Origin of the sequence: Bradyrhizobium sp. CCGB01, from assembly GCF_024199795.1 — a bacterium.
Classification (GTDB): Bacteria; Pseudomonadota; Alphaproteobacteria; order Rhizobiales; family Xanthobacteraceae; genus Bradyrhizobium.
The window spans coordinates 2,395,021-2,623,007 of the sequence record NZ_JANADK010000001.1 but is presented as its reverse complement, the minus strand read 5'-3'; the positions used below and the strand labels follow the sequence as shown (position 1 = coordinate 2,623,007).

General features: G+C 63.0%; 211 protein-coding genes, 1 tRNA gene and 9 pseudogenes (2 of these 221 only partly in view). 90 read left to right on the top strand and 131 right to left on the bottom strand.

The features are described from left to right. The 7 genes from cbbX to NLM25_RS11825 all read right to left on the bottom strand — a co-directional run. Positions 1–260 carry the beginning of a CbbX protein gene (cbbX, locus tag NLM25_RS11855; protein ID WP_254116971.1) on the bottom strand. 676 nt of this gene lie to the left of the window's left edge, so only the first 260 of its 936 coding nucleotides appear in the window; it begins with the start codon at positions 258–260; the stop codon falls past the left edge of the window. 99 nt (positions 261–359) lie between these two features. After that, positions 360–767: a ribulose bisphosphate carboxylase small subunit gene (locus tag NLM25_RS11850; RefSeq protein WP_254137083.1), complete on the bottom strand. Its 408-nt coding sequence runs from the start codon at positions 765–767 to the stop codon at positions 360–362. Between the two features lie 11 nt (positions 768–778). Next, a complete protein-coding gene (locus NLM25_RS11845) occupies positions 779–2,239 on the bottom strand; it encodes a form I ribulose bisphosphate carboxylase large subunit (protein ID WP_254137082.1) in 1,461 nt (486 codons plus the stop codon). A 31-nt stretch (positions 2,240–2,270) separates the two neighbouring features. After that, positions 2,271–3,356, bottom strand: coding sequence for a class II fructose-bisphosphate aldolase (fba, locus tag NLM25_RS11840; protein ID WP_254137081.1), 1,086 nt, complete (start codon positions 3,354–3,356; stop codon positions 2,271–2,273). A gap of 12 nt (positions 3,357–3,368) precedes the next feature. After that, positions 3,369–5,387, bottom strand: coding sequence for a transketolase (gene tkt, locus NLM25_RS11835; RefSeq protein WP_254137080.1), 2,019 nt, complete (start codon positions 5,385–5,387; stop codon positions 3,369–3,371). A 16-nt stretch (positions 5,388–5,403) separates the two neighbouring features. Then, positions 5,404–6,279, bottom strand: coding sequence for a phosphoribulokinase (locus tag NLM25_RS11830; RefSeq protein WP_254137079.1), 876 nt, complete (start codon positions 6,277–6,279; stop codon positions 5,404–5,406). A 12-nt stretch (positions 6,280–6,291) separates the two neighbouring features. After that, positions 6,292–7,329 (bottom strand): class 1 fructose-bisphosphatase, encoded by a 1,038-nt coding sequence (locus NLM25_RS11825; RefSeq protein WP_254137078.1) that lies wholly within the window; start codon positions 7,327–7,329, stop codon positions 6,292–6,294. Between the two features lie 117 nt (positions 7,330–7,446). Between NLM25_RS11825 and NLM25_RS11820 the strand changes: the two genes are divergently transcribed. Both NLM25_RS11820 and NLM25_RS11815 read left to right on the top strand, forming a co-directional pair. Then, complete coding sequence (locus NLM25_RS11820) at positions 7,447–8,424, top strand: LysR family transcriptional regulator (protein ID WP_254137077.1); 978 nt, start codon at positions 7,447–7,449, stop codon at positions 8,422–8,424. A gap of 373 nt (positions 8,425–8,797) precedes the next feature. Next, positions 8,798–11,188 (top strand): TonB-dependent siderophore receptor, encoded by a 2,391-nt coding sequence (locus NLM25_RS11815; RefSeq protein WP_254137076.1) that lies wholly within the window; start codon positions 8,798–8,800, stop codon positions 11,186–11,188. An 87-nt stretch (positions 11,189–11,275) separates the two neighbouring features. Here the strand turns inward: NLM25_RS11815 and NLM25_RS11810 are convergent, their stop codons facing one another. The 5 genes from NLM25_RS11810 to NLM25_RS11790 form a co-directional block, all read right to left on the bottom strand. Then, positions 11,276–11,485: a hypothetical protein gene (locus NLM25_RS11810; protein WP_254116962.1), complete on the bottom strand. Its 210-nt coding sequence runs from the start codon at positions 11,483–11,485 to the stop codon at positions 11,276–11,278. 138 nt (positions 11,486–11,623) lie between these two features. After that, the gene (locus NLM25_RS11805) at positions 11,624–12,043 is read right to left on the bottom strand and encodes a DUF4118 domain-containing protein (protein ID WP_254116961.1); all 420 of its coding nucleotides are present in this window, start codon (positions 12,041–12,043) and stop codon (positions 11,624–11,626) included. 137 nt (positions 12,044–12,180) lie between these two features. Next, a complete protein-coding gene (locus NLM25_RS11800) occupies positions 12,181–13,374 on the bottom strand; it encodes an MFS transporter (RefSeq protein ID WP_254137075.1) in 1,194 nt (397 codons plus the stop codon). 51 nt (positions 13,375–13,425) lie between these two features. Next, on the bottom strand, positions 13,426–13,980 hold the full coding sequence (locus NLM25_RS11795; RefSeq protein ID WP_254137074.1) for a TetR/AcrR family transcriptional regulator: 555 nt from the start codon (positions 13,978–13,980) through the stop codon (positions 13,426–13,428). 1,254 nt (positions 13,981–15,234) lie between these two features. After that, positions 15,235–16,194 (bottom strand): N-carbamoyl-D-amino-acid hydrolase, encoded by a 960-nt coding sequence (locus tag NLM25_RS11790; RefSeq protein ID WP_254137073.1) that lies wholly within the window; start codon positions 16,192–16,194, stop codon positions 15,235–15,237. 212 nt (positions 16,195–16,406) lie between these two features. Between NLM25_RS11790 and NLM25_RS11785 the strand changes: the two genes are divergently transcribed. Next, a complete protein-coding gene (locus NLM25_RS11785) occupies positions 16,407–16,631 on the top strand; it encodes a hypothetical protein (protein ID WP_254116957.1) in 225 nt (74 codons plus the stop codon). A gap of 203 nt (positions 16,632–16,834) precedes the next feature. After that, complete coding sequence (locus NLM25_RS11780; protein WP_254137072.1) at positions 16,835–17,161, top strand: hypothetical protein; 327 nt, start codon at positions 16,835–16,837, stop codon at positions 17,159–17,161. Between the two features lie 33 nt (positions 17,162–17,194). Here NLM25_RS11780 and NLM25_RS11775 read toward each other — a convergent pair whose 3' ends face one another. Next, a complete protein-coding gene (locus tag NLM25_RS11775; RefSeq protein WP_254137071.1) occupies positions 17,195–18,166 on the bottom strand; it encodes a tripartite tricarboxylate transporter substrate binding protein in 972 nt (323 codons plus the stop codon). Between the two features lie 300 nt (positions 18,167–18,466). Here NLM25_RS11775 and NLM25_RS11770 point away from each other — a divergent pair, with 300 nt between their 5' ends. Next, positions 18,467–18,664, top strand: coding sequence for a hypothetical protein (locus tag NLM25_RS11770; protein ID WP_254137070.1), 198 nt, complete (start codon positions 18,467–18,469; stop codon positions 18,662–18,664). A 423-nt stretch (positions 18,665–19,087) separates the two neighbouring features. Further along, entirely contained in the window at positions 19,088–19,564 is a 477-nt protein-coding gene (locus NLM25_RS11765) for a hypothetical protein (protein ID WP_254137069.1), read from the top strand. Positions 19,565–21,496: 1,932 nt separating this feature from the next. On the opposite strand, the gene NLM25_RS11760 is transcribed toward NLM25_RS11765, so the two are convergent. Beyond that, a complete protein-coding gene (locus NLM25_RS11760) occupies positions 21,497–21,943 on the bottom strand; it encodes a hypothetical protein (RefSeq protein ID WP_254137068.1) in 447 nt (148 codons plus the stop codon). A gap of 220 nt (positions 21,944–22,163) precedes the next feature. On the opposite strand from NLM25_RS11760, the gene NLM25_RS11755 reads away from it, so the two are divergent. Continuing rightward, positions 22,164–22,550, top strand: a complete 387-nt coding sequence (locus tag NLM25_RS11755) for a hypothetical protein (protein ID WP_254137067.1) — start codon at positions 22,164–22,166, stop codon at positions 22,548–22,550. 373 nt (positions 22,551–22,923) lie between these two features. On the opposite strand, the gene NLM25_RS11750 is transcribed toward NLM25_RS11755, so the two are convergent. Further along, positions 22,924–23,127: a cold-shock protein gene (locus tag NLM25_RS11750; protein ID WP_254137066.1), complete on the bottom strand. Its 204-nt coding sequence runs from the start codon at positions 23,125–23,127 to the stop codon at positions 22,924–22,926. A 689-nt stretch (positions 23,128–23,816) separates the two neighbouring features. On the opposite strand from NLM25_RS11750, the gene NLM25_RS11745 reads away from it, so the two are divergent. Next, positions 23,817–24,851 carry a hypothetical protein gene (locus tag NLM25_RS11745; protein WP_254137065.1) on the top strand — a complete coding sequence of 345 codons (1,035 nt, stop codon included), beginning with the start codon at positions 23,817–23,819 and terminating at the stop codon, positions 24,849–24,851. Here the strand turns inward: NLM25_RS11745 and NLM25_RS11740 are convergent. Further along, entirely contained in the window at positions 24,833–25,063 is a 231-nt protein-coding gene (locus NLM25_RS11740) for a hypothetical protein (RefSeq protein WP_254137064.1), read from the bottom strand. The genes NLM25_RS11745 and NLM25_RS11740 overlap by 19 nt on opposite strands. Beyond that, positions 25,060–25,230, bottom strand: coding sequence for a hypothetical protein (locus NLM25_RS11735; RefSeq protein WP_254137063.1), 171 nt, complete (start codon positions 25,228–25,230; stop codon positions 25,060–25,062). The genes NLM25_RS11740 and NLM25_RS11735 overlap by 4 nt, the downstream gene beginning before the upstream one ends. A gap of 147 nt (positions 25,231–25,377) precedes the next feature. On the opposite strand from NLM25_RS11735, the gene NLM25_RS11730 reads away from it, so the two are divergent. Beyond that, positions 25,378–25,644, top strand: coding sequence for a DUF3892 domain-containing protein (locus NLM25_RS11730; protein WP_254137062.1), 267 nt, complete (start codon positions 25,378–25,380; stop codon positions 25,642–25,644). Positions 25,645–26,114: 470 nt separating this feature from the next. Here the strand turns inward: NLM25_RS11730 and NLM25_RS11725 are convergent, their stop codons facing one another. The 24 genes and pseudogenes from NLM25_RS11725 to NLM25_RS11610 form a co-directional block, all read right to left on the bottom strand. Beyond that, a complete protein-coding gene (locus tag NLM25_RS11725; protein ID WP_254137061.1) occupies positions 26,115–26,318 on the bottom strand; it encodes a hypothetical protein in 204 nt (67 codons plus the stop codon). Between the two features lie 200 nt (positions 26,319–26,518). Then, entirely contained in the window at positions 26,519–27,028 is a 510-nt protein-coding gene (locus NLM25_RS11720; protein WP_254137060.1) for an HK97 family phage prohead protease, read from the bottom strand. Further along, complete coding sequence (locus tag NLM25_RS11715; RefSeq protein WP_254137059.1) at positions 27,018–27,779, bottom strand: hypothetical protein; 762 nt, start codon at positions 27,777–27,779, stop codon at positions 27,018–27,020. The genes NLM25_RS11720 and NLM25_RS11715 overlap by 11 nt, the downstream gene beginning before the upstream one ends. Position 27,780: 1 nt before the next feature. Continuing rightward, positions 27,781–28,314, bottom strand: coding sequence for a hypothetical protein (locus tag NLM25_RS11710; protein ID WP_254137058.1), 534 nt, complete (start codon positions 28,312–28,314; stop codon positions 27,781–27,783). 191 nt (positions 28,315–28,505) lie between these two features. Next, a complete protein-coding gene (locus NLM25_RS11705; RefSeq protein WP_254137057.1) occupies positions 28,506–29,081 on the bottom strand; it encodes a hypothetical protein in 576 nt (191 codons plus the stop codon). A 72-nt stretch (positions 29,082–29,153) separates the two neighbouring features. Then, the gene (locus tag NLM25_RS11700) at positions 29,154–29,447 is read right to left on the bottom strand and encodes a hypothetical protein (RefSeq protein WP_254137056.1); all 294 of its coding nucleotides are present in this window, start codon (positions 29,445–29,447) and stop codon (positions 29,154–29,156) included. Positions 29,448–29,515: 68 nt separating this feature from the next. Continuing rightward, on the bottom strand, positions 29,516–29,761 hold the full coding sequence (locus NLM25_RS11695) for a DUF2274 domain-containing protein (protein ID WP_254137055.1): 246 nt from the start codon (positions 29,759–29,761) through the stop codon (positions 29,516–29,518). Position 29,762: 1 nt separating this feature from the next. After that, positions 29,763–30,983, bottom strand: a complete 1,221-nt coding sequence (locus NLM25_RS11690; protein WP_254137054.1) for a TrbI/VirB10 family protein — start codon at positions 30,981–30,983, stop codon at positions 29,763–29,765. After that, a complete protein-coding gene (gene trbG, locus NLM25_RS11685) occupies positions 30,980–32,005 on the bottom strand; it encodes a P-type conjugative transfer protein TrbG (RefSeq protein WP_254141164.1) in 1,026 nt (341 codons plus the stop codon). The genes NLM25_RS11690 and trbG overlap by 4 nt, the downstream gene beginning before the upstream one ends. Before the next feature lie 5 nt (positions 32,006–32,010). After that, positions 32,011–32,694, bottom strand: a complete 684-nt coding sequence (gene trbF, locus NLM25_RS11680) for a conjugal transfer protein TrbF (protein ID WP_254137053.1) — start codon at positions 32,692–32,694, stop codon at positions 32,011–32,013. A gap of 98 nt (positions 32,695–32,792) precedes the next feature. Further along, the gene (gene trbL / locus NLM25_RS11675) at positions 32,793–34,025 is read right to left on the bottom strand and encodes a P-type conjugative transfer protein TrbL (RefSeq protein WP_254137052.1); all 1,233 of its coding nucleotides are present in this window, start codon (positions 34,023–34,025) and stop codon (positions 32,793–32,795) included. Then, on the bottom strand, positions 34,022–34,387 hold the full coding sequence (trbK-alt, locus tag NLM25_RS11670; protein WP_254137051.1) for a putative entry exclusion protein TrbK-alt: 366 nt from the start codon (positions 34,385–34,387) through the stop codon (positions 34,022–34,024). Before trbK-alt ends, trbL begins: the two co-directional genes overlap by 4 nt. Continuing rightward, the gene (gene trbJ / locus NLM25_RS11665; RefSeq protein ID WP_254137050.1) at positions 34,387–35,118 is read right to left on the bottom strand and encodes a P-type conjugative transfer protein TrbJ; all 732 of its coding nucleotides are present in this window, start codon (positions 35,116–35,118) and stop codon (positions 34,387–34,389) included. Before trbJ ends, trbK-alt begins: the two co-directional genes overlap by 1 nt. Beyond that, positions 35,115–37,556, bottom strand: a complete 2,442-nt coding sequence (gene trbE, locus NLM25_RS11660) for a conjugal transfer protein TrbE (protein WP_254137049.1) — start codon at positions 37,554–37,556, stop codon at positions 35,115–35,117. Before trbE ends, trbJ begins: the two co-directional genes overlap by 4 nt. A gap of 10 nt (positions 37,557–37,566) precedes the next feature. After that, the gene (locus tag NLM25_RS11655; protein ID WP_254137048.1) at positions 37,567–37,830 is read right to left on the bottom strand and encodes a VirB3 family type IV secretion system protein; all 264 of its coding nucleotides are present in this window, start codon (positions 37,828–37,830) and stop codon (positions 37,567–37,569) included. Continuing rightward, complete coding sequence (locus NLM25_RS11650) at positions 37,830–38,156, bottom strand: TrbC/VirB2 family protein (RefSeq protein ID WP_254137047.1); 327 nt, start codon at positions 38,154–38,156, stop codon at positions 37,830–37,832. Before NLM25_RS11650 ends, NLM25_RS11655 begins: the two co-directional genes overlap by 1 nt. Position 38,157: 1 nt before the next feature. Beyond that, on the bottom strand, positions 38,158–39,072 hold the full coding sequence (gene trbB / locus NLM25_RS11645) for a P-type conjugative transfer ATPase TrbB (RefSeq protein WP_254141163.1): 915 nt from the start codon (positions 39,070–39,072) through the stop codon (positions 38,158–38,160). 193 nt (positions 39,073–39,265) lie between these two features. Then, positions 39,266–39,691 carry a CopG family transcriptional regulator gene (locus NLM25_RS11640; protein WP_254137046.1) on the bottom strand — a complete coding sequence of 142 codons (426 nt, stop codon included), beginning with the start codon at positions 39,689–39,691 and terminating at the stop codon, positions 39,266–39,268. Between the two features lie 6 nt (positions 39,692–39,697). Further along, positions 39,698–41,686: a conjugal transfer protein TraG gene (locus NLM25_RS11635; RefSeq protein ID WP_254137045.1), complete on the bottom strand. Its 1,989-nt coding sequence runs from the start codon at positions 41,684–41,686 to the stop codon at positions 39,698–39,700. Between the two features lie 39 nt (positions 41,687–41,725). Beyond that, positions 41,726–43,489 (bottom strand): DUF3363 domain-containing protein, encoded by a 1,764-nt coding sequence (locus tag NLM25_RS11630; RefSeq protein ID WP_254137044.1) that lies wholly within the window; start codon positions 43,487–43,489, stop codon positions 41,726–41,728. A gap of 545 nt (positions 43,490–44,034) precedes the next feature. Further along, positions 44,035–45,089, bottom strand: a pseudogene (locus tag NLM25_RS11625) (IS110 family transposase). 388 nt (positions 45,090–45,477) lie between these two features. Then, positions 45,478–46,086, bottom strand: a complete 609-nt coding sequence (locus tag NLM25_RS11620) for a transglycosylase SLT domain-containing protein (protein ID WP_254137043.1) — start codon at positions 46,084–46,086, stop codon at positions 45,478–45,480. Positions 46,087–46,352: 266 nt separating this feature from the next. Then, complete coding sequence (locus tag NLM25_RS11615) at positions 46,353–46,865, bottom strand: S26 family signal peptidase (RefSeq protein ID WP_254137042.1); 513 nt, start codon at positions 46,863–46,865, stop codon at positions 46,353–46,355. Next, on the bottom strand, positions 46,862–47,326 hold the full coding sequence (locus tag NLM25_RS11610; protein WP_254137041.1) for a DUF2840 domain-containing protein: 465 nt from the start codon (positions 47,324–47,326) through the stop codon (positions 46,862–46,864). Before NLM25_RS11610 ends, NLM25_RS11615 begins: the two co-directional genes overlap by 4 nt. Before the next feature lie 281 nt (positions 47,327–47,607). Between NLM25_RS11610 and NLM25_RS11605 the strand changes: the two genes are divergently transcribed. Continuing rightward, the gene (locus tag NLM25_RS11605; protein ID WP_254141162.1) at positions 47,608–48,657 is read left to right on the top strand and encodes an IS110 family transposase; all 1,050 of its coding nucleotides are present in this window, start codon (positions 47,608–47,610) and stop codon (positions 48,655–48,657) included. 587 nt (positions 48,658–49,244) lie between these two features. Here NLM25_RS11605 and NLM25_RS11600 read toward each other — a convergent pair. From NLM25_RS11600 to NLM25_RS11580, 5 genes are all read right to left on the bottom strand, one after another. Then, on the bottom strand, positions 49,245–50,126 hold the full coding sequence (locus NLM25_RS11600) for a replication initiator protein A (protein ID WP_254137040.1): 882 nt from the start codon (positions 50,124–50,126) through the stop codon (positions 49,245–49,247). Positions 50,127–50,148: 22 nt separating this feature from the next. Beyond that, positions 50,149–50,430, bottom strand: coding sequence for an AlpA family transcriptional regulator (locus NLM25_RS11595; protein WP_254137039.1), 282 nt, complete (start codon positions 50,428–50,430; stop codon positions 50,149–50,151). Positions 50,431–50,563: 133 nt separating this feature from the next. Next, the gene (locus NLM25_RS11590) at positions 50,564–51,004 is read right to left on the bottom strand and encodes a DUF2285 domain-containing protein (RefSeq protein ID WP_309143591.1); all 441 of its coding nucleotides are present in this window, start codon (positions 51,002–51,004) and stop codon (positions 50,564–50,566) included. A gap of 136 nt (positions 51,005–51,140) precedes the next feature. After that, positions 51,141–51,335: a transcriptional regulator domain-containing protein gene (locus tag NLM25_RS11585; protein ID WP_254137038.1), complete on the bottom strand. Its 195-nt coding sequence runs from the start codon at positions 51,333–51,335 to the stop codon at positions 51,141–51,143. A 165-nt stretch (positions 51,336–51,500) separates the two neighbouring features. Beyond that, complete coding sequence (locus NLM25_RS11580) at positions 51,501–51,773, bottom strand: DUF2285 domain-containing protein (protein ID WP_254141160.1); 273 nt, start codon at positions 51,771–51,773, stop codon at positions 51,501–51,503. A gap of 210 nt (positions 51,774–51,983) precedes the next feature. Here NLM25_RS11580 and NLM25_RS11575 point away from each other — a divergent pair, with 210 nt between their 5' ends. Beyond that, positions 51,984–52,211: a helix-turn-helix domain-containing protein gene (locus NLM25_RS11575; RefSeq protein ID WP_050385492.1), complete on the top strand. Its 228-nt coding sequence runs from the start codon at positions 51,984–51,986 to the stop codon at positions 52,209–52,211. A gap of 63 nt (positions 52,212–52,274) precedes the next feature. Here the strand turns inward: NLM25_RS11575 and NLM25_RS11570 are convergent, their stop codons facing one another. Next, positions 52,275–52,595 carry a DUF736 domain-containing protein gene (locus NLM25_RS11570; protein WP_006018714.1) on the bottom strand — a complete coding sequence of 107 codons (321 nt, stop codon included), beginning with the start codon at positions 52,593–52,595 and terminating at the stop codon, positions 52,275–52,277. 547 nt (positions 52,596–53,142) lie between these two features. Between NLM25_RS11570 and NLM25_RS11565 the strand changes: the two genes are divergently transcribed. The 5 genes from NLM25_RS11565 to NLM25_RS11545 all read left to right on the top strand — a co-directional run bounded on the left by NLM25_RS11565 (position 53,143) and on the right by NLM25_RS11545 (position 58,327). Beyond that, positions 53,143–53,655 carry a hypothetical protein gene (locus NLM25_RS11565; RefSeq protein ID WP_254137037.1) on the top strand — a complete coding sequence of 171 codons (513 nt, stop codon included), beginning with the start codon at positions 53,143–53,145 and terminating at the stop codon, positions 53,653–53,655. Between the two features lie 388 nt (positions 53,656–54,043). Then, positions 54,044–54,727: a DJ-1/PfpI family protein gene (locus NLM25_RS11560; RefSeq protein WP_254137036.1), complete on the top strand. Its 684-nt coding sequence runs from the start codon at positions 54,044–54,046 to the stop codon at positions 54,725–54,727. 238 nt (positions 54,728–54,965) lie between these two features. After that, the gene (locus NLM25_RS11555) at positions 54,966–55,340 is read left to right on the top strand and encodes a hypothetical protein (protein WP_254137035.1); all 375 of its coding nucleotides are present in this window, start codon (positions 54,966–54,968) and stop codon (positions 55,338–55,340) included. A gap of 14 nt (positions 55,341–55,354) precedes the next feature. Further along, positions 55,355–56,587, top strand: coding sequence for a hypothetical protein (locus NLM25_RS11550; protein ID WP_254137034.1), 1,233 nt, complete (start codon positions 55,355–55,357; stop codon positions 56,585–56,587). A gap of 483 nt (positions 56,588–57,070) precedes the next feature. Then, positions 57,071–58,327, top strand: a complete 1,257-nt coding sequence (locus NLM25_RS11545) for a S8 family serine peptidase (RefSeq protein WP_254137033.1) — start codon at positions 57,071–57,073, stop codon at positions 58,325–58,327. Here NLM25_RS11545 and NLM25_RS11540 read toward each other — a convergent pair. The 6 genes from NLM25_RS11540 to NLM25_RS11515 form a co-directional block, all read right to left on the bottom strand. Next, positions 58,324–60,669 (bottom strand): hypothetical protein, encoded by a 2,346-nt coding sequence (locus NLM25_RS11540; protein WP_254137032.1) that lies wholly within the window; start codon positions 60,667–60,669, stop codon positions 58,324–58,326. The two genes, NLM25_RS11545 and NLM25_RS11540, sit on opposite strands and share 4 nt — an antisense overlap. Next, positions 60,662–61,378 (bottom strand): caspase family protein, encoded by a 717-nt coding sequence (locus tag NLM25_RS11535; protein ID WP_254141159.1) that lies wholly within the window; start codon positions 61,376–61,378, stop codon positions 60,662–60,664. Before NLM25_RS11535 ends, NLM25_RS11540 begins: the two co-directional genes overlap by 8 nt. Before the next feature lie 2 nt (positions 61,379–61,380). After that, positions 61,381–61,704: a hypothetical protein gene (locus tag NLM25_RS11530; RefSeq protein ID WP_254137031.1), complete on the bottom strand. Its 324-nt coding sequence runs from the start codon at positions 61,702–61,704 to the stop codon at positions 61,381–61,383. 101 nt (positions 61,705–61,805) lie between these two features. Next, positions 61,806–62,333, bottom strand: a complete 528-nt coding sequence (locus NLM25_RS11525) for a hypothetical protein (RefSeq protein WP_254137030.1) — start codon at positions 62,331–62,333, stop codon at positions 61,806–61,808. A 21-nt stretch (positions 62,334–62,354) separates the two neighbouring features. Beyond that, positions 62,355–63,716 (bottom strand): tyrosinase family protein, encoded by a 1,362-nt coding sequence (locus tag NLM25_RS11520; RefSeq protein WP_254137029.1) that lies wholly within the window; start codon positions 63,714–63,716, stop codon positions 62,355–62,357. Between the two features lie 152 nt (positions 63,717–63,868). Next, complete coding sequence (locus NLM25_RS11515) at positions 63,869–65,872, bottom strand: multicopper oxidase family protein (RefSeq protein WP_254137028.1); 2,004 nt, start codon at positions 65,870–65,872, stop codon at positions 63,869–63,871. A gap of 236 nt (positions 65,873–66,108) precedes the next feature. Here NLM25_RS11515 and NLM25_RS11510 point away from each other — a divergent pair, with 236 nt between their 5' ends. Continuing rightward, positions 66,109–67,761, top strand: a complete 1,653-nt coding sequence (locus NLM25_RS11510) for a hypothetical protein (protein WP_254137027.1) — start codon at positions 66,109–66,111, stop codon at positions 67,759–67,761. Positions 67,762–67,845: 84 nt separating this feature from the next. Further along, positions 67,846–68,010: pseudogene (locus NLM25_RS44050) on the top strand (JAB domain-containing protein); the annotation flags it as partial. A gap of 318 nt (positions 68,011–68,328) precedes the next feature. Here the strand turns inward: NLM25_RS44050 and NLM25_RS44115 are convergent. From NLM25_RS44115 to NLM25_RS11480, 7 genes are all read right to left on the bottom strand, one after another. Then, entirely contained in the window at positions 68,329–68,751 is a 423-nt protein-coding gene (locus NLM25_RS44115) for a hypothetical protein (RefSeq protein WP_309143664.1), read from the bottom strand. Then, positions 68,748–69,671: a DUF2493 domain-containing protein gene (locus tag NLM25_RS11500; RefSeq protein ID WP_254137026.1), complete on the bottom strand. Its 924-nt coding sequence runs from the start codon at positions 69,669–69,671 to the stop codon at positions 68,748–68,750. Before NLM25_RS11500 ends, NLM25_RS44115 begins: the two co-directional genes overlap by 4 nt. A gap of 366 nt (positions 69,672–70,037) precedes the next feature. Continuing rightward, on the bottom strand, positions 70,038–71,099 hold the full coding sequence (locus tag NLM25_RS11495) for a toprim domain-containing protein (protein WP_254137025.1): 1,062 nt from the start codon (positions 71,097–71,099) through the stop codon (positions 70,038–70,040). After that, complete coding sequence (locus tag NLM25_RS44410) at positions 71,099–71,254, bottom strand: hypothetical protein (protein ID WP_375167827.1); 156 nt, start codon at positions 71,252–71,254, stop codon at positions 71,099–71,101. The genes NLM25_RS11495 and NLM25_RS44410 overlap by 1 nt, the downstream gene beginning before the upstream one ends. A 33-nt stretch (positions 71,255–71,287) precedes the next feature. After that, positions 71,288–75,373 carry a strawberry notch-like NTP hydrolase domain-containing protein gene (locus NLM25_RS11490; protein ID WP_375167883.1) on the bottom strand — a complete coding sequence of 1,362 codons (4,086 nt, stop codon included), beginning with the start codon at positions 75,371–75,373 and terminating at the stop codon, positions 71,288–71,290. 227 nt (positions 75,374–75,600) lie between these two features. After that, positions 75,601–77,718, bottom strand: a complete 2,118-nt coding sequence (locus tag NLM25_RS11485) for a ParB/RepB/Spo0J family partition protein (protein ID WP_254137024.1) — start codon at positions 77,716–77,718, stop codon at positions 75,601–75,603. 105 nt (positions 77,719–77,823) lie between these two features. Next, on the bottom strand, positions 77,824–78,786 hold the full coding sequence (locus NLM25_RS11480) for an ArdC family protein (protein ID WP_254137023.1): 963 nt from the start codon (positions 78,784–78,786) through the stop codon (positions 77,824–77,826). A 680-nt stretch (positions 78,787–79,466) separates the two neighbouring features. Here NLM25_RS11480 and NLM25_RS11475 point away from each other — a divergent pair. Further along, positions 79,467–80,504 carry an IS110 family transposase gene (locus NLM25_RS11475; RefSeq protein ID WP_254137022.1) on the top strand — a complete coding sequence of 346 codons (1,038 nt, stop codon included), beginning with the start codon at positions 79,467–79,469 and terminating at the stop codon, positions 80,502–80,504. Positions 80,505–81,594: 1,090 nt separating this feature from the next. Then, positions 81,595–81,872: pseudogene (locus NLM25_RS11470) on the top strand (hypothetical protein). Positions 81,873–81,897: 25 nt separating this feature from the next. Here the strand turns inward: NLM25_RS11470 and NLM25_RS11465 are convergent. After that, positions 81,898–82,107, bottom strand: coding sequence for a DUF3606 domain-containing protein (locus NLM25_RS11465; protein ID WP_256570686.1), 210 nt, complete (start codon positions 82,105–82,107; stop codon positions 81,898–81,900). A gap of 83 nt (positions 82,108–82,190) precedes the next feature. Between NLM25_RS11465 and NLM25_RS11460 the strand changes: the two genes are divergently transcribed. After that, entirely contained in the window at positions 82,191–82,334 is a 144-nt protein-coding gene (locus NLM25_RS11460) for a hypothetical protein (protein WP_254137021.1), read from the top strand. After that, on the top strand, positions 82,331–83,278 hold the full coding sequence (ligD, locus tag NLM25_RS11455; protein ID WP_254137020.1) for a non-homologous end-joining DNA ligase: 948 nt from the start codon (positions 82,331–82,333) through the stop codon (positions 83,276–83,278). The genes NLM25_RS11460 and ligD overlap by 4 nt, the downstream gene beginning before the upstream one ends. Before the next feature lie 54 nt (positions 83,279–83,332). Here ligD and NLM25_RS11450 read toward each other — a convergent pair whose 3' ends face one another. From NLM25_RS11450 to NLM25_RS11440, 3 genes are all read right to left on the bottom strand, one after another. Beyond that, entirely contained in the window at positions 83,333–83,797 is a 465-nt protein-coding gene (locus NLM25_RS11450) for a metallophosphoesterase family protein (protein ID WP_254137019.1), read from the bottom strand. Further along, positions 83,794–84,297: an NUDIX domain-containing protein gene (locus NLM25_RS11445; protein ID WP_254137018.1), complete on the bottom strand. Its 504-nt coding sequence runs from the start codon at positions 84,295–84,297 to the stop codon at positions 83,794–83,796. The genes NLM25_RS11450 and NLM25_RS11445 overlap by 4 nt, the downstream gene beginning before the upstream one ends. A 64-nt stretch (positions 84,298–84,361) precedes the next feature. Further along, entirely contained in the window at positions 84,362–85,294 is a 933-nt protein-coding gene (locus NLM25_RS11440; protein ID WP_254137017.1) for a Ku protein, read from the bottom strand. Positions 85,295–85,437: 143 nt separating this feature from the next. On the opposite strand from NLM25_RS11440, the gene NLM25_RS11435 reads away from it, so the two are divergent. The 5 genes from NLM25_RS11435 (at position 85,438) to NLM25_RS11415 (ending at position 88,517) form a co-directional block, all read left to right on the top strand. After that, the gene (locus NLM25_RS11435) at positions 85,438–85,833 is read left to right on the top strand and encodes a hypothetical protein (protein ID WP_254137016.1); all 396 of its coding nucleotides are present in this window, start codon (positions 85,438–85,440) and stop codon (positions 85,831–85,833) included. A gap of 45 nt (positions 85,834–85,878) precedes the next feature. Then, positions 85,879–86,322 carry a hypothetical protein gene (locus NLM25_RS11430; RefSeq protein WP_254137015.1) on the top strand — a complete coding sequence of 148 codons (444 nt, stop codon included), beginning with the start codon at positions 85,879–85,881 and terminating at the stop codon, positions 86,320–86,322. A gap of 8 nt (positions 86,323–86,330) precedes the next feature. Further along, positions 86,331–87,056, top strand: a complete 726-nt coding sequence (locus NLM25_RS11425) for an SOS response-associated peptidase (protein WP_254141158.1) — start codon at positions 86,331–86,333, stop codon at positions 87,054–87,056. A gap of 65 nt (positions 87,057–87,121) precedes the next feature. After that, positions 87,122–87,484 carry a hypothetical protein gene (locus NLM25_RS11420; RefSeq protein WP_254141369.1) on the top strand — a complete coding sequence of 121 codons (363 nt, stop codon included), beginning with the start codon at positions 87,122–87,124 and terminating at the stop codon, positions 87,482–87,484. Then, positions 87,399–88,517 (top strand): hypothetical protein, encoded by a 1,119-nt coding sequence (locus NLM25_RS11415; protein ID WP_254137014.1) that lies wholly within the window; start codon positions 87,399–87,401, stop codon positions 88,515–88,517. Before NLM25_RS11420 ends, NLM25_RS11415 begins: the two co-directional genes overlap by 86 nt. Here the strand turns inward: NLM25_RS11415 and NLM25_RS11410 are convergent. Next, complete coding sequence (locus tag NLM25_RS11410; RefSeq protein ID WP_256570685.1) at positions 88,514–90,658, bottom strand: metallophosphoesterase; 2,145 nt, start codon at positions 90,656–90,658, stop codon at positions 88,514–88,516. The two genes, NLM25_RS11415 and NLM25_RS11410, sit on opposite strands and share 4 nt — an antisense overlap. 213 nt (positions 90,659–90,871) lie before the next feature. Between NLM25_RS11410 and acpS the strand changes: the two genes are divergently transcribed. Next, a complete protein-coding gene (acpS, locus tag NLM25_RS11405; protein ID WP_254137013.1) occupies positions 90,872–91,273 on the top strand; it encodes a holo-ACP synthase in 402 nt (133 codons plus the stop codon). A 12-nt stretch (positions 91,274–91,285) separates the two neighbouring features. On the opposite strand, the gene NLM25_RS11400 is transcribed toward acpS, so the two are convergent. From NLM25_RS11400 to NLM25_RS11375, 6 genes are all read right to left on the bottom strand, one after another. Further along, positions 91,286–92,182: a nucleoside triphosphate pyrophosphohydrolase family protein gene (locus tag NLM25_RS11400; RefSeq protein WP_254137012.1), complete on the bottom strand. Its 897-nt coding sequence runs from the start codon at positions 92,180–92,182 to the stop codon at positions 91,286–91,288. Positions 92,183–92,197: 15 nt separating this feature from the next. Beyond that, entirely contained in the window at positions 92,198–93,265 is a 1,068-nt protein-coding gene (locus tag NLM25_RS11395) for a nucleotide kinase domain-containing protein (protein ID WP_254137011.1), read from the bottom strand. 86 nt (positions 93,266–93,351) lie between these two features. Then, the gene (locus NLM25_RS11390; RefSeq protein WP_254137010.1) at positions 93,352–94,206 is read right to left on the bottom strand and encodes a thymidylate synthase; all 855 of its coding nucleotides are present in this window, start codon (positions 94,204–94,206) and stop codon (positions 93,352–93,354) included. Next, complete coding sequence (locus NLM25_RS11385; protein ID WP_254137009.1) at positions 94,199–95,104, bottom strand: ImmA/IrrE family metallo-endopeptidase; 906 nt, start codon at positions 95,102–95,104, stop codon at positions 94,199–94,201. Before NLM25_RS11385 ends, NLM25_RS11390 begins: the two co-directional genes overlap by 8 nt. Continuing rightward, positions 95,104–95,469: a helix-turn-helix domain-containing protein gene (locus NLM25_RS11380; RefSeq protein WP_254137008.1), complete on the bottom strand. Its 366-nt coding sequence runs from the start codon at positions 95,467–95,469 to the stop codon at positions 95,104–95,106. Before NLM25_RS11380 ends, NLM25_RS11385 begins: the two co-directional genes overlap by 1 nt. Beyond that, complete coding sequence (locus NLM25_RS11375; protein ID WP_254137007.1) at positions 95,466–95,771, bottom strand: hypothetical protein; 306 nt, start codon at positions 95,769–95,771, stop codon at positions 95,466–95,468. The genes NLM25_RS11380 and NLM25_RS11375 overlap by 4 nt, the downstream gene beginning before the upstream one ends. A 228-nt stretch (positions 95,772–95,999) precedes the next feature. Between NLM25_RS11375 and NLM25_RS11370 the strand changes: the two genes are divergently transcribed. From NLM25_RS11370 to NLM25_RS11360, 3 genes are read left to right on the top strand one after another with little or no spacing between them, the layout of a single operon-like run. Further along, on the top strand, positions 96,000–96,386 hold the full coding sequence (locus tag NLM25_RS11370; protein WP_254137006.1) for a hypothetical protein: 387 nt from the start codon (positions 96,000–96,002) through the stop codon (positions 96,384–96,386). Further along, positions 96,383–96,997, top strand: a complete 615-nt coding sequence (locus NLM25_RS11365) for a DUF6036 family nucleotidyltransferase (RefSeq protein ID WP_254137005.1) — start codon at positions 96,383–96,385, stop codon at positions 96,995–96,997. Before NLM25_RS11370 ends, NLM25_RS11365 begins: the two co-directional genes overlap by 4 nt. Positions 96,998–97,011: 14 nt before the next feature. Then, positions 97,012–97,272: a hypothetical protein gene (locus tag NLM25_RS11360; protein WP_254137004.1), complete on the top strand. Its 261-nt coding sequence runs from the start codon at positions 97,012–97,014 to the stop codon at positions 97,270–97,272. 43 nt (positions 97,273–97,315) lie between these two features. Here the strand turns inward: NLM25_RS11360 and NLM25_RS11355 are convergent, their stop codons facing one another. Together NLM25_RS11355 and NLM25_RS11350 are read right to left on the bottom strand one after the other, a co-directional pair. Further along, the gene (locus tag NLM25_RS11355; protein WP_254137003.1) at positions 97,316–97,906 is read right to left on the bottom strand and encodes a hypothetical protein; all 591 of its coding nucleotides are present in this window, start codon (positions 97,904–97,906) and stop codon (positions 97,316–97,318) included. Then, entirely contained in the window at positions 97,903–98,358 is a 456-nt protein-coding gene (locus NLM25_RS11350; protein WP_254137002.1) for a hypothetical protein, read from the bottom strand. Before NLM25_RS11350 ends, NLM25_RS11355 begins: the two co-directional genes overlap by 4 nt. Before the next feature lie 630 nt (positions 98,359–98,988). Between NLM25_RS11350 and NLM25_RS11345 the strand changes: the two genes are divergently transcribed. Continuing rightward, complete coding sequence (locus NLM25_RS11345) at positions 98,989–101,757, top strand: hypothetical protein (protein WP_254137001.1); 2,769 nt, start codon at positions 98,989–98,991, stop codon at positions 101,755–101,757. Between the two features lie 87 nt (positions 101,758–101,844). Here NLM25_RS11345 and NLM25_RS11340 read toward each other — a convergent pair whose 3' ends face one another. Then, a complete protein-coding gene (locus tag NLM25_RS11340; protein WP_254137000.1) occupies positions 101,845–102,435 on the bottom strand; it encodes a hypothetical protein in 591 nt (196 codons plus the stop codon). A 326-nt stretch (positions 102,436–102,761) separates the two neighbouring features. Here NLM25_RS11340 and NLM25_RS11335 point away from each other — a divergent pair, with 326 nt between their 5' ends. Beyond that, positions 102,762–102,929 (top strand): hypothetical protein, encoded by a 168-nt coding sequence (locus tag NLM25_RS11335; RefSeq protein WP_254136999.1) that lies wholly within the window; start codon positions 102,762–102,764, stop codon positions 102,927–102,929. An 11-nt stretch (positions 102,930–102,940) separates the two neighbouring features. Here the strand turns inward: NLM25_RS11335 and NLM25_RS11330 are convergent, their stop codons facing one another. Together NLM25_RS11330 and NLM25_RS11325 are read right to left on the bottom strand one after the other, a co-directional pair. After that, positions 102,941–103,579: a hypothetical protein gene (locus NLM25_RS11330; protein ID WP_254136998.1), complete on the bottom strand. Its 639-nt coding sequence runs from the start codon at positions 103,577–103,579 to the stop codon at positions 102,941–102,943. A 92-nt stretch (positions 103,580–103,671) separates the two neighbouring features. Further along, positions 103,672–104,679, bottom strand: a complete 1,008-nt coding sequence (locus NLM25_RS11325) for a hypothetical protein (protein ID WP_254136997.1) — start codon at positions 104,677–104,679, stop codon at positions 103,672–103,674. Positions 104,680–104,909: 230 nt separating this feature from the next. On the opposite strand from NLM25_RS11325, the pseudogene NLM25_RS11320 reads away from it, so the two are divergent. From NLM25_RS11320 to NLM25_RS11305, 4 genes and pseudogenes are all read left to right on the top strand, one after another. Beyond that, a pseudogene (locus tag NLM25_RS11320) lies at positions 104,910–105,179 on the top strand (hypothetical protein). Positions 105,180–105,337: 158 nt separating this feature from the next. Next, on the top strand, positions 105,338–106,546 hold the full coding sequence (locus NLM25_RS11315) for an RES family NAD+ phosphorylase (protein ID WP_254136996.1): 1,209 nt from the start codon (positions 105,338–105,340) through the stop codon (positions 106,544–106,546). Between the two features lie 56 nt (positions 106,547–106,602). Further along, positions 106,603–106,821: pseudogene (locus NLM25_RS11310) on the top strand (hypothetical protein); the annotation flags it as partial. 516 nt (positions 106,822–107,337) lie between these two features. Then, positions 107,338–108,597 (top strand): hypothetical protein, encoded by a 1,260-nt coding sequence (locus NLM25_RS11305; protein ID WP_254136995.1) that lies wholly within the window; start codon positions 107,338–107,340, stop codon positions 108,595–108,597. 5 nt (positions 108,598–108,602) lie between these two features. On the opposite strand, the gene NLM25_RS11300 is transcribed toward NLM25_RS11305, so the two are convergent. The 3 genes from NLM25_RS11300 to NLM25_RS11290 form a co-directional block, all read right to left on the bottom strand. Beyond that, the gene (locus NLM25_RS11300; RefSeq protein WP_254136994.1) at positions 108,603–110,096 is read right to left on the bottom strand and encodes an ATP-binding protein; all 1,494 of its coding nucleotides are present in this window, start codon (positions 110,094–110,096) and stop codon (positions 108,603–108,605) included. Then, entirely contained in the window at positions 110,089–110,865 is a 777-nt protein-coding gene (locus NLM25_RS11295; protein ID WP_254136993.1) for a hypothetical protein, read from the bottom strand. Before NLM25_RS11295 ends, NLM25_RS11300 begins: the two co-directional genes overlap by 8 nt. 52 nt (positions 110,866–110,917) lie before the next feature. Further along, positions 110,918–110,994 (bottom strand) — tRNA-Pro (locus tag NLM25_RS11290). 68 nt (positions 110,995–111,062) lie between these two features. Here NLM25_RS11290 and NLM25_RS11285 point away from each other — a divergent pair. The 6 genes from NLM25_RS11285 (at position 111,063) to NLM25_RS11260 (ending at position 116,974) form a co-directional block, all read left to right on the top strand. Continuing rightward, positions 111,063–112,052 carry an L-threonylcarbamoyladenylate synthase gene (locus tag NLM25_RS11285; protein ID WP_254136992.1) on the top strand — a complete coding sequence of 330 codons (990 nt, stop codon included), beginning with the start codon at positions 111,063–111,065 and terminating at the stop codon, positions 112,050–112,052. A gap of 19 nt (positions 112,053–112,071) precedes the next feature. Then, on the top strand, positions 112,072–113,499 hold the full coding sequence (locus NLM25_RS11280; protein WP_254136991.1) for an FAD-binding oxidoreductase: 1,428 nt from the start codon (positions 112,072–112,074) through the stop codon (positions 113,497–113,499). Further along, the gene (locus NLM25_RS11275) at positions 113,496–113,930 is read left to right on the top strand and encodes a GNAT family acetyltransferase (RefSeq protein ID WP_254136990.1); all 435 of its coding nucleotides are present in this window, start codon (positions 113,496–113,498) and stop codon (positions 113,928–113,930) included. Before NLM25_RS11280 ends, NLM25_RS11275 begins: the two co-directional genes overlap by 4 nt. A 20-nt stretch (positions 113,931–113,950) precedes the next feature. Then, complete coding sequence (locus NLM25_RS11270; RefSeq protein WP_254136989.1) at positions 113,951–114,532, top strand: GDP-mannose pyrophosphatase; 582 nt, start codon at positions 113,951–113,953, stop codon at positions 114,530–114,532. A gap of 282 nt (positions 114,533–114,814) precedes the next feature. After that, a complete protein-coding gene (locus tag NLM25_RS11265) occupies positions 114,815–115,744 on the top strand; it encodes a glycine reductase (RefSeq protein WP_254136988.1) in 930 nt (309 codons plus the stop codon). A gap of 36 nt (positions 115,745–115,780) precedes the next feature. After that, positions 115,781–116,974: a CaiB/BaiF CoA-transferase family protein gene (locus NLM25_RS11260; protein ID WP_254136987.1), complete on the top strand. Its 1,194-nt coding sequence runs from the start codon at positions 115,781–115,783 to the stop codon at positions 116,972–116,974. Between the two features lie 121 nt (positions 116,975–117,095). On the opposite strand, the gene NLM25_RS11255 is transcribed toward NLM25_RS11260, so the two are convergent. Next, entirely contained in the window at positions 117,096–117,860 is a 765-nt protein-coding gene (locus NLM25_RS11255) for an SOS response-associated peptidase (RefSeq protein WP_254136986.1), read from the bottom strand. A gap of 63 nt (positions 117,861–117,923) precedes the next feature. Between NLM25_RS11255 and NLM25_RS11250 the strand changes: the two genes are divergently transcribed. The 4 genes from NLM25_RS11250 to NLM25_RS11235 all read left to right on the top strand — a co-directional run bounded on the left by NLM25_RS11250 (position 117,924) and on the right by NLM25_RS11235 (position 119,819). Beyond that, positions 117,924–118,421, top strand: a complete 498-nt coding sequence (locus tag NLM25_RS11250) for a hypothetical protein (protein ID WP_254136985.1) — start codon at positions 117,924–117,926, stop codon at positions 118,419–118,421. 18 nt (positions 118,422–118,439) lie between these two features. Then, on the top strand, positions 118,440–118,874 hold the full coding sequence (locus NLM25_RS11245) for an NUDIX hydrolase (protein WP_254136984.1): 435 nt from the start codon (positions 118,440–118,442) through the stop codon (positions 118,872–118,874). Positions 118,875–118,923: 49 nt separating this feature from the next. Continuing rightward, a complete protein-coding gene (locus NLM25_RS11240; protein WP_011085347.1) occupies positions 118,924–119,301 on the top strand; it encodes a TIGR02301 family protein in 378 nt (125 codons plus the stop codon). Positions 119,302–119,552: 251 nt separating this feature from the next. After that, the gene (locus NLM25_RS11235; RefSeq protein WP_254116944.1) at positions 119,553–119,819 is read left to right on the top strand and encodes a hypothetical protein; all 267 of its coding nucleotides are present in this window, start codon (positions 119,553–119,555) and stop codon (positions 119,817–119,819) included. A gap of 193 nt (positions 119,820–120,012) precedes the next feature. Here NLM25_RS11235 and NLM25_RS11230 read toward each other — a convergent pair whose 3' ends face one another. The 5 genes from NLM25_RS11230 to NLM25_RS11210 all read right to left on the bottom strand — a co-directional run bounded on the left by NLM25_RS11230 (position 120,013) and on the right by NLM25_RS11210 (position 124,124). Further along, a complete protein-coding gene (locus tag NLM25_RS11230) occupies positions 120,013–120,333 on the bottom strand; it encodes a cupredoxin family copper-binding protein (RefSeq protein WP_254116943.1) in 321 nt (106 codons plus the stop codon). Positions 120,334–120,343: 10 nt separating this feature from the next. After that, complete coding sequence (locus tag NLM25_RS11225) at positions 120,344–120,877, bottom strand: DUF4142 domain-containing protein (protein WP_254136983.1); 534 nt, start codon at positions 120,875–120,877, stop codon at positions 120,344–120,346. A gap of 88 nt (positions 120,878–120,965) precedes the next feature. Further along, a complete protein-coding gene (locus NLM25_RS11220; protein WP_254136982.1) occupies positions 120,966–121,655 on the bottom strand; it encodes an RNA polymerase sigma factor in 690 nt (229 codons plus the stop codon). A 123-nt stretch (positions 121,656–121,778) separates the two neighbouring features. Next, positions 121,779–122,648 carry a sulfurtransferase gene (locus tag NLM25_RS11215; protein WP_254136981.1) on the bottom strand — a complete coding sequence of 290 codons (870 nt, stop codon included), beginning with the start codon at positions 122,646–122,648 and terminating at the stop codon, positions 121,779–121,781. A 141-nt stretch (positions 122,649–122,789) separates the two neighbouring features. Next, the gene (locus tag NLM25_RS11210; protein ID WP_145667961.1) at positions 122,790–124,124 is read right to left on the bottom strand and encodes a dihydroorotase; all 1,335 of its coding nucleotides are present in this window, start codon (positions 124,122–124,124) and stop codon (positions 122,790–122,792) included. A gap of 101 nt (positions 124,125–124,225) precedes the next feature. On the opposite strand from NLM25_RS11210, the gene NLM25_RS11205 reads away from it, so the two are divergent. From NLM25_RS11205 to NLM25_RS11180, 6 genes are all read left to right on the top strand, one after another. Continuing rightward, on the top strand, positions 124,226–125,107 hold the full coding sequence (locus tag NLM25_RS11205; RefSeq protein WP_254136980.1) for a folate-binding protein YgfZ: 882 nt from the start codon (positions 124,226–124,228) through the stop codon (positions 125,105–125,107). Further along, positions 125,104–125,730, top strand: coding sequence for a DNA-3-methyladenine glycosylase I (locus tag NLM25_RS11200; protein WP_254116938.1), 627 nt, complete (start codon positions 125,104–125,106; stop codon positions 125,728–125,730). The genes NLM25_RS11205 and NLM25_RS11200 overlap by 4 nt, the downstream gene beginning before the upstream one ends. Further along, complete coding sequence (locus tag NLM25_RS11195) at positions 125,727–126,341, top strand: HD family hydrolase (protein ID WP_254136979.1); 615 nt, start codon at positions 125,727–125,729, stop codon at positions 126,339–126,341. Before NLM25_RS11200 ends, NLM25_RS11195 begins: the two co-directional genes overlap by 4 nt. 132 nt (positions 126,342–126,473) lie before the next feature. Continuing rightward, positions 126,474–126,980: a tyrosine phosphatase family protein gene (locus tag NLM25_RS11190; RefSeq protein WP_254136978.1), complete on the top strand. Its 507-nt coding sequence runs from the start codon at positions 126,474–126,476 to the stop codon at positions 126,978–126,980. Positions 126,981–126,999: 19 nt separating this feature from the next. Then, positions 127,000–127,968, top strand: a complete 969-nt coding sequence (locus tag NLM25_RS11185) for an NAD regulator (RefSeq protein ID WP_254136977.1) — start codon at positions 127,000–127,002, stop codon at positions 127,966–127,968. Between the two features lie 50 nt (positions 127,969–128,018). Continuing rightward, positions 128,019–130,739, top strand: coding sequence for a DUF2339 domain-containing protein (locus NLM25_RS11180; RefSeq protein WP_254136976.1), 2,721 nt, complete (start codon positions 128,019–128,021; stop codon positions 130,737–130,739). Between the two features lie 3 nt (positions 130,740–130,742). Here the strand turns inward: NLM25_RS11180 and NLM25_RS11175 are convergent, their stop codons facing one another. The 7 genes from NLM25_RS11175 to NLM25_RS11145 all read right to left on the bottom strand — a co-directional run bounded on the left by NLM25_RS11175 (position 130,743) and on the right by NLM25_RS11145 (position 140,083). Further along, the gene (locus tag NLM25_RS11175) at positions 130,743–132,431 is read right to left on the bottom strand and encodes a methyl-accepting chemotaxis protein (RefSeq protein WP_254136975.1); all 1,689 of its coding nucleotides are present in this window, start codon (positions 132,429–132,431) and stop codon (positions 130,743–130,745) included. A 282-nt stretch (positions 132,432–132,713) separates the two neighbouring features. Continuing rightward, complete coding sequence (locus NLM25_RS11170; protein ID WP_254136974.1) at positions 132,714–134,684, bottom strand: methyl-accepting chemotaxis protein; 1,971 nt, start codon at positions 134,682–134,684, stop codon at positions 132,714–132,716. Positions 134,685–134,739: 55 nt separating this feature from the next. Further along, a complete protein-coding gene (locus NLM25_RS11165; RefSeq protein WP_254136973.1) occupies positions 134,740–136,482 on the bottom strand; it encodes a methyl-accepting chemotaxis protein in 1,743 nt (580 codons plus the stop codon). A gap of 229 nt (positions 136,483–136,711) precedes the next feature. After that, entirely contained in the window at positions 136,712–136,945 is a 234-nt protein-coding gene (locus tag NLM25_RS11160) for a DUF6894 family protein (protein ID WP_028152150.1), read from the bottom strand. A gap of 154 nt (positions 136,946–137,099) precedes the next feature. After that, a complete protein-coding gene (locus tag NLM25_RS11155) occupies positions 137,100–137,687 on the bottom strand; it encodes a hypothetical protein (protein WP_254116929.1) in 588 nt (195 codons plus the stop codon). 114 nt (positions 137,688–137,801) lie between these two features. Then, the gene (locus tag NLM25_RS11150) at positions 137,802–138,788 is read right to left on the bottom strand and encodes an MDR family oxidoreductase (protein ID WP_254136972.1); all 987 of its coding nucleotides are present in this window, start codon (positions 138,786–138,788) and stop codon (positions 137,802–137,804) included. A gap of 41 nt (positions 138,789–138,829) precedes the next feature. Further along, positions 138,830–140,083: an MFS transporter gene (locus NLM25_RS11145; protein WP_254116927.1), complete on the bottom strand. Its 1,254-nt coding sequence runs from the start codon at positions 140,081–140,083 to the stop codon at positions 138,830–138,832. Positions 140,084–140,421: 338 nt separating this feature from the next. On the opposite strand from NLM25_RS11145, the gene nadA reads away from it, so the two are divergent. The 3 genes from nadA to nadC are packed head-to-tail and all read left to right on the top strand — an operon-like array spanning position 140,422 to position 144,032. Then, positions 140,422–141,528 (top strand): quinolinate synthase NadA, encoded by a 1,107-nt coding sequence (gene nadA, locus NLM25_RS11140; protein WP_254136971.1) that lies wholly within the window; start codon positions 140,422–140,424, stop codon positions 141,526–141,528. 9 nt (positions 141,529–141,537) lie between these two features. Beyond that, the gene (locus NLM25_RS11135) at positions 141,538–143,142 is read left to right on the top strand and encodes an L-aspartate oxidase (RefSeq protein ID WP_254136970.1); all 1,605 of its coding nucleotides are present in this window, start codon (positions 141,538–141,540) and stop codon (positions 143,140–143,142) included. Between the two features lie 11 nt (positions 143,143–143,153). Next, positions 143,154–144,032: a carboxylating nicotinate-nucleotide diphosphorylase gene (gene nadC, locus NLM25_RS11130; protein ID WP_254136969.1), complete on the top strand. Its 879-nt coding sequence runs from the start codon at positions 143,154–143,156 to the stop codon at positions 144,030–144,032. Positions 144,033–144,079: 47 nt separating this feature from the next. Here nadC and NLM25_RS11125 read toward each other — a convergent pair whose 3' ends face one another. From NLM25_RS11125 to NLM25_RS11115, 3 genes are all read right to left on the bottom strand, one after another. After that, the gene (locus tag NLM25_RS11125; RefSeq protein WP_254136968.1) at positions 144,080–145,534 is read right to left on the bottom strand and encodes a cell wall hydrolase; all 1,455 of its coding nucleotides are present in this window, start codon (positions 145,532–145,534) and stop codon (positions 144,080–144,082) included. Between the two features lie 477 nt (positions 145,535–146,011). Beyond that, a complete protein-coding gene (gene ppdK / locus NLM25_RS11120; protein WP_254116922.1) occupies positions 146,012–148,936 on the bottom strand; it encodes a pyruvate, phosphate dikinase in 2,925 nt (974 codons plus the stop codon). Between the two features lie 96 nt (positions 148,937–149,032). Then, positions 149,033–149,188 carry a DUF3096 domain-containing protein gene (locus tag NLM25_RS11115; RefSeq protein WP_014497329.1) on the bottom strand — a complete coding sequence of 52 codons (156 nt, stop codon included), beginning with the start codon at positions 149,186–149,188 and terminating at the stop codon, positions 149,033–149,035. Positions 149,189–149,411: 223 nt separating this feature from the next. Between NLM25_RS11115 and NLM25_RS11110 the strand changes: the two genes are divergently transcribed. Then, a complete protein-coding gene (locus tag NLM25_RS11110) occupies positions 149,412–149,765 on the top strand; it encodes a DUF1236 domain-containing protein (RefSeq protein WP_254116921.1) in 354 nt (117 codons plus the stop codon). Between the two features lie 231 nt (positions 149,766–149,996). Here NLM25_RS11110 and glyS read toward each other — a convergent pair whose 3' ends face one another. From glyS to NLM25_RS11080, 6 genes are all read right to left on the bottom strand, one after another. Continuing rightward, positions 149,997–152,096 carry a glycine--tRNA ligase subunit beta gene (glyS, locus tag NLM25_RS11105; protein ID WP_254136967.1) on the bottom strand — a complete coding sequence of 700 codons (2,100 nt, stop codon included), beginning with the start codon at positions 152,094–152,096 and terminating at the stop codon, positions 149,997–149,999. Next, a complete protein-coding gene (locus NLM25_RS11100) occupies positions 152,096–153,031 on the bottom strand; it encodes a glycine--tRNA ligase subunit alpha (protein ID WP_254136966.1) in 936 nt (311 codons plus the stop codon). The genes glyS and NLM25_RS11100 overlap by 1 nt, the downstream gene beginning before the upstream one ends. 210 nt (positions 153,032–153,241) lie before the next feature. Continuing rightward, complete coding sequence (locus NLM25_RS11095) at positions 153,242–153,433, bottom strand: hypothetical protein (protein ID WP_254136965.1); 192 nt, start codon at positions 153,431–153,433, stop codon at positions 153,242–153,244. 104 nt (positions 153,434–153,537) lie between these two features. Beyond that, positions 153,538–154,446, bottom strand: coding sequence for a S49 family peptidase (locus tag NLM25_RS11090; protein WP_254136964.1), 909 nt, complete (start codon positions 154,444–154,446; stop codon positions 153,538–153,540). A gap of 214 nt (positions 154,447–154,660) precedes the next feature. After that, the gene (locus tag NLM25_RS11085) at positions 154,661–155,428 is read right to left on the bottom strand and encodes a tRNA1(Val) (adenine(37)-N6)-methyltransferase (protein ID WP_254136963.1); all 768 of its coding nucleotides are present in this window, start codon (positions 155,426–155,428) and stop codon (positions 154,661–154,663) included. Beyond that, on the bottom strand, positions 155,421–155,648 hold the full coding sequence (locus NLM25_RS11080) for a DUF2007 domain-containing protein (RefSeq protein WP_018323354.1): 228 nt from the start codon (positions 155,646–155,648) through the stop codon (positions 155,421–155,423). Before NLM25_RS11080 ends, NLM25_RS11085 begins: the two co-directional genes overlap by 8 nt. A 132-nt stretch (positions 155,649–155,780) precedes the next feature. Here NLM25_RS11080 and NLM25_RS11075 point away from each other — a divergent pair, with 132 nt between their 5' ends. The 5 genes and pseudogenes from NLM25_RS11075 to NLM25_RS11055 all read left to right on the top strand — a co-directional run bounded on the left by NLM25_RS11075 (position 155,781) and on the right by NLM25_RS11055 (position 160,444). Next, positions 155,781–156,788: a polyprenyl synthetase family protein gene (locus NLM25_RS11075; protein ID WP_254116916.1), complete on the top strand. Its 1,008-nt coding sequence runs from the start codon at positions 155,781–155,783 to the stop codon at positions 156,786–156,788. Between the two features lie 328 nt (positions 156,789–157,116). After that, complete coding sequence (locus NLM25_RS11070; protein WP_254136962.1) at positions 157,117–157,632, top strand: helix-turn-helix domain-containing protein; 516 nt, start codon at positions 157,117–157,119, stop codon at positions 157,630–157,632. Position 157,633: 1 nt separating this feature from the next. After that, positions 157,634–158,896: a beta-ketoacyl-ACP synthase II gene (gene fabF, locus NLM25_RS11065; protein ID WP_254136961.1), complete on the top strand. Its 1,263-nt coding sequence runs from the start codon at positions 157,634–157,636 to the stop codon at positions 158,894–158,896. A 44-nt stretch (positions 158,897–158,940) separates the two neighbouring features. Then, the gene (locus NLM25_RS11060; RefSeq protein WP_254136960.1) at positions 158,941–159,573 is read left to right on the top strand and encodes a LysE family translocator; all 633 of its coding nucleotides are present in this window, start codon (positions 158,941–158,943) and stop codon (positions 159,571–159,573) included. Next, a pseudogene (locus tag NLM25_RS11055) lies at positions 159,566–160,444 on the top strand (alpha/beta fold hydrolase). Before NLM25_RS11060 ends, NLM25_RS11055 begins: the two are co-directional and overlap by 8 nt. A gap of 131 nt (positions 160,445–160,575) precedes the next feature. Here the strand turns inward: NLM25_RS11055 and NLM25_RS11050 are convergent. From NLM25_RS11050 to NLM25_RS11040, 3 genes are all read right to left on the bottom strand, one after another. After that, positions 160,576–161,460: a 4-(cytidine 5'-diphospho)-2-C-methyl-D-erythritol kinase gene (locus NLM25_RS11050; RefSeq protein WP_254136959.1), complete on the bottom strand. Its 885-nt coding sequence runs from the start codon at positions 161,458–161,460 to the stop codon at positions 160,576–160,578. Positions 161,461–161,543: 83 nt separating this feature from the next. Further along, the gene (locus NLM25_RS11045) at positions 161,544–163,340 is read right to left on the bottom strand and encodes a tetratricopeptide repeat protein (RefSeq protein ID WP_254116910.1); all 1,797 of its coding nucleotides are present in this window, start codon (positions 163,338–163,340) and stop codon (positions 161,544–161,546) included. A 316-nt stretch (positions 163,341–163,656) separates the two neighbouring features. Further along, positions 163,657–165,318, bottom strand: a complete 1,662-nt coding sequence (locus NLM25_RS11040; protein WP_254136958.1) for an electron transfer flavoprotein-ubiquinone oxidoreductase — start codon at positions 165,316–165,318, stop codon at positions 163,657–163,659. A gap of 137 nt (positions 165,319–165,455) precedes the next feature. Here NLM25_RS11040 and NLM25_RS11035 point away from each other — a divergent pair, with 137 nt between their 5' ends. Further along, entirely contained in the window at positions 165,456–166,262 is an 807-nt protein-coding gene (locus NLM25_RS11035) for a uracil-DNA glycosylase family protein (RefSeq protein WP_254136957.1), read from the top strand. 108 nt (positions 166,263–166,370) lie between these two features. Here NLM25_RS11035 and NLM25_RS11030 read toward each other — a convergent pair whose 3' ends face one another. From NLM25_RS11030 to NLM25_RS11015, 4 genes are all read right to left on the bottom strand, one after another. Continuing rightward, entirely contained in the window at positions 166,371–167,879 is a 1,509-nt protein-coding gene (locus NLM25_RS11030) for a glycosyltransferase family 39 protein (RefSeq protein WP_254136956.1), read from the bottom strand. 99 nt (positions 167,880–167,978) lie between these two features. Continuing rightward, on the bottom strand, positions 167,979–168,827 hold the full coding sequence (locus tag NLM25_RS11025) for a ribonuclease HII (RefSeq protein ID WP_254136955.1): 849 nt from the start codon (positions 168,825–168,827) through the stop codon (positions 167,979–167,981). A 74-nt stretch (positions 168,828–168,901) separates the two neighbouring features. Then, positions 168,902–169,357, bottom strand: a complete 456-nt coding sequence (locus tag NLM25_RS11020) for a VOC family protein (protein ID WP_254136954.1) — start codon at positions 169,355–169,357, stop codon at positions 168,902–168,904. Between the two features lie 23 nt (positions 169,358–169,380). Continuing rightward, positions 169,381–170,556, bottom strand: a complete 1,176-nt coding sequence (locus NLM25_RS11015) for a PA0069 family radical SAM protein (protein WP_254116904.1) — start codon at positions 170,554–170,556, stop codon at positions 169,381–169,383. Positions 170,557–170,766: 210 nt separating this feature from the next. Here NLM25_RS11015 and NLM25_RS11010 point away from each other — a divergent pair, with 210 nt between their 5' ends. Continuing rightward, complete coding sequence (locus NLM25_RS11010) at positions 170,767–173,154, top strand: phosphoketolase (RefSeq protein WP_254141156.1); 2,388 nt, start codon at positions 170,767–170,769, stop codon at positions 173,152–173,154. Positions 173,155–173,158: 4 nt separating this feature from the next. Then, a complete protein-coding gene (locus NLM25_RS11005) occupies positions 173,159–174,340 on the top strand; it encodes an acetate/propionate family kinase (RefSeq protein ID WP_254136953.1) in 1,182 nt (393 codons plus the stop codon). Between the two features lie 205 nt (positions 174,341–174,545). On the opposite strand, the gene NLM25_RS11000 is transcribed toward NLM25_RS11005, so the two are convergent. Further along, entirely contained in the window at positions 174,546–175,385 is an 840-nt protein-coding gene (locus NLM25_RS11000) for an RMD1 family protein (protein ID WP_254116902.1), read from the bottom strand. A gap of 337 nt (positions 175,386–175,722) precedes the next feature. Here NLM25_RS11000 and NLM25_RS10995 point away from each other — a divergent pair, with 337 nt between their 5' ends. Both NLM25_RS10995 and NLM25_RS10990 read left to right on the top strand, forming a co-directional pair. Beyond that, complete coding sequence (locus NLM25_RS10995; RefSeq protein ID WP_254116901.1) at positions 175,723–176,298, top strand: glycosyl transferase; 576 nt, start codon at positions 175,723–175,725, stop codon at positions 176,296–176,298. A 63-nt stretch (positions 176,299–176,361) separates the two neighbouring features. After that, positions 176,362–177,291: a helix-turn-helix domain-containing GNAT family N-acetyltransferase gene (locus NLM25_RS10990; protein WP_254136952.1), complete on the top strand. Its 930-nt coding sequence runs from the start codon at positions 176,362–176,364 to the stop codon at positions 177,289–177,291. A 249-nt stretch (positions 177,292–177,540) separates the two neighbouring features. Here the strand turns inward: NLM25_RS10990 and moaB are convergent, their stop codons facing one another. Both moaB and NLM25_RS10980 read right to left on the bottom strand, forming a co-directional pair. Beyond that, positions 177,541–178,104, bottom strand: a complete 564-nt coding sequence (gene moaB, locus NLM25_RS10985) for a molybdenum cofactor biosynthesis protein B (protein WP_254136951.1) — start codon at positions 178,102–178,104, stop codon at positions 177,541–177,543. 133 nt (positions 178,105–178,237) lie between these two features. Beyond that, on the bottom strand, positions 178,238–179,176 hold the full coding sequence (locus NLM25_RS10980; protein WP_254116898.1) for a neutral zinc metallopeptidase: 939 nt from the start codon (positions 179,174–179,176) through the stop codon (positions 178,238–178,240). A 404-nt stretch (positions 179,177–179,580) separates the two neighbouring features. Between NLM25_RS10980 and NLM25_RS10975 the strand changes: the two genes are divergently transcribed. The 3 genes from NLM25_RS10975 to NLM25_RS10965 all read left to right on the top strand — a co-directional run bounded on the left by NLM25_RS10975 (position 179,581) and on the right by NLM25_RS10965 (position 182,072). Next, on the top strand, positions 179,581–180,711 hold the full coding sequence (locus NLM25_RS10975) for a site-specific DNA-methyltransferase (protein ID WP_305887581.1): 1,131 nt from the start codon (positions 179,581–179,583) through the stop codon (positions 180,709–180,711). A 184-nt stretch (positions 180,712–180,895) separates the two neighbouring features. Then, on the top strand, positions 180,896–181,222 hold the full coding sequence (locus NLM25_RS10970) for a hypothetical protein (protein WP_254116896.1): 327 nt from the start codon (positions 180,896–180,898) through the stop codon (positions 181,220–181,222). A 163-nt stretch (positions 181,223–181,385) separates the two neighbouring features. After that, entirely contained in the window at positions 181,386–182,072 is a 687-nt protein-coding gene (locus tag NLM25_RS10965) for a glutathione S-transferase family protein (protein WP_254136949.1), read from the top strand. A gap of 52 nt (positions 182,073–182,124) precedes the next feature. Here NLM25_RS10965 and NLM25_RS10960 read toward each other — a convergent pair whose 3' ends face one another. The 4 genes from NLM25_RS10960 to NLM25_RS10940 all read right to left on the bottom strand — a co-directional run bounded on the left by NLM25_RS10960 (position 182,125) and on the right by NLM25_RS10940 (position 188,327). After that, the gene (locus NLM25_RS10960; protein WP_254136948.1) at positions 182,125–184,134 is read right to left on the bottom strand and encodes a methyl-accepting chemotaxis protein; all 2,010 of its coding nucleotides are present in this window, start codon (positions 184,132–184,134) and stop codon (positions 182,125–182,127) included. Positions 184,135–184,410: 276 nt separating this feature from the next. Further along, positions 184,411–186,954 carry an HWE histidine kinase domain-containing protein gene (locus NLM25_RS10955; protein ID WP_254136947.1) on the bottom strand — a complete coding sequence of 848 codons (2,544 nt, stop codon included), beginning with the start codon at positions 186,952–186,954 and terminating at the stop codon, positions 184,411–184,413. Further along, positions 186,951–187,535, bottom strand: a complete 585-nt coding sequence (locus NLM25_RS10950) for a biliverdin-producing heme oxygenase (RefSeq protein ID WP_254116892.1) — start codon at positions 187,533–187,535, stop codon at positions 186,951–186,953. Before NLM25_RS10950 ends, NLM25_RS10955 begins: the two co-directional genes overlap by 4 nt. A 348-nt stretch (positions 187,536–187,883) precedes the next feature. Further along, positions 187,884–188,327 (bottom strand): nuclear transport factor 2 family protein, encoded by a 444-nt coding sequence (locus NLM25_RS10940; protein WP_254136946.1) that lies wholly within the window; start codon positions 188,325–188,327, stop codon positions 187,884–187,886. Between the two features lie 91 nt (positions 188,328–188,418). Here NLM25_RS10940 and NLM25_RS10935 point away from each other — a divergent pair, with 91 nt between their 5' ends. Beyond that, positions 188,419–189,342, top strand: coding sequence for a LysR family transcriptional regulator (locus NLM25_RS10935; RefSeq protein WP_254141154.1), 924 nt, complete (start codon positions 188,419–188,421; stop codon positions 189,340–189,342). A gap of 102 nt (positions 189,343–189,444) precedes the next feature. Here the strand turns inward: NLM25_RS10935 and NLM25_RS10930 are convergent, their stop codons facing one another. Next, positions 189,445–190,065 (bottom strand): glutathione S-transferase family protein, encoded by a 621-nt coding sequence (locus NLM25_RS10930; protein ID WP_254116889.1) that lies wholly within the window; start codon positions 190,063–190,065, stop codon positions 189,445–189,447. A gap of 140 nt (positions 190,066–190,205) precedes the next feature. Between NLM25_RS10930 and NLM25_RS10925 the strand changes: the two genes are divergently transcribed. After that, positions 190,206–191,486 (top strand): flavin-dependent oxidoreductase, encoded by a 1,281-nt coding sequence (locus NLM25_RS10925; RefSeq protein ID WP_254136945.1) that lies wholly within the window; start codon positions 190,206–190,208, stop codon positions 191,484–191,486. Between the two features lies 1 nt (position 191,487). Here NLM25_RS10925 and NLM25_RS10920 read toward each other — a convergent pair. Beyond that, positions 191,488–191,646 (bottom strand): annotated as a pseudogene (locus tag NLM25_RS10920) (IS5/IS1182 family transposase); the annotation flags it as partial. 307 nt (positions 191,647–191,953) lie between these two features. Here NLM25_RS10920 and NLM25_RS10915 point away from each other — a divergent pair. Further along, entirely contained in the window at positions 191,954–193,873 is a 1,920-nt protein-coding gene (locus tag NLM25_RS10915; protein ID WP_254136944.1) for an AI-2E family transporter, read from the top strand. An 84-nt stretch (positions 193,874–193,957) separates the two neighbouring features. Here NLM25_RS10915 and NLM25_RS10910 read toward each other — a convergent pair whose 3' ends face one another. Beyond that, on the bottom strand, positions 193,958–194,377 hold the full coding sequence (locus tag NLM25_RS10910; RefSeq protein ID WP_254136943.1) for a PaaI family thioesterase: 420 nt from the start codon (positions 194,375–194,377) through the stop codon (positions 193,958–193,960). Between the two features lie 243 nt (positions 194,378–194,620). Between NLM25_RS10910 and NLM25_RS10905 the strand changes: the two genes are divergently transcribed. Further along, positions 194,621–196,369 carry a sensor domain-containing diguanylate cyclase gene (locus NLM25_RS10905; RefSeq protein ID WP_254136942.1) on the top strand — a complete coding sequence of 583 codons (1,749 nt, stop codon included), beginning with the start codon at positions 194,621–194,623 and terminating at the stop codon, positions 196,367–196,369. A gap of 5 nt (positions 196,370–196,374) precedes the next feature. On the opposite strand, the gene mutY is transcribed toward NLM25_RS10905, so the two are convergent. Then, positions 196,375–197,472: an A/G-specific adenine glycosylase gene (mutY, locus tag NLM25_RS10900; protein ID WP_254136941.1), complete on the bottom strand. Its 1,098-nt coding sequence runs from the start codon at positions 197,470–197,472 to the stop codon at positions 196,375–196,377. Positions 197,473–197,579: 107 nt separating this feature from the next. Between mutY and NLM25_RS10895 the strand changes: the two genes are divergently transcribed. The 9 genes and pseudogenes from NLM25_RS10895 to NLM25_RS10855 all read left to right on the top strand — a co-directional run bounded on the left by NLM25_RS10895 (position 197,580) and on the right by NLM25_RS10855 (position 207,710). Further along, positions 197,580–198,071, top strand: coding sequence for a DUF721 domain-containing protein (locus NLM25_RS10895; RefSeq protein ID WP_254116883.1), 492 nt, complete (start codon positions 197,580–197,582; stop codon positions 198,069–198,071). A 128-nt stretch (positions 198,072–198,199) separates the two neighbouring features. After that, complete coding sequence (locus NLM25_RS10890) at positions 198,200–198,856, top strand: DsbA family protein (RefSeq protein WP_254116882.1); 657 nt, start codon at positions 198,200–198,202, stop codon at positions 198,854–198,856. Positions 198,857–199,073: 217 nt separating this feature from the next. Continuing rightward, positions 199,074–202,538: a chromosome segregation protein SMC gene (gene smc / locus NLM25_RS10885; protein WP_254136940.1), complete on the top strand. Its 3,465-nt coding sequence runs from the start codon at positions 199,074–199,076 to the stop codon at positions 202,536–202,538. Positions 202,539–202,668: 130 nt separating this feature from the next. Further along, positions 202,669–203,649 (top strand): small ribosomal subunit Rsm22 family protein, encoded by a 981-nt coding sequence (locus NLM25_RS10880; protein ID WP_254136939.1) that lies wholly within the window; start codon positions 202,669–202,671, stop codon positions 203,647–203,649. A 135-nt stretch (positions 203,650–203,784) separates the two neighbouring features. Continuing rightward, positions 203,785–204,345, top strand: coding sequence for a LemA family protein (locus NLM25_RS10875; protein ID WP_014497379.1), 561 nt, complete (start codon positions 203,785–203,787; stop codon positions 204,343–204,345). 32 nt (positions 204,346–204,377) lie between these two features. Next, positions 204,378–205,591: pseudogene (locus NLM25_RS10870) on the top strand (M48 family metallopeptidase). A 217-nt stretch (positions 205,592–205,808) separates the two neighbouring features. Further along, a complete protein-coding gene (locus tag NLM25_RS10865) occupies positions 205,809–206,561 on the top strand; it encodes a hypothetical protein (RefSeq protein WP_254116878.1) in 753 nt (250 codons plus the stop codon). Between the two features lie 60 nt (positions 206,562–206,621). Continuing rightward, on the top strand, positions 206,622–207,290 hold the full coding sequence (locus tag NLM25_RS10860; protein WP_254116877.1) for a hypothetical protein: 669 nt from the start codon (positions 206,622–206,624) through the stop codon (positions 207,288–207,290). 87 nt (positions 207,291–207,377) lie between these two features. Beyond that, on the top strand, positions 207,378–207,710 hold the full coding sequence (locus NLM25_RS10855) for a GIY-YIG nuclease family protein (protein ID WP_254136937.1): 333 nt from the start codon (positions 207,378–207,380) through the stop codon (positions 207,708–207,710). Positions 207,711–207,725: 15 nt separating this feature from the next. Here NLM25_RS10855 and NLM25_RS10850 read toward each other — a convergent pair whose 3' ends face one another. From NLM25_RS10850 to petA, 5 genes are all read right to left on the bottom strand, one after another. After that, on the bottom strand, positions 207,726–208,265 hold the full coding sequence (locus NLM25_RS10850; protein ID WP_063692050.1) for an adenine phosphoribosyltransferase: 540 nt from the start codon (positions 208,263–208,265) through the stop codon (positions 207,726–207,728). Between the two features lie 115 nt (positions 208,266–208,380). Beyond that, positions 208,381–210,546, bottom strand: a complete 2,166-nt coding sequence (locus NLM25_RS10845; protein ID WP_254136936.1) for an anthranilate synthase component I — start codon at positions 210,544–210,546, stop codon at positions 208,381–208,383. Positions 210,547–210,811: 265 nt separating this feature from the next. Next, the gene (locus NLM25_RS10840) at positions 210,812–211,486 is read right to left on the bottom strand and encodes a dienelactone hydrolase family protein (protein WP_254136935.1); all 675 of its coding nucleotides are present in this window, start codon (positions 211,484–211,486) and stop codon (positions 210,812–210,814) included. Positions 211,487–211,639: 153 nt separating this feature from the next. Then, positions 211,640–213,703 (bottom strand): cytochrome b/c1, encoded by a 2,064-nt coding sequence (gene fbcH, locus NLM25_RS10835; protein ID WP_254136934.1) that lies wholly within the window; start codon positions 213,701–213,703, stop codon positions 211,640–211,642. A 62-nt stretch (positions 213,704–213,765) separates the two neighbouring features. Then, the gene (petA, locus tag NLM25_RS10830) at positions 213,766–214,296 is read right to left on the bottom strand and encodes a ubiquinol-cytochrome c reductase iron-sulfur subunit (RefSeq protein ID WP_254116871.1); all 531 of its coding nucleotides are present in this window, start codon (positions 214,294–214,296) and stop codon (positions 213,766–213,768) included. A gap of 279 nt (positions 214,297–214,575) precedes the next feature. On the opposite strand from petA, the gene NLM25_RS10825 reads away from it, so the two are divergent. The 6 genes from NLM25_RS10825 (at position 214,576) to NLM25_RS10800 (ending at position 218,341) form a co-directional block, all read left to right on the top strand. Further along, entirely contained in the window at positions 214,576–215,037 is a 462-nt protein-coding gene (locus tag NLM25_RS10825; protein ID WP_254136933.1) for a tRNA (cytidine(34)-2'-O)-methyltransferase, read from the top strand. Between the two features lie 16 nt (positions 215,038–215,053). Then, positions 215,054–215,686 (top strand): 7-carboxy-7-deazaguanine synthase, encoded by a 633-nt coding sequence (gene queE, locus NLM25_RS10820; RefSeq protein ID WP_254136932.1) that lies wholly within the window; start codon positions 215,054–215,056, stop codon positions 215,684–215,686. Positions 215,687–215,702: 16 nt separating this feature from the next. Further along, complete coding sequence (locus tag NLM25_RS10815; protein WP_028153666.1) at positions 215,703–216,068, top strand: 6-carboxytetrahydropterin synthase; 366 nt, start codon at positions 215,703–215,705, stop codon at positions 216,066–216,068. Between the two features lie 129 nt (positions 216,069–216,197). After that, a complete protein-coding gene (gene hemF / locus NLM25_RS10810) occupies positions 216,198–217,085 on the top strand; it encodes an oxygen-dependent coproporphyrinogen oxidase (protein ID WP_254136931.1) in 888 nt (295 codons plus the stop codon). Next, entirely contained in the window at positions 217,076–217,831 is a 756-nt protein-coding gene (locus NLM25_RS10805; RefSeq protein ID WP_254136930.1) for an HAD family hydrolase, read from the top strand. Before hemF ends, NLM25_RS10805 begins: the two co-directional genes overlap by 10 nt. A 285-nt stretch (positions 217,832–218,116) precedes the next feature. Then, entirely contained in the window at positions 218,117–218,341 is a 225-nt protein-coding gene (locus NLM25_RS10800) for a YodC family protein (RefSeq protein WP_254136929.1), read from the top strand. 134 nt (positions 218,342–218,475) lie between these two features. Here the strand turns inward: NLM25_RS10800 and NLM25_RS10795 are convergent, their stop codons facing one another. The 3 genes from NLM25_RS10795 to NLM25_RS10785 all read right to left on the bottom strand — a co-directional run bounded on the left by NLM25_RS10795 (position 218,476) and on the right by NLM25_RS10785 (position 221,537). Continuing rightward, positions 218,476–219,003, bottom strand: a complete 528-nt coding sequence (locus NLM25_RS10795) for a GNAT family N-acetyltransferase (RefSeq protein WP_254136928.1) — start codon at positions 219,001–219,003, stop codon at positions 218,476–218,478. Between the two features lie 40 nt (positions 219,004–219,043). Then, positions 219,044–220,822, bottom strand: coding sequence for an adenylate/guanylate cyclase domain-containing protein (locus tag NLM25_RS10790; protein ID WP_254116864.1), 1,779 nt, complete (start codon positions 220,820–220,822; stop codon positions 219,044–219,046). 61 nt (positions 220,823–220,883) lie between these two features. After that, positions 220,884–221,537 carry a MarC family protein gene (locus NLM25_RS10785; protein WP_254116863.1) on the bottom strand — a complete coding sequence of 218 codons (654 nt, stop codon included), beginning with the start codon at positions 221,535–221,537 and terminating at the stop codon, positions 220,884–220,886. Positions 221,538–221,743: 206 nt separating this feature from the next. Between NLM25_RS10785 and NLM25_RS10780 the strand changes: the two genes are divergently transcribed. Next, positions 221,744–223,180, top strand: a complete 1,437-nt coding sequence (locus NLM25_RS10780; protein WP_254136927.1) for an outer membrane protein — start codon at positions 221,744–221,746, stop codon at positions 223,178–223,180. A gap of 250 nt (positions 223,181–223,430) precedes the next feature. Here NLM25_RS10780 and NLM25_RS10775 read toward each other — a convergent pair whose 3' ends face one another. The 4 genes and pseudogenes from NLM25_RS10775 to NLM25_RS10760 form a co-directional block, all read right to left on the bottom strand. Continuing rightward, a complete protein-coding gene (locus NLM25_RS10775) occupies positions 223,431–224,447 on the bottom strand; it encodes a transporter (RefSeq protein ID WP_254141153.1) in 1,017 nt (338 codons plus the stop codon). A gap of 1,502 nt (positions 224,448–225,949) precedes the next feature. Continuing rightward, positions 225,950–226,714: pseudogene (locus NLM25_RS10770) on the bottom strand (sulfite exporter TauE/SafE family protein); the annotation flags it as partial. Beyond that, positions 226,711–227,967, bottom strand: coding sequence for a CCA tRNA nucleotidyltransferase (locus tag NLM25_RS10765; RefSeq protein ID WP_254136926.1), 1,257 nt, complete (start codon positions 227,965–227,967; stop codon positions 226,711–226,713). The pseudogene NLM25_RS10770 and the gene NLM25_RS10765, both read right to left, overlap by 4 nt. A 10-nt stretch (positions 227,968–227,977) precedes the next feature. Then, positions 227,978–227,987, bottom strand: partial view of a DUF6111 family protein gene (locus NLM25_RS10760; protein ID WP_254116859.1) — the end only. 254 nt of this gene lie beyond the right edge of the window; the window shows 10 of its 264 coding nt (coding positions 255–264); its start codon lies beyond the right edge, outside the window; the stop codon is at positions 227,978–227,980.

Sequence of the window (227,987 nt, the reverse complement as noted above, 5' to 3'; positions counted from 1 at the left end):
GTCTTTCCGGTACCGGGATTGCCGGTGAACGACATGTGCAGCGTCGGCGGCGCTGAGGCCAACCCCGCACGCTGGCGGATGCGCTCGATCAGCAGCAGCGATGCGATCTGGCGCACGCGGTTCTTGACCGGCTTCAGGCCGATCAGCTCCTGCTCGAGCTGTTGCAGCGTGTCGGTGATCCCGGCCGCCTCGGCCTCCTTGCGGAGATCGAAACTGGTCTCGCTGCTTTCAGTAGTGGTCGCGTGGGGAACATCCAGCATGGGCACCTCGAAGAAAAGAGCTTCGCCGCGGGGGGAGCGGCGAAGCAGTGGTCCGCCAAGGAAAACGGAGCAGGGAGTGCTCCGCGCGGAGGAGAATGACTAGGTCGACGCGTGCGCGGCCGGCCGGCGCACGGTGGTGTAGCGGATCGCCCGTCCGCCCACCTCCTGCCGCACCAGCTCGAACTCGGCTTCCTGCGGCGGGCGGTTAACGAGGAACGAGATCCGCACCGATTCCCAGCCATGGCTGGAATCGAAACCACTGACGCGGATGTAGCGGTCGCCATAGACCCTGCGGCATTCGGCGAGCTCCATCATCACGCCGGCGGCGTCCTGGAGGTCGAACATCGGCAGGCCCCACATCTCCCAATAGGTGCTGCGCGGATGCGGATCGTCGGTGAACTCGATATTCACCGCCCAGCCGTTGGTCAGGCAATACTGCACCTGCTTATAGATCTGGTCGTCGGTCAGATCAGGCAGGAACGAGAAGCAGCCCTGGGTCAGTTTCATGTCTCATCTCCTCAAACGGTTTCCAGCGCGGTCGGCACAAAGTCCGGCGTGTCGGTGGATTGATAGTTGAAGGTGACGTCCTTCCAGACCTCGAGCGCGGCCTTCAGCGGCGTGCACGTCTCCGCCGCCCTGGCCAGGATCTCCGGACCTTCATGGACGTAATCGCGGCCCTCGTTGCGGGCGAGGATCATCGCCTCCAGCGCCACGCGGTTGGCGATCGCGCCGGCCGCAATGCCCATGGGATGGCCGATGGTGCCGCCGCCGAATTGCAGCACGACGTCCTCGCCGAGCAGATCGAGCAGCTGGTGCATCTGGCCGGCATGGATGCCGCCGGAGGCGACCGGCATCATCTTGTTGAGGCTCGCCCAGGACTGGTCGAAGAAGATGCCGTGCTCGAGCCTGGTCGGATTGAACTCCTCGCGGCAGACGTCGTAATAGCCGCGCGTGGTGTTGGGATCGCCTTCGAGCTTGCCGACCACCGTGCCAGCGTGGATGTGGTCGACGCCGGCGAGCCGCATCCATTTGGCGATGACGCGGAACGACACGCCGTGGCTCTTCTGCCGCGTATAGGTCGAGTGACCGGCGCGGTGCAGATGCAGGATCATGTCGTTGCGCCGCGCCCATTTCGCCATGGACTGGATCGCTGTGTAGCCGATCACGAGGTCGATCATGACGATGCACGAGCCGAGCTCCTTCGCGAACTCCGCGCGCTCGTACATGTCCTCCATCGTCCCCGCGGTGACGTTCAGGTACGTGCCTTTCACCTCGCCGGACGCCGCCTGCGCGCGGTTCACCGCCTCCATGCAATAGAGGAAACGGTCGCGCCAGTGCATGAAGGGCTGCGAGTTGATGTTCTCGTCGTCCTTGGTGAAGTCGAGCCCGCCCTTCAGCGCCTCGTAGACCACGCGGCCATAGTTGCGCCCGGACAAGCCGAGCTTGGGCTTCACCGTCGCGCCCAGCAGCGGCCGGCCGAACTTGTCGAGCCGCTCGCGCTCGACCACGATGCCGGTCGCCGGTCCCTGGAACGTCTTCACATAGGCGACCGGGAAGCGCATGTCCTCCAGGCGCAGCGCCTTCAGCGGCTTGAAGCCGAACACGTTGCCGATGATCGAAGCCGAAAGGTTGGCGATCGATCCCGGCTCGAACAGGTCGAGGTCATAGGCGATGTAGGCAAAGTACGAGCCTGGCGTGCCCGGCACCGGATCGACGCGGTAGCATTTGGCGCGATACTTCTCGGCGGCGGTCAGACGATCGGTCCACACCACGGTCCAGGTCGCGGTCGAGGATTCGCCAGCGACGGCCGCTGACGCCTCGATCGGATCCACGCCGTCCTGCGGCGTCACGCGGAACAGCGCGATGACATCGGTGTCCTTCGGCGTGTAGTCCGGCTCCCAATAGCCCATGCGCTTGTATTCCATCACGCCCGAGCGATATCTTTCCTTGCCGCGGACGGTTCCTGCGTGTGCATTCATGGCTCTCTCCTGCTCTTCTCTCTCTGAATGATTAGGCCGCGACCGGCTCGCGCGCGTCGATGCGCGGATCGAGCTCGCCCGCGCGGTACCGCCGCGCCATCTCGCTCAAGGGAACGACCTTGATCCGGCTGGCGTGGCCTGCGGTGCCGAACTGCTCGAAACGGTCGCGGCAGAGGTCGCGCATCGCGTCCATCGCCGGCTTCAGGAATTTGCGCGGGTCGAACTCGTTGCGGCTTTGCGCCGCGACCTTGCGGAACACCGCGGTCATCGCCAGGCGGCAGTCGGTGTCGATATTGACCTTGCGCACGCCGCTCTTGATGCCGCGCACGATCTCATCGACCGGCACGCCCCAGGTCTGCGGCATCTCCCCGCCGAACTGGTTGAACATGTCCTGGAGCGGTTGCGGCACCGAGGAGGAGCCGTGCATCACGAGATGCGTGTTCGGCAGCCGGTGATGAATTTCTTCGACCACCCGCATTGCCAGGATGTCGCCATCCGGCTTGCGGCTGAACTTGTAGGCGCCGTGAGACGTACCCATCGCGATAGCGAGTGCATCGACCTTGGTGGCGCGAACGAAGTCGACGGCCTGATCGGGATCGGTCAGGAGCTGGTCGTGGCTGACCTTGCCCTCGACGCCATGACCATCCTCCTGTTCGCCGCCGCCATGCTCGAGCGAGCCGAGCACGCCGAGCTCGCCTTCGACGGAGGCTCCGGTCCAATGGGCGAGATCGACGACACGGCGGGTGATCGCGACATTGTAGTCGTAGTCGGCCGCCGTTTTGGCGTCGGCCTTCAGCGAGCCGTCCATCATGACCGAGGTGAAGCCATGCGCGATGGCGGAGGCGCAGGTCGCCTCGTCATTGCCGTGGTCCTGGTGCATACAGAGCGGAATGTCGGGATAGGTCCGCTCCAGCGCGTCGATCATGTGCGAGAGCATGAGATCGCCGGCATAGCTGCGCGCACCGCGCGAGGCCTGGATGATGACGGGCGCGTCGACCTCGGCCGCCGCCTGCATGATCGCGATGCCCTGCTCCATGTTGTTGATGTTGAACGCCGGCACCGCGTAGCCATGGGTGGCGGCATGATCGAGCAGCTGACGAAGGGTGATACGGGCCACGAATAGTCCTCCTTATTGTCTCTTGCGGGCAATCGCCCGGCGGGCGGCTTCCGCAACGCTTTGCGACGTGATGCCAAATTCGCGGTAGAGCACCGGCGCCGGTGCCGAGGCGCCAAAGCCGCGCATGCCGACGAATTCGCCGTCAGCACCGATCCAGCGATGCCAATCGCCGGCGATGGCGGCCTCGATCCCGACGCGCGGCGCAGTGCCGAGCACGGCGGCGCGGTAGTCCTCCGGCTGCTCCTCGAACAGCGCGAAGCACGGCGCGGACACCACGGCCGCGCGGACGTGCTCGGCTGCGAGCAGGCGGGCGGCTTCCAGCGCGATCGAGACTTCCGAGCCGGTCGCCATCAACGTGACGTCGCGACCACCGTCCGGCGAGACGATGAGATAGGCGCCGCGCGCGACACGGTTCCTGCCGCGCACGTCGCTGCGGAATGTCGGCAGCGCCTGACGCGACAGGCAGAGCACGGAGGGGCGATCCTCGGCCTTGAGCGCGCAGTCCCAGGATTCCAGCGTCTCGACCGCATCGGCCGGGCGAAACACGAGCAAGTTCGGAATGACGCGGAGCGCCGCGAGATGCTCGACCGGCTGGTGCGTCGGACCGTCCTCGCCGAGGCCAATGGAGTCGTGGGTCATCACATGGATGACGCGCAGCCGCATCAGAGCCGCAAGGCGGATCGCCGGCCGGCTGTAGTCGGAGAAGGCGAGGAACGTGCCGCCATAGGGAATGAACCCACCGTGCAGCGCGAGGCCGTTCATCGCCGCTGCCATGCCGTGCTCACGGATGCCGTAATGGATGTAGTCGCCGGCGAATGCGTCGCGCTTGACCGGGGACTGCACCTTGGCATGCGTCAGGTTCGAATGGGTCAGGTCCGCCGAGCCGCCGACAAATCCGGGAATGGTCCCGGCGATGCCGTCGAGCACCTGTTGCGAGGCCTGCCGCGTCGCGAGCTTCGGACGCTCGGTGGCAAAGCGCTCGCGCAATTTCGCCGCCGCCTGGGCATAGGCGTCCGGCAGGGCAACCGCCTTGCCCTCGATGAAGAGGTCGCGCTGCTCGGGCGTCGCGCATTCATAGCGGTCGAGCCAGGCGAGACGCTCGACCTGCCCACGCTGTCCGATCATCCGCCAAGCCTTCATGATCGTGACAGGCACCACGAAGGGCTGATAGTCCCAGCCAAGGGTCCGGCGCGCCGCCGCCGTCTGCTCGGTGCCGAGCGGCGCGCCATGCGCCTTTTCGGTGCCCTGGCGGTCCGGCGCGCCATAACCGATGATGGTGCGGCAGGCGATCAGTGATGGCTTTGCGCTCTCGCGCTCTTCGGCAATCGCCTGCGCAACGGCTTCGGCATCGTGCCCGTCGACCCGGCGGACCGACCAGCCGGAGGCGGCGAAGCGCGCGAGCTGGTCGTCCGATGTCGCAAGCGAGGTCGGGCCGTCGATGGAGATGCCGTTGTCGTCGAACAGCACGATCAGCCGACCGAGCTGGAGGTGGCCCGCGAGCGAGATCGCCTCCTGGCTGATGCCCTCCATCAGGCAGCCGTCACCGGCGATCACATAAGTGAAGTGATCGACGAGGCCGTCGCCATGCCGTGCATTGGCCATGCGCTCGGCGAGCGCCATGCCGACAGCCGTCGCAATCCCCTGCCCCAGCGGGCCCGTGGTGGTCTCGACACCCGGCGTGTGGCCGTATTCCGGATGTCCCGGCGTCTTCGAGCCCCATTGCCTGAAGGCCTTGATGTCGTCGAGGCTGACATCGCCGCCGGTGAGATGCAGCAGCGCATAGAGCAGCATCGAGCCGTGGCCGGCCGAGAGCACAAACCGGTCGCGATCCGGCCAGTTCGGATGCGCCGAGTCGAACTTCAGGAAGCGCGAGAACAGCACGGTCGCGACGTCGGCCATCCCCATAGGCAGGCCGGGGTGGCCCGATTGCGAGGTCTCGATGGCGTCGACCGCGAGGAAGCGGACAGCATTGGCGAGATCGCTATGCGCGACGGCATAGAGGTCGGCTTCAGCATGGACGGAGATATTCATCGGATTCTCTCCTTGTTCACTTCAAGCTGCGTTTGCGCTCGATCAGCTGCATGATCAGCGGTGTCAGAATGAGCTGCATCGCCAGATCCAGCTTGGCTCCGGGACACACGATCGAATTCGCGCGTGACATGAAACTGTGCGGCAGCATCGAGAGCAGATAGGGGAAGTCGATGCCGCGCGGGTTCTTGAAGCGGATCACGACCATCGATTCGTCCGGCGTCGGGATCCAGCGCGCGATGAACGGATTGGACGTGTCCACCGTCGGCACGCGCTGGAAGTTGATGTCGGTCTCGGTGAATTGCGGGCAGATGTAGTGGATGTAGTCGGGCATCCGCCGCAGGATGGTGTCGGTGACGGCCTCGGTCGAATAGCCGCGCGCGCTGCGGTCGCGGTGCAGCTTCTGGATCCATTCGAGATTGATGACCGGCACGACGCCGATCTTGAGATCGGCGTAGCGCGCGACATTGACCTTGTCGGTGACGACGGCGCCGTGCAGGCCCTCGTAGAACAGCAGGTCCGAGTTTTCCGGCAGCCGTTCCCATTCGGTGAAGGTGCCAGGAGCCGCGCCGTGCAATGCGGACTCCTCGGCGTCGTGGACATAGTGCCGCGTCGTCGCGGTGCCGGTCTCGCCATAGTCGCGGAAGGCCCGCTCTAGCTCCTCGAACAGGTTGGTCTCGGGGCTGAAATGACTGAAGTGCTTGTTGCCGCGGTCGGCCTCCTTCGCCATCTGCGTGCGCATCTCGGCGCGGTCATAGCGATGGAAGGCGTCGCCCTCGATGTAGACGGCGTTGACCTTCTCGCGGAAGAAGATCTGCTCGAAGGTCTTCTTGACCGAGGTGGTGCCGGCGCCGGAGGAGCCGGTGATGGAGATGATCGGATGCTTCCTGGACATGGAATGCCTCGCTCACAGCCGGAAGAAGCCGCGCCGCGCGAACAGCGGTGCGGAGACGCTTGCGACAAGCAGCGGATCGCAGTGCAATTCCTCGACGCGCCGCACCTCGTTGCTCGAGCCCATGATCAGCGGCACGCGCTGGTGCAGGCTTTGCGCCGAGAGGTCGAGGATGCGCTCACGTCCAGTCGAAGCCGAGCCGCCTGCCTGTTCGACGATCATCGCCATCGGGTGGGCCTCGTAGGTCAGGCGCAGGCGCCCGTCGCCGTAGCCGGGGCGCGCGTCCGACGGATAGAGGAACACACCGCTGCGAGTGAGGATGCGATAGGCGTCCGCGACCAGCGAGCCGATCCAGCGCATGTTGAAATTGTGGTTGGCGGGCCCTTCGACGCCGGCAAGACATTCGTCGACGAAGGCGCGGACCGGCGAATCCCAGTGGCGGCGGTTCGAGGCGTTGATCGCAAACTCTTCGCACGTCTCGGAGATCTGCACGGCGCTGCGCGCGAGGCGGAAGCAGCCCGCCTTGCGGTCGAGCGTGAAGATGTCGACGCCGTCGCCGAGCGTCAGCACCAGCGAGGTCTGTGGCCCGTAGGTGACGAACCCCGCGGCAAGCTGCGCCGAGCCGCGCTGATGGAAGGCGAGAGACAGGTCATCCGGCGCGGGCAGGATCGAGAAGATCGTGCCGACGGTCATGTTGATGTCGATGTTGGAGGAGCCGTCGAGCGGATCGATCGCAACACAGATTTTTGCTTCGCGGTCGCCGATTTGCGCCTCGCGCATCTCCTCCGACGCCAGCGCTGCGATTGGCAGCTTGCCGAGACAGCGGCGCAGGATGGCATCCGCCCGCACGTCGAGATCGCGCTGGAGATCGCCGTCGCTGTTGCGGCCGGTGGTCAGGCCCGATGCGTCCGCGAGATCACCGGTGGCGATGAGGTCGGCGATCTCGATCGCGGCCACCGCGATGGCATCGACTGCCGCGGCCACGGCCAGCGCATGGGGTGCGGTCTCGGAGTACCGCTGAAGGTGGTCGTCCAGCCTGAGTTGCCCGGTCATCTGCGTCCATCCCCTTGCTGGCGCCGCATCCAGTCCCCCCCGCGGGAGGTCGGTGCGGTCAGTCCCAGCACGATGAGATTGACAGGGGCGGCTTAATAAGGAAAATTTCTAATCATAATGACCGTCAAAGATTTTTCTTATAATGGCCCCGGCCATGCGGCAGCCCAGCTCCGGCATCTGACGATCCGGCAGCTTCGCTCGCTCGCGGCGCTCTCGGCGAAGGGCAGCGTCACCGCGGCCTCGAGCCAGCTCGGCCTGACCCAGCCGGCGGTCACCCAGCAGCTCCGGCAGCTTCAGGACCTCGCCGGCCTGCCGCTCGTGCAGCGGACCGGCGACGGCATGCTGCTGACTGAGGCCGGCCGGGAGGTGCTGGCGCTCGCCGAGCGCGTCGAGGCCGCCATCACGGACTGCCAGGGCGCACTCGATCTGCTCGCCGGGCGGACCGGCGGCACGGTGCATCTCGGCGCGGTCTCGACCGCGAAATACTTCGTGCCGCATGCGATCGCGGCGTTCTCGAAGCGGCATCCGAAGATCGAGATCAAGCTCACCATCGGCAATCGCGAGGACATCCGCGAGGCCATGCACGGCTACGATCTCGATTTCGCGGTGATGGGTCGGCCACCGGCCGACGTCAGCGTCGACGTGCGTCAGCTCGGGCGCAATCCGCACATCATCGTCGCGCGCAAGGGGCACTGGCTGGAGAAGGATTCAGGCCTCAGCCTCACCGACCTCGTGCACGAGACCTTCCTCACCCGCGAGCCGGGCTCCGGCACGCGCACGCTGATGGAGGGCATGTTCCAGAAGTCGGATCTCGAGCCGATCATCGGCATGGAGATGAGCAGCAACGAGACCATCAAGCAGGCGGTCATTGCCGGGCTCGGCATCGCCTTCATCTCGGCCCACACGGTGGCGCATGAGCTCGCCGAAGGCCGCCTCATCGTGCTCGACGTCGCCGGCCTGCCGATCGTCCGGCAGTGGTACGTGATCCGCCGCAGCGACAAGGTGCTGCTGCCGCCGGCACAGGCAATGTTCGATTTCCTGGGCTCCGAGGGCTCGAACTATCTGCCCGACGTGCCCGAATTCGGCGCGCAATAGCCCGCCGACGCTCAGGCCATCAGCTTCATCGCGATCGTCGCGGCCAGAATGACGATGATCTGGAGCAGACGCTCCGTCGTGAAGATGCGGTTGAAGGTGGTCATCTCTGCTCCGGCCGACGTCGGATGTCTGGACGGGCACGTTGCTATCATACGCGGGCGGCAGGGAAACTCCGTAATCGCCACAGGTGCTACCCGCACTGCGCCCGCGGAACCCGACGAGTTTCGAACGATTCAAATCGCGCTGCGCGGAATGGCCGCACGGTCACCGTGTTCATGCACGCAGTGACTCGTGTGCACGGATGCGCCTTGCCCCGCATCCGGCCACGCAATGGGGAATCCGGGCGAGTTTTGCAGAGTTGAGGGAGGGCGCGATGAGCCACATCGCCGCCGCGGGAGAGCTTTTGTCTGCCGCGAACTACATTTCCACGCGCAAGGTTTCGGGGGTCGGAGGCGTGTTGACCGCGCTGATGACATCAGCGGCGTTCTTCGCCGGCTCGCAGGCCTACGCACAATCCTCGCCTGCGCCAGGCGTAACGATTCCGTCGGTCACCGTGACCGCGCCGGAAGCGCAGCGCCGCTCCAATCCTTCGCCGGCCGCGCGCCGGTCGAGCGGCGCACGGACGCGCCGGACGCAGACCGCGCGGCGGCCCGAGACCACGGCCGCGCCCGTGCCCTTCGCGCCATCGCAGGACGCGCGCACTGGGACGGTCGGCTATTACGCCAACAGCACCTCCGTGGCCACCAAGTCCAACACGCCGATCGTCGACATCCCGCAATCGCTGTCCGTCATCACGCATGAGCAGATCCGCGACCAGAACTATCAGGGCCTGACCGACGTGACCCGCTACGTCCCGAGCGTCGCCGTCCACCAGGGCGAAGGCAACCGCGACGAGCTCGTTATCCGCGGCGTCGATTCCAGCGCGAACTTCTTCGTCAACGGTTTTCGCGATGACGTGCAGTACTTCCGCGACTTGTACAACGCGCAGAGCATCGAGGTGCTGAAGGGCCCGAGTGCCTTGACCTTTGGCCGCGGCGCCGGCGGCGGCGTGCTCAATCGCACCCTCAAAGAGGCCGACGGCACCCGCATCTACCAGGCCACCGCGCAGACGGGATCATGGGGCGACCGCCGCGTTTCGCTCGATGCCGGCCAGGCCATCAACGAGAGCGTGGCGGCGCGGCTGAACGTATTCTACGAGGGCAGCGATGCGTTCCGCGACTTCAATCATCTCGAACGCTATGGCGTCAATCCGACCGTCACGCTGAAGCCTGACGACTTCACCAAGATCAGGCTCTCCTACGAATATTACCACGACGGCCGCACCGCCGATCGCGGCAATCCCTCGCAGAGCCTTCCGGGCGGCGTCACCCGCTTCAATCCGACGACGCCGTTCGCGCCGAACGGAAATCTCCAGACCTTCTTCGGCAGCCCGAGCCTCAACACGGCGCAGGCGACGGTGCAGACCGGCATGGCGATCATCGAACACGATTTCCAGAACGGACTGTCGGTCCGCAACGGCACGATGGCGGCCGACTACCAGAAGTTCTACCAGAACGTCTATCCGACCGGCGGGCCGCTCGCGGGCGCCGTGAACCCGGCCGATACCGCGGTCAATCTCGGCGCTTACCAGCACACGACCAACCGCGACAATGTCTTCAACCAGACCGACTTCACCTACAAGGGCTGGACCGGGCCGATCGCGCACACCTTCGGCTTCGGCACCGAGTTCGGCCGCCAGAGCGGCGTCGACATCCGCAACACCGGCATCTTCCCGAACGGCACCAACACCGTCGTCCAGAACCCGTTCGCACCGACCTACTTCGGACCGGTGACCTTCATCCACCACGCCACCGGCGTGAATGGCGACGGCGTCACGACGCCTGATTCCAACAGCAAGTACCGGTTGAACGTCGAGTCCGGCTATCTGCGCGACACGATCGAGTTTTCGCGGGCGCTCCAGCTCATTGTAGGCACGCGGTTCGACCGCTTCGAGATGTCCGCAGTGGACATGAACACCAACATCAACCGCAACCGCATCGACAATCTGGTGTCACCCCAGGCGGCCGTGATCCTCAAGCCGATGCAGAGCATGACGGTCTACACCGCCTACAGCATCTCCTATTTGCCTGCCTCCGGCGACCAGTTCTCCTCGCTCAACGACGGCACGCTGATCCTCCAGCCGCAGAAGTTCGAGAACACCGAGGTCGGCATGAAGTGGAACGTCAATCCGAAGCTGCTGTTCTCGACCGCGATCTACAATCTCAACCGCACCAATCAGCCGATCGCCGACGGCAACAATCCCGGCTTCTTCCTGCCATCCGGCAGCACGCTGACGCGCGGCTTCGAGGCGAGTCTCGTCGGCTACGTCACCGAGCAATGGCAGTCCTCGCTCGGCTATGCCTATACCGATGCGAAGATCACCAGCGCGACCTCGGCGACCGTGGTGCCGGGCAATCGCGTGCAGCTCGTGCCCTACAATCAATTCGCCTGGTGGAACAAGTACCAGTTCACGCCGATGTGGGCGGCCGCGCTCGGCATCATCTATTTCGGCGATTCCTTTGCGTCGTCGGACGACACGGTGAGACTGCCGAGCTTCGTGCGCTTCGATGCCGGCGTCTACGCCACGATCGACGCCAACTGGCGCGCGCAGCTCACGATCGAGAACATCTTCAACCGCGGCTATTGGGCATCCGCCGACGGCAACAACAACATCTCGCCCGGTCAGGGCCGCACGGTGAAGGTTCAGGCGAGCTACCGGTTCTGATCAATCCACCACGCGAGATCGCAGTCCGCGCCTGGGGTGGACAGTCATGGTGCCCGCCCCTGGTCTCACGATCCTGATGGTTAACGATCAGGCCGCGAGCGGCGCGGCATAGTCCGCGCGCGCGGCGAAATAGGCTTCCAGCTCCGACAGCGCCCGCGCTTCCCACTCGCTCGCCTGCTCCAGCAGCGACCAGCGCTGGCCCGGGCGGAATGCTGCGGTCTGGCGGTAGAGCGATGCGATGCCGCGATAGCGGCGCACGTTCTCAAAGATGGCGTGACCACTCATTTGGCCGTTCATGTCGAAAACTCCCTCGTCATTCCCGGGGGAGAAACTGCGGCCAAATCTTTTTCGAAAAGTTAGCGGCGCGCACCAAGCTCGCGGATGGTTGCCGGACTGTTGCGCGGGCGCAACGCGCGGCTTCCGCGCGAAGCACGTTTATTGCGAATTCGTTGCCGCGCTCTCGCCCGAGGGCTTCAGCCCGCCGCGGCTGATCATGGCCATCGTCTCGCGGCAGAGATCGGCAAGGCCGATCAGGAGCGCCGCGAGCAGGCAGAACAGGTTGATGGAATCCGCGCCCGCGCTGGTCAATGGCATGAACTGGAAGAACGGCGGGATGAACGCCCACCACACCAGCGGAATCGTCAGCAGCGCGGCGAACGCCGCCGCCGGCGCGCCCGCGATAATCCCGAGCACGAACAGGCTGGGCAGGAAGGCCGCGAAATAGAGCTTGGCGCCGAGCGCGACGCAGGCGCCCTGAAGCACGGCCGACATTGCGACGACGACAAATCCGAGCAGAAACGCCTGCCACGACCATGGCCGTACCCGCGGTACGCCAACCAGTCCCGTACGCCTCATCAGCCTCCCCCTGCCGCCCGTTAACCGGGCCTTGCGACCAAAGTACTACAGCCGCCGGGAAACCGCGAGATGGAAATCGCACGGTGCAGGGCTGCGTATCCAGGGCTTGGTAAACGGCCATGGGCACGATCGTACCGCTATTCGGTGGCCGCATAGATCAGGCCCCCGACGGGCAATGCAAGGCCAATGGCCGACGCCAGCACCCAGCCGCCTTGCGCGAAGGCCCAGGCGCCGACCGCGGAGCCGGCAGCGCCGGCCGCGAAGAACGTCGCCATATAGAGGCCGTTGAGGCGGCTGCGGTGCTCGTGCCCGAGCACGAAGATGGCGCGGAAGCCGAGCACGACATTGCCCTGCACGCCGATATCGATGGCGATCGCGGCCACGACCAGGCAGGCGAGATTCAGCATCGAGCCGGCCGCGCCGATATACGTCACGAGGAAGCCGGCAGCAGCGAGCAGCATGGCGACCAGCGTCGCGATGCGGCTATGGCCGCGGTCGGCGAGCCGTCCCGCGATCGGGGCCGCGAACACGCCGGCGACGCCGGCCAGGGCGAACAGCGCGATGCCGCGTTGGGAGAAGCCGAACGCGCTGGCGAGCTGGAGCGGCGCCACCGTCCAGAACAGCGTGAAGGCGCCAAACAGGCTCGCCTGATAGAGCGCACGGCGCCGGAGTAGCGGCGTGGTCCGGGCCAGATGCGGCATCGACAGCAGCAGCGTGCCGTAATGCATGCGCGCGACCGGCTTGCGCTTCGGCAGCGTGGTCCACAGCACGGCGGCGAGCACGATCATCAGCGCGGCGGAGATGAAGAACACCGCGTGCCACGACAATGCCGCGGTGACGAAGCTCGACACCGGCCGCGCCAGCATAATGCCGAGCATCAATCCGGTCGAGACGTTGCCGACGACGCGGCCGCGGATGGCTTCCGGCGCCAGATGCGCCGCATAGGGAATGATGATCTGCACCGCGACCGAGCCGAGCCCGATGAACAGCGCCGCGATCAGGAACGGCAGCGCGTGGGTGGCGAATGCGGCGGCAAGCAGCGCGGCGGCGCCCAGCATGATGACGGAGCAGATCAGCGCGCGGTTCTCGACGAGGTCGCCGAGCGGCACGATGAAGAGAAGCCCGACGCCGTAGCCGATCTGCGTCATGGTGACGATCAGCCCCGCTGCCGCATGCGAAAGGCCGAGCGCGGCGCTGATCGGGGCGATCAGCGGCTGGGCATAATAGATGTTGGCGGCGACCATGCCACAGGCCGCGGCAAGCACGAAGGTCAGTCGTTGCGACACCGCATCCGGTCCGGGCGCGGTCTCGATCGTGGCATTCATCGTCATTCCAACAGACTCCAGTGATAGGGAATGATCATTCCCTAATAAGACACAAATTCAGGCGAGCAGCTTCATCGCGACGCCAACCAGGCGCTCGCCGTCGAGCGGCAGGCGCGCCTTGCCGACGACGCGCAGACCCTGCGTCATGCAGATCATCAGCCGCGCGGTGTCCTCGGCCGCGATATGGGCGGGAATCGAACCGTCGGCCTGCCCCTCGCGGATGAGGCCGGCGATGAAGCTTTCGTTGGTCTTGAGCTGCGCGGTCACGCGGGCGCGGATCACCGGATCGACCGCCGACAGTTCGACGGCGCTGCCGACCACGATGCAGCCGCGGCGCCCTTCGCTGCCCTGAGAGTGCTCGACATAGGACAGCAGCACAAGACGCACACGGTCGCGGCCGTTGGCACCGCGCGCGGCCGCGCCGCGGGTCTGCTCCCGGCGCACCGTCGCGTAGCGCTCGAAGGCGGCGAGGAACACGGCGTGCTTGTCGCGAAACGCCTTGTAGACGCTGCCGGTGGCGAGCTGCATCGCGGCGGTGAGATCTCCGATCGAGGTGGCATGATAGCCGCGCTCGCAAAACACCCGCACCGCGCCGTCGAGGGCGGTGTCCATATCGAACTCCCGGGGACGGCCGGGCGGCTGGGCAGCAGGCAGGGAGCGGCGGGCGGCTTTTTGCATTGCGGCATAATAGGGAGTGATCGTTTCCGAATCAAGACACCTGGTTGTGATGGGGCGCATGACGACAATGACGTTGTAGCTTCGCCATTGCGCGGGAGTGACGGTGATAGAGCGAGGTGCCGTAGGGTGGGCAAAGGCGCAAAGCGCCGTGCCCACGATTCCGGCGATGAAGCGCAAAATGGGTGGGCACGCTTCGCTTTGCCCACCCTACGATGCCCGAGTGTTTGGCACGCTCTCTCCACATCGTCGTTGCGAGCACAGCGAAGCAATGACGGAGCGAGGGGCATCGGTCTCGTTCGCCAAATACCACTGTTATTCCCCGCGAAAGCGGGGAATCCAGTACGCTGCGGCTTCTCGGCTCAATTACGACTGCCTCTGGAATACTGGATCGCCCGGTCAAGCCGGGCGATGACGGCGAATGGCCGGACGCAGACACACCTTCGCATCCTCGCGACGCATTTCGCCCGAGCTTTGCTTCGTCTCACCGCCCTCATATCCAAGAGGGCGCAGGGAAGGCCGGGTGCCGGCGACACCCGCGGTCCGCTGCGCGAAGATGGTGCGCAAAAAGACCGCACAGCAGCATACAGGTGAAGCCCAACACGCGGCCTTCCCTGCGCAGTGGTTGGACGGCTTATGCCGTGCTCTCCCGGGAGCCGAGTTCGTTCTGGCCTCCCTCACCCTCGCAGAATTCACCGGCACCGCGCCGGTTGACGCGACTGCCGCCTCCGCAAGAGCTTGACCGTAGCGACGACGGCCAGGACCACACGGTTTTGCCGTACGCACGGTTCGTTGGCGCCACAGGGTTCGACGGCGTTGTGCACGTCACCATCGAAATGTTGGCGAGACGAACCTGACAGCGCCGTTCGTCGACGCGAAGCCTCAGGGCTCACGGAGAGCAATCCGCCCTGCCCTTAGCCTCGCGCCCGACGCTGCTGCGTCCACCGCAACCCGGCTCTCGATAGTCACGACACGAGATCGCCCCTCAAGATCGAGCCGGGATGGGCGATACGTACGCCGTTTCCGAATTTCGGTAAAGTGGAATATTTTCGGTCGAGCGGATTGACAGGCTACCGGGTGTTTTGCCCGTCGGGCAATGCAAAGCCTGTAGCCCGGACGAGCGCAGCGACATCCGGGATCTTTCGGAGTGGGGTCCCGGGTGTCGCTACGCTCACCCGGGCTACAAGAGCCTCACCCCTTCGGCCGCACCGGCGTGCCGTCGGCCAAAGTCGTCACCCCCTTCCGTTCGACAATCATCCCATACGCCCCCGGCTGGCGGTGAACGTCGAAGTTGAACGTCGTGCGCTTGTAGGAATTGCAGAGATCGAGATCGCAGCGGGCCAGCGCGATCTCGTCGCCCTTGGTCGTGCAGCGCGCGATGATCTCGCCGGAGGGTGCGATGATGCAGCTGCCGCCGATGTGGTCGACGCCCTCCTCGAGTCCGGCCTTGGCGACGCCGACCACGAAGGTGCCGTTCTGGTACGCGCCGGACTGCATGACGAGATGATTGTGGAAGAGCGAGAGATCGTCGTGCTCCGGCGCGGGCGGATTGTGCACCGGCGTGTTGTAGCCGATCATCACCATCTCGACGCCCTGCAAGCCCATCACCCGGTAGGTCTCGCTCCAGCGGCGGTCGTTGCAGATCGCCATCCCCATCACGCCGCCGAAGGCCTCGACGACACCAAAACCGCTGCCGGGCTCGAAATAGCGTTTTTCCAGATGCTGAAATTCGCGCCACGGCTCATGCTCGGCATGGCCGGGCAAATGAACCTTGCGGTATTTCGCGGCGATGGCGCCGCCCTTGTCGACGAGGATGGAGGTGTTGTAGCGCCTGACAGTTCCGGCCTCGACCGTCAGCTCGGCATAGCCGAGATAGAATCCGATGCCGATCTCGCGCGCGAGGTCGAACAGGACCTGCGTTTCCACCCCCGGCATCTCGCGCTCGAAGAAGCTGTCGATCTCGGCCTGATCCTCGAAATACCAGCGCGGAAAGAAAGTGGTCAGCGCGAGCTCGGGATAGACGATCAGGTCACAGCCGTTGGCCTTCGCCTGACGCATCAAGGCCATCAGACGCGCCACAACCGCGGTTCTCGTCTCGCTTCTCGCAACCGGGCCAAGTTGGCCGGCCGCGACATTCACAAATCTTCCCACGCGTCTTTCCTTTGTTGGCTTGTCGACGGCGCACAATCAATTTCCGTGCCTCTTCTGGCCTGTCTCGCAGTTGGCGGTAGACGCACACCCAAGCAGGGAACTTTCGTTGCCAATCTGCAACGGTTCCCAACTGTCTGAAGCCGGACAAAACAAACTCCCATTCCGGCCATGAACCGCTCTCACAACGCCGTGAGACTAGCAGGGGAACTACGATGCGTGCACAACGCGTTTGGAAAGTGAATGGAGCCGCCAGCATCGGGCAGCTCCAATCGAGACTGGACGACCTCAACAAGCGCCTCGGCCAGCTCGAAAGCCAGCATCCGGAGAGCTGGAGGCTCGAAGAGCTCAGATCGAGCGCGCTCAGCCTGTCGCGCGAGATCGACGACATCCGCTGCGCCGAAGCGACGGCCGCGCTGAGCGAGCTGCTGCGGAAGTAGTCAGGCCTTCAGCGATTCGGCTTCGCGCAGGGAACCAACGCCGCGCACTGCCATTTCCATGTGAGCATGGAGCAAGATCATGACCAGGCACCTGACGCGAGCCCATCTCGCGCGCGGCGTGGCCGGCGCGGTTTCCACGCTGGTCCTGTGCGCGACGGCGGCATTCACCATCGCGCGCCATTTCGCGCTGTGAGGGATTACGCATGACGTCCGACCCCGAGGAGTCGGTGAGGCTGCAAGGCTACGGCGAGATGACGTTGCGCACGGCGATCGCGACGCTGATGGCGGTCGCGCCGCGCGAGCGATTCGAGGCCGCCATCTTCCGCGTTCGCGACGGCTCGCGACTGGCATCGAGCGAGATCACCGAGCTCGCGTCGGAATGGGGCATGACGCCGATGGCCCAAGTCAGGTCGCCAAGACTGGCACCCGATCAGCACTGGCCGGACATCGTTCGCGGCATGGTGCGCGAGGCGCCGCTGCCGGCGCTGATGCTGGCATTTCTGGTGGGCGTGCTGGTGGCGCGGCGGTAGTCTCGCGACGACCGCCGGCTACGGCAGGAGTGATCACTTCTGCTCGCTTGCTCGCATCTCCTCGGCGTAAGGACGCAAAGCCGCGGACATGTCGTCGAGGCGTTTCTGCCACTCAGCGCCAGGCAGGAAGGCGATCACGGGCTCATCCCCGGGCGAGCTCGTAAGGTACTCGGGATTACGCAGGCCGTCGGCAATCCCGGCTTCCAGCTTCCTGACGATGTCGTCCGGAACGTCCTTCGGGACCGCGAAGCCGCGTTCCGCCGTCGACGTGACTGGAAAGCCTACCTCCCCTGCCGTCGGAACGTCGGGCAGCGATGGAAAGCGCTTCTTCGACAGGATCGCGATGACGCGAAGTGGTCCCTTGTTGGTGCCATGCAATTCGGGAATCTCGCTGAGGCTAACCATCCCGACTTCCAGATGCCCGCCCAACAGATCGGTCCGCTGTGCCGCCGTTCCTCTGTAGGAGATTTCGTTGGGCTCGACTTTCGCGGCGGCTGCGAGCATGCGAATGGCCAAGTGACCGTTCGTGCCGGCACCGTTGTGACCAAACGTCACCGAGCCCGGCTTGCTGCGAAGGGCGGCAATGACATCCGGCAGGTTCTTGAATCTGCTGTCCGCGGGCACCACGATGACGTTCGGATCCTCGACGACCCGTGCGACCAGCCGGATTTCGTCCGTGGTGTATTGAGTTTTGCGAGTCATCGGCAAAAAATTGTAGCCCGGCACGTTGACGACGCCGATCGAATAGGCGTCGGGCGCCGCGCGCGCGATCGCAGCAAACGCGATCTCCCCACCTGCGCCAGGCTTATTCAGGACGACAAACTTCGCTTTGCCGCCCAGCGCGCGCTCGACAAAGGGAAGAAGTTTGCGGGCCATGACATCGGTGCCGCCGCCGGGCGCAAAGCCAACGACGACTTCGATCGGCTTGTCGTCCGGCCACGCGGCCCATGCCGACCCACAGGCAGCGAAGCCAAAAGCTGCAACGAGCGCGATAATCTTGTTCATGATTTCCAGCCCTGTTTCTTGTTATTGGCCGATCGCGCTCTCGAACGCGCAACCGGCTATGCACTCATCTAGCCGTCGGCCTGACCGGATGGCAACCGGTTATGCCGCGTGCAAGGACTTCGCGCGCAACAGCTTCAGTGATGACGCAAGCGCGGAGATGCACCGTCATCGAAATCCCGATAGCTTGCGCATTGGATTTGCGCGCAGGACTTCCTGACTGACGAAGGCTACGATTGGCGATCTCGAAGGTGGCGCAGCGCTGTGCGGGAGGTAGAGCTTCGCCAGGGCGCTCCAAGCCGGTTGGTCGTCCACGCCTTCCAGATGACGTCGGTGCAGCTATTCGACCTCACCGAGGCCGGAATCCTCTTCGAACTCAAGATCGAGATCGATCCCGACGGGACCACGCTGAGCTCGGAGTCCAGCTATGGCGTGTACGGCCGGATCAAGGCCAAGGGGATCGTGATCTCGTTCGAGCCCAAGCCAGCCAGCTCATCCTGAACCTGGCGAGCCATGCCGCCGGAACAAGCCGCCCTGCTTGGGCCAAATCGGCCGTGGACCCGCCCCGAAAATCGTTGCAAAAAGGGGTCCTGAGGCCCCGGCGGCCGGTCCGCCAAGCCTCTGGAAAACGTCGACTTTTGGAAGAATGGTCGGAGTGGCAGGATTCGAACCTGCGACCCCTGCGTCCCGAACGCAGTGAGTGTTTTTTAAGCCATTGATTTTTCTAGTGATGGCCGGCGTTTTCGCCTCGTTTTGTTCACGCCTGTTTGGGCTATTTCATTGCGATTTCGTTGCGGCGTTCTTCAGTTGATCTGACGGACTTTCGTCCGCCAATTCCATTGACCAATAGCTGGGGCTCACCCCTCACCCTCCCGCGAAATCCAGCGGCTGGTCTTAGCCCCGACTCTTCCTTAAATCCGAGACATGACCACCCTTACCCGCCGCAGCAGCGAAAATCCCAACCAGGAGACCTGGCACATCTATTTTGACGACGTCCGTGTCGGCACCATTGGCGAGCGCGCCGGCGTGCCAGTTCATGCCGATCAGTGGGCTTGGTCGGTCGGCTTCTATCCAGGCATGGAGCCGGGCACGAACCGAAGGGGCATAGCTGCCACCTTCGAAGTCGCGCGGGAGGCCCTCGGAGCAGCATGGTCCGAGCTGCTGCCCACAATCCCCGAAAGCGCCTTCGCCGAGTGGCGCCACGATCGTGATTGGCGGGCTTTCGTTGCGACCAAGCGCGCGCGCGGCGAGAAGCTCGACAGCGAGATCCGCAGCACGATGATGCGCTGCGCCTGCGGGGCCGCCTTCGATAGCTGGAAGCCGGCCGACAACCAGCTGCATGCCCCGCACATCTATGCCGCGCAGACTATGTCGAGAATGCTCCATTCCTGTTCAAGCTGAAGGCCAGCGACAGCGGGTTCAGCGCCGGCATCCGCTACGCGATCGAGCACGGCTGGCTCTGGATGCACGAAAGGGTGCTGTCCTTATTCAAGCCCCAGTGTCCTAAGTTCGTTTTCATTGGTGTCCTAAGTTCAATTTTGAACAATCTCGCCGTAAGGTAGTTAGCCAGTCCTTCGAGTTATGGAGGCGAACCATGGATGATCGGGAACGCATCTACAGGCCAATCCGAGAACTGGACGCTGAGCGCAAGGATCAGGCTCGGAAGGCGGTCCAGACCTCTCGGCAAGTCTTGAAAGAGCCGAGCCCCGATACCTTTCTAGGTCGCGCAAGACACAGGATCCGTTCCCCAGCGGGAGAATAGGGTCCGCTCCAGTTCGCCGGGAACAAATGTCCACTTTTGCACTTAATAGCACACCTTTTAGGTTGTTATTCTATTTAATGAGTCAACAAGGTTGTGGGAATCTGGCAGCTACCTTCCGGCGTAGCGATCGGCTACGCTATTTTACGGGAGTTTTTGATTATGGCTAAAGTGCCTCCATTCCACTCAAAGAAGCCGAACACATAAAACGTCTATCACGACAACAACAAATGCACTGAAGGCAACAATATCGAAAGGCAGTATCTTGCTCAGGGGACTGGCGGTCGTCCCCGATGTGAGCACTGCAGCCGCTAGCCTAAGCCCTTGCGGGCTGTGGTGCGAGCAGCACCGGTTGATTCCACCACAGCCTCACACGCGGTACCGAGCATTCGCTCGGACCTACGCTATCGGCATGGAGCCCAAACAACAATGGCGACACCAAGGGCTGAGCTTGCCGCGCTTTATGCCAAGGAAGCCACGATGGAGCGAGCCCGCGCCAGAGCTGCGCGTTTTATGCAGGAGCATTCGATTAAGCGATGACCACCGAAGACGAAAACAAACCACGCAAGCGGCGGCATACCGCTGACAACATGCCCCTCTACCCCACCGAGGCGCAGATAGCGCGCGCGGTGCTGGGTGAACGGCCGTAGGCCATCCTAAGGCGTTCGTCAGGAACGCTGCAGTATCAAGGCCGCTCTTTCTTGCAGCCTAATGCGACCGGGTCGAAATCCAGCGCAGTCCATTGATTGCCCTGCTCATTGCGTCGACAACGTACCCGGTGTCTTTTATGGCTAACCCGCACATGGCTGCGGCGCCGGGACGAGTCGCCATCCGCCGGGAAATAAGCGGCTCGTTCTCCTTGGGCTCGTAGAGAAAAATCTTGTAGACAGTGACCTTAGTCATCAGTCATCAGTCATCCCTACGTCTCTCTGGATGCCGCGCGACACCTTGCTGGCGCCTTTCCGGCCACCCGAGGGCCGATTTTATCCGCGCGCTTGCTTCACCCCCCCTGAAATTAGGGGCAATCCACCTCAGCGCAATTGAAGCAGCGCGAGCGCGACTCGGCGTTGGGGAATGAGCAACCCGACGCTGTCCCTACCGCGCCCGCACTGCCCCAAGCACATGCCGCGCGGAGTGCAAGTCTACGGGCATGCCCCTCGGGCTGTATCGACCAATGGTGTCGACCGCACCTACCAGGATCGGCAGGTGTCGATCTCATGTGGCCTGGTGCAAATGCGCCCCATGGCGACTGAATTAGATTTGGTCTTTGAGGTGATTGAAGGCAATCAGCGAGGAGCGGTTGTTGGCTCTCGACCAGTACAGAGACGTGCTCCTCCCACTCCAAACCCACAACGCTTGCGGGCGTCATCGCGCTGAGCCGCTACGTCGCCAGCCTGCCGGCTTGGCTGCTGTCGGATGATTGGCATCAACCGTTTCTGAGGATGCTAGCGGACGCGCTGGACAAAGGCGCCACGCCATGACGGCTCGACGTAGCGCACGCACCGACGCTAGCCCGGCGAGTTTCGACGACGGCAAAACTCTGTTTCGTCGGCAATGTCGATGTGACAGAGCCATCACGTGGAGTTCGACGCCAGGGGATCTGAAATTTCCTGCGCATCGCTGGTGTCCTCATAAATCTCGTCGCGTATCACGCGCAGCGTCACCTCGTGCAGATAGACCTGCAGCGCCCTCTCCAGCTCGGTGAACTCCGGTAGCAGAACCTTGACGACGAAGCCGCGTGACGCTCGGATCATCACCGTGTTGCGTCGCTGGCGGCGATAACGAAACGGCCGCAGCCCGTACCGGCGGCATAGCGCCAAAAATAGCTGCCGCGACCATCGGTCGGGAAGCGACAATTGCTGCTCGATCGGCGGGTCGTGGCCAGCTCGCCCCTCTTCGACCCGAGCACGCGCACGCTGTAGCGCAAATCGCGGCATGATGCGCTCACCGGTAGTTCCAGCACCCGAGAACGACGCATCGATTTTCCGAAGCTTCTCGCGTAATTGCGACTCGTTTGTCATTTCGAGGTTCCCGCGCGATGAACCGATCACCACGCAACGGCGTCAACGTATACTGCAGAATCCATTCCACCCCATTTGTATTTCCATTTTTGACACCGCATTTGACACCGCAACTACCAGATCTCCTAGTAGATCGGATCACCGCTGACTGGCCTAATATCACAAGCCGATTACCAGCAATGGCACTCGCTGCTAAACATGTTGGAGGAGCTTTCAACCCATGCTCACTGCCAACGAAATTGCGGACGCCAAAGGGCGCGTCAGATATCAAGACTCAAACGTTGTTCACGAACATGATGATTGCGTCCGGATCGCCTATCAATGGCTTGACGCGCAAATAACGACCAAAAGCAAGTTGAAGCGAACACATCCTTTAGCGCGCTTCATTACAGTATGGGGCGGCAGGCGCATTGCATCAGCCGACGTTGAAGTCGCAGCTGAACTGCACCACCGAATTCGTGGGTACTACCCTCACTTCAACATCAGATCTCGCTTTACGCTTCCTTCCGATGGTCGACTTGCCGACATAGCCGAAGCTAGAACGCAAGATTACTCGCTTACGGCGACGCACATCATAAAAACATACGGCTCAATCGAGGACCCGTAGAGAACGAGATGCCTGCGTCTTTCCGTTGTGGAAGATCGGGAAGTAGTAACGTCGCATAGCCGCGGCCCTCGCCCATCGGCCTACAAGCCCAGGTAGGTTGCCACCCGCAGTTGTCCCCGCATAAAGTGCTTCAGCCTGAGCGAGGAAGCCATCAAGAGGCCGAGCGATGACTACGCTGGACGTGGCAGAGACACCATGAACAATAGCCTGAGGGTGCTGTTCGCGATTAGCGCTACCGTCATTGTGGCGGCGGGCGCCTTTTTTGCCATTCGGTTTCTAGTGGGGTTTCACGGCTAGATCGACGGGGGTTTTGCACCCCCGCATTTTCTCAGGTGCCCCGCGCTTTCGCGTAGGCTTTGGCTAGGGCGCTGTATCAACCGACACGTAGATTTTCCGCCGAGTCTTTTCCGCGATTGTTCACGACGTCGAAGCTAACCTTGGCTCCCTCTGCGAGCGAGGTGAAGCCGGCTTTCTCAACTGCCGAGATGTGAACAAAGACGTCCTTCCCGCCCGAATCCGGTTGAATAAACCCATACCCCTTCGTCGGGTTGAACCACTTCACTGTCCCCATAGCCACTTAACTTCTCCATTTCTCAAAAAACCCAGTGCCCGAATATCGACCAAAGAAAGAAGGGCTGTTAGAGCGCGTCCTCACATCCAGCCATCCTCGCAATTGAAGCAGCGCGGACGCGACTCGGCGCCAGTCGGAGATACGAGAGGTTGGCGCTGTCCCTGCCACGTCCGCGCTGCTAGCGAAGTTTACTGGCGATGTGACTCGGCGCCCCCATACCGAAGAAGCGCTGTCCCTATCACGCGCCGCTAACTTCGGTGGCCAGCCTTACCGCCCTGACAGCAAAGCTGACCACCGCGCGCTCCCGCGGTGACGGTGAGGCCACGGGAGCCGCAAAGCTGTATCGCGGAGAAGGACTTCAGGCCACCTACCTAGATTGGTAGGCGCCCAATTCAACCGTCGCGGACTAGGCTGGCGCTGCGCCGATCGTGCGGCCTGTTTAGGAGTTAATCTTTGAACGAAAGCCTCAAGATCGCTTTTGCGCTAGCCGCCACCGTGGCCGTAGTCGCAGGGGCGTTCTTTGCTATCCGGTTCTTGGTTAGCTTTCATTGATGCAGATCCCTCTATCTCCTCACCCCCCTCCACCGCTACCAACCCAATGCCGCCCGATCAAATGGCGGCGAGTGTCAAGTAGCTAATGGCGTACTTGCACGAGGTGGTTGTGGTGGGCTATAGGGGCCGTGCAATGGGGTGACGTGGAAATGTTCTCAGGCAGGAAGTTCGTCGGCAGTCATGGCTTTGCCCTCCTGCTGGGTGCCACGCTTCTCCTCTTCACAGTTCCACAGCTCTATCGATCGTATGCCGCGTCCTCCGGCATGGAATTGACGTGGACCACGGGCAAGGTCTGGCTCAAAAGCGCGGAGTGCGCCCGGCAAACCGGAACAATCCTGGTTATCTGTCGCGACGATAAGGTCCTGCCGATCGCCGATGGTTTCGGCGGCGATGACCTTGGCCACGCCCTTTCGCTCGACTTGGCCACCCTACTGACCGGCAAGGTTCCCACGGAATCCGGCATCTCAATCCTGAATTCGACGGTGAACTACGTGGGCTTGGCGGTTCTGGCCCTGATTGTCTTCTCGGCCGGGATGCCGCTTTCCGCTTTTGCCCTACTCACTGTCGGCACGATCATATCGAACCAGTTTCATGCCCTCACGCCGCATCCTGCGCAGCTCGGCGCCGCGTGCTTCGCGGCGATACTTCCTATTGCGTTGCTGACCGCCCGGCACGCTGCATGGATCGCCACCGGCTTCCTCGGCCTGATCGCCGCCCTCCTGTTCCGCGAAGCGGTCGGAATGATGGGCATTGTCGCTTCGCTGCTCGCCGTCGGCGTCATTGCCGTGCGAGACCGCAAGTGGATCACGAGCGTAGTGTTGGCTGTTGCCGTCATCGCGACGGCTGCAGCTCCGTTTGGGCTCCTGCGAGCGAGAGACATCGCCTACGATCTGCCGCCGCCGGAGAAGATCGAAAGCCACGGGACGTGGGCCAATCTGTACATGGGCCTCGGGGCTGTCGAAAATCCCTTCGGTATCGAGTGGAGCGACTTCAGCGCCATCGATGCGGTCAAGGCCGTTGACCCCAGTGTCGAATACCTTAACCCCCGCTTTTACGAGATCCTCAAGGGCCTATATTTCAACACCGTCTTTGCTCACCCGGTAGATGTGGCGAGCATTTATTTCAGGAAGATCATCGTAACGCTGCATACGCCAATTCTCTACTGCCAAATTTTGTAGGCAACGCCGCTCTGCGCGCCGCCGCCCCACGGCGGAATGACCAGATGCGTGGCGTCGGTGACGTCCGAAATCACTGATTGGGAATTGCCGATCTGGAGAATGTCGCCAGGCTTTGCGCTACCGTCAGACCAGATGGTTCCGACGCCGGTTACAGTGGTGCCGCCGGCTGCGACGGAGACGGTGCCGGTGGAGTATGAAGAGAGTGCGGTCAATGTGAATTCTTTCTTTCTTCAATCAGTGCGTTTGCTTCCGCGATCGGGAGCCATTGGCCGTCGACCTTGCACCACGCTTTGCCTGTCAACGGCTGCCAGGCGAGCCAGCCGCGCACGTCAGGCGGCGGCTCGGTGAAGTCGGGTGGAAGGTTGTGGAGTTGAGTCATTGTGAGAAAATCCTCTGGGCTTGCTGTCATGAGCTGTGCGCCCTGCGGGCGGGCAAGTCAGGCCGAAAGAGCCTCGCGTTCTGCGACTGCCTATTGCTTTCCCGCTGTAGTTGCTATCTATGAAATGCAGAACATCGGGGGGAGGAAATGCCAGACGTACAGGTCACCTGCATCAACAAGCAGCCACGCGACAACTCGCATGAGGGGGTTACGCACCTCGGAGGGGGCGGTTGGAAGTGGCCGAGATCGGAGGTCATTAGATCGATCGAGAACGGGACCAATACATTTTTCACGTTGGTCGGCGGTAAGCGCGCCGACGTTGGTGTCGTTAGTGGCCCGAACGGAAAATATGTTCGAACTCACGCTGACGGCTACTACAACGATAACCTCCTAGCTCTGCCGGAGTGTCCGTAAGTTTTTAGTCCAACAGATCGTCTTCCGGCTCTTCAGCCGCCCAAGATACTTTTGATGCGTCTGCCGGCGTCATGCCCATCGAACTCAGGCATAAGCGTAATAAGCCTAAAGCCTGCACGCCTACGTCTTGGCCCGCCGCAAGGCGCGAGCGGACTACAGATGCGATCTCGACCAGGCCGCGGTGGCTGCAGTTCAGCCAAGGCGCCTCGGCTTCGAAGGTGCGCCAGGCAGCGGCCTGGGCGGACGTCATCCACTTGGGCGGCTTTCCTAGCGGGGCAGCGGTCGGTTCGTTGCGCCGCTTATGCCGCTCCGGGTGAATAAGATCGCGGCCCTCAATGAGCGCACGCGCTTTTGGAATTCGTGGTCTGGCCAAAATTGACCCTCAACTTTTGAAACGGAGATGCGTGCGGAATTGGGGGCCGCCGGTAGCTAGTGGCGGAGGCCGGAGGGATTGCGGACACCCCTCCCGGTTAGCTGAACGGCTCTGTTGATGGCAGCCGTCGCCGTACTTCATTGACGACGTCGACATACTCCACCGGGCCGCGCACCACGATAACGAACTGCATGGTAAACGGCTCGCCCCGAACTCCGACCACGTCGCAGGCTCGCCAAGTTCGCTTGCCCAGATCATCGCGCACCGCGAACTCCGCTTCATAGCCAGGAACAGCAATCACGCGGCGATCTTCCGCAACTGCACGGCCTCACCGTCATTCGCTAAGAATTCAAATGAATCGCCGGCCGATGGGTGTACTACGCCTGCCTCGCGCAGCGCCTTGCGTGTGATCGCGTGCGCAACACCGTCAACGCCAACCAGCCACAGTCGGCCGGTGCCGTCGTCAGCGACGATGCGCTGTAGGGTTCCCGAATTTCACCGTCACTTCAAAATCCCCCGCCTCCGCTGCGCTTCACGAATTCGCCGGACTGCAGCGTCGTTGTTGCTAGATGCCCGAAGCGATGCGCTTGTCTCCTCATAGGCTGGGAGTGCGGTCAGCGTGAGCTCATACAGATCAAGATCTGTAATGGTCCTGAGCGGCAATCGGTCACCGCCATCCTTCCATTCCTCGGCGCGCACCCTGAAACCAAAGCTGCAGCCCTTCACGTCCTGTCGGCCGACAGTTCCGAGCGCAGTCTGGCCCTCGGGAGTCGACGGATCGACCGTCAATGCAAAGTACAGCCCTACCCTATCCTCACGCAATGCAAGCGTGCCCGCCGAGACGCGACCGAGCACCCGGCCGATGTCGTGACTTAAAATCATCACGACGTCTGGGCTTTCCTTGAGCGTGCGGGTGAGGCTTCCCGGGGCGAGTTGTTCGCGCCACTCGCCCGCGATCACGGTCGGGCTGTTGTAGACGATTGCGTACCCCGAAATAACGCTATCGGCCATTGGCCACCTTTCTGGAGGCGGCATCGAGCCTGGCTTCGCGCTTGCCCAGCCTCGACTTGGCTCGCAGCTCACGCGCGATTTCGATGGGGTCAGTATCGGCATAGGCTTCTGACTTGCCGGGCAGTTTGATGCGGCGCGATTGCTTGGTTAACCGCGTACGCTTTGAGGTGGCTTTCTCAAACATAGCCCGCCCCCTTACTTCCTTCATAAATCGCGGAATCTGTCCGTCGCGGGGATCGCCCAGGAAGCCAAGTGCGAGCGGGATCAGCGATGTCCACGCAACATCCTCGGCCTCAAACTGATTCCGCAAATCGTCGTAGCCAGCCCGCGCCTCGGCGAGCGCTTCGAGAGCTTTTGCGACGGCAGCAACGCGCTTGCCGTACTCCGGCTTCACAATTTGGCAAACCGCAGTGCTCGCCGGCCCCTTCGCGTCGTCCAACCTACGAAAAACAATTTCCAATGCCGCCTCGACGTCTGCCAGCTGTGCGCGGATGTCCGCAGCCTGCTTTCGCAGCATCGGGGCACTGTCGGCCTCGTCGCCCAACAATTCAGCGATGCGCGCCGAAACGCGCGGGCCTTTGTCACCGGCCGCATCGATCTGTTTCTGCACATCGCGAAGCTCGCCGTTGAGCTTCGACTGCAGCGTATGAAGGTCGGCCCTCTTCTGTACTAAGGCGGCAAATTCGGGCGATGCCTCAGCGAGCGACGGGATGCGGTATTCAGCCGCCTCTTTCTTCTTGAGCAATGCCATCTTAGAAAAGATCCTTCATCAAATTTACAAACGCCTCGCCCTTCACAACGCCAGCAATGCGGTGCGGGGCCTGCTGATGCGTTGCCAGTTGTCCTGGCAGAACAAATCGCGTTACCGTGCCTTCCGGCGTATGTGCTGAAAGCTCGCGCCAAAAATGCACGAACTGGAAGCGATGGCCGCGAACGTCCTCGACGGCACCGGCCCGGCCACCGATTGCGATTTCGGACTGCAGTTCCAAATATTCCAGCGCTGAGCGCGGAATGCTGTCGGGCGCGTCAGCCGACAGCACAACACCGCCAGGCGTCATTGCCGCGTAGGCGCGTGCGTGATCCACGGCCTCGTGCAGTTTTGGCGCGCTCATCAGCGTAGCGAGCAGTAGGCACACGTCCCGCTGATCCAGTTCCGGCGCAACGCCAGGTGCGCCAGAGGGCAGAAGGTCCGCCTCTTGCAGACGTCTGCTTACCCCGCTGCTGCGCGAGCGCGGGAAACCGATGTGATGCTCGATGGCGTCGAGCACGCGAGTCAAAGTGGCCACGCGGCCATTCTCCTTCGTTGGAAATTGCGATTAGATGGTGAAATAAAAAGCCGCCCAGCGGCTTCGCGGCACTACGCCGGGAAAAGGGGCGCGCGGGGGTCGAACCCGCGCTAAGTTTTTTGCACGTCACGTCGGGCCACAAATTGTGGCCTCATATCTCTGGCGACGAAGTCTGTGTTTAGCGCAAACCGCTAGGCGGCCATAAGTTCGGCCAGTTTTCGGGCGGCGCGGACCACAGCCTGTTTGCCAATTCCCTCGTATGTCCGCTTGCTGCTGCCCGGACCGGCAACCAGTTCACCGATCTCAGCGGCTGTATTGTCATCAAGAACCGCGTCCAGTACGTCTGCATGCTTCCCCATTTTGGTCCTTAGGCGACTCTGGTCGATACTTCGGACCATTACATCCTCGACCGTCTGGGTATTACTTTGGGCTGGCGAGGCCCTGGCCTTACGAGGACGGCGGAACCGTTCGACGTGCATGGCCGCGCTGTACGGAGGGAGCTTCTTTTCGAAGGTTGGATCTTTCTTTGCCTTCTCACCCTCCTCGTACATCGCAATCAGATCTTCGGCGCTCGTCGTCTCCATCAGGGTTTCGACGATGGTGCCCTCGGGTGTAGCGGGTTTATTTACAGGCCGCGCTGGTTCGGCGTGGTTGTCGTTATCGGCAATGAGCGGCTTACCGGTGAGTTCTGACCACGCGTTGATGTTGTGCAGCGTGATGGTATCGCCAGCCTTGTGGAGGGCTGGAATTAGCTGGGAGCGGTTCACTACTGGCTCTTGGTGTGGCCAATCCGGCTGCACACAATTGAAAAATTTGCCCGATTTAGCGTGCGATTGCAGTCACGCCGCTTCGTCATCCTCCTCATATTCAGCGTCCATCCACGCGGGCCAATCGCTTTGCTGCGGTGGCAAGGCGTCGTCGGCGTGGCCGGTCGCCTTGATGGCCTGCGCCCACGTCATCTCTTCACCGGCTGGGGTGTCAAAGAATTCCGGATGCGCCTTATCCCACTCACGCCGGCCAGCTTCACGCTTCCACTGCGCCTCTTTGCGTTTCTGCCATTCATTCACGTACGGCGCGATTGGCGGCATGGCGTCAATGCGCGCTTTGACTCCGGCCAGCCATTCCTCGTCCACGGGCTTGGATGGCGGTTGCGGCGATGTAATCCAGCTCTCAAGCGCTTCCTCAACTTGCTGGCAGAACGCTATCCCTCACCTCCGCCGGCAGGCAAAGATTGACTGGCTCGTCTCGCCTTTGCGAATCCGCGGTCTGTGGCCATGAAACGCGTCAACATGGGCGCGATCAGCTTCGCGGGGTCGATACGCTGCCCACTTCCGCCCGCCATGGCCTCTGCATAGGTCACGAGATCCCGATGCACAGCCGCTGGAAGGTCAATGGTGACTTTGACCGGCTTGTCGTCGGGCAATGCGCCAATCTTAAGCTTCGTCATTTCACCCCCTGTACGGCTCAAGAACAAGATCGCGGTTGACGACAATGCGAATGGAGAATCCAGGTCGCACAGTCAGAGTTGGCTGGATGTTGAGACTGCGCCGGACGACTTGTTGTCCGGTTTGGTTCAGGGAGTCGGAGGCGCCGTGTCGTAGTGCCTGGATGATTGCACTATCGTTGCTGTTGGTGTCCGAGCCAGCACCTAGTTCAGTCCCGACCGCTAGAAACGTCGATAGGGCCGCGGCCTTGAATAGTTCACCCCAGTGGTTGTCGACTTGGTCCTCAAGACCTGCATAGCCAGCTGCATCGGCGCCAGGCTGCCGCTCGAGGACGATGGAACGTCCATTGGGCATGATCAGCCGCGTCCAGACCAGCAGCACGCGTGACTGGCCGAAAGTGACCTGACTGTCGTACACCCCGATCAGACGCGCCCCCTGAGGCACGAGCAAAAAGCGCCCGGTCGGCGTATCAAAGACATTCTCGGTCACTTGCGCCGTGATCTGGCCTGGAAGGTCTGACCGAATCCCGGTGATCAGCGCTCCCGGAACGACGGTTCCAGCTTGCATGATGTAAGGTGAAGCCGGCTTTGCGATACGGTCCGGGCTCACTGTCCGGCGATCCACGGATGCATTGACGAAAGCGAGCTTCCTGTCCTGGCTGTTCTGCGAAGATCCTTCGTCGCTATTGGTAGTCGAAATCGACGAAGCATTGCGATCGCTTGTTTGGGTCATAGCACCGGGCTGACGCACCGCTTCCCCGCTGGCAGAAGCGAACAAATGGCTCACACGAGCCGCTTCGGTTTCCTGATCCCGACGTTGTTGTTCCGGATCCAGAGCCGTGGCGCCGATCGCCGGTGGCTGGCCCTGCGCGGCAAGAATCGGCCGGCCAAGATCGCCTGGCAGTGGTGGGCCAAGCTGCGGGATCGATTGGCGTGGAACACCCGTGTAGTCCTTGGGCAGCGTCGTGATGCCGTCGGCTACATTGTGGTGGTCGGTGCCATAAAGCTCTTCAGCCGCCTGATTTCGAGACCGGTTACCTTGCAATGACCACAACATAGTTCCGCTGATAACAAGCAGGGCAATCGCGCTCCCTCCGGCTAGCACCTTCCTTGACAACCGTGTCACGCGTGGATGTTCCGCTCTCAAGCGGAAGCTCTTGGACTGTTCAAGGTGGACCTCTGGCGAGACCGCTTGCTCGTGATCGCTTCCATTCACGGTGTTCATGACGAGGGTCTCCCGTCGGTCCTGACGATCCTGACCTTTTGCTGGTGCTCACCGCCGATCCGGAGTTCAGCGGCCGCAAACAACCGGTCGACGATCAAGACGTTGCCGTAGGCGCGATAATTGACGAGCTCGGTCTTTCCATCAGACCCGATGACGAAGAGCGGAGGCATCTCTCCTTGCACAATTCCCGCCGGAAATTCGATGTAGACTTTGCGGCCGTCGTCATATGCAGCGAGTGGCCGCCAGGGCACGCTGTCCCCTTCGATGGCGTAGCGCGAGATGCGCTTCGATGGATCCGGCAAAGCGGGTCGCAAGGCAACTGAACGCACTCGTTCGCGCACCGTTTCCGGATAGTACCATGCAACAGATGGCATGTATGGCTTCTCGCGGGAGCGGAGTTCAATCAGGTAGGTCCGCCGATCGGTATTGACGACGAGGTTGGTCTCGACCGATGCGCGGGTCGGCTTGACCAGGATATGGACCCGTCGTGTATCCCCGCTCCCACTTTCGGTATCTCCCACCACCCAGCGCACGGTGTCGCCGGCGGCGATGGGTCCCGATCCCGTGAGTTGCTCACCCTCTTCCAGCGCAATATCGGTGATCTGTCCGGGGGCGGCGTAGACCTGATAGAGCGCGCCCGGACTGTAAGCATAGACCTGCGCCGCGTTGAAGTACCCTCGCCTTCGGGGTTCGACCCGGGCTGCACTGTTCGCCGTTTCGACGCGGCTCACGGCTTCGGGCTCTTCCTTGCCTCCCGACTTGCCGCCGAGCGCCGGTTTCCAGAGCGGCGGAACGTGAAGCGGCCGCGTCCTCTCGTCGAAAGCCACTGGCGGAGGTGGTAACGGCGGAACCTCAGCATCATAGCTGATCTGCGGGGGTATGTAGGTCGCGCAGCCAGTGAGTGCCGACGAACACAGTATGAGGGCGGACAGTAAAGCTCGCTTCGAGGCCACAAACTCGAACCAGGACGAATTGACGATGGGGTGCGCGATGGGACGATTCGAACGAGGATCGGAGAACATCTTGATCACTGACTCAACTCCTTCGACCAGTTGATGGCGCGGACATAGACGCCAAGAGGATTCTTGCGCAGGCGCTCGGCGTCGCGCGGCGTCTCGATCACGATCGTGAGAATTGCGGTCCACCGCTCGGTCGAGCTCAACGAACCGTTGTCATAGGTGCGCTGGGTCCAGGCGATCCGAAAGCTTTCCAGCGAAGCGCGAATGACGCTGGAAACGTCCACGGAGATTTGTGCCTTGCCCAGTTTCGCGAAGGGGTCGTTGTTGCGCGCATAATCGTTGAGTGCAGCCGCGCCGCGATCGGTCGTAAAATCATAGGCGCGGAGCCAATTCTGGCGCAGAACGATGCCATCTGCCGGCAGGCCTCTGACATCCTCGATAAAGCGCGCCAGATGGTAGGCGATCTGCGCGTCGGTCGGTTGATACTCGAAGTTCGCTGGTGCCACCCTCTGGGCCTGGCCAAGGTGATCTACTTCGACCACCCAGGGCGTGATCGAGCCTTGATTCGATTGCCAGACAAGGCCGGCGGCCAGGCTACCGGACAGCAAAAGGCAGCCGAACGCCATGAGTCGCCAGTTCTTGGCTTGCACGCGCGCCGATCCAATGCGCTCGTCCCAAACGCGGGCTGCTTTCTGATAAGGCGTGACCGGCTCGGGCATGCGCCCGTAGTGAACGGAAGATCGTTTGAACATAGATGATTGCCCCTGAGATAACCGGTTTTAAATCGTGCGATGCGCGGGCTTGAGAAGCCGTCGCCTCGCGGGTGCCGAATGCGGAAGGCTCGTCTGGATCAGCGTTCTCCTTCGGACAAATCGACGGAAGAGCCGCCACCGCCCTGGTCGCCGGAGCGCACCGCGTGACCGGCCGCTGACGCGCCATGCCGAACGGTCTCGGCACGCTTCATGCGGCGCGCCCAGTCGGGCTGTCCTTCGGCCGAAGTGCTCGCAACCTGCTCTCCCGCCTGCGGCGTTCCGCCGAACGAGGTCGCCGCGCGACGCAATGGATTCAAAGCTGCAGAACCAGCAGCCTCCGTGAGGCCCGCGAGGCCACCGCTTCGGTAGGCGGCGGATGCCCCGCTCAAAATCGCGCCGCCGCCGCGCGCGGCGCCTGCCATCGCACCACCGGCAAGACCGGCACCGCCAGCTGCAAGACCGGCGCCCGCCGCAACTACACCGCCAGCGGCCAGGCCCGTTCCAATCGCAGCTCCAGCGCCTAGTTGCGGCCCGCCCGATACCAAGCCGTTTGCAATGCCAGGACCGAAGATGCCGAGCCCCAGCAAGGAGAGTGCAGCTAGGACCAGTGTCATTGCGTCTTCGATGGTCGGCTGTCCGCCGGCGAATCCAGCCGTGAACTGCGAGAATAGTGTCGATCCGATGCCCACGATGACGGCCAGGACCAAGACCTTGATGCCGGAGGATATGACATTGCCCAGAACTCGCTCGGCGGCGAAGGCGGTCTTGCCGAACAGACCGAAGGGAATGAGTACGAACCCGGCCAGCGTCGTAAGCTTGAACTCGATCAAGGTGACGAAGAGCTGGATCGCCAGAATGAAGAACGCGAGCAGCACCACGATCCACGCAAACAAGAGAACGAGGATCTGGACGAAGTTCTCGAAAAAACTGATGTAGCCCATCAGGTTTGAGATGGAGTCGAGCATCGGCCTGCCGGCATCGAGGCCGACTTGTGCAATCTTTCCAGGCCGCAGAAAATCAGATGCAGAGAGACTTGCGCCGGACGCCCTCAACCCAAGGCCCGCAAAACTCTCGAAGACGATGCGCGCCAGGCTGTTCCAGTTGCTAATGAGGTAGGAAAAGACACCCACGAAAAGCGTCTTCTTGACGAGGCGCGCGATGATGTCCTCGTCCGGTCCCCAACTCCAGAACAGAGCGGCAAGTGTGATATCTATGGCGGCAAGAGTTGTGGCAAGATATCCGACGTCGCCGCCCAAGAGGCCGAAGCCGTTGTCGATATAGCGCGTGAATGTTTCCAGAAACTGGTCAATGATTCCGGTACTACCCGTCATGGCTTGCCCGCCTCAGGCGTCGCCGATTGCGGATATTCTTGGGGGACCCGGCTCTGATCCTTTGGGATGACCGTCGAGCCGGCCGCATCATCATCGGCGCGAACCACGACACCGTCTTTCCGGCCAAGGAACCGACGTCGGTTTTCGGCCCAAACCTGCTTGCAGTGTTGATATCCCGCCGCTTCCTCCGAATTGATCTGCCGGCAGCGCGCAAGTTCAGAGCCATCCTCTGTCCTTTGTTCCGTCTTCTGCAGCGCCGGAGACCTGTCTCTTCCGCGAAGCTGGAACGTGCAGGCAGCGACGAGCAACACGCCGATTGCCGTGAGCAACGACAACGCCTTGAATGTCCTGACATGAGTCATTAGTGGAACATCTGCACATTGGATGATTGATAGCCGAGCCCCGGTGTCAGGAAGCGGCGAAGCTGTTCGCGTCCCTGATCCTGGGCCGAGGCGCGCTGAGCGGCCTCAAGACTCTGCAACCTGCCCTGTGCCGTCACGACGGCGGTAAGGTCTGCGAACTGCTGCGCATTCAGCGCAAGAAGTTGATTGCCTGCCTGGGTCGCCTGGAGTGCGCCGCTAGCACCCTGGCTTGACGTCACCAGCGCTGAAGTCTGGATGCGATTGGTATCGAGGTTGCCAACGATGCCAGCCTGGAGACGAAGCGCATCCTGCGTCGCCGCATACGTGTTCTGCCAACGTGATTGTGCGTTGGAGACCAGCGACTGGTTCGACTGGCTGCCGGTGGCCGGCGCGTAGCTGGTGGAGAACGCGCGATCGATCTGCTGCACATCGTAGGCGAGCCGCTGGGCCTGAGCCAGTAATTGCTGGGTCCGCTGGATCGAGGATTGCAGTTGCTGCAGCGATGAATACGGCAGGTTTGCCATATTCCTTGCCTGATTGATCAGCATCTGAGCTTGGTTTTGCAGCGAGGTGATCTGGTTATTGATCTGCTGAAGCTCTCGAGCAGCGGTCAGGACATTCTGGGCGTAGTTGTTTGGATCGAACACGATCCACTGCGCCCGTGCGGGCATCGTGAAGCCGAGCGCCAGCACGACGGTGCCAACGCACGCCAACAGGCCAGGACGCCTCATGGTCTTTTCTCCAGGTTCGAAAGATTAGGAATGAGGTCGACGGCCCAAGCGACGTCACGATGCTGCAGCCAGGCCGGTACGAAGCCGTCAGGTCCATGTTCGGCAAGCAGCTGCGCGATGGCAGCCTGGTCTGTCTTGGACGAGGCCGCCGTAAAGGCGAGCGCAATGTCCCCAAGGCCAAGTTCGAACATCCGGTTGCCGCGCCGGGATTGGCAATAGTAATCCCTCTTGGGCGTAGCCCGGCTCAGAAGCTCGATCTGTCGGTCATTGAGACCAAAGCGGCGGTAGATTGCGGTGATTTGCGGCTCGATCGCCCGCTCGTTCGGTAGCAACAGCCGCGTCGGACAGCTTTCGATGATCGCCGGCGCGATCGCGGAGCCATCGATGTCCGAAAGCGATTGGGTGGCGAAGATGACAGACGCATTCTTCTTCCGAAGCGTTTTCAACCACTCCCGCAGCTGACCGGCAAAGTCCTCATCGTCGAGTGCCAGCCAGCCTTCATCGACAATCAGAAGGGTTGGCCGGCCGTCGAAACGGTCTCCGATCCGATGAAAGAGATAGGCCAGCACGGCCGGGGCGGCGCTCGTACCGATCAAGCCCTCGGTCTCGAAGGCCTGAACCGAAGCCTCGCCGAGGCGCTCGAACTCGGCATCGAGCAAACGCCCAGACGGACCGCCCAGACAGTAAGGTTGCAAAGCACGCTTCAGCGAGTTGGATTGCAGGAGAACCGACAAGCCCGTGAGTGTGCGTTCCTGCCTCGGTGCTGAAGCGAGCGACGTCAGTGCGGACCACAGATGATCCTTGACTTCCGGGGTAATCTCGATCTTTTCCCGTGCCAGGATCGCGCCGATCCATTCGGTGGCCCACCCGCGCTCGGAAGGATCATCGATCCAAGCCAACGGCTGCAGAGCGACAGGGCTTTCCTGCGCATCGGACAACGCACCGCCGAGATCATGCCAATCGCCATCCATGGCGAGCGCGGCTGCCCGGATCGAACCACCGAAATCGAACGCAAATACTTGCGAGTTCGGATAACGGCGGAATTGAAGCGCCATCAAAGCGAGCAGGACCGACTTCCCGGCTCCCGTGGGCCCGACCACGAGGGTGTGACCGACGTCGCCGACATGGAGGGAGAACCGGAATGGCGTCGATCCCTCGGTCCTGCCAAACAGGAGCGGCGGACCCTTGAGATGCAGGTCTCTCGCTTCACCAGCCCAAACGGCCGACATCGGCATCATGTGAGCGAGGTTGAGGGTTGAAACAGGCGGCTGCCGCACATTGGCATACACATGTCCCGGCAGGCTGCCGAGCCAGGCTTCGACGGCATTGACCGTCTCGATCATGCAGGTGAAATCGCGGCCCTGAATGACTTTCTCGACCAGACGCAGCTTCTGATCGGCCGCGGCGGGATCTTTATCCCATACTGTGATCGTTGCTGTGACAAAGGCCTGTCCGATCTGGTCCGAACCCAACTCCTGCAGGGCGGCGTCGGCATCTATGGCCTTGTGGTGGGCGTCGGTGTCGAGCAACGTCGACGCCTCGTTGGTCATGACCTCCTTGAGAATGGCGCCAATCGATTTTCTCTTGGCGAACCATTGGCGGCGAATTTTGGTGAGCAGCTTGGTGGCGTCGGTCTTGTCGAGCATGATCGCGCGGGTCGACCAGCGATACGAGAATGCCAGACGGTTTAAATCATCCAGTATTCCCGGCGTCGTCGCGCCAGGGAAGCCGACTATCGTCAGAACCCGCACACTGGCCGTACCCAGCATCGGCTCCAGCCCACCGGTCAGCGGTTGGTCAGCCAACAGCGCATCGATGTACATTGGAATTTCGGGCACGCGAACGCGATGGCGGTTGGTCGAAATCGTTGAATGCAGATAGGTCAACGTGTCCTGATCATCGAGCCAGGTGCATTCGGGCATGAACCCTTCGACCAGTTGCAGCACACGGTTGGTCTGGTCGATAAATCCGCGGAGAACCTCGCGGGCGTCTGCTCCAACAACACGGTCGCGTCCCTCATAGAGCAGTCGCTCCGCCCTGGCGGCTCGCTCCTCTGGAGGCAGATAAAGAAAGGTCAGGAAATAGCTGGATTCATAATGGGCGCCGGCCTCTTCAAAATGGGCCTTGCGTTCGACATCGACCAGCGCCGATGCGACATCCGGAAAAGCATTCGGCGGATAAACGCCCGCCGAATGACGCTGCGCCTCAACGAATACGGCCCAGCCGGATCCCAGCCGGCGCAAGGCGTTGTTCAGGCGACCTGCGACCGCAACAAGTTCGGCCGGTACGGCGCTGTCGAGGTCAGGGCCACGAAATTTCGCCGTCCGTTGGAAAGAACCGTCCTTATTGAGGACGATCCCCTTGTCGACGAGGGCTGCCCACGGCAGGAAGTCGGCGAGACTCGCGTTTGATCGGCGATATTCGGCGAGGTTCATCAAGACGGTGAGCTCATGTGTTGAGATGGCCGGGAATACGCAGATGTCTGCGCACGACATCGACGAAGGCTGGATCGCGCTTGGCGGCCCAGACGGCTGCCATGTGACCGATGAACCAGAGGACGAGACCCGCGATCCAGAGCCGCAGTCCAAGCCCAAGCGCTGCTGCAAGGGTGCCGTTGACGATTGCGACCGACCGCGGCGCGCCACCCATCAGGATCGGCTCGGTAAGCGCGCGATGAACAGGCACGACAAAACCTGCGACCGGTTCGTCCATCAGATCACCACGCCGCCGCCGAATGAGAAAAATGAAAGGAAGAAGCTCGAGGCGGCAAACGCGATCGACAGACCAAACACGATCTGGATCAGCCTGCGGAAGCCGCCTGACGAATCTCCGAACGCAAGAGTCAGCCCGGTCACGACGATAATGATGACCGCGATGATCTTGGCGACCGGCCCCTCAACCGATTGCAGAATCTGATTGAGCGGCTGCTCCCACGGCATGTTCGAGCCAGCGGCCCATGCCGGGGCTGTGGTCAGAATGACCGTAGTGGAAGCTGCCAGAAGGGCGATTCCTCGAAGAAGGCGATATTGCGGATGCATGTCAGTCTCCTGCTGGTGAAAGGCTGTAGTCGCCTGCGGCTCCGAGTCCTGTGACGAGGGCGAGTTCGGCGAGTCGACGGTCAGTGCCTCGTCCCGCCAGCACGGCGACAACGTTGATTGTCTCGGCGATCAGCGCACGAGGGACCGTGATAACGGCTTCCTGGATGAGTTGCTCGAGCCGCCGTAGCGCACCGAGCGCTGTACCGGCATGGATGGTCCCGATGCCGCCCGGATGACCTGTACCCCACGCCTTGAGCAGATCGAGAGCTTCGGCGCCACGAACTTCGCCAATCGGAATGCGATCAGGACGCAGCCGCAGCGAGGATCGGACGAGGTCCGATAGCGTGGCCACACCATCTTTTGTCCGCAAGGCTACGAGGTTGGGTGCCTTGCACTGAAGCTCGCGTGTGTCTTCGATCAGGACGACTCGATCGGAACTCTTTGCCACCTCGGCCAGGAGTGCATTCGTCAATGTCGTCTTGCCGGTCGATGTCCCACCGGCGACGAGGATGTTCTTCCGTGCGGCGACCGCGTTCTTCAGGACGCTGGCCTGCTCGGAGGTTATGATCGCCTTGGCAACGTAGTGGTCGAGCGTAAATACAGCGACTGCAGGCTTGCGGATGGCAAAGGCCGGTGCGGCAACGACGGGAGGCAAGAGACCTTCGAAGCGCTCCCCGGTTCCAGGCAATTCGGCCGAAACCCGTGGCGCGCCGGCATGCACCTCGGCGCCTACGTGATGCGCTACCAGGCGAACGATGCGCTCACCATCAGCTGCGGAGAGGATTTCGCCGGTATCGATCAGGCCATTTGACAACCGGTCGATCCACAGCCGGCCATCCGGGTTGAGCATCACCTCGATGATCGTTTCATCCTCGAGGTAGCCGGAAATCGCCGGACCGAGCGCGCTGCGCAGCATGCGCGCGCCGCGTGAACTCGCTTCCGATTGAATGGAATTGATTGCCACCGTCGTCCCCACCCGATGAGAACGCTCAAGAAGGCGCCCTCACATGGGAACGAATAGAAAAGGCACCGGATGACTTATCGCAACAAGCCTTTGCCGTGATCGTAGGCCAGCGTAGAAAAGGAAGTGCTTGCGGAGGTTCGTTCAATCAAGCGTCGCTGCCCGGCTCAATACGCACGGAATCGTCCGGAATTTCGCGCAGGAAATTCTGTCCCTTCTGCAAGCGGCGGCCGAGCGCTTCCACAAATCCTTCAAAGCGCTCCCTGCCCTTGATCTGCGCCGCCGTCTGCGCGTCGTTTGGCAATGGTGGCGTGATTGTCAGCCAGAAACGAATGAAGAGAGCCAGGGTCTCCGCGGTCAAACCTACGTCGCGCTCAAGCCTCTGCATCTGGCGCGACAGCCGGTCCAGGCGACGAGCAAACGCTGCCTCCCGCCTGTCCGCACCGTCCGGCGAGAGAAAGGACGCAACCGCGGCTTCCACGATCGCCGACCGGGAAAGGTTCTTGCGATCGGCCAGATCCGAGATCTGTTTAAGGAGTTCGGGCGGAAAATAGACGTTCATTCTGTCGCGCATGGTGCCTCAAAGCTCCATGCCGTCGTTCGGATCCATGGCGACCTGGCGCGCGACGCCGCGCATTTGCTGGCGCATAAGCCGCGACTGGCGCACCGCATCCTCGTCATCGTCAAGAACAGCGGCAAATTCTTCTGCAGGCGTCGGCTCGGCCGTCTCCTTGACGATCGCAACGTGATCAGGCAGTTCGGGCTCACGCCGAAGGCCGCCGTTTGCAGTGTCTTCCCCTGCCTGCACGACCCTGTCAGTTGCAGACGGCGCCGGCTTGGGCGCACCAAGCGTCGACCATCCGTCTGTTCGCAGTGATCGGCCGGAAACCCCGGGATCTGGCGGCGGCAAGACCCGCTCGATAAACCGCTGATCCTCAAAATAGCGCACCTTCTTCGCCCGAACCGGAGGTGTCCCTGCCACCATGACGATCTCGTCTCGCGGTGGAAGCTGCATGACTTCACCGGGCGTCAGGAGCGGCCGTGCGGTCTCCTGCCGCGAGACCATGAGGTGCCCCAGCCAGGGGTTCAGCCGGTGCCCGGCATAGTTCTTCATCGCCCGCATCTCGGTCGCTGTGCCCAGCGCGTCTGAGACCCGCTTTGCGGTCCGCTCGTCGTTGGTCGCGAAGCTGACGCGGACGTGGCAATTATCGAGGACCGCGTTGTTGGGTCCGTAGGCCTTCTCGATCTGATTCAGCGATTGTGCGATCAGGAAGCTCTTGATTCCATAGCCCGCCATGAAGGCTAACGCAGACTCGAAAAAATCGAGACGCCCGAGTGCCGGGAACTCGTCAAGCATCATAAGAACCCGGTGCCGGCGATCGCTGGCGTGCAAGTCTTCGGTCAGGCGGCGGCCGATCTGATTCAGCACCAGGCGGATCAACGGCTTGGTCCTCGAAATATCGGAGGGCGGCACCACCAAGTAGAGCGACGTCGGCCTGTCGTCGGCAATCAGGTCGGCTATACGCCAGTCGCACTGGCGGGTTACCCGCGCCACGACGGGATCACGGTAAAGTCCGAGGAACGACATCGCCGTGGACAGGACGCCGGAGCGCTCATTCTCCGACTTGTTGAGCAACTCACGCGCGGTGGAGGCGACCACGGGATGGGCACCTTCTCCGCCGAGGTGCGGCGTTGTCATCATCGCTTTCAACGTGGCCTCGATCGGCCGCTTCGGGTCCGATAGGAACGCCGCGACGCCGGCCAAAGTCTTGTCTGCTTCGGCATAAAGGACATGAAGGATGGCGCCCACCAGGAGCGAATGACTGGTCTTTTCCCAATGGTTCCGCTTGTCGAGTGAGCCTTCGGGATCAACCAGGACGTCGGCCACATTCTGGACGTCTCGCACCTCCCACTCCCCGCGCCGGACCTCGAGCAGCGGATTATAGGCTGAGGACTTTGGATTGGTCGGGTCGAACAACAGGACGCGCCCATGACGGGAGCGGAAACCGGCAGTCAATTGCCAGTTCTCGCCCTTGATGTCGTGAACGATGGCCGAGCCAGGCCATGTCAGCAGCGACGGGACAACCAAACCGACACCTTTGCCGGACCGGGTGGGAGCAAAGCACAACACATGTTCCGGCCCGTCATGGCGCAGATAGTCATCGTCGAGCTTGCCCAGCATCACGCCGTCCGCGCCGAGAAGACCGGCGGCTCTCACCTCTTCCGGACCGGCCCAACGCGCCGAGCCATAGGTCTCGACGTTCTTGGCCTCGCGGGCCCGCCAGACCGACATGCCGATCGCCGCCGCAATCGAAACGACGGTGCCCGACGCTGCAATGAAGGCACCCTCGACAAAGACCTGAGGCGCATAAGCGTCGTAGACAAACCACCACCAGAAGAAGATCGGCGGGTAGTAGAATTTCCAACCCCACAGCTCGAACCATGGACGGCCAAGCTCGGGCTGGTAAGCGAGCCGCCAGGCAGTCCACTCGGTTGCTCCCCAGATCGCCAGCAAAACGATCAGGCCGACAACGATGACCTGTCCCCATAAGATTTTGGTCCCGGACATCCGAACGCCCCTCGCGCTACTGAAGTTGACCAACCAAAGCTAGAGGCCCAGATCGCGCTTGCGGCCAAAGCCCCATTCGATGCCACCGCCTTCTTTCGTGACACCCGTGACGTGCTGGCCGAACTTTTTCTCGAGCTCGCGCGACCATGGCACGAGCTGGAAGCCGAGCCCGTTGTCGATCATGGCAAAACGCCCCGACGCCAGGGGCAGCCGCTGGCGATACGTGCCTGCCACATGTTCCCCCGAAGCCGCACGGACGTGAGGCAAGCCAGTCTCGGCTGAGACCCTTGCTCCTGCCTCGTCCAGTTCGCGGCGGCGCAACGTATTCAATAGGTCGCGCTGCAGGATGGTGCGTTGCCCTTGCCGGCGCGCCAGGCCTCTCTGAACCAGATGCTCGGCACGCGCTTCCATCGCGTCGCGGGTCTCACGGCCGAATCCTCCCATGGCAAGCGGCATCGGGTCCCGTTCGACCAACCGATGGTCTAGCCAGGTCGCGCCTTTCGCGGTGATCTGATCTCCTAGATCAAGATCGGAACGGGGTGCGAGCACCACGGTCGGTTGCGGATCGCCGCTTTGACCGAAGCGCCGGACTTCGACGATGCCACCCACCGGCGGAGCATGTTCAAAGGCCTCGATGCCGCGGAATCGGACGTGGTGCGCGCGTCCATCTGTTCCATCGATTACGGCATAGGCCTCGCCGGTCAGTTCGTCGTGCAGTCCTCGATCAACCAGCCGTCCCACGATCTGGGATGCCGGCGGCCCACCCTCGATCACGTAATCGGAAAGACCACGTTCTTCTCCACGCCCGGTGAAGGCGCGGTGCATGGTCTTGATGATGTCGCCGCGCATCCCGAGATCGCGCAAGCTATGCTCGGCCTCGAGCCCGACCATCCACTCTCCTGGCGCCGCTGACGCCGCAAGGCCCATTTTATCCAGGTGCTGGAGGCGGCCAACCATCAGACGCCGGATCTCGGGATCGGAGCTGCCAGAACTCTCAGGACGAAGATCAATGTGGCCGGTTTCGTCGGCCGCCAATCGGATCTCGCGATCAAGCCGCGTCCATCGCTCCGCCGTGACCTCCCTTTCCAGCGAAATGCGGATCTCATGCTCCGGCTTCGGACCCAGTTCTATCGCGACCAATTCCTCAGCGCGTGAACGCAAGCCCCTGCTGATGTAGTCCCGGGAGATCACGAGATCGGCGCCTTCCTCATCGAATCCCCGCACGAGAAGATGGACGTGAGGGTTGTCGGTATTCCAATGATCGACGGCTACCCAATCGAGACGCGAGCCAAGATCGATCTCCATTTGCCGGGCGAGATCGCGCGTGAAGGCTCTGAGGTCTGTCATCTCGCCGGCATCCTCGGGCGAGATGATGAACCGGAAATGATGGCGATCGTCCTGACACAGCTCCGCGAAAGCCGCGCCGTCGGCCCGATCGCTGCCGGCGTCGAACATCTCAGCTCTCTCACCGCTCCGGGTGACGCCGTCGCGCTTCAAGTATGAAAGATGGGCCGCTAGCGGCGCCGAGCGGAATGCCCGTCCCTTGTGGCGAACAACGCGGGCCTTCACCACAACTCGCCGCGTCGGGCTGAACAATCTGCTGTGGCTAAACGCCAGCCTGCCGCGGCCAAACGTCGAACGCCCATAGGCCCTGGCACGTTTGCCAGCCGCAGCCTGACCCGAGCTATGGCCAGCTTTCTTAGCGGCACGCAGCACCTGGTTGATGAAGCTTTTCGGCTTGGGCGCGCGGGTGCTGCGAATAGGCCCGGGTCGAATACGCACATCGCTGTCGCCAACGGCCATGGTCAGCCCTCAAACGGCGCACGAACGCCTACAGTGCCGAAAAAGTCCTTGATTACATTGTTCAAAGTGCAAGGCGCGGCACGCGCCCCGACCGGCTGGCACGCCAGAACCCAAGCCATGCCAGTGGCTTGCGGTTCGACCGGCGAGCCTCTTTTATCTCGCCTTCCTAATCGGGCGGGCAAAGTCGACTCATTCCTAGGCTTTTCATCGACTCCTCGCAGAATAAGCATCGCTGCCTCCCTCCATCTACGACGCACAAACGTCACCACACCGCGTTGCAGTGGCATTCACCAGGCGGGGTCCATGCGTTCCTTCGCGATTAGCACTTAGGCCGTCGCATGCTCTTCATCATGTTCGTAAACAGGGCTGTCCAAGCAGTTTTGCGCTCTCGTCCCCGAAGGGCGGCAGCAGGCAAGAGATAGCGGACATTCCCCGTTTCGCGGCCCCGCCAGGGGGACGCTCACCGCGCACGCGGATCTCTAATTCGTTCCTCCTCAACATGCTGGGCGTAACCCCAGCGCCTTCCTGACTCGCCTGCGCAGTGGCTATTGCGCCGGCTTTAGGCGCAGCCGCTGCGTGACCTTGGCACCAAATCCGACGTGGAAATCGGTCTCGCTGACCCACATTCGGTGGAGAATGCCCGCGAGCTTTCGCGCGACCGCGGCAATCGCGCACAGCATGCTCGACCGCTTGGCAATTCGCAGGCCCCACGCCCGCAGTGCCGACCATTTTCTGACCCGAAGCAGCAGGCTGGCAGCCGCCTCACAGAGCGCCTCCCGCACGGAGATATCGCCCTGTTTGCTGATACGGCCTTCAAAATCGATCGACGGTGGCGCTTCGGCGTCAGGCCAAAATGGGCACCTACCGTGCGCGATCGGGTGAATCGATGCGGGTCATCAACGCCAACTTTGAACGACAAGGCGACGACCGGACCGACACCCGGAACCGTCATCAGACGGCGGCAAACGGGATCATGCTGGACCACCTGCAGCAGCACGCGATGCAGCCGATCGTAGCCTTCGAGGAGCGCGCGGCGCACATCCAGCATGACCTGGATGGACATCACAAAAATTGGGTCGCAGTGCTCGATTAGCTCACGGATCCGAGCTTCGTAGGCCCCTCGGGCGACCGCTCCGACGAGCAATCCATAGGCCCGCAGCGCGCCCCGAACATGGTTCTCGAGGTCGATCAATTTGCGCTTGAGCAGCTTTCGGTTGGTCAACAACGTGCGCATTTTTTGCATGTCGATGTTCTTGACATGGACGGCGCGGTACCAGCCCAACCGCATCATCTGCGCGATGCCGCGCGCATCATTTCGGTCGGTTTTGTTGCGCATCGTCGACAGCGAAACGCGCATATGGCGCGCTTCCACGACAATGACCGGAAGCCCGGCTGCCTGTAATTCGCGATAGAGCCAGATACCAAGCGATGACGCCTCGACTCCCACCCTATCGAGGCGATCCGCGTAGTTCTCTACAGCGGAGCGGATCGCCTCTGGCTCCGTGCTGACCTTAATTTCGCGGACCGTGAGACCCTCGCTATCGACGATGCAAACGCTGGTTTCTTCAAGGCCGACGTCCAATCCAACGTACAGTTTCATCGGAGCTCTCCCTTGTGGCAACGACCTTCCAAGTCGTTGCACCAGGCTCCGGATTTGGCCACGGCCGCGTTATCCCCGTGCACCGGTATCTCGAAGCACGATTTGAAGAGCCGTCCTGCCGTCGTGGTCTCCCAGTCGACGGATCCCGAAAGAGCCGGCGCGACTTGGCAGCCGGCTCGCGAAGCCCCCACTGCTTCCGAGCGCTTGCGATAGCGATCCTTACCCGAAGGGCCGAGACACCCGAAGGGTGGCTCGGTGAGGAGCGAAGTGACGAGTAGAGCGCGGGCCGAAGGCATCGCCCCTACGCCATCGGCACGCGGCACCTGCTTGGTGAAGCACACCAAAGCTTGCGAACCCGCACACTTGGTCATTGAGATACTGCCGAATCCTATCGAGGGACGAACACGCCAATAGGCCGGGGGACCATGGGCGAAACATCGCCCACCGAGATTGCAGCCGTGACACCGCTCGACGGCATGAGCGCCTGCAACCGATCGCGCGTTTTCATTAGATCGGATCGCGTCACGAATAGCGTCGCAGCTGCTGACGACTGTCCGCTGGACGTCCATATTGGCGGCAGTTTGATGGCAAGCAGATTTGCAAGCTTTGCGACGTATGCTCGCGTCTCATCCGGCAAAGGGCTACCCGCGAGATGCTCTTCATAGCGGGAGGGTCCCGCGTTGTACGCGGCAAACACGCCAGGCGACCCATACCGCTCGAGCAGTTCGCGCAGATAAGCCGTGCCAGCTAGAATGTTGTCATGCGGGTCGTAGGGATCGTTCCCGAGATTGTAGCGCTCGCGAAGTTCCGCCCAGGTCGCCGGCATGATTTGCATCAGGCCCATTGCGCCCTTTGGCGATCTGGCCTGCACGTCTCTAGCGCTTTCGACGTTAATGACCGAACCGATCCAGTTCACCGGAATTGCAAAACGCTTCGAGGCTTCGTCGACGAAAGCTGCAAACGGGTTGCTTGCCTGAGCAACCGCTTGAGCTAACACTGATCCACTCTCGGCTAGAGCAGCACTGTCCGACGCAGCGAAAACAAGCAGCAGCGACACGACAGCCCAAATACGCAAGCCCGGCCGAGCCAAGCATGCCGTCGTGCTCGCGCCCGTCCAGGGCAAAGCCGCTTCGCGCCGGCCATGCGGCCGCCCTGGACTGCCGCGGCGCGCGTCGGCCCTGCTAGCGTTGGTCGGGACGGAGGAATGGTCCCGCGATCGATCGAACAGAGGAATGGCGGGATAAGAGCGTGGACCACGCACGATCACTCCTCCCACGTCCACACCGGCAGCGCACGGCCGATCACTGCCGAAGCAGGCAAGAATCCAAAATATCGGCCATCCAGGGAGTTGTCGGACTGCCAGTTCATCAGAAACAGCTCGCCATCACCGACCACGCGGCAGCCCTGCCATTTCGGCAATTGCCGCCCGCGTCCGTCGCGATCCTTCGCTTCGCCCACCGCCACGTCATCGACGGAAATCGTGATGCCGGTTCTGCAAACGGTCTGCCCTGGAAGGGCAAGCACGCGCTTCAGCATGGGGACGCCAATGGGCAAATAGCCGTTAAGGTCGAGGAAGGTCGCTAGCGGCTCCGGCGGCTGCACCGCGACCAACTCAGTGACTTGGAATTGGTCCGCCGGTCGGAGGCTGTAGAGACCGATTGGCACGCTCGCGGATGCGTTCCAGATGTAAAGCGGAAGCGGCTCCAGAACGATCGTCGCGACGAGCGCGGCAGCGACCCCAAACGCCGCGGCCAGCATCACTAGGCGGCCCGTCATCGCATCACCTTTTGGCGATGAAGCCAGGCCTGGTGGCGCGCTTTCGTATATTGGCGCGGGTTCTCGTTGACGGACAGGCGGTTATGAACGTGATGCCAATGATCAGGCGCAACATCAACCGGATCGATGCCGAGCGCCTCAATGGCATCGATCATCTGCAGCACGCGCTCGACCTTCGGCCAGCCTGACAGGCGCAGCAGAATCTCACCGCCGGGTGCCACATACGGTACAGTCGAACAGCGCTGTCCCGGTGCGACCGCGCGCAGGATGTCGATCCGCGAAATGATTGTGCCAAAGTCGTTGGAGGTCCAACGGACGAAAGCAAAGATGCCGCCCGGTGCAAATGACAGGACACGCCGGTGACGATCGAGCTTTCTTTCCTCTACGACGCGACCGAACCGAATGCGGTTCTCGATGCGCTTCTCGAGCCACAACACTTCCACTTCGGTGAAATCGGTCATGCGGCGGCTCCCCAACGCTGGAGCTGGCGGCCGTGAGCCTGGGGCTCGGTGGACAGTGTGTACCGCCTGCAAACGCAGGCTGGCCTATCGGACGGCCGTTGCCGAGCGCCACCGACGCGGCTTTCGGCCTGGTCCGTTAGAAGAAATCCGAAGGATTTCTGGTTAGCCGGGGTACTGACTTGTGACCCCTCACCGGCAGCGGCTTGGCGATGATGTCTCTCTGAAACGATTCGCGGGCGGAGGGCGTGGTGCGCTCCGGCGATCGGCGGCGGAGGCGCATGATGGACTTCTATGCAGGGCTCGACGTGTCGCTGGAGGCGACGAATATTTGCGTGGTGGATGGCGACGGCAAGGTGGTCCGGGAAGCAAAACTCGCGACCGATCCGGACGCGATCGAGCTGTTCCTGGCGGAATGGGGCGTGCAGCTCAAGCGCGTCGGGCTGGAAGCGTTCTCGTACTCTGCCTGGCTGTTCACGGCGCTCAGCGACAAGGGCCTCCCCGTGATCTGCATCGAAACCCGGCATGCCAAGGCGGCGCTGATCGCGATGCTGAACAAGACCGATCGGAACGACGCCAAAGCTATCTCCCAGATGATGCGGACCGGCTGGTTCCGCGCGGTGCACGTCAAGTCGGAAGGCGCGCAAACGCTGCGCGCGCTGCTGGTGGGGCGCAAGGCGCTGCTCGGCAAGGTGCTGGACATTGAGAACATGATCCGCGGCCTGCTGCGCCCGTTTGGCCTCAAAGTCGGCGAGATCTCGGTCGGCCGTTTTGATGGGCGCGTGCGCGAGATCGTGGCCGGAAAGAAGCAGCTGGAAGCGATTGCGGCGCCATTGTTGGACGCTCGCAAGGCGATGCGGCTGCAGCTGGCAAAACCGCACCGCCTGGCGCTGGCGGCAGCGCGCAGCGACAATGCAGTGCGGCGGATGATGACCGTGCCCGGTGTCGGCGCGCTGGTGGCGCTGACATTCCCCGCAACTGTCGACGATCCGGCCCGATTCAGGAAGTCGACCAACGTCGGCGCGCATTTTGGATTGACGCCACGGCGCCACCAATCCGGACAGACCGACCGGATCGGGGGCATCTCCAAATGCGGTGACGAGCTGACGCGGGCGATGCTGTATGAGGCCGCGATCGCGATTCTCACGCGCATTCCGAAGAACTTTAAGCTGCGGCTGTGGGGCCTGCGGCTCGCCAGGAAGAAGGGTCTGAAGCGCGCCGCGACGGCCGTGGCGCGTGCGCTCGCCGTGCTGCTGCACAAGATCTGGAGTAGTGGCACCACGTTCCGGTTTGGCGCCGGCGGCAAGCGCGGCCGGGTCGCTGCGGCGATGTAGGGGCCTCCGCGACCCGGCCGCTTCCACGCGCGCCTTCTCCTTCCGCCAAGGCGGAGCAGCGTCTCCCGAGGAGACGGGGATTTGGGTGAGATCGCAACTTTTCTTGCCGGCGGCTTCATGCAGACCATTGAAGCCATCAAGCACGGCGCTGGTTAGCCTGACCGCCCATTCTCCAGATTCCGGCTTGTGGTGGCCGTCGTGCCAACCACGGATGTTAGCGAGTTCTCCTCGACGAGCGCGTGGCTCCAAAGGGACGTGACGCGCATCAGGCGATGATGTTGACGTCAGTGATCGCGAAGACTTGCGCGCGATCGCGTTGGCGCGCGTGCAGCGGCGACAAGAATCGCATTGCAGCGAAGCTTTGCGCGTGCGAGAGTGGATGCATGAGGCATCCTCGTTGCACGCGCGGCCGACTTGTTCACAACGTACTGATTCACAACAAGAAGTTAGTGTCAGTATGTTAGTAAAGTTAGAGCGGCTGGAAAGCGCGGAGAAACAAGCTCTTAAGCTCGATTCCGGTCCCCGATAGCACGAGGATCGGGTCCCCGATAGCACGAGGGTTGCGGTCCCCGATAGCACGAGCTGATTCACAGGTTGTCCTCCGAATTTGGAATGAGACCGCGACGGCGCACGTGGGCCGTTAAGGGATCGACAGGCATAGGAGCGAAGTTCAGGCGCTCGGTACCGTTTGGGTCGCGCGTGAGCACGAGCTGATAGCCGGGCAATGTCTGGCGCTGGACGATCTGGCGCACGTCGTAAGCAAAATGTTTGAGCGGCGAGAGGATGCCGGACTTGGCATGGAGGTGCACAAGGTCAAAGCTCCAGCCGCCGTCCTGACGCCCGCCATGCTTGCGCACGAGACGGTAGAGCCAGCGCTCAAGTCCGCCCGTCAGATCGAAGTAAGCGCGATCGATCGTCAGCACGAGCGCGTCATCGATGACGCCGGCATAGAACCAATCCGGCAGAATCAGTTCGAGGCCAAACGGGCGACCATTTGCATCGGCCGTCTCCTTCCACTCGTTGATCCAGGAGAAGCGATGCCGACGCCGTTCTGTCGGCTGACGGATCGACGTCAGCACGGTCGTTGACTGAAGTCTGTCGAGAGCAGCCTTCAGCCGGTCATAGTCACGCGCGCTGGTGCCGCGGCCGACAAACGTCAAAATCTCGTATGGCGTTGCTGCCATGAGGCGCGACGTCTTCAGGCCGGCGTCACGGGCTTCGACAATCTGGGAGGCGGCCCAGATCAGAACGTCTGCATCCCAGATAGTCGCCACGCCATGTTCCGGCACGGCTTCGACACGAATTGCGATCGCACCCGCACGGAAATCGATCGGCACAACCCGCTTGGTCTTCGCCAGCGAAAAGAACGGATAGGCCATCAAATCCTGCGCGTCGCGGGGCGCAAGGTCACCGGGCAGCGCCCGAAAGAGCTCAAGCTGATCGCGCTCGGAATGGAGTTTGCGCCGCATGATCACAGTCCTTCCGTGGTGATCAGCGACGTTCCTGGCCGGCATAAGGGCGCAGCGCAGGATGCTTCTTGGCCGGCAGCACCGTCCCATTGCCGGTGTCGGAGGTCGACGTCTTGGCGCCCCGGTCGGCCCACGCTTTCAGATCATCCAAGGCGTAGACGACACGTCCGCCGATCTTGCGATATGTCGGCCCTGTGCCGTACGTGCGGTGCTTCTCAAGCGTGCGACCGGAAAGGCCAAGATAGCGCGCGGCTTCCGGTGTACGCAGAAAGCGCGGAGGTAGACCGGCCATCGGATCGGGCATTTGAGAACTCCAGAATGACCGCGCGCCGTAAATGGCGGCGCCGGCGTGTGTGCGGTCATCATGGAGAAGCACCCCCTCGGAGGGGGATGCCGAATATCGAGGGGGCGATTTTCGATACCCCTGAGCGCAGAGGCTATTCGTCCCTGCTCCCGGGCCGCAGAAGCTTGCGGTAGCCACCTCTCATCAGCGCGAGGCCACCTTGCACTAGGCGGACCGTTCGATTGCGCAGATCGTGCGTCTTCCAAGCACGATCGGGGATGCGTTTTTTGCCGAACAGCGCTTCGGCGATGATGCGATAGCTACCGCCGGCACTGTGAGCATCGAGCGCACGGATGGCTGCGCTCAAGCGTTCGCGCCGCTGTTTGGATAATTGGCGAAAGGCTGGACCGGATGCGCGTCCATTCATCGCGCGCCACAGCCGTCGGGCTGCATAGGTACGCGCTTCCAAATCGCCGTCAAACGGCAATTCGGCTGCATATGACGCGCCAAGCATCGGCGGGTCCTTGGACCAGACACGGTGATCCACTGCACCGATGCGCAGCACGGCGTGCCAGCCGTCGGCGGCGCGCCGCACCTGACCTGCTGCAAGGTCGAGCAGTGGCCGAGATGCCGAGCTGCGATCGGCAGTCGAGACTATGGTGACCGGAACGACCGCAGCTAGAACCTCAGGCGCCCAAAAGATTGTCTGCTCTTGGAAGGACCTCTGCGGGTCATGGGCGAAAGCAGATGCCCCACTTCCTCCTGAATTCCTCGGTCACCTCGCCGTCCGGGCTGTTGGCGATCATCGCTTCATAGGCGCGTCGATAGTCCGCGTTACGGCGAAGACATTCCCAGGCGATGTCGGTGATTTCGGCGTTCTGTAGGCTCTTGTAGGATTCCGGCGACCGCCAGTCGAATTCAGGCATTGCTTCCGTCCCATTGCACGCTGCTAACAACGATTGCGCCGCAATAGGTATGAACGAAGCGGTTGTAGGAAGCCCCTAGTTTGGCACCACGTGGTGCACCGGAATGACCACCGATTAGCAAAAGAAAATTGTTCTGCATGCAAGTCGTCGGCCGGCTTTTTTCTTCTATTTGGAGGCGGTGCCACGCAATAGGCGGCCCTGCTCAGTCACCCATTTGGCGCGCGCAAGATGACTCTGATATGCGCTCCGCGCACGGTCCGGCTCTCGCTCTGGGTCCATATGCAAGACTACTCGAGCCACTTCGCGCCAGTCCGCCCCCTCGCCCTCCGCCTGCAGGAGGCGCATGTATGTGACGACATGCTGTTCGTCATAGGCCGTCAGCAGCGGCTCGTTCGGCGCACTGTCAGCTACGTCTGGATCTAGGGATGGCTTCTGCATCATACCCGCTTTTAGAACGCCTATAAGCTACGCCATGGTTTGGTCGCAATCCAGACCTCCGCTTCCCGTTGGAATCCTGAATATTCGTTCGGTAGATCGGCGGCCGAGTTCGGTCGCGCGCGTAGCGCCGCCACGCTCGATAGCATGTTCGGACACGAATAGGAACGATCGTTCCTAGAACGATCGTTCCGGCTCAGTTCCCATATCGCCATGGATCTCAAAGAGATCATGGCTGTGAACCTGCGTCGGAAACGCCACGATCTACAAATGACGCAGGAGGAGTTGGCCGAGCGCGCGGGTTTGAGCGCCCGTTACGTCGGCGCCATCGAGCGCGGCGATGTATCAGCAAGCGTCACCGTGCTCGGACAAATTGCTGAAGCATTGGGGGTCGAACCGGGGGACCTGCTCAAAAAGGCTGCGCGGCTTAGCAAATCGTAAGCCCCTTCAGGCCGGCCGCGAAGCGCCCGCCCGGCGGACCGGGCGGGGCTTGGTGGGGCGCTCTTACTCGCCGGTCTTGCGCGGCCGCGACCAGAGCAAGGTGTAGCCTTCACCGCCTTCGTCATCGAACAGGTTCGCGTAGATCGGCGCGTTGAACGAGGGGTCATCGAGCTTGAGCGAGAGGTAGTCGCGGCCCTCTTCGGAACGCTTCGACCAGGCCGCGCCGATCTCCGCGCGACCCACATAGATGCGGTGGCTGGGAGCGTTGTCGTTGGATCGGTTGGTCTCGGCGACGATGCGGACGCCCTTGGCCTTCAGGCTCAGGGTCACGATCTCGCCCTGGAATTCGTTGCCGACCTTCTTGAAAGAACCGATGTTAGCCATGTCACTCTCCTGTTGTGTTTCGAGCCCGCGACCACCGCGGCCTCGATGGCGATCTGCAGGCCGAGGACGATCGGCGACGCACCCGCTCGCGGGCCGTAGCGCAGCGGAGGACGTCGTTGTGGCGACTTTCTTGCCTCGCGAGGAATGGGCGAAGCCCAGGGGAAGAAAGTCGCATCAACGGCGTTGCGGCTCAGACGATCGAGGCGAAGCCGGTCTTCGGCCAGATCAAGCCATCAACGAGGCCACGTGCGTCGCGTGCTGAACCGCAATCTCGGGAGAAGACGTGGCGTATCTCGCTTGTGATGAACAGGGCTGGACACGATTCGGCGCAGAACGAGAAACAGTCGGTTGCAAAGGGCGGTATTGTCACCGAAGAAATGATCAAGATAACGCCGCTCCGCCGCGGCTGAGTGGAGCAGGCCGAGATGGTTGTGCTTGGTCGAGACAGCCCGATGAGGACTGCACCCTCGCCGGTCAAGTCCGATCATCTCCCGTTCAATGCGCCGATCTGCGCAAATCTGCGCGACGACAAAGGTAGTGCACGCGCATGCGCGACGCTTATCCCGAGGAGTCAACCGAAGCCAATGCCAAATGCCGGATCGACCATCCCGGTCTGCAGTTCGTCGTCGAAGATTCGAGCACCGTCGTGAAGGCCGAAAACAGCCATATTGGCGAGCTCACTCTGCCGAGCGACAAACCTGTCCGGTTCAATGGAACGGCTTCTCGGGGACCAGTACGTCTCGTGAGTGGGCATCCGCTCGCTGCACAGTCGGCGCTCTATACTTCCGATAAGATCCAATACATCGCCGAGACGCCGGAAGCGGTGAGGCATGCCGTAGCCGCCGCTGGGGGCGCCGCGCTACCGGTTCCCTCCGGGGGCTTCTTTGCAGGCGTGGCGAACGTCTTCAGCAAATTCAATTCACGCCCGAAGTCTGGGGCTGACGGCTGTCGCCGAGATGGGTACGGATTTCATGAGGGCAACAATGCCGTACGGTGCCGCGGAAGATCGACGGCAGACACTTATTCTTTTCGGCAAGGACCGGATCTTGCCATAGGCTAGAAAGGCATAATTCATTTGCTCGGTGGATTTCGAATGCGTTCTTTTAAGCGAGGGCCGCCGATATACCCCGGTTTGAATAGGACCGCTCGTTCCGTCTTCGACGCAGAAGTGAAGCTCCTCAAGCGCTTCGCTTCCAGCATATCGCCAGCGCGTCCGAAAAGTACCCACGTGTTACCTCAAGTGAGAGATTAAAAGAAGAGAAGGCTCTCGGCCTGGATTAAGTGACCCGCGTCAGGAGATTCCGTTTTTGATTGGAGTCGGCGTCACGATCATGATGACGCCGACCAAGCAAAGTCGCGCTTCTGAATGCAATACATTTGAGGCATCTCAGCAGCGGACGAAACGGATTGATATCGATTCGGGATCCATGATTTGATGGGACCACGGCGTGCAGCAACATCAGAGAGGCTTCGCCATGAACCTGGGAATACCGATTTATGAAGGCGTCAATCTGCTCGATGTCGCCGGTCCACTCGAAATGTTCTATTGGGCAGGCCAGGACAATAGCGATTTGCAGTCGACCCTGATCTCTGAAGACGGCCACGCCGTAACATCCATAAACGGCGTGCGTTTTGAGGCGCAGGCGAGTTTCGCGCAGATGCCGGCCCTCGATATCGTGTGGGTCCCCGGCGGTGATCCCGCTGCACTGCAAACCATCATGAACAATCCCGACTCTCCTTATCTGCAGTATCTTCGTCAGGTCGCAGCCAAAGCAAAATGGGTTTGCTCGGTGTGCGAGGGTGCGCTGTTGCTCGCGCGTGCAGGACTGCTGGACAACCACGAGGCGACCACCCACTGGTATTTCACCGAATGTCTGCAGCAATTCCCTCGCATCAAGGTGGACATCACCCATCCGCGCTTTGTGGTCTCGCAAAATGCTTCCGGTAACCGATTGACCGGTGGCGGCATCTCCGCTGGCCTCGATGAAGCGCTAAAACTTATTTCCCTGCTGTTCGACGACGAGCGCGCCAAGGACGTGCAAGTTACGACGCAGTATTTTCCAAAACCGCCCGTTATGGGTGTGATTCCCAAGACACCGAAGTGCCCGATCAAGTGGGACGAACTTACCTAGGCCGCCCCGACTGCTCGGCAAGGCACTTCTTTCGGCGCGCCGGCTAGCGGACGTTGCCGCATCGGCGAGGGTTGCGGCCGCTCCTTCATTCGGCACTCGGCCGCGTGGAACGCCGAACGCTCGCGACGAATTTGCCATATGTGTAAGACTCGCCTCCCACCTGCAACTTCATCCTAGACAATTTACAATTGAATGGTAGGCTTGATCTTCGTAGATCGTGTTCGCGAGGAGGACTGGCGTGGCAATAACCTTTCTGCGTCTTCAAGAGTATCTCGACAAGATCGCTCAGAAAGCAAACCTTGACGCGAACAACAGTCTGCACGGGCTCTTCTGGCAGACGACATTTGCAGAGTTCGTTGCGGGCGACGTTCCGAACAAGCGCTGCGCCGGCGCGCCCGTCCCGATCATCGATAAAATCGATCCCACTAAGTCGGCGTTTTGCCAAATTCTGCAGCAGGGGTGGTGCGCGATGCCCCAAATGCCGAAAACGGGGCCGTTTGTTTCCGATTCCAACTATTCAATCACGCTTGCCGACGGCACCGTCGTGACTGGGCAGCAGATACTTTCCGACATCCATGCATGGCTGGCCGCAGGTTCACCTGAAAACGGCTGACAGGGAGAATGGCAATGATCAAGCCGATGCGACTCCTGGCCGGGTTTGTCTTTCTCCATACAACGTTGCTGGCTACCGACGGGATTGCGGCACCCGAAAATTACTGCAGAACGATACCTGCGAGGTCGGACGCGTTGGATTGGCCAAGCAAGCATGCTTGGAATTTATTCGTCATGCTCAATCATCCTGCAATGGACAAGAAGTTCGGACGCGGCGTGCCAGACTGCACTCGCCCCTTCGGCTCTCCCGGCAGCACTTCTGTTTGGGAAACATGGCGCAACGCAGACTCGGAAGTCTATCTGAGCGATGGGAGAGAACCTCCGGAGTGGAACGATACTTCCCTGCCAGACGAAAAGCCCGGCAAGGTGCCACAGCTTCAACCTCTCGTCGGCGCAGGTCAGCCAGGGATTCTGTTTTCACCGACCGATGGTATATTCCACGATTCCGGTGGGTTCGGCGAAACGCGACTTAATCGCAGCACCTACGAGTTCGTACGGCGAGAATGCTTATTCAGCCGCGATGGTCAACAACGTTACGCGAAGGCCGTTGAAGACGGCACGAAGAGTGCGATCCAATTTCCGCCGGACTCTATCGAAGTCAAGGCCGCGTGGATCGATTTTGCTGAGCGACTAATTCCCGCCGACAAACAGCAGACCTATTACACGGCGGAGTTTCAAGGAAAGAAATACGGCCTCGTGGCATTGCACATCCTCACAAAAGATGTTCCCAACTGGTTCTGGGCGACTTTTCATCACAAGGACAACCCTTCCAACACGTTTGAGACGCCCGACACATTCGGGATGCCCCTTATGGTCAAAGGAACCGTTTGGGAAAATTATCGGCCCGGCGGCACTCAAACTGAGTTCACGCGTACCGATGGGACGGCCACGATGCTGTCGGACCACTTTGTCGAATTCGCCTTTCAGCGGTCGTCTTGCATCACGTGCCACGCGACGGCAACGATTTCGCAGAACACTCCTCTACCCGCCGCGCAGGCGAGGGCATTGTGTGCGATGACTCCGACATTACCTGCCTTGGGTTTGGATCCGGTGGTATGCAAGGGACTGATCGGCGAAAAGGCATTTGAGTCAGGCACCGACAAGCTTCTGATGGAACGGGGCGTGCCAGATCCTGAATGGTTCAAGAAGGATGGAAAGCCATTCTATCTTCAAACAGATTTCGTCTACTCCATTCCATTTAGAGGAAAACGAGAAGCGAGTGCGCCACCTGCTCGATGCATTTGGTGAAAGTACAACAAGTGATCCCATAAGCATTCCAACCGAGGGACATGCTGATCGAGCTGAATTGATCGTGCTATTTTAAAACTTTCGTTCGGGGCTATCGCGGACAACCAATGTCGCAACGGATTGTGAGCGCTAGAAAGGTGAGAAATGAACGTCGCCATGGACCTTTGTGGTCTCTCCAACCTTGCTCCTGATCCATGCCTCCTCTTCTGCGGTGAAGTCTCTGGCGACAATGACAGGCTGAGATTTGGCCGGCCTCAGCTTAGCGTACAACAGCGGATTATCCTGCGCGACCATATGCAAGAAATCATCCCTAGCTTGATCGGTTTCAAAAGTGAGAAACATATGGCTCCTGCCGTCTTAGGCCGTGCACATCGACTATACCCCACAACGCCCGCACCGTTACAATGAATCCAACTGTTCAACGTTCCTGTTCGGTGTTGCAAGATTGCCTTGCACCTTCGAACGAACTGTCAGAGAGGCACCATGAGGCGGTATTTCATCGTAGCACCCAAGGACCGACCTGCGTTGGCGAGAGATCGCATCGTTACCAAGGGGATTGAGACAGGCATTGGCACAGAAACAGCATCAATTAGGCCTTCTCGAACCCACCCCGACACGACGATTGCGACCTTAAGTCCGGAAACGGCAAATCAACTCATCGCTGAAGGTTCTGAACTCTACGAAGACGTCCAGTTTCAAATCTTTGATCCCGGCATTCCACGGGATCCACAGTCGCAGTTCTGGCTTAAGAAACCGGGGCCGCTACTTTCGCCCGCAGGGGGAAATCTTGCGGAAGTTACAACAATGATCCGCGCGCCCCAAGCGTGGTCGACGACGAAGGGAGCCGGCGTCACCGTAGCGATCATAGACACCGGCGTCACCAAGACCTTGAAGGAATTCGGCCCGGCTCGGCGACTAGACCTCGATATTCCGAGCGCCGCTCACAGCAACCACTGGAGCGATGAGGTTGGACACGGCTCCATGTGCGCGGCGATCGCCGTTGGTTCTGTCGCGGACGGAGGCAAGTATGACGGGGTCGCTCCGGAAGCAAAACTGATTGCGGTACGGACCGACTTCTCCGCGACCGACTTATTCCTCATCTACGACGAACTCATCAGCGCCAAGAAGACCGGCACGATCAACGGCCCGCTCGGTATCTCAAACAGCTATGGACTGTATCAATGCGCGTCAAACAGCGTCATGCAGCAGGACCATCCCTATCTAAGGAACATACTGGCCGCGATTGATGCAGACATCACCGTGGTCTTCGCCGCAGGCAACAATCACGTCGATGTGTGCCAGCATAAACCGGATGGGGATACTCCCAACACGATCTGGAGCGTGAACTCCCACGACCGCGTCATTTCGGTCGGCACCGTCGATCGCAATGGCTCCAATCAGATGATCCCAAGCAAGCACACCAATTCGAGCCGAGGCCCCGGCGAGTGGGCCGATCAGTTCAAGAAACCCGACGTGGTCAGCCCAACGTTCGGTGAGGTCGTCTGGAAGGACGGTTACCAAGTAATGGAATGGTGGGGAACAAGCGGTGCGTGTCCTCAGGTCGCGGGACTCGCCGCGCTGATGCTGTCCAAGAATAGCCAACTCAAGCCAGCTCAGGTGGCTGACATCATCCGTAAGACGGCGAAAAAGCTGTCCGGACCCCAAACATGTGTGGGTGCCGGCATGATCGACTGTGAGCAAGCGTTGGCCGCAGCGATTGAAGCAATACCCGGCGCTTAGCGTTTAGCTCCGATTGGGCTAACGGGCGCCGCCAAGGATAGCCGGAGCGGCCCAAGTAAAGGCGCCGCGGTAGTCCCCGGCTCCGTTTCGATAGAAGCTTGCACGTTTTCGCGTAGCGGTCTGATGGTTTCTCGGAGGCTGTTCAACGCTGGCGTTCGAGAAAGATTGCGCGGATCATCAGCATCCCTAACAATATCGACAAAATCGCAGGCGGCATGATCGATTACCGACGCGAGATCGATCAATCGTCCCGCTTTCCACGTCTCGAGCGCTGCCGGACTTGTTTTGTCAATTTCCTGATCGCCGACAAGAGCTGCATCTAGTTCGTCGATTGCCATCGCCCAATATTCGTCTTGGAGATTGAGAAAGCGAGCATTGGTGTCGCCCCTCACGGCGACGGGCACGAACGCTTCCGCCTCGACCGGCCCGTAGCCATACCAGCGGCCATACAACAGTTGCGAAATACGGCCTTCAAGTTTTGCTCCCAGCGGGGTCTCTGAGATTGTACCGCGATAGTCCTGGGCCTTGAGTTTCACGAACCAGCCTGATCGTATTCTTATTTCAAGTTTGCGTCCGACCAGCAGAAACGGAAAAAAGCCCGTCGCTAGCCCGCCCAGCATGCCAGCCAGCAGCATAGCATCGTCCGCCTCGGGCGTATCGCGCCCCAGCAATTCGCACGCCTTCAATGCACTACCGCTGAGCAGCACCATCCGCCGCTTGCTTCGAGCGGCCATTGAGGCTTGCAGGTTTCTCTCTGTGTCTTCAGGAATCCACAAATCCACAATGGATCCGATCGTTTTCCGGTCGCGATTCGAGACAGGCTGACGTGATAACCCAGCATCGGCGGCATTCATAATAATGGAGCCAATGGCCTCAGCCGCAGTTGTCGGCAACCGCTGCAAAGCTTGACCGGCGCTGCTTTGCGGAAAACTTTGAGCCGCGCGGAGCAACCGCTGTGTCTTGTCCTTGGCACTCTCGACCAGCGCCGGCGGTAGGCCGAGGTCAGACGCCAGTTGCGTCGTATCCTTGTCGCGGATCCACGTCTCAAAGCGCTGAATCGCAGCATTGAGGTCGGGCGTCGCCGGCGGCGCCTTCAGAACGTTCTGCACAAGGCCTGGTACTTTCTGCAGCAGCCTTCCGGCTTGTTCTGTCACCTTGCTTAGGAACGGGCTGCTTCCGGCGGCGTCTCGGCGCCAGACCGTGTATTGACCTGGCAGCAAATTTTGCAATGCTTCCAAAACGACGGGGTTCAATTGAAGAACGTCGGGTACCACTGCCGAGCGGGCACGAACCGCGTCGAAACCGATACGGAGGTTAGGCGGAAATGACAACTGGCTCTCGTCGGTTTGACTAGCCGGATCGATGCGAGAAAGCATCGACGAAAGCGCAATAACATCCGGGTAACGGCTGCCAAGGGCCGAGCGCAAATTTGAAACCACGGATCGCATCAGATCGATGTCCACGGGACGATCGGTTCTCTGCAGCAAGGCGTAAGCCGCGATGATGGCCGCAAATGGATTGTAGAACTTGCGATCCAGCATTTGCCGAACGGCCGGTTCGTTAACCAAAACCTTGGCGCGGCGAAAACCGCCAAGTAGCGTTTCGCCGTATTCCGCTTCGGTTTGACGCTCCGGTACAAATCCCTCCGATTTGGGGGCCATCACAATTGAGCAACCGTCCAACGCAATCTGCCGAAAAACGGGAAAGAAGACGAAGGTCCCATAGTGAGGCTGCAACCAAAGCGGCAGGCAGTATTCACCTCCGCCGGGTGCCGGCGCGGAAAGGATATATCCGCCCTCTGCCAAATCGACGCTCAACGCGCACCAACCCTCGTCCAGATTGCTCATTACTCCGCTTGAAAAATCGGTAACTTGGTGACCCGCAGCCTCGGCAAGTCTAATTTCGCGCCAGAATGGGTCTGCCGTCTTTACCCACTGGTTGTCCTCTCCACGCACCAGGACACGCCCAAAAACCAAAAGCCGACAGGGTCCTTCGGGACCATCGCGGAGGGTTACGGTAGTGCTGTAGCGTTGCGCGGCCGTATCATGGCCTTCGCGCAATATCGAAGAGCGCGGAAGTGGTGCGGACGTCCGGTATTGGAGTTGCCAATCGCCGGCGGCGATCTTCACTGCGCTCCCACCAAGCATGACACTCTTGCGTTCGGAACTGCCGGCGATCTTAGCTTCGAGATCGTAAAGCCCCGGCGGTAGATCCGCCCTCAGTTCTCCGACGCCACGCGTCAAGAGCTTGAAAGAGGAATCGTAGACGCCGAGTTCGGCTCCCGCCGTCGGTCCTTCGACAGTCAACGGAATAGAACCTGACGTCGGGTTCGGATTAGACATTGTATTCGACTGTCCTCTCGTGATCGAGATCTGCGGTAGCGCCGGTCGTGCCGAAGTTGATTCGAATGATCTGGCGGACGTCCGGTTCCCCGGTGTCGGAGTCGCCAAGGAATACAATTTGATAAAGCCCCGGGGCTAACACCGCCTGCAGTTTGGTGTCACCAACGTTGCTGCGCCGGATCAGCGTCCCATCGCCTCGCTGTAGTTCAATCGGCCGCGGCCAGCCCGGCTTAATACCCAACGTGATGAGTCGCTGATTGTTTATTCCCTTTCGAAAAATGATTTCGGCGGGCTTTGCAAGTTCAGGAATCTGCCGCTTGCCATAGTTGAGTGCTTTCGCAGTGACCTTTGGTTTGACGTACTGCATCAGCGACTCTACCGAAATTGATTGATCGCCGGCCGCTGCCGCGCCTCGCAAGCCCTCAAGAAGAAATTCGGTGAAAAAACTGCGTTGGGTCGGGGAGTCCGGCGCGTTTGAGAGTTGCCCAATCTGGCTGCCTACCGCGACCGTCAATTTGACATTCGTGTAGTCGACTGCAGGCTGAGGCCGCTTGAACGGCGGCTGTTGCGGGTCGACCGTATCGTCGACACCGCGACAGCAATCCAGGAAAAAAACCAGTTCATCGAAGTTGGCGCGCTCTACAAGAGTTGCCGCGTATAGCCGCGCTCCAATATTGCGGTTCGGTACGCCCTTCGAAGAGTTCGCCATGATCACGCAATCTCGTCATAGGACGGTGCACAGCCATGTCCTGAAAAATAGAAGTAGAACCGACGTCCTATGCGGCCAACTCGGTTATTCAAAAGCTTGATGAATTCGTCTTCCACGTCGTCTCTTATCGGACGGCCGATCCGTAGCTGCGGCGGCAGATCGCTGGAGAGAATCAGACTGACGTTTTTTTTGGGCAGATCACCACCCTGGGGGTCGCACAGCCACTTCGCAAAATCTCGCGCATCGCCCTCAGCCGCATCGATGGCCTGGTAGCTGGCATACGTGGCGATGCCTACGACGATGGCGTAGTCGTCATCGTTGGGCACCGAGTCTCTCCCACCCAAAAGTCTGAGTGCTCGCTGCAGCCACCTCGCCCGCGTGTATCGAATTCATTCTGTCTGCGCCTCGAGAGATTGCCGAATGGGCATCAAGTCTGGATAACGATGTTGCGGCGCCCGGTTGTATCCGTGATGAACACCTGTTGAACCGTTGATCCCAGCATCTCGGTGAACTGATTGGTCCGCGGCGCTTCGTTGACGCCTTGCGGGGCGGCTCTTAGGCACAGCGAATATTCTACGTCCGCCGGCGACAATGACTGTTCACGCTCCAGCCAGGCATCCGCGCCGCCGTTCTGCAATTGGACTGAGACGTTCACCATGACCTGCCCATTGCCGAGCCGCCGCGCGGAGTACTGACCATCAGTTCGCTGCAGCCGCTGAAAGCCTTGCGCGGCCCACGCCTCGAAAACCTGAATCCATCCCTCAGGCCATGGACCGCCCGAAGCCTTGGTGGGCATGGAATTCGGAGGAGGCTTCCTCAGCATTTCAGCAATCCGCGGCGCCAAAGCCACGACCTTGTCGTAGTCCCAGAGGTCAAGCTTCCACAGCATGTGGTCGCGATCGATGGCGCGAAACATGGGCTTGATGTGCAATTCGAAGTAGGGGGTGACTGACATAAGAATATACTCAGATTGCTGCTATTTGAACGACACGGACCCAATCTTTGTGTTGCGCTCTAAATCGGCATCCGCCTGTGGCGCCAACGGAGCGGGCCCCGCTTTTTGCGCCTGCGGATGGATCGCAACCGAGACAGTGAGCGGGCCGTTGGCTGCGGCCTGCACCGCGGGATACGAAGCGAGGTCGACCGAAATCAAATAGTCACTGGAGTCCGCATGACCGGCCTGCGCATGCTGGCTGGGCCAGCGCGCGACGTGACCAACAAGATAGCGGTTCCGAAATTGCGCGTCCGCGGGGGTGAATGCCGCTCCTCGGGGATAAACGTACACGAACGCCATATATGCTATATCGGCCGGGGCGGCCACCTGCTGAAGCGCGACTGCGATCTTGCCGGAAGTGCTCGCCGGGGCATTCACCGAAAATTCGCGCACCAAGGCCGGCTTTTGCAACGAAAGTTCGGCCAGGACCGGTAGTCGATCGCTATAGGTCGATGCCAGCACGACCGGAGCCGCATCAGGCGTGAACTGGTATGTATAACCGAGTTGCGCTGCGGCGTTGGTCACGTTCTTGGCCATTGTCGGCCCATCTGGACGCAGCGCTGTCTGCGGCGCCATGCCGTTCAGAACGCAATCCTCGCATGGCGGCACGTCGGTGATCGATTGCTGGCGCCACCACCAGACCACATCGAAAAACGTATGAAACGACCAGAAGATCACATCGTCCGCTGCCGAAGATGGGCAGCAAAGCGCACCGCCTACGAAGCCATGCATCGCATCGTGGATGTCTTTCTCAAAATCGCCGCCATCCGATGCCGTACCCAAAAAGGAGGCCGTCCCTGTTCGAGCCGCCGTGGATACGACCGGCCACGGGAACCATGACTGACTCGGCGCTGAGTTGCGCTGAGGACTGGATAGAATCGTCAGCAGTGCCGGATCGATGGGGCGCCCATAGTGGGCTGTCACTGCGGCTGTATCATTCTCAAAGACGACAGGAAATCGCTTGCCGCTCGGCTTCTTGGTCCAATCCCAATAGGGGACCATCACGTTTGCGGTTCGCGGCGGATCACTTGCCCGTAGCGCATCCTCATAATTGATCAGGTGCGCGCGATGCCAAGCCCAGAAATTGTAGGTGTGGTGCATGCACGCACCGCTGAAGAGCGCGGGTATATTGTGCAGCCCGGCCATATGCGCGTAGCTGAACTGCACAAGCGGGTCCGCAATACTCTTGTCGCGGACCTGCTTAACCGCATGGATGTACGTTTCGAGTTCGTCGGCCGAGAGGTCATCGATGGATTTTCTGGTACGGAGATCTGCCGCATGGGCGAGTGATGCGACCAGGAGCAGCGCGATTGATGCCGAAAGCAAGCGATAAAAGAATGGCATTTTTCCTCCTCGACACATGCGCGCCCTCCGGGGCGCCAAACCTGCACATCAGAACATGGTGTAAAACATCTTGCGACAGTCACGACTGCCGACGGTCGCGACTCTATTCAGGAAACGACAGCTCTCAACTTCTTGACTGCGCGACAACAGTTCTAATGATGATTTGTCAAGACACCCCCGGCCCCATTAGGAACAGCGATGCGGACGTTTTGCATCATCCCTTGATCCTCATGATCCAGGATATGACAATGTAGGACGAAATCGCCAATGTAACGGCGATAGCGCGTTCGGATGACAACCTGATAGCCGGGCTTGACGAACAGCGTGTCCTTCCAGACTCCCTTAAGGTTGGCGTATTGAGGATCGTTGCTCTCGCCTGCGCTGCTGACATCGTTGCCGCCCGAGTCAAGAATTTTCACGATCTGAAATGGGTTCACATGGATGTGGAATGGGTGTCCCACCGGGGGGCTAATACCTGACGTCAGGGTCCATTCTTCTACGCTTCCCAGCGGCAAGGTTCGATCAATCCGCGTGGCATCGTAAGCCTTACCGTCGACAAAAAACTTGAGGCCGGAACTGACGTCGATCTTAAGCTGAAGCGTCTGGCGTCCCTTGACTTCGGAATCAGCAACATCTGGATGCGGCACGAAAGAGAAGAGCCCCATATCATTGGCAAGATCGTCCCGCACCTTCTGTCGGATCGTTTCCGGCATGGTACGGTTGGCGGCCGAAATCAATTCTGCCTGAAGAAACGCCTTGGCGTCGGCGCCCACCGCTTGACCCATGGCGACATTTACGCGCGCGAGAAATTTCCGGATTTTCGTTGTGGCATTCACGGTGCCGGACGGACCCGCCATGTCATCAAGGACGCAATAATCCCCCGCCTCCGGGAAGACCATCAAGAGATCTTCCCGATAGCCAGGTTGCAACACAGTTGTGTCGCGTTCGCTGATCTTTGCTCGCGTGAGGCCGTCACTCGCGAACCCAAATTGGGGTAGGCGAGCGCCAATGCAATTCTGCTCAATCCAGTTCAGTTGCTGGGTCGGGTCGAGCGATGCGAAGTCGGGCGCACCCGGTCGCATTCTCTTGAATTGCAGTTGGACGGTGTCGCGCACGCCAGCGTGAGCAATTCGCCAGCGCTCAATGCGCCCAACTTGCGCGCCCGTAAAAACCGGAGCTACTTGGCCGTCGATCGTGGTAAAGCGACCAGACTTCGGCCATGTTGTGGGCCCGAACTGGTCGTATCCTTCAATCTCACCGACCTGACCCGGCTGGCAGACATACTTGCCCGTCGCGGTCTCTTGGACGGCGCCGGAAGCATCACGGCATGCGTATTGAATTTGCTGCAGCAGCACAAGCCGCTCTGTAAATGGCAGGCCGTCGGCACCCTTCAGAAGCGTATCGACATCGCCGCCTGTCTGCACGCTCGGCAGCCGAGATCCTCTCACGATAAGAAATCCGGCCATTCCGCTTGACACTTGCAAGGCGGTGGATCCGTGCAAATGCGGATGATACCAGAACGTGCCGGCGGGATGCTCGATAGATATATTGTATTCGTATTCAAAGCTTACCGATGGGGCGATGCTCAACAGGACATTGTCGCTATTTCCCGTCGGGCTCACCCAGAGTCCATGGGCGTGTAGATTGGTACGGTTGAAGCAATGCGGGACGTTGATGTCAGGCAACGACGCCGGACAGCTCGCGTCAGACGATGGCAGGTCGTTCTTGAGCGTGACGCGCACCGTTTCGCCCGGCGCGACCTCGATGGTAGGCGCAACGAATGGGATCGCGGGCGCTGCCGTCTCGTGGAGGTCGCGATAACTGCGCAGCCGTACCGGATCGTTCTTGTTGGTCTCTGGGTTGTAGATCGTGGCATTGCTGTAGTCGATCTTGAACTCGATTCGCGCCTCACCGCCGGCAGCGGTAACTGTCCCGGCAAAGAAGGGAGAGGATACCGTGCCAGTGCGTGGCCGTTGCGTCAGCGCGGTAGGAGGCGCAACGACAATGCGTTCGCTGCTCTGTGCCGAGGCATGCTGTTCGACGCCGGGAGGGGTGCAGAGGAACAATGCAACAGCGGGAAGCAACAGCATCCGGCGCATAGGTCGCACGCTCACGTGCAGTATTGCAATGCGGCATGGCAATGCGGCGAACAGCATTCTCTCCCCTCATGCGGGATGCAGGATGGAAATCTCGCCTGCCCGGCGGCCTGTGGCTTCGCCGTGAACACTTCCCAATCTAGCCGACCCATCACGGATCATGCAATGGTTTGCACCCGGTTGCAACCCACCTCTTTGCGACTTATGATCGCGACACGTTAATTTCACCATGCCTGATGTTTGAACATTAATTTGGCTCGGACAGCAATTCGGCCGCAGACTTTGGACGAACGAACATGTTTCTGATGCTGCGCGTGGCCGCAGTCAGTGTTTTAGCTTTTGCCCTCGCGATGACGTCGAGCGTATCCTTTGCAGAGACGACCGTCGTGCTGGCAAACGCGGAAGACAATCCACTGATTGTTAGGGGGACGTTCCAAAAGGGACAGGCGATCTCCAACCTCTTTGGTAACCTCCTGCTGAAAACTTCCTCCGCTGTGAAGATCGACCTAAATATGCGGTCGACCCATCTAACGCTTGAGGGCAACGGTCAGATTTTCATCAATCGCGCGGACGTCACTATTCAAACCGGGATTAAGATCGACGCGGGCGCGGTGCAGGATGTGCGGATCACAGTTGCCAATATCCCGCGACCTGGCCACTACAAAGGAATGCTAAAGCTTTGGGCCAACAGCGATGAAACCAATGCACTGAATGTCCGCATTGAGGTCGAGGTCGGTATCCGCCCTATGCTGGCACAGTTCGGAAGCGCTCCACAATGGAATCTCATACGATGTGATTGGGCTTGGACTTGCTGGATAGCGCGTGAATTCATAACCAACTCGGCCACAGCGGACATGCAGCCCATCAGACTGGAAAATCAGTCGCCCCTGCCGGCCCAGCGCGTCGATACGCTGGTGCTCCTGCGCGGCACCAACAACAAGAGCAATGATGTTACTCGAGACGTGAGTCTCGGTCCTGTGGGGACAATTCCGGGCAGTGGCATCGCTGAAGTCCCCATAACAATCAACTATAACGCGCTAGCTGCCGATACCTATGACGGGTCGGTCCGCTTTCGCGTGCCGGCAACCGATGAGGCCCTTACCGTACCGCTGATCGTCAATGTTCGAGACGGGCCGATCCTGCCGCTGCTTCTTATTTTGGCCGGCGTTATCGTCGGTAGATGGGCGCGAGAACTGGATTCGCCAGCCATCAAGGCGCAAATGAAAGCGCTGCAGCGATTGTATGGGATACGTTCCGATATGAACCGCGTGCGAGACGCGGTAAGCGCCAGTTTCCTCAAGGAGCAGGCGTATCTGCTTGAACATCTGGTCGAAAAAGGCTCAGCACTTGAACAGCAACTCGTCGAGAGGTTAAACCAGTTGGATGAGCAAGTGGATGTCTTGGCTCGGCTTGACTCGGCCGAGGTCGAGGCGCTGAAGATCCCAGGCCTAAGTGCTGCAATCGCTACCGACTTGACTGCTGCGCGGAACGCCGCCATGGCGGGCGATCGCGCGAAAGCTTTGGAGAACCTTGACGCGATCAGGAAAAAGGTTCGTGACGCAGCCGCAGCACCGCAGCCTGCTTTGCAGGCGCCTGACATTCGCGTCGTATTCGATCATATTCTCTTGTCGGTGACACCAGGCCTCCCGGCTGGTCAGCGTCCTACCAACGACGGATCGCCCAAGTGGAGCGATTGGTTTGCGAGATTTATCGCCGTGTTGTCCGGAGACTCGTCCGTCGGCACGAAGTTTCGATTTTGGTTCCTGAGGCCGGTGCTCGGGCTCGCTCTGCTGCTGCTACTTTGTCTGACCGGTCTCTATACGCTTTACATCAAAGTCCCGACGTTCGGATCCTCGGGCATGTACGAATACCTTGGGCTATTCCTTTGGGGCCTTGGCGCCGAAGTCGCGCAGCGAACGCTTACCAGTCTGCAATTGCCAACGCGGTAACGGGTCCGACAAGAGCAAAACGTAACGCAGGGTTATCGAGGCGTTGGCCTGCCTCGAGATAGATCGGTGAACATCGCGAGACGATTGTTGCATAACCACCCGAGCGGCGACCCGCCCCCCGTCGCAGGCCGACATCCAGATGACCATGGCGATCGTCGAGATCGCAAAGCCGCTCGGCATTGCCGTGCATGATCACATTACGTCGGCAAGAACGGGCACGTGAGTTTGAAGGGAATGCAGTTGATCTAGGCAGGCAAGTCAACTTCGGGCGTGGCGGTCGACTTGGCTCAAACCAAGCATTCCGGGTCTTGAACCGAGAGCTGAATATGTCGTCCCTTATTTGACAATGACTTAGGAATCGCCTCAGAACGGTTCCATGCCCTGCGCCCCAATCACCGGTATTGCGATTGGTCCGCTGAGGAATTCGATTAAGGCCCGCGCCGCGTCAGGCGCTTTGGAATTCGCGCTGCTCGTCCTCGGCCAGGTCGCCGTCGCTATTACCCGATCCTTGGCCTTGCGCATCGCGATCGCGGCAGCATTCGCTGCTCCCGCTGCCGTCGCCGGCTATTATGTGGCATTCGCCCTGTCCCGGATCGGGTTGCCGTCGTTGGCTTGGCGTGAGATCTTCGCTTGCCTGGGCGCGGTTTGTGTTGGCCGCACACCATGGACACGCTTTCCGCCGGCCGTTGCGATAAGCAGCGTGCCAATGAGGCCGGCACCGCTCTGAAACGCCGTCATCCCGATACTCAGTGCGACGTAAAATGGCAACGCATACACAGCGAGCGAAAAGATCGCCCAGCAGAACAAGCCGATGCCGAGTGCGTTGAGGACGAGCCCAAGGGCGAGCATGGTGGTGGCTCCATGTGCATAGATGTACCAGGCGCGCCTTCCACCACCACCACGGCGCAACTCTGGATATGAGACCGAAACGAGGCGGAGTTGCGGCGTGAGCAATTTCGCCCCGATGGAAAACGAGAAGACGGCGTTCACGCGCCGCCGAACCTCCAGACGGGGATGCCGAGGCGCTTCGCCTTATCGGCAAGGTTGTCCTGAATTCCCGTGCCCGGGAAGTGCATGACGCCGATCGGTAGGAGTTCGAGCATGGCGTCGTTGCGCTTGAATGGTGCCGCCTTGGCGTGCTTCGTCCAATCGGGCTTGAAAGCGATCTGAGGCACCTTGCGGGTGATCGCCCATTTCGAGGCGATCAGTTCGGCCCCTTTCGGCGAGCCGCCATGGAGCAGGACCATGTCGGGATGCTTGGCGTGAGCTTTATCGAGACGATCCCAGATAAGGTGGTGGTCTTTGAAGTCGAGCCCGCCGGTGAGTGCGATCTTCGGGCCCGCCGGTAACATGACCTCGGTCTCAGTGCGGCGCTTGGCTGCGATGAAGTCGCGGGAGTCGATCATCGCTGCGGTGAGCGTGCGGTGGTTCACCAGTGATCCCGATCGGGGACGCCAGAATGAGCCGGTGTGTGTCTCATAGCGCTCGATGGCCTGGTCACGGAAGAGTTCCAGGCAGTTGCGGCGCTCAATCAGCGTGATGCCTTCCGCCGTAATGCGCTCGAGTTCGACGGATCGCACTTCGGAGCCGTCCTGCTCGCGCTGGCTTTTTTGCTGCGCCTTTTCGTTGTCGTCGAGTTGGCGTTCGATGCGGTCTACGGCACGATGGAACAGGTTGACAGTCGACCAGAGCAGATCGTCGAGGTCCGGCTCGAGGCGAGTGTCGTTCAAGGTCGCGACCAGGGCATCGAAGATGTCAGCAACCGCGCCAGCAACGATCTTGCCCTCGGGAAGCGGCCGTGGATCGGGCTGGTCGTCGAAGGGGCGGTACCCGAAGAGTTGCAATTCGGTGAGAGTATGCTCGGTTGGAGACGTGGCGTGCGGCGGTTCGATGTCGTCATGGTCAGTCATGAGAGATGTCCTTGCCGGATCGGCCGCGACCATCGCGGCCTTCGTGGCGATCACTCAGACGGCGGGCGGAGCGGGCCAGAACCCGGAGCGGCTTGTCCGCCGAAGCCCTGAGGGCGTAGGCGGAAGCGGAGGGCCGAAGCGGCAGCGGAGGATGGCGGAGGCCGGCTATTTTGCTTCGCGATGCAAAGCGCGCCGGCCAGATAAATAATCTGTCTTCCCATCGCCGGCGCGCGGCGGAAAATAGCCGGACGCAGCCATTGCCGGCCGGAGCCGCTTGCCGTCCGATCGCCCTCTAGAAGGCCGTGGTCGCGTCCTCTTCCGGCAGTGGCCGTACCGCGACCGACCTATCCCATCGAATTGCCGGGGCTATTCTGCGGTTGCCATCCACGAATGCAGGAAACGGACGACGTCCTCCGGTACGAGTTGCAGTAGCAACGCTGATCGGAGGGCCTCGAGGCCGAAGATGTGCAGATCTTCGTTGAAGTCACCGAGCCGGGGCGACAGCGGTATCGCTTCAATGCCGATGGCTTCCGCACGCTGAGTGAGAATAGCCTGTACGGCATCTCCAGCAGCATCGTCATCGCGAGCAATATAGAGCCGACGCAGACCAGGTGGCAGCAACATGGCTGCGAGGTGATTGGCCGAGAGCGCAGCGGCCATGGGCAGGGTCGGAAGTGCGTAACGCAGCGACAGCATGGTCTCGATGCCCTCGCCGGCCGCGAGCACGTCATCGACTACGCCGAAACGAACAGCATTGCCGAGCAGGTCGCCCATGGCTCGTCGTGGCGTCTCAATCGGAGCCTTGCCGAGCCGCAGGCGATCAAAGCCGTCTGGATCGAGCCAGGTGCGGTGCACGCCGGTGATGCGTCCCTCGGGGTCCGCAACAGAGGCTATCATCGCCGGCCAGGTTTCGGTCGACGAATGCTGGTCTGGTCGATAGTAGCAACGAGGATGGAAGCGCAAGCTGCCACCATGGTTGATGCGAATAATTCCGCGACGCTGCAAGTACGCCCCGGCTAATGTCCCTTCAATTGGGCTGGATATCGCAAAGAGCCGACGAGCGGCTTCCTGCGATCCGGCCGGCAAGACTGAACGAATAGGTTTCGGAGCGAATTGCAGTTCTGAACGAGGCAGCTTTAGAAACCGCCTCGCCTCCTCGGCGACCTCGCGAAAGTCTCGCAAGGCCAGCCTTTCGCGGATGATATCGAGGAGATCACCATGTTCTCCGGTCGCGGCGTCGGTCCATTTCCCAGCGGGCCCCTTCGGCGATTCCTGAAGCCGTACAAACAACGAGCGGCCCGGCGTGTTGTGGACGTCGCCCACCAGCCAGTACCGCCCCGCTCGCCTGCCATTGGAGAGATAGTGTCTGCACACCGCCTCGGCCTCGCGCGCGAGGCGGCGTGCCAATTCGGAAGGATCGCGGGACATTACGCCGCCTCCCGATCACTGATGCGCGCAACCGGATAGCTGTCGAGCACATTCGACAGGATCTCGACACCGCTCGCGTCCGTGGGCACGAACATGCGCAGCTTCCAGGAGATGATCTCCCCAAAGAGGCCGTAAGCACGGAGGCGATCGCGCATCGTGTCGTTGAATCCCGACAGCTCGATGCGATATCAGCCCATCACCCGGACGCGGCGAAGCTGGAGCCCCTCCGCAAGATCGAGGACAGTCCGTCCCTCCATCAGCGCGGCAAAGGCAGCGCCCGGTGCCAGCGCAGGCGCGTCCGTCGCAAGGACGCTTGCGACCCACGCGGCCGAAACCTTGCGTCCGATGATGCGTTCGCTCGCATCGGTCTGGAGCCGATAGACGCGGGTCGATTCGCTCGACAGCCGCTTCCAGATGGGTAACAGCAAGCCCGCCACGACGTGGATCGTGCTTTCCGTGAACTCGGGGACCTCGGCAAGCTCCGCCAGCCAGGTCGAGGCAAAGCGTTCACAATCTGCTTCGTCCCAATGACTTTCGGCCATGGTGGTCAAGGGGACCGTGTGCTGATCCATCGGCCGGATCAGACGGACGCGCCGCTCGATCTCGCCGTCATCGAGCATGACGCTCGTCGCAGGGACCTGCACGGCGGCTCTTCCCGAGCGCCCATTGACGAGCAGAACGGCCTGACGATCGGAAAGACGTGCAAGAGCGTCATCCAGACTCACTGGATGATTGCGCTGGCGCTTGGCGACCGTGAGCAGCCGGGTCTCAGCGCCGGTCCCCGGATGGTCATAGATCGTCCGCCGGTCGGTGACGACGAAGCTCTCGGCACGGAGGGTTTCCAACCCCACGTCGTAGGTGCCGGATGCAACCGCGCCTTCGATCCGAGCGGTCAAGAGCTGCTCGAAGGCGGTGAACAGCACATTCTGTAGGCCGATGGTGAGCGCCAATAACCTGTTCAGAAAGGTCGTGATCGGCGGCAGGTCATCCCTGAGCCCATTGGCATCCATGAGCTTCAGACCTGTCGCATCCTCGAAGCTCCCAAGCGAGCAGCCGTCGACCTTGCCTCGCGCGAGCAGCGTGTAGAGCTGACGCAACGCGTCGCGGCCGTACTGGCTTTCGAGGTTGTCCTCGGGCCGGAACAGGCCCTGCCCTCCGGTCTGGCGTTGGCCGCGCGTGATGGCCCCCAGCGTGTCGAGCCGGCGGGCAATGGTGCTGAGAAAGCGCTTTTCGGCCTTCACGTCGGTCGCAATCGGACGAAACAGGGGCGGCTGCGCCTGGTTGGTCCGGTTGGTCCGGCCGAGCCCCTGGATCGCGGCGTCGGCCTTCCAGCCGGGCTCGAGCAGGTAATGGACTCGCAGGCGGCGATTCCGAGCCGAAAGTTCGGCATGGTAGCTCCTCCCTGTGCCGCCCGCGTCGGAGAACACAAGGATCCGCTTGACGTCATCCATGAAGGCCGACGTCTCCGCGAGGTTGGCCGATCCGGCTCGGTTTTCGACCACCAGGCGGTCGCGCTTGCGCACAATGCGGCGCGAGCGGCCGGTGACCTCGGCGACCATGTCGGTGCCGAAGCGCTGGACGACTTGATCCAGCGCGCCGGGTACCGGCGGTAGCGAGGCAAGCTTGTCGATGAGGCGGTCGCGTCGTGCGACGGCTTCCCGGCTCTCGACCGGCTGGCCGTCGCGATAGACAGGCCGGGAGCAGAGGTTACCTTCCGAGTCGGTGAAGGGTTCGTAGAGCTGGACTGGGAAGGAATGAGCGAGGTAGTCGAGGACATACTCGCGCGGCGTGATGTCGACCTGGATGTCGCGCCATTCTTCGGTCGGGATCTCAGCGAGCCGGCGCTCCATCAGCGCTTCGCCCGTCGACACGATCTGGATGACCGCTGCGTGTCCACCCTCAAGATCCTGCTCGATCGATCGGATGAGAGACGGCGTCTTCATCGAGGTGAGGAGGTGAGCGAAGAAGCGCTGCTTCGCGCTCTCGAAGGCTGAGCGGGCCGCAGATTTGGCCTGCCCGTTCAGCGTTCCCGTTGCGCCTGTGATGTTGGCGGCTCGCATCGCCGCATCGAGGTTGTTATGGATGATGCTGAACGCACCGGCATAGGCGTCGTAAATGCGAACCTGCTCCGGCGTAAGCTGGTGCTCCACCAAGTCGTACTCGACGCCCTCGTAAGACAGCGAGCGGGCCGCGTAGAGTCCGAGCGCCTTGAGGTCGCGCGCCAGCACCTCCATGGCCGCGACGCCGCCCTCCTCGATTGCTTCGACGAACTCGGCCCGGGTGGCGAACGGAAAGTCGGCGCCGCCCCAAAGGCCGAGGCGTTGGGCATAAGCGAGGTTATGAACCGTGGTGGCCCCCGTCGCCGACACATAAACCACGCGTGCATTCGGCAAGGCGTGCTGAAGCCTCAAGCCCGCGCGCCCCTGCTGAGAGGCCGCCTGATCGCCGCGCTCGCCCTTGCCCCCGACCGCATTCTGCATGGCGTGGCTCTCGTCGAAGATGATCACTCCGTCGAAGTCCGAGCCCAACCATTCGACGATCTGCCTGACGCGCGAAAGCTTTTCGCCACGCTCGTCGGTCCGTAGCGTGGCGTAGGTGGTAAATAGGAGGCCTTCCGCAAGCCGGATCGGGGTGCCCTGGCGAAAGCGAGAAAGAGGCGTAACCAGCAGGCGCTCCATGCCGAGCGCGGACCAATCGCGCTGCGCGTCCTCGATCAGCTTGTCGGACTTGCTGATCCAGATCGCACGGCGGCGGCCCTTGAGCCAGTTGTCGAGCAGGATCGCCGCGACCTGCCGCCCCTTGCCCGCCCCGGTGCCATCGCCCAAGAACCAGCCGCGGCGAAAGCGGACGGCATTTTCCGCGTCGTCGAGCGCGGTGGCCAAAACATCAAAGGTCGCGTCGACCGTCCAGGAGCCCGCGAGAAACTCGGAATGTGCCTCGCCGGCATAGATGATGCTCTCGAGCTGGGCATCCGATAGAACTCCGTCTGCCATAACATTGACCGGCAGATGCGGACGATAGGATGGCTTCGGTGGCGCAACGGAAGCCATCGCCGCGGATTGCACGAGTTTGGTCGGGTGTGCGCACGATCCCGGAATACGGATCGACAATCCATACTCCTCGTAAAGTGCATCGGTCAGCTGGGCGCTTTCCGGCGGCGACCATTCGACCGTCTCGTACGCAAGTTCGACACCTTCTGATGCTGCGGTTATCGAAGAGGACGAAGAAATTGATGCAACAGCGCCGACCAATCGTGACGTCGCTGGCCGCCCGATAGTAGCGATCTCCGATGGTGCGGCGACGGGCAGCCTTTCAGGCACATGCTGGTTCACCCAGCCAAGCAAGGTCGCGACATCGCCCGCCATTCCTGGCGAGGCAGGAAAAGCTTTCGGATCTGCGGCGGGCAGCTTGTCGATCACAAGCAGCCTCGTATCCGTCCGAGTGCCATGCTTGGCGTAAAGGCTGCCGTCGATAGCCGCAGAAAACACCACCCGCCCGCGTTCCTGGAGCCGCACAAAGGCATCTCGCCATGCCGGGTTATCCGGCGCGAAGCTTGCGCCAGCTATGGCGACGAGGCGCCCACCATCGCAAAGACGCGCGAGTGCCGAAGCGACGTGGCGGAGGGCCGCATCCGCCATCCGCCGATCGACATTTGCCAGCGCGGAGAACGGCGGGTTCATCAAAACAACGCTCGGTGCGACGCTCGCATCGAGGTGGTCATTGATCTGAGCAGCATCGAACCGCGTGACCTTAACGCCCGCAAATAGATGATCGAGCAGCTCCGCACGGGCCTCGGCCAACTCGTTCAACACCAAGGCGCCGCCGGCGAGCTCGGCAAACACGGCGAGCAAACCGGTCCCCGCGGAGGGCTCCAGGACGCGATCGGCCGGCGTAATGCCGGCTGCGGTGCATGCCGCCAGCCCGAGCGGGAGCGGTGTCGAGAATTGCTGAAGCGCCTGACTGTCCTCGGAACGCCGCGTATAGGTCGGCAAACAGCTCGCGACCTTCACAAGCATCGGCAGCATGGCGACGGTCGAGCCGGCCTTGGCACGCATGGCCGGGCCGAACTTGCGAAGGAACAGAACGGTTGCCGCCTCGCAGACGTCATAGGCGGTTTTCCAGTTCCAAACGCCGGCTGTGTCCGAAGCGCCAAAGGCGGCTTCCAGGGCGCTACGCAGAACAGCGGCATCGATGCGCCGGCCGCGTTCGAGCTCGGTCAGAAGCTGTCGCGCGGCCCTGACGGCGGCTGAGGTGAGATTTGCAGCGGCACGCATGGAGAGCGGCGCAGCGGCAGCGCCGCCGGCGAGAGATTCGGTCATTGAGATTTCTTTCGGAGAGCAGGAACGGGTCGAACCATCAGGCGCTCTCCTCCGCCCCAACGGCTCAAACCCTTCCCGGCCTAGCTCTCCCTCTGAGCCCTCCCCCAGAAGAATGGGGACCCGCACTGTGCACCGGTCCCCAAGCAACCGCAGGACGGCCGGAGTCGTCCCGCTCTGTGTTTTCACTCGGCCGCGTCGAGCTGTTGCGGATCGTCGTCGCTGGCGTTCTCTTGATCCTCATCATCGGCGAGGAATTCGGGAAGCGGGCCCGCTTCGCCCTCCTGTCCCACTGGCGCCGCATCGGGATCGACGAGACGCAGCGGCTCCGGCAACCAGCCCGAGCCATCCAGAAGGCGCTCGGCCTCCTTTGCCATGTCGGCCTTCTTCAGATGGTCGATCAGTTGCGCCGACGGCTCGCCCTTCGCTTCCCGCACCGCTTCCAGAATACGCGGCTTGGTGACCCGGCCGAGATAGTTGTCGACGGTCGGTCGCCAGCCGGCCTGCACCATGTCGAGCCCGACCGCGCGGGCCAGCACCTCAGCCTGGTCGAGACGCGTGCGAACGCCATGGGCGGAGACGCGCCCCTGATTGTAGCGATTCGCCGGCTCATAGACGGCGTTGACCGCAAATGATGCACAATGGGCGAACAGCGATGCCTGTGCACCACCATCAAGAGCCGTGAGCGCATCCCAGAGATCGTTTTCGCTCTTCGGCAACCGTGCCTTCCAGGCCTCATGCCGCGCCTCGACCGCCTTCGCAGACACGCTTTCTCTCAACCCAGGAGCTTGAGCGGAAAAGTTCGGCGTGCGAAGGCCGATCTCAAGACAGCTCCCAGACGATGCGAACCGGTAAAAGGCCGTCAGCACGAAGTTGTGCAGGACCGCCTGGAACGCGATCGCTGGATTTTCTGCCAGCGCATCCCGCAATGCCAGCGTGCGATGCGCCGTCAGCTCGATAATCAGCCGATCCGGCAGAGGCCGGGCCGCGTCCTCATCATCTTCTTCGGCATCAGGAGCACTACCTGCGACCGCTATGACCGAGCGCTGGACGGAAGAGCCCCCTCCTTGACCTTCGGTCGACGACGCATCGGCGCCCTGCTCGGCATCAGGATCGGCTGCCGGCACCTCGTCCTCTGGCCGGACGTAACCCCGGTCAACGGAGAGGCGCCCTTCGGAATCGATGCTGATGAAGACGCCCGCTCGGGCGATCTCCGACTGATCATAAAGCATCGGCCGGTCTTCGAATGCCGCCAGTGCCGACTCGATTGCGCCGAGACGCTGATCGACCTCGTCGGGCAATTCGTCGGCACCCTGATAATCTGCTTCAAGCTTGGCCTGCTCGGCATTCAGGGCGTCGATGGTGGCCTGCTCCTCAGGTGAGAGATCGACAGGTCTGCCTTCGATCTCCCGTAGGCCTTGGGTGTGACCGTAGGGGAACTCTACGGCGACCGATGTCCACTTCCAACCTTCGGCGGCAATCGTCTCAGCCTCGGCCTTGAGCTTTTCGGCTACGAGGCGGTCGAGCAGCACAACGTCCTGAAGCCAGCCGCCGTCGTCGTGCTCGAACAGATCCCGCAGAACGCCGCCACCCGCGTTCTGATATGCATCAAGGCCCACAAATTGAGCGCGGCGATCAGACCCGCGTACGGTGTTCTCAGTGAGCAAGCGCCGGATCTGGTAAGGCTCGTCACGGCCGGAACGGCTGACATTCTCCCAGATTTGCTCCTGGCGGGCGTGATTGGCCATGACCGAGAACGCCATGAGCTGCTCGAGCGTCATGCCGTCTTCGGCATAGACCTCATGCAGCTTCGGCGACACCGACGCCAGCCGCAGCCGCTGCTTCACGATCGCTGGGTTCACGAAGTGCCGGGCGGCGATGTCTTCCTCGGACATGCCGAGATCGCGGAGTGTCTGGAAGGCCCGAAACTGATCGAGCGGGTGCAGGCCGACCCGCTCATCGTTCTCCGCCACGGAATCGTCCGCGGCAATGCCCCCTTCGCGGACGACGCACGGCACCGCCTGCGTCTTCAACATCCGCTTCTGTTTCACCAGGAGTTCGAGAGCGCGATAGCGCCGGCCGCCCGCTGGCACCTCGAACATGCCGGTCTCGTTGCCATCTGCATCGACGACGGCCCGGACACTCAGACTTTGCAGAAGCGTACGCTGCGCGATGCTCTCGGCTAGCTGCTCGATCGAGACCCCGGCCTTGACGCGGCGCACGTTCGACTGGCTGAGCACGAGCTTGTTGAAAGGGATGTCCCGGGAAGGCGACAGCGTGATCTTTTGTACGGCTTTCGTCATCTTGGCTCTCCACGACGGGCGGCCGTGAGACTCTCTCTCGGCCACCAACCCGTCGCGAATAACCTCCCCTCCTCTCACTCTCGCGCGGCCACACGAGGCGAAGCATCACGCCGCCTCGTGATCGGCGACAACCGAATCCAGCGACGCCGGCTCAATGGACCCGGGAACGAAACCGAGCAAATAGTCCGCGGCCTTGCTCGCCTGGGAGGCGGCCCGCACGATGGCCCGATTGTCTTCGCGCAGGACTTCCAGCCATGACCCGATATAGTCGGCATGGCGCACAGTCGGGACGATCCCGAGCGACGCGCAGCTGAACGCGGAACTCAACTCGGCGACCAGTTCTTCGAAGGCATATTTCTTCGTACCGTAGGATCCGCTCTGGTCGCGATTGAGCCGCGAGGGATGCCCGGTCGCATGACCGAGTTCATGCAGCGCTGTGCGATGCCAGTTGATCGGTTCGAAATAGGCCTGCGACGGCGGGACCTGAACATAGTCTTCTGCCGTTGCATAGAATGCGCGATCTCCACCAATGCGAAATGGAATTCCGCTGGCCTTGATGACGGCGTCAACCGTGGGTTCAATCAGGCCAGCCGGCGGTGGCGGCGCAGCGGTAGCAATCTCGTCAGGCAGATCTGCGCACTGATCGACGTTGAACACGGTAAATCGTTTGAGGAATGGAATTGACTGCGCGTCTTTACCGGTCTCGGCGGCGCGGCGCTTTTCGTCATTCGGCACGAAACGATCTGCGTAAACAACAGTAGTACCGCGCTCTCCCTTGCGAACGTGGCCGCCAAGCGAGAGCGCCTGACGAAACGTGAGCCAACTTTGACCGGCAAATCCGCGTTCGATCACGGCTCCCCAGAGGATGAGGATGTTAACGCCACTGTATTGCCGGTCGGTCGAGGCGTTTTTCGGCATGGCCAGCGGCGCTTTCGCCGCGGCCGTACCCCAGGGCTGGACCCAGGGGACGCGTCCGGCCTCAAGCTCGGCGATGATCTTGTCGGTGATTTCGTTGTAGAGGTTCGCCCGGTCCTGGCCGACGCGCGCGCAAGCAGTGGGATTCGACATCGCGGATCTCCGCGACGGGCGCCACGAGCCTCTCTCGCAGCTTGTAACCCGTCACGGAAAAACCCAGCCTGCACTCTTACTTTCAGCCTCTAGCGCCATCTACCTGGGACCCAGGCCCGATCAGGCGTGTGCCCAAGGGCGCATCGCCTCGACGGAAAATGGCACCCGGAGAGCGTGAGCATAGCGACCCGAAGGGGCACGCGGGTCCGAGTGCAGCGACGAGACCGGTTCAATAGCGGCACCCGGGAACGGGGCAGTGATAGCGATCGCCGCAGGCGAGCCCCTTTCCCAAGTGCCCCCGGCGAGGAGCACCAAAGCTCTGGCGCGAGGGATCGAAGCCGCAAGGCCGAGACGCTGCGCGGCTCGGTTCACGAGAGCCCGGTGCGGCCCTGGCGGCACGCGCCAAAACCTGGGCGAACATGATGCAGGCCATGATACGAGAACCGCCCGAGATTTTCACAGGAGTCTCACAATTATGGAAGAGAGGCCTGTGGCGGAGCAAAAGCGAACAGCACTCACGGACGCGGCGAAAGAGGCACCCGCAGGGGTCAGCATAGCGCCGACGCGTAGCGGCGGGACCCGGGACCGAGTGCCGTCGCGAGATGAAGTAACCGGGCACCAACCTCTCGGGCGCATAATACGTCGATCGATTCGCCCAACAAGATGAGCTGGAGATCCTGATGAATTACTTCGCTGGACTCGACGTCTCTCTCAAGCGCACCGCGATCTGCATCGTTGATCAAGATGGAAATATCGTCCGGGAAGGAGTGACGGACACTGAGCCCGAGGCGCTAATTTCCTGGCTGAAAAATACCCGCTTCGCTTTGCGGCGCGTTGGGCTGGAGGCCGGTCAATGTTCCTCGTGGCTGTCCAAGGGGCTTTCGGAAGGTGGATTACCGGTCATTTGTGTTGAGACCCGACACGCAAAGAGCGTGATGCAGGCTCAAACTGTCAAGACGGACCGCAACGATGCTCGCGCGCTCGCGCAAATGATGCGAACAGGATGGTTTAAGGCGGTTCACATCAAATCAGAAGACAGCCAAAAGCTACGAGCATTGATGGGCAGTCGTCGGTGCCTGCTCGACAAGCAACGCGACCTCAACAATCATATTCGGGCAGCACTTCGAACCTTTGGATTCAAAGTGGGCCTTATCGGCCAAAGCCGCTTTGAAGAACGTGTACGCGAGCTGATCGTAGCTGATGGAGATTTACAGGCCCTCGTCGTTCCATTGCTAGAGGCCCGGCGCATGCTCGGCGAACAGGCGCACGTGTTGACGCGCTTGATTGGGCGCCTGGTTCGGAGCGATGCTATTTGCCGCCGGTTCATGACGGTTCCTGGCGTTGGCCCCCTGACAGCTTTGGCATTCAAGACGACCATCGACAATCCAAGCCGCTTCCGAAAATCACGGCATGTTGGCGTCCATCTTGGACTGACCCCGGGCAAATACGCATCCGGAGAGGTCGATTACAACGGGCGCATCACCCGGTGCGGCGATGCCTTTGCTCGAGAGCATCTCTTTGAAGCAGCGCACTCATTGATGGTCAACACCAGACGTTGGTGCTCGCTAAAGGCATGGGGCATCCGCATTGCCAAGCGCAGCTCCATGAAAAATGCACTGGTTGCGGTGGCTCGCAAGATATCCGTCATCCTGCACCGCATGTGGTGCGACGGCAGCGACTTCCGGTGGGAGAGATCGGAGGCCACAGCGGCGGCCTGACACCCGAGTGCACTGATCAGCGGAACACGGCCGAAAGGCTGTCAAGGAGTCCGGCAGGACGAGGAATGGCGAGGGTGATGACCGGTCTGCAGCGCGAGCCGATCGCTCCGTGACTGCGCTCCCGAGATGGTCCCGCCACTTCTTCACGAACATCATCATGAGGCGGGGATCCCGACCTCGAAGAGAAGCGCGATCGCCGGATAGCTTTGACGCCATGGTAGGTTCGGAAGGGACAGCCACAATGCGGCAATTAGATCAGATTTGGTACTTGACGCCCCAACCCCGGTTAGAGAAGACCGGTTAAGAAGGCACCCGACCCGAAGGGCAGTGATAGCGACGCCGGCATGCAATGACTGCCGGCCCGAGGGCGAGTGCCTCCGGCGAGCGACTCAATGCGGCTTCACGTCTGCTTGGTATCAATTTTGCTTTTGTGATAACGTCTCACTCGTGCGCATGTTTATGCACGTCGTGGGCATGTTCACTGAGAGCCAATTCTTACAGAGGACGACATGGCCAAGAAAGCGAAGAAGGCAAAGAAGACCGCGAAGGCAGCCACCAAGAAGGTGGCAAAGAAGACTTCAAAGAAGAAGAAGTAGTCGTATCGGCTACTGATCTATTGCCGCCTCCGGGTCGCAACCCGGATGAAAAGCGAGACCTCCCAAAGGATATGAAGCGTCCTTTGCAGCCGTTCGGTATCGCGGCAAGCTAAGATAAGGCCGGACCTTTGTGCAGGTGGCTGCTGCATAAAGGTCCGGTTTTTCATTTCTGCCCTGCGAGGGCGTGATCTGGGCTCGTGCGCGAGGGATCGAAGCCGCAAGGCCGAGACGCTACGCGGCTCGGTTCACGAGAGCCCGGTGCGGCGACAGCCGCACGCGCAAAACGGAGCAAGGAGCAATCACCTGAGCTCGGACGTCTGAAGCATCGGAAAACGGTTCTTCTGTTCGTTCTTGGCCACCCTAGCATCTGGCCGGACGGAAAATTCGGCCTTCGAAAAACCACGAGATCCCACGATCCGGAATCTCAGTCGTGGGTTAGCGATGGGGAACGTCTGCGGGACTAAACGATTCGTCTCAGCGCGGGAGAACCTTCAATGCTGATGACCAAGCAGAGACGGCCGCCGATCCGCACCCTGCGCGGTTGGGCGATCAACGTGCTGAATGAAGCCGGCGCCATCCGCGAGTGCGACGAGCACGGTTGGATGCAGGACCGCGCCAATCCCCATGACGAGAGCGGGCCTTCGACATCGCCCGTCGAGATCCGCCAGCAGACGTATCCCGTCAAGAAGCGGAGGCCGCGGTTCGCGACGTGCTGGATTCGATTGGTGACACCTGCCCAGAATGCCCTCCTGACGAGGAGGACCGGCGCTAGGCCCCGACGCCGACCCTACTCCGCCTCAGCGGCCCAGCTGTTTCTCCACGCGCTTGCGCGCGTTGCCAACCTTTTTGACGGCCTTCTTCACCGCTGGCGCCGACCTTCCGGTCTTCTTTGCTTCGTACTGCAGTTCGTAGTCCTGCCCGCCTGCCACCCGCGCCCGGTCCTGCTTCCTTCCACGGGCCGTCTTGCTCTTCTTCGCTCCCGCCACTGGTGCCTCCTGTTGTGACATGGAAGCAACGCGACAGGGATTCGCAGGTTCCGGAACGATTCGAACTGTGCCAATTTGAATCGGCTGTAGCGTGGAGTTGTTCAGTGGCGTTTCAGCGTAAAAAGCAGGCGGTAAACGGCGTCGAGGCGCCTTTCCCCGGCTCCATCGAACCGGCCCTGGCCACCTTGAGCGATAAGGTGCCGTCCCTGCATTACGCGACACACACTGAAGGATTGGCCCTTGAATGAGCCGGACGTCGACCCTGCCCAAGCGCTTACAGCCAATGCTCGCTACGCTCACCGACGGGCCGTTCGACGACCCCGACTGGGTTTTCGAGGATAAGTACGATGGCTTCCGGATGATCGCGGAAATCCGGCGGGGCAAGGTTTCGCTCTACAGCCGCAACGGCAAGATCATCAGCCGCAGCTATATCGAGGTCGCCAAAGCGCTGGAGGGCGTGAAGGGCGACGCCGTGATCGATGGCGAACTCGTTGCGATCGGAAAGGACGGCGTCTCGCATTTCCAGCTACTTCAGAACGCACTGCGCCATGAAGCGAAGCTCCTGTATTGCGCCTTCGATCTCATGTTTCAGAACACAGTCGACTTGCGCAAACAGCCTCTTCTCAACCGCAAGGAGCGGCTGAAAGCGATCTTGCCGCGTCACCGGCTGATCGCCTTCAGCCGTCACCGCAAAGCGTACGGTACGAAATTCTTCGCCGAGGCCGAGCGGAAGGGTTTGGAAGGCGTCATGGCGAAGCGCGCCGACAGCGCGTATGCGTCCGGAAGCCGGACGGCGGACTGGCTGAAGATCAAGACAGCAAAGCGGCAGGAAGTGGTGATCGCGGGCTTCACGGCGCCGAGGCGTACAAGACCATACTTCGGCGCCCTGGTCCTCGCCGTGCGGGAAGACGACACATGGCGCTATATCGGACATGTTGGCACTGGCTTCAGCCACAAGGTCCTGGAAGACCTCCACACCAAGCTCATGAAGCTGAGGACCCCGAAATCACCCTTCCCTACCAAAGTGAAGGACGAGGCCGTCACGACTTGGGTCAAGCCCTCGTTGGTTGCCGAGGTCAAATTTGCGGAGTGGACGAGTAAGGGCGAACTGCGCCAGCCCGTCTACCTCGGGCTCAGGTCCGACAAGCGGGCGAAGGACGTCGTGCGTGAGCGAGAACGCCCGCGCAAGTAGAGCTTCTCTTCGGCGAAAACCGGCAAAAAGGATTGACGCACCCTCCGCCGACACTCACTCGCCTCCAAGATCGTGGATTTCCGGTCGCATGCCGTCAGGCGTGAGTTCGAGCGTCGCAAACTTGATCGGCAGCTTGAAACGGCGAGGTCCCGCGCTGCCGGGATTCAGGTAGAGAATGCCACCGACCGTGTCGATCTTCGGCACGTGAGAATGCCCGAAGATGATGACGTCCATGCCGGCGCCGGGATCGACCTTCAGCGTCTTCAGGTCGTGCAGAACGTAGATCGATTTACCCGTCAGACGTACGAGTTTCGTATCGGGGTAGTCGCGCGCCCACTCGCCACTGTCTACGTTTCCACGGATGGCAGTGACAGGCGCGATCCGGCGAAGCGCGTCGACGATCTCGGGGCGCCCGATGTCGCCGGCATGAATGATGTGATCAACGCCCGCCAAGCCTCGTTCCGCCTCGGGCCGCAACAGGCCGTGCGTGTCTGAAATGATTCCAATCCTGAACGTCATTTCCCGGCGCTCTCAACCGCGATCCCCAAAAGGCGATCGAGAAGCTCGACCTGAGCGGACAGCATCTTGGTCCTCGCGAACGCGATAGCGAACCATTCCGCGCGGTCGACTTCAGGAAAGCTCTGCAGTCGACCGCTTCGCGGCGGCCATTCAATATCGAAGGTATTGCTGGAAAGCGCCGCCGGGTCAAACTGGCCTTCTCCGGCGAATGCGATGACGCGCTTCCCTCCTCGCTGTCGGACCTCCCCCAGCGGCTGGAGTGGACCAATCGAAGCACTCGGACCGAGTTCTTCGGCAAACTCGCGCCGCGCGACCTGCTCCGGAGCATCGGCGGCGTCGATTTCGCCCTTCGGAATGGACCAGGCGCCGTTATCCTTCTTGCGCCAGAACGGACCGCCGGGATGAACGAGTAGAACCTCGAGCCCGCGAGCGCCCTTGCGGTAGGCGAGAATGCCCGCGCTCAACATCGATCTCCTGGAAGTCTTTTTCAGCGCAGCCATATCGCTCCCTGCCGTGGACGACGAAGTAACGGCCGTCTGGCATCACTGGTTGCTTCAGGACACGCTAGGCTGACTTCCGCTGCGGTTTGGCCGCCGGCTTCTTCGCGGCGGCCTCTTTCGCCGGCTTCTTGCCTGCGATCGGCATCAGCATTTCCTTTTGCCCGGCCGCCGCCTTGCGTGGCTTTTTGCCTGGTTTCCTGGGTGCCTCTGTCGCGGCCGCCCCTTCTCTTCCAATGCTCTTGCGCAGCGCGTCCATCAGGTCGACGACGTTCTCCCCGCGGGGGCGCGCCTTCGCGGTGATGGGTTTGCCGGCGCGCTTCTGGTTGATGAGGTCGATGAGCGCGGTTTCATACTGGTCTTCGAACTTGTCCGGCTCGAAATGGCCCGCCTTCTGATTGACGATGTGCTTGGCGAGATCGAGCATGTCCTTGGTGACTTTGACATCCTGGATATCGTCGAAATACTCGTCGGCGGACCGGACTTCGTAGGGATAGCGCAGCAGCGTTCCCATCAACCCCTTGTCGAGCGGCTCCAGCGCGATGATGTGCTCGCGATTGGTCAGCACCACGCGACCGATCGCAACCTTGTTCATCTCGCGGATGGTTTCGCGGATAACGGCGAAGGCGTCGTGCCCGACTTTGCCATCTGGTGTCAGGTAGTAAGGACGGATCAGATATCTTGGATCAATCTCGCTGCGGTCGACGAACTCATCGATCTCGATCGTTCGCGTCGATTCCAGTGCGACGTTCTCGAGCTCCTCCTTCGTCACCTCGATGAATGTGTCGGTGTCGACCTTGTAGCCCTTGACGATGTCCTCGTTGTCGACCTCCTCGCCGGTATCAGCGTCCACCTTGGCGTACTTGATGCGGTGGCCGGTCTTCCGGTTGAGCTGATTGAACGAGACCTTTTCGGATTCCGACGTGGCCGGATAGAGCGCTACCGGACAGGTGACAAGGGAAAGACGCAGGAAGCCTTTCCAGTTAGCGCGGGGGGCCATCGCGGGGGAACTCCATACTGGTGCCGGATTCAAGACGAACGGGCCGGCTTGGTTCCGACACCGCGCCCCTTCCGACGGGATGATTTTTCACGAATAAGGGTCAAGCGGACTCGACATTTGTTCTTGTTATGTTCTAATTCGGAATGACCGATCGACCCGCGAGCTGGCGCATGCCGAACCCTAAACAGATGGAAAAACTGGCCGCTGAAGCCGCCCGTAGGCAGGGCCCCTCCGCCTCGGCTCCGAATGCACCGCTCCCAGCGGAATATTGGGAATCGGTCCTGAAAGACGCTCGCGCCGGCGAGAGTGGAGCCCAGAGGCGACCGCGGCGTCTTTCCGAGATTCAACGCCATGTCCTGCGCATCTCATGCCGTCGCTGCGAACGGACCGTGGAAATCCAGAAGGCCGATGCACTCCGATTGTATGGCGGCAACGCGCTTTGGAAGGACGTGGCGCAGCGGTTGCTCGACAACACCTGCCAACAGCGCACCGGCAGGCATGAAGAAGACGGGTGCTGGCCAGCGTTCGAGACGTCCTAGCCCGTTCCGGAACGCGATCCAATCGCTTGCGCCTGGATAGTCCGGATGGCCCCGAAGTATCACCCTACGCCCTTGTCGGGTGGCGATCGCAAGGCTCTGGCGAAAGAGCTCGGCAAAGCACGTGCGATGGCCAACATCCTGGCCGCTCAATCGTCGGAGATGCGGACCAAGGGCGAGGCCATGATCCAGCAAGCTGACAGGCTGCTTTGCGAAAGCTGGAATGAGCGCATGTGGAGCGACGGCGAACCGATCGATCCGTCGCCCACCATCGACCAGGCCGTGAACGGAGGCTTCCCTTGGCTCGAGATCAGGTGCACGCGCTGCAAGACGCCGAGCGACGTCGACCTCGCGGCTATGAAACATCCGCCGACTACCTTCGTGCATGATCTCGCGAGCCGGCTGCGCTGCCGCAAATGCGCCAAGGCGGGCCGGCGTCCGTCTGCGACTCTGCTACAACTGGCTTGGCAGCCGCGCCACCCTCGAACCTAAGCCTGATGATGTGCAATCTCTATTCGATCACGACCAACCAGGCCGCAATCAGCGCGCTGTTTCGCGTCGTGAACCGATACGTGGGCAATCTGGCGCCGATGCCCGGCGTGTTTCCGGACTACAAGGCACCGATTGTACGCAACGGAGCCGAGGGCCGCGAGCTCGCCACGGCGCGGTGGGGAATGCCGTCGTCATCGAAGGCACTCATGGACGCCACGAAGAAACGCGCCGAAAAGCTGCAGGCCAAGGGCAAGGCAGTGGATTTCAAGGAACTGCTCAGAATGGAGCCGGACGGCGGCACGACCAATATCCGCAACGTGAAGAGCAAACACTGGGCCCGCTGGCTCGGCGCCGAAAATCGCTGTGTGGTCCCGTTCAACTCCTTCAGTGAGTTCAACAAGGCCGAAGGCGGCGACATCTGGTTCGCGCTCGACGAAACCCGTCCCCTCGCCTGTTTCGCCGGCATCTGGACCAATTGGACGTCGGTCAGGAAGGTCAAGGAAGGCGAGACCACGAACGACCTCTATGCGTTCCTGACGACGGAGCCGAACGCCGAAGTGGGCGCCATCCACCCCAAGGCGATGCCGGTGATCCTGACGACGCCGGAGCAAGTCGAGACCTGGATGACCGCCTCTCCAGACGAAGCTCTGAAGCTGCAGCGGCCGCTTCCGGACGGATCGCTCAGGATCGTCGCGCGCGGTGTCAAGGAAGACACGGCCGGGCAAACGACGTAACCGTCGAGGACGATGAAGATGAGGCAGCTTCCCCGAGCCGCCAACGCAAGATCATCTACATCGACATGGACGCCTTCTATGCATCCGTCGAGCAGCGGGACAAGACTATTATGAAAGTCATCATTCCTTCCGAATTGACCGCCCTGGGACAGTATCTTCCGCGCTTCGTCGGCCTTGTCGGCGAAAGCCTTTGGTTCAAACGCTTGGACCACCTCGACGCGGAACAGCATAAATCGCCATTCCGCTGGAAGATCATCAGCGACTATCACTGGCTTGAAATGGCGATCGGCTTTCAGCATGACGTCTTAACAAAGGAAGGCGTTTTGCGGCCAGAACTGATCGATGAACATCGTCACAGCTCTGAGGTTAGCAGCAACGACGGTCGAAGTACACGCGCGGCTATCGCGCGTCGGGCAAAAGAACCTTGAAGGCCGGCTGCGCGATTGCCTCAAGGCAGAGACAGGTTACGCGTCTCTGTTCCTCGAGCTCGATCTCGCCCAAAGGCTGATGGATGCTGAGTTCGACGTTAGTTTTGCCGACATGGAGAGAACGGCCCAGTTCGATCTCTTATTCAGCAAGGATACTTTCGCCGGTGAGGTTGAATGCAAAAGCCAGTCGGCTGATGCTGGTCGACAGATCCACCGGAAAGACTTCTACCGCTTCATGGAAGCGATTCTGCCAGCGCTTGAAGTTCAACGCGCTGTTTGCCGACGCGAAGTCTTGCTCATTACTCTCGACACGCGGCTGTCGCCGAACACTTCGGACCTAGCCGGACTCCTGACGGCAGTCCGGTCGGTTCTAGCGGACGGTGCGGAGACATCATTTGCTGGAGATGGCTTCGTTCTGGAACGCCTGAACTTCGATGCTGTGTTGGCGGATCAATCGATGTCCGGCCCCGAGGCGCTGTACAAGGCTTGCGGTACAGCATTCGGACCGAACACGCACATCTCGGGTGGCCTTACCGCGGAAGGCGGGTGCCTTGTTGTCATGCGCAGCAAGCGCGAGGACGACTCCTCTAAACCATTGCTCGAAGCGATGCGCAAAGCCGCGAGCCAGTTGTCCGGCCAGCGTCCGGGTTTCATTGCGATCCAGGATCACGGGATTGCGGCTGCTGATCTCATGCTTCCCCATGTCCAGCGACGAGCAGCCATCCTGTCGTTGGCCCTATATGGTCGCTATGGCGGGTCGCATGTAACCGCGACTTACGTGACTGCGTTCGGAGCAGTCATTTTGCGTAACGGGGTGTTGGGCACGCCGGCGTTCGCGGTTTTCAATCCTGAGCCTAAGTTTCCAGTAAGTCCAGCCGACGCCTCGTCGCTCCTTGCGCTCATATCGGACGAGACTTATACGGGCAGCATCGGACCATCGTCTCCTGAGTCCGATCTTGCCGAGTCGCCCGTCGAATTGACTGAACAGGACAACCCACAGCTGACCAGTCCCAACGCTGACAAGGCGGGCTAGACCGTGCCGAACCGCTGTTGCGTGAGGATACGAAGTTCTGCGACCGCCTCCAATGCGCTTGGTGCCCACAGATCGAAATCCGATTTGGAACGGGGCCGTCGGTCCTCAAAGACTTCGTTGGCGCGTGCAAGACGACGCAGCACGCGGACAACGTTCGCTAGCATCGGCTCCTTCTCTTCGTCCATAGCCTCAAGGTAGGAAGCTAGGAGCTTCAGTCCCTCGATGGCGATCGGCAGGCCGTCGGCATTGAACTCGCTTGCGGTGGCCTCCAGGTCGGCTAAAGAGCGTTCCCAGCCACGCACCGCATCTCGCTGGGCGCCAGCTCTGACAGTGCCAGTTACAAATGCGTTCGCCAGCAAATGTATGCGCTCTGGCGCCTGGTCGAGCCAACGATCGATGATGGGCATCGCAACTTGCGTTGGCGTGCGCGAATGCGTGCGAGCGTCAGCAGCGATCGTGGTGATCCGACCTGGCGAAAAGCCGATTGCGGTACAAATTTCCCACTGAAGATGACGAATTTCGGCAATGTTGATCGGCCACCAACGCGCAAACTCTTGCGCGCGATAGAACGCAATGACATCAACCGCGTGCTGTGCGCCGCCAAGGGCACGTCGTTTGAACTCGACTAGGCAGAACGATGCGAATTCTTCTCCCGCCCCGTCATGTGTGAAATCCCGAAACGGATCGATAAGAACGGCGAGCGCGCGCGTACTGGCCTGCGCCCTCAATAACTTGATGATCCGATCCACCTGATTAATTTTGCCGCCGTAACGTCGTAGTCGACTTCCATGGACAAATGGCATGCGGTGCTCGAGCCCCGATCGATCAAGCTGCCACCATTCCACAAGCTCTCGCAACCAGCGCCGACGTTCGACCTCATCCATCGGCTCAGGCAATGGGTAGTTTAAAGGCAACGGCAAATCGCCGCTTGCACCAGTCGGCAGATCAAGATGCACGATCAACGTTCCGTTTGCTGCATCATGTGCCGCCGCCTCGCAGACACGGTCGTATACCTCATCGAGGTCGCTGCCTTGAATGATGACAGGGGCCCCTGGAACAGCACCTGTCGACCAAATCCTGCGGTTGATTGGAGGTAGATCACGGGCTTCCACGCCGCTACGCGGGACGGAGAGCTGTTCGATGGTGACAGCCGGGCTGTTGGGCATGCCCTTGATGGTGATCAGACGCGCGGCATCCGAATCCCGACCAGGCTCGAATGTCGCGCCTGAGATCACAAGCGCACGGTGGTCGCGGTCGCCGATCTGGTCGTATATGTGCTCGAACTGGGCCGCATGCTCGTGCTTATGGCCGTGGACGACAACAGCAATTTCCTGGTCGCGTAAAAAGCTTCTGATTTGCTCCAGGTTAGAGGGATCCGCAAAAGTCTTTAGCTCTTCGCGCAAGCTGGGGGCGCGAAGGTGATGATGAAGCACCGCGATCCGAAGTTGGCGCCCGGCGGAGGGTTGTGGCGTACTCTCGATAAGGCCGCGCAGAATCTCCAGTTGCCGACCGGACACGCGAGCCATGTCGTACCGTGCCAGTCCATCCAGCTGCTCGCGCAGCTTCGCTTCACGGTCCGCATCTCCGGCTGCCGCGAGTGTAGGCAGATTGGCCCATGCACTTGCAAGGGGCTCAGGTAATGTTCGCGCCACATGCGACCAATTGCTTGTGTTGATCGGAAAGACAGCCCAGAGGCGGCTTCCGCTGAGGAGCTGATGGGGCCCGCCGTCACTGGCAGATGAATCGACGCCATCGAGCCACGGCGTCACACATCCTGCCTTACGCCAAACCTCAGTGAACCCCTCGTAGCGCAGAGCCGAGCTCGGCGGGCTCGTGCGCGGCACATCGTGGTTGCCGGGGACTGCAACAATGTTCGCAGCTGTTATACCGAGAGATCCGAAGTGGTGGAGCAGCAGGTCGAGTAGGATCTGATGGCCGCCAGGCTGCCCTCGATCTTGGGCATCCCCTGAGAACAGGACGCCGTCAAGTCGGCGTCCGCCCTGCTTTAGCCGCTCAGAGAGACGGCCGAACATCAGCTCGAGAGCGGATTCCCGTGTCTCGCGCTCGATTCCCGGAATTTCCACCTTGTGGTCATCACGCTCGAATGGGACGCCGGCCTTGGCGAGGTGCATATCGGTCAAGTGAAGGAATGTCGCGGAGGTAGGCATGGCGGTTACATTGAGCTGCGGTCGAGCCGTTGAAACGCTGGGAATGGTGTCGGTCGAGCCAGGACGGGTACCCGGGGATATACAATGGAGCACGATATCGAGGGAAAAATCTACCTAGTCGCGTCCTACTCGGGCACATAAACAGGCAGTTGTACACGGGACGGCCAATCCCCGGGGGATCTCAGCATGCAAACAGACATGAACGTGATCGGACACGGAATCGACCTCGTAGAAATTGCCGAACTACGGCGCTGGATTGAAGATCCACGCGATCCGCTGGTGCCGCGATGCTTTGCGCAAACTGAACTGGATGAGATCGGGGCCGGAACCGACCGTGCTGATGGTCTGGCCGGTCGATTTGCCGCGAAGGAGGCGGTGTTGAAAGCGCTGGGAACAGGATATGGGGCGGGAGTGGCGTTCACTGACGTCCGGATTTCTCGAGCGCCAGGTGCTGCGCCCCAGGTCCTGCTCTCAGGCGGAGCGGCGAAGGCAGCCGAGGCGCTTGGGGTCACAGAATGGCGGCTCAGCATCAGCCACGCGGGCGGATTGGCGATGGCCAGCGCTCTCGCACTGGGTCGGCGCACCTAGGATTGGGAACGCTCAGGGTTGAGCCGTCGGCGGCCCCAGGAAGGTTATGCGCCGCGTGTCAAGGTCCACAGCAATTCTTCCGCCTCGCGCAGCCAGCACGGCACGCCAGACTTCGAAGCCCTGCAGGATCGCCTGCTCCCACTCGCCTGTGGTGCGCTGTCGAACTTCAAGATGAGATGTCATATCCTTGACGGTGCGGAGAAGCTGGAAGTCGAGGGTAGCGACTCCATCCAGCATCCGGTGACGACGAGCATAGTCGAAGACAAGGGCGGCCACGCCTTCCTCAATCACGGCGGCACGTCCGCCGTCTTCCACCTCGTCAAGCAGGGGGCGGCTCTTGCGCTTTCGTTTGAGCAAAGAGCGCGCTATCGGCGACCATCCCAGCACGGCTGCGTAGGCGAAGTGGAAGACGTCGTGGAAGCGGTAGCCATCCGGATCGTAGGCGTTGTCGGTCAGCTCGGCGCCGAACGGCTTGCCGTCGATCAGGACCCTGACCCGTTGGCCTGTCTCGCCTGCTGCGTCGATAAGCTCGACTTGGAATCGGCGTGGCAACTGTTCATTCTCAGGAAGGTCCGCGTCGAAATTTGGTGTCTCGGCGCGATCATTGGCCCAGCGCTCCTTCACCTTTGAAAGATTGGCGGTGGCAATATCGGAGAGCGATAGGTCAAATTTGCTCGCGACGTTGGCAATGTACCAGAGCAGATCGCCGAGTTCTTCGGACACCCGTTCCTTGAACAGGCGATGCGCTTCGCCGTCGCGCAGGTGCTTCTTGTATTCGCTCAGCAACTGGCCAGTTTCGCCGGCGAGACCGAGCATCGGCACGATGAGCGAAGCTGCGTCGTCTGCCTCACCGCGCGCAGGTACCCGATCCGTGCGTTGGGCCTCTTTCTGGTATCTGTTGAAATCCATACTCGTCTCCTCAGGTCACCTCGCGGCCGGTCGGATCTGCGCGGCGACGCGGATTTTTTCATTAAGCTTCCATTTTGGGGGATAGAAGAGCTCGATGGGTGCCAGCATTGGTTCGAACTTCTGCTTAATGCGAGAGCGGCCGGTCTTGCCCATGATCTGCGGGTGTGCCACGCGCGCGTATTTATCGACCTCGCAGAAGAGATTCTGGCAGTCGATCAACTGAAGTCGCCGGCCCCAAAGTGACTGAAAATCGAGGCCGAGCCGTTCGAACTCGCGTTCCTGAAGATCAGCCATCAGGCGGATAAGCTCTGGCTCATTGAGACCGCCTGGGTCGGCGAAACATTTGCGCAAGCCATCGCGGGCGCCGGGACCGGGAACAACGAAGTCCATTTCACTGAAGTCTGTCAGCTCGCTGTAATTAATGTCGGTGATGAATTGATATGCAAGGAAATCGCCAATCGTCGGATAGGCGCGCAGCTTCTCAAACCCCTCCTGCATGGTGGGAGTTTGAGCCAAGCGTTCGGGCAAGCGGTCGGACATCATTCGCTCGAGCAGCAGCAAATGATTCTGGTGTTTTGCCGGCCGACCAAAGGCGCTGCTGCCTGGCGGCATGATATAGGCTGCCGAATAGATGCGGTGGCCGGCGCGCATCGCCTTCGCTAGCTCTTGGTCGTAAGCGGCGAAACGATAATCCTCGTACGTAATCGGACCAAGCGCGCGTTCCAGACGTTCCCATGTCTCTATTTTGTTGAAGAGCTTGAACAGCAGGATACGGAAGAACACCTCGCGCGGTGATTTGGGCCGATCGTCGCGGTAGATGACGTGACGAATGAGATATTGGCTCACGCGATCGGAGGCGCGATAGGCATTGGTGAATTTGTAAACCAGAAGGACCGGATCTTGCGTCCAGGGATAAACGGAGCCTTTTGCGCGACGGAAAAACACCGCTTGGCGTTCGGCCGCGAAACGCCAATAGCTTTCATAAACCTCTGTCACCTTTGCTGGCGCAAGGTGACGGAAGACTATTGGCGCGGCTACGCCTCGATGGACATCGGCCACCTGCCTTGCAATAGGCAAGTCCATTGGCAGAGTTGCGGTTGACGGCTTGCTCCGCGATTTGGGAGGACGGCCACGGGGACGCTTCGTGGCGGGCTTCGGCGGTTTTAAAGTCAAGATACCACCGACGCTGACAACGCAGGTTCCGCGGGATGGGATTGAACCGTTACGGGAGGCGCCAGCAAAGCCCGGGCAGCAGTCACGAGGGGAGCGAAATCAGCATCTGTCTTCCTGATGCGCTCCAGCTTGGCGACACCGACCATGACGTTCAGGCGGGCCAATGGCATACCCATCTCGTGAGCCATGAACGCGCCGAGTTGGGCAAGGCCGAGATAATTGCCGTAAGCCTTATCGAAGATCTGCTGCGTAGCATAGAATGCGTTGGTGACCAGACCGGCGGGGGTCGGCTCGAAGCTGACTTGTTGCAGGCAGGGAAATCCGAGCTGCGCGCTGGCGACATGGTCGCGCTCAGGATCGAACGTCGTTGCTTGGAGCATCGATCGCCGTACGCCCGGCCGGGAATTGTATTGAGACAAGATCCACTCCAGTTGATTCCCGTTACAGGGTCCCCGGCCATACATGACCATGCGCTCAAAATACAGCCCGCGGCCATTGGCTTTGCGGTTCATCGCCTGCCAGCGCGGGAATGTCGCGCGATAGAGGGTGAAAAGGCGGGCGCGGTCGCCGCGCGACATTTCCCAAAGGCGTTGCGGGAAGATCGTGAACGCGACGTCGTCGACCACGAGCCGGCTCTTGCGCTTGAGCAGCCGATCAAGAGCTTGGCGCACCGCAGGGCTTTCGGCGGCAGCGCCATTTTCGTCGAAGCCGCTCAGGCTCAACGTCAACGGGGCGACCTCGGTCCCCGCGCCATCGAGAATCTGCAGCAGCAGCCTCGCCCAGCCGCGCGACAGATTGGTGTCGTCAATCACCAAGGGCGGCGGCGCTACGAGAATCTTGGCCTTACTCATCCAGGTCCTCCTCCAAGTGGCGATATTGAGCCAGACCGATGTAGCCGTATTTCGGCTCATTTTTCTGAACCGGAGCGATGCGCACGAAGACCGCCCAGTCACCGGCGGTGGCCTGGAAGATCCCCGGCTTCACCGCTCGAAACAGGCGTCCGGTAGCTAGATCGCGCTCGAAGGCAAGTCCATCGCCCGCGACCTCGGCACCAGACGGGAGGAGAAGCAGCGTCTTGACCTCCGCATCCAAGGTAGGCGCGGTGCGATGGTGATCGGCGACGATCAAGGGCTCAGGAGTCAGCACACCAAGGATATCGGTGCGCACGTCCTTGGGCGTGACCCGTTGCAGGGCGGCCGCGCGGCCGCGCGACAGCATGTTCACACCTACCGAGAGGTGAGTGATAAGTGTCGCGTAGCCGACGCCGAACTCGCAGGCGATAGTGAATATCTGCGCTGGCGTCGCCGTTTCCGGCGCCCAGCGTCGAACCGCGAAAGCGCGACGCAAGCCGATGATCGGCATGAGGGCGAACCCTGCAAAGGTATCCGCCAGGAACTCTTTTGGATCGTCCCAGGGTTGCGCTTTCGCATCCTCGCGCAGCTCATCGATCGACGAGCCATGACCGAATACGTGATGGCCGAGCTCATGCGCACAATTGTAGGCACGCCGGGGCAGTGGCCGTCGCGCCGAGAGGTGGATGCGCGGAGGAAGGCCCCGCTGATACATCCCTTCCATATTGATGTTGTTGAAGCGCACCACTACGCCCAGCGTTTCGCACAATCCGTAGATGCAGATCGGCCCGGCCTGATCGAGCTTGGCCTTGGCCCGCGTGGCTGCGGCAGCCTGCATAGCCTCCGTCGCTAAGGCACGGCGGTCGAAGCTGAGCTTGGTGGTGCGCGTCACGCTCATCAGCGATCGCCTCCGCTTGGTTTCGGATCGCTGCGCATTGCGGCCAACAGCTTGAGCAGGCGTTCCAGATCATCGGGCTTGAGTTTGGAGAGTTCACGCGCGGCAAGCTCCAGCCTTGGGTCCTGGGCATCGAGCTTCTCTGGCGCCTCGCCAAGCAGAAATGCGACACTAACGTCGTAGATTTCGGCAAGCCGAGCGAGTTCGTCTGCTGAGACGCGACGGTTGCCGGCTTCCATTTCCGTGACCGAAGGACGATGCAGGCCCAGCATTTTGGCAACGTGGCCTTGTGATAGGCCCGCGAGCTTACGTGCCTGCTTGAGACGCTCCGCAATTTGGCTGCGCTTGATTGAATCAACTTCGGTCATGCTGCTGCGGCTTTTTGCTCGCTTTGCTTCTTAAAAAGGTCGCAGACAAAGGCCGCCGTCTCGTCGATTGTTCGGGCCAGCTTGGTCGTCTCGTCGACGAAGATATTCACGTCGTTGGGAATCTCGGCCTTGATCTCGGTCGCAAGGATTGTGGTCGCGACCGGCCAGACTTTACTGTCGAATTTGGGGATGTTCTCGACCGGCTTTATTGCCCCGCTAAGGGGCGGGCATTCCAGGCCGCTATCAGTCTGGATCTGACTGAGGATCTTGATCAGTGTTTCTTTAACCATAACGGGGTCCATGCTCGCCTCCTTCGACTTCCGACAAGCGGTAAGATAATCTTACATAGCGATCCCTTCAAGGGGGGCCGGCACAAAAAGTGAGGCCTGAAAGGGGCTGAGGCTGGTCCTCGAGGGGTGTTGTAACGTAGAGTGGAACAGACAAAGGAACGCAAAGGGAACAGGGATCGGCGCCGCTAGTTGGATTTTTACTAGCTGATGCTTATGCTCCCCCTAGAGGCAACGGAAACCATGACCATTCGGGTCAACCAGGAGCACGTAAACGACACCGCGAAGCTGATGATTCATCGGCTTATTGCGCGGGCGATCGGTCGCGACCCTTCGTTGATCGACAGTGCGAAGATTTCGCTCGATCGTAGCGCTTCGGAGCGTTACGCCGGCTATTCATTCGTCAGCGAATGGGGTGATTTGCTTCGCCTTCCGCCGTCGATGGTACGCCGTCGGTTGACGAGCCGCGACGAGGAAATGACTCGTTTGCGTCTGTCGTCCCCGTTCGTGATTGCCGATGGGATCGACTTTAGCGAGATTGCGCTAAGGCGTCGTATCTGGCAGGCGGCGAAGCGTCTTGCGGTGAAATCGGCTGCGCATGAACCCGCGGGTGCGCGGATCGCCGCGTGACGCAGCAATCATTCGTTCGAACTTTTGAGGACCTTGTCGAGACGGTCAGGGCGATAGCCCGGCTGTTCGAAACCGACAAGGTCTTCATTATTGGCAGTCAAAGCATTCTTCTCTCCTGGCCGGATGCTCCGGTCATCTTGAGAACATCTGGTGAAATCGACGCGTATCCTGAGAATGCCAGGTTATGGGAGATCACTCAAAAAGAACTCGATCCAGATTTCCCTCCGGAAGCTTCCGAAGAGATCAACGCGTTCTTTGGCGAAGGCTCTGATTTTCATCGGAATCACGGCTTCTATATCGACGGAGTGGACGAGAACACAGCACGTCTTCCGCCTGATTGGAACACGAGGGCCATCTACAAGGAGGTAGATGTCGACGACCGCACGGTTCTGGCAGTTGCGCCCTGCCCGGAAGACGCGATCGTTTCGAAACTTGCCCGATTGTCAGATAAGGACAAGGAGTTCGTCGAAGCCTACCATGCTGCGCGGCCGCTCAATCTCGATGTGATTGTCGAGAGGATCAAGGCAACCACGTTGGAGGCCGAATTGCAGCAGCGGGCGATTGGCTTCGTGAATCACCTGGCAAAGCAGCCGTCAGGCTTGAGCGGGTAACGCGTCTGAAACAAATGGATGCCTTCACATCAGCTGGCACAACAATAGGATCTGGCTTAGGCGCCGGCGGCCAACCAGCTTTTCTTCTTGTCGTCATCGGCCTTTCGCCGTCGGATTACGGGAGGATTGCTGAGGATCAGATAGCCGCCGAGGCGGGCGTCCATCCGGCCATCGTTGCCGGGCGCTGGCAAAGAGAACATGCCGACTATCGTCGCTTCTCGAAGATGCTGGGTCGTGGCGAGGTAAGCGCGCAGCTCGAGGGTGACTACGATTGATGGTCCTGGCACCGCCAGGCGGCGGCGCGAAAAGGCCGCATGTCTAGCGGCTCAACTCGAAATGCCCGGTCCCCTGGCGGCTCGTGAAGTAATTCCCGCTCAATCGGTCGTAGCTCGCGTTCGACAATTTCAAGATCGCGGATCCTTCATATGATGAGCCGGCGTCGATTTTGATGTTCTTCGGCACGACTCGATAAACGTAATAGAGGATCGGTCTCCCGGACTCCGGATCCCGCTTCGGGAGCGCAATCAGCGTTTCGGAATCTGAGTCGCGAGAGAAGACTTCCATGCTGACTCGCAAAAGATCTTGCTTGATCTGGGCTTTTGCGGTGACGAACCCACTTTTCTCTGCGTTCTGCCAGTGGATGTTCATATTCCATAGGCCGTTCAGATCAGGAAAGACCAGCCGATTGAGGCCCGGAAAGATGGACCATATCTTCTTCCAACCGATGTAGATCACGAACAAGAGCAGAGCGTTCAGCACGGTCGCCCCGGAAAACGCGATGCCGATGCTCGATAGAAGGGATGGATGATCGGCGAATTGCCAGATCAGCGCAACGACCGCCGCGACGCAAGCGGCGTACCACACGGCTACGATACCGACGACGCGGGTGATCGGAAGGATACTGATCATACACGCTCCTCGAACAGGACCTCGCGACCGCCCTGAAAGATCGCTATTCCGAAGCCTTCTGTGGCGATTCCAGACAGATGGACCCCAGGAATCGCGGATCCGAAGAGTGCCGCTAGATATCTGCCGCCGAAGCGCTTAGAGCGGTCGATTACGGCGCCATCGACGATTGGAGGCGAAAAGTATTGAGCCACCCTCGTCAACCGCCACGCATCAGACATGACATGGAAACCGTCGTGAAAATCGCTTCCGCGAGACGCTATCGTGACCAGTTGAGATACGAGATCAGTCTCCTCGAACCCTGGTTCGGATCTCGACAGTGGTAAGATCGGCAGGTTTTCGGGCGAATTGCAGATGATGACGCCCACACCTGAAAAATCGAGAGTTCGTCGCTTCATCACGTCGCGAAGCGTCCGGCACAGCCGCTCGATCGACAGCTCATGGTGAGGCTTCATAGAAAAATTCCGATCTTTAACCCCGCCGAGCCAGTCACCTTAGGGCGTGAATCTATAACCTGACTCTATCGACACTCCTAGCCGAGAGGCGTGGGCGAGTCACCGGCGAGTAGGCAGGGAAAGACCCGCTCGGGCGCGAAGTCGGTGGGCATGGCACCGGCGTTGAATGCGCCGAAACCGACGATCTCGTCGCTCTTGTCGGCTCTATCGAGGATGGCGATCTACGCCGCAACGTCACCGCTCGACGAGATTCCCTTCAGCCGACTGGACGGCACTCTGTTGACGAGGGTCAACATCATCAGGTCGCGGTCCAACGCGGCGGCATCCGGGCCGGTGCGGAATTCGTGATGCGTACGATGGGCTGATCGCTATCCGGCAGGAATGGTGAGAGACCTGGGCCGGGCTCACGGTCGTCCCAGTTCCTGCCTCAAGTCACGAGATTCATTCTGTGGAAAACTCAACCTGAAGGTGAATTCTCAATAGATCTGTCTTGTTAGGCTGAAAGGCTCTTCTCCAAATTTGATCCCGGGATCGATCGTTACGGCCGCGAACAATTGTGATCGTGCCGGGTGCTCGACCTCTGAATTGCCTCACTACCAATATTACGCGTTTATTTCTCGGAGAGGACTAATGGGCACTGGCAGGACCAAGGTCGCGATCGCTTTTGCGGTACTAGCTCTCCTCGCTCTGTTCGGCTTTCTACTAGCCCCCTGGGCGATCGATAGGATCGCGATCGGATGGCTCAACGAGCACTTCCCGCCTCGATCGGCCGCCGAAGCCCAGGCGAGCGCCATCAAGAGCTCGGCCAGCAGTTTGAATGAGATAGCCATTTCCAACGTCGCCTTCACGCTATCAACCGACACACTTGCCTCTTTGTTGAGCGGCGCAATTGGCGCTCTCGACACGCAAGCCATCAAAATCGACCAATTGTCCGTGCATTCCGGTGGGCAGCAAGTCCGGTTCTCCGGAGAATTTACTGCCCCGATTGGTTCGCTTGACGGAGCAGCCTCCGGGCAGGCGCAAGGTTCGATATCCGTCTCGACGACCGACCGCGGCATCGTTCTCACGCCGGCTCTTGATCGGGTGCAGGTGGCCTCGCTTAGCCTAAAAGGGCATCATCTGCCGGGCATGATCGTAAGCAGCGTCGGAGATGCGCTGACCTCCGTCATGGCGAACGTGAATAGCCGGATCAAGCCCATCGAGCTAGCGTTCATCAAGCAGCTTACGTCCGAACAACGTGTGTCATTGGGCAGCCAAACAATCATTGTCCCGGCTCAGTCGCTGACGGCCGCAAGCATCCTGATCGATGACAAGGGCATCACTTTTCTCGGCCAGATCAATGGTGAGCGGCAGCAAAATCAGCAACCGGTGGGTTCGACCGACTTTCCAGGCTTCAAATCCGCCTTCCTCGCGAAGGGCGCTCCGCTCCTGACGGGTGCACCGAAGGATGGCCTCGTCCTGTCCCCTGACCTGGTGAAAAGTGCGTTTTCTGGCTTCGGAGCTTCGATTCCCCCGCAGCAGCGGGCAACGGCCTCGCTCGAGGCTGCCTGGCGCAGTGTCCACAATCTCAAGGGGCCGGACGTATCGCTCATCCTACCGGCCGCCAACATCGGTACGGCAATTGCGCCATTGCTTCAGAAGGCTCTCGGCGAGGCGGCTGCCAAGAAATCCATCACCCTGCTGGATAGCAAATTCGTACTCTCCGACGGACGCTTGAGCGTGGTCGCGACCGCCACGGCCGATCTCAAGGACCCGGTACCGGGGAAAGCAACCTTCCGGCTCGGTATCGGTGGTTCGCCAGTGTCCGAGAACGGATCGCTGTCGTTGCTGCCGGTACTCGTCGAGGTGGAAATCATCAAGATCGAGACTACGCGGTTCGATCCGACCGAACTTGTGATCTCCGTGAACTCCATATTGGCCGGCCTTGTGTCCGGGGTTTCGCAGGCGCTGCCCTCGATCCCGATCGACGTGCCACCGCTGCGGATAGCCTCCATCGATCTCAAGGAGATAGCCAAGAAAACTCCTGGACTCGAGCTGTCGCCGGCGACGTTGCCCGCCGCCGAAGGCAAGCTGGCGGGCGCCGCGATCCTGATGGCCGGCGACGGGATCCAGATCCTCGCCGACGTCGATCTTGCATCTCCGAACCTCGCCGACCGTCCCGCTGGGGTGGCACCGCCGCCGTTCTCCGGAAAGATCGAGGATCTCAAGGAGGCCTTCAGCCAGCGCCGACGGACACGTTTCCCCGACGCCGATATGGCGTCGATTTCCGCCGACGTATCCTGGACGCGCCTCGCCGAAATCACCAATGCCCACTGGCAAGATATCGGCGGCATTCAGGCCGTCTATCGTGTCGACACCGGCTCCCAGGCAATGACCCCGACCGAAATCCGCCTGGTGAAGAAGCCGACATATGCGTGCTCGCAACGCAATTGCTCATTCCACTCCTGCGCCAATGATTGTACGCGGGACGGCTGCGATTGGGCGTGCGGTCGCGGCATATGCACGGACGTGCCATGTCCGAGTTTGATGTATCCTGGTAAATTCTGTCAAAAGTGTACCGGTGAACCGGTCTGCGAAGCAAACAAGGCGGCCTGTCAGGTCGCTCGCGAACCCAAATATCAAGCTTGTCGCACGGCTTGCGATGTCGCGGCCAATACGGAAAAGGCTGCGTGCGATGCGGCAGCCGTAACCGACAAGGCGGGATGTGATTTGGGGAACGCCATTCAGCAACTGGCGTCACAGATCGGCGGCATCGGCAAGATCGGGGGCGACGGACGGGCGCAAGGCGTCATAAAGGCGGACGCGGCCGCTTTGACGCTCACGACCGATCGCCCTGGCATTAGGTTCGCGCCGAAGATCGCCGTAGACCTCACCGTAAGCGGCGCGATCGACTTCACGCCCTACGACATTGGGACGGTTTTGGTGTGTCCAGCCAAGGGTAAGGCGTTCTTCTCGGCGAACGTAACCCTCCCGCCCCAGCAGCCGAGCATCACGGCTAGTTTCGCTGCTGCCCCTCCAGATCCGGCCGCCCCGAGCACGCTCATTCTCAACGGCCACGTCGACAGCTTCAACCTGAGGGCCAAGATCACCCCCGCACCGGCCGAGGCGGTGCTTACCCAGAACCCCCAGCTCCTTGTCGAGTGCAATCCGGTGTTGACGGGAGCGATCACGGGTCTCTCGATCATCGGAAAGGCACAAGGGCTCTCCGGTGGCGACATCATCAGGGCGTTGGCGGGGAAACAGGCCTCCGCTGCTTTCACCGGCGATGTCGACTATGATCTCGACGGTTTCGACATTCCGATCAAGATCGAGCACAAAGATCTCAAGCTTGGAGAGCAAGTCTTGGTAGTGGTAGCCCACCTGGGCGAACACTCGATTGGCTTCTCCGTTCGCCAGTAGGATCGCCACTCGTCATGCATTCCGCGGGGCGGAGGCGGCAACGCGTAGAGGGCCGCTTTCGAATGCTTTATCAAATGAGCAGCGCCTCTATCCGGGCATAGCTCGCAACCGCGGCCAATCGTCCGCGATACGCCAAGTAAGGTACGCGCACGCGACCACGCACAAGACGTAGAGGTAGGTTTGGATCGGTGGATAGATCCATGGCATTCCTTCGGTCAGATTGCGAATGCAATATGTCGACGGAGAACCTCCCTGAAACGTGAAATCCGTGAGGTGCTGCACCCAGCTCCAGCCCTCGCACCCGGGCTTCGAAGGAACCACCTTCAGAAGGAATTGTGCGGTCATGAATAGGCTTGCAAGGAACGGCACCGCAAACAACAAATAGACCCACCGACTCACCCGACCCGCGTGGCGACCGAGCTTGCTCGCCTCCTCCAATACAGCTTCTCGCGCCACAATGAGGCTGTCAGCTTCGATCTTAAGGGAGATCAGCAGCAGCAGAGCGAGCGGCGGACCAAAAGCGACGATGATGCCAGGCGAGATATCCAAAGAGACGCCGAGAGCGGAAAGCTTATCGGGATTCGCGGTTCGCGTAAGCGCGCAAAGCAGAATGAGTAGCAGGCAACGATTCCCGTACGCTCGGATGAAACTCGCTTCAGCGTTTAGGTAGGACAACATAGTATCCCCTCTTCCCCTGCTTCAATTCAGCATCGGGACCGAACATGATCGGTCACTCGATATCGTGCAAGGGGTCCCGCGTTGGACGCCCGCTTAGGCGAATTTGCGTGCGTATGCTCTAGCAGAGGGCCGCGGGCAAGCTTGGGGCGGAGCTCAGCCTGTTCGATAAACTTGTCTGCCTGCCGGGCGCCCTACGGAGGGCCGGAAGCGATCGGAATAACGCTTGGTTAAGCAAAATTGACTGCGTCCGGGCCTTGTTTGGATGTAAGCAATATGTACATTGTATCATAGATTTCCACGGTTTCCCGGGAAAACTGAGTCGAACGATGGCCAACATTTCCAAAAAGTACTCGCAGCTCACTCGCAAAGCAAAAAAAGCTGCGGCCATCGTGGTCAGAAAGTCGTCTTCGGATCCTGAAGAGAAGCGCATCTTTCAAACGTTTACGAAGCGCGCTCAGCAAGACTTCAGACCTGCAGCGAAGAAGCGCGCCTGAGACCGATTGGTCTATTTTGCTACTCCGGTCGTGATCCAATCTGGCCGGTTCTCTGCTCCTACACTCACGGCACAATGCGACTCGTAGACCCATCGATGGGTCGATCCATCGTCCGATCTACCGTCCAACGTTCGCTCGGTTTTCCCTTCGGCCACAAGTTCCAGGATGAGCGCATCGGAATCTCTCGGAAGCTCAAGCTTCTTTGCCCCGTTGACGTCATCCTTCCAAAGCGCAATGGCACTGGCTTGCGGAAAACGACCAAGCTCGTTTTGGCGCGCAATCAGACCGAAAGAAGTGAGCGTGAGAACCGACGTTCCAGGATCCTCGGCCAAGACCGTCGCGTATCTAGCCGGCCATCTGTTCTCCAACTGTGGCCCGTCCATTAGGAGCGCGATGAGGAGGTTGGGCCCTATGCCCCGGACGACCGCTTGGCAGGGATCTACGCGCGCCAAGTCTTCACAGATCAATGTCGTCAAAGTGCTGTTTCCTCTAAATACGAGGACGTCCAAACTCCGGCTGAGAATGGATAGGTGCTCCCACCAACTCTTATTTTGATCCAAGCCCAAATCGTAGGTTTCTATCTGGGACGAATTGAGCTTCCAGCGGTGATGCTTCTCTCGCACGAGGATGATCTTTTCCCAGTCCGTCATGGTGGAGGTCCGACGACTTTCCAACAGGAAGAACGGAGCGATGGCGACAAAATTCCCACTGCGACCGGAGCGATCGTTCGCTATCCCCGCAATCAAAATTCGATCATCCCGTCCTTGGCGAGGGCACGAGCGAGCTCTACGAACTGCGTGAAATTGAGTGCAAGCTCCGGAAGCACTACTGCGTCGACCCGCTTGCCTTTCGACCTCGCCTCTTCCACCAACTGCAAGACATATTCGACGAACGCCCGTCGCTTAGGCCTGTCTCGATTTTCGGGCAGCCAAGTGGATCGCACGCCAAACCATCCCCATGCGTCCTTTGAATGCGACGCGACCTCCTCGAAGGCGTCGTCAGCGATCCGGAATGGGTACGGCAAGAGCAGAAGTCCCAGTTTTTTCGGCCTTTGGCCGGTTCGTTGAGGAAAAACGGGTTGAACCCAACGGGCGCGGACCTGTCCTCGCGGGGGGAGTAGAGCGAGGTGATGCGAAAGCGATCTGAGAGTACACCCGACGGTGGGCGTCCTTGATTTGGGCTGGACGCATACAAGATCGTCGACAGCAGACGACAGTGAAAATGACGCTCGTTGGAGCGTGTAAAAGTCGTCGTCGGTCTCTTCCAGTACGTATGCGGACCGCATCGGCAGGACGAAGGGATGATCGGCATCGAATCCGATATCCTTGGACGCCTCGTCGGCAATCATCATCAACTCGACGCACGACATCCACCACTCGGGAGTGTCCGATGTCTCCGAAAGCGGTTCATAGACGATATCATCGCGAAACTGCCGAAGGCGACGCCACTTCGCTACAATACCGCTTGGCGCAGCAGGCAGCGTCCGGCCGGGCGGCGTAGGTGCTCGGAGCCATTCCCTCCCGAGTTTGGCGGCGCGGTTTCGCATTGCCGAGCCCACGATGAGACTGCGAAAACCTGTATCCGGCATAACCACGTATGGCGCGATATGATGGGATGCGCCTGAACGCTCCAGCAGGTGAGCCGCAAACGCAAAGACATCCGCAGGCAACCGAGGCGGTTGTGCGAACGGATCTTGGTCGACGGGAAAATCGGGAAACAACGACCGAAATACGTCTTCTAAGGTTGCCATCACTACTACGGGAAATTTGTGTGCCGGTCTCGTCGGGATTGTGGAGCAGTCCAGACCTGAGGTCTATTCGAATCCTTGAGTTTTCCCGGCTAGCGTCCTGAGATTTTGCACAGCGCCCCGGAACAGGTGGACAATCGACGGCCATCGCGTTTGCGAATCCCAGCCATGTGTTAGCTGACGGAACGACGCTGGGGCAGCAGGGTTTCGCGTCCCAGACAGGAGCGATTTCGATGCTCATGACGAAGGAACGGCGGCCCGCGGTCCGCACGCTGCGCGGCTGGGCCATCTCCGTGCTGTTGGAGGTCGGCGCCATCCGCGAGTGCGAAGGACACGGCTAAATGCCGGACAGATCCGATCCTCACGCCCGCGAGAGTGCCTTCGACATTGCGCGTCGGGATCCACCACCGGCAGTCTCGCCGGAGGCGGCGGCCGTCGCAATCGCCGAATTGCTCGACTCGATCGGCGATACGTGCCCGGAGTGCCCTTCCCAAGAAGCGTAGCCACCAAAGACCTTGGGCGGCCGGACGCTCCCGCAGCAAGCATCCTTATCGACATGAATGCTTTCTATGTGTCGGTCGAGCAGCTAGGCCGAATACATTTCGGCTAGTACGAGGCTACGCCTGTGCCTTAGAAGAGTGACATTTCGCAGGAGTAGCGCTTGGCCGACGATCGAAATCTATGCTCGCTGTGTTTTGGGAAAGGCGTCTTGCGGGATTGGCTTGAAACTTCGGGCAGCGAGGGCGACTGCGACTTCGACCCTACCCATACTTCAGCCACCTGCGTTACCGTCGACGAGCTCGCGGAAGAGGCCGATCGGTGGTTCCAGCAGAACTACCAGCCCGGCGCGCCGATGGTCGAGATAGACTCCGACCCGGAAAGCGACAGATTGTATCATGGAACGGAGGGACAACCGTACGAGGAGATTTTCGAAGAGGAATTGGGTGCTTCGGAAGACGTGGTGCGGGCGGTGATCGACGCTCTGCCTGATGATTCCCACTACGAAATAATGCAAGGCGGCGAGCCATTCTACACGGATGCGCACAACTTCGAGCCGATCAGGACCGCCCGCGCACGCGAACAGGCCGACCAGGACGATTATTGGTTCGAGAACAGATATGCCTTCCGTTGGCAGGACTTCTGCAAGCAGGTGCAGTTCAATTCGCGGTTCTTCGGTATCCAGCAGAAGTTGGACGACCTTTTCGGCAAACCGGAGGAATACGGCGAGGGGCCGGTGAAGCCTCTCTACGATCTTCCGCCCGGCCAGGTCGTATTTCGCGCAAGGCTCATGAACGACGAATTGAGCGAGGAAGCCCTGAACGCCAAGGGTGCATCGCTCCTGGGAGCGCCCCCGCCCAATCGAACACAGGGCGGGCGAATGAATGTCGAGTTCATTCCCGTATTCTACGGGGCATTCGCCCGCGCGACCGCGTTGGCCGAATTGAGACCTGGCATAGGCGACGATATTGCGATCGGCAAATTCATCACACGGACGCCGCTGAAGGTCTTTGATTTCACGGTGTTCGAGCAGCGTGCACCGGATCGGAAGCCCTTCTTCTACCACAACCGATACGAGTTCATCACCCAAATGCAGGACGAGATCAGCAGGCCGGTTCGCCCACACGAACGACAACGCGAATACATCGCGACGCAAATCGTGGCGGAGTATCTTCGTTCGTTCTTCGGCTGCGATGCGGTGATTTTCAAATCGTCCATGCAGCGGGATGATACTCAGGACAACCGAAACATCGTCATCCTGCACCGCGATAGCTTCGTCGGAGCTGACGATCCGAGCGTGCTTTCCTACGTCGACTGGTCGTTGCAGGAAGTCACCGACGTCAGATACTCCGTATCCGACGGGACGTTCTAGTCGGACAGCGGACGCTGAGCGAACTCGCCTTGTGCGCAGTCGCCGAGATCGACCATCCTTGGCTCGAGATCGAGTGTTCGCGCTGCAGGACCAGGCGAGACGTCGATCTCGCTGCCATGAAGCATCCGCCGACCACGTTCGTGCACGACCTCGCCAGCCGGTTGCGCTGCCGCAAATGCGCCAAGACGGGCCGGCGGCCGGCGCACCGACGATTTCCAATCAGCAAGAAACCACCGCTCAAGGCGCGAGCCTGCCAATCACATTGTCGGGAGTAGATGGGCCGCCGGCTGCCACAAAACACCGTTTGAAAAACCGTTTTAGTCCGGCCTTCTCAAACGGTTTCTCTCGCTAAGGTCTTGATTTGTATGGTGGGCGCACCAGGGCTCGAACCTGGGACCCGCTGATTAAGAGCCTTGAATCGTCCGATTTGCGCTCCGAAGCCGCCGATTCGCGCACTTGTCTGGGTCAAGGGTTTGCGGCGAGCAATTTTCGAATAGGGCATTGAGCCAAGTGGCCGGACAAATGTCTCGCCAGTTCATGGTGCCGCGTCCATAGATGCCAAAGCGTATCACCGATAAGCTCGCTCGCGCTAAATCTCGGCCCGCTCCCGCTCAATGGGACGAGGACGAAGTGATGACTCTGGTCGAGGCTATCGCGGTGTTCTTTCCTCACGGTCCATTGACGATATCATCATTACGGAGGGCAGCCGCAGCTGGGACTCTTGAAATCGCCAAAGTTGCGGGCAAAGATCTGACAACCCCTCGTGCTATCCGCAAACTGGTCAAGCCGTCATGCCGGGCCGCAAAGCCAAGCCGCCACGACTCTGGTTCAGAGAGGACGATGAAGCCTGGATTATCCTCGACCGCGGCCGGCAGATCCGCACAGGCTGCAGCCGTGACGACATTGACGGCGCTGCGAAGGCGCTCGAAACCTACATCGGCGAGCGACACACCAGCACGGTCGGCGCGACCGAACCCAGTGTCCTCGCCATAGCTGACGTACTCACCGCCTACGAAGTTACAAAGCGCCCTAAGGTAAAGAGCGACCAACGCGCTTGGGCGCAGCACGATCTACTGCTTATCCGCTTGCTCGACCTCAATAACTTCTTTGGCGCCAAGACTGTCAGCGCGATCAAGGCGCAGCTCTGCCGCGACTTCGTCGACTGGTCAACCGGCACACCCAACGACAACAATAAGGCCGCCGGCATTGCACCGCGTGCGGGCGCGGTGTCGGACCAGACGGCGCGCCGGCGCCTGGAGGATCTCCGCGCTGCGATCAACGCCTATCACGCCGAGCATACGCTGAGCTTCGTGCCCAGGGTGACATTGCCGACCAAAACCGAGGGCCGGCAGCGCTGGCTCACGCGCAACGAAGCCGCGCGCCTACTCGGGGCTGCGCTTGGCTACGTCTGGGATGGAGAGAAGAAGACGTGGAAGCGTGAGAACGGCCGTCTGGTCCGCCGCGAACGGTGGATTATCAACCGCCGCCGGCCGGCCGCGCGCTTCATCCTGGTCGGCCTCTATTCGGCTAGGCGCGAGGAGACGATCCGGCGGACGCAATGGCTGTCGACTACGACGCATCCATGGATGAACCTGGACGCCATGATCTATCAGGGACGCGGCACCGAGGAGCGCAAGACCAAGAAGCGCCGGCCTCCGGCGAAGATCGCGAACCGGTTGCGGCCTCACTTGGTGCGCTGGCGCAAGATCGATGCACACCGATCGGCCCAGCTACGTGCCGCCGGCATCATGAAGACAAATGAAGAGATTCGCTTCGTCGTCACGCGCATGAACGACGGGCGCCCGCTCGCCGGGAAGATCCGTTCAGCTTGGGAAGGCATTCTCGAGGATGCCGGGCTCGGTGAGGAGGTCGTGCGCCATTCGCTGCGCCACACCGCTGCGACCTGGTTGATGCAGCAGGGCACAGACCGCTGGCAGGCTGCCGGTTGGCTCGGCATGACGCTGGAGCAGCTGGAGAATGGCTACGGGCACCATCACCCAGACTTTCAGGGAGAGGCCGCGGAGGCGTTCGGAGGAAGGCGAGCAACTTAGTTGCGCTACATCCAAATGGCTTGGTAGACGACATCCTTAATTCGTTTGAGGCTGGCTTTTCCCACCATGTTGATCGCCAGGATCGTGTTGTCTTCAGCTTCAGCAACATCCTTGATTGTGGTTAGACCGGCATTTTCGAGACGCTCAACTTTGTCTTCAGTCAAACCATAAGGATATGTCGGCGATTTTTTTAGAATTGAGATCGGCTTACTTAGAATCGCGAGATCACGCTCGTCCAGCGCTGGAGCTGGTATCTCGATTTTAGCAAACTCATTGTTGGTATACCGGAGTTCGTAGGCCTCTTCCGTTGTGCGCGTCCATTGAGAAGCGAGTTCACTGGTAAGTCGCCTACCGACTGTCATCTCAAGCAAGTTACAAAGATTCACAGAATAAACGACACCCCGACCGCCCGACTTCATGGCACGCGAAGCTTCTCGCTTCGAGATAAAGCCTGTGTATTCGAGGATTTCGAAGATTTTTGACTGTCTTTGCATGATGTCCCGATGGACCAGAACGTACGTCGCGCCTCTGCGCGCGCAGGCCGTAAATATAAGGTGCGCGACCTGCTCCGAAGGCGGCACTAGCACTTCGTAACTTCCGAGCTTGGGAGCGACTTCGTCTAGCAGCGGCCAAAAATAGTTTGCAGAGAGCTCCAATAAGCACCTAGTTAGCTCATTGAAGCCGATCGCAGCGTTCTCCTGCATCAAGTTGCAAGCAAAAACGAAGCTCCGCAGGTTCCCGGTGACCGCTCTTCCCATGATTTTGCCAAAGGACAGCTCGTCAAGGCTCCGTGAAGAAACCACTTTCTTAGCAATTTGCGGGAAGCGCTTACGAGTAATCTCTACAAAGATCTCGTGAAAATCGTCCTTACGTTCATCGCGCGATATATCGATGACTGTTGCGTCATTGAATACATCGAAGCGAAGGCCGAACTTTGTGACGCCTGGATAAATGGAGGCTTTGCACGAGATGCGACTCGTTGAGATCGTTCTAAAGATGTCAAAAAAATCTTCCAACGGCCGCTCGCGGCCGATGTGCGCAGCGTCGTCAAACAACAGAACAATGCGACGATTGAGCACTCTCGCATTTTCTTCCAATGCCTGCAGCAGCGCTCCGACATCCTTGGTGATCGGAAATGTTCCTAATTCCGTGCGCCGCAGCTCTTTGTGAATCTCCATCGATAGAATTTCGCAAAGATGCCCTTGGTACTCAGTCCCTTCGGTTCTGAGCAGTGGCAAACGACGCAAGCTGATGTAGACCGGCAAAACACTTGAAGCGTAATCCCGTTTCATTTGTAAAAAGGACTCGATCAGCAGCGCACTTTTCCCGCTACCGCGCCCCCCCCGAAGAAGGACAGGGCCGTGCGCGATGATCCGCTGAATGATCGCGCGTTCATATTTCGCGAAGCTATGATACTTCTCGAACTCATCGCGAGGGCACTCTTCCGCTGCCAGGAGAAGGCCGCTGTCATCGGCTTGATCCGCGGTGTCGTCAGCCATGAATGCCCTCTTTACCTCGCAGGTAGTAATCAGATGCCCTTGCTGGCTCACAATTTCCAACAGATACACTTGTAAAGTGACTCACGAACGCCAGCTCAAGAACCAGATCGATCGTACGCTTCATTCGATCTGAGCAGGTTACTTCGTCGAGGGTATGCGCGCCGATCGCGAAAAACTCGCCATGTATTCCTTTGGACCAAAAGCTGTAAAGCTGCCTAGCCTCTCCTCGAATTCCTTGAATCACCTCCTCAGGATCCTTTGCCATCACGGTTGGATGCGGAGTGGCTAGCGATTTCTCATCGAGGAAATCGCGAGCAGCTACAAACGCTGGTTGCCAGATGACCTCATCGGTGTATGGCGACAACAGTGCTCGGGACACCTGATCGGGCTTTTGCTTAGGCTTCCAAATGTCCTGACGCTCGCCAACGTCGGCGACAAGATCGGTGGTCCAGTCAATCGAGATCTGATTCGGCCGATTGTGATCGAATTCTGCATGGGTCTGGAACCGCATCAAAGTGAGGGCCCGAAAAGCGTCCAGCCTGAACAAGAGGGCCGTGAGGCTCGATTCGAGGAGGCCCCGACCGATGTAGGGCGCGATCGTTGCCGCACCCGCTCCGGCCCTACGCTTGATTATTTCGAGGGCCTGCTCCGCAAAGTAGCCGATATGCGGCTTCATGTTCGCGAGAGGCGCGTTAACCTCGCAGGCAGAACCACAAAACGTCACGAGTTCCGAAAATTGGCCATGCATCTGCACGAACAAGCATTTCATTGCGCATTTCATTGCGCGGGAAGAGGCGGATAAGTATAACCCCTTGAAATAATGGTCGGAGTGGCAGGATTCGAACCTGCGACCCCTGCGTCCCGAACGCAGTGCTCTACCGGGCTGAGCCACACTCCGACAAGAAGGCGGCTTATAGCGTCGGGTTTGACGCACCGCAAGCGGCCGAGCCGAGGAATTTTGTCCCTGTGAAAACGGGTCTTGAAACGCTGATTTTACCGGCCGGCGAGGCCGGCGCGGACGCCGCCGCCCGGACCTTGGCCGCCGGCGGGCTGGTCGCATTTCCGACCGAGACTGTCTATGGGCTCGGGGCGGACGCCGCCAACGCCACTGCGATCGCCCATCTCTACGCCGCCAAGGGGCGGCCGGCCTTCAATCCGCTGATCGCGCATGTCGCCGACCTCTCGGCAGCGCGACGAATCGGGCGGCTCGATGCGCGCGCGTTGAGCCTTGCGGAAGCGTTCTGGCCGGGGCCGCTGACGCTGGTGGTGCCGAAGACCGAAGACTGCCCGGTGGCCGATCTCGCCACGGCAGGCCTCGACACCGTCGCGATCCGCATTCCCGCCCACCCCGTGGCGGAGGCGATTTTGCGCGCCTTCGGCGGGGCCGTGGTGGCGCCGTCCGCCAACATCTCCGGCCACGTCTCGCCGACTCAGGCCGCCCATGTCGCAAGCGACCTTGCGGGCCGCATCGACCTCATCGTCGACGGCGGGCCGGTCGCGGTCGGCGTCGAATCGACCATTGTCGGCTGCTTCGACGCGCCGATGCTGCTCCGTCCGGGCGGCCTGTCGCGCGAGCGGATCGAGGCCGTGCTCGGCGCGCCCCTGGCGCGGCCGCCGGTGGAGGCCGAGAGCGACGACAGCCAGCCGCTCGCGCCGGGCATGCTGGCCTCGCATTACGCGCCGCGCGCCCAGGTGCGGCTCAACGCGCGCGATGTCGCGGCGGGCGAAGCGCTGCTGGCGTTCGGCCCCGCGCGCCTGCCCGGACTTGAGACCGCCGCTGCTGTCATGAATTTGTCGCCCGCGGCTGATCTCGATGAAGCCGCCGCCAATCTGTTCGGCTATCTTCGCGCCCTCGATGCGAAGGGCCCGCGGGCGATTGCAGTGATGACGGTGCCCGAAGAAGGACTTGGCGAAGCCATCAACGACCGGCTGCGCCGGGCGGCCGTGGCGCGCTAGAAGTGGAATGAGAGACGACATGAATATCGACAAGCCTGCCACCCCGCCGCTTGCACCCGAGCTGATCGACCAATTCCGCAAGATCGTCGGCGACCGCCATGCCATCACCGACGCGGCCGACATCGAGGCCTACGTCACCGAGGAGCGCAACCTGTTCCACGGCCGCTCGCCGCTGGTGCTGCGCCCGGGCTCGACGGCGGAAGTCTCCGCGATCTGCAAACTCGCCTCCGCGCACAGGATCGCGCTGGTGCCGCAGGGCGGCAACACCGGGCTCGTCGGCGGACAGACGCCGCACAATGGCGAGGTGGTGGTGTCGCTGCGCCGGCTCGACAAGATCCGCGAGATCGACACCGCCTCCAACACCATGACCTGCGAGGCAGGCGTGGTGCTGCAGATCGCGCAGCAAAAGGCCGCCGACGTCGACCGGCTGTTTCCGCTGTCGCTCGGCGCCGAAGGAAGCTGCACCATCGGCGGCAATCTCTCGACCAATGCCGGCGGCACCGCCGCGCTCGCTTATGGCGTCGCACGCGAGATGGCGCTGGGGCTCGAGGTGGTGCTGGCCGACGGGCGCGTGCTCAATGTGTTGTCGAAGCTGAAGAAGGACAACACCGGCTACAATCTGCACAACCTCTTCATCGGCGCGGAGGGCACGCTCGGCATCATCACGGCGGCGACATTAAAACTGTTTCCGAAGCCGCGGGCGATCGAGACCGCCTATGTCGGGCTGAAGTCGCCGGCCGCGGCACTGAAGCTGCTGACGATCGCACAGAGCGAGGCCGCCAATGCGCTGACGAGCTTCGAGCTGCTCTCGGAGATGGCGGTCGATTTCTCGGTCCGCCACGGCATCGACGTACGCGATCCGCTTGCCGAGAAGCATCCCTGGTACGTGCTGATGGAATTGTCCTCGCCCGGCGACGACGCCCGCACGCCGCTGGAGACGATCCTGGCCCGCGCCATGGAGGAGGAGATCGTCGACGACGCCGTGATCGCGGCCAACCTGACCCAGCGCAACGGCTTCTGGAAGCTGCGCGAGGAGATGTCGTCGGCGCAGAAGCCGGAGGGCGGCTCGATCAAGCATGACATCTCCGTGCCGATCGCCGCCGTGCCGGCCTTCATCGCGGAGGCCGATGCCGCAGCGGTGAAGCTGATCCCGGGCGCGCGGCCGGTGCCGTTCGGCCATCTCGGCGACGGCAACCTGCACTACAATGTCAGCCAGCCGATCGGCGCCAACACCGCGGACTATCTGGCGCGCTGGCACGAGATGAACGCCGTCGTGTTCGAGATCGTGCTGCGCATGGGCGGCTCGATCTCGGCCGAGCACGGCATCGGCGTGCTCAAGCGCGACGAGCTGCCTGACGTCAAGGACAAGACCGCGATCGAGCTGATGCGATCAATCAAGGCGATGCTCGATCCGCAGGGCATCATGAATCCGGGGAAGGTGCTGTGAAGACCCTCGCGATCGACGCGATCACCGACGCCGATGTCGAGACGGTCGTCGCGCTGTGGCAGCGCTGCGGCCTGACGCGACCCTGGAACGATCCGCATGCCGACATCGCGCTGGCGCGGCGGCGCGACAATTCCACCATCCTGGTCGGCCGCGACAATGGCGCGATCGTCGCCACCGTCATGGCCGGCCATGACGGCCATCGCGGCTGGGTCTATTACGTTGCGGTCGACCCCGATATCCGCAAACGCGGCTACGGCCGCGTCATCATGGCTGCCGCCGAGGACTGGCTGCGCACGGCTGGAATTGCAAAGCTCCAGCTCCTGGTTCGCCGCGAGAACGCGCAGGCCAACGCGTTCTATCAGTCGCTGGGTTTTGAGGAATCGACCTCGGTGATGTTCCAGAAGTGGCTCGACGGCCGCGCTCCCACGTAGTTCCTAGCCGGAAGACAGCAATGACCATCTCCGACCGCGTCCGCATCAAGGACGTCCGCGTGCTCTCGGACGGCTGGACCACGTTGAAGACCACGACGTTCGAGTATCGCCGCGCCAATGGCGCGTGGCAGACGCAGCACCGCGAGACCTATGAGCGCGACAACGCCGCCGCCGTGCTGCCGTATAATCGCGCACGGCGTACCGTGATCCTGGTGAAGCAATTCCGCCTGCCGGCGTTCATCCGCGGCTACGACGATCTCCTGATCGAGGCGGCCGCCGGCGTGCTGGATAGCGCCGAGCCCGAGATGCGCATCCGCGCCGAGGCCGAGGAGGAGACCGGCTATCGCCTGCACCACGTCCAAAAAGTGTTCGAGGCGTTCATGAGCCCCGGCGCGGTGACCGAGAAGCTGCATTTCTTCGTCGCCGAGTACGAGCCGGAGATGCGCGTCAGCGACGGCGGCGGCCTCGAGCACGAGGGCGAGGACATCGAGGTGCTGGAGCTCGGGATCGACGAGGCGCTGGCGATGATCGCCGACGGCCGCATCATCGACGGCAAGGCGATCATGCTGCTGCAATATGCGGCGCTGCATGTGTTCAGATGACTCGCGAGCTGCCTTCTTCCCTTCTCCCCTTGTGGGAGAAGGTGGCGCGAAGCGCCGGATGAGGGGTCTGTTTCCGCGAACTCCAAGAGTGTTGGACTCGCGGATAGAGACCCCTCACCCGTCTCGCCGCTATCGCGGCGAGCCACCCTCTCCCACAAGGGGAGAGGGGAAGACAGCACGCCCGCTATGCCTGCAATTCTGTCCTGCGTCGCCCCGCCCCCCGTTGAGCAAGCCCAAAACTATCTCTAGTCTGGCCCCAACCAAGAACCAGGAGACGCGCCCATGTCCGCTCCGCGCGACGACGAATTCGGCTTTGCGCCCGACTATGATGCCCCCGTTCCCTATATGCAGCGCACGCGGGACTATTACACCGCGATCGGCTACACGACGCCGTATCGCTGGGCGCATTACACCGAGGCGCCGTTCCAGCCACTGAGGAAGCCGCTGGCGCAATCGCGGGTGACGATCATCACCACCGCGGCGCCTTACGATCCGGCCAAGGGCGACCAGGGGCCGGGCGCGGCTTACAACGGCGGCGCGAAGTTCTACCAGGTCTATGACGGCGACACGTCGCAAGCGCACGACCTTCGCATCTCCCACATCGGCTACGACCGCAAGCACACCACGGCGACCGACAACGGCACCTGGTTTCCGCTGCCGCAGCTTTTGAAGGCGAGCGCTTCGGGGCGCATCGGCGAGGTCGCACCGCGCTTCTTCGGCGCCCCGACCAACCGCAGCCATCGCGTCACGCTCGACACCGACGCGCCCGAGATTTTGGCGCGCTGCCTCGCCGACAAGGTCGATGTCGCCGTGCTGGTGCCGAACTGCCCGGTCTGCCACCAGACCACGGCGCTGGTGGCACGGCATCTGGAAGCCAACGGCATTCCGACCGTGGTGATGGGCTGCGCCAAGGACATCATCGAGCACGCCGCCGTGCCGCGCTTTCTGTTCTCCGATTTCCCGCTCGGTAATTCCGCCGGCAAGCCGCATGACATCGCCTCGCAGGCACAGACGCTCGAGCTCGCGCTCAAGCTGCTGGAGAGCGCGAGCGGGCCGCAGACCACGATGCAGTCGCCGCTGCGCTGGAGCGAGGACGCCTCCTGGAAGCTCGACTACAACAACGTCGCGCAGCTTTCGCCGGAAGAGCTGGCGCGGCGCCGCGCCGAATTCGACAAGCAGAAGGAGATTGCGCGCGGCAATCGCGCCGCCTGACGTCCTCCAATAACAACAATCATCAGGGAGAGCGACGTGACGCGACCGTTCGAGGGCGTGAAGATCCTGGATTTTACGCAAGTGCTGGCCGGTCCTTACGCCAGCTACCAACTTGCGTTGTTAGGGGCCGACGTCATCAAGGTCGAGCGGCGCGAGGGCGAGGACATGCGCCGCACGCCGCTCTCTCGTGAATGGGCCGAACGTGGCCTCGCGCCGGCGTTCCAGGCGATCAACGGCAACAAGCGCAGCCTGACGCTCGATTTGCAAAAGCCCGACGCGATCGCGATCGTGAAGAAGCTTGCGGCGCAAGTCGACGTCGTCATGGAGAACTTTCGTCCGGGCGTGATGGACAAGCTCGGCATCGGCTACGAGGCGCTGTCGGCGATCAACCCAAAGCTGATCTATTGCGCAGTGTCAGGCTTCGGCCAGACCGGCCCGGATCGCTTGCGGCCCGGCTATGACGGCAAGATGCAGGCGCTGTCGGGCATCATGGCGATCACCGGTCATCCCGAGACCGGGCCGACCCGCGCCGGCTTTGCGGTGTGCGACGTGCTGTCGGGGGCGACGGCTGCGTTCGGCGTCTCGAGCGCGCTGTATCAGCGCGACCGCACCGGCAAGGGGCAGCTTATTGACGTCTCCATGCTGGAGGCGACGATGGCGTTTCTCTCCGGGCAGATCGCGGACTGGTCGGTCGCCGGCCACCGCCAGCAGCTGTCGGGAAACCAGGCGGTGAGCCGCAGGACCACCGCGAATTTGTTCAGATGCGGCGACGGCCACATCCTGCTCGCCGTCAACAACGAGAAACAATATCGCGCGCTGATGTCCACGCTCGGCCGCGAGGATACCCTGAGCGATCCGCGCTTCGCTGACTGGTTTTCGCGTAACGAGAACGAGCCTGCGCTGCGCGCCATCATCGAGGAGGCGCTCGCGGCAAAGCCGGCGCGCGAATGGGAGACCATCCTGGAGAACGCCGGCGCGCCCTGCGCCAGCATCTGGAAGGTCGAGGAGGTCATCGATCATCCGCAGATCGCCGCGCGCGGTGCGATCCAGGAGCTCGATACGCCCTACGGCCGCCTGCGCTTTGCCGGCAGCGGCTTCAAGCTCGCCCATGGCGGCGGCCGGCTGGACCGGATGGCGCCGGAGCTGGGAATGGATACGGACGCGGTGCTCGGCGAGCTCGGGTTCGATGCGGCGGAGATCGCGGCGTTGCGGGCAAGGGAGATTGTATAAACTCTGCTGCCGCAGCGCGGGCAAAGCGCAACGCGCCGTGCCCACCACCGATCCTCTTGCTCGACACACAATGGTGGGCACGCCTTGCTTTGCCCACCCTACGACACTACAGCGTCGGTGATCAGAACAACGACCCCTGCCCGTCGTCCGCCGGCCCGGCCGCGGCCTTTCGCGCCACCTTCTTCGGCTTCGCCGCCTCTGCCTCCGCCTCCATCTCCTCCGCGCCGATCGGCAGCAAGAGCTGCTCGTCGTCATTGGCGACGCGGTTGACGCGGGTCGAGACCGGGTGCCAGGCGAACTCGCCGATGCGCGGTGCGGTCATCAGCGGCAGGATCGCATCGACCTCGTCGCCGCGACTGTCGAGCCAGCGCTCGAAATCGCGCGGGGTGATGGTCACGGGCACGCGGTCATGCAGCGCGGCGAGATCCTCGCCCGCCGCCGCCGTGACGATCGCGACGGTGTCGACCTCCTCGCCGTTCGGCCCGACCCAGGTCTCGAACACCGCGGCAAAGCCGAGCGGCTCGCCGTCGGCGCGGTGAATGAAGAACGGCTGCTTGCGGCCGCCCTCCGCTTTCCATTCATAGTAGCCATCAGCCGGGATCAGGCCGCGCCGCCGGCGAATCGCGCGTTTGAACGCGGGCTTCTCCAGCACCGTCTCCGAGCGGGCGTTGATCAACAACGTGAATCCTTTGGGGTCCTTGACCCAGCCCGGCAGCAGGCCCCAGCGCATCAGGCGGAAATGCCGTGCGCCGTTCTCGAGCAGCACGACCGGAATCGGTTGTGTCGGCGCGACATTGTACCGGGGCGGGAAATTCGGCTGCTCGACGTAGCCGAACAGTTGCCGTAAAGCCGCGGGGGCCGAAGTTATGACGAAGCGTCCACACATCCTTGGGGGCCTATATAGGGTCCGTTCAGGTCCTTTTAACCCCGAACGTTAACACTGCGGCAGATGAGCTCAACGGCCTCCCCCGCGCGGACGCATGTACAGACGGGCCCCGAGGCGCAAGCCTGGGCCGAGCGTCTGCGCGTGGCCAACATCAACCCGCGGACCGGACTTGCCACCGACTATCTCAACCATTTCAATGAAGCCGTGATGCTGTTGGAAATGGTCCCGGACATGCCGGAATGCGCGGAAGACTTCTTGACCTGGTCGCCGCTGTCCTATGCCGAGCATTTCACCGCGTCGAATTTCAAGGCACGGGATCTTGCCATCGAGGCCTATGAGAAGGCCGATCCAAACGTGCGCGCCCAGTTCGACCACATCACCGACACCATGACGTCGATATTGACTGCGGTCGGCTCGGCCATGCGCGAGGTCGAGAAGGACACGACCCGCGTCCGCCTCGCCGAGCAGGCCACGCTCTGGGTCAAGCCGCTGATCGCGGCCTGCGGCGGCATCATCAATGGCGGCGCGGAAGCCGACATCGACACCATCATGGCGAACTGAGCCAGGGTCATTGAAGACATGTCTGCGGTCGTCCAGCCCACCCGTCCCCAGATCGCGGTCAGCGCGGCGATCTTCCGCGACGGCAAGGTGCTTCTGACCCGCCGTGCCCGTTCGCCCGCCAAGGGGTTCTATTCGCTGCCGGGCGGCCGGGTCGAGTTCGGCGAATCGCTGCACCAGGCGTTGGCGCGCGAGGTCGACGAGGAAACCGGCCTTAGCATCGAGATCGTGGGCCTCGCCGGCTGGCGCGAGGTGCTGCCGGCTGCGGCCGGCGCCGGCCATTATTTGATCATGTCCTTTGCCGCCCGCTGGGTGGCCAGGGAGCCGGTTCTCAACGACGAGCTTGACGATTACCGCTGGATCGCGCCCGACGCCCTGGAGAGCCTCGGCGACCTCAAGCTGACCGGGGGGCTGGAGGAGGTCATCCAGTCCGCCGCCCGGCTGATCGGGCCCTGACCGCGCCCCGCCTTGCGTCGACGGCCCCGAGGGGGCATACACCCCGCCGATGTCCACGCGATTTCTGGCCATTTTTGCCCTGATTCTCGCCTGCGCCTCCGTGCCCACGAGGGCCCAGGACGTGGCGGCGCCGTTTGACGCCGATTTGCAGCGGCTGGCGGAGATCCTCGGCGGGCTGCATTACCTGCGTGGCATCTGCGGCTCCAACGAGGGCAACAAATGGCGCAGCGAGATGCAGGCGCTGATCGACGCCGAAACCCCCTCGGGCGAGCGCCGCACCCGCATGATCGCCGGCTTCAACCGCGGTTATAACGGCTTTCAGCAGACCTACCGGAGCTGCACGCCGGCCGCGACGGTCGCGATCCGCCGCTATATCGAGGAAGGCTCGAAGATCTCGCGCGACCTCACGGCGCGTTACGCGAACTGATTTTTCTCGTCATTCCGGGGCGCGCGTAGCGCGAGCCCGGAATCCATCAAGCGGCAGTCTCTGCGGCCCGATGGATTCCGGGCTCGCGACTTCGTCGCGCCCCGGAATGACAGTAACGGGAACCCCGTCATCGACTTTGTTCACAGCCGTTAACCGTTCCTAAAGATGTGGCCTAGCGGGCGTTAATACGCGTGCTACACCTTTCGCACAGCGCATCGCCGTGGATCGCGCCCCAGCCCTGATCGAGTTTCATGAGCCATTCAGTGTCCTACGCCCCCGCCCGCGCGCCGCTGCCCGACCACGAGCAGAAACAGGCTGCGCTGAGCTATCTCAACGAGGCCTGGGCCGAAGCGCGCCATGATGGCGTCGACGGCGACTGCCTGGCGCAGGCGAGCCTGTTTGCGGCATTCGCGGAGCTGGTCGGCACCTACGGCGAGGATGCGGTGGCGAAATTCGTCGAGGGCTTTCCGGGCCGCATTCGCAACGGCGAATTCTCGGTCATGCTCGCGAGGCAGTAAGCCTTGCAAAAAATGACCCCGCCACGCGGGCGGGGCCAGTCTACGGATGAATGACTTGCGAACAGGATTTGGCGAACAGGTTCGCGAAGTCTGACGCATTTATCGCACGGAAGCCGTTTTCCCCGGACAAGCATTAGTCTCACGATGGCCGGGAGATGTTCCCGCTGGGATCGGGAATGCGCTCCCTCCTCCCTCACGGCTCGACCTTGAGCGTCGCTTTCATGTTGGGATGATAGCGGCAGTAATATTCGATTGTTCCCGCCTTCGTCAGAACCGATGTCGCCGACTTCTTCGGCGGCAGCGTCACGTCGAAATCGCCGTTCTTCGCGGTGGCGGTGTGGGCGAACACGTCCCTGTTGATCCATGTGATGGTGTCGCCGACCTTCGCCGACACCTCAGTCGGTGAGACCACGAGGTTTTCCATCGTGATCTCGATGGTCGCGGCGTGCGCCGGGACGATGATCGACAGCAAGGCGACCGCAAGCGCGATCGAAGCGAGACGTCCCGGCTGCATCGCATGCTCCCTATTTCAACTCGGCCGCGACGTGCTCTGCATGCTGCTGATGCCCCTGGAAAATCTTCAGGCCGGTCTGCAGCAGGCTCTTCAGCTCGGCATTGTTCGCCGACGGAATGAGCTGGGTCTCCAGCGCGCCGTTGACCGCCTTGTGGTAGGCGACCTCGTTCGCGACATAGGCCTTGTCGAACGCCGCGCCACTCAGCTTGTCGAGCTCGGCCAGCTTGTCGCTCGCCTGCTTCGACAGCGCCTTGCTGGTATCGTTGTCTTCAGGCGTGACGTTCAGCTTCTTGACCAGCGCGAGCGCTTGCTTGTTGACCACCTCGTGGTCGCGCAGCATGTCCTCGGCAAACGCCTTGACGTCCTTGTTGGTCGCCTTCTTCTGCGCTTGCTTGGCCGCGCTGATGTCGATCACGCCCGCGGTGTAGGCGATGTGGGCGATCTGCGGGTCGGTGGGCTTGTCGGCTGCGCTGGCGCCCCGAATCAGCGCGGGGCTCGACAACAGAATCGCTGCGGCGATCGCCGCGCTCCATCGGGTGAACATGTTTGACACTCCTGTGCTGCCGGACATTTTGCCGGCGTTGCTTCACAGGCGTTGGATGGAATTTTCGCGCAAACGTTCCCGAAAAACTTCAGCCGCCGACGCCGAGCCGCTTCAGCACCGACACGGTCAGGCGCTCGCAGCGCCACCCGGCGAACGGGAACGCATCCATCACCACCGGGCCGATCTCCTTCTCGACGTTCTCGCGCAGCATGGTGCGGGCACGGTGCAGCCGCGTCTTCACGGTCTCGGGCTTGACGCCGAGCAGATCGGCGGTCTCCTCGATGCTCATTCCCTCCATGACCCGCGCAACGAAGACCATGCGGAAGACATCCGGCAATTCATCGATGGCGCGCTCGACGACGCGCTGGATTTCGCGTTGGGCCATGGTCCTTTCCGGATCGCCTGCGGGAGAAACGGGAAATTTGATGATCTGCGCCTCGAGCGTCGCTTCGGGCACCGAGCCGAGCTCGACATGCGGCCTGGCGCTTCGCGCCCGGCCAAGCGCTTCGTTGATGGCAATGCGCGATAGCCACGTCGACAGCCCCGACTCGCCCCTGAAGCCGTCGAGATGGGTGAAGGCGCGGACATAAGTCTCCTGCACCACATCCTCGGCTTCGCTGTCGCTGCGCAGGATCCCGCGCGCGAGGCGATAGAGCCTGCGGTTGTTGGCCTGCATGATCTCGCGCAATGCGGCCTCGTCACGGCCCCGCGCGCGGTCGATCAGCTCGGCTTCCGATGCTCTGGCGCCGGCGGACAGGCCGGCTGCGGTCCGTTGCATGGTGGTCACCTGTCTCCATTCGCTACGGACATTGGATGCAGGCCAAAGGGAAAGGTTCCCAACTTTCCGGCCCCGGACCTTACCCTCCCCTGGAGGGGCCCCGGAGGGGGTGGGTGGGAGCCGCTAGTCCGTCTCGATCGGCAGCGCCGGGTCCCTCGCCCACTCGCCCATCGAGGCATCGTAGAGCGTCAGCTTGTCGTAGCCGAGCTGCGTCAGCATCAACAGGTCGATCGTCGCCGAGATGCCGCCGCCGCAATAGCAGATCACGCTCTTCTCGCGCGTGACGCCTGCCGCGGCAAATTTCGCCTCGGCATCAGCAAGGCTCGTCAGCGTCTTGTCGGCGTTGGTGAGCGTAGCGGCCGAGACGTTGACGCTGCCGGGAACGCGGCCGGGCCGGCCGTAGCGGCTCGGCTCGAGGCCGCGATGAAACTGCGGCCCGAGCGCGTTGACGATCACGGTCGAGGGGTCGCCGATCCGCGCCTTCACATTGTTCTTGTCGACGAAGAAGCCCGCGCGCGGCGCGGCCTTGAAGGTCGTGGCGGGATAGCCCTTCGGCGCGCCCGTCTCGACCGGCCGCCCCTCTTCCTTCCATTTGTCGAAGCCGCCGTCGAGCACACGCGCATCGACCCCGAGCGAACGCAGCATCCACCAGAAGCGTGTCGACCACATCATGGTGCCGATGCTGTAGAGCACGATGGTCTTTCCTGCATCGAGGCCGTGGCGGCCGAACGCGGCCTCCAACTGGGTAACGCCAGGCATCATGAAGAACTGCTGCGCGGAGGTATCGGAGAATTCGCCTTGCAAATCGAGGAAATCGGCGCCCGGGATGTGGCCGGCCACAAAGGTCTTGTCGCCGGGCACCGCGCGATAAGGCACGTCACTGCCCGGCGGCACCGGCTCGTTGTAGGTCGTGCAATCGTAGAGGCGGAGATTGGGATCGCCGAGGATGGCGGCAAGTTGCTCGGTGGTGATGACAGATGCCATTTGGCTCATTGTCGTGTCCTCCCTGCTGAGGACACTGTAGCCGTCTCAACCCGTCATTGCGAGCGTAGCGAAGCAATCCAGACTGCCGCCGCGGCGGGATTCTGGATTGCTTCGTCGCTCCGCTCCTCGCAATGACGAAACTGCGGCCCCCTACTGCTTCAGCGTCTCCAGAAACCGCACCGGCTCGCCCTGCGAGGCCGTCACCAGTTCGCCCTGCCACATCACGCGGCGGCCGCGGATGAAGGTGCCGACGGGCCAGCCCGTGACGCGGACGCCGTCATAGGGGGTCCAGCCGGCCTTGGAGGCCACCCATTTGTTGGTGATGGTTTCGCTGCGCTTGAGATCGACGACCGTGAAGTCGGCGTCGTAACCGGCGGCGATGCGGCCCTTGCAGGCCATGTTGTAGAGCCGCGCGGGGCCGGCGCTGGTCAGATCGACGAACCTTGCCAGCGACAGCCGGCCGGCGTTGACGTGATCGAGCATCAGCGGCACCAGCGTCTGCACGCCGGTCATGCCGGAGGGCGAAGCGGGGTAAGTCTTCTGCTTCTCTTCAAGCGTGTGCGGGGCGTGGTCGGAACCGAGCACGTCGATGATACCCTGCTCGATGCCGCGCCAGATGCCGGCGCGATGATCGGCGCCGCGCACCGGCGGATTCATTTGCGCCAGCGTGCCGAGCCGCTCGTAGCATTCGGGCGCGACCAGCGTGAGATGGTGCGGCGTCGCTTCGCAGGAGGCGACGTCCTTGTGATCGCGCAGAAATTCGATCTCTTCCTTGGTCGAGATGTGCAGCACGTGGATGCGCTTGCCGGTCTCATGCGCGAGCTTGACCAGTCGCTGCGTCGCCATCAGCGCCGCGGTCTCGTCGCGCCAGACCGGATGCGAACGCGGATCGCCCTCGATGCGCAGCGACTTGCGGTCGTTGAGGCGGTACTCGTCCTCGGCGTGGAACGCCGCGCGGCGGCGGATCACCTGGAAGATGCGGCGCAGGCTTTCGTCGTCCTCCACCAGCAGCGCGCCGGTGGACGAGCCGATGAACACCTTCACGCCGGCACAGCCGGGCGCGCGCTCCAGCACCGGCAGATCCTGCACGTTCTCGCGGGTGCCGCCGATGAAGAAGGCGAAATCGCAATGCATGCGGTGATGGGCACGCTTGATCTTGTCGGAGAAGGTGGCCTCCGTCACGGTCAATGGAGACGTGTTCGGCATCTCGAACACGGCCGTGACGCCGCCCATCACGGCGCTGCGCGAACCGGTCTCGAGGTCTTCCTTCTGCTCCAGCCCGGGCTCGCGGAAATGCACCTGCGTGTCCATCACGCCGGGCAGGATATGCAGGCCCTTGCAGTCGATCACCTCGGCGGCAGACGCCTGCGACAGCGGGCCCAGCTCGGCGATCCGGCCGTTGGTGATACCGATATCGCGAACCCCCTCGCCGTCCTGGTTGACGACGGTGCCCCCCTTGAGGATCACATCGAAACGCTGGGTCATGGCTGAAGGCCTCTCTCATCCCCAAGCGCAGGGCTCAAGGTCTTGTCGTTTAATCCCTGCGGGCTTACGTTCCGGAGCAACATGTCGCAAGAGATTTTCGCATGAAATCAGCGTTTCTTCCCGACCGGGGCGTGATCAAGGTCGCGGGCGAGGACGCGCGCAACTTCCTCAACGGCCTCGTCACGACCGATGTCGACAGGCTCAAGCCGGGCCTGGGGCGATTCGGCGCACTGCTGACGCCGCAGGGCAAGATCATCGTGGATTTCCTGATCACGGAAGCGCCCGCCGGCCATGGCGGCGGGTTCCTGATCGACTGCCCGAAAGCGCTGGCCGAGGGCCTCGCCACCAAGCTGAAATTCTACAAGCTGCGCGCCAAGGTCACGGTGGAAAACCTCTCGGACGATCTCGGCGTGCTCGCGGCCTGGGACGGCCAGCCTGCGGCGCAGCCGGACCTCGCCTTCGCGGATCCACGCAACGGCGAGCTCGGCTACCGCATCCTGATCCCCGAAGCTCTCAAGCAGAAACTGTCCGACCTCATCGGCGCCGAGCTGGTCGACGCTGCCGAATATGACGCGCACCGCATCGCACTCGGCGTGCCGCGCGGCGGCCTCGATTTCATGTACAGCGACGCGTTTCCGCACGAGACCAACATGGACCGCCTCGCCGGCGTCGACTTCGACAAGGGCTGCTATGTCGGCCAGGAGGTTGTCTCGCGGATGCAGCATCGCGGCACCGCACGTACCCGCAGCGTCAAGGTGCTGCTCGAGGACCTCTCGCCCGAGCTCGGCGTCAGCGTTCTCGCCGGCGACAAGCCGGTCGGCACGATGGGCTCGTCGGCGAAAGGAAAGGGCATCGCCCTGGTGCGCATCGACCGCGTCGCCGATGCGCTCGATGCCGGCCAGCCGCTCACGGCCGGCGGCCTCGCCGTGCGGCTCGCCGAACCCGAGGTTGTCCGCATTCCCTTGAAGCAGCCCATCGCATGAGCCGAGCTCCCCGCCTGCATCCCGACGGAAAGACGCGTTGCCCCTGGCCCGGCGAAGATCCGCTCTATGTCGCCTATCACGACACCGAATGGGGCGTGCCGGAATATGACGACCGCGCGCTCTACGAAAAGCTGATCCTCGACGGCTTCCAGGCCGGCCTCTCCTGGATCACGATCCTGCGCAAGCGCGACAATTTCCGCAAAGCCTTCGACGACTTCCAGCCGGAGAAGATCGCGCGCTACAACGACAAGAAGGTGCACGCGTTGATGAACGACGCCGGCATCGTGCGCAACCGCGCCAAGATCGACGGCGCGATCCTGAGCGCGAAGTCCTATCTCGACATCATGGAGAAGGGCCCCGGCTTCTCGAAGCTGCTGTGGGACTTCATGGACGGAAAGCCCAAGGTCAACAATTTCAAGACCACCGCGAGCGTGCCGGCCTCGACGCCGCTGTCGACGCAAATCTCCAAGGAGCTGTCCTCGCGCGGTTTCAAGTTCGTCGGCCCGACCATCGTCTATGCCTTCATGGAGGCGACCGGCATGGTCAACGACCATCTGGTCGACTGCCATTGTCACGCGAGCTGCGGCAAGACGCAGCGCAAGCCGCGCCTCAAGGCCAAATGACCGCGAAGAAGACGGCCCGCGATGCGGCGTCCCGCGCCTGGCAGCGCATGCTGTCGGGCCGGCGGCTCGATCTGCTCGATCCATCGCCGCTCGATGTCGAGATCGCCGACATCGCCCATGGGCTGGCGCGCGTGGCGCGCTGGAACGGCCAGACCACCGGCGCGCACATCTTCTCGGTCGCACAGCACACGCTGCTGGTCGAGACCGTGCTGCGGCATGAGATGCCGCGCGTCGATCAGCGCATGCGGCTCGCCGCGCTGCTGCACGATGCACCCGAATATGTGATCGGCGACATGATCTCGCCGTTCAAGGCCGTGCTGGATGGCCACTACAAGGCGGTGGAGAAGCGCCTGCTCGGCGCCATCCACATCCGCTTCGGCCTGCCGCCGGTGCTTTCCGACGAGATCACGCTGGCCATCAAGGCCGCCGACCGCGGCGCGGCCTATCTGGAGGCGACCGAGCTCGCCGGCTTCAGCGAGAGCGAGGCGCGGCGCCTGTTCGGCAAGGATCCGGGCCTCTCCGACAGCGTCCGGCGCGATTATCTGACGCCCTGGACGGCGGCACGGGCCGAGAAGCAGTTCCTGGAGCGGTTTGGCGCGGTGTTTGCGTAGGTCTCGTAGGGTGGGCAAAGGCGCTCTTGCGCCGTGCCCACCATCTTCCCGCGATTGCGACAAAAGTGGTGGGCACGCTTCGCTTTGCCCACCCTACGGCACCGGCTATACTCAGCGGCAAAAAGGTCCGCCATGATCCACGTCTGCTCCCTCGCCGCCCTTCCCGAAACCGTCCGCCTCACCAGGGCCAGCCATGTGCTGACGGTGATGGCCAATGTCGAACAGGTGGCACGGCCGGTGTCCGTGCTGCCGGCCAACCATCTCAAGGTGTCGATGGACGACATCACCGAGGAGATGGACGGCTTTGTCGCGCCCTCCGAGGCGCACATCGGCCAGGTGCTGAACTTCGTGCGCGGCTGGGATCGCAGCGCGCCGCTGGTGGTGCATTGCTATGCCGGCATCAGCCGCTCCACCGCGAGCGCGTTCGCGGCCGTCTGTGCCCTCAATCCGGAGCGCGACGAGATCGAGATCGCGAAGAAGATCCGCGCCGCCTCTCCGATCGCCTCGCCGAACCGGCGCATCGTCGGCCTTGCCGACCGCGCGCTGGGCCGCAACGGCCGCATGCTGCGCGCGCTCGACGAGATGGGCCCGGGCGCGATGATGGTCGAGGGTCGCCCCTTCGTGATCGAGCTCGAATGACAGCTGCGATCATCATCGCATGAGCGACACGCAGCTGACGCCGATCGAGATCGGCCTGACCGCGGCGATCGTCGCGATCGAAGATCATGAGCCGCTGATCCTCACCGCGCGCGGCAGTGACGGGCTGGCCGGCCTGCCGTTCGGCCCGTTCGACGCACTCAGCCATCGCACCTTCGAGATCGGCCTGCGCGCCTGGGTCGAGGCACAGGCGGGCTTGCGGCTCGGCTATGTCGAGCAGCTCTATACGTTCGGCGATCGCGGCCGTCATGCGGAGGCCGGCGACATCGGCGCGCACACGGTCTCGATAGGATATCTCGCGCTGACGCGCGCGGTGGGCGGCGAGCTCGCAGCGACCGGTGCGAGCTTTGAACCGTGGTACCGCTTCCTCCCCTGGGAAGACTGGCGCGAGCAGCCGCCCGCGATCATCGGCCGTGACATCATTCCGGCGCTGACCAAATGGGCGGAGGAGGAGACGCCCGAGACCACGCGCGCGCTGCCGCGCAAGGATCGCGTGCGGTTCTATTTCGGCCTCGACGGCGCGCCGTGGGACGAGGAGCGCGTGCTCGACCGCTACGAGCTGCTCTACGAGGCGGGACTGATCGAGGAGGCGCGGCGCGACGGCCGTCCTGCGGCATTAACGCGCAAGGCGCTTCCGGCGCTCGGCACGTCCATGCGCTTCGACCACCGCCGGATTCTCGCCACCGCGATCGCGCGGCTGCGCGCAAAATTGAAGTATCGTCCTGTGGTGTTTGAACTTTTGACTGCCGAGTTCACACTCACTGAATTGCAGTACACGGTGGAGGCGATCTCCGGCCGGCACCTGCACAAACAAAATTTCCGCCGCCTCGTCGAAACCGAAGCCCTGGTCGAACCGACCGGGGTGATGTCGACACAGACGGGCGGACGGCCGGCGGCGCTCTACCGCTTCCGCCGCGACGTGCTCCAGGAGCGGCCCGCGCCGGGCTTGCGCGTCCGCTCCCGGCGCTAGATCCTGAGATTGCGCGACCGGCCCCTGCCCGCCGATTGCCTGGAGGCTTCATGTTCGACGGCCCGTTTGACGTCTTTGCGCTGATCATTGCGATCATCGCCTTCCTGATCGCGATCAAGGCTTCCAGCCAGGCGGCCGAGCTGCGCCGCCGGCTGAGCTCACTCGAAGAGATGTTTTACGCGCAGCGGACCGTGCAGCCGCCGCCGCTGATGCCTGCACAGGTCGTCGAGGCTGAAGCGCCCGCGACGACGCCCGCCGAACCGCCGCCGCTCGCACCCGAAGCAGAGGCAGCGCCGCCTCCGCTCGTCACCGAAGCGGTTTCCCCGCCTCCGCTCGAAGCAAGCACCGAGGCCGATGCGCCGCCGCCCCTGCCCGCGCCGGCAGCTGATTCTAGAGAGCCTGGCTTCGAGGAGCGGCTCGGCACCCGCTGGGTGGTATGGATCGGCGGCCTTGCGCTCGCGCTCGGCGGCTTCTTCATGGTGCGCTATTCGATCGAGGCCGGCCTCGTCGGTCCCGGCGTGCGCGTGTTCCTCGGTGGCCTGTTCGCAGCCGCGCTGCTCGGTGCCGGCGAGTGGTCGCGGCGCAAGGAGAGCATTTCCAACATCGCCGCGCTGCCGATCGCCAACATCCCCGCGATCCTCACCGCGGCCGGAACGGCGGTGGCGTTCGCAACGATCTATGCCGCCTACGCACTCTACGGCTTCCTCGTGCCCGCGACCGCCTTCGTGCTGCTCGGCATCGTCGCGATGGGCACGCTCGCCGCGGCACTGCTGCACGGGCCCGCGCTCGCGGGCCTCGGCGTGGTCGGCGCGTTCGTGACGCCGATCCTCGTCTCCAGCGGCAAGCCGGATTATTGGGCGCTCTACATCTATCTTGCGATCGTCACCGCCGCGAGCTTCGGCCTCGCGCGCATCCGGCTGTGGCGCTGGCTCGCGGTCACGACCATCGCCTTCGCCGTGCTCTGGATCTTCCCGGGGCTCGATACCAGCGAGCTGCAGGTCGCGCCGCACGCCTTCCATGTCATCGCGGGTTTCGTGCTGGCCGCGCTGCTCGTGGTCTGCGGCTTCATGTTCGGCCCCACCATCGAGGACGGCGAGATCGAACCGGTGTCGTCGAGCTCGCTCGGCGCCTATCTGTTCGGCGCGATGCTGATCGTGCTGTCGAGCGCGCATGCGGATCTTGCGCTGATCGCCTTCACGCTTCTGGTCGGTGCGACGCTGTTCGTCGCCTGGCGTGCGCCGTCCGCCACGGGCGCGCTGGGCGCCGCGGCCGCGACCGTCTTCATCGTGTTCGCCGAATGGGCGGTGCGCGCCAATCCGGACATGCTGGTGCTGCCGGGCGGCCCGATGCCCGGCGTCGGGCCGGTTGCGACTGACAGCTCAGTCACGCTGCATCTGGTGATGGCTGCGATCTTCGCCGCCGGTTTCGGCCTCGCGGGCTTCTTCGCGCAGGGCCGGTCGAACTCGGCGATCATCCCGGTGGTGTGGTCGGCGGCAGCGGTCGCCACCCCGATCGCGATCCTCGTTGCGCTCTACGCGCGCATCGCCCATCTCGACCGCTCGATCCCGTTCGCGATCCTCGCGGTGCTGCTCGCCGCCGCCTTTGGCGCTGCGACCGAAGCGCTGACGCGCCGCGAGACCCGGCCGGGCGCCATGATCTCCACCGCCCTGTTCGCGACCGGCACGCTCGGCGCGCTGGCGCTGGCACTGACCTTCGCGCTGGAGAAGGGCTGGCTCACGATTGCGCTCGCGCTGATGTCGCTCGGCACCGCCTGGATCTCGATGCAGCGGCCGATCCCGTTCCTGCGCTGGCTCGCCGCCGTCTTCGCCGCCATCGTCACTGCGCGCATCGGCTATGATCCGCGCATCGTCGGCGACGCCGTCGGCACCACGCCGATCTTCAACTGGCTGTTGTGGGGCTACGGCCTGCCGGCGGCCTCGTTCTGGGCGGCGAGCATGTTCCTGCGCCGCCGCGGCGACGATGCGCCGCTGCGCATGGTGGAGACCGCGGCGATCCTGTTCACCGCGCTGCTCGCCTTCATGGAGATCCGGCATCTCGCCACCGGCGGCCGCATGACGGCCGCGCCGTCGCTGCTCGAGTTCGCGCTGCAAGTCTGCGTCGCGCTCGCCATGGCGATCGGGCTGGAACGGCTGCGACTGAGGAGCGGCAGCATCGTTCACAATGTCGGCGCGGTCGTGCTTACGGCGATTGCCGGGCTCGTCAGCGTGTTCGGCCTGCTGATCCTGGAAAACCCGCTGATCTGGAGCGTCAACGTCGGCGGCGCCGTGTTCAACCTGCTGTTGCTCGGCTATGCGCTGCCGGCAGTGCTGATGTTGCTGCTCTCCTATGCAGTGGTCGGCCAGCGCGGCAAGGTCTACGCCAACACGATCGCCGGCGGCGCGCTGCTGTTCGCGCTCGCCTATGTCACGCTGGAGATCCGCCGCTTCTATCACGGCCCGATCCTCGCGACCGGACCGACGACGGGCGCGGAGCAGTACACCTATTCGATCGGTTGGCTCGCCTTCGGCGTGCTGCTGCTCGGCGTCGGCATTCTCGTCAACTCGGAGCGGGCGCGGCTGGCGTCGGCCGCGGTGATCGCGCTGACGATCCTGAAGGCCTTCGTGATCGACATGTCGACGCTGACGGGCGTCTACCGCGCGCTGTCGTTCATGTGCCTCGGCATCGTGCTGGTCGCGATCGGCTGGCTCTACCAGCGCATCCTGTTCCGGCGGCAGGTCGCACCGCCGCCGGCTCCGCAGACGAGCAGTTGAGGATCAGGCCGCGCGGACCGACTCCAGGAACTGCGCGACCTCGACCTTGAGCCGCGTGCTGTCGGTCGCCAGCGATTTCGCCGCCGACAGCACCTCCGTCGAGGCCGAGCCGGTCTCGATCGCGCCGCGCTGCACGTCGGTGATGTTCATCGAGACCTCCTGCGTGCCGACCGAAGCCTGCTGCACGTTGCGCGAGATCTCCTGCGTGGCCGCGCCCTGTTCCTCGACGGCGGCTGCGATCGCCGCCGACACCTCGGACAGCCGCTCGATGGTGCCGCCGATCTCCTGGATGGCGCTGACGGATTCCTGCGTCGCGGCCTGAATCCCGGAGACCTGCGCCCCGATCTCGCCGGTGGCTTTCGCGGTCTGCTCGGCCAGCGCCTTGACCTCGGAGGCGACGACCGCGAAGCCGCGGCCGGCTTCACCGGCACGCGCCGCCTCGATGGTGGCGTTGAGCGCGAGCAGGTTGGTCTGCCCTGCGATGGTGTTGATCAGCTCAACGACGTCGCCGATGCGCGAGGCCGCCTGCGACAGCGCGTTGACGCGGTCGTTGGTCCGCGTGGCCTGTTCGACGGCCTCCGCGGCCATCCGCGCCGAATCCTGCACGCGGCGGCTGATCTCGGTGATCGAGGACGACAGCTCCTCCGAAGCCGACGCCACCGCCTGGACGTTGGTGGAGGCTTCCTCGGACGCCGCGGCGACCACGGTCGCAAGCTCCTGCCCGCGCTGCGCCGTATTGGTCAGCGTGGTCGCGGAGGCCTCGAGCTCGGTCGAGGCCGACGACACGGTGCCGACGACCTCGCCGATCATGGCCTCGAATTTGCGGGTGATGGCGTCGACGCGGCGACCGCGTTCGATCTTGGCCTCGGCATCGGCTGCGGCCGCCTCGTCGGCGGCCTTCTTGGCGATCAGCGCTTGCTTGAAGATCTGGAGCGCGTCAGCCATCGCGCCGATCTCGGTCTTCTCGCCACGATGCGGCACCTCGGCCGAGAGGTCGCCCTCGCCGAGCGACTGCATCGGACGGATGATCGAAGCGATACCACGAGAAACGTCGCGCACGAGATAATAGGCGGCACCGATCGCGATCACGACCGAGAACACGATGATGCCGACCAGCACGCGGAAGATCGTGGCGTAGCTGTCGGCCGCCTGCTTCGTCTCCAGCTCGGCGCCCTTGTTGTTGAGCTCGATGCCCGTCTGAAGCAATGGATCGGCCGCCTGGGCCATCTTCGCGACCTTGGTCTGCAACAGCTCGTTGGCATCGGCCGGGAAGCGGCCGGCGCCCTTGCGGGACAGCGCCATGACGTCCTGCACGCCGTTCAGATATTCGGCCCACGCCTTGGTCCATTGCTCATAGAGCGAGCGCTCCTCGGCCGAGGTGATCAGCGGCTCGTAGACCTTGCGCGTCTGGTCGATGCGCTCGCGCAACGAGGCGAGGCGCTTCTCGGCGGCATCCTTGCCCTCGGTGGTTTCCTGCATCAGGTGCAGGCGAAGCGCGACGCGCAGCTCGTTGATGTCGGCGCGAAGCGAGCCGAGCGCGCGTACGCTCGGCAGCCAGCTCTCCGCGATCTCGACGGTGTGAGAGTTGATGTTCTGCATGGTGCCGATCGCCATCACGCCGACGCCGGCGAGCGTGAGCACGAGAACCGACAACACGGTCAGAAGCTTGAAGACGATCGACAACTTCGACATCACGATAAATCCCGATGATACCTGGCAACGCGCAAACCACCTGCGCCGCCATCGTCACGACGGACGACAGGGCGTTGGTCATTCCAACAATGCTGGCTGGTTCTTATCCCGTAAGATTGCGCACATAGTTGCAAACAGGCGTTAACAGGAACCTACGTGGAACTACGGAATTCGCTATCGCCAATATTATATGTTTCGCAATCATGCGTTGCAGTGCAGCGGAGATCGCGCAACGCCTCGCCAGCGCACCGACGATCAATTTGAGCAAGGCGGCTGACGACGTCAGGCCGCCCGGACCGACTCCAGGAAGCGCGCGACTTCGCTCTTCAGACGGTTGCTCTCCTGCGAGAGCGATTGCGCCGCCGAATGCACCTGGGCCGACGCCGCCCCGGTCTCGCCGGCGCCGCGCTGGACGTCGCCGATATTCGCCGACACCTCCGAGGTGCCGTGCGCGGCATGCTGGATGTTGCGGGAGATCTCCTGCGTCGCGGCGCCCTGCTCTTCCACCGCCGCGGCGATGGCCGAGGAAATCTCCGACATCCGCGCGATGGTGTCGCCGATCTCCTTGATCGCACCGACCGAGTCCTGCGTCGCGGTCTGGATCGCGCCGATGTGCTGGCTGATCTCGCCGGTGGCCTTCGCGGTCTGCTCGGCGAGCGCCTTCACTTCGGTCGCGACCACCGCAAAGCCCTTGCCGGCCTCGCCCGCCCGCGCCGCCTCGATCGTGGCATTCAGCGCCAGTAGATTGGTCTGGCTGGCAATGGTGTTGATCAGCTCGACGACATCGCCGATGCGGCCTGCCGCCTTCGTCAGCTCGGCGACGCGCGCATTGGTGCGCTGGGCCTGTTCCACCGCGGCATCGGCGACGCGGGCCGATTCCTGGACCTGGCGGCTGATCTCGGAGATCGATGTGGTCATCTCCTCGCTCGCGGCCGACACCGACTGCACGTTCGCGGACGCCTCCTCCGAGGCTGCTGCCACGGCCGTGGCAAGCCCGTTACCGCGCTCGGCGGCCTGCGTCAGCGTGTTGGAGGACGCCTCGAGCTCGGTTGCCGCCGACGACACGGTCTCGATGATCTCGCCGACCGCGCCTTCGAACCCATCGGCGAGGCGCTGCATGTCCGCCTGCCGCCGCTCGCGCCCGCGCGCGTCGGCTTCGGCCTGCTCCGTGCGCAGCCGCTCGGCCTCCGCCATGTTGGTCCTGAACACCTCGACCGCACCGGCCATCTCGCCGATCTCGTCCTTGCGCCCGACGCCGGGAACGGAAATCGAAAGCTCACCACGCGCAAGCCGCGTCATCGCATCGACCATCGCGGCAAGCGCCTTCGAGATCGAGCGCCCAAGGAGAAAGCCGACGGCGGCGAGCACGACGACGGTGACGCCGAAGGCGACGAGCATCCAGAAGCGGACGGCGTCGCGGGTTGCAGCTTCAGCGGCGTCGGCCTGTCTGTACATAGCATCGACGGCGGTCCGCACCTCGACCATCACAGGCTCGACCTCGCGGAAAGTCTTCATCATGCTGGCGTCATAGGCCGCGCTCTGCTGTGCGGCCTCAGCCCAGGCCGCGAACTCGGACTGGTATTTCCGGAGCTTGGCCTTGATGTCGTTCATCTCCGCCTCGGAGACTGCAACGACCTCGATCGCACTGGAGAATTCGACCCCGGCCTTCTTCACCTCGGCAATGTATTTTGGATCGCGGCGCAGCATGAAGTCCTTCTCGTGCCGGCGCATCATCAGCATCCAGGTCGTCGACCTGGGATCGTCGATCTCCTTCAGCTTGGCCTCGATGTCGTGCACGGCACTGCGAAGCGAGCCGGACAGGCCGAGCGTCTCGTTCAGGCCGAGTCTGGTCTCGGCAGCGACCAGCGCGTTGAAATCCGCAGTGTAACGCTTGAAGCCGTCCTGAACCTGCTTCATCCGGCTTGACAGCGCGTTCATGCCGCCCGCCGCCATCAGGCGCTCCACCTCGTCGAAATCGCGGTTGATCGGCCCGATCAGCTCGGCATGCGCCTTGGCGTAGCTCTCGTTGCGACGCTGCTGAAAATTCTTCTCGTTGCGGCGGGCCTCCAGCATCTCGATCGAGATCTGCTTGTTGAGGTCGGCGATCGCACGAGCCCGGTTGGCAACGTCGCGGGAACCGTCCTGGGAGAGGCTGCCGATCTGGTAGATCGCGCCGAAGACGACGAGACCCAACAGTCCGAACAGTCCGATCGCCATGACCTTGTGGGTGAGGCGAATGGAAGGGCCGCTCATTGAATGTGCTCCAATACGTTGCAGTGGGCGGATGATTCAATAAGGACGGCCGCCGTCAGGCGGCGCGCACGGTGCCGAGGAACTTGCCGACCTCGAGCTTGAGGCGATTGCTGTCGCCGGACAACGACTGCGCCGCCGCCAGCACCTGCGACGACGCCGAACCGGTCTCGCTCGCGCCGCGTTGCACGTCGGTGATGTTGGACGACACCTGATGGGTGCCCTCCGCGGCCTGCTGCACGTTGCGGGAGATTTCCTGCGTCGCCGCGCCCTGCTCTTCCACCGCGGCCGCGATGGTCGAGGAGATCTCCGAGAGCTTCTCGATGGTGTCGCTGATGTCCCTGATGGCGCCGACCGATTGCTCGGTTGCGGCCTGGATGCCGGCAATCTGCTGGCCGATCTCGCCGGTCGCCTTCGCGGTCTGCTCGGCGAGCGCCTTGACTTCGGAGGCGACCACGGCAAAACCGCGGCCCGCTTCGCCGGCGCGCGCGGCCTCGATCGTGGCGTTGAGCGCCAGCAGGTTGGTCTGGCCGGCGATGGTGTTGATCAGCTCCACCACATCGCCGATCCGCGTCGCCGCCTTCGACAGCTCGCTGACGCGCTCGGTGGTGGTGCGAGCCTGGCCGACGGCTTCGCTCGCCACACGCGCGGATTCCTGCACCTGGCGGCTGATCTCGGTGATCGACGAGGACAGCTCTTCCGTTGCCGACGCCACCGACTGCACGTTGGTGGAGGCCTCTTCGGACGCGGCCGCGACCACCGTGGTGAGCTGCTGCGTGCGCTCCGCGGTCGAGGTGAGCGTGGTCGCGGATGCTTCAAGCTCGGTCGAAGCCGATGACACCGTACCGACGATCTCGCCGACGGCGCCCTCGAAGCTGTCGGCGAGCCTGCGCATCTCTGACTTGCGCTGCTCGGCCGCGAGCTGATCCTGCCGCATCTTGGCTTCCGCGTCCTCCCGCGCCTTCTGTTCGGACACGATCTTGAATTTTTCGACGGCACCGGCGACCTCGCCGACCTCGTCCTTGCGGCCGAGGCCCGGCAGCACCACCGAGAAGTCGCCGCCGGCGAGCCTCTCCATCGCCGTCGTCAACGCGCGCATGGGCCGCGCGATGCTGAAGACCGAGAAGATGCATGCTCCGATCAGAACCAGCGCGACCAGCAAGCCTGCGACGAACGAGGTTCGCGCGACCGACGCGGCCTCAGCTTCGGCCTCGGTGCGCGCTTCGGCGCTCTTCTGCTTGGCAAAGTTCGTGATCTCGTTGGTCAGCTCCGATATCTCTTCATTGATCGGCGCCAGCATCTCCTTGCGGATGCGGTCGACCTCGGCCACGAGCTTTGCGAGCGACGCTGCCGCTTCGCCGTCCTTCTTCGTGCCCAGGGCGAGCTCCTGCTTGCGGATCGCTTCGATCTGCTGCTGGCCTTTGCCGAAATTGCCGATCAAGACGATCAGGCGGTCGATCCGCTTGTGGTTCTCCGGCGAGTGCGACAGCTTCGCCATCTCGCCCGCGAATTTCAGGGCCGCAGTCTGCCGATCGCCAAAATAGGTGACGGCCTTCTGCATCTCGGCCGGCGAAGTGGAGGTCAGGATGTCACGAATGCCGATCTGCATCCCACGCACCGAGGCCTTGGCTTCCGCGGCGTTTTGCGCGATCGCCTGCTGTCCCGATGCGGCATTGCTGAGCTTCTGGACCTCGGTGCCCCCGTTCATCTGGAGGAAGATCATCAACGCGACGAGCGCGATGGTCAGTGCCGAGGTCACGGCGAGCTTGGTGCCAATTCGCAGGTTCTGAATGAACGACATCGAAATCTTCCCGGGATACGCATTGTCGCGCCGACGCGCGTGAACAGCTTGGGAAGACTAGACGCGAGGTTCCTCATTAACGTTAAGAGAGCGCGCTGGCGGCCTAGGTAGAAATACTGGAAACGCCGCTCAAACCACCGGACTTGCGCACTTTTCACGTGCAGGGAATTGGCGCCTCGCGGATTTGCAAGCGCTGGCGTCCGTTAACGCGGCTGCCCGTTCGCGGTCGTCAGCACACCGTCTCGCCGACCAGGCTGACACGGAACACCGGCTTCTTGTTCTCGTCGAGCAGCTCCATGCTCCACTTCGCATTCGGCTTCAGGTTGCGCGCGATGCTGCCGAGCAGGTTGGCGCAGACCTCGCTCATCTCGGCCCAGGCGGCGGCGCGATCCTCGAACTCGTACGGCTGGTCGGCGGCGCCGGAATAGCGGCCGGTACTGATGCGGAAGAAATACAGCGACATCGTAAGACCCTTGCGCCCCCCGGCCGTCCGCAAACTGGGGCGCGAGTCGCTACCAACGCATGAAAGCCGCCGTCCGTATGACTACGGCGCAGCGGCTTCGTGATCGATGATGGTTTTCAACGACAGGACGCGCGGGCGGTCCCGCGCAGCCGGCTCACTGGGTGGAGCGGCGCAGCTCCAGGGGAGCCTCGATCTTCGCGGGTTCCGACTTCACCGGCTCGAGGCGGCTGCTCTCGACGCGCGGGGTCTCGACGCGCGCGGCCACTTCGGTATTGGACGCACCGACCGAACCGGTGTGCTCCGAAGAGCGCAGCGAACGCGGACGCGCTGCGGCACGCGCCATCAGCATCTGGTTGCCGCCCTGGTGGTGGAAGTCGCAATAGGCGAAGCCCATGCCCGACACCGAGCCGCGGAAACTGCGATCGTCGGTCTTTTCCAGGTTGAAGCAGGGCTCGAACGGAATGCCCTTGATCGAGGCGCAGACGTTCTGGCCGCGGATCTGGAGCGTGTTGCCGGGAAGGCGGAGATGCTTCACCGGGCCTGCGCCCGAGAACTGCACCGCGCCGGCGGCACCGAGGTCGTCCAGGATGCGGCCTGCGCCGCGGGTGCCGTCGAAACAGGTGAAAGCGAACACCTTGCCGGCGACGAAGCGGCGGGCCTCGTCAGCGTTCATGCTTCCAGCAATGGCCGGCGCAAACGTCGCTGCCGCCGTGACAGCCCCCAACACAATACGCGCAAGCATGCTCAACTCCGAACCAAACCCCCGCAGCGGGCTATGCCTTATCTCTTTACCCGCTGCTTACCATACTAACCATGGCGACATTGAAGCAGCTTGGTTGGTAAAGTCTGAACGCCGTTAGACAATTTTTACCACGATGCGGCCGCGGACCTGGCCGGCCAGGATTTTCGCGCCCCACTCCGCAACGTCCTCGATCGAAATTTCGTGAGTAATTTCAGATAGTTTTGTCCGATCCAGATCGGAGGCCAGACGCTGCCAGGCGGCTTTCCGCGGCTCGATCGGGCACATCACCGAATCGATGCCGAGAAGGCACACCCCGCGCAAAATGAAGGGTGCGACAGAAGACGGCAGGTCCATGCCGGCCGCCAGGCCGCAGGCGGCGATCGCCCCGCCGTACTTCGTCATCGACAGGAGATTCGCGAGCGTGGTCGATCCGACGCTGTCCACGCCGCCCGCCCAGCGCTCCTTGGCAAGAGGCTTGGCCGCCCCCGACAATTCGTTGCGGTCGATGACTTCGGCAGCACCGATCTCCTTCAAATAGTCGGCTTCCGAGGCGCGGCCGGTCGAGGCGATGACGTGATAGCCGAGCTTGGACAGCACAGCGGTGGCGACCGAACCGACGCCGCCGGCCGCGCCCGTGACCACCACGGGGCCGCTCTTCGGCGACAGGCCGTGCTTCTCCAGCGCCAGCACCGACAGCATCGCGGTGAAGCCGGCGGTGCCAATCGCCATGGCGTCACGTGCGGACAGGCCCTGCGGCAGAGCGACCAGCCAGTCGCCCTTGACCCGTGCCTTCTCGGCATAGGCGCCGAGATGGGTCTCGCCCATGCCCCAGCCGGTGCAGACGACCTTGTCGCCTGCCTTCCATTGCGGATGGGAGGAGGTTTCAACCGTGCCGGCGAAATCGATGCCGGCGATCATCGGGAAGCGGCGTACCACCGGCGCCTTGCCGGTGAGCGCGAGGCCGTCCTTGTAGTTCAGCGTCGACCATTCCACCCGGACGGTGACATCGCCATCCATCAGCTCGGCTTCGTCGAACTGCGCCAGCTGCGCAGTGGTGCCCTTGTCCGCCTTGTCGATCCGGATCGCCTTGAATGTGGCCACGACTGAACTCCCTGACTTGTTTGTCGGGGATGTTTAGCCGATCAGGCAGGCTGCGCAACCGCTCGTGCGACGGGTTTCTCCACGATCGGAAGATTGATCAGCGCGGAGAGCACGCCGAACAGGATCGAGAGCCACCAGATCGGCGTATAGGAACCGAACTTTTCGAACACGATGCCGCCGAGAAAGACGCCGAGGAAGCCGCCGACCTGATGGCTGACGAAAGCGAAGCCATAGAGCGTGGCGAGCCAGCGCGTGCCGAACATCAGCGCCACCAGCGCCGATGTCGGCGGCACCGTCGACAGCCAGGTCAGGCCGGAGACCGCACCGAACGCGATCGCCGAGAACGGCGTGATCGGGAACGAGATGAAGGCGAGCGTCGCAAGCGCGCGCGTGAAATAGATCGTGGAGAGAATATAGCGCTTCGGCAGCGAGTTCTGGAGATAGCCGACGCTCAGCGATCCCATGATGTTGAACAGGCCGATCGCCGCGATCACCCAGCCGCCGGTTTGCGTCGAGATGCCGCGATCGACCAGAAACGCCGGCAGATGCACGGTGATGAAAGCGAGCTGGAAGCCGCAGGTGAAGAAGCCGAGCACCAGCAGCACATAGGAGCGATGACCAAAGGCTTCCGCGAGCGCCTTCGTGAAGGTCTGCTCATCCGCCGGCGCAGCGTTGGCCGTGGTTGCGACCGGCGGCGTCGAGAGCGCCAGCGACAGCGGGATGATCAGCAGCATCAGGAAACCGAACACGGTGAGTGCCTGCTGCCAGCCGAAATTGTCGATCAGCGCCACGCCGATCGGCGCGAACAGGAATTGCCCGAACGAGCCCGCCGCGGTGCCGGCGCCGAGCGCAAGGCCGCGCTTCTCCGCCGGCAGGAGCTTGCTGAACGCCGACAGCACCAGGTTGAACGAGCAGCCGGCGAGACCGAAGCCGACCATCACGCCCGCACCCAAATTGAGCGACAGCGGCGTCGAGGAATAGCGCATCAAGAGCAGGCCGCCGGCATAGAGCAGCGCGCCGACGCACATCACGCGGAACAGGCCGAAGCGGTCGGCGACGGCCCCGGCGAAGGGCTGGCCCAATCCCCACAGCAGGTTCTGCACTGCGATCGCAAGGCCGAACACGTCGCGGCCCCATGCGAATTCGTGGCTCATCGGCTGCACGAAGAAGCCCAGCGCCGAACGCGGGCCGAAGCCGAGCATGCCGATCGCACAGCCGCAGAGAATGATGATCGCCGGAGTACGCCAGGAGGAGGAACGTGAGGCCGGACCGAGCTCGCCCGCTTGAGTGGACATGGTGTTCCTCGTGTCAGTCGCTGGCGGATCCGGGATAGGCAACCGCTGATCAGGCGTTTAATGCAAATGCATGAAAACCCCAAGTCAAAAATGGTTGCGTTCCACGAAGGGCTCCCGCGGGAGCATTGCGTTTCCCTGCGGTGATGCCTGACGCGCGTGGCGACTTGACGGGAATGTGTGTGCTGGGGCCTAGCAACCTCTCCAGTCACGTGTTATCTTTGATCTACTCAAATTGAGTATATGTAAGCTCTGGCGATACCCACCGGCCCTCTCGGCCGGATTTCTCAGGCCGCATATATACTCATATCGAGCATAATAGACATGGACGGGAGGCTTCGATGCCGATCACTGGAATTTACGGCCCCGACGACTTTACAGGCCGGCCGCAGGGCCAAACCACCGCGCCCGCTCGCGCGGCGCCGACGCAAACGGCGCCCGCGCTGCCGATGCCTTCGCTGGAATGGACGGAGGAAGTCGCGCAAGCCACCGCCCCGCTCTACGAGCGCGTCAAGCACGTGATCCCCGCAATCGAGTGGCCCCTGATGGCGCCGACGATCAAGGCGATCAACGAGCTGAAGCAGGCCCGGGGCGCGGTGATCCTCGCGCACAACTATCAGGCGCCGGAGATCTTTCATTGCGTCGCCGACATCGGCGGCGACTCGCTTCAGCTCGCGGTCGAAGCCACCAAGGTGAAGGCGGGCATCATCGTCCAGTGCGGCGTGCACTTCATGGCGGAGACGTCAAAGCTGCTCAATCCGGACAAGACGGTGCTGATCCCGGATCCGCGCGCGGGCTGCTCGCTTGCGGCCAGCATCACGGGCGCGGACGTCCGCCTGCTCCGCGAAAAATTTCCCGGCGTGCCTGTCGTCGCCTACGTCAACACGTCGGCGGAGGTGAAAGCGGAGGTCGACATCTGCTGCACCTCGTCGAACGCGGTGCAGGTGGTCGAGAGCCTGAACGCGCCGAGTGTGATCTTCCTGCCCGACCGCTATCTCGCAACCTACGTCGCCTCGAAGACCGACGTGAAGATCATCGCCTGGAAAGGCGCTTGCGAGGTGCACGAGCGCTTTACCGGCGAGGAGTTGCGCGCCTATCGCGAGGCCGATCCGTCGGTGCAGATCATCGCACATCCCGAATGTCCGCCGGACGTGCTGGCGGAAGCCGACTTCACCGGCTCGACCGCGCACATGATCAATTGGGTGCGCGAGCGGCGGCCGCGGCGGCTGGTCATGATCACGGAATGCTCGATGGCCGATAATGTCCGCGCCGAGTTGCCCGATGTGGAGATGCTGCGCCCCTGCAATCTCTGCCCGCACATGAAGCGCATCACCCTCGCCAACATCCTGGACAGCCTGCTGACGCTTCGCGAGGAGGTCACGATCGATCCCGCGCTTGCGGCACGTGCAAAGCGCTCAGTCGAGCGGATGATCAATCTGAAGAATTGAAAGCACAACATGCAAGACAACATCGACAACCTCGCCCGCACCGACGACATCGTCATCGTCGGCGGTGGCCTCGCCGGCCTGTTTTGCGCACTCAAACTCGCGCCGCGGCCGGTAACGCTGATCTCGGCCGCGCCGCTTGGCCAGGGCGCATCGTCCGCATGGGCGCAAGGCGGCATCGCCGCCGCGGTGGCCGAGGGCGATACGCCGGACGCGCATGCCGCGGATACGATTGCCGTCGGCGGCGGCATCGTTGACGAAGCCGTCGCGCTCGGCATCGCCCGCGAAGCGGCGCCGCGGATCCATGACCTGCTCGCCCACGGCGTGCCGTTCGACCGCGATCTCGAAGGCCGGCTCGCGGTCGGGCGGGAAGCTGCGCATTCGGCCCGGCGCATCGTGCATGTGCGCGGCGACGGTGCGGGCGCCGCGATCATCGCGGCCCTGAGCGATGCGGTGCGGCGCACGCCGTCGATCCGGCTGATCGAAGGTCTCGTTGCCGAAGCGCTGTTGACGGAGGACGGGGCGGTCGCCGGCCTTCAGTTGCGTGAAGCCGGCAACGCGGCGGCACGGCCGGTCCTGCTCGCCACACGCGCGGTCGTGCTTGCGACCGGCGGCATCGGCCATCTCTATGCCGTCACCACCAATCCAATCGAGGCCAGCGGCTCCGGTCTTGCGCTTGCTGCCCGCGCCGGCGCCGTCATCGCCGACCCCGAATTCGTGCAGTTCCATCCGACCGCCATCATGGTCGGGCGCGATCCGGCACCGCTCGCGACCGAAGCGCTACGCGGCGAAGGGGCGACGCTGATCAACGGCGATGGCGAACGTTTCATGCTTGCGCGCCATCCGCTCGCCGAGCTCGCGCCCCGCGATATCGTGGCGCGCGGCGTGTTCGCCGAGATCGCGGCCGGCCGCGGCGCCTTCCTCGATGCACGGCAGGCGCTCGGTGCGCGCTTTGCCGACAAATTTCCAACGGTGCACGCGAGCTGCATCGCCGCAGGCATCGATCCCGCGACGCAGGTCATCCCGATCGCGCCGGCCGCGCATTACCACATGGGAGGCATCGCGGTGGACGCGCGCGGCTGCAGCTCGATCGACGGGCTCTGGGCCGGCGGCGAAGTGTCATCCACCGGCGCGCATGGCGCCAACCGGCTCGCGTCGAACTCGCTGCTGGAGGCCGTGGTCTTTGCGGCGCGCATCGCCGAGGACATCGCCGGCCGGACCATCCCCGCGCCTGCCCAGCTTCCCGATGCACTGGTGACACCGCGCGGCGCTGCGCTTGATGCTTCAGCCGTGACGCGGCTGCGGACGATGATGAGCACGCATGTCGGTGTGATCCGCAATGGCGACGGGCTTGCGGAGGCCGTGCGCAGCTTCGCCGCGACCGAGCGCGAAGCCGGCAACATCACGCTGCGCAACATGGCAACGACAGCCCTGCTCGTTGCCGCGACGGCCTGGACCCGGCGCGAGAGCCGCGGCGCGCATTTCCGCTCCGACCATCCGGCGGATGTCCCTGCGCTGAGGCAAAGAACGATGACGACACTCGCGGCTGCGTGCGAGGTGGCCGATGGCCTTACCGGTCGTCCGCTGCCGCGCACCGCCCAACCCATGATCGCCTGATGGAGTTTTCCATGATCACCCCGACCTCACTGCTCTATCCCGACGCCTTCCTCTCGCCGCTCGCGATCGATGCGGCAGTGCACCGCGCGCTCGACGAGGATCTCGGCCGCGCCGGCGACATCACCTCGCTGGCGACGATCCCGGAAGTGACTAAGGCGCAGGCGATCCTGGTCGCGCGCCAGTCCGGCGTGATCGCAGGATTGCCGCTGGCGCTGGCAACGCTGCAAAAGCTCTCGCCCGATATCGCGGTGCGCGCAGAGGTCCGCGATGCCGCACGGGTTGCGCGCGGCCAGCACGTGCTGACGATCTCGGGACCTGCGCGCGCCATCCTCACGGCAGAGCGCACGGCGCTGAACTTCGTCGGCCGCCTCTCGGGCGTCGCGACGCTCACGGCCGACTACGTCGCCCGCACCGAAGGCACGAAGATGCGCATCTGTTGCACGCGCAAGACCACGCCGGGGCTGCGGGCGCTGGAGAAATACGCGGTGCGCTGCGGCGGCGGCTTCAACCACCGCTTCGGGCTCGACGACGCGATCCTGATCAAGGACAACCACATCGCGGTCGCCGGCGGCATCCGCCCGGTGCTGGAGCGCGCCCGCGCCCATGCGGGGCATCTCGTCAAGATTGAGATCGAGGTCGATACGCTGGCGCAATTGCGCGATGTCCTCGACACTGGCCTCGCGGACGCCGTGCTGCTCGACAACATGGATTCTGCGACGCTGCGCGAAGCAGTGCGGATGAACGAGGGGCGGCTCGAGCTGGAGGCGTCAGGCGGCGTCACGCTGGAGTCGATCGCGGCGATCGCGGCAACCGGCGTCGACTACGCGTCGGCAGGCGCGCTGACGCATTCGGCGCCGAATTTCGACTGTGCGCTGGATATCGAGGCGTGAGGCGGTCTTTTCCCTCTCCCCGTTCTGACGGGGAGAGGTGAAGAAAGCTACCGCCGCTCGCTCACACCCATCTCGGCAGAACTCTTGGCTTCCTGAGCGAGCTCAGCCGACAGTGCGGCGGTCTGCGCCGGGGTGCCCCAGCTCGGTTCTTCGCTGCCGTCGCCCCAGGCGCGCGGGCGATAGAAGGTGTGCACGCCGGTCTTGTACATCTTCTTCATTTCGGCGACCCAGGACGGGCGCACCCAGTAGGCGTGATAGTGCGTGGACTTGCCGACCTCGGGCAGCCAGATCTGGCCGTCGAGCATCGCCTTCGAGATCTTTTTCGCGCGCTCCCACATCTCGGGCTCGCGGATCACGTCGGCATTGTTGTCGCAGGCGAAGGTGAACTGACACGCCAGGTGGCGGTGCTTGTTCTGATAGACCGCGCCGCACACGGTATCGGGATATTTGCCCGAGAACACGCGGTTCATCACGACTTGCGCGACGGCCATCTGGCCGCGCACGGCCTCGCCGCGCGATTCGAAATAGACCGCTTCGGCCAGACACTTCTCGGACTTCGCGCGCGACTTGTCGTCGAGCGCGAGGCGCTCCGCCGGCGATCTGGCGCGCTGGTTGTCGGCGTTGACCTCGCCCTTCGGCGCCACGCTCTCGCCGCTCTCGATGTCCTTGGCGATCTCCTCCGTCGGCGGCGTCAGCGAAGCCGTCACCTTCATGTCGGGGTCGGGCATCACGATCAGCGGCTCGGCGCCGGGCTGCCAGCTCTCCATGCTCTCGAGGCTGCCGCCGAGCGAGGAGCTGCCGAAGAACAGGTTCGAGGTCTTCACGCGGAAGGGATCGCGCGGCGGCGCGGCCGGAAGGGTCGCTTGCTTCAGCGCCTCGAGCGGCTGGACCGCGAACGCGCGCGCTGCGTCACTGGCTTGCGGCGGATTGGCGTATTGCGGCAGTGGCGGCGCGCGCAGTGCTTCCTGAAGCTCGGGATCGAGCGCGGCCGCGGACTCCGGCGACATGGCTTGCGGCAACGCGACGGTCTTGGCGCCGAACACTGAGCTGTTCGATGTCGCGGGATCCTCCTGCGCCGGTGCCGCGGATGGTGCGGTCGTCTCGGGAGCCTGTGTGGGCGCGACGCTTGCGAGGCGATCGCCCTTCATGGAGCGATCGACCTTGGGAAAATCGGCGGCCTGGTAGCGCGGCGGCGCCTGAAGCGTCGGATTGCGGCTGATCGCGCCGGTGACGTCGCGGCCATCGAGGCTCGCGAGGCGAACCATCGCGCTCTGCGGAACCGAAGTGCCGATGGGTCGGGAAAAGCTGTAGGTAGCGAGCTGGATCGAGGACGCCGCGGAGAACACCTGTCTCTGCCAGCGTTCGGCGACGCCGGGCTGACGCGCCAGCAACGACGCGATGTCCTGATAGCCGGTCTCTCTCGGCATCAATGCGAAGATGCAGAGACCGATGCCGAAGGACGCGAACCGCGCGCCCTTCGGATGGTTACGCAACACTGACATCGACACGCTCACGCTACGCTTACGCCAGAAAAACCGAACCGCAGTACATCCGTACAATTCGATCTTTATCGTGAGTATCCAATTTAGGTTGCCGGGGCGTTAATCGGCGTTGCGCGTGCGGCACACTCAAGCGATTGCAGGTGTTTTGACGGGGTGATGCTGCGCGTTGGTAAACGCGGCCTCTCGCAAGACGGTAAACATTTGGTCAACGCGAATGGTGAAGGAAGTGTTGACGGCGCGTTTCACTGCGGGACGCGCGATGAGTTCCGGTATTGCGACAGCAACCGCTGTCACGCCACGCGAAGGCGGGGCATCCAGTACGCCGCGGCTTCTCGATTGATCCACTACTGTCTCGGAGTACTGGATCGCCCGCCTTCGCGGGCGATGACACTGAGTATGTGGAAACAGCGTCGCGCAAAATGAAAAGAGGCGGGGTTGGGCCCCGCCTCTTCGCATCTTGCAATCCGAGTCTTCGTCTTAAGCCTGGCTCGCGACCGCCTTGCCCAGCGCGGCCTGCGCCGCTGCGAGACGGGCGATCGGCACGCGATAGGGCGAGCAGGAGACGTAGTCGAGGCCGATGTTGTGGCAGAAGGCGACGGAAGCGGGATCGCCGCCGTGCTCGCCGCAGATGCCGACCTTGAGTTTCGGGCGCGTCTTGCGGCCGCGCGCGACGCCGATCTTGACGAGCTCGCCGACGCCTTCCTGGTCGAGCGCGACGAAGGGATCGACCGACAGGATGCCCTTCGTCACGTAGGGACCGAGGAAGCTCGCCGCGTCGTCGCGGCTGATGCCATAGGTCGTCTGCGTGAGGTCGTTGGTGCCGAACGAGAAGAACTCGGCGCTCTCCGCGATCTCGGCCGCGAGCAGGCAGGCGCGCGGCAACTCGATCATGGTGCCGACCTGATAGGACAGCTTCGTGTTGGAGTCGCGCATCACCGCCTTCGCGGTGGCGTCGATGCGCGCCTTGACGAGGTCGAGCTCCATCTTGGTGGCGATCAGCGGCACCATCACCTCGAGCCCGACGGCCTTGCCAGTGCGCTTCTCGGCCTCGACGGCAGCTTCGAAGATCGCACGCGCCTGCATCTCGGCGATCTCGGGATAGGCGATCGCGATGCGGCAGCCGCGGAAGCCGAGCATCGGATTGAACTCCGAGAGCTCGCGCGCGCGGTCGGCCAGACGCCGCGGGTCGGTGTTCATGGCGCGCGCCACTTCCTCGACCTCGGCATGGGTGTGCGGCAGGAACTCGTGCAGCGGCGGGTCGAGCAGGCGGATCGTGACGGGCAGGCCCTTCATGATCTCGAACAGCTCGACGAAGTCGGCGCGCTGCATCGGCAGCAGCTTTGCGAGCGCGGCGCGGCGCGACTGCTCGTCCTCGGAGAGGATCATCTCGCGCACGGTGCGGATGCGGGTCTCCTCGAAGAACATGTGCTCGGTGCGGCAGAGGCCGATGCCTTCGGCGCCGAACTTGATCGCGGTGCGCGCGTCCTCCGGCGTGTCGCCGTTGACGCGCACGCCGATCTTGCGGACCTGGTCGGCCCATTTCATCAGCGTGCCGAACTCGCCGGACAGTTCCGGCTCGATCATCGGCATGCGGCCGGCCAGCACCTGGCCGAGCGAACCGTCGATGGTGATGACGTCGCCGGTCTTGAAGGTGCGGGAGCCGATGCTCATGGTGCCGCGGCCGTAATCGACGCGGATGGTGCCGCAGCCGGAGACGCAGGGCTTGCCCATGCCGCGCGCGACCACCGCCGCGTGCGAGGTCATGCCGCCGCGGGTGGTCAGGATGCCTTCGGCGGCGTGCATGCCGTGGATGTCTTCCGGGCTGGTCTCGATGCGGACCAGAATGACCTTGCGTCCGTCGCCCTGAAGCTTGGCCGCCTCGTCCGAGGAGAACACGATCTCGCCGGAGGCCGCACCCGGCGAGGCCGGCAGGCCGGTCGCGATGACGTCGCGCTTGGCGTCGGGGTCGATGGTCGGATGCAGCAGCTGGTCGAGCGAGGCAGGATCGATCCGCGTCACCGCTTCTTTCTTCGAGATCAGGCCTTCATTGGCGAGCTCGACCGCGATGCGCAAGGCCGCCTTGGCGGTGCGCTTGCCGCCGCGGGTCTGGAGCATCCACAGCTTGCCCTGCTCGACCGTGAACTCCATGTCCTGCATGTCGCGGTAGTGCTTCTCGAGCAGCGTGTAGATCCGCGTCAGCTCCTTGAAGGCTTCCGGCATCGCCGCTTCCATCGAGGCCTTGTCGGAGCCGGATTCCTTGCGCGCTTCCTCGGTGATGTCCTGCGGCGTGCGGATGCCCGCCACCACGTCCTCGCCTTGCGCGTTGATCAGGAATTCGCCGTAGAGCTTGCTCTCGCCGGTCGAGGGATTGCGGGTGAAGGCAACGCCGGTCGCCGACGTCTCGCCCATGTTGCCGAACACCATGGCCTGTACGTTGACCGCGGTGCCCCAGGATTCCGGAATGTCGTGCAGCTTGCGATAGGTCACCGCGCGCGCGTTCATCCAGGATGAGAACACCGCGCCGATCGCACCCCAGAGCTGGTCGTGCGGGTCCTGCGGGAATTCCTTGCCGGTCTCGCGCGCGACCGCGTCCTTGTACTTGCCGACCAGACCGACCCAGTCCTCGGCGGTGAGGTCCGTATCGAGCGTATAGCCCTGGCTGTCCTTGAAGGTGTCGAGGATTTCCTCGAAGTGATGATGCTCGAAGCCGAGCACCACGTCCGAATACATCGTGATGAAGCGGCGATAGCTGTCATAGGCGAAGCGGCGGTCGCCCGACAGTTCTGACAGCGCTTCGACGGTCTCGTCGTTGAGGCCGAGGTTGAGCACGGTGTCCATCATGCCCGGCATCGAGGCGCGCGCGCCGGAGCGCACGGAGACGAGCAACGGGTTCTTCGAATCGCCGAACACCTTGCCGGTCAACTTGCCGACATAGTCGAGCGCCTTCTCAACCTGCGACTGCAACTCCTTCGGGTAGGACTTGTCGTGCGCGTAGAAATAGGTGCAGACCGAGGTCGGAACGGTGAAACCCGGAGGCACCGGCAGGCCGAGATTGGCCATCTCGGCGAGGTTGGCGCCCTTGCCGCCGAGCAGGTCGCGCATTTCCGAGCGGCCCTCGGCCTTGCCGTCCCCGAAGGTGAACACCCATTTGCCGGCCTTGGCCGCCACAGGCGCCGCCTTCTTTGCCGCGGGCTTCGGCGCGACCGGCTTGGTCACGGCCTTTGCAGCGACTTTGGCGGCGGGCTTTGCGGCCGGCTTGGCTCCGGCCTTCTTAGCTGCCTTGGCGACCGGCTTCGGCGCGCTCTTGGCCAGCGCCTTGCGGGCTGGCGGCGCAGCTTTCGCGGCGGCGGAGGACTTTGATTTCGCTGGTATTTTCTTAGGCTTCGAGGCGGCTTTGGCCATAGCTTGCACACAACCTGCGAGAGGAAGGGGAAATCGCGGGCCTTACACCACTTTGGGAGGGCCCGCGCAAGTCGAAGAGTTCCGGAAAATGAAGGCCTAGAGATGGAGCCACTTCAACAATCCGAGCCCGATCGCACCATTTATGATGAGGAAGATGGCGACGATCAGGTTCAGCAGGCGCGGCATGATCAGGATAAGCACGCCCGCAAGCAGCGACAGAAGCGGCGAGATGTGGGCGACGGTGATGTGCATGAATTGTCTTTCTGTGCGTTAAGGCGAATCGCGGCCAGATCATAGCGGACCGGGTTCCGCGGGTAGAGACGCACAAGCGCCGCCTGGGTTCCCCCCTTCGCGAAAACTGCCCGAAAATGCCGCGAATGCGGCAGGGCATTTTCCGGAACATCGTGCGCGTCGCAGCATTGGCAACCGGTCGCGCCAGTGGCGCTTCCCGAAAACCTTCTCGAAGGAGTTGTCCATGCGGAACAGGATTCTTGCTCTTGCAGCGCTCGCGGCCGCGATTGGCTCGCCCGTCGCGGCGCAGGCGCAAAGCGGTGTCACGGTGGGACGCGCGCCCGTCGTGGTCGACAGCAGCCCTACAATTGCGGTCGATCAGCGGCCGGCCTTCCGCGAATATGTCGTCGAACAACGTGTGCCGGCCTTCCGTATCCCGGATCGCGTGGTGGTCGGCTCTACGTTACCCGAGACCGGCATCACCTATTATGACGTGCCGCAACGTTTCGGCGCCACCACCTATCGCTACACCGTCGTGAACGGCGAAACCGTGCTGGTCGAGCCGCGCTCGCGACGCATCGTCGAGGTGATGGACTAGCGAGATGATGAACTAATCAGTCCAACTCGATGTCCGGCGCGTCACTTCAATCAGGCTGGCGCGAGCAGTGTTAATCGGACATCAGGCCCCGCCCGGTATCCCCCCGCCGGGCGGGGCTTTTTTTGGCCGTCATTCCGGGGCGCGCGAAGCGTGAACCCGGAATCTCGAGATTCCGGGTTCGATGCTTCGCATCGCCCCGGAATGACAGTGATGTTGCCGCGCGAGCGCGCCTCAATCCTGGATCTTTGAGAAATCCGCGACCGCGCGCGTGGCGCTGCGGATCTCGTTGAGCAGCTTCAGGCGGTTCTCGCGCACCTTCGCATCGTCGTCGTTGACGCGCACCTTGTCGAAGAACGCATCGACCGGCGGACGCAGCTTTGCCATCGCGCTCATCGCAGCCGCAAAGTCCTCCCTGGCGACGGCGGCGCTCGCTTCCACCTGCACCTCGCCGATCGCCTTCGCCAGCGCCTTTTCCTCGTCGAGGCTGTAGAGCGCGGCATCCGGCGAACCGGCGAAGCTACGCTTATCCTTCTTCTCCTCGATCGAAAGGATGTTACTGGCGCGCTTGGTGCCGGCAAGCAGGTTCTTGCCGTCGTCGCTGTCGAGGAATTTTCCGAGCGCTTCGACACGGCGCACGATCATCAAGAGATCGTCCTGGCCGCCGAGCGCGAACACGGCATCGACGAGATCGTGCCGAGCGCCCTGCTCGCGGAGCTGCACCTTGAGACGATCGGCGAAGAAGGCGAGCAGATCGCCTGGAAGCCTCGAAGCATCGGCCGACTTCACCGACAAGCCGGCGAGTGCGGACGCCGCAACCTTCATGAGCGACAAACGCAAATTATTCTCAGCGATCAGCCGGATCACGCCGAGCGCCGCACGCCGCAGCGCATACGGGTCCTTGCTGCCGGTCGGCTTCTCGTCGATCGCCCAGAAGCCGACGAGCGTGTCGAGCTTGTCTGCAAGCGCCACCGCAACGCTGACCGGATCGGTTGGCACGCGATCCGTGGGACCTTGCGGCTTGTAGTGCTCCTCGCAGGCCGCGGCGACGGACGCGTCCTCGCCCTGGGCCAACGCGTAGTACTTGCCCATCAGGCCCTGCACCTCCGGGAATTCGCCGACGACTTCGGTCAGCAGATCCGCCTTCGCGAGATGCGCGGCGCGCGTCGCCTTAGCGACATCCGCGCCCACCAGCGGCGCGATCTCGGCGGCGAGGCGCTCAATGCGCTTGATGCGCTCCGCCTGCGTACCCAGCTTTTCGTGGAACACGATCTGATCGAACTTCGGCAGCCGATCCTCGAGCTTCGTTTTGAGATCGGTCTCGTAGAAGAACTTCGCATCCGACAAGCGCGGACGGATCACGCGCTCGTTGCCTGATACGATGACCTTGCCGCCGTCGGCAGCCTCGATATTTGCGGTGAGGACGAACTTGTTGGTCAGCTTGCCCGTCTTCGCATCCCTGACCACAAAGCATTTCTGGTTGTTGCGGATGGTGGCGCGGATCACCTCTTCCGGGATCGCGAGATATTCGGCTTCGAACGATCCCATCATGACGACGGGCCATTCGACGAGGCCGGAAACCTCGTCGAGCAGCACCTGATCCTCGACCAGCTCGAAGCCCTGCGCGAAGGTCAGCTCCTTGGCGTCGGCAAAGATGATGTCCTTGCGCGCCTGCGGATCGAGGATGACTCTTGCCGCCTTCAGCTTCGTCTCATAGTCCTCGAAGCGGCGCACGTTGATCGCCGCCGGTGCCATGAAGCGATGGCCGTAAGTGGTCTGGCCGGTCTCGATGCCGTCGACTTCGAACTTGACGACATCCGGCTCTTCCGTCTCCGGCCCGAAAGTCGCGGTGATCGCATGCAGCGGACGCACCCAGCTCAGCGAGCCCGGCTTGCCCGAGCGCGCGCCCCAGCGCATCGATTTCGGCCAGGGGAAGGTGCGGATGATGACGGGCAGGATTTCCGCAAGCACGTCGATCGCGTCGCGGCCGGCTTTCTCGATCAAGCCGATGTAGAAATCACCCTTCGGGTCGCGCTGGATCTTGGCTTCATCCAGCGATTTCAGGCCTGTGGCTTTCAGAAAGCCCTGCACGGCCGCATCGGGCGCGCCGACTTTCGGTCCGCGGCGCTCGGTCTTCAAATCGGGCTGGCGCACGGGGATTCCGTGCACGGTGAGCGCAAGGCGGCGCGGCGTCGCGAATGCCTTCGCACCCTCATAGACGAGACCTTCGGCCACGAGCTTGTCGGTGACCATGCGGCGCAGATCGTCGGCCGCCTTGGCCTGCATGCGCGCGGGGATTTCTTCCGAGAACAGTTCAAGCAAAAGTTCGGGCATCAGGCCGCTCCGCCCGCTTCAGTATGGATCCAGGCCTCGCCGCAGGCTTTTGCCAATTCGCGCACACGCAAGATGTAGCTCTGGCGCTCCGTCACCGAGATCACGCCGCGCGCGTCCAAGAGGTTGAAGACATGGCTCGCCTTGATGCACTGGTCGTAAGCGGGCAGCGCCATCAGATGCGCCTCGCGCTTATCGTCCTTCCAACCGGCGTCGAGGTATTTCCTGCAGGCCGCCTCCGCCATCTTGAACTGCTCGAACAGCATCGCGGTGTCGGCGACTTCGAAATTGTGCTTCGAATATTCCCGCTCGGCCTGCAGGAAGACGTCGCCATAGGTGACCTTGGCGTCGCCGTCGCGGCCGTTGAAGTTGAGGTCGTAGACGCGGTCGACGCCCTGCACATACATCGCGAGGCGCTCGAGCCCGTAGGTGAGCTCGCCCGCGACCGGCGCGCATTCGAAGCCCGCGACCTGCTGGAAATAGGTGAACTGGCTCACTTCCATGCCGTCGCACCAGCACTCCCAACCGAGGCCCCAGGCGCCCAGCGTCGGGCTCTCCCAGTCGTCCTCGACGAAGCGGATGTCGTGCACGGCGGAGTCGATGCCGATCGCCGCGAGCGACTTCAGGTACAGCTCCTGCAGGTTCGGCGGCGACGGCTTCATGATCACCTGAAACTGGTAATAATGCTGCATCCGGTTCGGATTCTCGCCGTAGCGGCCGTCCTTGGGCCGGCGCGAGGGCTGCACATAGGCCGCGTTCCACGGCTTCGGGCCGAGCGCGCGCAGCGTCGTCGCCGGATGGAAGGTCCCCGCGCCCATCTCCATGTCGTAGGGCTGCAGGATCACGCAGCCCTGCTCGGCCCAGAACCGCTGGAGCGCGAGGATGAAGCCCTGGAACGAGCGTTCCGGGCGCATATGGGCGGGCAATGAGTCGTCCATCGTCAGATCAGGCTCTCGCGGGGGGTTTTGAATCGCGCGGGACCGTATCGACGGCTGGGACGGGAATCAAGGCAAAGGGGGGCGGATTCGGGCCAGGCGGGACGGTCCGGTCAGGTGGGCAAAGCGAAGCGTGCCCACCATCGTCACCACGATTGCGGAAGGGAATGGTGGGCACGGCGCAAGAGCGCCTTTGCCCACTCTTGGCGCCGGCTATCCCGGCCGGTAAGCCCCAGTCACGGGGTCACGTTTCAGCGTCTGGATGGTCCCCATATGGGCGGCCTCGGCGACGCGCGACAAGCGCATCTCCTCCAGCTCCTGGTTGATCCGGACAGCGGTCTTGTAGGCCCAGCGGACCACGGCAAGCCCGCCCAGGACGCCCGCGAAAGCGACGAACGGCGGCATCGGTCGATCCTTGTTAAGTGCTCAGCCCCCACGCACATTCTTGCGCAGACCGAGCCGCGCCGCAATTGGCTCGGCGCGGACCAAATGGCGCGGGAGGCCACGGCCTAGAACCCGAATTTTGCCCAAATCGCCCGCGTCTCGACCGCCGAGATCAGATCGTCCGGCAGGCCGGCCATTGATTCCATGGCCGAAAGCTGCCCCGCGCCGGCCGATTTCCGCCCTATAAGGCCGGACAGCAAACCGGTCGGCTGAGCAATCACGGGGGTGAGAACCTTCTCGCCGTAGCGGGCACGAAGAGTTGAGCGGAGATCGCCGATGCTGTCGGCGAGCCCGAGCGCGATCGAACTCTCGCCGGCCCAGTATTCCCCCGTGAACAGCGTGTCGTCGGTGCCCTTGAGGCGCGCGCCGCGGCTCTCCTTCACCAACGCAATGAAGATCTGGTGGATCTCGCGCTGGATCGCCTTCAGCTTGCCGACATCGTCGGGGTTCTCCGGCAGGAACGGGTCGAGCATCGCCTTGTGCGAGCCGGCGGTGTAGAGCCGCCGCTCGATGCCGAGCCGCTTGATCGCCTCCTGGAAACCAAAGCTGCCGCCGACCACGCCGATCGAGCCGAGGATGGAGGACGGATCGCAGATGATCTCGTCGCCGGCGCAGGCGATCATGTAGCCGCCGGAGGCCGCGACGTCCTCGACGAACACCAGCACCGGCAGCTTCTTCTCCGCCGCAAGCTGCTTGATGCGCAGATAGATCTGGCGCGACTGGACCGGCGAGCCGCCGGGCGAGTTGATCACCAGCGCCACCGCCTTGGCGTTCCGATACGAAAACGCCCGCTCCAGCACCCGCGCGACACCCGCAAGCGACATGCCCGGGCGCAGCGGCGTCACCGCGCCGATCACCCCGGACAGCCGCACCACCGGCACCACCGCCGTGCCGGGACGGAATCGCGCCGGCAGATATTGCATGAGCTTGTCGGCCAGGCCGGAACCCTCACGATCGTTCAATTGTTCGGCCATGCCGTTACCTCTGCTTAACCATTTCTTATCACGCGACTGTCATTGGAAGTGCCCGGAACGTGTTTTGCAGATTTCCCGTTGGGAGGCTGCAATGAGGCAGCGGAGAACACCATGAAAATCTATCTGCTGATGCTGCTGATCGGTGCGCTGTTCATGGCGATCCGCCTGACGACCCCGCAAGAGCAGCAGTCGGAATCGCTTCCGCAGTAAGCGGTCACAGCTCGGCCAGCGGCAACACCGCTCTCCCCTCCAGAATTTCTGTGACCTGATTTTTGGGCACGCCTGACTCGTCGTTGAGCATCAGGCCCGGCAGCAGTCGCGTCGGAGCCCGCCCCCCTTTGACCGCGCGCACCAGCACGCGGATCGCGGGCCGTCCCGCCTCGCCGTGAACCGGCAGGATCGACAGGCTGCCGAAGCCGCGTGACAGCGCTGCCAGAACCTCGCCGACCCCATCGGCACGCCAGATCAATGTCAGCGCGCCATTCGATCGGAGGATGCGCCGCGCCGCATGCACCCATGCATTCAGCGTCTCTTCCGTCGCCACATGCGCGGTGTGGCGCATCCGATCGGGCGAGCCGCGATGGCGTGCGGGATCGTTGAAGGGCGGGTTCATCAGCACCACGTCGACGCTGTCGGGCAGCAGCCCGTCTGCCGCAAACGCCCGCGCGTCCGCCGTGACGTCGAGCACGATCGTCTCGGCGGCAATTCCATTCGCTGCCGCATTGGCGCGCGCGAGCTCCGCCAGCTCCGGATCGATCTCGATCAGGCTTAGCCCGATACCGGCGACGCGCCGGCCGAGCGCCAGCCCGGCGGTGCCGATGCCGGCGCCGAGATCGACCACGCGGTCGCCCGCCCGCGCTTCCGTCGCCGCCGCGAGCAAGATGGCGTCATGCCCGGCACGGTGGCCGGACCGCTTCTGCCTCAGCAGCAACCGGCCGCCGAGAAAGGCGTCCTCGGTAATGACTGCCGAGGCGTCACTCATCGCCGCGCAGTTCGTGGCTGAGGCCGGCCTCGGTGAGCAGTTCCCTGGCTTCCTGGGCGTCGTCCTCATGGACCAGGATCCGCCGCGGCAAAATGCCGAGCGAGCCCTCGATGATGCTCATGTTCTGGTCCAGCACCAGATGATGGATGTTGGCGCCGTCGAGCAGCGCGCCGATCGCCGACACCAGCACCATATCGTTGGTTCGAACCAGTTCACGCAAAACACAGATCTCCTGCCTGAAAGGGGTTTGAAGGCAAATGTCAATGGTTCCGCAGCACTTGCCGCATCCGTCGCCAGTTTCTATTGTATTTCCATCAGAATAGCCCTTCCGGGGCAAATATTGGAGACCGGCGTGGCCGTCATCGTACCTTTCGAAACTCCCGGCGCGTCGATCGAAGAGCTGGTTGCCCTTGTCGCGCCCGACATGGAGCGCGTCAACGCCACGATCCTGTCGCGGACCGGTTCGGACGTGACCATGATCCCGGAGGTCGCCAACCATCTGATCTCCTCCGGCGGCAAGCGCCTGCGGCCGATGCTGACGCTCGCCATGGCCAATCTCGCCGGTTACGCCGGCGACGGTCACATCAAGCTCGCCGCCTCCGTCGAGTTCATGCATACCGCGACCCTGCTCCATGACGACGTGGTCGACGAGAGCGAGATGCGCCGCGGCAAGCTGTCGGCGCGCATGCTCTGGGGCAACGAGGCGAGCGTGCTGGTCGGGGACTTCCTGCTCGGCCAGGCGTTCCGCATGATGGTCGAGGTCGGTTCGCTCCGTGCGCTCGACATCCTCTCCGCCGCGGCCGCCACCATCGCCGAGGGCGAGGTGATGCAGCTTGCAGCCGCCAAGAACACCGCGACCACCGAGGACGAATATCTCGCCGTGATCCGCGGCAAGACCGCCGAGCTGTTTGCCGCCGCCTGCGAGGTCGGCCCCGTCATCGCCAACCGCCCGAAGGCGGAGCAGACCGCCTGCCGCTCGGTCGGCATGAATCTCGGCATCGCCTTCCAGCTCGTCGACGACGTGCTCGACTATGGCGGCAAGAGCGCCAAGCTCGGCAAGAACACCGGCGACGATTTCCGCGAGGGCAAGATCACGCTTCCGGTGGTGCTCGCCTTCCGCCGCGGCAACGACACCGAGCGCGCGTTCTGGATCCGCGCGCTGGAGCGCGGCGAGATCGGCGATGCCGACCTCGACCACGCCATCGGCCTGATGAACAAGCACCGCGCCCTCGAGGACACGCTCAGCCGCGCCCAGCACTACGGCGCCATGGCCGTCGACGCGCTGGCGCTGTTCCCGTCCTCGCCGATGAAGAGCGCGCTGGAGCAGGTGGTGGCGTTCTGCCTGGCACGGTCGCACTAGGCTTTCGCGCTTAGAGCACAAGTGCTCTTCACATCATCGGCGTCGTCCCGGCGAAGGCCGATGAAATAGCGCCCGACTGCATCAACACGCGTCATTGCAAGCGCAACGAAGCAATCCAGTCTGCCTCCACGGCAAGACTCTGGATTGCTTCGCTGCGCTCGCAATGACGGAGTATGGCGCCCCGCCATCGTTCGCCAACCTCCCGCTAAAAGGCAGCGACACCTTCAATTGCGGCCTCGCCTTCATGGCCCTTCGGCCCGCTCCCCCTCTCCCACTACGGCTCGCCAAGTAACTTGCATTTTGCAAGTTACTTCCCTACCTTCCCGCCATGCAGCCCAAATCCCCTTCCATCCTGGAATGTCCGGTCGGCCGCGCCGTGGAGACGGTCGGCGAATGGTGGAGCATCCTGATCCTGCGGGATGCCTTCCAGGGCGCGACGAAGTTCGACGAGTTCCAGCAAAGCCTCGGCATCGCGCCGAACATCCTGTCGCGGCGCCTTGCCCATCTCACCGAGAGCGGCATGTTCGTCCGCCGCCGTTACTGCGAACGCCCGCCGCGTTACGAATATGTGCTGACGGAGAAGGCGCGGGATTTCTTTCCCGTGGTCGTGGCGCTGCTGGCCTGGGGCAACAAGCATCTCGCGCCCAAGGGCGAATCCATCGTGCTGGCGAACCGGAGCGATGTTCGCCCGTTCGATCCGGTCGTGGTCGATGCCGCCGACATGCGCCCGATCACCCTCGCCAATGCGGTCGTCGTCCCGGGTCCCCGCGCCAGCCGCGGGATGCGCGCGCGGCTCGCTTCGCTCAAGGCCATGAACCCGGCCGTCGCGCCGGCTGGAGACTGACATGCGTCGTATCGTCGTGACAGGCATGGGCGCAGTATCGCCGCTCGGCTGCGGTGTGGAATTGTCCTGGCGGCGTTTGCTCGCTGGTCAAAGCGGGCTGCGGCCCCTGCGCGAATGGGCGCAGGCGCTGCCGGCGCGCATCGCCGGTCTCGTGCCCGACAAAGCCGACGATGCCGAAGGCGGTTTCGATCCGGCACAGGCGGCCGCGCCAAAAGACCAGCGCAAGATGGACCGCTTCATCCTGTTCGCGCTGCTCGCCAGCGCAGAGGCCGTCGCGCAGGCCAAATGGGCGCCAGAGGACGCAGCAGCGCTGGAACGGACCGCGACGATCATCGCTTCCGGCGTCGGCGGCTTCCCCGCGATGGCGGAGGCCGTGCGCATCACCGAGCAGCGCGGCGCGCGCAGGCTCTCGCCGTTCACCATCCCCTCGTTCCTCGCCAATCTCGCCGCCGGCCACGTCTCGATCAAATACGGCTACAAGGGCGCGCTGGGTACGCCCGTCACCGCCTGCGCCGCCGGCGTCCAGGCGATCGGCGATGCCGCGCGCATGATCCGCGCCGGCGAGGCCGATGTCGCGATCTGCGGCGGCGCGGAGGCCTGCATCGACATCGTCAGCCTCGGCGGTTTCGCCGCGGCCCGCGCGCTGTCGAGCTCCTTCAACGACGAGCCCGCGCGCGCCTCCCGCCCGTTCGATCGCGACCGCGAGGGATTTGTCATGGGCGAAGGCGCCGGCATCCTGGTGATCGAGGAGCTGGAGCATGCGCTGGCGCGCGGCGCCGCGCCGATCGCCGAGATCATCGGCTACGGCACGACGGCGGATGCCTATCACATGACGTCCGGTCCGCCAGACGGTGACGGCGCCCGCCGTGCGATGGAGATCGCGCTCCGGCAGGCGAAGCTTGCGCCCGCGGATTTGCAGCACCTCAATGCGCATGCAACCTCGACGCCGGCCGGCGACGAGAGCGAGCTCGGCGCCATCGCCGCGCTGTTCGGCCGCAACCGGAACATTGCCGTGAGCGCGACCAAATCGGCCACCGGCCATCTGCTCGGTGCCGCCGGCGGCCTCGAGGCGATCTTCACCGTCCTTGCCCTGCGCGACCAGGTCGCGCCGCCGACACTCAATCTCGAAAACCCCGATCCGGGCGCTGACGGCATCGACATCGTCGCAGGCAGCGCGCGGCCGATGCCGATGCTCAACGCGATCTCCAACGGCTTCGGCTTTGGCGGGGTGAATGCCAGCGTGATCTTCCGCCGGATCGGCTAGACAAGAGGCCTTGCAATCGCGGCAAGCTTCGTTACCAAAACGGGATGATCGAAACGAATTTCTGGCTGTTCCTGGCCGCAGCCTGTCTCATCGCCGCCGTTCCCGGCCCCGGCATTTTCTACGTCGCGGCACGGACCTTATCCGAAGGGCGCGCCAGCGGTTTTGCCTCGACCGCGGGCACGGCGCTGGGCGGGCTGGTTCATGTCGTCGCGGGCAGCCTCGGCATCTCCGCGATCATCCTTGCCAGCGCCGAGCTGTTTGCCGCCGTAAAATTCATCGGCGCGCTCTACCTGGTCTGGCTCGGCATCAAGACCTTCCGCAGTGCCGGCCGCGCGTTGTCGCTGGAGAGCGAGCCCGTCGGCGACAGGCGCGCATTCCGCGACGGCGTACTGGTCGAGGCGTTGAACCCGAAGACCGCCGCATTCTTCCTCGCCTTCATTCCGCAGTTTCTCGATCCCGCGGGACCGAGCCCCACGCTGCAATTCATCGTGCTCGGCGCGATCTCGGTGATCCTGAACACGCTCGCCGATGTCGTCGTGGTGCTGATGGCAACTGCAACGCGCACGCAGCTGATTGGACGGCCGCATCTGATGCGGCGTCTCACCCAAGGGTCCGGCGTCTTCATCGCGGGCCTCGGCCTCTCTCTCGCGCTGGCGCGCCGGCCGGCAAATGGATAGCACCCCGCAAAGCCGCTTCTATGAGTCACACGGCCTGCGGCTGCACTATGCCGACTGGGGCAATGACGGCTTGCCCGTCGCCATCCTGGTCCACGGCGGCCGCGATCACTGCCGGAGCTGGGACGTCATTGCCCGGTCGCTGCAACCGCATTTTCACGTGATCGCGCCCGACCTGCGCGGTCATGGCGATTCCGACTGGACCAAGGGCGGCAGCTACGCGCTGACGGAGTATGTGTACGACCTCGCACAGCTCGTCCGTTCCATCGCAGCGCCTCAGGTGACCCTCATCGGCCATTCGATGGGCGGCATGGTGAGCCTGATCTTTTCAGGCTCATTCCCCGAGCTGGTCTCGAAGCTGGTCGTGCTCGACGGCGTGACGATGCTGCCGGATACGCCAAAGCCGCCGGCGCATGAGCGCATCGGCAAATGGGTCGGCCAGCTCGACAAACTGCACGACCGCACGCCGCGCCGCTATTCGACCCTCGCGGACGCGGCCGCGCAGATGGTGCTTCACAACAAGCGGCTGTCCCGCGAGCTCGCGCTGCACCTCGCCACCCACGGCGCGCGGCAGAACGAGGACGGCACCTACAGCTGGAAGTTCGATCCCTATCAGCGCGCCAGTGCGCCGCACCGGCTCTGGCCGGACGACCACGTCGCGCTGTGGTCGCGCATCACCTGCCCGACGCTGCTGCTGAACGCCGGTGAAAGCTTTCTGGCCGGCGCGAGGGCGGCAGGCCTGGAGCGCTAATTCCCGCAGGCGCGCGTCGAGACCATCGCCGGGGCCGGACACTGGCTGCAGCATGACAAGCCGCAAGAGGTAGTGGGAGAGATCCGAAAGTTTCTCGGACTGGCCGACGAAAGCAACGGCTAGCTCAACCGCCGTAGGGTGGGCAAAGCGAAGCGTGTCCACCACTTCGATCACACGACCTGGATGCATGGTGGGCACGACGCTATCGCGCCTTTGCCCACCCTACGGCAGTGTCGCAGCTACGACAGTCGCGCTTAGCTCAGCGTCCCCGCATGAACCCACCAGCCGGAGTGATCCCGCCGGATCTTTTCGGCCGCGGCATGCGCTTCGTTCGCTGCGCCATAGACCGCAAAGCACGTCGCACCCGAGCCGGACATGCGGGCGAGCTTGACGCCGGCGGAGTCGCGCAAGGCGTTCAGCACCTCGCCGATCACGGGCTCGATCCGCAGCGCAGGCGCTTCGAGATCGTTGGGTACGTTTTCGAGGACGTCGACCCAATCGGCAATCGATCCACCCTCTTCCGGCCAGGCCGGAGCTCCGAGGACCGATGTGGCACCAACCAGCAATTCGCCGTTGCGCAGGCCCAACTCCTTGAACACGTCCTTGGTTGCGACCGGCACGCGCGGATTGACCATCACGCAGGGCATGCTCGGCAGCGCGAGCGGCAGCAGCTGCTCGCCGACACCGGTCATGTCGCAGGCACGCGAGAACAGGCACACCGGCACGTCGGCGCCGGTCGCGAGCGCGACCTTCTGCAAGCGCGGATCATCGAGCGACAGATTGTTGAGACGCGCGAGCAGCCGCAGCGCCGCCGCGGCATCGGCCGAGCCGCCGCCGATGCCGGCGGCAACAGGCAGCACCTTGTCGAGCGCGAAGGCGCCCAGCTTCAGGCTCGGCACGGCCTCGGCCAGAAGCTTGGCCGCCTTGAACACGAGATTATCCGCGGTGTCGCCGCAGGCGGCGGCCAGCGGCCCAGTGGTGGCGAGCTTCAACTCACCGCCCGGCTCGAGCGTGAGCCTGTCGGCGCAATCGGCAAACGCGACCACGCTTTCGAGATCATGATAGCCGTCGGCACGACGACCCACGACGCGAAGGCTCAAATTGACCTTCGCCCGTCCTTCTTCAACCAACGCCGGCATTGACGCCACGCCCCCAGAACTCACTTGTTAGTCGCGCATGATCTTGCCGGAAAACCGCTACACGCTTTTCCGGGTCATGCGGATCAGCCGCCCTTGCCGTCGTCCTTCTTCTTCTCGGCCTGCGCCGCCGAAGAGTTCGAATTGTCCTCGGTGAGACCGTTGGCGATCTTGGCCTCGATCTTCGGGAGCTCATCCGGCTCGGGCTTGAGATCGCGGGCGTGCGCCCACTGGAATTTGGCTTCCAGCGTGCGGCCAACGCGCCAATAGGCGTCGCCGAGGTGATCGTTGATGGTGGGATCCTCGGGCTTGAGGTCGATCGCGCGCTCGAGGTTCTTCACCGCCTCTTCGTAATTGCCTATGCGGTAGTAAGCCCAGCCGAGGGAGTCGACGATGTAGCCGTCGTCGGGACGCTGCTCGACGGCGCGCTTGATCATCTTCATGCCTTCGTCGAGATTGATGCCCTGGTCGATCCAGGAATAGCCGAGATAGTTGAGGACGTGCGGCTGGTCAGGCTGGAGCTCGAGCGCCTTCTTCATGTCGGCCTCGGCCTTGCTCCATTCCTTGGAGCGCTCCTCGCAGATGCCGCGATAATAGTACCAGACGCTGTTGGCCTTGTCGTTGCCGGCAGGCAGCACCTCGATGCCCCGCGAATAGGTCGCACCGCAATCGCCGAACTTCTTGCGGCCGCGCTCGATGTTGCCGAGCGCCATGATGGCTTCGAGATCCTTGGAATCGTCTGATGTGACGCCCTTGAGGATCTTGATCGCCTCGTCGGTGCGGTCGGCGGAGTCGAGATCGATGGCGAGCTGGATCTGCGCATTGCGCTTCAACGGCGAGGTCGCCGGCACGCGCTCGTAAACCTTGATCGCCATCTGCGGCCGCTTCACCGATTCATAGAGATCGGCGAGCGAGAGCAGCGCCAGCGGATGGGTCGGCTGAAGATAGAGCGAGAGCTGGAGATAGACCAGCGCCAGATCCTCGCCGCCGCGGCGGGTCAGCGTGGCGCCGATGCCGTACAGCGCTTCGGCGGCACCGGCTTGCGCGGAGTCGGCGAGCGGCGGCATCTTCTTGCCGGCCTTGGTGTCGCGCAGGCCTTCCACGATCAGCGGATGGCGGGCGAGCTTCTTGTCGAAAGCCTGGTAGACGGCGGTCGCGGCCGCCGAGTCCTTGTTGCGCGACAGCCAGCGCGCATAGGCCTCGGTGACGCGCAGCATGGAATCGTCGAGCTTGTAGGCGCGCTCGAAGCGGGTGCCGGCGTCCTTCTCCTTGCCGGAGAGCTCGAGGATCATGCCGGCATGGAGGTCCTTGAACAGCGGATACCATTCCGGACCGGCGAGCTTGTCGATGGTGGCGACACCGCCCTTGGCATCGCCCGCACCATAGGCGGCCCAGCCCGACAGCAGCGTGGCGACGAGATCGGTGATCGGACCGCGGATCGACTGGTTGATGTTGGTTTGCGCGGTCGCGTATTTCTTCATCTTGAGATCGTGCACCCCGACGACGAGACGCGCGACGCGGTTGGTCTTGTCGATGGTGAGGATGCGCTCGGCGAGCTTGACGGCCTCGTCGATGTCGCCGTCGGCAACCGACGAGATGAAGGCGCGGTCGAGCAGTTCGTTGTTCTTCGGATCGGTGCGGAGCGCCGAGCGGTAGAAGGCGGCGGCGGAGGCCGCGTCGCGTTCGACGCTGGCGTGGCGGGCGGCGAGATAGCTGCCGGCGCCGGTGAGCGACTTCAGATCGTTCCGGGTCGGAAACTGCGCCGCCGTGTCGGACGGATGGTCCGGCGTCTGCGCCAGGACCGCGCCGGGGACCGTCGCGATCGCGGTGCCCATGAGGGCGATGGCGGCAACAGTCCAGCGGTTGAAACGATTTGAGAACATCAGGGCTCGCCTTGAGTTGGTAGTGCCTGGGTTTGCAGCAGAAGGCCGTATCGCATGCGAACGCGGCCGGTGGCATCGGGACCCGGAACCGTCGGGCCGACAATGCCGCTTTTGGCGCTTCGCCGCAAGGATTCGGGCATGCGATCCCCTCCGCGCGTCCCAAATCGGCCGACAACGCCCCAAGACGCTGCCAGTATGGCCTTATCGTGGCCGGGGACCCTCACCGCGGCCCGGTTCTCACGCGAACGTGCGTCACAATGCCGGGGGGCATGTCGCATCGGCCCCGGCTTGATCGCCCCGGTCCAATTGTCCCGGCTTACATCGCCTCGTAGTTCGGGCCGCCACCGCCTTCGGGGGGAACCCAGGTGATATTGCCGTTGGGGTCCTTCACGTCGCAGGTTTTGCAGTGGACGCAATTCTGGGCGTTGATCTGGTAGCGCGGGCTCGCGCCTTCCTCGACCCACTCGTAGACGCCGGCCGGACAATAGCGGTTCGAGGGACCGGCGAAGACGTCGTGCTCCGAGGTCTTCTGCAGGTTCATGTCCGCGACCTTCAGATGGACCGGCTGGTCCTCCTCATGGTTGGTGTTGGACAGGAATACCGACGAAAGCTTGTCGAAGGAGATTTTGCCGTCCGGCTTCGGGTAGTTCTTCGGCGCGTGGCTCTTGGCCGGATCGAGCGTGGCACGATCGGGCTTGGCATGCGACAGCGTGCCGAACAGCGAGATGCCGAACAGCTGATTGGTCCACATGTCGATTGCGCCAAGGGGCACGCCGAGGAAGGTGCCGAACTTCGACCACAGCGGCTTGACGTTGCGGATCCTGAAAAGGTCCTTGCCGACCGCGGAATCGCGCCAGGCGTTCTCGTAGGCGACGACCTCGTCATTGGCACGACCTTCGGCGAGCGCGGCGGCGAGATGCTCGGCCGCGAGCATGCCGGTGCCCATCGCGTTGTGGACGCCCTTGATGCGGGGGACGTTGACGAAGCCGGCCGCGCAGCCGACCAGCGCGCCGCCCGGGAAGGTCAGCCGCGGCACCGATTGGTAGCCGCCTTCGGTGATGGCGCGCGCGCCATAGGCGAGACGCTTGCCGCCTTCGAACACGTCGCGGATCGAGGGATGGGTCTTGAAGCGCTGGAATTCATCGAACGGCGACAGATACGGATCGTCGTAGTTGAGATGCACGACGAAGCCGACCGCGACGCGGTTGTCGTCGTAGTGATAGAGAAACGAGCCGCCGCCGGTAGAGTTGTTGAGCGGCCAGCCGAACGAGTGCTGGATCAGGCCCTTCTTGTGCTTGGCCGGATCGATCTGCCAGACTTCCTTCAGGCCGATGCCGAACTTCGGCGGTTCGCTCTTGGCGTCGAGCTGATACTTCGCGATCAGCTGCTTCGACAGCGAGCCGCGCGCGCCTTCGGCGAACAGCGTGTACTTGCCGAGCAGCTCCATGCCGCGGGTGTAGGAGTCCTTGTGCGTGCCATCCCTGGCGATACCCATGTCGCCGGTCGCGATGCCCCGCACCGCGCCCTTGTCGTCATAGAGCACTTCGGCTGCGGCAAAACCCGGATAGATCTCGACGCCGAGCGCTTCCGCCTTCGGCGCGAGCCAGCGGCAGACATTGCCGAGCGAACCGATGTAGCAGTGATGATTGCTCATCAGCGGCGGCATCGCGAAGCCCGGCAGCTTGATGCGGTTGTCGCCGAACATCCAGTAGAAGTGGTCGTCCTTGACCTGGGTCTTCAGCGGACAGTCGGCATCCTCGCGCCAGTCCGGGATCAACTTGTCGAGCGAGATCGGATCGATCACCGCACCGGAGAGAATGTGCGCGCCGACCTCGGAACCCTTCTCGACCACGACGACGTTGAGATCGGCGTTGAGCTGCTTCAGCCGGATCGCCGCGGCGAGGCCCGAGGGGCCGGCGCCGACGATGACGACGTCGAATTCCATGGATTCGCGCGGAGGCAGTTCTTCGGTGCTCATCTGATCTCAGCCCTTGAGACGTTCTAAGGTCGTTTGCGCCCCCTTGTTTCCGATTTTTCCGGGCAGGACAACCACGGAAATGCATTTCGCTGGGATGCAAGGCACCTTAAGATGAACTAATAGTCTGACTTTCCAAAATGATACCCGAACCCGCACCCACCGTCCGAGAGCTTCTCGCCTTCTATCTGGAGGCCGGGGTCGATTGCGCGCTCGCGGAGGAACCGATCGACCGCCTGGCGGAATTGGACGCTCCGCCGCCGGCCCCGCGCGCGGCCCCTCCGGTCGAGGCGCCGCGACCCGTCTCCGCGCCGGCGGTGATGCGCGGCGAGGCCGCACCCGCGCCCGACGTCGCCATCGCCTCCGCACGCGAGGCCGCACGCACCGCGCCGACGCTCGAGGCGCTACGCGAGCTGATGCAGGGCTTCGAAGGCTGCGCGCTGAAGCACACCGCGACACGGCTGGTGTTCGCCGACGGCAATCCGCAGGCGCGCATCATGTTCGTCGGCGAGGCGCCGGGCCGCGACGAGGACATCGAGGGGCTGCCCTTCGTCGGGCGCAGCGGCAAGCTGCTCGATCTGATGATAGGAGCCATCGGCCTCAACCGCACCACCGCCTACATCGCCAACGTGATTCCCTGGCGGCCGCCGGGCAACCGGACGCCGACGCCGCAGGAGACCCAGGTGTGCATGCCATTCATCCAGCGCCAGATCGAGCTGGTGAATCCCGACGTGCTGGTGACGCTCGGCAATCCCTCGACGCAGACGCTGCTGTCGACGCGCGAAGGCATCATGCGCACCCGCGGGCGCTGGTTCGAGTACGAGACCGGCCAGCGCACTATCCGCGCGCTACCGACGTTCCATCCGGCCTATCTGTTGCGCTCGCCGTCGTACAAGCGGCTGGCCTGGCAGGATCTGCGGGCGATCGCGAAGGTGCTGGCGGGATAGAGAGCTGTCGTAGGGTGCGCAAAGGCGCGAAGCGCCGTGCCCACCATCAAGCCTATCCCGCGTAGCGATAGAGGTGGTGGGCACGCTTCGCTTTGCCCACCCTACAATTCACGTTCCCTTTGGCCGCACGATCGCCCAGCCGATGCGCAGCAGCTGCTGGCGGCCGGTGACGAGCCATTCGAAGGCGCGCGGCACCTCCGGCACGATGCCGGGGAAGCGCGCGAGGATTTCGGGCGGCGGCGTGCCGGCGGTATCGGAGGCGCGCCAGACCACGACGCCGCCGGTCTCGGCGAATTTGGACTGGCTCATCCACGGGGTGCGCGCGGGCTGGGCATCGATGAAGAGATGCGGCCGGCCGGAATGCAACGTGATCAGGCTCGCAAGCTGGGTCTCGCCGGCGACCGCGCGCAGGCGATGGTTGGTGCGGCGGGCAAAGCTCTCGTCGAAGAAGTCCGAAATCGCGCGCGCCGGCATCGAGGTCGCGATCTCATTGGCGCCGGTCCAGGGCAGGAACAGGACGGCAAGCACGACGCCGGCTGCGGGTGCCGCCACGGCGGCAGCCCACACCGTCCGCAGCATCCGGGCGCGGCGCATCGCGATGAGGTCGCCCGCCGTCACGACGACGGCAAGGCCCGACATCACCAGCACGACGCCGGCGCCGCCGACGACGGCATCGAGCCCGAGCACGCCGGAGATCAGCACCGCGCCGAGCGCAGGCGCCAGCGCGAAGAAATAGACAAAATTGCGCGCCAGCGGCGCGACCGGCGGGCGGTAGATGATCGGTGCCTCCTCGCCCTTGGCGACGAAAAGGCCGGTGTTGAGGAAGGTCAACGCCGGGATCGCCGCGGCCCCGAGCACGAGCCCGCCAAGCAGCCAGGCCGCGTGCAGCGCGCGAGCGTTCAACTCGGCGACTTGCGGCAACGTCGGCAGGACCAGCGTCTCGGCGCGCATCAGCCAGACCGCGTAGGGCAGCGCCAGCACCGCGACGACGATCAGCGCGAACAGCGGATCGAGCGCGCGCAATGTGCGGCGGCCGCCGGCGGTCGAGATCGCGAAGACCACGAGCAGCAGCAGGAGGAAGATCGCCGCGGGTGTCGTCAGCAGCAACAGGCCGGCCTCGATCGACCAGGCGAACCAGGCGTTGCCGCGGCGCTGGCCGATGATCTGCCAGGAGTGCAGCAGCAGCAGCGCCCAGAGCGGCCGCGCCAGCACCAGCGGGCCGAAGTCGAGCGCGGGCGAGGAGAAGGCCAGCACCGTCATGGTCAGCAGCACGGCCAGCACCGCCTGCTGTGAGCCGACCACGGCGCGGGAGAGATGATAAAGCGCGACGAAGGTCGCGATCTCGCAGAGCTGGGCGAGCACATAGACGCCGAACACGTGGCCGCCGGCGGCGCGGTAGGCGATGTCGGCAAGCCAGATCGGCAAGGGCGGGCCGAGATCAGTGCCGACCTGGTATTCGCGGCCGAACGCGAGCAGCGTCGCCAGCGTGCCGGGCGGGCTGCGATAAAACACCAGCGCCACGAACAGCCACATCGCGGCCTGGAGCAGCACGGCGATCCACACGATCAGCCGCGGCTGGGCGCGAATGAGCTCGATGACCAGGGAGGTAAACCGCATGCAACGTCCGAAAGATGCAGCCAACTCGTCCAGCCGGCCCTATTCGCTCACATCTGTTTTGATAAAGTGCGTCACGCGTTGTGGCAACGACAGTCTGCCCTAGAGGTTCGCGGAAGCATCGAATTCGACGGCCGCTTCCACCTGCACTTCCATCTCGGTGACGGCAAACAAGTCCCGGACCGGCTCGATCGTCCAGGGCATGTGCTTGGCGCGGGCGGCGGCGACGGGGGCGAAGAAGCTGCGGTGGTGGACGGTCGGACCGAGGCGGTCGAGCGCGTCGAGGTGCTCGGGAACGGCATAGCCCTTGTGCTGCTCGAAGCCATAGCCGGGGCAGTCCTGCGCCAGCGCGCACATCAGGCGGTCCCGCGTCACCTTGGCGATGATCGAGGCCGCGGCGATCGACAGGACGATGCCGTCGCCGCCGATCACGGCCTCGCAGTCGCAGGCGGTGTCGAGCCGATCGCGGCCATCGACGAACACGTGGCGCGGCGAATCGGGCAGCGCCACCACGGCGCGCTTCAGCGCCCACAGCGAGGCACGCAGGATGTTGTCGCGGTCGATCCGGGAGCGCGAGGCGACGGCAACCGAGACCTGCGCGGTGGCGCAGATCTTGTCGAATAGCCTTTCCCGCTCCTCGGCCGTCAGGCGCTTGGAATCGTCGATGCCGCGCGGAATGCGGTCCGGGTCGAGAATCACCGCGGCGGCCACCACGGGTCCGGCGAGCGGCCCGCGGCCGGCCTCGTCGCAGCCAGCGACCGGCCAGACCCCGCGTTTGATCAGCGCGCGCTCGCGGCGAAAGCTCGGCGGCGCAATCGCGATGATACCTTTCCTGCCGGCCGGGGCCTTGATGGCGGGAGGCTTGGCCGCCTTCGCGGGCGCTGCCTTCCTTGCGGCGTCCTTCTTTGGCGCGTCTTTGGCCGGCTTCTTGGCGGACTTGTCCCGAATCATGGCCGGGATCGTGCGCAAGCAGCCCGGCCGGCGCAACCGGGAACCCCTCGCAATTCCCGTTATTCAGACGAGCCCTACTCGGCCAGATGCACCCGCCGGTCCTCACCGACCTCGATGCCCGGCGCGACCACGACCTCCCAGGGATGGCCGTCGGGATCGGCGAAATAGCCGGAATAACCGCCGTAATCGGTCTCATGCGCCGCTTTCAGCAGCTTCGCGCCCTTGCCGAGCGCGAAGGCCAGCACCGCATCGACCTCGTCGCGCGTGGCGCAGTTCCATGCGAGCGTCATGCCGCGGAATGTCGTCGGCCTCGGATCGTCAGGCAGCTTGGCGTCTGCCGCGAGCTTGTCCCAGTGAAACAGGGCGAGCACCGGGCCTCCGGTATCGTAGAACGCGACGGCCTCGCCGGTCGCCTTCAGCCGGCGCGAGAAACCCAGCGCGTCATAAAAGGCGATGCTGGCGCGAATGTCGCTCACGCCGAGGGTGATGACGGTGAGCCGCGGCACCGGCACAGTGAGTTCCTTGCTCATGCAACGCCTCTTCCACTTCCCGATCAGAACAGGCTGAGCTGATCGCCGTTCCGCTTCGGCCTTGCAAAGTGATCCGTCGTCAGCTTCGAGCGCCGCTTGTTCAGACCAAGCCTGTCGCAGGCGATCTCGAAGCGGCGGCCGATGGTCCAGGCCATCGGTCCCGTGCCCTTCATCCGCTCGCCCCATTTCGCATCGTAATCGCGGCCGCCGCGCATGTCGCGGATCAGTGTGAAGACGTGGCGATAGCGGTCCGGATAATTGGCCATCAGCCATTCGCGGAAGAGATCGCGCACCTCCAGCGGCAGCCGCAGCAGCACGTAGGAGGCTTCCTTGACGCCGGCATGGGCTGCTGCGTCGAGAATGCGCTCGATCTCGGAATCGTTCAGCGCGGGGATGACAGGCGCGACCATCACGGTGGTCGGAATGCCGGCCTCCGAAAGCTGCTTCAGCGCCTCCAGCCGCTTCGGCGGCGTCGAAGCCCGCGGCTCCATGGTGCGCGCGAGTTTCGGATCGAGCGAGGTGACCGAGATCGCGACCTTGGCGAGGTTGCGCTTGGCCATGCGCGCGAGAATGTCGATGTCGCGCACCACCAGCGCCGACTTGGTGACGATGCCGACGGGATGGCTGGCGCGCTCCAGCACTTCGAGAATGCCGCGCATGATTTTGCGCTCGCGCTCGATCGGCTGATAGGGATCGGTGTTGGTGCCGATCGCGATCATCCGCGGCTCGTAGCCTGGCGCGGCGAGCTCCTTCTCGAGCAGCGCCGGCGCCTCGGGCTTGACGAACAGCTTGGACTCGAAGTCGAGCCCCGGCGACAGGCCGAGATAGGCATGCGTCGGCCGCGCGAAGCAGTAGACGCAGCCGTGCTCGCAGCCGCGATAGGGATTGATCGAGCGGTCGAAGCCGATGTCGGGGGACTCGTTGCGGGTGATCACCTTGCGCGAGGTGTCGACGCCGACACTGGTCTTGAACGGCGGCAGCTCCTCCAGGCTCTGCCAGCCATCGTCGAAGGCGACGCGCGCCTCGGCTTCAAAGCGGCCGCTGGCATTGGATTGAGCGCCCCGCCCTCGCCTGCGCGCGCGGTCGATGGCGACGCCAAGTTCTGGAAAATCGGCGGGAAAATCAGAGTCCGCACCCGCCGGCTCGGAGGGCGCCGTGACCGGCGGGTGCTTGAGAGCATGAGAGGATGCTGGACTCATGAAGCCAAGATAGCACGCCAAAGGAACAAATCAAGAACACAAACAAAAAACGTGGGAACAACCCCATGCGCAGTAGCCGCCCAAATTTCGGGCTCGGTCCTTTGACCTCACGCAACATGGCCGTCGCGGCAATCCGGTTCGATGCCGGACAGGGATCAATCGTCGCGGAACACAGTTGGTGACAATCGCTGGGTGAAGGTCGGCATGAACATGACAAGTCAACAAAAATCGCGTGCGGCGAGCAACGACCTCGATCTGCTCGATCGCTATTGGCGCGCCGCCAACTACCTCTCCGTCGGGCAAATCTATCTGCTCGACAATCCGCTGCTGCGCGAGCCGTTGCGGCCCGAGCACATCAAGCCGCGTTTGCTCGGACATTGGGGCACGACACCCGGTCTCAACTTCATCTACGCCCATCTCAACCGTGTCATCCGCGCGCTCGACGTCAGCGTGCTCTATGTCTGCGGCCCCGGCCATGGCGGGCCGGGCATGGTGGCGAACACCTATCTCGAAGGCAGCTACAGCGAGATCTATCCTGATATCGCGCGCAACGCGGACGGATTGCGCAAGCTGTTCAGACAGTTCTCCTTCCCCGGCGGCATTCCGAGCCACGCCGCGCCGGAAACGCCGGGCTCGATCCACGAAGGCGGCGAGCTCGGCTACGCGCTGGTGCACGCTTATGGCGCCGCATTCGACAACCCCGACCTGATCGTCGCCTGCGTCGTCGGCGACGGCGAGGCCGAGACCGGTCCGCTCGCGGCGTCCTGGCACTCCAACAAGTTCCTCAATCCCGCCCATGACGGGGCGGTGCTGCCGATCCTGCATCTCAACGGCTACAAGATCGCCAACCCGACGGTGCTCGGGCGGATGCGCGACGAGGAGGTCCGCGACCTTTTCCGCGGGTTCGGGCACGAGCCGCTGTTCGTCGAGGGCGACGATCCCGGATTGATGCACCAGGCCATGGCGGACGCGCTCGACGTCGCGCTTGCCAGCATCCGCTCGATCCAGCAGCACGCTCGCGACGGGCGCAAGACCGCCGAACGGCCGCGCTGGCCGATGATCGTGCTGCGCAGCCCGAAGGGATGGACCGGCCCGAAGGAGGTCGACGGCAAGAAGGTCGAGGGTTTCTGGCGCGCGCATCAGGTGCCCGTTGCGAGCTGCCGCGAGAACCCGGCGCATCTGAAGGTGCTCGAAGACTGGATGCGCAGCTACGAGCCGGACAAGCTGTTCGACAAGAACGGCGCGCTCATCCCCGAGCTACAGGCGCTGGCGCCCGACGGCAGCCGCCGCATGGGCGCCAATCCGCACGCCAATGGCGGTCTGTTGAAGAAGGAGCTGAAGCTGCCGGACTTCCGCAGCTTCGCCGTGGAGGTGCCGCAGCCCGGCGGCGTGACCGGGGAAGCGACGCGCGAGCTCGGCAAATTCCTGCGCGACGTCATCCGTCTCAACGCGCAAGAGCGCAACTTCCGCATCATGGGTCCGGACGAGACCGCGTCGAACCGGCTCGACGCGGTGTTCGAGGCCACCGAGCGCGTCTGGATGGAGCCGATCGAATCCTACGACGTGCATCTCGCACAGGACGGCCGCGTCATGGAGGTGCTGAGCGAGCATCTCTGCCAGGGCTGGCTCGAGGGCTACCTGCTCACCGGCCGCCACGGCTTCTTCTCCTGCTACGAGGCCTTCATCCACATCGTGGATTCCATGTTCAACCAGCATGCCAAATGGCTGAAGGTCACGCGGCATCTGCCGTGGCGCCGCCCGATCGCTTCGCTCAACTATCTCCTGACCTCGCATGTCTGGCGGCAGGACCATAACGGCTTCAGCCATCAGGATCCCGGCTTCGTCGATCTCGTCGCCAACAAGAAGGCCGACATCGTCCGCATCTACTTCCCGCCCGACGCCAACACACTGTTGTGGATCGCCGACCACTGTCTGCGCACTTACAACCGCATCAACGTCATCGTCGCCGGCAAGCAGCCGTCGCCGCAATGGCTGTCGATGCAGGAAGCGGCCACGCATTGCGATGCCGGCATCGGCATCTGGACCTGGGCCGGCAACGAAGACGCCAACGGCGAGCCCGACGTGGTGATGGCCTGCGCCGGCGACGTGCCGACCCTGGAAACGCTCGCCGCCGTCGACCTGCTGCGCAAGGCGCTGCCTGACCTGAAGATCCGCGTCGTCAACGTCGTCGACCTCATGACGCTGCAACCCCGGGAGCAGCATCCGCACGGCCTTTCCGACCGCGACTTCGACGGCCTGTTCACATCAGACAGGCCCGTGATCTTCGCCTATCACGGCTATCCTTATTTGATCCACCGTCTCACCTATAACCGTACCAACCATGCCGGCATGCATGTGCGTGGCTTTGCCGAGGAAGGTACCACGACGACGCCGTTCGACATGGTCGTGCTCAACGGGCTCGACCGCTATCACCTCGCGATCGAGGCGATCGAGCGCGTGCCGGGGCTTGCGGCCAAGGCCGCACAGGTCAAGCAGCAGTTCCGCGACAGACTGATCGAGCATTCGCGTTACGTTCGCGAGCATGGTGAGGACATGCCTGCGGTGCGCGACTGGGTCTGGCCGGGCAAGACCGGTTGACCTCATGACCGCGTCGGTCCTCGTCCTCAACGCGGGCTCGTCGAGCATCAAGTTCGGCCTGTTCGACATTGCAGCGACCGAGCCGGCCCTGCTCTGCAAGGGCCTCCTCGACGAGCATGAGGCGAAACCGCGGCTCGTGGTAAGGAGCCCCGCGGGCGAGGACCTGTTCGAGACACGGAGGGAGACGGCGGACGCGAGCGGAGGTCACCTGCTCGCCGACGTGCTCGGCTTCATAAAGGACCGCTTTGGCGATCAGCGCTTGCGCGCCGTGGGTCACCGCATCGTTCATGGCGGCCCGGACTATTCCGGGCCGGTGACGCTGACGGACGACGTCTACGCGAGACTGGAGGCGCTGACGCCGCTGGCGCCGCTGCACCAGCCGCGTTGCCTGGCGCCGGTCCGGACCATCAGGACGATCAAGCCCGACCTGACGCAGATTGCCTGCTTCGACACCGCCTTCCACCACAGCATTGAGCCGCCCGCGAGCCGCTTCGCGATCCCGCGGCGCTTCGAGGAGCGCGGCATCCGGCGCTATGGGTTCCACGGACTCTCCTTCGAATATGTCGCGGGCCGCCTCGCCGAAATCGCGCCGGAGCTCGCCTCGAAGCACACCGTGATCGCGCATCTCGGCAATGGCGCGAGCCTGTGCGGCTTGCGCGATGGCCGCAGCGTCGACACCACGATGGGACTGACGCCGCTCGACGGCCTAGTGATGGGCACCCGCTGCGGCACGATCGATCCCGGCGTCCTGCTCTATCTGCAACAGCACGAGAAGATGTCCGTCGAGCACATCGAGCACCTGCTCTATCACGAGTCCGGCCTGCTCGGCGTCTCCGGGATCTCGGCGGACATGCGCGCACTGCTCGCAAGCAGTGAGGCCGCGGCGCGCGAGGCGGTCGATCTCTTCACCTTCCGCGCGGCGCAGCAGGTTGCGGTGATGGCGACCACGCTTGGCGGGCTGGACGGCCTGGTCTTCACCGGTGGCATTGGCGAGCATGCTGCGGACATCCGTGGAGCAATCGGCGAGCGTCTCGGCTGGCTTGGCGTGCGCATCGATGCCGCTGCGAATAACGGGGGACGCGAGCGGATCAGCGGCAGCGGCGGTGCTGTCGATGTGCTGGTCATCCCAACGAATGAGGAGTTGACAATCGCGCGGCATTGCGCGGCGGTGCTGCGAAAGAGATGAGACGCGGTTGGCGGGTGCATCTTCCCTTCTCCCCTTGTGGGAGAAGGTGGCGCGAAGCGCCGGATGAGGGGTTCTGTCTGCGGTCACATCTGCAGATGAGTATGCGGAGAGGGACCCCTCACCCTAATGAGTTCGTGTCTACCTGCGGCGCTGCCCTCTCCCACAAGGGGCGAGGGCACAGTCATGCGCATCTCGCCTGCTGAACTCAGTGAATCCCGGCAAAGATCTGGATACAGCCGATCGCGACTTCGATCAAAATCAGCACGACCACCGCGATTTCGAGCCGCAACGAACGCTGGGTGTCGATGATGTCGGTCAGCGCATCGGCCGTCTCCGCAACAACCGTGAGCTTGCGCTCGAGCGTGTCGAGACGCTCCTTCAGTTCGTACTCGTCTTCGAGACGCGCATAGAGCCGGTCGAGCTGCGGCTTCTCCCAGAGCGCATCGGGCTTTTCGGCAACCGCGACGCGGCCGGCGACGCGCTGCTGGACCAGCAGCGCGTTGCCGATGAGCTGGAGGATGCCCTTGCGCCGGCGCGAGGTGCGGCCTTTCTCGGCAAGCTCGCGCGCAAAAGGCTCGATAACGTCGAACACCGCAGCGACGCGGCGTTCGTCGCGCGCCAGCGACGTGCTCTTGGCCAGTGCATCCGCGATCAGCAGCAGCCGCTCGTCGGAAAACTTCGAGAGATTGATCGGCCCGCCCGGCTGGATCGCTTCGGTGCTTTCATCCTTGCAGAGCTGCGCTTGCGCGATCTCCTCTTCAAAGGGGCTGAGCTCGCCGATGACGCGGGATTTCAGGCTGTCGATCAGCACCTTCTCCTCCGAGGGGAGCAGGCCGATCAGCACCACAACGCCGTAGCGGAAGATCACGGCAAGGCCGGCATGGACGCGGAAGGCGGCCGGCGTCGAGGAGACCGGCGCACCCAGCTCGAGCCCCGAGGGATTGATGCGTTCGCCCAGCATCACGGCGCGGATCCGCAAGGTCGGCGCACCGTCCGGCTTCGGCGATGTCGGCGTCGTGCCAACGGGAAGTTGATCGGCGGTCACTGGACTATCTCACTTTGCGCGGTGCGCGGTTGCACGTTTTTCCCACCGTAAGGTCTGTGTCAGACTGCCCGTGCAGCCTTGCGGAAAAATGCCGTCCTCGCCCCGATCATACCGGCGGAGAAAGCCCCCGTTTGAAGCTCACGACAACAAGATACGCCGAAACATTCGGCAATATGACCACCTCGCGCGCAACACATTCGGCTGCGATAGGCCTCCCGGGGTTTACCATCGCTGACCGTAGCGCTGCCAAAAAGTTGCACTCGGCAGCGCCGCGTGTTTATGACACATTCATAACGAGCTACGCTTCTCCCGAAGTGCAGACACTGAAGCCTCAATCATGCTGAGCGTCATCATTCCGACCGAAGGCGTCGAGCAGACGGCGGTCGCAACTCTCGCCGCGCTGGTACCCGGTGCCGCCGCGGGCGTCATCCGCGAAGTGCTGCTGGTCGACGGCACCCGCAACGGCGTCATCGAGCGCGTTGCGGACGTTGCAGGCTGCCGATTCATCGGCTTCGAGGGATCCTCGCAGGGCGCTGCGCTCGCCGCCGGCGCGCTTCAGGCCCGGTCGCCCTGGCTGATGTTCCTCCCCGCCGGCGCCGTGCTGGAAACCGGCTGGATCGACGAGACCACCCAGTTCATCCACACCGTCGCGACCAGCGGCCGGGATCGTGCGGCGGTGTTCCGCTATGCGCGCTCGCCTTACGCGGATACCGGAATCCGCGACCTCCTCCGCGCCGTGACGCGCAAGCTCGTCGGTCCGCTCGGCGATCAGGGACTTTTGATCGCGCGCGATCATTACGACCGGATCGGCGGCTACCCGCCCCAGGCCCGCCGCTCCGAGGCGCGGCTGCTCCGGCGGCTCGGCCGTTCGTCCCGGACCATGCTGCGCAGCCGGATCGTCATGGTCGGCTGAGGCCACCAAATACTTGCCAAAGTCAAATAATTATTTGACAATGGCAAGTATCGAGGTGACCCAATGACATTCGACGGTACCGACGACCAGATCGCAGCGGTTCGCGCCTTCAACCGCTTCTATACCCGCAAGCTTGGTGTGCTCGACCAGCATCTTGGCCAGAGCCCGTTCTCGCTCAGCGAGGCCCGCGTGCTCTATGAACTCGCGCATCGCGACGACCTTGCGGCAAAAGAGATCGGAAACGAGCTTGGTCTCGACGCCGGCTATCTCAGCCGCATCGTCCAAAGCTTCGACGAAAAGGGGCTGATCACGCGAAGGCCCCTGCCCGCAGATCGCAGGCAATACCAGCTCAGCCTCACCGCCAAGGGCCGCCAAACCTTCGCCAAGCTGAATCTGGGTTCGCAAAACGAGGTCGCCGCAATGCTGGCTCGGCTTTCAGCCGGCGATGCCACGCGGCTCACACAGGCGATGGCGACCATCGAGACCGTGCTGGAGCCACGTCAAAAGCAGCCCGCGTCTGTCCTGCTGCGCAGCCATCGCATCGGCGACATGGGCTGGGTCATCTCCAAGCAAGCGGCCGCCTATGCTGCGGACTACAACTGGGACATCAGCTACGAGGCGCTGGTCGCCGAGATCTGCGCACAGTTCATCAAGAATTACGACGCCGCACGCGAGCACTGCTGGATCGCGGAAGTGGGTGGCGAGCCGGTTGGCTCGATCTTTCTGGTCAAGGCCACTGACGAGATCGCCAAGCTGCGCCTGTTGCAGGTGGAGAAGAAAGCCCGGGGGCTCGGCGTCGGCCGCGCGCTGGTCGAGCAATGCATCCAGGGCGCACGCGAGAGGGGCTACAGCAAGATGACGCTGTGGACCCAGAGCATCCTGGTCGCCGCACGCGGCATCTACCAGTCCGCCGGCTTCAAGCTCGTGAAGGAAGAGAAACACCACAGCTTCGGTGCCGACCTGGTCGGCGAGACGTGGGAGCGTGATCTCTGACGATCTCGCAGCATGCGGGATGCGCATGAATGTGCCCTCGCCCCTTGTGGGAGAGGGCAGCGACGCCGGTAGACACAGGCTCGTCAGGGTGAGGGGTCTCTCTCCGCGAGCCTGGAATCGTAGGGTGGGCAAAGGCGCGTTGGCGCCGTGCCCACCGATCCAGAATTGCGATAGAACTCGTGGGCACGCTTCGCTTTGCCCACCCTACGAGACTGACCGTGTGGAAAGACGTTGCGGAGTTATCCGTGCCTACACCGTCGCGCCTTGCGCCTTCGGCCGGCGCAGATGCTCGTCGAGCCGCGGCATGATCTCGACGAAATTGCAGGGGCGCGTGCGGTAGTCGAGCTGGGCCTTGAGGATGCCGTCCCAGCCATCGCGGCAGGCGCCGGGCGAGCCGGGCAGGCAGAAGATGTAGGTCGCGCCGGTCACGCCCGCGGTGGCGCGGCTCTGGATCGTCGAGGTCCCGATCTTGGCGTGGCTCAGCATGTGGAAGGCGATCGAGAAACCGTCCATGCGTTTCTCGAACAGCGGCTCGATCGCCTCCGGCGTGACGTCGCGGCCGGTAAAACCGGTGCCGCCGGTGGTGATGACGACGTCGATGCCGGCGTCCGCAATCCAGCGGCGGATGACGGCACGGATCGCCTCGACGTCGTCGGTGACGATCTCGCGCGCGGCCAGATGATGGCCGGCGGCGGTCAGGCGGTCGGCGAGCGTCTGGCCGGATTTATCATCCGCGAGCGCGCGCGTGTCGGAGACGGTGAGCACCGCGATGTTGAGCGGGATGAACTGTTTTGTTTCGTCGATGGAGGCCATTGAACCGCACCTTCTATCCGCCCACCGACGTCATCCTGAGGTGCACGCGAGCGCGCCTCGAAGGATGAGCCGGAGCCCCGCCATCCTTCCAGGCTCGCAAGGGCGAGCACCTCAGGATGACGCCACCACCACCTTACATCTGCCCGCCGCCGAACGTGTTGCAGGCCTGGACCGTGCCCTGCTGGTAGCCGGTCATGAACCACTGCTTGCGTTGCGCCGCCGAGCCGTGGGTGAAGGAATCGGGCACGACGCGTCCCGTGGCCTGGCGCTGCAGCGTATCGTCGCCGATCGCGCTCGCCGTGGTCAACGCGGCGTCGATGTCGCCGGGCTCGAGGAAGTTCGGACGCTTTTTCGCCTCGCGGTTGACCCAGACGCCGGACAGGCAGTCGGCCTGCAATTCGACCTTGACCTGCAGCGCATTGGCCTCGGCCTTGCTGCCGGCCTGCTGCTGCAGCCGCGTCACGCGCGGAATGATGCCGAGCAGGTTCTGGATGTGATGGCCGGCCTCATGGGCAATGATGTAGGCGGTGGTGAAGTTGCAGGCGGACTTGCCGGAGCAGCCGCGGAAGCGTGTCTCGACCTCGCGGAAGAAGGCGGTGTCGAGGAAGATGGTGCGGTCCGGCGGACAATAGAACGGGCCCATCGCCGACTGCGCCATGCCGCAGCGGCCGCCATTGGTGGCGTTGCGGAACAGCACGACCTTCGGACCGGTATAGTTCTGGCCGCTGGCCTGGAAGATCTCGCTCCAGCGGTCGTCGATCTCGCCGAGAATGCCGGCGATCATGCTGCCGACCTCGTCGGTCGGCGCGCCGCGCTTGGCCGAGGTCGACTGACGATCGGTCTGGTAGGACGGTGCCTGGCCGCCGCCGGTAAGGATTTCGGCGCCGCCGATCAGGATGCGCGGATCGATGCCGAAGGCATAGCCGACCAGGCCGAGCACGATGATGGTACCGATGCCAAGGCCGCCGCCGCCCATCGGCAGGCCGAACCCGCCTCCGCCGCCGCCCATGCCACCACCGTCATCGCGACGATCCTCGACGTCGTCGCTGCGGCGAAAGTCATCGTAACGCATGGCGGCTTTCCCTTAAGGTCCCGGATGGCGGTTCTTGGCGCGCGGATGCGCGAAAGCTCAACGCGCCACATACGTAAAATTTCCGTTGCACTTATCAATATCGTGGCCGGCAAAAATTGCCTAGTGCGACAGCATGTCGATGCCAGCAATTTTTTCCGGGGGTCGTGCAATTTTTTCCGAGAGAAATTTGGCGACCTGACTGCTCCCGCAACGCGAAGAAATACGAAATACACTGGAAAACGCGGCGAATGCGCGAAGCGAAACGCGCTCAATGCAAGATGCGAGGTCTGCTCACGAAAACGGCGGGTTAAGTCGATTTTTACTTTGCCGCTTCATTGTAACGGTCAGTCGGTTGTTTGGTCCCGCGTCGCCGACAGCGTCGCCTGAGTCAGAGTTCTTGAGTCATGGTAGTGTCGCGTCGCGGGGCGTCTGCAAGGGCGCCCCGCACAAATTTTGAGTCTCCCTCGCACAGCATCGTCCTCGGCGATTGCGTCGCCGAGATGTCGAAGCTTCAGGCTGGTTCGGTCGATCTCGTGTTCGCCGATCCGCCCTACAATCTCCAGCTCAAGGGCGATCTCAAGCGCCCCGACGAATCCCATGTCGATGCCGTCGACGACGAATGGGACAAGTTCGATTCGTTCTCCGCCTATGACGATTTCACCCGCGCCTGGCTGCTTGCCGCCCGTCGCGCGATGAAGCCGTCGGCGACGATCTGGGTGATCGGCTCCTATCACAACATCTTCCGCGTCGGCGCGATCATGCAGGACCTCGGCTTCTGGCTCCTGAACGACATCGTCTGGCGCAAGTCCAACCCGATGCCGAATTTCCGCGGCCGCCGCTTCACCAACGCGCACGAGACCATGATCTGGGCCGCGCGCGACGAGAAGGCCAAGGGCTATACGTTCAACTACGAGGCACTGAAGGCGGCCAACGAGGACGTGCAGGCACGGTCCGACTGGCTGATCCCGCTCTGCACCGGCGAGGAACGCCTCAAGGGCGCCGATGGCAAGAAAGTGCATCCGACGCAGAAGCCGGAAGGCCTGCTCGCGCGCGTGCTGCTGTCGTCGTCGAAGCCCGGCGATCTCGTGATCGATCCGTTCAACGGCACCGGCACCACCGGCGCGGTCGCAAAGCGCCTCGGCCGATCCTATATCGGTTTCGAGCGCGACAAGACCTACGCCAAGGCAGCCGAAGCGCGCATCGCGGCGGTCGAGCCGCTGCCGGAAGAAAGCCTCGCCCCGTTCATGACCGCGCGCGAAGCGCCGCGGGTCGCGTTCTCCGAGCTGATCGAGCGTGGCATGATCATGCCAGGCACGAAGCTGTTCGATGCCAAGAAGAAGCTCGGCGCACTCGTGCGCGCCGACGGCGCCATCATGCTGGGCGACAAGGTCGGCTCGATCCACCGCATCGGCGCCGTGGCGCAAGGGGCGCAAGCCTGCAACGGCTGGACGTTCTGGCATGTCGAGACCAAGAAGGGTCTCAAGCTGATCGACGAGCTCCGCGCCGAGATCCGCGCCGGCATGGCGGCGGGGTAAGCTCCAGCTCCACGTCGTAGTCTTGTAGGGTGGGCAAAGGCGCAAAGCGCCGTGCCCACCGAATCTTTCCCAGCGGATACAGCGTTGGTGGGCACGCTTCGCTTTGCCCACCCTACTGCGTCTTGAACGCCGCCGCAGTCAGGACTAGATTTCCCCTATCAGTCCCGTCCCGACCGGTCCTCCAATGCGACGACAGTCCGAGACATTGCTGCTGGTGCCGCTGCTGCCGATCTTCCTGCTCGGCATGTTTCCGATGTTCCTGATCGCGCTGCTGGGATTTTTCGGGCTCGCCCTGTTCGGCGTGCTCGTGATCTGCGTCGGGCTCGCCAGCAGCAACGAGGCTCACGACAATTTCAATCACGACGTGATCGTGCACGGCTACGCGCGCGGATCGGAGCGCAAGGCGCGGGCCTCCGACATGCACATCGCGACGCGGCTCGGGCTGCGGCTGGAAGCGGTCGGCGCGGCGATGATCCTTACGGCTGCGATCGGCCTTTGTTACGCCGGCTGATCTGCGTGCCGCGCAGATACCGCCCGGCAAACTCGCCGGTTGCCCTCCTCGACGAGGTTCAGGCAAGAGAAGCCGTCAGCGCCAGTGACGCTGCGTTCGCTCACGACAACAACCCGCTTTCGCTCTTGTTTCGCTCTGGCCAACAACACTGGGGAGATGATCGATGCTCAAATTCTATTTCAACGGCTCGCCGAACCCGACCAAGGTCGCGCTTTATCTCGAAGAGACCGGCCTGCCCTTCGAGCCGGTGAAGGTCGACACCCGCAAGGGCGAGCAGTTCACGCCGGACTATCTGAAGATCAATCCGAACGCCAAGGTGCCGGCGATCGACGACGGCGGCACGATCGTGTTCGATTCGAACGCCATCCTGCTTTATCTCGCCGAGAAGACCGGCAAGTTTCTGCCCGCCGCAAATATTCGCGGCGAGACGCTGTCATGGCTGATGTTCATCGCCACCGGCGTCGGGCCCTATTCTGGCCAGGCCGTGCACTTCAAGCATTTCGCGCCGAAGGACCAGAACCACGACTACGCCCATAACCGCTACCAGTACGAGACCGATCGCCACTACAAGATTCTCGACGCTCACCTCGAAGGCCGTCGCTACATGGTCGGCGACAGCTATTCGATCGTCGACATGGCGCTGTGGGGCTGGGCGCGGATGGTGCCGTTCAAGCTCGGCGACGACGCCTTTGCGCGATACCCGAACGTGAAGCGGCTGGTGGACGAGATCTCGGCGCGGCCCGCGGCCGCGCGCGCGATCGCCCTGAAGGACAAGTTCACCTTCAAGGCCGAGATGGACGACGAGGCGCGCGCCAACATGTTCAAGCACATGACGACCAAGGTCGCCTGATCGCGCCACACCGCGATTTGAAGGCCACGCGCATGCGCGTGGCCTTTTGCTTTTATGCGGCGTGGACCGAGTTCAGGAATTTGGCGACTTCCTGCTTCAAGCGGTTGCTGTCAGCCGACAGCGAGCGAGCCGCCGAGAGCACCTGCGAGGAGGCCGAGCCGGTCTCGGAGGCGCCGCGCTGGACGTCACCGATATTGGTCGAGACGCGCTGCGTGCCATGGGCGGCCTGCTGGACGTTGCGGGAGATGTCCTGCGTCGCCGCGCCCTGCTCTTCGACGGCGGCGGCAACCGCCGACGAAATCTCCGACAGCCGCTCGATGGTGCCGCTGATCTCCCGGATCGACCCGACCGACTGCTCGGTCGCGGCCTGGATGCTCGAAATCTGCTGGCCGATCTCGCCGGTCGCTTTCGCGGTCTGCTCGGCCAGCGCCTTCACTTCGGAGGCGACCACCGCAAAGCCGCGGCCGGCCTCGCCGGCGCGCGCGGCCTCGATGGTGGCGTTCAGCGCCAGAAGGTTGGTCTGGCCGGCAATCGTGCTGATCAGCTCGACCACGTCGCCGATGCGCGCGGCCGCCTTGGACAGCTCGCCGACGCGTTCGTTGGTCCGGCTCGCCTGACCGACCGCTTCGTTGGCAATACGGGCGGATTCCTGCACCTGGCGGGCGATCTCCGTGACCGAGGACGAGAGTTCCTCCGTCGCCGAGGCAACCGCCTGGACGTTGGCTGTAGCCTCCTGTGAGGCGGATGCCACCTCGGTCGACAGGTCCTGCGCACGCGTCGCGGTCGCCGTCAGCGTGCCGGCCGAGGCCTCCAGCTCGCTCGATGCCGACGACACGGTATCGACGATCTCGCCGACCGCCTGCTCGAACTGGTCGGCAAGCCTGACCATATCGGCCTTGCGGCTCTCGGCCTGCCGCGCCTCGAGCTCGCTCTGCTCGCCGCGCAGGCGTTCGGTGTCGAGCATGTTGGTCTTGAACACCTCGATCGCCTTGGCCATGTCGCCGATCTCGTCGGCCTTGCCGCGGCCGGGAATCTCAACCGCGAGATTGCCGCCGGCGAGCAGCCCCATGGCGCGCGTCATCGAGGTCAGGGGACCGACGATGCTGCGGGCGATCAGGAACGCGACGATGCCGCCGAACAGGATGGCAAGGCCGCCGGCGAGCTCCTGGATGGACGTCGTTCCCGCGATCACCGCTTCGGCATTGGCGCGCGAGTCCCGGTAGTCCTTCTTCAAGGCGGTTTCAGCGATCTTGAGCTTGGCGATGCTCTCCACGATGAGGGGCGCGAGGTTCTTGTGGTAGATCTCGTCGGCCTGGAGCATCGCGGCCGACGTCGTCTCGAACGCGGATTTGTAGATTCCGAGCGAGGTCTTCACCGGCGCGAGCGTGGTTCGCAGTTCCGCGGCCTGCGGGCTCTTTTCGATCGCCGCGAGCCGCTGCGACGCCCGGTCCACATTGGTCCTGAAGTTGGCGGGCCCCTTGGTGTCGCGCAGGGCCAGGAAACGCCAGTTTGCGATTTGAACGAGAAGCAGCCTGGATTCGAGGTCCGCGACGAGGGCCGCGGTGTCTTCGTCGACGGCTGCGCGCGCCACGTCGGTCAGCTTGTTCATCTTGACGGTCAGCTCGTCCCCGCTCGGCAGCAACGTCGCCTTGCCCGTTCGCGCCTCGTTGACGGCGTCGCCGAGATTGTCACGCAGGCTTCGCATTTTGCCGATGTCGGCGATCAGATCGTTGTAGAGCTTCCGCCGCTCCTCGGAGGCTGTGCCTTTGGCGCCGACCTGCAACAGCTCGATCGCCGCGGTCTCCCGCTCGGCGGCCTCCTTCATTGCGGGTTCGCTGGCATCGTAGATGTAGCGCAGGTTGGCGCGCTGGATGGCCTGGAGATGGGTCGAGATCTCCAGCACCCGCGCGGTGCTGTCCGAAAGCGCCGATTGCCTTCCGACCTGATCCTGGACCGCCCACAAATTCCAGACGGCAACCACCGCCATCACGAGACCGACCGCCACCAGGGCCATGAAGCCTGCGTACAGGCGTCCCCTGATCCGCAAACGAAATTTCGGCATTCCCACTGTCCACCCGGATGCATGTGAATTCGGGCGGACGAACTCATCCGGCGATCGTCGCGGCCACCCCCGGCAGCCGCGCGTCACTCCTCGAGCGACTCACGCTGCACTGCGACACAATGGGGGACACTCGTTAATTGAACCTTCCAAATTTTCGCGCACACGTCATGAGGCGCATACAAAATCTGCTGATCTTCTATGCAGTTGCGCAAGGATGTGGCGCACAGCCGCGCGCGGCATGCAGCCGGCTGCAAACGTCGCGCCGTTGAATGTTTGTCAGTCGCCCGCCTGCGTCAATTTGCCGAGCGCGTTCTCGACCACTTCCAGTGTGTAGGGCTTCTGGATCACCGGCGCGGCGGCCAGCTCCGCCGGGATCGGCGCGCGCTCGCCATAGCCGGTCGCGAACACGAAGGGCACGCCGATCTCCATCAGCTTCTGCGCCACCTTGATGCTGCTCTCGTTGCCGAGATTGAGGTCGAGCAGGGCAAAGCCCGGGCGCGTGCGCTCGATCGCACGCAGCGCCTGGTCGACGGTCGCGGCAGTATCGACGTGGCGGGCACCGAGGTCGAGCAGGATGACCTCCGCGGCCATCGCGATGATCAGATTGTCCTCGACGATCAGGGCCGTGTCGGAAATCCGCGAACGGGACGATTGCTGCTCTTCGACGCGCATGGCGGCTCCTGCGATTGATGGCACGAGTTCGACGAAGTTGGGGGGAATGATGAACGTCGCTTGCACCCCCAGCAGGTCGAAGCGGATTTCGGCCTCGCCCTTGAGGTCGAACGGGACGGAGCGCTCGATGATCGTGGTTCCGAAGCCGCGCCGCGACGGCGGCTGCACCGGGGGACCGCCGCTCTCCTTCCAGTCGATGACGAGGCTCGACGACGGATCGAGGCGCCACGCGACCTCGACGCTGCCGGTGGAATCGGCGAGCGCGCCGTATTTGGCGGAATTGGTCATCATCTCGTGCACGACGAGGGCCAGCGTTGCGAACGCCTTGGGATCGAGCGCCACGTCGGGGCCGCCCATCCTGACCCGGTCTGCGCGCGCGCCCAGATAGGCGCCGGCCTCGGATTCGAGCAGCGAGCGCAGTGCGACGGGCGCCCAGTTCAGATTGGTGATCTGGTCGTGGGCCCGCGCCAGGGCCTGGATGCGGCCGCCGAGCACGCCGGCGAATTCCTCGACGCTGGCCGCTGTGTCCTTGCTCTGCGCCACCAGAGCGCGGACGAGGCTCAGGATGTTGCGGACGCGGTGATTGAGCTCGGCGATCATCAGCTCCTGCCGCTCCTGCGCGCCGCGCCGCTCGCGCGCGGCGAGATCGGACAGTTGCAGGATCACCTCGAGCAGCGTCACCCGCAGGCTCTCCGCGATGCGGATGTCGGCGGAGGACCACGGTTTCGACTGGCCCGCCACCGTTTCCTGCCAGAGCTCAAAGCTCTTGCGCGGCGTCAGGCGCGGACCGTTCGGGCCTTCGTCGTAGACCTTTTCGGGCGCACCGGCCCAGTTCACCGAACGCACGACCTCGCGCCGGAAGAAGATCAGACAATCGCGCGGGGCGCGCGAGATCGGGATGGCGAGGAAACCGGCCGCGCGGTCGCGGAAGGACTGGCCGGCGGCATACACCCTGGCGATCTCGGCGCTGGCGAAAATCCGTCCCGGCGAGGTCCGGTTGATGAAGGCAACGAGCTCCTTCACCTCGTCCTCGGTCGGCGTCTGGCCCTGAAGCGCGATCTTGTTGTCGGACCAGACCGCCACGCCGTCGCAGTCGATCATCCCGCGATAGTCGCCGAGGAAGTCGACGATGGCGCGCTGGCTGTGCTCGTGCGAGGCCGCGGTCTCGATCAACCGCTCCTGCACGTGGTGAGCGCGCATCTCGTAGGCGACGTCGCCCTCGCGCTCGCGCCCTTCCACGATCCAGGAGAACATCTGCCCGAACAGTTCGGAGGCCGTGCGCTTCTCGAAAGAGATGTGGCGCGGCGAGTAATGATGGCAGGCGAACAGGCCCCACAGCTTGCCGTCGCGCAGGACCGACACCGACATCGAGGCGCCGACGCCCATGTTGCGCAGATATTCGATGTGGATCGGCGACACCGAGCGCAGCACGCTCATCGAAAGATCGAGCAGCCCCGCATTGTGGGTCGCCGTCGACACCAGCGCGGCTGGCTGCGCATTGATGTCCGCTATGATGCGCAGCCAGTTGCGCTGATAGAGAACCCGGGCCTGTCTGGGGATGTCGGAGGCCGGGTAATGCAGGCCGAGAAACCGTTCGAGCCCCGCTTCCGCAGCCTCCGCGATCACCTCGCCCGATCCGTCCGGGTGAAACTGATAGACCATGACGCGGTCGAAGCCGGTCAGCACCTTGAGCTGCCGCGCCGCCTCGCGCGCGAGCTCGGTCATGCCGCGTGTCTTGCGGATCCGCTCCAGCATCAGGCGCACCAGCTCGCCGGAATTGACGCCCGGCTCGATGACGCTTGGCTCGGCCTCCACGACCAGATAGACGCCGGAAAAATGGATCGCGACGTCGCAAAGCGGCTTGCCCGCCTGGAGCTCGACCCCGAAGAGGCGTTCGGTCGCGTCCGGACCACTCAGATGATCGACGCGGCTGCGGATGGTCTCGACGGCGGCTTCGGCGATGACGCTCGACAGCGGCCGCTGGAGCAGGTCGGCGACGTCAGTGCCGAGAAAGCTGGCGGCATTGTCCGACGCCATGCAGATCGTGAAATCCGACAACAGCGTGAGCAGGAAGCCGAACGGCTGCACGCTGCCGGGAATGTGGATCGGCTCGCGATCGCAATTGGTGAGATTGACGGCCTCGTTCATGCGCGGTCCGCCGCCTGCTCGAACGCGGCGAAGGCGATGTGCGCCGCCTCGATCACCTCGTCCTCGTCGCAGGCCTCTTCGCTTTGAAGCTTCGACAGGAAACTCTGCCAGAGCCGTTTGCCGGCGCCGTGGCTGAGATAGCCGGTAGCCTCGCCGATACGGGGGTCGGCGGCATCCGCAACCGCCTTCAGCAGGAATTTGGCCCCGAGCCGGGAGCCCTCCAGCACGTACATGGTGCCCAGCACGCCGCTGCGCGTCAGCGGCGGCACGGACACGGTGGGTTCCGCGGCGCTGCCGAGCCGTTCGAGATCCGCCGCGATCGCTGCGCTGCGCGCCCGCTCCGGCCAGTCCGGAAACATCGTGGCGACGCCGGCAGCGACAAGCGTGGCTTCGAGCGGCAGCAGCGCGCCGGCACTGGCCTGCAAAAAGCGGCGGTAGCCGGAAAATACGGTGAGATCGAATGATGAAAGCTGCGCATCGAGCTCCCGGTGCGCAGCCGCAGTCGCATCTCTCAGTCGTTCGCGGAGTCCGGGGAAGCTGCGGCCCACTTGTGTCGAAACGTCCGAAGCCCCAGCCAGCATGAAATTCCCAAACGCGCGCGATGCCGAAGGCGCGATTGCCCCGGAAGCGAAGGAACGCCGGCGGAACCCAAAGGTTCCGCCGGCACTCCAAAAGCCGGGCAAGGCGACGGCCCGTGTCCCTCCCCCTCTATTTGCGTCGGCGAGGCTTATGCAGCTCTTACGCGATCTCCGCTCGGGTCATCCCACAATCCTGAAGCTCCCGTTCGGTCATGGCGGCGAGCTGATACCGGGCCTGGGACCGCTCGCGCCTGATACGGACCATCTCCACCAGCGCCCGCCAGGCCCGCGCGACCATCATCGGCCGTGATGAACCGGCTCGGCCCGGGCATGCGACGCGGCTCAACCCGCTCAGCCCGCAGCCCTCACCGGCGTTTGCGGAAACAGACCGAGCGCCTTCTCGGTCAGCACCGAGTCGCAGTACTCGCGGATCTCCTTGATCTTGCCGTCCTCGAACTGAAACACGAGGCAGTAGTCGTTGTCGTAGCGCACGCCTTCGGGCGTGACATTGTCGCCCTTGGCTTCCACCACGACGACGTCGCCGTCGGCAATGAAGCGGTGGGCGACCGTGCGCGTGCGGTCGCGCAGACGGGTGCGGACATAGCCGTGCAGATCGTTGAGGATCGACCCCTTGCCGGTGAAGGTGCGCGACCAGGAATACTGGCCGGTCACGACCCATCTGGCGTCGTCGGCAAGGCTTGCGGTGAACAGGGCGCGGTCGCGCACCGCCGGGTCGGGGCTGGCGGCGGCGGCGAAAATATCCTGCATCAGTTTCTTGTTGGCGCTCGCGTTCATGGCGGCATCTCCGTTTGCTGGCAACACGGAGAACATCGCCGCTGGAATAGAATTCTTCAAATCGATAACGGATATGATATCTATTCACCTGATGAATTTGAATTCGCTTGATCTCAATCTATTGACCGCACTCGACGCACTGCTGCGCGAGGCCAATGTCAGCCGCGCGGCGATGCGGATCGGGCTGTCGCAACCGGCGGCGAGCCACGCGCTGCAGCGTCTGCGCGACCTCTTCGGCGATCCGCTGCTGGTGCGCACCGGCGCGCGGATGGAGCTGACACCCCGGGCGCAGGCGCTGCGCGCGCCGCTGGCACAGGCGCTCGACCAGGTGCGCGGGCTGTTCGTGCCGGATGATTTCGACGCCGCGCGCAGCGAGCGGCAGTTCCGCCTGATGATGCCGGATCTCGCGGTCGAGCTGTTGATGCCGCCCTTGATGGAGAAGGTGACGCGTCTTGCCCCCAACATCCGCATCGAGATCGTGCCGTGGCGGGGATCGGCAATCTTCCATGCCGAGTTCGCCCGCACCATCGACCTCGTGATCTCGATCGGCAACGCATTCAAGGGTTTTCACCGCCAGCTGCTGTACACCGACAGCGATGCGCTGGCGGTGCGGCGCGGTCACCCCATGGGGGCGAAACTGAAGCGGCGCGAAATCTTTCTGGCCGCCCGCCATGTCGGTGTGATCATCCGTGGCGGCGCTGAGGACCTGATCGACCCCTGGCTGCGCAGCAAGGGCATCGAGCGGCACATTTCGCTTGTCGTCTCAGGCTATCTCGAAGCCCTGCACATCGCCGCCCGCACCGACCTCGTTGCCTTCGTGCCGCGCCGGCTGATCGCGGCCCTGTCCAAGCAGCTCGGCCTCGTCACGGTGACGCCGCCGCTCGACCCAGGGATCGACGAGCAATTCATGTTCTACCCGACCCGCGCACAGATGGACCCCGGCTCGATCTGGCTGCGGCGGCTGATGCTTGAGACGGGACGGGAGCTGGAGCAAGCCAAGCGCAAGCTCTCGTAGGGTGGGCAAAGCGAAGCGTGCCCACCACTTTTGTCGTCGTCTGGAAGGATGGTGGGCACGGCGCTACGCGCCTTTGCCCACCCTACGAGAGCTGGTGCGTTGTTACGCCTTCTGCTCGTCCATCACCTTGCGCACCGCCGGTCGGTCAGACATGCGCTTGAAATGATCGGCGATCTTCGGCGTGGCATTGATGTCGACGCTGTCGCCTTCGAGCCAGGTCGACAGGGTGTAGAGATAGGGATCGCAGATCGTGAACTGATCGCCCATCACCCAAGGCCCCCGAAACATCTTCTGCTCGATCAGGGCGAAGCAGGCGCCCATGGTCTGCGGGACCTTCGCCTTCATGTCGGCGAACGAGCTCTCCTGCGTCGCCCAGCGCGCGCCGCGCATCTTGTGAGCGTGGTTGATGTGCACGGTCGAGCAGAGATAGGAGTTGAACGACTGCACCTGGGCGAAGTCGAAGGGATCGTCGAGCGGCGCGAGCTTCGCCTTGGGCAAGGTCTGCGCGATATAGGCCAGCATCGCCGGCGTCTCGGTCAGCACGCCGCGATCGGTCACCAGCGCCGGGACCCGGCCCTTGGGGTTGATGGCGAGATAGTCCGGGCTGTTCTGCTGGTTGTCCTTGAAGCTCAGCCGTTCGGCCGTGTAGTCGGCGCCGGCCTCTTCCAGGGTGATGTAGGTGGCGAGCGCGCAGGTGCCGGTGGCGTAGTAGAGCTTGAGCATGTCGGACCTCATGGGAAAGCTGGAAATTAACGACTGTCGACCCCGAGGTCTATAGCACGACATTCTCCGTGCGTTGCTCTTCGCAGTTGCCCACCGCCGCCCCCCTGTGCCAAGACGCCTGCAATCGGAGGGGTTTTGTCATGACCGTACTCATCGCCGGCGGCGGCATCGGCGGGCTGACGCTTGCGCTCAGCCTGCACGGAATCGGCGTTCCCGTAAAAGTGTTCGAGAGCGTCGCCGCGCTGAAACCGCTCGGCGTCGGCATCAACGTGCTGCCGCATGCGGTCCGCGAGCTGATCGAGCTCGGGCTGATGGACAAGCTGGACGCCAGCGGCGTGCGCACCCGCGAGCTCGCCTATTTCACCAAGCACGGCAAGCCGATCTGGAGCGAGCCGCGCGGGCTGGAAGCCGGCTACAAATGGCCGCAATTCTCGATCCATCGCGGCACCCTCCAGCAGCTCCTGCTCGACACCGCGATCGAGCGGCTCGGCCGCGACAATATCCTGACCAGCCATCATCTGACCGGCTGGACTGAGACGGCCAACGGCGTGCGCGCCGATTTCATCGACAGGGCGACCGGCAAGGCCGCAGGGACCTACGACGGCGCGATCATGATCGCCGCCGACGGCATCCATTCCGCCGCGCGAGAAAAGCTCTACCCCAATGAAGGCCCGCCGATCTGGAACGGCCGCATCCTCTGGCGCGGCGTCACGCCGTCAAAGGCCTTCCTCACCGGCCGCACCATGATCATGGCCGGGCACGAGATCCTGAAATTCGTCTGCTATCCGATTTCGAAGCAGCCGGATGCGGCGGGCAACCATCTGATCAACTGGGTCGCCGAACGCCATATGCCGCCGACCTATCAGTGGCGTCGCGAGGACTATAACCGCACCGCGCGGCTGGAGGAGTTTCTGCCCTGGTTCGAGAGCTGGCAGTTCGACTGGCTCGACGTGCCCGGCCTGATCAAGAACTGCCCGCATGCCTACGAATATCCGCTGGTCGACCGCGATCCGGTGTCGCAATGGACCTTTGGCAAGGTCACGCTGATGGGTGACGCCGCGCATCCGATGTACCCGATCGGCTCGAACGGCGCCTCGCAGGCGATCCTCGATGCCCGCACCATCACCCGCGAGATCCTTGCGCATGGCCCGACGACCGCAGCGCTGCTCGCCTATGAGGCCGAGCGGCGTCCCGCGACCACTGACCTCGTCCTGCTCAACCGCAAGAACGGCCCTGAGCAGGTGATGCAGCTCGTCGAGGAGCGCGCGCCTGACGGCTATGACGTCGTCACTGACGTGCTGTCGCAGCAGGAGCTGGAGGACATCGCCGCGAACTACAAGCGCGTCGCGGGCTTCCAGGTCGAGGCACTGAATGCGAAGCCTGCGATTGTGAGCAGAGACGCGAAGCGGGCGGGGGCGTGAGTTAGGGCGCGGACTCATTGGCACGCAGCCAAATGCGTATGGATGCAAGCTTGACGAATGCCAGATAGTTGGCCGCCAGCTTGTCGCATCGGGTCGCGACGCGCCGACACTGCTTGATCTTGTCGAAGAACCGTTCGATCAAGTTGCGCGCGCGACACAGCCTCGGGCAAAGTGCGTAAACAGACCTGTCCTGATGCCCTCGAACGTCCGCTGGAGTCGGCAGGGAGCCGATGCAAGGTTCCTTGATCTATCGCAAGGTGGCTCCAAGGTGACTCAATGAAAAGGGTCTTTCTTCCGCGCCGGAGGAGTAAGACGCATGCATTGTCCAACCCGATCGTGCACCTCGGGATCGATCCAGAGTACGGGCTCTGCCGATGGCGAGCATCTTGGGACTAATTTTGGGGCAATGAACTGAATCAATCGAAGCGCAACAAGTGCAGGCTCGGTTAAACGCGAGGGCTACGCAGTTGCAGGAGAAGCCCAATCAAGTAAGGATAATACAGCAACGAGGGGCGGCGCTGGTCAATATGGCCGTAGCGGCGCTGATAGTTGCCGCGCTTTATGTAGGTCGTGAAATTTTCGTCCCGATCGCACTCGCGGTCCTCTTGAGCTTTGTACTCGCGCCCTTTGTCATACGACTGCATTCCTGGCGAATTCCGCGCACCGCTTCTGTTCTTGTCGTGGTGTTCTTTGGTTTTGCGATCATATTCAGTTTGGGCGGCCTGATGGTATCGCAGGCAACTCGCCTTGCTGCGAAACTGCCTCAATATCAGCAGACGTTGAGCGATAAGGTCGAAAGCATTCGTGGTTTGGTCGGTGGTACAGGAACGTTGGAGCAGGCATCCACTGTTCTCAAGGAATTAGGGACGCAGCTGCAACATGGGAACACGGCTGACCAACCGGACAACGGTCTTGCGAAGCAAGGACCGGGAAAAGCGATTCCGATACCTGTCGAAGTCAAGCAGCCCGACCCCGGCGCTCTGACGACGCTCGCCAAGATCATCGAACCATTGCTTTCGCCACTCACGACGACCGGAGTCGTCGTGATTTTCGTGGCTTTCATCTTGCTGCAACGCGAGGATCTTAGAAACCGACTCGTTCGCCTCGCTGGCTCGGGAGATATTCAGCGCACAACCGCAGCCCTTGATGACGCCGGCAAGCGACTGAGTAGACTCTTTCTAACTCAGATGATCTTCAATGCAGTATTCGGATTGGCAATCGGCATAGGCCTTGAGCTCATTGGCGTGCCCTCGGCTCCGCTATGGGGTCTGTTAGCGATGATCTTGCGGTTCGTGCCGTATATCGGTGCACTCATCTCAGCCATATTCCCGCTTATCCTCGCTGCAGCCGTTGGCTCCGGCTGGGAGATGTTGGTGCTGACTGCTCTCTTGTTTGTGGCCCTGGAATTTCTAGCCGGACAAGTTATCGAACCTTTGATTTATGGCCACAGTTCTGGCCTGTCTCCTGTCGCGGTCATCCTGTCTGCATCATTCTGGACCTGGCTCTGGGGCCCGATCGGATTGGTCATGGCAACGCCTCTGACGGTATGCCTCGTCGTCGCGGGACGGCATGTCGAGCGGCTCAAATTCCTGGAAATCATGCTTGGCGACCGACCTCCGTTGAAACCGCCTCAGCTGTTTTACCAACGGCTTCTGGCCGCTGATCCTCTCGAGGCGGCAGAACAAGCGCATGACTTCCTCAGAGATGCGTCACTTGAGGACTACTGTGACACTATTCTACTGGAGGGATTGAGGCTCGCGGAAGCGGACCGTCAGTTAGGCCATCTCGACGAAGAGCGATTGAATCGAATTGCTTCAACTGTCCGCGAACTGGTGGCTGACCTGGAATTGAACCACGAGACAGGAGCGACGGGCGTTCCGTCCATAGACTTGAGTGCCAACCCCGGAGCAGCCATCGCAATTGAACAAACAAGAGCGCAACTCGAGTTGACCAAGGAGAGCAGTGGAGCGCCTCCTATTCTCTGTGTTCCAGGATCCGACAAGCTCGACGAGGCAGCAGCGCTAGTACTGGCCTATTTGCTGCGTCACCGTGGTATCGCAGCGACAGCAGAAGAGGCCGACGCCTTGTCGATGTCGAAATTCGTTTCGCTCGATATGACTGACACGTCGTTGGCGTGCGTTTGCTACGTCGGCCAACCATCTACCGGCAAGATTCAGGCTACTGTTCGCAGGCTCAACAAGAAGAAATTCGACGCTCGCATTCTAGTCGCCCTTTTTGGAGCGGAAGGCACCACGCCGCCTGTTGACGCGGTCGTTGATCTTGTTTCCCGCGGATCTTTTAGCGCTGCGCTAAGCGCAATCACTCAGGCCGGCGACAAGCAGTGCGGTGCTGCGACCGTCGACAATAAAGCGGCTGTGTTCAACTGACGAAGGACGCGAGAAGGCTTCCTGCCCCGCACCCGCCCTCTCCCCGTAAGAACGGGGCGAGGAAGCGAGAGACAGGTGCTCGTCTCACCGCACCACCCTCGCCGCCTCCAACAGCCGCTCGCTCGCGGTTGCCGTGGCGAGCACGGTCCCGTCTTCGGCCATCAGCTTGGCCTCGACGAATGCAATCGTCTTGCCGAGCTGCGTCACCGTCGCCTCGGCAATGATCGGCCCGGGCCTGGCCGGGCTCAAAAAGTTCACGGTCATGCTGATGGTGGTGGTGTAGAGGCGGCCCTCACTCATCACGAGGACGGCCGGTCCCATCGTGTCGTCCAGCATGGCCGACAGCATGCCGCCCTGGATGAAGCCCGCCGGGTTGCAGAACTCGGGCTTGCCCTCGAAGGCGAGCTTGATCCAGCCCTCCTCGGGGCGGGCATCGAGCAGACGCCATCCGAGCAGCTCGGCGCAGGGCGGCTTGCGAAAGTTGTCGAGCGCGGTCTTGACCATGCCAAATCTCCGTTGCCGGCGGCTCATAGCGTAGGTCTGTTGCCAGCCTGGTGTCAGCAGGCGATAGGCCGCAGCGCAATATCCCCCGGGAACCCCGGAAACCCCCGGGATTTCGCCGGCACTTAAGGTCGCTTCAACCAACCGGCTTCACGACCGATTCAATACGATCCAATTGGACAATCCGCCGGTAAGCGGTTGGAAGCTACCACATGGCATGAGCGACGGTGACACCGGAGCCTTTCCATGCGAGCCCTCTTGCAGCAGGCAGCGAGCCGCCTGCACGCGATCGAAGACCATCTGACCGTGCGCACGCAGATCGCCGCGGCGGTGGCGGCGATGTCCATCGTGCTGGTAGGTACACTCGCGACCGGCGCCGCGCTGATCAGCTACAGGAACACTGCCGCGCTGATCGAGAGCAGTCTGGCCGGAACCGCGTCGATGGCCTCCGGCCGGCTCGACCGCTTCATGGCGACGCGCCAGCAGGAGATGAAGCTGTTTGCCGAACTGAAGCCGATGCAGCCGCTGTGGCAAGCCGACCCGGCCGCGTTGCGCAGCTCGCTGGAGGACCTCCAGCGCTCCTTTGCCGAATTCGCCTGGATTGGTTTCGCCGACGTAAACGGCAACGTGGTTGCCGCGACCGGCGGCCTGCTGCAAGGCAAGTCCGTTGCCGCACGACCCTGGTTCAAGCAGGGCCTCGAGAGAGTCGCCGTCGGCGACGTCCATGAGGCCGTACTGCTGTCCTCGCTGCTGACGCAGCGCGCCAACAACGAGCCCTACCGCTTCGTCGACATCGCCGTGCCCGTGCGTGATGCCTCCGGCAGGCTGCTCGGCGTGCTCGGCGGGCACCTGAACTGGGATTGGGCCAGCAATCTGATCAAGGACGTCGAGGCCAACGACAACAATGCCGACGCGGCGCTGTCGATCATCAGCAAGGGCGGCGTGATCCTGCTCGGGCCGCAGAAAGAAACCATCCGGTACAGCGGCGACGAGCTGGCCGGCATCCTGAAGGCCGGCGTCGGCGCCTTCCGCGAGACGACCGACGGCCGGCAGATGCTCACCGCCTTCCACGTCGGCACGGGGCATCGCGACTATCAGGGCCTGAACTGGATCGTCACCGCGAGCCAGCCGGCGAGCGTGGCGCTGGCGGCGGCGATCTCGTCGGCGCAAACGATTTTGGCGATCGGTGCCGTCACCGCGCTGATCGCGCTGTCGCTGGCCATGCTGGTCTCGCGAAGGATCGCAGCGCCGATCATCGCCATCACGCAGGAAGCCGACCGCATCGGACGCGCCCACGGCCCGACCATGCTGGCGCGGCAGAGCGGCTCGGCCGAGGTCGTGCAGCTCTCGCGCGCGCTGCGCTCGCTGCTGCGCCGGATCGGCCTTGCCGAGGAGCGCACCAAGGAAGCCGAGCTGCGCGCGACCGAGAATGCGATGCAGCTCCAGGAGGACATGCTGAGGCTGCGCCAGCTCGCCGACACCGATTTCATGACGGGCCTGATGAACCGCCGCTCCTTCCTGGCCGTCGCCGACGACGCCATCGCGTTCTGCCGCCGCTACAAGCGCAACATGGCGACTTTGATGATCGACATCGATCATTTCAAGAAGATCAACGACACCCATGGCCATGCCGCCGGCGACGATGCGATCAAACGCGTCGCGGAGATCGTCAATCAGTCGATCCGGACCACCGACAAGGCCGCCCGTTTCGGCGGCGAGGAGTTCGTGGTGCTGCTGCGCGAGATCGACCAGGAGACCGCCGTGCTGCTCGCCGATCGCATCAGGACATCGATCGAAGGCGCGACGGTACGCCATGGCGACACCATCATTCCCCTCACCGTGTCGGTCGGGCTCGCGCTGTTCGACGAGAGCGACCGCGACGTGCAGGACGTGATCGAGCGCGCCGACCAGGGCCTCTATGTCGCCAAGAAAACCGGGCGCAACCGCACCTTCCTGATGCCGGCCGAGGACGAGCGCGCCGCGCGCGCGGCGTAAGGATTTCAACCCAGCGCGTGCGCGATCACCTTGCGCATGACGTTGGGCAGCGCCTCTTCGGCAAGGGTTGCGATCGGCACCCAGCGCATGCCCTCGGGAGGGCGTGTGCGAGCTTCGGCCTTCGCGGTGTAGACGACCAGCTCCAGCGGAAAATGCGTGAAGACGTGGGTAACGACGCCCAGCTTGCGCTGCCAGCGCGATAGCCCCTTCAGTTCCGGCGCCTGCTGCTTCGCTGTCGCGTCCTCCTGTCCGGCGAGCCAGTCCGAGCCGGGCACTTCCGTCATGCCGCCGAGCAGGCCCTTTTCGGGCCGCGAGCGAACCAGCAGCTCGTCGCCGCGCGTCACCACGAAGGCGGCGCCGCGCCGCAACGTCCCGCTCTTCTTCGGCGCCTTGCGCGGGAACGTCTCCTGCATCGCTCGCGCACGCGCCGTGCAATCCTCGTTGAACGGGCACAGTGAGCAGGCCGGCTTCTTCGGCGTGCAGATCGAGGCGCCGAGATCCATCAGCGCCTGCGCGCTGTCGCCGGCGCGAGAGTTCGCCAGCAGTGTCGCCGCCAGTTGCTGGATCAGCGGCTTTGCCTGCGGGAGCTCGTCTTCAACGGCAAAGAGCCGCGACACCACGCGTTCGATATTGCCGTCGACCGGCATGGTGTGGCGGTCGAAGGCGATCGCCGCGATCGCCGCCGCCGTATAGGGCCCGATGCCCGGCAGCGCGCGCAGGCCCTGCTCCGTGTCCGGAAACACGCCGCCATGGTCGCGCGTCACGGCAACCGCGCAAGCATGGAGATTGCGCGCACGCGAGTAATAGCCGAGCCCGGCCCACATCCTCAGCACGTCGTCCTGCGAGGCCCGGCCCAGCGCAGTGACATCGGGCCAGCGCGCGACGAACTTTTCGAAATAGGGCCCGACGGCCTTCACCGTGGTCTGCTGCAGCATGATCTCCGACAGCCAGACACGGTAAGGGTCCGAGGTCTCGCCGGGCATCGCGCGCCAGGGCAGACGGCGGCGGTGGCGGTCGTACCATTGCAGAAGCGCGATCGGGCGCGACGAGGCTTCCGACTGAACTGGTTCCGGCTTGGCCTTGAGGGCGGATCTGGGGCTCATGCTCTCACTGTAGCGGCAACGCGCTGACCTCTCCACGTCATGCCTGCGCGCGTCGCGGGCATCCACGTCTTTCTTCGTGGATCGCCGGGGAGTGCTATAAGGGTCCCATGTCCAAATTCCCTCCCAAGCCCGGTCCCATCAGCGCCAAGCCGCTGTCGCTGTTGCTCAACGACGTCTTTGCCGAGGCCTATGCCAAGCAGGGGTTTGCGGCGCGCGAGCTGGTGACGCGGTGGGCGCAGATTGCCGGGGCGGAGATCGCGGCCCATGCCGAGCCGCTCAAGATGCAATGGCCCCGGCCGGTCGAGGGCCAGCCGCAGGAGCCGGCGACCCTGGTGCTGCGGGTCGAGGGGCCGATGGCGCTGGAGATCCAGCACTCGGCCGACGTGATCCTGGAGCGGGTCAACCGCTTCTTCGGCTGGAGCGCGGTCGGCAAGCTGGCCTTCCGCCAGGCCCCCCTGTCGCGGCCCCGGCGGCGGGCGCGGCCCGGCCCGCCGGATCCCAAATCGGTGGCCAAAGTGGCCGAAAGCCTGGGAGACATCGAAGATGAAGAATTGAAGACGGCGCTGGCCCGCCTCGGGGCGGCCATCAAGCGAAATTGAGCCTCATTCCCGGGCTAATCTGGACCTGTTGTCGCGGCTCGCCATTGCCTCAAACGACGTTTCAAGCTAGCGACAGGCCGCCCGGGCGGGAACCTCGGGCGACACCACGCCAATCCCGGGAGCCGACCTTGATCATCACCCGCCGCGCCTTCACCACGATGCTGTCGCTGACCGGGCTTGCCGCGCTCGCCGGGCTCTCGCCGCTGCGGTTCATCTCGGAAGCCATGGCCCAGGTCGCCGCCGACGTGGCAAAGCCCGTCTCGCTGCCCGACATGGCGCTCGGATCGAAGGATGCCGCCGTCACCATCACCGAATACGCCTCGATGACCTGCCCGCATTGCGCAGCGTTCAACGAGCAGGTGTTCCCCAAGATCAAGTCGGAATACATCGACACCGGCAAGGTGCGTTACATCTTCCGCGAGTTCCCGCTCGACATCAAAGCCGCCGCCGGCTCGATGCTGTCGCGCTGCATCGCCAAGGATGACGCGCAGAAGTACTTCGCGGTCACCGACATGCTGTTCCGCCAGCAGAGCGACTGGGTGATGAAGAACACCACCGAGACCCTGACGCGGATCGGCAAGCAGGCCGGCCTCACCCAGCAGCAGGTCGAGGCCTGCCTGAAGGACCAGGCGCTGCTCGACAAGATCGCCGCCGACCAGAAATACGCCAGCGACGTGTTGAAGGTCGATTCGACGCCGACCTTCTTCATCAACGGCGAGAAGATCAAGGGCGAGGCCTCGTTCGAGGAGTTCGCCAAGAAGATCAATCCGCTGCTCAAGAGCTGATTCGCTCGTCAAGATCCTGATTCGCATCTCGAAAGCCGTATCTTTCCCAGCATAAATCCCTTGGGAAAAGCGGGTTTCGCCGGTTGCCCTCGCGACGCACCGCGGCCATTGTCCAGCCGCATGAGGCGCCTCGCGCGACTCGCCCGGATAGCGACATTGCCTTCCATGGTATTGTCCCGGCAGGGGGATTCGCGCCTGCCAACAGAGATGCGTGCTTATGAAAATCACCCGCCTGCGCCTTCACGGCTTCAAGTCCTTCGTTGAGCCCACGGACTTCGTCATCGAGCCCGGCCTGACCGGCGTGGTCGGCCCCAACGGCTGCGGCAAGTCGAATCTCGTCGAGGCGCTGCGCTGGGCGATGGGTGAGACCTCGTACAAGTCGCTGCGCGCCGCCGACATGGACGCGGTGATCTTCGCCGGCTCCGGCAACCGTCCTGCGCGCAACCACGCCGAAGTGACGATGACGATCGACAATGCCGATCGCACCGCGCCGGCGGCGATGAACGACAGCCAGCTGCTCGAAATCTCCCGCCGCATCGAGCGCGAGGCCGGCTCGGTCTATCGCATCAACGGCCGCGACGTCCGCGCCCGCGACGTGCAGATCCTGTTCGCCGACGCCGCCACCGGCGCGCGCTCGCCGGCCCTCGTCCACCAGGGCAAGATCGGCGAGATCATCCAGGCCAAGCCCGAGCAGCGCCGCCGCGTGCTGGAAGATGCCGCCGGCGTTGCCGGCCTGCATGCCCGCCGCCACGAAGCCGAGCTGCGGCTGAAGGCCGCCGAAACCAACCTCACCCGCGTCGAGGACGTGATCGGCCAGCTCGGAGGCCAGATGGAAGGCCTGAAGAAGCAGGCCCGCCAGGCGGTGCGCTATCGCGAGGTCGCGGCCAAGGTCCGCAAGGCCGAAGCCACGCTGTTCCACCTGCGCTGGATCGGCGCCCATGCCGACGTCAACGAATCCGGCCAGACCCATGACCTCGCCGTCCGCGAGATGGCCGAGCGCACCCAGCACCAGGCTGAAGCCGCCCGCATCCAGGCGATCCGCGCCGCCGAAATGCCGGCGTTGCGCGATGCCGAAGCACGCGCCGCGGCCGGGCTGCAGCGCCTCACCAATGCCCGCGAGTTGCTCGACCGCGAGGAAGAGCGCGCCAAGGAGCGCGTCGCCGAGCTCGAGCGCCGCCTCGCCCAGTTCGAAGGCGACATCTCCCGCGCCCAGCAGCAGACCATGGACGCCGACGTCGCGCTGCAGCGGCTCGACACCGAAGACGCCGAGCTGAAGGAAGAGATCAAGTCGCGCGTCGAGAAGCGCTCCGGCGTCGACGAGCGCGTCGGCGAAGCCGAGGCGGTGCTGACCGAAACCGAGCAGCAGTTCGCCGAGCTCACCACCGCGCTCGCCGACCTCACCGCCAAGCGCAACCAGCTCGAGGCCAACGTCCGCACCCACCGCGACAAGCTCGCCCGTCTCGATCAGGAGATCGCCAATGTCGCCGCGGAAGAGCAGAAGCTCGCCGCCGAGACCGGCGGTTTCGGCGATCTCGACGAGCTGACCGCGACGGTCGAGACCGCCGAGCAGACGCTGGCCGCTTCCGAAGCCGCAGCACAGGCGAGCGAAGCCGCGCATGTCGCCGCGCGCCAGACGCTGGAATCCTCGCGCTCGCCGCTGGTCGAAGCCGACAAGCGCGTGCAGCGGCTCGACACCGAGGCGCGCACGATCTCCAAGATCGTCAACGGCGAGACCAAGAATCTGTGGCCGCCGATCATCGACGGCATCACCGTCGACAAGGGTTTTGAAAAGGCAATCGGCGCCGCGCTCGGCGACGATCTCGACGCGCCGGTCGATCCGTCGGCGCCGATGCGCTGGACCAACGCCGGCGTCACCGACGGCGATCCGGAGCTGCCCGAAGGCGTCGTGCCGCTTGCCAACCACGTTCAGGCGCCCGCCGAGCTGGCGCGCCGCCTGGCGCAGATCGGCGTGGTGCCGCGCGAGCGCGGTGCCGAGCTGGTCTCGCAGCTCAAGACCGGCCAGCGGCTGGTCTCGCCCGAAGGCGACGTCTGGCGCTGGGACGGCTTTGTCGCGGCGGCTCACGCCCCGACTGGCGCCGCACGGCGCCTCGCCGAACGCGCCCGCCTCGTCGACATCGAGAACGAACTGGAGCAGGCCCGCATCGACGCGCAGATCAAGCGTCAGGCGCTGGAGAATGCCGAGTCCGAGCTGCAGATGGCCGCCAGCACCGAAGGTGCCAGCCGCGAAGCCTGGCGCGCCGCGCAGCGCGAGCTGAACGTCGCGCGTGAGCGCCATGCTACCGCCGAGCGCGAGATCAGCCGCCACGCCGCGCGCAAGGCGACGCTGTCCGAAGCGCACAGCCGCCTCGCCGCCGACCGCGCCGAGGCCGAGGCCGCCTACGAATACGCCGAGGCCGGCATCACCGAACTGCCGTCGAGCGAGGACACCGAGACCCGTCTCGCCGCCGTCCGCAGCGACATCGAGGGCCATCGCCGCGTGGCCGCGCAGGTCCGCGCCGAGGCGCAGGCGCTGGCGCGCGAGGCCGAGCTCGCCGACCGCCGCGTGCAGGCGATCCTCGCCGAACGCACCGAGTGGCAGAACCGCAAGGAGAGCGCGGCTTCCCACATCGACACCATCCAGACCCGTATCACCGAGGTCTCGATCGAGCGCAGCGATCTCGAAAACGCGCCCGCCGTGTTCGCCGAGAAGCGCAGCGCGCTGATCACCGAGATCGAATACGCGGAAAACGACCGCCGCATGGCCGCCGACGCGCTCGCCTCGGCGGAGACCGCGATGGCCGAAACCGATCGCGTCGCGAAATTGACCCTCGAAGCGCTGTCGAGTTCCCGCGAGGCCACCGCCCGCGCCGAGGAGCGCATGGAAGGCGCACGGCGCCGGCTCGAGGACATCGAGCGCGAGATCCGCGACATGCTCGAAGTCGAGCCGCAGGCCGTCGCCGGCCTCGCCGAGCTCGAGCCCGGCGCCGAGCTGCCGCCGCTGCACGACATCGAGGAAGACCTCGAAAAGATGCGCCGCGACCGCGAGCGCCTGGGCGCGGTGAACCTGCGCGCCGAGGAAGAGCTGCGCGAGGTCGAGACCCAGCACACCGGTCTCGTCACCGAACGCGACGACCTCGTCGAAGCCATCAAGCGGCTGCGCCAGGGCATCCAGAGCCTCAACAAGGAGGCGCGCGAGCGGCTCCTGACCTCGTTCGAGGTCGTCAACAACCACTTCAAGCGCCTGTTCGTCGAGCTGTTCGGCGGCGGCGAAGCCGCGCTGCATCTGATCGAGAGCGACGACCCGCTGGAAGCCGGTCTCGAAATCATCGCCAAGCCCCCGGGCAAGAAGCCGCAGACGCTGTCGCTGCTCTCGGGCGGCGAGCAGGCGCTGACCGCGATGGCGCTGATCTTCGCCGTGTTCTTGACCAACCCTTCGCCGATCTGCGTGCTGGACGAAGTCGACGCGCCGCTCGACGACCACAACGTCGAACGGTACTGCAACCTGCTGCACGAGATGACCAGCTCGACCGACACGCGGTTCGTCATCATCACGCACAACCCGATCACGATGGCGCGGATGAACCGCCTGTTCGGCGTCACCATGGCCGAACGCGGCGTGTCGCAACTGGTGTCGGTGAGCCTGTCTGAGGCCGTGGACATCCTCGACCAGAACGTGGCGTGAGACCGAAGTCGTCGCGCCCCCATTGACGTCATCATCCGCGAAGGCGGATGATCCAGTACGCCGCGGCTTCTCGGTTGACGGCACTGTCTCGGAGTACTGGATGCCCCGCCTGCGCGGGGCATGACCGCGGATGATGATTTCTCCCACCCTCCCCGCCGAACTGAAAGCCGCCCTCGACGCCAGGCTCCAGGGCTTTTCGCGCACCGACGCTGCGCAGCGATCGCAGAAAATCTCGACCACCTACCGCGCAGGCGGCGGCTCCGGCACGATCAAGTCGGAGGCCGATGCGCTCGCCTATGCGCTGGCACGCATGCCGGCGACCTATGCGGCCGTGGCCGCAAGCCTGAATGCGCTGACCGAGATCGCCCCGGATCTCGCTCCGGAAACACTGCTCGACGTCGGCGCGGGTCCGGGCACCGCGAGCTGGGCCGCCGCGGAGGCGTTCTCCTCGCTGCAGGATTTCACGCTGCTCGATGCCAACGCCACGCTCAGCCGGCTCGCGCTCGAACTGGCGCGCGACAGCACGCGTCTGGCCGATTGCCGCTATCTGCCGGGCGACGCCGGTGCGAACCTCGCCGAGGTCTCGCAAGCCGATCTCGTCGTTGCCAGCTACATCGTCGGCGAGCTCGGCGAGGCCGACCAGCGCAAGCTCGCGGAGGTGATGTGGGCCAAGGCACGCCACGCGCTGGTCGTGATCGAACCCGGCACGCCCGCCGGCTATGCCCGCATCCTCGCCCTGCGCCAGCAACTGATCGCGGCTGGTGCGTACGTCGCTGCGCCGTGCCCGCACGAAAAGCCCTGCCCGCTCGCAGCGCCCGACTGGTGCCATTTCAGCCAGCGCCTGCCGCGCTCCCAAGCACACCGCCAGATCAAGGGCGCCGACGTGCCGTTCGAGGACGAGCGCTTCATCTACATCGCCCTGACCCGCGCGCCGCCCGCAACGCGCGCCGCGCGCGTGGTGGCGCCGCCGGATATCGGCAAGGCCGAGATCGCGGCAAAGCTCTGCACCGGGGGCGGCCTCGCCATCACAAAAGTCCCGCGACGCGACAAGGCCGCCTACGCGAACGCCCGGCGCTGGCGCTGGGGCGACGTCATCATGTCCGAAAGTTAACCTCGTCCGGCGCTTTCGCCTTGAACTCGGATGGCGCCCCATTCGACCAAGTCTTACCTCCCCTGCGCCGGGCTCTCATCCTGCGCCAATTTGGTCTAGGCTGCGCCCGCCTTCTTCCCCCTTCAGGAGTTCTCCATGTCGACCGGCTGGATCGTTCTCGGCGTCATCGTCGTCCTCGTGTTCCTGGCGTTCAGCGCCTACAACCGCCTGGTGGCGCTGGGCCAGCGCGTCGGCCAGGCCTTTGCCGACATCGACGTGCAGCTCAAGCAGCGCCACGATCTGATCCCGAACCTGGTCGAGACGGTGAAGGGCTATGCCTCGCATGAGCGCGGCACGCTCGACGACGTCATCAAGGCGCGCAATTCGGCGATGTCGGCGCAGGGGCCGGCGCAGGTGTCCGCCGCCGAGAACCAGCTCTCCGGCGCGCTCGGCCGGCTGATCGCGCTGTCGGAGGCCTATCCGGACCTCAAGGCCAACGCCAACTTCCAGCAGCTCGCCAGCGAGCTCTCCGACCTCGAGAACAAGATCGCGGCGAGCCGCCGTTTCTTCAACAACGCGGTCCAGGAATACAACACCGGCATCCAGCAGATGCCCGCCGCCTTGTTCGCCGGCATGTTCGGCTTCACCAAGAAGGACTTCTTCGATCTCGGCGCCAGCCGCACCGAAGTCGAGGCCACGCCTCAGGTGAAGTTCTGAGTTGAGCCGATAGGCCGGCAGGGCATCGCGTCATGGCCGCGTATGGTCTCTACACGCACATCGCCTCGAACAAGTTTCGTTCGATGCTGCTGCTCGCCGGCCTGTTCGCGCTGGTCTACGTGCTGGTCTATGCCGGCGCGCTGGTCGCCGAAGTCCTCATCGACGGCAACCGGACCGTCGCCTTCTACCTGAGCCACGCCTTCCAGGATCTGAAAGTCGCCGCGCCCGTTGCGACGGTCGTGGCGGCGGTGTGGATCGTGATCGCCTATTTCTTCCACCAGTCGATGATCGACGCGGTGACCGGCGGCCACAACGTCACCCGGCAGGAAGAGCCGAGGCTCTACAATCTGCTCGAAAACCTCTGCATCTCGCGCGGCATCACCATGCCGAAGCTGAAGATCATGGAGAGCCCGGCGCTGAACGCGTTCGCGACCGGCCTCAACCCGCGGCAATATTCGATCACCGTGACCACCGGTCTCCTCAATGCGCTGAACGACAAGGAGGTCGAGGCGGTGCTGGGCCACGAGCTGACCCACATCAAGAACGGCGACGTGCAGCTCATGGTCGTCGCCGTCATCATCGCCGGCGTGGTCGGCTTCTTCGGCGAATTGTTCTTCCGCCTGTTCACGAATTTCCGCTGGAGCTCTGGCGGCGGCTCGTGGTCGTCGGGCTCGTCCTCATCGTCGCGATCGTCCTCGTCATCGAGCGACAGCAAGAGCTCCGGCGGCGGCGCGGTGATCGTGATCATCATCGCGGTCGTGCTGATCGTGGTGGCCTGGCTGGTATCGCAAGTGGTCAAGCTCGCGCTGTCGCGTTCGCGCGAATATCTGGCCGACGCAGGCTCCGTCGAGCTGACGAAAAATCCGGACGCCATGATCTCGGCCCTGCGCAAGATCGAGAACCGCGGCGAGTTGCCGGGCGCGACCTCGGCGGTGATGGAACTCTGCGTCGACAATCCGCGCGAGGGCTTTGCCGATTTGTTCGCGACCCACCCCTCGGTGCAGTCCCGGGTCGACGCGCTGGTCAAGTTCGCCGGCGGCCATGATCCCGGCCCGCTGCCGCCGCCGGGCTACGAGGCGACGAGCCTGAGGCACAGGTCGAGCAGCAGGACGACCCGCCGCCATTGCGCCAGGGGCCCTGGGACGATGCGGGCGGCTCGGCCAGTCCGCCGCCCGTGCCGAGCCCCTCCGGAACCGCGAGCAGCAAGCCGGTGGACAATCCCATGGGTCCCTGGGGCCGCCATTGAGGCGTCATGTTCCACCACGCGGCGGATTCGCAACGATTGGGAAAAACCCCAAGAATAGGCATAGCGGCGTGCCGAGGATTTGAATTCTCCCTTGTTTCTGCCATGTTCGCGCCCAACAGCAGACTTGGGACATCCTTGGGTTGGGACATCCTTGGAACATCGATTTGAGGCCCGGCCGATCGCGACCTCGCGATCGGGGGCGCGTTAGGGGACAGCAATGGCAAAGCCGGCAGTGGTTGTGGTGGGCGCGGACAAGGGCGGCGTGGGCAAGACCACGGTGTCGCGCACCTTGCTCGATTATTTTTCCGCCAACAACGTGCCGACGCGCGCATTCGACACGGAGTCGCCGCGCGGAACCCTGAAGCGCTTCCATCCTGACATCACCGAGATCGTCGACATGACGACCACGGCCGACCAGATGAAGATTTTTGACACGCTCAACGCTGTCAGCCCTTCGGTCACCGTCATCGACGTCCGCGCCGGCCTGCTCTCGCCCGCGCTGGCCTCGCTGCGCGACATCGGCTTCCTCGACGCCGCCAAGGCCGGCCAGATCACCTTTGCGGTGTTCCACATCCTCGGCCCCTCGATCGCCTCGCTGGAGGAGATCGCGGAGACCGCGGGCTTCATGACCGGCGCGAAATATTTCCTGGTGAAGAACTTCATCAACGACACCCAGTTCTTCCAGTGGGACCAGGCGACCTACAATTCCTATTTCCATCGCATCAAGGACGCAACCGAGCTGACCATCCCCAAGCTCAACGAAATGGCCTATGAGCAGGTCGAGGTGTCCTCGGTCCCGTTCCTGAAATTCGTCGCCAACAAGGGCATCAACGACGACGCCGCGAACTATTCGTTCGTGCTGCGCGGCTATGTCCGGCACTGGCTGGCGAACGTCTGGAGCGAGTTCGACCGGATCCGGCTGACCGACATCGTCGGGTCGAAACCGGTGACCCGCAACACCGAAAAATAGTTGCACGGTCAGGGCTGATACGGCTGGATTGGGCGGTGAGTTGGCCTGATATAGCTGTCAATGTCCGTAACGCCCGTCTACATCATCTGCTCGCCCCGCCCGCAGGTCGGCAAGACCCTGCTGGCGCGGCTTTTGAGCGAATTCCTGCTGCTCAAGAACGGCAACGTCACGGCCTTCGATGTCAATCTGAAGGAGCCGTCGCTGCTCGACTATCTGCCCAACATCACCGAGACCGCCGACGTCATCGACACCTACGGCAAGATGCAGCTGATGGACCGCGTCATCGTCGACGACGGACTTGGCAAGGTCATCGACCTCGGCTTCCACGCCTTCGACGAGTTCTTCAAGATGACCGACGAGATCGGGCTGCTGAAGGAAGCGGCACGCCGTCACGTCGCGCCGATGATCCTGTTCGTCGCCGACACCGACCGCGTCTCGGCCCGCGCCTATGAGATGCTGCGCGGACAGATCCCGCGGGTGAACCTGATCACGGTGGACAACGAGCACGTCGTGCGCGGCGAGCTGCCGGCCGCGATGGCCGGCGGCCGGCTGTTCCGCCTGCCCGCGCTGCCCGGCTTCCTCAAGACCTATATCGACCGGCTGAACTTCTCCTTCACCGGCTACCTGCGCCAGGAAAAGGACGCCTCGACCGAGCTGCACCAATGGACCCGGCGGAACTACCTCGCCTTCCGTGAGCTCGAGCTCAGCCTGATCTTGCAGCGGTCCTGAAATATTTTACCCGGGTAATATTGACGCCGCGCCCCCCTGCCGCTACTGAGACGACGCATCAGCGTCCCCTCAGGAAGGCTCCCCACCGTGACCATCGACCGGAAAGCAGCGATCGCCGCCTACAAGGAGCGGAAGACCATTGCCGGCATCTACGTCGTCCGCTGCGCGGCCTCAGGCGAGGCCTGGGTCGGCCAGGCGCCGAACCTCGAGACGATCCAGAACCGCATCTGGTTCTCCCTGCGCCAGGGCAACCACACCTGCCGCACGCTCCAGGCCGCCTGGAACGCGCATGGCGAGGCGGGACTGACATTCGGCGAATGCGAGCGTCTGGAAGATGAGGAGACCGCCTATGTCAGGAACGCGCTGCTGAAGGAGCGCATGCTGCATTGGCGGGACGAGCTGAAGGCTGAGGCGATCTGACGACCACCAGCGGCTTCAGTGCCCCTCGAACGTCATCAGCGTGCGCACCGGCACGTCCATGGCGCGCAGCTTGGCGGCGCCGCCGAGCTCGGGCAGGTCGATGATGAAGCAGGCGGCGACGACGTTGGCGCCGATCTGGCGCAGCAGCTTCACCGCGCCCTCCGCGGTGCCGCCGGTGGCGATGAGGTCGTCGACCAGGATGACGCGCTCGCCGGGCTGGATGGCGTCGACATGCATCTCCATCTCGTCGATGCCATATTCGAGCGAGTAGGCGATGCGCACGGTGGTGTGCGGCAGCTTGCCCTTCTTGCGGATCGGCACGAAGCCGGCCGAGAGCTGGTGCGCGACCGCGCCGCCGATGATGAAGCCGCGCGCTTCCATGCCGGCGACCTTGTCGATCTTGTTGCCGGCCCAGGGATTGACGAGCTCGTCGACCGCGCGGCGGAACGCGCGCGCATCCGCGAGCAAGGTCGTGATGTCGCGGAACATGATCCCCGGCTTGGGATAGTCGACGATGGTGCGGACGCTCGCCTTCAGGTCGTGGTCAAAGGTCATCAGTCTCTCGCTCTGGTTTTTCCACCGTCATTGCGAGCAAAGCGAAACAATCCAGATCTTCTCCGCGGCAGCAGTCTGGATTGCTTCGTCGTTTTGCTCCTCGCAATGACGGCACTCAATTGGCTTCAGTATTCAGCCGGAACGCATTCTCGACAATACGTAGTCCCACCTCGCCACTGAGCGACATCAGCGATTCCGGGTGGAATTGCACGCCGGCGACCGGCAGGGTCTTGTGCTCGAGCGCCATCGCGACGCCGTCCTCGGTGCTGGCGGTGACGGACAACACCTCCGGCATGCTGTCGCGCTCGACGAAGAGCGAGTGATAGCGGCCGATGACGATCTCGTTCGGCAGATTGCGCATCAAGCGCCCGCCGCGCACCTGCACCCGTGAGGGCCGGCCGTGCGCGGGATGCGTGAGCTGGCCGAGCTCGCCGCCGAAATATTCGCCGATCGCCTGCACGCCCAAGCAGACGCCGAACACCGGCAGCTTCTTCTCCAGCGCCGCGTCGATGGTCTTCTTGATCCCGAAATCCTCCGGGCGTCCAGGTCCGGGCGACAGCACCAGCAAATCCCACGTCTTGCGCTTGAGCATGTCGAGCGCATGCACATGGCGGACCACGGTGACGTCGGCGCCGACCTGGCGGAAGTAGTCGGCCAGCATGTGCACGAAACTGTCGTCGTGATCGATCAGCAGCACCTGCTTGCCCGAACCGGTCGCATCGGGCGCGAAGGTCGAGAGCGACTTCGGCGGATCGCCGCGCAGCGCCTGGAACAGCGCGGCGGCCTTGACCTGGCATTCGCGGTCTTCCGCGGCTGGATCAGAATCGAACAGGCAGGTGGCGCCGACGCGCACTTCGGCGAGGCCATCCTTCATACGGATGGTGCGGATGGTGAGGCCGGTGTTGATGCTGCCATCGAAGTTCACCGCGCCGATCGCGCCGGCATACCAGCGCCGCGGCGAGCGCTCATGATCCTCGACGAACTGCATCGCCCACAGTTTTGGCGCACCTGTCACGGTGACGGCCCAGGCATGGGTGAGGAAGGCATCGAGCGCATCGAAGCCGGGGCGCAGCATGCCCTCGACATGGTCGACGGTGTGGAACAGCTTTGAATAGGTCTCGATCTGGCGGCGCGCCAACACCTTGATTGTGCCGGGCACGCAGACGCGCGCCTTGTCGTTGCGATCGACATCGGTGCACATGTTGAGCTCGAACTCGTCCTTCTCCGAGTTCAGGAGCTGGCGGATCTGCTCGGCGTCGCCGATCGCATCGGTGCCGCGCGCGATCGTGCCCGAGATCGGACAAGTCTCGACGCGGCGTCCGTCGGAGCGCACGAACATCTCCGGCGAGGCGGAGACCAGGAATTCGCCCTCGCCGAGATTCATCAGCGCGCCGTAGGGCGACGGATTGATGACGCAAAGGCGCTGGAACACTTCGGCCGGCGAGCGATCGCAGGGCTCGGCGAACAGCTGCCCCGGCACCGCCTCGAACAAATCGCCGCGCGCAAAGGCCGCGCGCGCGGTCTCGACCGTCGCTTGATATTCGCCGGGCGCGTGATCGGCAAAACCCTGGCGCGGCGTCTTCAGGTACGGGCTCTCCGCGGTCTCGTGCGGCAGGCCCGCGGTCGACTTGCCCTTCCACGCGAAATCGTAAGTAAGCACGACGCCGCGGCCGGTGGCGCGGTCGTAGGCGAGCAGGCGATCGGGGACGTAGAGCACGATGTCGCGCTGGTCCTGCTCGCGCGCGCGCTTCTGCACGAGGTCCTCAATCTGGAACACCAGATCGTAGGCGAAGGCGCCGAACAGGCCGAGCAGTCCGTCGTCATTGGCGGAGAAGGCGGCAACGATATCGCGCACCAGCGACATCACGCTGGCACGCCGCGTGCGCTGGTCTTCCTCGACCGGGGCATCGCCGCGGAGGATATGGCCGGCAAGGCGCGACGCGGTCTTCTCGGAGATCACGACGCAGGGCTCGCGCAGCACGTCCGCGAGGAAGGCGATCAGCACCTGTCCGCGCTCGTTCAGCGCTTCCAGCTTGAAATTGACGCCTGATGTCTCGAGCTTGAGCGGCGGGTCGGAGAAGCCGAGGTCGAAGCTCTCGTAGCGGCCCGGCACGGTCGTGCCCGACGACAACACCACGCCGCGGCGGCGGTCGAGCAGGTTGACGAGATCGTCGAGCCGGTTGGCGCCGCCAGTGAATTGCTCGGCCACGCGCGTGATCGCGAGACCTGCGCGGGTCACGTACTCGCTTCGGGCCGGGAGGGCAAAGACTGTCCTGTTCATGGGGTCCTCTTACGAAACTTGCCGAGGGAACGCCACACAGGACAAACGATCAGGCCGCCGCACTGCGTGGGCGACCTTCGACGATTTTGAGAAAAGAAATCGCACCGGCCACCTCTTCAGGAGGTGCGCCACCAAAGACGGGCTGGGCGGACGGCGGTGCTCATGGGGCGGATACTCACCATGGCGCGGGGACGGCGTCAAGGGTGGCCACGGTGCCGTAGCCCGGATCGAGCGAAGCGCAATCCGGGCCACAGATCAGACGCGGTCAGCCCAGATGCTTCCGGAAAAACTCCGTCGCCCTGCCCCAGGCGAGCTCGGCGGCTTCGCGGTCGTGTACGGCCTGGCGCTGCTCGTTGACGAAGGCGTGCTCGGCGTCATAGCGGAACAGCTCGAGCGACTTGCCGGCGGCCTTCATGGCCTTTTCGAAGCCGTTGACGAGGTCCGGCGTGCACCAATCGTCCTTGTTGGCGAAATGGGCCTGGAGCGGGATCTTGACGTCGGCGGGCTTGGCCGCCTGCTCCGGCGGGATGCCGTAGAACACGACGCCGGCGGCAAGCTCCGGAATCTTGGTCGCGCCGATGATGGTCACGGCGCCGCCGAGGCAGAAACCGGTCAGGCCGACCTTGGCGCCGTTGCGCGACAGGTATTGCGTGGCGCCGCGCACCGTCTGCGTGGTCGCATCCATGAAGTCGAGCGAGTTCATCTCCTTGTTGGCGGAATCCGTGTCGTGATACGGCACCACCTTGCCCTTGTAGAGATCGGGCGCCAGCGCGTCGAAACCGGCCAGGGCAAAGCGGTCGCACAGGCCCTTGATCTGGTCCGACAGCCCCCACCACTCCTGGATCACGACCACGCCCGGCGCGTTGCCGCGCGCAGCGTTGGCGAGATAGCCGGAGGCGTCCTTGCCGTCCGGGCGCTTGAAGGTGATGGCGGTTCCCATGGTGTCCTCCGACGAGTTCTGGGGGAGAGGTTGGCGGTATTTTGGCCGCTGCAAGCGCGATAGGCAATCGCGCCAGACAACACACGCGCGTGTCCAACAAAAAAGCCCCCTCGCGGGGGCTTCTTCGTTTCTCGTTTCGTCCTCGCGCCGCCCTTAGTGGGAGTCGGCCCAGACCTTCTTCTTGGTGAAGTACATCAGGCCGGCGAAGATGATCAGGAACACGAACACCTGGAAGCCGAGGCGCTTGCGCGCTTCCATGTGCGGCTCGGCGGTCCACATCAGGAACGTGGTGACGTCCTTGGCATATTGCGCGACCGTGGTCGGCGAGCCATCGTCATAAGTCACCTGGCCGTCGTTGAGCGGCTTCGGCATCTTGATGGCGTGACCCGGGAAGTACTTGTTGTAGTAGGAGCCCTCCGGGATGGTCACACCCTCCGGCACCTTCTCCTCAAACCCCTGGAGCACCGCCGAGACGTAGTCCGGGCCCTGCTCCTGGTACTGGGTGAAGAAGTCGAAGATGAACATCGGGAAGCCGCGCTTGTAGGAGCGCGCCTTGGTGATCAGCGACAGGTCGGGCGGAGCCGCGCCGCCGTTCGCCGCACGCGCGGCCTGCTCGTTCGCGAATGGCGAGGGGAAGTAGTCCGCCGGGCGACCCGGGCGCTCGAACATGTCACCCGCATCGTTCGGACCGTCCTTGATCTTGTAGTCGGAGGCAAATGCCGCCGCCTGCGCCACCGAATAGCCGGGGCCGCCAGCTTCCGCGAGGTTGCGGAAGGCGATGAAGGACAGGCCGTGGCAGCTGGCGCAGACTTCCTTGTAGACCTTGAGACCACGCTGAAGCGCGCCGCGGTCGTACTTACCGAAAGGGCCCGAGAAGGACCATTTGTTGCCCGGAGGCTGGTCGCTGCCTTCGGACGCACGCGCATCCTGCATGCTGCCGAGGAGCAGCGCGCCGGCGGCGACGATCGCGACCATCACGGAAGCCACCGCCTTGCCGCCCTTGCTCAGGATCGCCTCCGAGATCGAGTTCGGCACCGGCCGCGGCGTCTCGATGCGCGAGAGCAGCGGCAACACGATCAGGAAGTAGGCGAAGTAGCAGACCGTCAGGATGCGGCCGGCGATCACGTAGATGCCTTCCGGCGGCTGCGCACCGAGATAACCGAGCAGGATGCAGACCGCGACGAAGATCCAGAAGAACTGCTTGGCGAGCGGACGATACTTCGACGACCGCGTCCGGGCGCTGTCCAGCCAGGGCAGGAAGCACAGGATGATGATCGCCGAGAACATCCCGATGACGCCCGCGAGCTTGTTCGGGATCGAGCGCAGGATCGCGTAGAACGGCAGGTAATACCATTCCGGCACGATGTGCGGCGGGGTCACGCCCGGGTTCGCCGGAATGTAGTTGTCGGCGTCGCCGAGATAGTTCGGCATGTAGAAGATGAACCAGGCGTAGAGCAGCAGGAAGCAGGCGACGCCGAAGCCATCCTTGATCGTCGCGTGCGGCGTGAACGGCACCGTGTCCTTTTCCGTCTTCGGCTCGACGCCGTCAGGATTGTTCTGGCCGGCGACGTGCAGCGCCCAGACGTGGAGCACGACGACGCCCGCGATCAGGAACGGCAGCAGATAGTGCAGCGAGAAGAAGCGATTCAGCGTCGGGTTGCCGACCGAATAGCCGCCCCACAGCAGCGTCACGATGCTCTCGCCGACATAAGGAATGGCGGAGAACAGGTTGGTGATGACGGTGGCGCCCCAGAAGCTCATCTGGCCCCACGGCAGCACGTAGCCCATGAAGCCCGTCGCCATCATCAGGAGGTAGATGATGACGCCGAGGATCCAGAGCACCTCGCGCGGCTCCTTGTAGGAGCCGTAATAGAGGCCACGCAGCATGTGGACGTAGACCGCGAAGAAGAACATCGACGCGCCGCAGGCGTGCATGTTGCGCAGCAGCCAGCCGTAATTGACGTCGCGGACGATCAGCTCGATCGACTTGAAGGCGAGATCGGCGTGCGGCGTGTAGTGCATCGCCAGGACCACGCCGGTCAGGATCTGCATCCCCAGCATGAAGGAGAGAATGGCGCCGAAGGTCCACCAGTAGTTCAGGTTGCGCGGGGTGGGATAGACGACGAAGGAGGAATGGACGAGGCCGATGATCGGCAGGCGCCGCTCGATCCATTGCAGGGCCGGATTGCTCGGCTGGTAGTCGGATGGTCCGCTCATGATGCGATCCTGAGGAAATAAAACGACGAGACGGCGCGAGGCTTCGGACGAAGGTCCGAAGCTCAGCCGATCTGGATTTTGGTGTCGGAAACGAACTGGTACGGCGGCACCGGCAGGTTCGCGGGCGCGGGCCCCTGGCGGATGCGGCCGGACGAATCGTACTGCGAACCATGGCAGGGGCAGAAGAACCCGTCGTAATTGCCCTCATGGGCGATCGGGATGCAGCCGAGATGGGTGCAGATACCGATCACGACCAGCCACTGCTCGTGGCCGGGCTTGACCCGGGCCTCGTCGGACTGCGGATCGGGCAGGCTCGCCACGTTGACGGCGCGCGCCTCGTCGATCTGCTTCTTGGTGCGGTGGCTGATGTAGATCGGCTTGCCGCGCCAGAACACCTTGATGTCCTGCCCCTCGGCGACCGGGCTGAGATCGACCTCGATCGGCGCACCGGCGGCGATGGTCGACGCATCAGGATTCATTTGAGAGATGAAGGGCCAGAGCGCAGCTGCGCCCCCTACTGCTGCAGCTGCCCCCGTTGCAACGAATAAGAAATCACGGCGTGTCGGATGGTCCGCCGAAGACGCTGTCGTCACGATTCCAACCCTTTCTTCTTATGCTGCCGACGGAACCGCTCCGGAGGCCCCCAAGGTCCCCAGAACGATCTGCCGGCGCCCGCGGCCCCCCGCGGCGGCAGAACTTCACTTGTCCCCACCAAAACAAGGGCGAAAACAGCAGTCCAGAATCGTTCTATTGGCACCCTTGCCGGGCGAGCGCAAGCCCGCTAACGGCGTGGGGGCGTGCAATGCACGAATTCCGCGGCCAGCGATGTTTTATTGAGACATTTCCGGCCCGCACCGACCCCGATACAGCCCATGCAGATCGCGCTTTTCCAACCCGACATCGCTCAGAACACCGGCACGATTCTCAGGCTCTGCGCCTGTCTGGGGATCGCCGCCCATATCATCGAGCCAGCGGGCTTCCCGGTCTCCGACCGCTTGTTCCGCCGGGCGGGAATGGATTACCTCGACCATGTCAGCCTCAGCAGGCACGACTCCTGGACCAGGTTCGAGGACTGGCGCGCGGCACAAGGCTACCGGCTGCTGCTGTTCACCACCAAAGGGGCCACCGACTACCGCGATTTTCATTACCAGACGTCGGACATCCTGCTATTCGGGCGCGAGAGCGCCGGCGTCACCGAGGCGGTGGTCGAGGCTGCGGACGCCCGGCTGGTAATCCCGATCACGGCGGGGCTGCGGTCGCTCAATGTGGCCATGACCGCGGCGATGGCCGCAGGCGAGGCACTGCGGCAGCTCCGGAACCCCAACGGCCCATGAATTTGAGGAGAGACGGTTGAGTTACGCGGTCAAGGAAATCTTCCTGACCCTGCAAGGCGAAGGCGCCCATGCCGGGCGCGCGTCCGTGTTCTGCCGTTTTGCCGGCTGCAACCTCTGGAGCGGCCGCGAGGCCGACCGCGCGGGCGCGACCTGCAAATTCTGCGACACGGACTTCGTCGGGACCGACGGCACGCTCGGCGGCCGCTATGCCACGGCCGCGGAACTCGCCGACACCATCGCCGCGCAATGGGCGGCCTCCACCGCCAACCGCTACGTGGTGCTCACCGGCGGCGAGCCGCTGCTCCAGGTCGATGCCGCGCTGGTCGATGCGCTCCATGCGAGAGGCTTCGAGATCGGCGTCGAGACCAACGGCACCATCGAGCCGCCCGCGGGGCTCGACTGGATCTGCGTCAGCCCCAAGGGCGGCAGCGAGCTCGTCCTGCGCCGCGGCCACGAGCTGAAGCTGGTCTATCCGCAGGCCCTCGCCGCGCCCGAGACCTTCGAGGACCTCGCCTTCGAGCGCTTCTCGCTCCAGCCAATGGACGGCCCCGAGGTCATCGAGAACACCGCGCGCGCGATCGACTATTGCCTGAATCATCCGCAATGGCGGCTGAGCGTGCAGACGCATAAATCGCTCGGCATCAGATAGATTGGTTTTCGAACAGATGTGGGAATTGACCAAATCGTTCCGCTTCGAGGCGGCACATTCATTGTCGGGAACGACGTTCGGTGCGGCCAGCGAAGAGATCCACGGCCACTCCTTCCGCGCCGAGGTGACGTTGCGCGGCACGCCCGACCCTGCGACCGGCATGGTGGTCGATCTCGGCCTCGTCCAGCGCGCCATCGAGGACGTCCGGCTGACGCTGGACCACAAATACCTCAACAAGATCGAGGCGCTGGGCACACCGACGCTGGAAAACCTCTCGCGCTTCGTCTGGGAGCGGCTCCAGCATATCGGCAAGCTGACCCGCGTCAGCATCCACCGCGACAGTTGCAACGAGAGCTGCACCTACTACGGTCCGCAGGGCTAGTTACGATCTCGGTCTCGTAGGGTGGGCAAAGCGCAGCGTGCCCACCATTCGAGATGACGGTGAAAGATGGTGGGCACGGCGCAGGGGCGCCTTTGCCCACCCTACGGCAGGCTCGTTCGGGAATTGGATATGGACGTTTCAACAATCGACGACCGCAAGACGCGCGCCCGCGCCTGGTTCGAGCGCCTGCGCGACGACATCTGCGCGAGCTTCGAGCGGCTGGAGGACGACGCGCCGCAAAGCCTCTATCCCGGGGATGCCGGCCGCTTCAAGCGCACGCCCTGGCAGCGCACCGATCATACCGGTGCGCCCGGCGGCGGCGGCATGATGTCGATGATGTCCGGTCGCCTGTTCGAGAAGGTCGGCGTGCATTGCTCGACCGTGCACGGCGAATTCGCGCCCGAGTTTCGCGCGCAGATTCCGGGCGCGGCAGACGACCCGAAGTTCTGGGCCTCCGGCATCTCGCTGATCGCGCATCACCGCAATCCGCACGTCCCTGCCGTGCACATGAACACGCGCTTCGTCGTCACCACAAAAGCCTGGTTCGGCGGCGGCGCCGATCTCACGCCGGTGCTCGACCGCCGGCGCTCGCAGGACGATGCCGACACGCTCGCCTTCCACGCCGCGATGGAGGAGGCCTGCACGCAGCCCAACGGGGTTGCCGATTACGACAAGTACAAAAAATGGTGCGACGAGTATTTCTACCTGCCGCACCGGAAAGAGGCGCGCGGCATCGGCGGCATCTTCTACGATTGGCACGACAGCGGCGACTGGGACGCCGACCTCGCCTTCACCCAGGATGTCGGCCGCGCCTTCCTGAAAATCTATCCTGAGATCGTGCGGCGCAATTTCGCGACGAGCTGGACCGCTGATGATCGCGAGGAGCAATTGATCCGGCGCGGCCGCTATGTCGAGTTCAACCTGCTCTACGACCGCGGCACCATCTTCGGACTCAAGACCGGCGGCAATGTGGATTCGATCCTGTCGTCGCTGCCGCCGGAGGTGAAATGGCCATGACTGTGAAACCCGCATCAAAGCCGCTGCCGCGCGCCATGCTGATCGACATGGACGACACCATCCTGTCGGCCTATGGCCGGCCCGAGATCGCCTGGAACACGATCGCCAACGAATTCGCCGACGAGCTGGCGCCGCTGCCGCCACCGCAGGTCGCAACCGCGGTGCTGGCCTATGCGCGGCAGTTCTGGTCGACCGCGGAGCCGCTCTGGCGGATGAAGCTTGGCGAGGCACGGCGGCTCACGGTGCGAGGCGGCTTCGCCGCGCTTGCCGCCGACGGCCATCGCGCCCTCCCCGATGATCTCGCCGATCGGATCGCCGACCGTTTCACCACCTATCGCGAAGAAGCAATCTTCGTTTTCCCCGGCGCCCATGATGCGATCGACGCGTTCAAGGCCCATGGAGTCAAGCTCGCGCTGGTCACCAACGGCGCCGCCGACATGCAGCGTGCCAAGGTCGAGCGCTTCGAGCTGACGCATCGCTTCGATCACATCCAGATCGAGGGCGAGCACGGCTTCGGCAAGCCCGAGGAGCGCGCCTATCTGCACGCGATGGAGGCGCTCGGCGTCACCGCGAAAGACACCTGGATGATCGGCGACAATCTGGAATGGGAAGTCGTGACGCCGCAGCGTCTCGGCATCTACGCGATCTGGATCGACGTGCATGGCGACGGCCTGCCCGAAGGCTCGTCCGTCAAGCCCGACCGCATCATCCGCTCGCTGACCGAGCTGGTGCCGAGCCAGCCGTAATCGGGGCTCAAAGACCAAAACACCGAAAACAACCCCATGCACAGTAGCCGACTGCTGCAAAATCAAGGTCCTACGGATTTACCGAAAATCCTTTGACCCGTCGGGCAAAACACGGGTACTATGCCATCATCGCCAGGCGCGGCCTTTCTCACGAGCGGTCTTCGCCTGCGGCCATCTGTCGAGACGCCCGCCTGCGGCGGGACCCAGGATGAAGTCGCCCCGTTTTCAGCGTGTCATGACCGCCTGCTAGCGTCCTCCGGATCGATCAACCCGAAAGGACAATCCATGGAATTGAAAGCCGGCGATGTCGTGATGCTGAAATCGGGCGGCCAGCCGCTGACGGTTGCCGAAGTGAAAGAGGACGACGTGCTCTGCCTCTGGATGGGCATGGAAGGCGACCTGTTCCGCGAGACGCTGCCGCTGGCCACGCTCGTGCAGGTGGAAGAGGAAGACGACGAGGAAGAGGAAGAGGAAGAGGACGACGAAGACGAGGATGAAGACGACGAGTAGGCGCCTCCTCCGACCGCAGCCGAGCTGGATCGAAGTGCTCGGCTCCGGCGTGCGTGATGTCCGCTACTCGCCAAGAACGGCACGATAGCGGACATCGCTGGATGTCGCAGAAGGGCCACAAGGCGCCTCGGACATTACAGCTCCTTGGTGAAATGAAAGCGCCGAATGCCCCCGCCCAAGGTTTTGTTGCTGGGTGAAACGGCGACCTCCTCACGAACCAATCGATATTCGGAGGCCCTGTAGAGCGAAAGTGCTTCGCGCTGTAGCTCGGAGGTGCTCAAATCGATCCGAGGACAACTGCGCTTGCGACATTCGTCTTCAGCGAACCTCAACATCTGGCGAGCGATACCCCGGCGGCGAACCTCTGGATCGACGTACATGCGGCGCAACTCCATCCCCGCAGATGAAGAAGGTTCAAGTCCAAACATGCCAACGACTTTTTTGCCGTCGACGGCTACCCAGAATCCGCCCTGCCGGCGTCCGTAGTACCGGCTTATCTGACCAGTTTCTTCGTTCAGCGATACTGCAATGTACTGCTCAAACGCTTCCGCCATGTGAGGAGGCGCGAGGAGCCGATTGACCCTGACGAATAGAAGACGCACCTGCTCTGCATCCTCTTCCGTAAACGGCCGTATGATGATCGGAAATTCCAGCTGATCCATCTGCGCGGGTCGCATCGAATGACGGTGAGCCAAGGCGCGGTTATCTCATGGGCACGCCAGCGATACGACAGGCTTCAATATAGAGTTCAACATCCTCCTGCCGGAAAATCTTCGCAATCCGCTTCCGACTTCCGGAAATCGTCCAGCCAAAGCCGGCTTCCCGTCGACGGGTCACCATCATCTGCGCTTCGGGAATACGGCCCAGCATGGCGTAACTCGCCATGGCAACCGCTATGGCCGGGACGTAGTTTTTTTGATGGGCCAGCGCCTTGGTAGCCCACGACAAGGCAACCTCGAAGCGACGCAAAAGGAAATTGGCCCACGCCAGTCCGGACTCCACAAGATAAATGTCCGGATCGAGGGGATTGAGCCGCATGGCGTAGTCGAATTGCTCGATGGCGCTCTCGTGTTCACCAAGGTAAACGCTGATCCAGCCGCGCATTCGCCAGGCTATGGACAAATTCGGGTTTACGGCGATTGCCTGATCCACAATCACAGCGGCAGTTCCGGCCTCCCCTAAATTGCGGCCGAAAAAGTTTGCTGCCCGTGCAAGCGCAAAAGCGTCATCCGCTCCCACTTCGATTGCACGCAAAGCGTATTGCTTGCCTCCGGCCGCAACATCGTCGTTTGTGATCAAACCAAGCTCTTCCTGCCCAATATAGCAGTCCAGCGCCAGGGCATACGCAGCAGCAAAATTGGGATCGAGCGAAATCGCTTGCCGGGCAAGCCGCAAAGCATCTTCATAACCTTGGCGGGTCACGCGCCGATGAGCGTGGAGAGCGCGGTAGTACAGGTCAACGGCGTCGAGGCATTCGGTCGGCTTGCGCTCCGACCGATCGATTTCCGCCTGGACAAGGCGCGGCTCGAGTGCCGCGACCACGTTGGATGTTACCTTATCCTGCAGCGCAAAGATGTCTTCCAGAGCTCCGTCAAACTGATCAGCCCACAGATACGCGCCGGTGGCGGCCTCGATGAGTTGGCCGGCGATGCGAACCCTGCCACCAGCTTTTCGGACACTGCCTTTCAGCACGTAGCGGACGCCGAGCTCCCGTCCAACCTGCTTGATCTCGACAGCCTTGCCCCTGAAAGTGAAGCTCGAATTGCGGGCGATGACGAATAGCGATTTGAACCGCGAGAGCGCGGTGATGATGTCCTCCACCATGCCGTCCGTGAAGTATTCCTGCTCGGGATCACCCAGCATGTTCTCGAAGGGCAGGACGGCGATGGAAGGCTTGTCGGGGAGCGGCAGCGGCTTCCTGGCCTCTGGGGACGGCGCGGAGACCGCTCCGTCCTTCAATATTGCTGCGTAGATGCGGACGGGGCGGTCAATGTTCTTCAGGTTCTGCTCGCCTAGATCGACGAACTCAGCCGCGACCTTGCCGCGAACCTGATCGTAGGCAAAAGACGAGACGCAGATGCCGCCGGGTTCTGCGATGCTCTCGAGCCGTGCCGCGATGTTGACGCCGTCGCCAAAGATGTCATGAGGCTCGACGATCACGTCGCCGATATTGACGCCCACACGGAAAGCAATGCGCCGGTCTTCGACCTCGCCGATTGTAAGCTCCCTGGTGCGGGTCTGGAACTGCAAAGCAGCTCGAACCGCTTCGACCGCGCTCGGAAACTCGGCCAGGAACCCGTCCCCCGTGTTCTTCACGATGCGGCCCCCGTGTTCCGTGATCGCGGGCGCGACACCATCCGCAAGGAGCGCGGCCAGTTTGGCATGCGTCGCCTCTTCATCCGTGTGCATCAGCCGCGAATAGCCAGCCACGTCAGCGGCTACGACAGCTGCCAGTCGACGCTTGACGCGCTCGCTCGCCACGAAGCACCCGGTGGTTGATTTGAGCCGAAATATCAAACCATAGAGACCGGCCGCGCGCTAGCTAGTGCAGCGACGACATGCCGTGGCTCACCAAGGCCTCGATGACTCCATCAAACGCCAGCCCGACGCCCATGGCTGCGACAAAGAAGCCAACAATCCGCGTCGCCGCGTCGATTCCAAGGCGACCCAACGCCTGCGTCAGCTTCGCTGCATAGGCGAGACATAGGAAGGTGATCAGCATTGTGGCAACGATCGCAGCGGCTATGGCCATGAAGGAAGCAAGCTCATTTGAGGACTTTTTGATCGTGGCCGTCATTCCGAGGATGGTGGCGATCGCGCCAGGTCCGAACATTAGCGGCATCGCCAGTGGCACAAAGGCGCCGTCGGTCCCGTCCGCTTCCGCAGCAGGTTTCGCGATCCCGCCGGATGAAGATGGAGAGAAAAGCTCAAACCCGATCTTCATAAGGATCAATCCACCGACAATACGGACCATGCTCAGGGGCACGTCAAACAATCGCAGCAGCAACGCGCCAAAGACCAGGAAGAAAAAGCAAAGGAGCAGCGCGTAGACGCAGGATCTCCGGGCAACCGATCGGTGCGCCGCGTCGTCCTTCCCCGACAGCATCATGAGGTACACAGGTAAAACCTCAAAAGGATTGATGATCGCCAGCAAGGTTGTGAACGTGCCTACGAATAGCGAAAATTGTTGCGTCATTTGGCCTCCCAAGACCCCTTTCATGAGGGACTAATTTCGCGACGACGTGATGTGGCGCTCCGTTGCATCTGTTTTGAACGCGGTCTCGCCCAAGACGATTTTCCGCAAGTGTGGCCAGTGAGAGACAAGGAAAGGAAGGGCTTCGTAGTTAAGTGGGGCAGAGACGGGAAAAACCGGCAGTATCGTTACCCTATTAGGGGGGCGTCATGAAGCCGTTCCTTGGAAACGTTGCGCTGCTTGCAATCTGCGTGAGTGTCACCGCGCGTGCTGCGGATATGCCGGTGAAGGCTCCGCCACTTCCCTCACCGGCGTACAATTGGTCAGGATTTTATCTTGGCGCAAATCTCGGCGGGGCTTGGAGCAGTGGCAGCCTGAACATTCCAGGCAACAATTTGTATGGCGGCACCACCGAATTCATCGGAGGTGTTCAGGCAGGTTATAATTTCCAGGCGGGCCATGTCTTGTTCGGCGTGGAAGGTGATTTTGACGGGGCGACTTTTGGTCATCCCGTGCTTCCGACACCTACGCTCGGCACCGTGAGGCAGAACTGGGTTGGAACGATTGCAGGCCGCTTCGGCCTTGTGGAGGATAAGTGGCTCCTCTACGCCAAGCTTGGCGGCGGCTGGGTGCAAAGCAATGCCTCGTTGAACTTCCCCGGCGTCACCTGGCAGGGGTCCAACACCAGCTCCGGCTGGCTAGCTGGGGTGGGTGTCGAGTACGGCTTCAAACCGAATTGGACGCTCAAACTCGAATACGATTACATTGGGCTGGGAAGCTGGACTTCGCCCACCGTCCCGCCAATCCAGTTGAACCGCGACCTTCAAATGGTGAAGTTCGGCGCCAACTACAAATTCGAGCGCGGCCTTGCCGATACGGTCGCACCGACAAGAACCGCGCATTCTGCCGAACCTTCCCAAGACGAAGACCTCGCCCAGAAATCGCAGAACCCTATCGCTGATCTCGTCAGCGTCCCGTTCCAAAGCAATACGAATTTCAACGCCGGGCCGTTCAACCGGACCCAGGAAGTCCTCAACATTCAGCCGGTCATACCGCTGCGCATCAACGCGGACTGGAACGTGATCTCGCGCACCATCATGCCCGTGATCAGTCAACCTAGTCCGTTTTTTAACAACAGCACGAATGGAATTGGCGACATTACTCAGCAGTTCTTTTTCACCCCCACCCATCCAGGCGCTCTGATCTGGGGCCTCGGTCCCGTCTTTACGGTGCCGTCCGCGACCGATCCTATTCTTGGGCAGGGAAAAGTGCTGTTCGGTCCCACGGCCGTCTTCCTGACAACGCCGGGACATTGGGTGATCGGCGTGCTGGTCAACAATCAGTGGTCAGTTGGTGGGGACCCGTTGCGGCAGAGCGTGAACCAGTTTCTCGCGCAGCCATTTGTCAACTACAACATGGCGCACGGGTGGTTCCTGACAAGTTCACCAGTGATCACCTCGAACTGGCTGGCAGCACCGGGTCAGCAGTGGACCGTACCGATCGGCGGCGGCCTTGGTCGAGTCTTCAAGCTCGGCGATCAGCCCGTGAGCGCATACTTAACCGGCTATTACAACGTCGTTCGTCCAACCGGCGCGCCAAATTGGCAATTGCGAGCCGAATTGTCTCTGCTCTTCCCGGAGAGGTAAGAGGTCGGCTCGAGCGCGATGAGATCAGGATGAATCGTCATCGCGCTTGAGGTTGTTGTTTGAGCATGATCGCCGCGCAAACGCGTTCCGCGTGGGCTCTCATCACGTCGTCACGCGCTTCGCGCGTCAGTGCCCCAAAACTTTCGTTCGTCGCGCCAAAAGACCTTTGCAACAAAATCTGCCAAATGCAGACATGGTCAGCGGCGCAGGATCGCGCTTGAGCTAGTGACCAGCCGTCGCTTGGTTGACCCTAATATTTCCTGACGACGGGTTTTGTTGTCGGAGGCGCTCCGGGCGCCGGCGGCGAGACAGAGAAGGTGACCCAGGTATTCCAGCCCGATGGCCGGTTTTCCGCAGCGAACTCGCCGTAAGCCTTGAGATTGACATAGCCCTGCATGTCTCCGACCGGAAAAAGGAATCCGATCTGGGGGCCGACGCCAACCACCTGGGACCGGAAGCAGCCGACACGGTCACCTGAACCGCTGTCGCAGCCGAGTTCCTTGTAGACATAGCCCACGAGGCCAACCAGGACCTGCTTCGAGAGGAACTGCGATGCACCCCAGTCGAAGTGCATGTCGACGCCGCTCTGATACTGCGTTGCAGGATTCTTGAAATTGTAGGTGAAGCCGAGCACGCCGGAAAACTCGTGGCCGGCCTGCTGATCGAAATAGGTGTAACCGCCGCCGGCGTCGATCGAGCCGTGTCCGATGCCAAGGTTTGACAGGCGCGTGGATTCGTAAGCGCCAATCGGGATGCCGCCCATGACATAGGCCATGTAGTTGTGGACACCGGCGTTCCATTTCATTTGGAAGACCGGCGCCACATCCGCAAAGCCCCATGTCGTGTCGCTGATCGTGTCGGACCGCGCGAAGGGGATGCTATTGCCGAACGGGCCAGTGAGCACGCCCGACAAGGTCCCCGCCAGGCTGGTGCCGACGACGCCATAGGCTGCGAGGAGGGACACCGACGCCTGGCCGCCGAGCACCGGCGTCGCGAATACATAGGTCGGGATCACAAAGCCAAGATCGCCGGTGGAGTTGACGTTCAAATTCAGACTTGCGTTGAGGGTAACGTTGCCCGGAACCCTGCCGAGCGTGAACTCACGCGCACGCGCGACGTCGGCGCCGGCGGATACGGAGGTATGGTAGTAGATATTCGCCAGCGACCAACCCGGCTGCTGCGGCGTGGCCGCGAGGCTTCCAAAGAACCCGGGGACCCAGAAGCTGATGCCGTTTTCGTCGGCCAACGCACAAGGGGAAAACGACATGATGGCGGACGTCAGGACGCTTGCGGCTATGCCGAGTCTGCGTCGACTTGCTGAGATTGGCCGCCCGCTTTTCGCCGCGGCGAGTGCAATTCTCGCTGTCATATCCTGCTCCGTAAGTATGTCGCCTCCGAATAAATCCTGGTGCATCGTAACCTTGAAGCGGGCGGGGCTCACCACGTAAATTCAGTCAGGATCGATCTGCCGGGAAAAAGAAGAATACTGCGACCAAAGAGCCACAGTGACTCAAGCAGGAAACGTCCGTGTCCAACCAGTATGCAGTTTGTGCCAGTGGCCCTTTTTCCCTGTGCTGCACGTGCATCTGATCTCAAGAGCGGCCTAGAATAACTGACTGACCTTTTTCGATTTCGCCGACGCCTCTCGCAAGAGCTGTGACGCCAGCCCGGCATTCGGTAGCGAATTGAGCCAATGAGGTGAGCATCTCGCGCTTTGCGCGACAGTGTATCGGATGCGCTTTGCTGCTCGTCGAGCTGCCACGTCACGACCGCTTATGGGTGATCGACCAAATCCAAAGAGGAAAGTTTGCCAGGCGCGTCGGCGCGCGGCGAAAGGATGCTGGGTCCGATAGGAGATCCCGCGCGCGCCTCGTCCTGCTTGAGGTTCGGCGCTGAACCTTACAGCCCAAAGCCGCGGCCAATCTCCCGCACAAGCTTGAGCGCGGCGTCAGTATTACGGCCATAGAAGAGCGCTTGATCCAGCTGGGAAAAGATGCCCATTCCGAACAGCGCTATAGCAATGCCTCTGAACATGGTTGTGGACCGGGTTGAACGATGCAGCGCAAGTTCAAAACGGCCCCAGCCGCAGGTTGGGAGGACAGCCGGGGCCGGCATTCCCATTCCAATGTGCCGCAATCGGCGGTAAATCGGCACGCGACCAGCTAGCCACATGAAAGCTAACGATCCGTTTCGAGCAAGCCGAATCCGGACGAAAGCGCGTCGATGTCGCAACACCCGTGTTTCGCAGCGCAACCCAGCGCTAACGGCCGTAATTGTACGGAGCCCAAAGTGAACGTGCAGAGAGGCTAGCTAGCGCGAAGCAGCGCAGCAAATGACCGATTGGTCGACGTGGTGAAGGAACGCCTCACGAGCCATCGTTGATCCCGCCACAATAATAAACGGCCCCGACGATGTTGTACGTCGGGGCCGTTCAAGATCGTCAGGCCGGTTACGTCCGCCGCGCTCTTCCGATCAAAATCCTCGCTGCCTATCGTACCTGGCCAAGGCGGGAGGTCGCAATGTCACGGTCGAGGTAATCACATCGCGCGGCGGCTCGCCGGCAGCGCTCGGCTGCGCACGTTGATAGCCATTGCATCGGGTTGGCGGCCAGCCGCGCCGCCGAGCGGATGCTGAGCGCGAGGTGATTTGCGAAGGTTCGAGCGATGGCGGTAGCCATATGGCGCTGCGCTCGAGCGCAACGGAGTCACGTCCTGGACGAGCTTCGATCCGCATCGCGGCGCGAAGGCCAGTTGGGGCCGGGTTACCTACGATGAGCTGCTTCGCGGCCGCCGAGATCATCACCAGCCCGCCCGTGATCACGGCGACGTCGAGGATCGCGGTGTGGATGTGCACCGGCATCCGCTCGACGAAGGCTTTTGCGAGGAACGCGCCGGGGATCGCAATCGCGCCGATCAGCAGCGCGAAGGCGAGCACCTGCGCATTCACCGCGCCGGCGAGGCCGAACACGGAGATCTTGATCAGGCCGGTGCCGAGCGAGATCATCGCGTCGGTCGCGATCACGGCGGCGCCTTCGAGGCCTGCGGCCATCAGCAGCGACAGCAGGATCACGCCGGAGCCCGAGGTGCCGCCGACCAGCACGCCGTAGCCGACGGAGCCGGCGGCAAGGCCAGTGTCGCCGATCCTGACCTGGCGGCGGCGGAGGATGCGGCGCAGCGGCACACTCAGGATCAGCATGGAGCCGATCACCAGCGCGGCGCCCGCATTGGTGAGGCGCGTGTAGCCGTAGGCGCCGAGCGCGGTCGTCAGCGCCGCGCAGGCCAGCACGATCAGCGCGCGGCGGCGATCGGCGTAACGGACATAGGCGAGCGCGCGGCTCGAATTGGTGAAGATCGCCGAGATCGCGATGATCGGCACCACGGGCTCGGCGCCGACCAGCGGCACCAGCACCAAGGGCATCAGGGCGCCGGTGCCGTAGCCAGCGAGACCACCGATGATCGAAGCAAACAACGCCATCAACGCAACCAGCAGAAGCTGAAAGACCGAGATGTCGGCGAAGCCCGAGACGATGGTCACGTTCTCTCATCGCGGCTGACGCGTGCCGCAGCTTGATCGGCGATGGAAGCGAGTGCGGCTTCCTCTAGGGGAAAATCCGCCGCAAGCCAAGCGTCCTCGGCGAGCGTCAACACATGTCCGAGCGCAGGGCCTTCCGCCATGCCGCGCGCGATGAAGTCCGCGGCTTTCAGCGGAAATTTCGGCGCAATCCAGCGCTGCGGCAGCTCGGCAAGCGCACGCCAGCGCGACGATCCGACGTCGCCGCCGGCTCGCGCCCAGCCGAGCAACACGCGATCGTGATAGCGCTCCGCGCCGAGCCGGTAGAGCAGCCGGCGCGCATTGGCCTCGTCCTTGGTGACGAAGCGCCACCAGCGGTGCCCCATCGAATCCAGCGCCTTGGCCTCGGCGTTGGAGAGGCGAAAGCGCGTGGCGACGCGCCTGGCATCTTCGGTCACGGCGACCGTCAGCGCGGCGAGCCGCCGCGTGCTGCTTGCGGTGAGGCCAAGCTCGCGCTCGATTGCGATCATCGCCGACAGCGGTCCGGTATAGACGACGCCCCCGCTCAACGCCTGCAGCAACCCGCCATCCGCCATCGCGACCGCGGCGTCAGGTGCGCCGTGAGCGACCAGCAGCTTCAGCATCTCCATGCGCACCCGCTCGGCCGACAGGCTCGCAAGTCCCGCGCGGCCGCGGATGCAGGCGAGATAGCCGTCGCGGTCGGGCTCGCCGGCGCCGAAGGCGGCATGAATGCGGAAGAAGCGCAGGATACGAAGATAATCCTCGGCGATGCGCTGGCCGGGATCGCCGATGAAGCGCACGCGCCGCGCGGCGGCGTCCGCGATGCCGCCGATATAGTCATGCACGACACCGGTCGCATCGACCGACAGGCCGTTCATGGTGAAGTCGCGCCGCTCGGCGTCCCTCACCCAGTCGCGGCCGAACGCGACCCTGGCCTTGCGGCCGAAGGTCTCGGTGTCCTCGCGCAGCGTCGTGACCTCGTAAGGCTCGCTGTCGACGACCAGCGTGACGGTGCCGTGGTCGATGCCGGTCGGCACGCTCTTGATGCCGGCAGCCTTGGCGCGCCGCATCACCTCGTCCGGCAAGGCCGTGGTGGCGATGTCGATGTCGCCGGGCACGAGACCGAGCAGCGCATTGCGCACGGCGCCGCCGACCACGCGCGCTTCCTCGCCATCGGCGTTGAGCAGCGCCAGGACGCGCGCCGTCCCGCCGGAGGTCAGCCAGGGCGCATTGGCGAGTAACGGCTCTGCGCTCATCGTCCAGCCCCTATTTTTCC

Coding starts and splice junctions, on each gene's coding strand:
- NLM25_RS10865 (WP_254116878.1), top strand. CDS start 205,809: ATGGCAAAGCCGGCAGTGGTTGTGGTGGGCGCGGACAAGGGCGGCGTG.
- NLM25_RS11510 (WP_254137027.1), top strand. CDS start 66,109: ATGTTTCTGATGCTGCGCGTGGCCGCAGTCAGTGTTTTAGCTTTTGCC.
- NLM25_RS11830 (WP_254137079.1), bottom strand. CDS start 6,279: ATGTCCAGGAAGCATCCGATCATCTCCATCACCGGCTCCTCCGGCGCC.
- NLM25_RS11450 (WP_254137019.1), bottom strand. CDS start 83,797: ATGACGTTCAGGATTGGAATCATTTCAGACACGCACGGCCTGTTGCGG.
- NLM25_RS11095 (WP_254136965.1), bottom strand. CDS start 153,433: ATGCCGCCGTTCGTCGCTTTCGCGGGCGTCCTGGGCGGGCTTGCCGTG.
- NLM25_RS11485 (WP_254137024.1), bottom strand. CDS start 77,718: ATGACGAAAGCCGTACAAAAGATCACGCTGTCGCCTTCCCGGGACATC.
- NLM25_RS11040 (WP_254136958.1), bottom strand. CDS start 165,318: ATGAGCACCGAAGAACTGCCTCCGCGCGAATCCATGGAATTCGACGTC.
- NLM25_RS11640 (WP_254137046.1), bottom strand. CDS start 39,691: ATGCGCGACAGAATGAACGTCTATTTTCCGCCCGAACTCCTTAAACAG.
- NLM25_RS11220 (WP_254136982.1), bottom strand. CDS start 121,655: ATGCAACGGACCGCAGCCGGCCTGTCCGCCGGCGCCAGAGCATCGGAA.
- NLM25_RS10905 (WP_254136942.1), top strand. CDS start 194,621: ATGCGAGCCCTCTTGCAGCAGGCAGCGAGCCGCCTGCACGCGATCGAA.
- NLM25_RS11385 (WP_254137009.1), bottom strand. CDS start 95,104: ATGAGCGTGACGCGCACCACCAAGCTCAGCTTCGACCGCCGTGCCTTA.
- NLM25_RS11170 (WP_254136974.1), bottom strand. CDS start 134,684: ATGAGCGGCCCTTCCATTCGCCTCACCCACAAGGTCATGGCGATCGGA.
- NLM25_RS10825 (WP_254136933.1), top strand. CDS start 214,576: ATGCAGATCGCGCTTTTCCAACCCGACATCGCTCAGAACACCGGCACG.
- NLM25_RS11565 (WP_254137037.1), top strand. CDS start 53,143: ATGCGCGACGCTTATCCCGAGGAGTCAACCGAAGCCAATGCCAAATGC.
- NLM25_RS10845 (WP_254136936.1), bottom strand. CDS start 210,546: ATGAACAGGACAGTCTTTGCCCTCCCGGCCCGAAGCGAGTACGTGACC.
- tkt (WP_254137080.1), bottom strand. CDS start 5,387: ATGAATATCTCCGTCCATGCTGAAGCCGACCTCTATGCCGTCGCGCAT.
- NLM25_RS11415 (WP_254137014.1), top strand. CDS start 87,399: ATGAACATCGTCACAGCTCTGAGGTTAGCAGCAACGACGGTCGAAGTA.
- NLM25_RS11795 (WP_254137074.1), bottom strand. CDS start 13,980: ATGGACACCGCCCTCGACGGCGCGGTGCGGGTGTTTTGCGAGCGCGGC.
- NLM25_RS11575 (WP_050385492.1), top strand. CDS start 51,984: ATGGATCTCAAAGAGATCATGGCTGTGAACCTGCGTCGGAAACGCCAC.
- NLM25_RS11295 (WP_254136993.1), bottom strand. CDS start 110,865: ATGAAATGCTTGTTCGTGCAGATGCATGGCCAATTTTCGGAACTCGTG.
- trbG (WP_254141164.1), bottom strand. CDS start 32,005: ATGTTCTCCGATCCTCGTTCGAATCGTCCCATCGCGCACCCCATCGTC.
- NLM25_RS11215 (WP_254136981.1), bottom strand. CDS start 122,648: ATGAGCCAAATGGCATCTGTCATCACCACCGAGCAACTTGCCGCCATC.
- NLM25_RS11445 (WP_254137018.1), bottom strand. CDS start 84,297: ATGGCTGCGCTGAAAAAGACTTCCAGGAGATCGATGTTGAGCGCGGGC.
- NLM25_RS11635 (WP_254137045.1), bottom strand. CDS start 41,686: ATGTCCGGGACCAAAATCTTATGGGGACAGGTCATCGTTGTCGGCCTG.
- NLM25_RS11280 (WP_254136991.1), top strand. CDS start 112,072: ATGAATATCGACAAGCCTGCCACCCCGCCGCTTGCACCCGAGCTGATC.
- fabF (WP_254136961.1), top strand. CDS start 157,634: ATGCGTCGTATCGTCGTGACAGGCATGGGCGCAGTATCGCCGCTCGGC.
- NLM25_RS11305 (WP_254136995.1), top strand. CDS start 107,338: ATGCCGGGCCGCAAAGCCAAGCCGCCACGACTCTGGTTCAGAGAGGAC.
- NLM25_RS11805 (WP_254116961.1), bottom strand. CDS start 12,043: ATGAGGCGTACGGGACTGGTTGGCGTACCGCGGGTACGGCCATGGTCG.
- NLM25_RS11270 (WP_254136989.1), top strand. CDS start 113,951: ATGACCATCTCCGACCGCGTCCGCATCAAGGACGTCCGCGTGCTCTCG.
- NLM25_RS10880 (WP_254136939.1), top strand. CDS start 202,669: ATGATGATTTCTCCCACCCTCCCCGCCGAACTGAAAGCCGCCCTCGAC.
- NLM25_RS11175 (WP_254136975.1), bottom strand. CDS start 132,431: ATGTCGAAGTTGTCGATCGTCTTCAAGCTTCTGACCGTGTTGTCGGTT.
- NLM25_RS10990 (WP_254136952.1), top strand. CDS start 176,362: ATGACATTCGACGGTACCGACGACCAGATCGCAGCGGTTCGCGCCTTC.
- NLM25_RS11535 (WP_254141159.1), bottom strand. CDS start 61,378: ATGGCGAACTCTTCGAAGGGCGTACCGAACCGCAATATTGGAGCGCGG.
- NLM25_RS11550 (WP_254137034.1), top strand. CDS start 55,355: ATGATCAAGCCGATGCGACTCCTGGCCGGGTTTGTCTTTCTCCATACA.
- NLM25_RS11050 (WP_254136959.1), bottom strand. CDS start 161,460: ATGCCGGCGTTGGTTGAAGAAGGACGGGCGAAGGTCAATTTGAGCCTT.
- NLM25_RS11610 (WP_254137041.1), bottom strand. CDS start 47,326: ATGACCGATTTCACCGAAGTGGAAGTGTTGTGGCTCGAGAAGCGCATC.
- NLM25_RS11735 (WP_254137063.1), bottom strand. CDS start 25,230: ATGACTCAACTCCACAACCTTCCACCCGACTTCACCGAGCCGCCGCCT.
- NLM25_RS11695 (WP_254137055.1), bottom strand. CDS start 29,761: ATGACGAAGCTTAAGATTGGCGCATTGCCCGACGACAAGCCGGTCAAA.
- NLM25_RS11765 (WP_254137069.1), top strand. CDS start 19,088: ATGACCACCCTTACCCGCCGCAGCAGCGAAAATCCCAACCAGGAGACC.
- NLM25_RS10930 (WP_254116889.1), bottom strand. CDS start 190,065: ATGCTCAAGCTCTACTACGCCACCGGCACCTGCGCGCTCGCCACCTAC.
- NLM25_RS11100 (WP_254136966.1), bottom strand. CDS start 153,031: ATGGACGACTCATTGCCCGCCCATATGCGCCCGGAACGCTCGTTCCAG.
- NLM25_RS11435 (WP_254137016.1), top strand. CDS start 85,438: ATGACCGATCGACCCGCGAGCTGGCGCATGCCGAACCCTAAACAGATG.
- NLM25_RS11375 (WP_254137007.1), bottom strand. CDS start 95,771: ATGGACCCCGTTATGGTTAAAGAAACACTGATCAAGATCCTCAGTCAG.
- NLM25_RS11010 (WP_254141156.1), top strand. CDS start 170,767: ATGACAAGTCAACAAAAATCGCGTGCGGCGAGCAACGACCTCGATCTG.
- glyS (WP_254136967.1), bottom strand. CDS start 152,096: ATGCCCGAACTTTTGCTTGAACTGTTCTCGGAAGAAATCCCCGCGCGC.
- NLM25_RS11110 (WP_254116921.1), top strand. CDS start 149,412: ATGCGGAACAGGATTCTTGCTCTTGCAGCGCTCGCGGCCGCGATTGGC.
- NLM25_RS10795 (WP_254136928.1), bottom strand. CDS start 219,003: ATGGATCAGCTGGAATTTCCGATCATCATACGGCCGTTTACGGAAGAG.
- nadA (WP_254136971.1), top strand. CDS start 140,422: ATGCCGATCACTGGAATTTACGGCCCCGACGACTTTACAGGCCGGCCG.
- NLM25_RS11355 (WP_254137003.1), bottom strand. CDS start 97,906: ATGATCAGTATCCTTCCGATCACCCGCGTCGTCGGTATCGTAGCCGTG.
- NLM25_RS11420 (WP_254141369.1), top strand. CDS start 87,122: ATGGACGCCTTCTATGCATCCGTCGAGCAGCGGGACAAGACTATTATG.
- fbcH (WP_254136934.1), bottom strand. CDS start 213,703: ATGAGCGGACCATCCGACTACCAGCCGAGCAATCCGGCCCTGCAATGG.
- nadC (WP_254136969.1), top strand. CDS start 143,154: ATGATCACCCCGACCTCACTGCTCTATCCCGACGCCTTCCTCTCGCCG.
- NLM25_RS11225 (WP_254136983.1), bottom strand. CDS start 120,877: ATGTTCACCCGATGGAGCGCGGCGATCGCCGCAGCGATTCTGTTGTCG.
- NLM25_RS11115 (WP_014497329.1), bottom strand. CDS start 149,188: ATGCACATCACCGTCGCCCACATCTCGCCGCTTCTGTCGCTGCTTGCG.
- moaB (WP_254136951.1), bottom strand. CDS start 178,104: ATGGCCTCCATCGACGAAACAAAACAGTTCATCCCGCTCAACATCGCG.
- NLM25_RS11495 (WP_254137025.1), bottom strand. CDS start 71,099: ATGTCCCGCGATCCTTCCGAATTGGCACGCCGCCTCGCGCGCGAGGCC.
- NLM25_RS11520 (WP_254137029.1), bottom strand. CDS start 63,716: ATGCCATTCTTTTATCGCTTGCTTTCGGCATCAATCGCGCTGCTCCTG.
- NLM25_RS11380 (WP_254137008.1), bottom strand. CDS start 95,469: ATGACCGAAGTTGATTCAATCAAGCGCAGCCAAATTGCGGAGCGTCTC.
- NLM25_RS10995 (WP_254116901.1), top strand. CDS start 175,723: ATGCTGAGCGTCATCATTCCGACCGAAGGCGTCGAGCAGACGGCGGTC.
- NLM25_RS11335 (WP_254136999.1), top strand. CDS start 102,762: ATGGCCAACATTTCCAAAAAGTACTCGCAGCTCACTCGCAAAGCAAAA.
- NLM25_RS10875 (WP_014497379.1), top strand. CDS start 203,785: ATGTCGACCGGCTGGATCGTTCTCGGCGTCATCGTCGTCCTCGTGTTC.
- NLM25_RS11690 (WP_254137054.1), bottom strand. CDS start 30,983: ATGAACACCGTGAATGGAAGCGATCACGAGCAAGCGGTCTCGCCAGAG.
- NLM25_RS10910 (WP_254136943.1), bottom strand. CDS start 194,377: ATGGTCAAGACCGCGCTCGACAACTTTCGCAAGCCGCCCTGCGCCGAG.
- NLM25_RS11850 (WP_254137083.1), bottom strand. CDS start 767: ATGAAACTGACCCAGGGCTGCTTCTCGTTCCTGCCTGATCTGACCGAC.
- NLM25_RS11160 (WP_028152150.1), bottom strand. CDS start 136,945: ATGTCGCTGTATTTCTTCCGCATCAGTACCGGCCGCTATTCCGGCGCC.
- NLM25_RS10840 (WP_254136935.1), bottom strand. CDS start 211,486: ATGGGAACCGCCATCACCTTCAAGCGCCCGGACGGCAAGGACGCCTCC.
- NLM25_RS11180 (WP_254136976.1), top strand. CDS start 128,019: ATGTTCGACGGCCCGTTTGACGTCTTTGCGCTGATCATTGCGATCATC.
- NLM25_RS11570 (WP_006018714.1), bottom strand. CDS start 52,595: ATGGCTAACATCGGTTCTTTCAAGAAGGTCGGCAACGAATTCCAGGGC.
- NLM25_RS11545 (WP_254137033.1), top strand. CDS start 57,071: ATGAGGCGGTATTTCATCGTAGCACCCAAGGACCGACCTGCGTTGGCG.
- NLM25_RS11240 (WP_011085347.1), top strand. CDS start 118,924: ATGTCCACGCGATTTCTGGCCATTTTTGCCCTGATTCTCGCCTGCGCC.
- NLM25_RS11720 (WP_254137060.1), bottom strand. CDS start 27,028: ATGGCCGATAGCGTTATTTCGGGGTACGCAATCGTCTACAACAGCCCG.
- NLM25_RS10935 (WP_254141154.1), top strand. CDS start 188,419: ATGAATTTGAATTCGCTTGATCTCAATCTATTGACCGCACTCGACGCA.
- NLM25_RS11760 (WP_254137068.1), bottom strand. CDS start 21,943: ATGACAAACGAGTCGCAATTACGCGAGAAGCTTCGGAAAATCGATGCG.
- NLM25_RS11515 (WP_254137028.1), bottom strand. CDS start 65,872: ATGCTGTTCGCCGCATTGCCATGCCGCATTGCAATACTGCACGTGAGC.
- NLM25_RS11020 (WP_254136954.1), bottom strand. CDS start 169,357: ATGAGCAAGGAACTCACTGTGCCGGTGCCGCGGCTCACCGTCATCACC.
- NLM25_RS11090 (WP_254136964.1), bottom strand. CDS start 154,446: ATGGCCGAACAATTGAACGATCGTGAGGGTTCCGGCCTGGCCGACAAG.
- NLM25_RS11425 (WP_254141158.1), top strand. CDS start 86,331: ATGTGCAATCTCTATTCGATCACGACCAACCAGGCCGCAATCAGCGCG.
- NLM25_RS11780 (WP_254137072.1), top strand. CDS start 16,835: ATGACGTCCGACCCCGAGGAGTCGGTGAGGCTGCAAGGCTACGGCGAG.
- NLM25_RS11345 (WP_254137001.1), top strand. CDS start 98,989: ATGGGCACTGGCAGGACCAAGGTCGCGATCGCTTTTGCGGTACTAGCT.
- NLM25_RS11775 (WP_254137071.1), bottom strand. CDS start 18,166: ATGAACAAGATTATCGCGCTCGTTGCAGCTTTTGGCTTCGCTGCCTGT.
- acpS (WP_254137013.1), top strand. CDS start 90,872: ATGCAAACAGACATGAACGTGATCGGACACGGAATCGACCTCGTAGAA.
- NLM25_RS11525 (WP_254137030.1), bottom strand. CDS start 62,333: ATGTCAGTCACCCCCTACTTCGAATTGCACATCAAGCCCATGTTTCGC.
- NLM25_RS10785 (WP_254116863.1), bottom strand. CDS start 221,537: ATGACGCAACAATTTTCGCTATTCGTAGGCACGTTCACAACCTTGCTG.
- NLM25_RS11070 (WP_254136962.1), top strand. CDS start 157,117: ATGCAGCCCAAATCCCCTTCCATCCTGGAATGTCCGGTCGGCCGCGCC.
- NLM25_RS10950 (WP_254116892.1), bottom strand. CDS start 187,535: ATGCTGGCTGGGGCTTCGGACGTTTCGACACAAGTGGGCCGCAGCTTC.
- NLM25_RS10895 (WP_254116883.1), top strand. CDS start 197,580: ATGTCCAAATTCCCTCCCAAGCCCGGTCCCATCAGCGCCAAGCCGCTG.
- NLM25_RS10860 (WP_254116877.1), top strand. CDS start 206,622: ATGTCCGTAACGCCCGTCTACATCATCTGCTCGCCCCGCCCGCAGGTC.
- NLM25_RS11245 (WP_254136984.1), top strand. CDS start 118,440: ATGTCTGCGGTCGTCCAGCCCACCCGTCCCCAGATCGCGGTCAGCGCG.
- NLM25_RS11230 (WP_254116943.1), bottom strand. CDS start 120,333: ATGCAGCCGGGACGTCTCGCTTCGATCGCGCTTGCGGTCGCCTTGCTG.
- NLM25_RS11480 (WP_254137023.1), bottom strand. CDS start 78,786: ATGTCGAATCCCACTGCTTGCGCGCGCGTCGGCCAGGACCGGGCGAAC.
- NLM25_RS11500 (WP_254137026.1), bottom strand. CDS start 69,671: ATGACTGACCATGACGACATCGAACCGCCGCACGCCACGTCTCCAACC.
- trbL (WP_254137052.1), bottom strand. CDS start 34,025: ATGACGGGTAGTACCGGAATCATTGACCAGTTTCTGGAAACATTCACG.
- NLM25_RS11325 (WP_254136997.1), bottom strand. CDS start 104,679: ATGGCAACCTTAGAAGACGTATTTCGGTCGTTGTTTCCCGATTTTCCC.
- NLM25_RS11060 (WP_254136960.1), top strand. CDS start 158,941: ATGATCGAAACGAATTTCTGGCTGTTCCTGGCCGCAGCCTGTCTCATC.
- NLM25_RS10800 (WP_254136929.1), top strand. CDS start 218,117: ATGGAATTGAAAGCCGGCGATGTCGTGATGCTGAAATCGGGCGGCCAG.
- NLM25_RS10765 (WP_254136926.1), bottom strand. CDS start 227,967: ATGAGCGCAGAGCCGTTACTCGCCAATGCGCCCTGGCTGACCTCCGGC.
- NLM25_RS11825 (WP_254137078.1), bottom strand. CDS start 7,329: ATGACCGGGCAACTCAGGCTGGACGACCACCTTCAGCGGTACTCCGAG.
- NLM25_RS11715 (WP_254137059.1), bottom strand. CDS start 27,779: ATGGCATTGCTCAAGAAGAAAGAGGCGGCTGAATACCGCATCCCGTCG.
- NLM25_RS11785 (WP_254116957.1), top strand. CDS start 16,407: ATGCGTGCACAACGCGTTTGGAAAGTGAATGGAGCCGCCAGCATCGGG.
- NLM25_RS11585 (WP_254137038.1), bottom strand. CDS start 51,335: ATGCCTGAATTCGACTGGCGGTCGCCGGAATCCTACAAGAGCCTACAG.
- NLM25_RS11045 (WP_254116910.1), bottom strand. CDS start 163,340: ATGTTCTCAAATCGTTTCAACCGCTGGACTGTTGCCGCCATCGCCCTC.
- NLM25_RS11085 (WP_254136963.1), bottom strand. CDS start 155,428: ATGAGTGACGCCTCGGCAGTCATTACCGAGGACGCCTTTCTCGGCGGC.
- NLM25_RS10955 (WP_254136947.1), bottom strand. CDS start 186,954: ATGAACGAGGCCGTCAATCTCACCAATTGCGATCGCGAGCCGATCCAC.
- ppdK (WP_254116922.1), bottom strand. CDS start 148,936: ATGGCCAAAGCCGCCTCGAAGCCTAAGAAAATACCAGCGAAATCAAAG.
- NLM25_RS11655 (WP_254137048.1), bottom strand. CDS start 37,830: ATGGACGAACCGGTCGCAGGTTTTGTCGTGCCTGTTCATCGCGCGCTT.
- NLM25_RS11165 (WP_254136973.1), bottom strand. CDS start 136,482: ATGTCGTTCATTCAGAACCTGCGAATTGGCACCAAGCTCGCCGTGACC.
- NLM25_RS11035 (WP_254136957.1), top strand. CDS start 165,456: ATGATACCCGAACCCGCACCCACCGTCCGAGAGCTTCTCGCCTTCTAT.
- NLM25_RS11145 (WP_254116927.1), bottom strand. CDS start 140,083: ATGTCCACTCAAGCGGGCGAGCTCGGTCCGGCCTCACGTTCCTCCTCC.
- NLM25_RS11490 (WP_375167883.1), bottom strand. CDS start 75,373: ATGCGTGCCGCTGCAAATCTCACCTCAGCCGCCGTCAGGGCCGCGCGA.
- NLM25_RS11845 (WP_254137082.1), bottom strand. CDS start 2,239: ATGAATGCACACGCAGGAACCGTCCGCGGCAAGGAAAGATATCGCTCG.
- NLM25_RS11465 (WP_256570686.1), bottom strand. CDS start 82,107: ATGTCACAACAGGAGGCACCAGTGGCGGGAGCGAAGAAGAGCAAGACG.
- NLM25_RS11730 (WP_254137062.1), top strand. CDS start 25,378: ATGCCAGACGTACAGGTCACCTGCATCAACAAGCAGCCACGCGACAAC.
- NLM25_RS10940 (WP_254136946.1), bottom strand. CDS start 188,327: ATGAACGCGAGCGCCAACAAGAAACTGATGCAGGATATTTTCGCCGCC.
- NLM25_RS10850 (WP_063692050.1), bottom strand. CDS start 208,265: ATGACCTTTGACCACGACCTGAAGGCGAGCGTCCGCACCATCGTCGAC.
- NLM25_RS10970 (WP_254116896.1), top strand. CDS start 180,896: ATGCGACGACAGTCCGAGACATTGCTGCTGGTGCCGCTGCTGCCGATC.
- NLM25_RS11650 (WP_254137047.1), bottom strand. CDS start 38,156: ATGCATCCGCAATATCGCCTTCTTCGAGGAATCGCCCTTCTGGCAGCT.
- NLM25_RS11030 (WP_254136956.1), bottom strand. CDS start 167,879: ATGCGGTTTACCTCCCTGGTCATCGAGCTCATTCGCGCCCAGCCGCGG.
- NLM25_RS10965 (WP_254136949.1), top strand. CDS start 181,386: ATGCTCAAATTCTATTTCAACGGCTCGCCGAACCCGACCAAGGTCGCG.
- NLM25_RS11185 (WP_254136977.1), top strand. CDS start 127,000: ATGAGCGACACGCAGCTGACGCCGATCGAGATCGGCCTGACCGCGGCG.
- NLM25_RS11400 (WP_254137012.1), bottom strand. CDS start 92,182: ATGGATTTCAACAGATACCAGAAAGAGGCCCAACGCACGGATCGGGTA.
- NLM25_RS10960 (WP_254136948.1), bottom strand. CDS start 184,134: ATGCCGAAATTTCGTTTGCGGATCAGGGGACGCCTGTACGCAGGCTTC.
- NLM25_RS11135 (WP_254136970.1), top strand. CDS start 141,538: ATGCAAGACAACATCGACAACCTCGCCCGCACCGACGACATCGTCATC.
- NLM25_RS11595 (WP_254137039.1), bottom strand. CDS start 50,430: ATGCCCGATCCGATGGCCGGTCTACCTCCGCGCTTTCTGCGTACACCG.
- NLM25_RS10780 (WP_254136927.1), top strand. CDS start 221,744: ATGAAGCCGTTCCTTGGAAACGTTGCGCTGCTTGCAATCTGCGTGAGT.
- trbF (WP_254137053.1), bottom strand. CDS start 32,694: ATGTTCAAACGATCTTCCGTTCACTACGGGCGCATGCCCGAGCCGGTC.
- NLM25_RS11360 (WP_254137004.1), top strand. CDS start 97,012: ATGGATGCCTTCACATCAGCTGGCACAACAATAGGATCTGGCTTAGGC.
- NLM25_RS11630 (WP_254137044.1), bottom strand. CDS start 43,489: ATGGCCGTTGGCGACAGCGATGTGCGTATTCGACCCGGGCCTATTCGC.
- NLM25_RS10975 (WP_305887581.1), top strand. CDS start 179,581: ATGGTAGTGTCGCGTCGCGGGGCGTCTGCAAGGGCGCCCCGCACAAAT.
- NLM25_RS11430 (WP_254137015.1), top strand. CDS start 85,879: ATGGCCCCGAAGTATCACCCTACGCCCTTGTCGGGTGGCGATCGCAAG.
- NLM25_RS11810 (WP_254116962.1), bottom strand. CDS start 11,485: ATGAACGGCCAAATGAGTGGTCACGCCATCTTTGAGAACGTGCGCCGC.
- trbB (WP_254141163.1), bottom strand. CDS start 39,072: ATGCTGCGCAGCGCGCTCGGTCCGGCGATTTCCGGCTACCTCGAGGAT.
- NLM25_RS11300 (WP_254136994.1), bottom strand. CDS start 110,096: ATGGCTGACGACACCGCGGATCAAGCCGATGACAGCGGCCTTCTCCTG.
- NLM25_RS11800 (WP_254137075.1), bottom strand. CDS start 13,374: ATGACGATGAATGCCACGATCGAGACCGCGCCCGGACCGGATGCGGTG.
- NLM25_RS11255 (WP_254136986.1), bottom strand. CDS start 117,860: ATGTGTGGACGCTTCGTCATAACTTCGGCCCCCGCGGCTTTACGGCAA.
- NLM25_RS11200 (WP_254116938.1), top strand. CDS start 125,104: ATGAGCCGAGCTCCCCGCCTGCATCCCGACGGAAAGACGCGTTGCCCC.
- NLM25_RS11475 (WP_254137022.1), top strand. CDS start 79,467: ATGAATTACTTCGCTGGACTCGACGTCTCTCTCAAGCGCACCGCGATC.
- NLM25_RS11195 (WP_254136979.1), top strand. CDS start 125,727: ATGACCGCGAAGAAGACGGCCCGCGATGCGGCGTCCCGCGCCTGGCAG.
- NLM25_RS10805 (WP_254136930.1), top strand. CDS start 217,076: ATGGCCATGACTGTGAAACCCGCATCAAAGCCGCTGCCGCGCGCCATG.
- NLM25_RS11820 (WP_254137077.1), top strand. CDS start 7,447: ATGACCGTCAAAGATTTTTCTTATAATGGCCCCGGCCATGCGGCAGCC.
- NLM25_RS11025 (WP_254136955.1), bottom strand. CDS start 168,827: ATGATTCGGGACAAGTCCGCCAAGAAGCCGGCCAAAGACGCGCCAAAG.
- trbK-alt (WP_254137051.1), bottom strand. CDS start 34,387: ATGACTCATGTCAGGACATTCAAGGCGTTGTCGTTGCTCACGGCAATC.
- NLM25_RS11370 (WP_254137006.1), top strand. CDS start 96,000: ATGACCATTCGGGTCAACCAGGAGCACGTAAACGACACCGCGAAGCTG.
- NLM25_RS11340 (WP_254137000.1), bottom strand. CDS start 102,435: ATGTTGTCCTACCTAAACGCTGAAGCGAGTTTCATCCGAGCGTACGGG.
- NLM25_RS11440 (WP_254137017.1), bottom strand. CDS start 85,294: ATGGCCCCCCGCGCTAACTGGAAAGGCTTCCTGCGTCTTTCCCTTGTC.
- NLM25_RS11395 (WP_254137011.1), bottom strand. CDS start 93,265: ATGGACTTGCCTATTGCAAGGCAGGTGGCCGATGTCCATCGAGGCGTA.
- NLM25_RS11580 (WP_254141160.1), bottom strand. CDS start 51,773: ATGCAGAAGCCATCCCTAGATCCAGACGTAGCTGACAGTGCGCCGAAC.
- NLM25_RS11155 (WP_254116929.1), bottom strand. CDS start 137,687: ATGCTTGCGCGTATTGTGTTGGGGGCTGTCACGGCGGCAGCGACGTTT.
- NLM25_RS11250 (WP_254136985.1), top strand. CDS start 117,924: ATGAGCTCAACGGCCTCCCCCGCGCGGACGCATGTACAGACGGGCCCC.
- smc (WP_254136940.1), top strand. CDS start 199,074: ATGAAAATCACCCGCCTGCGCCTTCACGGCTTCAAGTCCTTCGTTGAG.
- trbJ (WP_254137050.1), bottom strand. CDS start 35,118: ATGAGGCGTCCTGGCCTGTTGGCGTGCGTTGGCACCGTCGTGCTGGCG.
- mutY (WP_254136941.1), bottom strand. CDS start 197,472: ATGAGCCCCAGATCCGCCCTCAAGGCCAAGCCGGAACCAGTTCAGTCG.
- NLM25_RS10775 (WP_254141153.1), bottom strand. CDS start 224,447: ATGTCGTTTTCCCCTTGTGCGTTGGCCGACGAAAACGGCATCAGCTTC.
- NLM25_RS44410 (WP_375167827.1), bottom strand. CDS start 71,254: ATGCGCGATCGCCTCCGTGCTTACGGCCTCTTTGGGGAGATCATCTCC.
- NLM25_RS11190 (WP_254136978.1), top strand. CDS start 126,474: ATGATCCACGTCTGCTCCCTCGCCGCCCTTCCCGAAACCGTCCGCCTC.
- NLM25_RS10925 (WP_254136945.1), top strand. CDS start 190,206: ATGACCGTACTCATCGCCGGCGGCGGCATCGGCGGGCTGACGCTTGCG.
- NLM25_RS11815 (WP_254137076.1), top strand. CDS start 8,798: ATGAGCCACATCGCCGCCGCGGGAGAGCTTTTGTCTGCCGCGAACTAC.
- NLM25_RS11390 (WP_254137010.1), bottom strand. CDS start 94,206: ATGAGTAAGGCCAAGATTCTCGTAGCGCCGCCGCCCTTGGTGATTGAC.
- NLM25_RS11125 (WP_254136968.1), bottom strand. CDS start 145,534: ATGTCAGTGTTGCGTAACCATCCGAAGGGCGCGCGGTTCGCGTCCTTC.
- NLM25_RS11330 (WP_254136998.1), bottom strand. CDS start 103,579: ATGACGGACTGGGAAAAGATCATCCTCGTGCGAGAGAAGCATCACCGC.
- NLM25_RS11600 (WP_254137040.1), bottom strand. CDS start 50,126: ATGCGGCGCAAACTCCATTCCGAGCGCGATCAGCTTGAGCTCTTTCGG.
- NLM25_RS11210 (WP_145667961.1), bottom strand. CDS start 124,124: ATGACCCAGCGTTTCGATGTGATCCTCAAGGGGGGCACCGTCGTCAAC.
- NLM25_RS11265 (WP_254136988.1), top strand. CDS start 114,815: ATGTCCGCTCCGCGCGACGACGAATTCGGCTTTGCGCCCGACTATGAT.
- NLM25_RS11350 (WP_254137002.1), bottom strand. CDS start 98,358: ATGAAGCCTCACCATGAGCTGTCGATCGAGCGGCTGTGCCGGACGCTT.
- hemF (WP_254136931.1), top strand. CDS start 216,198: ATGGACGTTTCAACAATCGACGACCGCAAGACGCGCGCCCGCGCCTGG.
- NLM25_RS10815 (WP_028153666.1), top strand. CDS start 215,703: ATGTGGGAATTGACCAAATCGTTCCGCTTCGAGGCGGCACATTCATTG.
- ligD (WP_254137020.1), top strand. CDS start 82,331: ATGAGCCGGACGTCGACCCTGCCCAAGCGCTTACAGCCAATGCTCGCT.
- NLM25_RS11605 (WP_254141162.1), top strand. CDS start 47,608: ATGGACTTCTATGCAGGGCTCGACGTGTCGCTGGAGGCGACGAATATT.
- NLM25_RS11755 (WP_254137067.1), top strand. CDS start 22,164: ATGCTCACTGCCAACGAAATTGCGGACGCCAAAGGGCGCGTCAGATAT.
- NLM25_RS11615 (WP_254137042.1), bottom strand. CDS start 46,865: ATGACGGGCCGCCTAGTGATGCTGGCCGCGGCGTTTGGGGTCGCTGCC.
- NLM25_RS11205 (WP_254136980.1), top strand. CDS start 124,226: ATGAAATCAGCGTTTCTTCCCGACCGGGGCGTGATCAAGGTCGCGGGC.
- NLM25_RS11015 (WP_254116904.1), bottom strand. CDS start 170,556: ATGAGTCCAGCATCCTCTCATGCTCTCAAGCACCCGCCGGTCACGGCG.
- NLM25_RS11540 (WP_254137032.1), bottom strand. CDS start 60,669: ATGTCTAATCCGAACCCGACGTCAGGTTCTATTCCGTTGACTGTCGAA.
- NLM25_RS11005 (WP_254136953.1), top strand. CDS start 173,159: ATGACCGCGTCGGTCCTCGTCCTCAACGCGGGCTCGTCGAGCATCAAG.
- NLM25_RS11235 (WP_254116944.1), top strand. CDS start 119,553: ATGAGCCATTCAGTGTCCTACGCCCCCGCCCGCGCGCCGCTGCCCGAC.
- NLM25_RS10980 (WP_254116898.1), bottom strand. CDS start 179,176: ATGCGTTACGATGACTTTCGCCGCAGCGACGACGTCGAGGATCGTCGC.